The sequence below is a fragment of the Pseudanabaena sp. PCC 6802 genome, from assembly GCF_000332175.1.
GTDB lineage: Bacteria > Cyanobacteriota > Cyanobacteriia > Pseudanabaenales > Pseudanabaenaceae > PCC-6802.
Window position 1 is genome coordinate 4350948 of sequence record NZ_KB235914.1, and the last position, 180590, is coordinate 4531537.

At 48.5% G+C, this 180590-nt stretch carries 155 protein-coding genes and 5 pseudogenes; 82 read left to right on the forward strand and 78 right to left on the reverse strand.

Annotated elements, in window-relative coordinates:
- Positions 1 to 49: 49 nt before the first annotated feature.
- The gene (locus tag PSE6802_RS35090; RefSeq protein ID WP_156815663.1) at positions 50 to 217 is read left to right on the forward strand and encodes a hypothetical protein; all 168 of its coding nucleotides are present in this window, start codon (positions 50 to 52) and stop codon (positions 215 to 217) included.
- 62 nt (positions 218 to 279) lie between these two features.
- Here the strand turns inward: PSE6802_RS35090 and PSE6802_RS33945 are convergent, their stop codons facing one another.
- The 4 genes from PSE6802_RS33945 to PSE6802_RS36050 all read right to left on the reverse strand — a co-directional run bounded on the left by PSE6802_RS33945 (position 280) and on the right by PSE6802_RS36050 (position 2359).
- Positions 280 to 438: a hypothetical protein gene (locus tag PSE6802_RS33945; protein ID WP_019502967.1), complete on the reverse strand. Its 159-nt coding sequence runs from the start codon at positions 436 to 438 to the stop codon at positions 280 to 282.
- Positions 439 to 655: 217 nt separating this feature from the next.
- Complete coding sequence (locus tag PSE6802_RS0126125) at positions 656 to 1651, reverse strand: hypothetical protein (protein WP_019502968.1); 996 nt, start codon at positions 1649 to 1651, stop codon at positions 656 to 658.
- Between the two features lie 53 nt (positions 1652 to 1704).
- Positions 1705 to 2193 carry an RNA-guided endonuclease InsQ/TnpB family protein gene (locus PSE6802_RS35680; RefSeq protein ID WP_318655561.1) on the reverse strand — a complete coding sequence of 163 codons (489 nt, stop codon included), beginning with the start codon at positions 2191 to 2193 and terminating at the stop codon, positions 1705 to 1707.
- The gene (locus tag PSE6802_RS36050) at positions 2177 to 2359 is read right to left on the reverse strand and encodes a helix-turn-helix domain-containing protein (protein ID WP_071592325.1); all 183 of its coding nucleotides are present in this window, start codon (positions 2357 to 2359) and stop codon (positions 2177 to 2179) included. Before PSE6802_RS36050 ends, PSE6802_RS35680 begins: the two co-directional genes overlap by 17 nt.
- Before the next feature lie 255 nt (positions 2360 to 2614).
- On the opposite strand from PSE6802_RS36050, the gene PSE6802_RS0126140 reads away from it, so the two are divergent.
- On the forward strand, positions 2615 to 4327 hold the full coding sequence (locus PSE6802_RS0126140) for a SpoIID/LytB domain-containing protein (RefSeq protein ID WP_019502971.1): 1713 nt from the start codon (positions 2615 to 2617) through the stop codon (positions 4325 to 4327).
- Positions 4328 to 4609: 282 nt separating this feature from the next.
- Here the strand turns inward: PSE6802_RS0126140 and PSE6802_RS33950 are convergent, their stop codons facing one another.
- The 7 genes from PSE6802_RS33950 to PSE6802_RS0126170 form a co-directional block, all read right to left on the reverse strand.
- Complete coding sequence (locus PSE6802_RS33950) at positions 4610 to 4840, reverse strand: hypothetical protein (protein ID WP_071592326.1); 231 nt, start codon at positions 4838 to 4840, stop codon at positions 4610 to 4612.
- Between the two features lie 136 nt (positions 4841 to 4976).
- Positions 4977 to 6155: a beta-ketoacyl synthase N-terminal-like domain-containing protein gene (locus PSE6802_RS0126145; protein WP_019502972.1), complete on the reverse strand. Its 1179-nt coding sequence runs from the start codon at positions 6153 to 6155 to the stop codon at positions 4977 to 4979.
- A 10-nt stretch (positions 6156 to 6165) separates the two neighbouring features.
- Positions 6166 to 6936 carry a peptidylprolyl isomerase gene (locus PSE6802_RS0126150; protein WP_019502973.1) on the reverse strand — a complete coding sequence of 257 codons (771 nt, stop codon included), beginning with the start codon at positions 6934 to 6936 and terminating at the stop codon, positions 6166 to 6168.
- Between the two features lie 175 nt (positions 6937 to 7111).
- A complete protein-coding gene (locus tag PSE6802_RS0126155) occupies positions 7112 to 7672 on the reverse strand; it encodes a photosystem I assembly protein Ycf4 (protein WP_019502974.1) in 561 nt (186 codons plus the stop codon).
- A 179-nt stretch (positions 7673 to 7851) separates the two neighbouring features.
- Positions 7852 to 8109, reverse strand: a complete 258-nt coding sequence (rpmA, locus tag PSE6802_RS0126160; RefSeq protein ID WP_019502975.1) for a 50S ribosomal protein L27 — start codon at positions 8107 to 8109, stop codon at positions 7852 to 7854.
- Between the two features lie 57 nt (positions 8110 to 8166).
- Entirely contained in the window at positions 8167 to 8481 is a 315-nt protein-coding gene (gene rplU / locus PSE6802_RS0126165) for a 50S ribosomal protein L21 (protein WP_019502976.1), read from the reverse strand.
- A 111-nt stretch (positions 8482 to 8592) separates the two neighbouring features.
- On the reverse strand, positions 8593 to 9309 hold the full coding sequence (locus tag PSE6802_RS0126170; RefSeq protein ID WP_019502977.1) for a GUN4 domain-containing protein: 717 nt from the start codon (positions 9307 to 9309) through the stop codon (positions 8593 to 8595).
- Between the two features lie 160 nt (positions 9310 to 9469).
- Here PSE6802_RS0126170 and PSE6802_RS0126175 point away from each other — a divergent pair, with 160 nt between their 5' ends.
- Complete coding sequence (locus PSE6802_RS0126175; RefSeq protein WP_019502978.1) at positions 9470 to 9808, forward strand: YbaB/EbfC family nucleoid-associated protein; 339 nt, start codon at positions 9470 to 9472, stop codon at positions 9806 to 9808.
- Positions 9809 to 10105: 297 nt separating this feature from the next.
- Here PSE6802_RS0126175 and rsgA read toward each other — a convergent pair whose 3' ends face one another.
- On the reverse strand, positions 10106 to 11155 hold the full coding sequence (rsgA, locus tag PSE6802_RS0126180; protein WP_019502979.1) for a small ribosomal subunit biogenesis GTPase RsgA: 1050 nt from the start codon (positions 11153 to 11155) through the stop codon (positions 10106 to 10108).
- Positions 11152 to 11430: a sulfurtransferase TusA family protein gene (locus PSE6802_RS32920; protein WP_225902712.1), complete on the reverse strand. Its 279-nt coding sequence runs from the start codon at positions 11428 to 11430 to the stop codon at positions 11152 to 11154. Before PSE6802_RS32920 ends, rsgA begins: the two co-directional genes overlap by 4 nt.
- 156 nt (positions 11431 to 11586) lie before the next feature.
- Between PSE6802_RS32920 and PSE6802_RS0126190 the strand changes: the two genes are divergently transcribed.
- The gene (locus PSE6802_RS0126190) at positions 11587 to 12138 is read left to right on the forward strand and encodes a protein tyrosine phosphatase family protein (protein WP_019502981.1); all 552 of its coding nucleotides are present in this window, start codon (positions 11587 to 11589) and stop codon (positions 12136 to 12138) included.
- A 189-nt stretch (positions 12139 to 12327) separates the two neighbouring features.
- On the opposite strand, the gene PSE6802_RS0126195 is transcribed toward PSE6802_RS0126190, so the two are convergent.
- Positions 12328 to 12657 carry a helix-turn-helix domain-containing protein gene (locus tag PSE6802_RS0126195; RefSeq protein WP_019502982.1) on the reverse strand — a complete coding sequence of 110 codons (330 nt, stop codon included), beginning with the start codon at positions 12655 to 12657 and terminating at the stop codon, positions 12328 to 12330.
- Positions 12654 to 13004: a type II toxin-antitoxin system RelE/ParE family toxin gene (locus PSE6802_RS0126200; RefSeq protein WP_019502983.1), complete on the reverse strand. Its 351-nt coding sequence runs from the start codon at positions 13002 to 13004 to the stop codon at positions 12654 to 12656. Before PSE6802_RS0126200 ends, PSE6802_RS0126195 begins: the two co-directional genes overlap by 4 nt.
- Before the next feature lie 118 nt (positions 13005 to 13122).
- Between PSE6802_RS0126200 and ahcY the strand changes: the two genes are divergently transcribed.
- The 3 genes from ahcY to PSE6802_RS0126215 all read left to right on the forward strand — a co-directional run bounded on the left by ahcY (position 13123) and on the right by PSE6802_RS0126215 (position 17909).
- Positions 13123 to 14397 (forward strand): adenosylhomocysteinase, encoded by a 1275-nt coding sequence (gene ahcY / locus PSE6802_RS0126205; protein WP_019502984.1) that lies wholly within the window; start codon positions 13123 to 13125, stop codon positions 14395 to 14397.
- A gap of 310 nt (positions 14398 to 14707) precedes the next feature.
- Positions 14708 to 17272 carry a tetratricopeptide repeat-containing sulfotransferase family protein gene (locus PSE6802_RS0126210; RefSeq protein WP_019502985.1) on the forward strand — a complete coding sequence of 855 codons (2565 nt, stop codon included), beginning with the start codon at positions 14708 to 14710 and terminating at the stop codon, positions 17270 to 17272.
- A gap of 4 nt (positions 17273 to 17276) precedes the next feature.
- Positions 17277 to 17909 carry a MotA/TolQ/ExbB proton channel family protein gene (locus PSE6802_RS0126215; protein WP_019502986.1) on the forward strand — a complete coding sequence of 211 codons (633 nt, stop codon included), beginning with the start codon at positions 17277 to 17279 and terminating at the stop codon, positions 17907 to 17909.
- On the opposite strand, the gene PSE6802_RS0126220 is transcribed toward PSE6802_RS0126215, so the two are convergent.
- Positions 17910 to 18536, reverse strand: coding sequence for a hypothetical protein (locus tag PSE6802_RS0126220; RefSeq protein WP_019502987.1), 627 nt, complete (start codon positions 18534 to 18536; stop codon positions 17910 to 17912).
- Positions 18537 to 18544: 8 nt separating this feature from the next.
- Positions 18545 to 20992 (reverse strand): HAD-IC family P-type ATPase, encoded by a 2448-nt coding sequence (locus PSE6802_RS0126225; RefSeq protein WP_019502988.1) that lies wholly within the window; start codon positions 20990 to 20992, stop codon positions 18545 to 18547.
- Between the two features lie 286 nt (positions 20993 to 21278).
- Here PSE6802_RS0126225 and PSE6802_RS0126230 point away from each other — a divergent pair, with 286 nt between their 5' ends.
- On the forward strand, positions 21279 to 21626 hold the full coding sequence (locus tag PSE6802_RS0126230) for a HepT-like ribonuclease domain-containing protein (RefSeq protein WP_019502989.1): 348 nt from the start codon (positions 21279 to 21281) through the stop codon (positions 21624 to 21626).
- 22 nt (positions 21627 to 21648) lie between these two features.
- Here PSE6802_RS0126230 and PSE6802_RS31535 read toward each other — a convergent pair whose 3' ends face one another.
- The gene (locus tag PSE6802_RS31535; RefSeq protein ID WP_019502990.1) at positions 21649 to 22854 is read right to left on the reverse strand and encodes a L,D-transpeptidase family protein; all 1206 of its coding nucleotides are present in this window, start codon (positions 22852 to 22854) and stop codon (positions 21649 to 21651) included.
- 430 nt (positions 22855 to 23284) lie between these two features.
- On the opposite strand from PSE6802_RS31535, the gene PSE6802_RS0126240 reads away from it, so the two are divergent.
- Both PSE6802_RS0126240 and PSE6802_RS0126245 read left to right on the forward strand, forming a co-directional pair.
- Positions 23285 to 24772, forward strand: a complete 1488-nt coding sequence (locus PSE6802_RS0126240) for a BCD family MFS transporter (RefSeq protein ID WP_019502991.1) — start codon at positions 23285 to 23287, stop codon at positions 24770 to 24772.
- A 32-nt stretch (positions 24773 to 24804) separates the two neighbouring features.
- A complete protein-coding gene (locus PSE6802_RS0126245) occupies positions 24805 to 25158 on the forward strand; it encodes a hypothetical protein (protein WP_019502992.1) in 354 nt (117 codons plus the stop codon).
- On the opposite strand, the gene PSE6802_RS0126250 is transcribed toward PSE6802_RS0126245, so the two are convergent.
- Complete coding sequence (locus PSE6802_RS0126250) at positions 25138 to 25371, reverse strand: hypothetical protein (RefSeq protein ID WP_019502993.1); 234 nt, start codon at positions 25369 to 25371, stop codon at positions 25138 to 25140. The genes PSE6802_RS0126245 and PSE6802_RS0126250 overlap by 21 nt on opposite strands.
- The gene (locus PSE6802_RS0126255) at positions 25371 to 25814 is read right to left on the reverse strand and encodes a coiled-coil domain-containing protein (RefSeq protein ID WP_019502994.1); all 444 of its coding nucleotides are present in this window, start codon (positions 25812 to 25814) and stop codon (positions 25371 to 25373) included. The genes PSE6802_RS0126250 and PSE6802_RS0126255 overlap by 1 nt, the downstream gene beginning before the upstream one ends.
- 203 nt (positions 25815 to 26017) lie before the next feature.
- Here PSE6802_RS0126255 and PSE6802_RS0126260 point away from each other — a divergent pair, with 203 nt between their 5' ends.
- The 4 genes from PSE6802_RS0126260 (at position 26018) to PSE6802_RS0126275 (ending at position 31473) form a co-directional block, all read left to right on the forward strand.
- A complete protein-coding gene (locus PSE6802_RS0126260) occupies positions 26018 to 27166 on the forward strand; it encodes an FIST signal transduction protein (RefSeq protein ID WP_019502995.1) in 1149 nt (382 codons plus the stop codon).
- Positions 27167 to 27169: 3 nt separating this feature from the next.
- Positions 27170 to 28156 carry a sensor histidine kinase gene (locus PSE6802_RS0126265; RefSeq protein WP_019502996.1) on the forward strand — a complete coding sequence of 329 codons (987 nt, stop codon included), beginning with the start codon at positions 27170 to 27172 and terminating at the stop codon, positions 28154 to 28156.
- A 37-nt stretch (positions 28157 to 28193) separates the two neighbouring features.
- Positions 28194 to 29441, forward strand: coding sequence for a diguanylate cyclase domain-containing protein (locus PSE6802_RS0126270; protein WP_019502997.1), 1248 nt, complete (start codon positions 28194 to 28196; stop codon positions 29439 to 29441).
- A gap of 64 nt (positions 29442 to 29505) precedes the next feature.
- A complete protein-coding gene (locus PSE6802_RS0126275) occupies positions 29506 to 31473 on the forward strand; it encodes a cation:proton antiporter (RefSeq protein ID WP_019502998.1) in 1968 nt (655 codons plus the stop codon).
- Positions 31474 to 31490: 17 nt separating this feature from the next.
- Here PSE6802_RS0126275 and PSE6802_RS0126280 read toward each other — a convergent pair whose 3' ends face one another.
- Both PSE6802_RS0126280 and PSE6802_RS0126285 read right to left on the reverse strand, forming a co-directional pair.
- Entirely contained in the window at positions 31491 to 32702 is a 1212-nt protein-coding gene (locus PSE6802_RS0126280) for an MFS transporter (protein WP_019502999.1), read from the reverse strand.
- Positions 32703 to 32812: 110 nt separating this feature from the next.
- Entirely contained in the window at positions 32813 to 33460 is a 648-nt protein-coding gene (locus PSE6802_RS0126285; protein WP_019503000.1) for a CHRD domain-containing protein, read from the reverse strand.
- 178 nt (positions 33461 to 33638) lie between these two features.
- Here PSE6802_RS0126285 and PSE6802_RS0126295 point away from each other — a divergent pair, with 178 nt between their 5' ends.
- Positions 33639 to 34163, forward strand: a complete 525-nt coding sequence (locus PSE6802_RS0126295; RefSeq protein WP_019503002.1) for a hypothetical protein — start codon at positions 33639 to 33641, stop codon at positions 34161 to 34163.
- Between the two features lie 138 nt (positions 34164 to 34301).
- Complete coding sequence (locus PSE6802_RS0126305; protein WP_026103586.1) at positions 34302 to 34850, forward strand: hypothetical protein; 549 nt, start codon at positions 34302 to 34304, stop codon at positions 34848 to 34850.
- A gap of 84 nt (positions 34851 to 34934) precedes the next feature.
- Here PSE6802_RS0126305 and ruvC read toward each other — a convergent pair whose 3' ends face one another.
- From ruvC to PSE6802_RS0126325, 4 genes are all read right to left on the reverse strand, one after another.
- Complete coding sequence (gene ruvC / locus PSE6802_RS0126310) at positions 34935 to 35408, reverse strand: crossover junction endodeoxyribonuclease RuvC (RefSeq protein ID WP_019503005.1); 474 nt, start codon at positions 35406 to 35408, stop codon at positions 34935 to 34937.
- On the reverse strand, positions 35405 to 35851 hold the full coding sequence (locus PSE6802_RS0126315; protein WP_019503006.1) for a PPC domain-containing protein: 447 nt from the start codon (positions 35849 to 35851) through the stop codon (positions 35405 to 35407). Before PSE6802_RS0126315 ends, ruvC begins: the two co-directional genes overlap by 4 nt.
- Positions 35852 to 35872: 21 nt before the next feature.
- Complete coding sequence (locus PSE6802_RS0126320) at positions 35873 to 36646, reverse strand: segregation/condensation protein A (RefSeq protein ID WP_019503007.1); 774 nt, start codon at positions 36644 to 36646, stop codon at positions 35873 to 35875.
- A gap of 288 nt (positions 36647 to 36934) precedes the next feature.
- A complete protein-coding gene (locus tag PSE6802_RS0126325) occupies positions 36935 to 37303 on the reverse strand; it encodes a LapA family protein (RefSeq protein ID WP_019503008.1) in 369 nt (122 codons plus the stop codon).
- A gap of 269 nt (positions 37304 to 37572) precedes the next feature.
- Here PSE6802_RS0126325 and ychF point away from each other — a divergent pair, with 269 nt between their 5' ends.
- The 4 genes from ychF to PSE6802_RS0126345 all read left to right on the forward strand — a co-directional run bounded on the left by ychF (position 37573) and on the right by PSE6802_RS0126345 (position 41752).
- On the forward strand, positions 37573 to 38667 hold the full coding sequence (gene ychF, locus PSE6802_RS0126330) for a redox-regulated ATPase YchF (RefSeq protein WP_019503009.1): 1095 nt from the start codon (positions 37573 to 37575) through the stop codon (positions 38665 to 38667).
- Positions 38660 to 39457 (forward strand): biotin--[acetyl-CoA-carboxylase] ligase, encoded by a 798-nt coding sequence (locus tag PSE6802_RS0126335; protein ID WP_026103587.1) that lies wholly within the window; start codon positions 38660 to 38662, stop codon positions 39455 to 39457. The genes ychF and PSE6802_RS0126335 overlap by 8 nt, the downstream gene beginning before the upstream one ends.
- Before the next feature lie 319 nt (positions 39458 to 39776).
- Positions 39777 to 41003 (forward strand): ABC transporter permease, encoded by a 1227-nt coding sequence (locus PSE6802_RS0126340; RefSeq protein WP_019503011.1) that lies wholly within the window; start codon positions 39777 to 39779, stop codon positions 41001 to 41003.
- Complete coding sequence (locus tag PSE6802_RS0126345; RefSeq protein WP_019503012.1) at positions 41000 to 41752, forward strand: ABC transporter ATP-binding protein; 753 nt, start codon at positions 41000 to 41002, stop codon at positions 41750 to 41752. The genes PSE6802_RS0126340 and PSE6802_RS0126345 overlap by 4 nt, the downstream gene beginning before the upstream one ends.
- A gap of 7 nt (positions 41753 to 41759) precedes the next feature.
- Here PSE6802_RS0126345 and PSE6802_RS0126350 read toward each other — a convergent pair whose 3' ends face one another.
- Positions 41760 to 42521: a Uma2 family endonuclease gene (locus PSE6802_RS0126350; RefSeq protein WP_026103588.1), complete on the reverse strand. Its 762-nt coding sequence runs from the start codon at positions 42519 to 42521 to the stop codon at positions 41760 to 41762.
- 47 nt (positions 42522 to 42568) lie between these two features.
- Between PSE6802_RS0126350 and PSE6802_RS36055 the strand changes: the two are divergent.
- Positions 42569 to 42817: pseudogene (locus PSE6802_RS36055) on the forward strand (type II toxin-antitoxin system VapC family toxin); the annotation flags it as partial.
- Positions 42818 to 42971: 154 nt separating this feature from the next.
- On the opposite strand, the gene PSE6802_RS0126355 reads toward PSE6802_RS36055, so the two are convergent.
- From PSE6802_RS0126355 to PSE6802_RS0126380, 7 genes are all read right to left on the reverse strand, one after another.
- Positions 42972 to 43241, reverse strand: a complete 270-nt coding sequence (locus PSE6802_RS0126355) for a type II toxin-antitoxin system RelE family toxin (protein ID WP_019503014.1) — start codon at positions 43239 to 43241, stop codon at positions 42972 to 42974.
- Positions 43238 to 43468, reverse strand: a complete 231-nt coding sequence (locus PSE6802_RS0126360) for a hypothetical protein (protein WP_019503015.1) — start codon at positions 43466 to 43468, stop codon at positions 43238 to 43240. The genes PSE6802_RS0126355 and PSE6802_RS0126360 overlap by 4 nt, the downstream gene beginning before the upstream one ends.
- An 85-nt stretch (positions 43469 to 43553) precedes the next feature.
- Entirely contained in the window at positions 43554 to 44120 is a 567-nt protein-coding gene (locus tag PSE6802_RS32925) for an abortive infection family protein (protein WP_156815664.1), read from the reverse strand.
- Between the two features lie 17 nt (positions 44121 to 44137).
- Positions 44138 to 44320, reverse strand: coding sequence for a hypothetical protein (locus tag PSE6802_RS33955; RefSeq protein WP_156815665.1), 183 nt, complete (start codon positions 44318 to 44320; stop codon positions 44138 to 44140).
- A gap of 213 nt (positions 44321 to 44533) precedes the next feature.
- Positions 44534 to 45511: a zinc-binding alcohol dehydrogenase family protein gene (locus tag PSE6802_RS0126370; RefSeq protein ID WP_019503017.1), complete on the reverse strand. Its 978-nt coding sequence runs from the start codon at positions 45509 to 45511 to the stop codon at positions 44534 to 44536.
- A 94-nt stretch (positions 45512 to 45605) separates the two neighbouring features.
- The gene (locus tag PSE6802_RS0126375) at positions 45606 to 45962 is read right to left on the reverse strand and encodes a SnoaL-like domain-containing protein (protein WP_019503018.1); all 357 of its coding nucleotides are present in this window, start codon (positions 45960 to 45962) and stop codon (positions 45606 to 45608) included.
- A 57-nt stretch (positions 45963 to 46019) separates the two neighbouring features.
- Positions 46020 to 46400 carry a YybH family protein gene (locus PSE6802_RS0126380; protein WP_019503019.1) on the reverse strand — a complete coding sequence of 127 codons (381 nt, stop codon included), beginning with the start codon at positions 46398 to 46400 and terminating at the stop codon, positions 46020 to 46022.
- A 111-nt stretch (positions 46401 to 46511) separates the two neighbouring features.
- Between PSE6802_RS0126380 and PSE6802_RS0126385 the strand changes: the two genes are divergently transcribed.
- From PSE6802_RS0126385 to mutL, 3 genes are all read left to right on the forward strand, one after another.
- Positions 46512 to 47375 (forward strand): LysR family transcriptional regulator, encoded by an 864-nt coding sequence (locus PSE6802_RS0126385; protein WP_019503020.1) that lies wholly within the window; start codon positions 46512 to 46514, stop codon positions 47373 to 47375.
- A 519-nt stretch (positions 47376 to 47894) separates the two neighbouring features.
- The gene (locus tag PSE6802_RS0126390) at positions 47895 to 49901 is read left to right on the forward strand and encodes an NAD(P)/FAD-dependent oxidoreductase (RefSeq protein ID WP_019503021.1); all 2007 of its coding nucleotides are present in this window, start codon (positions 47895 to 47897) and stop codon (positions 49899 to 49901) included.
- Positions 49902 to 49933: 32 nt separating this feature from the next.
- On the forward strand, positions 49934 to 51628 hold the full coding sequence (gene mutL, locus PSE6802_RS0126395; protein ID WP_019503022.1) for a DNA mismatch repair endonuclease MutL: 1695 nt from the start codon (positions 49934 to 49936) through the stop codon (positions 51626 to 51628).
- 18 nt (positions 51629 to 51646) lie between these two features.
- Here the strand turns inward: mutL and PSE6802_RS35595 are convergent, their stop codons facing one another.
- A complete protein-coding gene (locus tag PSE6802_RS35595) occupies positions 51647 to 51772 on the reverse strand; it encodes a hypothetical protein (RefSeq protein WP_019503023.1) in 126 nt (41 codons plus the stop codon).
- 169 nt (positions 51773 to 51941) lie between these two features.
- Between PSE6802_RS35595 and PSE6802_RS34375 the strand changes: the two genes are divergently transcribed.
- From PSE6802_RS34375 to priA, 7 genes are all read left to right on the forward strand, one after another.
- Complete coding sequence (locus PSE6802_RS34375) at positions 51942 to 52103, forward strand: hypothetical protein (protein ID WP_019503024.1); 162 nt, start codon at positions 51942 to 51944, stop codon at positions 52101 to 52103.
- Positions 52096 to 52701, forward strand: a complete 606-nt coding sequence (locus tag PSE6802_RS0126410; protein WP_019503025.1) for a GNAT family protein — start codon at positions 52096 to 52098, stop codon at positions 52699 to 52701. The genes PSE6802_RS34375 and PSE6802_RS0126410 overlap by 8 nt, the downstream gene beginning before the upstream one ends.
- A gap of 522 nt (positions 52702 to 53223) precedes the next feature.
- Positions 53224 to 55023, forward strand: coding sequence for a proline--tRNA ligase (proS, locus tag PSE6802_RS0126415; RefSeq protein ID WP_019503026.1), 1800 nt, complete (start codon positions 53224 to 53226; stop codon positions 55021 to 55023).
- Between the two features lie 168 nt (positions 55024 to 55191).
- Positions 55192 to 55437, forward strand: coding sequence for a UPF0175 family protein (locus PSE6802_RS0126420; RefSeq protein WP_019503027.1), 246 nt, complete (start codon positions 55192 to 55194; stop codon positions 55435 to 55437).
- Positions 55434 to 55928, forward strand: coding sequence for a PIN domain-containing protein (locus PSE6802_RS0126425; RefSeq protein WP_019503028.1), 495 nt, complete (start codon positions 55434 to 55436; stop codon positions 55926 to 55928). Before PSE6802_RS0126420 ends, PSE6802_RS0126425 begins: the two co-directional genes overlap by 4 nt.
- A gap of 37 nt (positions 55929 to 55965) precedes the next feature.
- Complete coding sequence (locus PSE6802_RS0126430) at positions 55966 to 56385, forward strand: MAPEG family protein (RefSeq protein ID WP_019503029.1); 420 nt, start codon at positions 55966 to 55968, stop codon at positions 56383 to 56385.
- Positions 56386 to 56418: 33 nt separating this feature from the next.
- Positions 56419 to 58998 carry a primosomal protein N' gene (gene priA, locus PSE6802_RS0126435; RefSeq protein ID WP_019503030.1) on the forward strand — a complete coding sequence of 860 codons (2580 nt, stop codon included), beginning with the start codon at positions 56419 to 56421 and terminating at the stop codon, positions 58996 to 58998.
- Positions 58999 to 59003: 5 nt separating this feature from the next.
- Here the strand turns inward: priA and PSE6802_RS0126440 are convergent, their stop codons facing one another.
- From PSE6802_RS0126440 to PSE6802_RS0126455, 4 genes are all read right to left on the reverse strand, one after another.
- A complete protein-coding gene (locus PSE6802_RS0126440; RefSeq protein ID WP_019503031.1) occupies positions 59004 to 59522 on the reverse strand; it encodes an N-acetyltransferase in 519 nt (172 codons plus the stop codon).
- Positions 59522 to 59812: a type II toxin-antitoxin system TacA family antitoxin gene (locus tag PSE6802_RS0126445; RefSeq protein ID WP_019503032.1), complete on the reverse strand. Its 291-nt coding sequence runs from the start codon at positions 59810 to 59812 to the stop codon at positions 59522 to 59524. Before PSE6802_RS0126445 ends, PSE6802_RS0126440 begins: the two co-directional genes overlap by 1 nt.
- Before the next feature lie 216 nt (positions 59813 to 60028).
- A complete protein-coding gene (locus tag PSE6802_RS0126450; RefSeq protein ID WP_019503033.1) occupies positions 60029 to 60595 on the reverse strand; it encodes a Uma2 family endonuclease in 567 nt (188 codons plus the stop codon).
- A 116-nt stretch (positions 60596 to 60711) separates the two neighbouring features.
- On the reverse strand, positions 60712 to 64731 hold the full coding sequence (locus tag PSE6802_RS0126455; RefSeq protein ID WP_019503034.1) for a magnesium chelatase subunit H: 4020 nt from the start codon (positions 64729 to 64731) through the stop codon (positions 60712 to 60714).
- 418 nt (positions 64732 to 65149) lie between these two features.
- On the opposite strand from PSE6802_RS0126455, the gene PSE6802_RS31545 reads away from it, so the two are divergent.
- The 5 genes from PSE6802_RS31545 to PSE6802_RS31555 all read left to right on the forward strand — a co-directional run bounded on the left by PSE6802_RS31545 (position 65150) and on the right by PSE6802_RS31555 (position 86863).
- The gene (locus tag PSE6802_RS31545) at positions 65150 to 70087 is read left to right on the forward strand and encodes a tetratricopeptide repeat protein (RefSeq protein ID WP_019503035.1); all 4938 of its coding nucleotides are present in this window, start codon (positions 65150 to 65152) and stop codon (positions 70085 to 70087) included.
- A gap of 2 nt (positions 70088 to 70089) precedes the next feature.
- Entirely contained in the window at positions 70090 to 81258 is an 11169-nt protein-coding gene (locus PSE6802_RS30445; RefSeq protein ID WP_019503036.1) for a tetratricopeptide repeat protein, read from the forward strand.
- A 59-nt stretch (positions 81259 to 81317) separates the two neighbouring features.
- On the forward strand, positions 81318 to 82094 hold the full coding sequence (locus PSE6802_RS0126470) for a class I SAM-dependent methyltransferase (RefSeq protein WP_019503037.1): 777 nt from the start codon (positions 81318 to 81320) through the stop codon (positions 82092 to 82094).
- The gene (locus PSE6802_RS32930) at positions 82094 to 85789 is read left to right on the forward strand and encodes a glycosyltransferase (RefSeq protein ID WP_019503038.1); all 3696 of its coding nucleotides are present in this window, start codon (positions 82094 to 82096) and stop codon (positions 85787 to 85789) included. The genes PSE6802_RS0126470 and PSE6802_RS32930 overlap by 1 nt, the downstream gene beginning before the upstream one ends.
- A gap of 168 nt (positions 85790 to 85957) precedes the next feature.
- Positions 85958 to 86863, forward strand: coding sequence for a calcium-binding protein (locus PSE6802_RS31555; RefSeq protein WP_019503039.1), 906 nt, complete (start codon positions 85958 to 85960; stop codon positions 86861 to 86863).
- Here PSE6802_RS31555 and PSE6802_RS0126490 read toward each other — a convergent pair.
- Together PSE6802_RS0126490 and PSE6802_RS31560 are read right to left on the reverse strand one after the other, a co-directional pair.
- Positions 86853 to 87827 carry a hypothetical protein gene (locus tag PSE6802_RS0126490; RefSeq protein ID WP_019503040.1) on the reverse strand — a complete coding sequence of 325 codons (975 nt, stop codon included), beginning with the start codon at positions 87825 to 87827 and terminating at the stop codon, positions 86853 to 86855. The two genes, PSE6802_RS31555 and PSE6802_RS0126490, sit on opposite strands and share 11 nt — an antisense overlap.
- Positions 87828 to 87842: 15 nt before the next feature.
- Positions 87843 to 88538 carry a class I SAM-dependent methyltransferase gene (locus PSE6802_RS31560; protein ID WP_162139242.1) on the reverse strand — a complete coding sequence of 232 codons (696 nt, stop codon included), beginning with the start codon at positions 88536 to 88538 and terminating at the stop codon, positions 87843 to 87845.
- A gap of 712 nt (positions 88539 to 89250) precedes the next feature.
- On the opposite strand from PSE6802_RS31560, the gene PSE6802_RS0126500 reads away from it, so the two are divergent.
- A complete protein-coding gene (locus PSE6802_RS0126500) occupies positions 89251 to 90798 on the forward strand; it encodes a calcium-binding protein (protein ID WP_019503042.1) in 1548 nt (515 codons plus the stop codon).
- 130 nt (positions 90799 to 90928) lie between these two features.
- The gene (locus PSE6802_RS0126505; RefSeq protein ID WP_019503043.1) at positions 90929 to 91819 is read left to right on the forward strand and encodes an Rpn family recombination-promoting nuclease/putative transposase; all 891 of its coding nucleotides are present in this window, start codon (positions 90929 to 90931) and stop codon (positions 91817 to 91819) included.
- A 63-nt stretch (positions 91820 to 91882) separates the two neighbouring features.
- Here PSE6802_RS0126505 and PSE6802_RS30465 read toward each other — a convergent pair.
- Positions 91883 to 92377 (reverse strand): annotated as a pseudogene (locus PSE6802_RS30465) (IS256 family transposase); the annotation flags it as partial.
- 43 nt (positions 92378 to 92420) lie between these two features.
- A complete protein-coding gene (locus tag PSE6802_RS30470; RefSeq protein ID WP_019503045.1) occupies positions 92421 to 92822 on the reverse strand; it encodes a hypothetical protein in 402 nt (133 codons plus the stop codon).
- A 127-nt stretch (positions 92823 to 92949) separates the two neighbouring features.
- Here PSE6802_RS30470 and PSE6802_RS0126515 point away from each other — a divergent pair, with 127 nt between their 5' ends.
- From PSE6802_RS0126515 to PSE6802_RS0126545, 7 genes are all read left to right on the forward strand, one after another.
- The gene (locus PSE6802_RS0126515) at positions 92950 to 94281 is read left to right on the forward strand and encodes a WecB/TagA/CpsF family glycosyltransferase (RefSeq protein WP_036947191.1); all 1332 of its coding nucleotides are present in this window, start codon (positions 92950 to 92952) and stop codon (positions 94279 to 94281) included.
- A 55-nt stretch (positions 94282 to 94336) separates the two neighbouring features.
- Entirely contained in the window at positions 94337 to 95410 is a 1074-nt protein-coding gene (locus tag PSE6802_RS30475) for a gluconeogenesis factor YvcK family protein (RefSeq protein ID WP_202950731.1), read from the forward strand.
- A 62-nt stretch (positions 95411 to 95472) separates the two neighbouring features.
- Positions 95473 to 96045 carry a DNA-3-methyladenine glycosylase gene (locus PSE6802_RS0126525; RefSeq protein WP_019503048.1) on the forward strand — a complete coding sequence of 191 codons (573 nt, stop codon included), beginning with the start codon at positions 95473 to 95475 and terminating at the stop codon, positions 96043 to 96045.
- Positions 96046 to 96333: 288 nt separating this feature from the next.
- Positions 96334 to 96468: a hypothetical protein gene (locus PSE6802_RS35600; protein WP_019503049.1), complete on the forward strand. Its 135-nt coding sequence runs from the start codon at positions 96334 to 96336 to the stop codon at positions 96466 to 96468.
- 148 nt (positions 96469 to 96616) lie between these two features.
- Positions 96617 to 97105 (forward strand): flavin reductase family protein, encoded by a 489-nt coding sequence (locus PSE6802_RS0126535; protein ID WP_019503050.1) that lies wholly within the window; start codon positions 96617 to 96619, stop codon positions 97103 to 97105.
- A gap of 56 nt (positions 97106 to 97161) precedes the next feature.
- Positions 97162 to 97614, forward strand: coding sequence for a hypothetical protein (locus PSE6802_RS0126540; RefSeq protein WP_019503051.1), 453 nt, complete (start codon positions 97162 to 97164; stop codon positions 97612 to 97614).
- Positions 97614 to 97922 (forward strand): hypothetical protein, encoded by a 309-nt coding sequence (locus tag PSE6802_RS0126545; protein ID WP_019503052.1) that lies wholly within the window; start codon positions 97614 to 97616, stop codon positions 97920 to 97922. The genes PSE6802_RS0126540 and PSE6802_RS0126545 overlap by 1 nt, the downstream gene beginning before the upstream one ends.
- Before the next feature lie 11 nt (positions 97923 to 97933).
- Here PSE6802_RS0126545 and PSE6802_RS0126550 read toward each other — a convergent pair whose 3' ends face one another.
- From PSE6802_RS0126550 to topA, 4 genes are all read right to left on the reverse strand, one after another.
- Positions 97934 to 98137, reverse strand: coding sequence for a DUF6887 family protein (locus PSE6802_RS0126550; RefSeq protein WP_019503053.1), 204 nt, complete (start codon positions 98135 to 98137; stop codon positions 97934 to 97936).
- Complete coding sequence (locus PSE6802_RS36060; protein ID WP_412973439.1) at positions 98134 to 98310, reverse strand: DUF6888 family protein; 177 nt, start codon at positions 98308 to 98310, stop codon at positions 98134 to 98136. The genes PSE6802_RS0126550 and PSE6802_RS36060 overlap by 4 nt, the downstream gene beginning before the upstream one ends.
- A 3-nt stretch (positions 98311 to 98313) precedes the next feature.
- Positions 98314 to 98802, reverse strand: coding sequence for a hypothetical protein (locus PSE6802_RS0126555; RefSeq protein WP_019503054.1), 489 nt, complete (start codon positions 98800 to 98802; stop codon positions 98314 to 98316).
- A 224-nt stretch (positions 98803 to 99026) separates the two neighbouring features.
- A complete protein-coding gene (topA, locus tag PSE6802_RS0126560; RefSeq protein WP_019503055.1) occupies positions 99027 to 101744 on the reverse strand; it encodes a type I DNA topoisomerase in 2718 nt (905 codons plus the stop codon).
- A gap of 629 nt (positions 101745 to 102373) precedes the next feature.
- Here topA and PSE6802_RS0126565 point away from each other — a divergent pair.
- The 6 genes from PSE6802_RS0126565 to PSE6802_RS33960 all read left to right on the forward strand — a co-directional run bounded on the left by PSE6802_RS0126565 (position 102374) and on the right by PSE6802_RS33960 (position 107571).
- On the forward strand, positions 102374 to 102805 hold the full coding sequence (locus PSE6802_RS0126565; protein ID WP_019503057.1) for a DUF29 family protein: 432 nt from the start codon (positions 102374 to 102376) through the stop codon (positions 102803 to 102805).
- Between the two features lie 116 nt (positions 102806 to 102921).
- Positions 102922 to 104265 carry a P-loop NTPase fold protein gene (locus tag PSE6802_RS0126575; protein ID WP_019503059.1) on the forward strand — a complete coding sequence of 448 codons (1344 nt, stop codon included), beginning with the start codon at positions 102922 to 102924 and terminating at the stop codon, positions 104263 to 104265.
- On the forward strand, positions 104228 to 106822 hold the full coding sequence (locus tag PSE6802_RS30480; RefSeq protein WP_019503060.1) for a tetratricopeptide repeat protein: 2595 nt from the start codon (positions 104228 to 104230) through the stop codon (positions 106820 to 106822). The genes PSE6802_RS0126575 and PSE6802_RS30480 overlap by 38 nt, the downstream gene beginning before the upstream one ends.
- Positions 106819 to 107040 (forward strand): hypothetical protein, encoded by a 222-nt coding sequence (locus tag PSE6802_RS0126585; protein ID WP_019503061.1) that lies wholly within the window; start codon positions 106819 to 106821, stop codon positions 107038 to 107040. The genes PSE6802_RS30480 and PSE6802_RS0126585 overlap by 4 nt, the downstream gene beginning before the upstream one ends.
- Positions 107037 to 107441 carry a type II toxin-antitoxin system VapC family toxin gene (locus PSE6802_RS0126590; protein WP_019503062.1) on the forward strand — a complete coding sequence of 135 codons (405 nt, stop codon included), beginning with the start codon at positions 107037 to 107039 and terminating at the stop codon, positions 107439 to 107441. Before PSE6802_RS0126585 ends, PSE6802_RS0126590 begins: the two co-directional genes overlap by 4 nt.
- Entirely contained in the window at positions 107422 to 107571 is a 150-nt protein-coding gene (locus tag PSE6802_RS33960; protein WP_019503063.1) for a hypothetical protein, read from the forward strand. Before PSE6802_RS0126590 ends, PSE6802_RS33960 begins: the two co-directional genes overlap by 20 nt.
- Here the strand turns inward: PSE6802_RS33960 and PSE6802_RS36065 are convergent.
- A pseudogene (locus PSE6802_RS36065) lies at positions 107543 to 107824 on the reverse strand (helix-turn-helix domain-containing transcriptional regulator); the annotation flags it as partial. The gene PSE6802_RS33960 and the pseudogene PSE6802_RS36065 sit on opposite strands and share 29 nt — an antisense overlap.
- Before the next feature lie 55 nt (positions 107825 to 107879).
- On the opposite strand from PSE6802_RS36065, the gene PSE6802_RS0126600 reads away from it, so the two are divergent.
- The gene (locus PSE6802_RS0126600; RefSeq protein ID WP_019498360.1) at positions 107880 to 109133 is read left to right on the forward strand and encodes an IS256 family transposase; all 1254 of its coding nucleotides are present in this window, start codon (positions 107880 to 107882) and stop codon (positions 109131 to 109133) included.
- A 96-nt stretch (positions 109134 to 109229) separates the two neighbouring features.
- Here PSE6802_RS0126600 and PSE6802_RS36070 read toward each other — a convergent pair whose 3' ends face one another.
- Positions 109230 to 109580, reverse strand: coding sequence for a type II toxin-antitoxin system RelE/ParE family toxin (locus PSE6802_RS36070; protein WP_156815745.1), 351 nt, complete (start codon positions 109578 to 109580; stop codon positions 109230 to 109232).
- 99 nt (positions 109581 to 109679) lie between these two features.
- Between PSE6802_RS36070 and PSE6802_RS0126610 the strand changes: the two genes are divergently transcribed.
- On the forward strand, positions 109680 to 110519 hold the full coding sequence (locus tag PSE6802_RS0126610; RefSeq protein WP_019503065.1) for an IS5 family transposase: 840 nt from the start codon (positions 109680 to 109682) through the stop codon (positions 110517 to 110519).
- 171 nt (positions 110520 to 110690) lie between these two features.
- On the opposite strand, the gene rsmA is transcribed toward PSE6802_RS0126610, so the two are convergent.
- The 12 genes from rsmA to PSE6802_RS0126670 all read right to left on the reverse strand — a co-directional run bounded on the left by rsmA (position 110691) and on the right by PSE6802_RS0126670 (position 121425).
- Complete coding sequence (gene rsmA, locus PSE6802_RS0126615) at positions 110691 to 111539, reverse strand: 16S rRNA (adenine(1518)-N(6)/adenine(1519)-N(6))-dimethyltransferase RsmA (RefSeq protein WP_019503066.1); 849 nt, start codon at positions 111537 to 111539, stop codon at positions 110691 to 110693.
- A gap of 114 nt (positions 111540 to 111653) precedes the next feature.
- Complete coding sequence (locus PSE6802_RS0126620) at positions 111654 to 112253, reverse strand: DUF3455 domain-containing protein (RefSeq protein ID WP_019503067.1); 600 nt, start codon at positions 112251 to 112253, stop codon at positions 111654 to 111656.
- A 281-nt stretch (positions 112254 to 112534) separates the two neighbouring features.
- Complete coding sequence (dprA, locus tag PSE6802_RS0126625) at positions 112535 to 113632, reverse strand: DNA-processing protein DprA (RefSeq protein ID WP_019503068.1); 1098 nt, start codon at positions 113630 to 113632, stop codon at positions 112535 to 112537.
- A 99-nt stretch (positions 113633 to 113731) separates the two neighbouring features.
- Positions 113732 to 114979: a SufS family cysteine desulfurase gene (locus PSE6802_RS0126630; RefSeq protein WP_019503069.1), complete on the reverse strand. Its 1248-nt coding sequence runs from the start codon at positions 114977 to 114979 to the stop codon at positions 113732 to 113734.
- 108 nt (positions 114980 to 115087) lie between these two features.
- The gene (locus tag PSE6802_RS0126635; protein ID WP_019503070.1) at positions 115088 to 115486 is read right to left on the reverse strand and encodes a type II toxin-antitoxin system VapC family toxin; all 399 of its coding nucleotides are present in this window, start codon (positions 115484 to 115486) and stop codon (positions 115088 to 115090) included.
- Positions 115480 to 115752, reverse strand: coding sequence for an AbrB/MazE/SpoVT family DNA-binding domain-containing protein (locus PSE6802_RS0126640; RefSeq protein WP_019503071.1), 273 nt, complete (start codon positions 115750 to 115752; stop codon positions 115480 to 115482). The genes PSE6802_RS0126635 and PSE6802_RS0126640 overlap by 7 nt, the downstream gene beginning before the upstream one ends.
- A gap of 84 nt (positions 115753 to 115836) precedes the next feature.
- Positions 115837 to 116436 (reverse strand): imidazoleglycerol-phosphate dehydratase HisB, encoded by a 600-nt coding sequence (gene hisB, locus PSE6802_RS0126645; protein WP_019503072.1) that lies wholly within the window; start codon positions 116434 to 116436, stop codon positions 115837 to 115839.
- Positions 116437 to 116578: 142 nt separating this feature from the next.
- A complete protein-coding gene (locus PSE6802_RS0126650) occupies positions 116579 to 117370 on the reverse strand; it encodes an IS5 family transposase (RefSeq protein ID WP_019498649.1) in 792 nt (263 codons plus the stop codon).
- A gap of 63 nt (positions 117371 to 117433) precedes the next feature.
- Positions 117434 to 118003 carry a Uma2 family endonuclease gene (locus PSE6802_RS0126655; RefSeq protein WP_019503073.1) on the reverse strand — a complete coding sequence of 190 codons (570 nt, stop codon included), beginning with the start codon at positions 118001 to 118003 and terminating at the stop codon, positions 117434 to 117436.
- 210 nt (positions 118004 to 118213) lie between these two features.
- Complete coding sequence (locus tag PSE6802_RS0126660; RefSeq protein WP_019503074.1) at positions 118214 to 118609, reverse strand: DUF309 domain-containing protein; 396 nt, start codon at positions 118607 to 118609, stop codon at positions 118214 to 118216.
- Between the two features lie 239 nt (positions 118610 to 118848).
- Entirely contained in the window at positions 118849 to 119667 is an 819-nt protein-coding gene (locus PSE6802_RS0126665; protein ID WP_019503075.1) for a DUF1838 domain-containing protein, read from the reverse strand.
- A 147-nt stretch (positions 119668 to 119814) separates the two neighbouring features.
- A complete protein-coding gene (locus tag PSE6802_RS0126670) occupies positions 119815 to 121425 on the reverse strand; it encodes a glycoside hydrolase family 57 protein (protein ID WP_019503076.1) in 1611 nt (536 codons plus the stop codon).
- A gap of 502 nt (positions 121426 to 121927) precedes the next feature.
- Between PSE6802_RS0126670 and uvrB the strand changes: the two genes are divergently transcribed.
- Positions 121928 to 123928, forward strand: a complete 2001-nt coding sequence (gene uvrB / locus PSE6802_RS0126675; protein WP_019503077.1) for an excinuclease ABC subunit UvrB — start codon at positions 121928 to 121930, stop codon at positions 123926 to 123928.
- Positions 123929 to 124065: 137 nt separating this feature from the next.
- On the opposite strand, the gene PSE6802_RS0126680 is transcribed toward uvrB, so the two are convergent.
- Positions 124066 to 124980, reverse strand: coding sequence for a DUF6999 family protein (locus PSE6802_RS0126680; protein WP_019503078.1), 915 nt, complete (start codon positions 124978 to 124980; stop codon positions 124066 to 124068).
- On the reverse strand, positions 124981 to 126927 hold the full coding sequence (locus PSE6802_RS0126685) for a beta-ketoacyl-ACP synthase III (RefSeq protein ID WP_019503079.1): 1947 nt from the start codon (positions 126925 to 126927) through the stop codon (positions 124981 to 124983).
- Positions 126928 to 127339: 412 nt separating this feature from the next.
- Here PSE6802_RS0126685 and PSE6802_RS0126695 point away from each other — a divergent pair, with 412 nt between their 5' ends.
- The 4 genes and pseudogenes from PSE6802_RS0126695 to PSE6802_RS0126715 all read left to right on the forward strand — a co-directional run.
- Entirely contained in the window at positions 127340 to 129778 is a 2439-nt protein-coding gene (locus PSE6802_RS0126695; protein WP_019503081.1) for a phosphoketolase family protein, read from the forward strand.
- Between the two features lie 73 nt (positions 129779 to 129851).
- Entirely contained in the window at positions 129852 to 130877 is a 1026-nt protein-coding gene (locus PSE6802_RS0126700; RefSeq protein ID WP_019503082.1) for a 2-hydroxyacid dehydrogenase, read from the forward strand.
- Between the two features lie 184 nt (positions 130878 to 131061).
- Positions 131062 to 132489 (forward strand): pyruvate kinase, encoded by a 1428-nt coding sequence (gene pyk / locus PSE6802_RS0126710; protein WP_019503083.1) that lies wholly within the window; start codon positions 131062 to 131064, stop codon positions 132487 to 132489.
- 38 nt (positions 132490 to 132527) lie between these two features.
- Positions 132528 to 133730: pseudogene (locus PSE6802_RS0126715) on the forward strand (acetate kinase); the annotation flags it as partial.
- Positions 133731 to 133755: 25 nt separating this feature from the next.
- On the opposite strand, the gene PSE6802_RS32365 reads toward PSE6802_RS0126715, so the two are convergent.
- Positions 133756 to 134594 (reverse strand): IS5 family transposase gene (locus PSE6802_RS32365; RefSeq protein ID WP_156815411.1). Its coding sequence is split into 2 segments (ribosomal slippage): positions 133756 to 134246 and positions 134246 to 134594, totalling 840 coding nucleotides; the frame shifts between segments, so codons are not numbered across the junction.
- A gap of 265 nt (positions 134595 to 134859) precedes the next feature.
- Here PSE6802_RS32365 and PSE6802_RS0126725 point away from each other — a divergent pair.
- Together PSE6802_RS0126725 and PSE6802_RS36075 are read left to right on the forward strand one after the other, a co-directional pair.
- Positions 134860 to 135105: a type II toxin-antitoxin system HicB family antitoxin gene (locus tag PSE6802_RS0126725; RefSeq protein ID WP_019503085.1), complete on the forward strand. Its 246-nt coding sequence runs from the start codon at positions 134860 to 134862 to the stop codon at positions 135103 to 135105.
- Complete coding sequence (locus PSE6802_RS36075; protein ID WP_019503086.1) at positions 135102 to 135314, forward strand: type II toxin-antitoxin system HicA family toxin; 213 nt, start codon at positions 135102 to 135104, stop codon at positions 135312 to 135314. Before PSE6802_RS0126725 ends, PSE6802_RS36075 begins: the two co-directional genes overlap by 4 nt.
- An 8-nt stretch (positions 135315 to 135322) precedes the next feature.
- Here the strand turns inward: PSE6802_RS36075 and zds are convergent, their stop codons facing one another.
- Complete coding sequence (gene zds / locus PSE6802_RS0126735; protein ID WP_019503087.1) at positions 135323 to 136783, reverse strand: 9,9'-di-cis-zeta-carotene desaturase; 1461 nt, start codon at positions 136781 to 136783, stop codon at positions 135323 to 135325.
- A 75-nt stretch (positions 136784 to 136858) separates the two neighbouring features.
- On the opposite strand from zds, the gene PSE6802_RS0126740 reads away from it, so the two are divergent.
- From PSE6802_RS0126740 to PSE6802_RS0126770, 7 genes are all read left to right on the forward strand, one after another.
- The gene (locus PSE6802_RS0126740; protein WP_019503088.1) at positions 136859 to 137683 is read left to right on the forward strand and encodes an alpha/beta hydrolase; all 825 of its coding nucleotides are present in this window, start codon (positions 136859 to 136861) and stop codon (positions 137681 to 137683) included.
- Positions 137684 to 137785: 102 nt separating this feature from the next.
- Positions 137786 to 138862, forward strand: a complete 1077-nt coding sequence (locus PSE6802_RS0126745) for a pentapeptide repeat-containing protein (RefSeq protein ID WP_019503089.1) — start codon at positions 137786 to 137788, stop codon at positions 138860 to 138862.
- A gap of 241 nt (positions 138863 to 139103) precedes the next feature.
- Positions 139104 to 140171, forward strand: a complete 1068-nt coding sequence (locus tag PSE6802_RS30490; RefSeq protein WP_019503090.1) for an aromatic ring-hydroxylating dioxygenase subunit alpha — start codon at positions 139104 to 139106, stop codon at positions 140169 to 140171.
- A gap of 16 nt (positions 140172 to 140187) precedes the next feature.
- On the forward strand, positions 140188 to 141963 hold the full coding sequence (locus PSE6802_RS0126755) for a GH3 auxin-responsive promoter family protein (RefSeq protein ID WP_162139243.1): 1776 nt from the start codon (positions 140188 to 140190) through the stop codon (positions 141961 to 141963).
- A gap of 49 nt (positions 141964 to 142012) precedes the next feature.
- Positions 142013 to 142600: a hypothetical protein gene (locus PSE6802_RS0126760; RefSeq protein WP_019503092.1), complete on the forward strand. Its 588-nt coding sequence runs from the start codon at positions 142013 to 142015 to the stop codon at positions 142598 to 142600.
- Positions 142601 to 142781: 181 nt separating this feature from the next.
- Positions 142782 to 143447, forward strand: a complete 666-nt coding sequence (locus tag PSE6802_RS0126765) for a hypothetical protein (RefSeq protein WP_019503093.1) — start codon at positions 142782 to 142784, stop codon at positions 143445 to 143447.
- 297 nt (positions 143448 to 143744) lie between these two features.
- A complete protein-coding gene (locus PSE6802_RS0126770) occupies positions 143745 to 144596 on the forward strand; it encodes a hypothetical protein (protein ID WP_019503094.1) in 852 nt (283 codons plus the stop codon).
- Between the two features lie 18 nt (positions 144597 to 144614).
- Here the strand turns inward: PSE6802_RS0126770 and PSE6802_RS0126775 are convergent, their stop codons facing one another.
- Positions 144615 to 145229 carry a DUF3611 family protein gene (locus PSE6802_RS0126775; RefSeq protein ID WP_026103591.1) on the reverse strand — a complete coding sequence of 205 codons (615 nt, stop codon included), beginning with the start codon at positions 145227 to 145229 and terminating at the stop codon, positions 144615 to 144617.
- Positions 145230 to 145257: 28 nt separating this feature from the next.
- Positions 145258 to 146664 carry a DUF2252 domain-containing protein gene (locus tag PSE6802_RS0126780; protein WP_019503096.1) on the reverse strand — a complete coding sequence of 469 codons (1407 nt, stop codon included), beginning with the start codon at positions 146662 to 146664 and terminating at the stop codon, positions 145258 to 145260.
- 490 nt (positions 146665 to 147154) lie between these two features.
- Here PSE6802_RS0126780 and PSE6802_RS33965 point away from each other — a divergent pair.
- A pseudogene (locus PSE6802_RS33965) lies at positions 147155 to 147307 on the forward strand (carboxylesterase family protein); the annotation flags it as partial.
- A gap of 273 nt (positions 147308 to 147580) precedes the next feature.
- On the forward strand, positions 147581 to 148066 hold the full coding sequence (locus tag PSE6802_RS0126790) for a cupin domain-containing protein (RefSeq protein WP_019503098.1): 486 nt from the start codon (positions 147581 to 147583) through the stop codon (positions 148064 to 148066).
- 7 nt (positions 148067 to 148073) lie between these two features.
- Here PSE6802_RS0126790 and PSE6802_RS0126795 read toward each other — a convergent pair whose 3' ends face one another.
- Positions 148074 to 148523, reverse strand: a complete 450-nt coding sequence (locus tag PSE6802_RS0126795) for a hypothetical protein (protein ID WP_225902713.1) — start codon at positions 148521 to 148523, stop codon at positions 148074 to 148076.
- Positions 148524 to 148735: 212 nt separating this feature from the next.
- Between PSE6802_RS0126795 and PSE6802_RS0126800 the strand changes: the two genes are divergently transcribed.
- Entirely contained in the window at positions 148736 to 150052 is a 1317-nt protein-coding gene (locus PSE6802_RS0126800; protein WP_019503100.1) for a D-alanyl-D-alanine carboxypeptidase, read from the forward strand.
- Positions 150053 to 150080: 28 nt separating this feature from the next.
- Here the strand turns inward: PSE6802_RS0126800 and PSE6802_RS0126805 are convergent, their stop codons facing one another.
- Together PSE6802_RS0126805 and PSE6802_RS0126810 are read right to left on the reverse strand one after the other, a co-directional pair.
- On the reverse strand, positions 150081 to 151013 hold the full coding sequence (locus tag PSE6802_RS0126805; protein ID WP_019503101.1) for a histone deacetylase family protein: 933 nt from the start codon (positions 151011 to 151013) through the stop codon (positions 150081 to 150083).
- 39 nt (positions 151014 to 151052) lie between these two features.
- Positions 151053 to 152795, reverse strand: a complete 1743-nt coding sequence (locus PSE6802_RS0126810) for a succinate dehydrogenase/fumarate reductase flavoprotein subunit (protein WP_019503102.1) — start codon at positions 152793 to 152795, stop codon at positions 151053 to 151055.
- Positions 152796 to 152963: 168 nt separating this feature from the next.
- Between PSE6802_RS0126810 and PSE6802_RS0126815 the strand changes: the two genes are divergently transcribed.
- From PSE6802_RS0126815 to PSE6802_RS0126840, 6 genes are all read left to right on the forward strand, one after another.
- Positions 152964 to 153665: an aldehyde oxygenase (deformylating) gene (locus tag PSE6802_RS0126815; RefSeq protein ID WP_019503103.1), complete on the forward strand. Its 702-nt coding sequence runs from the start codon at positions 152964 to 152966 to the stop codon at positions 153663 to 153665.
- 65 nt (positions 153666 to 153730) lie between these two features.
- Positions 153731 to 154750: a long-chain acyl-[acyl-carrier-protein] reductase gene (locus tag PSE6802_RS0126820; protein ID WP_019503104.1), complete on the forward strand. Its 1020-nt coding sequence runs from the start codon at positions 153731 to 153733 to the stop codon at positions 154748 to 154750.
- Between the two features lie 152 nt (positions 154751 to 154902).
- The gene (locus tag PSE6802_RS31565; RefSeq protein WP_019503105.1) at positions 154903 to 156402 is read left to right on the forward strand and encodes a low-complexity tail membrane protein; all 1500 of its coding nucleotides are present in this window, start codon (positions 154903 to 154905) and stop codon (positions 156400 to 156402) included.
- Between the two features lie 36 nt (positions 156403 to 156438).
- Complete coding sequence (locus tag PSE6802_RS0126830; RefSeq protein ID WP_019503106.1) at positions 156439 to 157272, forward strand: carbon-nitrogen hydrolase family protein; 834 nt, start codon at positions 156439 to 156441, stop codon at positions 157270 to 157272.
- Between the two features lie 52 nt (positions 157273 to 157324).
- Complete coding sequence (locus PSE6802_RS0126835) at positions 157325 to 157615, forward strand: hypothetical protein (protein WP_019503107.1); 291 nt, start codon at positions 157325 to 157327, stop codon at positions 157613 to 157615.
- A gap of 135 nt (positions 157616 to 157750) precedes the next feature.
- Positions 157751 to 158560 (forward strand): prohibitin family protein, encoded by an 810-nt coding sequence (locus tag PSE6802_RS0126840; RefSeq protein ID WP_019503108.1) that lies wholly within the window; start codon positions 157751 to 157753, stop codon positions 158558 to 158560.
- A 14-nt stretch (positions 158561 to 158574) separates the two neighbouring features.
- Here the strand turns inward: PSE6802_RS0126840 and pip are convergent, their stop codons facing one another.
- Positions 158575 to 159522 (reverse strand): prolyl aminopeptidase, encoded by a 948-nt coding sequence (gene pip, locus PSE6802_RS0126845; RefSeq protein ID WP_019503109.1) that lies wholly within the window; start codon positions 159520 to 159522, stop codon positions 158575 to 158577.
- A gap of 188 nt (positions 159523 to 159710) precedes the next feature.
- Positions 159711 to 161234, reverse strand: coding sequence for an NB-ARC domain-containing protein (locus PSE6802_RS30500; protein ID WP_019503110.1), 1524 nt, complete (start codon positions 161232 to 161234; stop codon positions 159711 to 159713).
- A 355-nt stretch (positions 161235 to 161589) separates the two neighbouring features.
- Here PSE6802_RS30500 and PSE6802_RS0126860 point away from each other — a divergent pair, with 355 nt between their 5' ends.
- The 3 genes from PSE6802_RS0126860 (at position 161590) to PSE6802_RS31570 (ending at position 165106) form a co-directional block, all read left to right on the forward strand.
- The gene (locus tag PSE6802_RS0126860; RefSeq protein WP_019503111.1) at positions 161590 to 162486 is read left to right on the forward strand and encodes a hypothetical protein; all 897 of its coding nucleotides are present in this window, start codon (positions 161590 to 161592) and stop codon (positions 162484 to 162486) included.
- Between the two features lie 322 nt (positions 162487 to 162808).
- Positions 162809 to 163138: a hypothetical protein gene (locus PSE6802_RS0126865; protein ID WP_019503112.1), complete on the forward strand. Its 330-nt coding sequence runs from the start codon at positions 162809 to 162811 to the stop codon at positions 163136 to 163138.
- Between the two features lie 369 nt (positions 163139 to 163507).
- Positions 163508 to 165106 carry an alkaline phosphatase family protein gene (locus PSE6802_RS31570; protein ID WP_019503113.1) on the forward strand — a complete coding sequence of 533 codons (1599 nt, stop codon included), beginning with the start codon at positions 163508 to 163510 and terminating at the stop codon, positions 165104 to 165106.
- A 94-nt stretch (positions 165107 to 165200) separates the two neighbouring features.
- On the opposite strand, the gene PSE6802_RS0126875 is transcribed toward PSE6802_RS31570, so the two are convergent.
- Together PSE6802_RS0126875 and PSE6802_RS0126880 are read right to left on the reverse strand one after the other, a co-directional pair.
- Entirely contained in the window at positions 165201 to 165854 is a 654-nt protein-coding gene (locus tag PSE6802_RS0126875; RefSeq protein ID WP_019503114.1) for a Maf family protein, read from the reverse strand.
- A 20-nt stretch (positions 165855 to 165874) separates the two neighbouring features.
- Entirely contained in the window at positions 165875 to 166915 is a 1041-nt protein-coding gene (locus PSE6802_RS0126880) for an META domain-containing protein (RefSeq protein WP_202950732.1), read from the reverse strand.
- A gap of 338 nt (positions 166916 to 167253) precedes the next feature.
- Between PSE6802_RS0126880 and PSE6802_RS0126885 the strand changes: the two genes are divergently transcribed.
- The gene (locus PSE6802_RS0126885) at positions 167254 to 168012 is read left to right on the forward strand and encodes an ABC transporter ATP-binding protein (RefSeq protein ID WP_019503116.1); all 759 of its coding nucleotides are present in this window, start codon (positions 167254 to 167256) and stop codon (positions 168010 to 168012) included.
- Positions 168013 to 168488: 476 nt separating this feature from the next.
- On the forward strand, positions 168489 to 170123 hold the full coding sequence (locus PSE6802_RS0126890; RefSeq protein ID WP_019503117.1) for an NAD(P)H-quinone oxidoreductase subunit 4: 1635 nt from the start codon (positions 168489 to 168491) through the stop codon (positions 170121 to 170123).
- On the opposite strand, the gene PSE6802_RS0126895 is transcribed toward PSE6802_RS0126890, so the two are convergent.
- Both PSE6802_RS0126895 and PSE6802_RS34380 read right to left on the reverse strand, forming a co-directional pair.
- Complete coding sequence (locus PSE6802_RS0126895) at positions 170106 to 171083, reverse strand: carbohydrate kinase family protein (RefSeq protein ID WP_019503118.1); 978 nt, start codon at positions 171081 to 171083, stop codon at positions 170106 to 170108. The two genes, PSE6802_RS0126890 and PSE6802_RS0126895, sit on opposite strands and share 18 nt — an antisense overlap.
- Positions 171084 to 171106: 23 nt before the next feature.
- Positions 171107 to 174163, reverse strand: coding sequence for a hypothetical protein (locus tag PSE6802_RS34380; RefSeq protein ID WP_019503119.1), 3057 nt, complete (start codon positions 174161 to 174163; stop codon positions 171107 to 171109).
- A 122-nt stretch (positions 174164 to 174285) separates the two neighbouring features.
- On the opposite strand from PSE6802_RS34380, the gene PSE6802_RS0126905 reads away from it, so the two are divergent.
- Positions 174286 to 175047, forward strand: a complete 762-nt coding sequence (locus PSE6802_RS0126905) for a DUF561 domain-containing protein (protein ID WP_156815668.1) — start codon at positions 174286 to 174288, stop codon at positions 175045 to 175047.
- A gap of 75 nt (positions 175048 to 175122) precedes the next feature.
- Here PSE6802_RS0126905 and PSE6802_RS0126910 read toward each other — a convergent pair whose 3' ends face one another.
- On the reverse strand, positions 175123 to 176586 hold the full coding sequence (locus PSE6802_RS0126910; protein WP_019503121.1) for a DEAD/DEAH box helicase: 1464 nt from the start codon (positions 176584 to 176586) through the stop codon (positions 175123 to 175125).
- Between the two features lie 355 nt (positions 176587 to 176941).
- Positions 176942 to 180590 (reverse strand): beta strand repeat-containing protein (locus tag PSE6802_RS34175; RefSeq protein WP_019503122.1); only part of this gene is annotated, 3649 nt, incomplete at its 5' end.

The window sequence follows — 180590 nt, forward strand, 5'->3', positions numbered from 1 at the left end:
GCTGCGCCCCCACGCAGGGGTGGAACCCCTGCACCCCGTCCTAAGCCTATTGGCTATAGCTATAGTAGTATGTCATGCCTATTGCCCCATCCCATCAACCAAGCGATCGCATTTTATTTTTCTGTCAACTGAGATCGCCCTATCTCATCCACAAAGCGATCGCACTTTGCTTTTTTGCCAACTGAGATCGCCCCATCCCAAAAGCGATCGCGCCTAACAATCCAGGATTGGTGCCTAGCGATCGGCAAATACAAGGAGAGCCATGCGATCGCTCTATAACTACTTTGTCTTGACAGATCTCATAGCTTCATACCAAGATTGACACTTTTCAGACATTCCAGTTGCAATTTCACTTGCTTCTTTCATCTTTTGTTCAGCAACCTTCGCAAGCTCTAAAATCTCTAAAATTTCATTTTCATCAAGGGCTTTCTGATTCATAGCTAATTCCCTAAACGCTCCCTAATTCTGGTTACTCCTACCTTTGCTTCTAATACTCGACCAAGTTGTTCGGAAAGATCTTCTGCAATCTCACGAATTTGCTCTTTTGTAACCACCCCTGTTGCCAGAATAGCACTACTATAACTGATACGCCTTCTTACAATCTCTGCAAAAAGTAAAATATTGTTTAGGTATGCAAAAAAATGACTACTGGTTACTAACCTAGCCAACCGAATGTGGCTCTAGAAGGTTCTTGACTTCGCAGGAATTGCTCGCAATCGCGGATGGGATAAATCATCTTATCCCATCGGGAATCAGGTAAAGAGAGAGGACGGCGTTCGGTGAGAATCCAACGACTAATTTCATCCACCTGCGCTCGTGCTTTGAGTGGTGCTTCCACTCTTACTAGCCCAAAATATGCATCTTCATTCCTATTATCTCTAAGGCGGAGATACCAACTACAGACAGGATGGCGGCCTGGTGGTGTAAAGGTCGAACTGCGATCGCCTGGTTTCAGATTCAAGATTACTTCCTGCTCGGGGAAGCGAAAATATTGGGTATTGTGGCTCTTAATCAAACCAATGATGCGGTTGTGTTCTGCGGCGGCTTTGGAAATTGTAATCGAGCCATCCATCACCAGCCACCCTGGTTGCTCTTGCTTTATCCATAGTTCGGCTAGATCGGACTCTAGCTTTTCACGGCGATCGGAAATCGCGTTCCTAGCCGCTTCCCGTAATAATTGCGGCTGCTTGTCGTCGAGATCGTCTTCTGCCAGTTCGTCCATGCTTCTGGGCGCAGTATCGACTACTGTGAAGTTGGCTGCAAGGTTTGCTAGTTCGGTTGGGTCAAAATATCGGTAAGGTAGGTAAATCGCTTCCTGCACCCGATACTGCCAGGTTGACATCAAAACTTTCGGTCTTTGCCTGACCGCCGCAGCGACATAGCCGTAGTATACGGGCGCGTAGTCCTGGTAATACAGCAACCAACTGCGTTGAATGCCATCAATGAAATAGCGGAATTGGTTTTCCGATACATCGCATTCCCCCACTGCGATCGCGCGCATGGGGGACTCTAGCAAAGTGGCCGAGGACAGACGGGCTATAGACTCACCAAAACCAGTTTGCTCGTCGTACTGGGGCGATCGCACCAATTGCCTTTGCCCAGGGTTATTGCGGAGGTGCTTTTGTAAATTAGGTAATAGGGAAGAAGCCATATTGCCACGAGTAAAAGCCACTATTTTTGCGTGACATCCTCCCGACGCTGACCCTACGGGTACAGCGCGGGCTTCCCAACCTCGCGATTAGACATTCCTGCCCCACGCCACTTATCTAGGTCATAGACCCCCGACAGACCGACTTGGCAGGCTGTTTCCGTTCCCCAGAGTCCCTGGGCTACTACATGCTCTAGTCCACGATGCAAAACCATTTCTGCTGCGGCATGGTCACGATGAGTCCGATACCCACACTCAGGGCAATGATGCTCTCTGCTCTCCAGACCTTTACTCACAGTTGCAAAGCAATTGGGACAGGTTTGGCTGGTGCCGCTGGGATTGACCTTGGCAAAGTACACCCCTCGTTTCCAGCAGACCCATTCCGTCAGAGACAAAAATTGGCCAAAGGCGGCATCTACACAATCTTTTCGCAGCATCCCTCGCGTCAATCCTTTGACGTTGAGGTCTTCGGCAAAGATGGTTTGTGCTTGGTCGCAAAGTTTGTGAGCCGCTTTCAGATGAAAATCTTTACGACGGTTTGCAATCCGATAGAGAACATCTGTCTACCAGGCACTTACGCGAAGCAATCCAATCTTTGAGTTCGCGCAAAGCGTAGTTATACACGCCTCTGCAAGTCTCAAGCCACTCCAGCAGTTCAGGTTGCTGTGTGGCACCTGGATAGATTCGGTAGGTGTAGTTCATGGTCAGCATAGCTATAGCTTACCACGAGCTATAGCCACTGGTAAATGCTTGTCTCATCCCCATCGAGGGGAATCGACAAGCGCAGGGAGTCCATGTATGCCGACACTGACATTTCAGGTACAGCGCGGGACTTATAGCCTAGCCCCCGCCCCCCCATTAGTTAATTCTAGACCGATAGCTTGTAATCTGCTATCTTGGCAGGATTAATTTAAAAATGGTGATTAAACCTAAGCTGAAATTGGATATCTACCTCGAAAAGCAGCTATGAAAAGTTACTTTAATCTAGCCATCCACGCCGCGATCGGTATTATCTGCATAATTGGATTTGCAGGTAAGAGCACTGCCAACGAGAGTAACCCGATCCTGCACATCGGTATCGTGCAAAGATTTGGCTCTAATTCCAAAGATCGCCTTAAGCTCAAGGTGCCCAACGGTGACAAGCTAACGCTAACCTTTCCATCAGAAGATGGTAAAATGAGGCAAACGCTAACTACAGATAATGTTGTCATCGAGATCTCGCAGCAACCTCTGACTCAGCCGATATTGGATGAAAAAATTATACTGAGCCACCATCGCAGTTTCGAGAATGCTGCGGCGAGCGCCTACCGATTTAACCAGGAGGGCGTTGAAACTGAAATAGCACAACCCAGACGCTGGCAAGTATGGGCCAAACGCAGCACCTACACTACTCCGCTATTACGACGAATGTTACTCTACAGCTTGAAGCTGCACGGTTATAACATCGTGCAACTAGACTCTCAAGTCGTGAAGCAACAACCCAAGGTTGCCTGGTTGTTAGGTAGTACTCGGTATGAGAAAGATTTAGTCGATATCACCAGCGATCGCGGCATTGTAGAGGTAAACGATCGCCCGTATGCGGGCACGTTTCGCCTGCAACCCAACGCACATCGCAGCTTTACGCTGGTTAACTACGTGCCGCTTGAAACCTATCTGCGCGGTGTCGTGCCGCACGAGATCGGCTACAATGCTCCCTATGCAGCAGTACAGGCGCAGGCAGTTCTGGCTCGTACCTATGCCCTTGCCAGCCGTCATCGTTTCCTCACGGATAACTACGAGCTTTGTGCTACGACGCAATGTCAGGTGTATCGTGGATTGGAAAACACAACTACAACTGCTGATAATGCGATCGCCGATACCAGTGGCAAAGTCCTTACCTACAACAATAAAGTGGTGGATGCCCTTTATTCCTCTACGACAGGGGGAGTTACCGCCAACTACAACGATATCTGGGATGGGCAAGAACGCCCCTATCTAAGGTCTGTTGTCGATTCTGTCACGACTGCGATCGATCTAAAGCGCTCCGATCTCGCCGATGAGAATAGATTCCGTGCTTTCATCGAACGGCGCGACGGATTTAATGAAGTCGGCTGGAATAATTTTCGTTGGAAATCCGACAGTACCCTCGATGAAATTAAGAAGACACTCCAGGAGTTTCTGAAGCTCTCTGGCGATACAGATACTAAGTTCCAACAGATTAAACAGGTTAGCATTACCAAAAGAGCCCCTTCTGGCCGCGTGCTGGCGATGGAGGTGGTTACGGATACCAAAACCATTACTTTAGAGAAAGACGAGATTGTTGATGCTTTTGAGGCACCAAATAGTACTTTATTCTACATGCAACCCATTTTTGCGGAAGAGAGCAAGCCCGCAGAAAAGCAGAACGCTACTGACAAACAAAATTCGCAAAGTACTCAAAATAAACAAAATGATTCGACTAAAATCTTACAAGGATATTCGTTTGTTGGCGGTGGTTTAGGGCATGGTGTAGGCATGAGTCAAACAGGCTCTTACAATCTAGCCAGATTGGGCTGGTCCTACGATCGCATTCTCGACTTTTACTTTGCAGGTACCAAGCTGCAGACCCTCAGATCGGAATTTCTCCCAGATACATCGCAGACCTTGCCACAAAAGCCAGAGACATTCAGCCGCGATCGCACTGCTACACCACGCCAATAGAGCGATCGATTCCCATACTATAGCGGTTTTCAGATCGGAAAGAGTAGGGGGTTTGGGGGCGTTGCCCCCAAGAAGGGGAGGCAGGGCGGTCTTGGGGGTTCCCCGCTAGAGCCACTGCCGTGTTCCACCCCTTCACCCCAAAAATAAAACCCGTTCTCAAGTGAAAACTGCTATAAGCAGGATTTGGGATCGGTAGCTTACACAAAATATTAGCCGTAGAGCGATCGCTCTACGGCAAGAAAAACTCAATCTCAAAATCTATAAGTAGTCGCAATAATAGGGCTATTGTGCCGTTCCTGCCATGCTATATTCAGCCGTGACGGGACTATTCGTGTCTAACAAACCCTTCGGATCGAACATAATGCTGTAGTTTACTGTCGTGCTAGAGCGCGTCAACAACTTGAGGTGAGAATCGGCATCGCTACGATGACGAAAGCGAGCGGTGACTATCCCTTCCGTATTGGATTGACTACGAACGATGCACCAAGGTTGAAGTTGATTCCTGTAACTCATTTATTTTGCCTGCAATTTAGAGAAATTAGAGGTTGCCAGATAGATTCTGGGGATAATTCGATTGAGATGCATGTCATATCTAGAAGTCACTCAAATACAATATGCAGCAACAAAAAATCGACCAAAGAATATTTTGTCATGTAATTGGTACTTTAGATCGACCAAATGCAACTACAGCATTTTGTCCGCCAAAACCGAAACTGACGTTTAAGGCAATCCTATGCTCGACTTCACAAGCATTGTGGGTGAAGTTGAGATCGAACTCGGGCGATCGCATTCCCGTACAGGGAGGCAATACTTGTTCTCGTAATGCCATTAAACAGAAAGCTGCCTCCATCATGCCAGTCGCACCTAATACATGTCCCGTAGCTCCTTTAGTGGCACTGACATGGGGAGCATGGGGGAAAATTCGTGCCGCTAACTTTGCTTCTGAAGCATCATTAAGCTGCGTTCCAGTGCCATGCAGGTTGATATGGCCGACATCTTCGGCATTAATGCCAGCGCGATCCAGGCAAGTATGAATCGCTCTTTCTGCTTGAGTATGTTCTGGATCGGGACTGGTGGGATGCCAAGCATCATTTGTCAGACCAAACCCTAAAATCTCGCCGTAACATCTACTTACGCATCCGCGCGATCTCAACGCGCTCTCTGACTCCATTACTATTGCTGCCGCACCTTCACCCAACACCAATCCCTCGCGCTCGCGACTGAATGGATATAGCCCCGTGCGTGCCATTGCCCCTAATTTTTGGAACCCCGCGATGCTGAGCGGTACGATCGGTGCGTCAACCGCCGCCGCGATCGCCATCGTGCATTTGCCCATCTGAATCGCCTCGTAGGCTTGCGCGATCGCCCAGTTACCCGTAGCACAGGCTGCCATGGGCGATAGTACTATGGACTGAGTTTTGGTCTGAGTCGCAACTAGTCTGGCAATATTGCCTGGTAATAAATTTAGCCAATCCGATCGCGGTAATCTGGATTGCGAGTCATGTCTCATAAGCAATTCCCATTCCCGCTGATAGGAGCGACTGGAACCCACAACAATACCGCAATCGATGGGTGGCAACACTAACCCTGCATCAGCGATCGCCTCGTTAACGGCTGGTAAGATCAAGCGCTCTACCCTCGGCATGTCAGCCTGCAGGAGATCGACTCGTGCGAGCGGGATAACCGCATCTCCTAAACGAGGCGCATATACTGGTTCTATCCCTGTCTTTCCTGCCAGCAGATTCGTCCAGGTAGTTTTGCGATCCTGTCCGATCGCGGTAACAAGACCAATGCCAGTAACTACGACTCGATCGCGTTCGAATGACACAGATGATTAATTACTTTGAGATTGGCTCGTTTGATTGCTTGAGGTTATCTTTGCCCTCCAGAATTTTAATTGACTCAATGCGATCGCCCACTTGAATCCGATCTACCGCATCCATACCACTGGTGACATAGCCAAATACAGCATAGGAGCCATCCAGGAATTTGGTATCGGTTAGTGTAATGTAAAACTGTGAAGAAGCAGAGTTAGGTAACTGCGATCGCGCCATGGCTACCGCTCCTTTAGTATGTTTGAGTTGGGGCTTTACTCCCGTCGCCAGCACCCGCCCATAGGTTGGTGTTTTTTCACCTTCCGCCAGGATCTCTAGAGGAATATTACGCGGCTGCGAAGTAGCGGGGTCAGTAAAGCCGCCCGTGCCATTACCTTCGGGATCGCCGCCCTGCACGACAAATGGGGGATCTTTTTCCACTCGATGGAAAGTGAGATTGTTGTAAAAGCCGCGATTTACCAGATCGATGAAATTACCAGCCGTAATCGGAGCGCGCTCTCCATCGACTGCGATCGTAACTGCACCACCATTTTTGAGCTTCATTTCGACGGTAGCCGCACCAGTTAGGCGAGGCACCTTAACCGCAGATACTGTGGTGGCAGGCGGAGATTTTTTTGGGATATCTTCGATCGTAGATTTGTCAATGGAGCTAGGCGTAGCAGATGTATCAGTGGGACTGCTAGCAGGATTATTAGAGAGGGCACCCAAGCCACAGCTCGCTAATAATCCTGCGCTTACAATCATTACTAAAAAATTCACGATCCAACGTCGCATAATTAACCCAATATTTCTAAATATTTCAAAATTGCTGATTTATAGTTCTCATGACTTAAGCAAATACAGATCGCCCAACCCCCTTGTTAAGGGGGCTTTTGGATTTCCCCCTTAACAAGGGGGCTAGGGGGATCTTGAATTTCAGCATTCAATGCATAAGGTCTAGTTCTGTAATTTAAAGACCCTCTAGCGGTATGCCCAGGAATTTGGCAAGTTCTGCTGCCCTATCCTCAAGCTTTGACAAAGCCATTGGTTGTCCTACTTCTGTCAGTGGTATATTACCTTTCCCTTTCACTCGCAGATATAACGCTCGCTTAGGATTAAGTCCGTTTTTAATTTCAACCTTCACTGCTAATACATCTGCGATTGGATATTCAAAATCAAGGTGACGATTTTTACCGGGATAGCCCCAGCGAAAAATTTTGACCTTACCTGAGTTGAGGTTAAATTCATTAAAACCGCCCCCTAAGTCCAGCGTAATAATTACCCAAAGGTAAATGTCTAGCAAAGTACCAGCTATACCATAGAAAGTTAGTGCCAAGCCCTGGGGTAAAAATTCTAACTGTAAAGGCTCGGAAAAGGGTAGCAGGTTGATGTGGAAATAGCTGGACAGACCAGCCAATAGAAACCCGATCGCACCGATAGCAACTACAACGGCAAAGCAGTAATTGCTGAAGCGCCTGGCACCCCTAATCGGATAGTTGAGGACATTATTAACAGAAGATGCTGTTGCCATGACGCATTGAGGTTGCAGATACTACAGTAATTAACTTAACTAAGTATAGCGACTTACAGACAGCCACGTCACAGAAAATGTCGAACTGGCGTTTAATTAAGCATATTTTTGTTACCCCTAAAAAAATAGCGATCACCTAAATAGGCGATCGCTACATAATCCAGATATTTTTAAGATGGCTAGGAAGCGGCGTAAACGCTGACTTTTTTGCGAGTTTTGCCCAGCCTTTCAAATGCAACTACACCGTCGATAACTGCAAATAGGGTGTCATCGTTGCCGCGACCGACGTTATTGCCAGGATGGAACTTGGTGCCGCGCTGACGTACCAGAATGCTGCCAGCGGTGACGACTTGGCCGCCATAACGCTTTACACCCAGACGCTTAGCATTAGAATCGCGCCCGTTACGAGTACTACCTGACCCTTTCTTATGTGCCATGGGGAATAACCTCCGAAATAATGTGATATCTCTGAATTTAATTTGGGCTGGACTAGCTTATACCTTGATGGCATCTACCATGATGCGAGTCAGTGGCTGACGGTGACCGTTTTTCTTGCGGGTCTTTTTCTTGGGCTTCATCTTGTAGACAATTACTTTCTTTGCCTTGAGATGCCGCATGACGGTTGCCTCTACCTGCGCGCCTTCCACGCGGGGTTGCCCGATCGTGATGCTGCCGTCCATGTTGACTAACAGGACATCATTAATTTCGACTTTATCGTCAGGTGCAACGTCTAATAGCTCGACATCATAAAATCTGCCGACTTCGACGCGATATTGCTTACCGCCAGTTTGAATAATTGCGTAACTCATGTTTTTTAATTATGCGATCGCCGTACGGGTATCGGTTATCCGAGTTTAGTGCACTACCCGATCCGAGCAAGAATAATTGCACAGTTTCTCATAGTATCATTAGTTGGACGGTTACCACAAAGGGTGAGCAAAGATTGCTGCGATCGTTTTATTACCGCGAATCTGGTTGGATAAGGGTAAATGACCTTTAGGCGCATCCATACTCCAAATAAAGCCGCCTGGATATCGCGTAAACTTACCATCTTTTTTCCAGCCAATCTGGAGCCACAGCTTTTCCCAATTTTTGCCCAGACCCAGCCACATTTTCCTTTGCACGGAAAACCCAAATTTACCCTCCGAGTAAACTAACCACAGTAGATTAATCGTGTTGAGGTCGGCGTTATTAATTTGTGCCACTTCCGTAAAATATAACCAACCTCGCGCTACCGCTGCACTACCTGCCGCCTCGCACATTTTTTGCGATGTCAAACGATCCGCTGCCTCAAAGTCTTGCTGAATCAGCATTTGCTGCAAGGGTTCGTAATCAATGCCCGATGCACTATTTAGAGAAACAACACCCTTACTGAAATGAGTTTGCAGTGCTTCTCTGACTTTAGCTGAATCTAGCTGGCGCAAAGTTTGGTAGGCTTTGCCATCTAAGCAGGTTACTTCGCGATCGGTCGCTTGGCGCTCTAGCAGGAATTCCAAAAGCACCTCAGCACCGCGATCGCTCACCTGACCCAACTCTGCGATCGCCTTGAGTTGAGCGGCCTCGTTACCCGATTCCAGCTTTGCCTTCAGGTCAGAAATTATTTCAGTATCGATACCGGGCGATCGCATGTCGTTCATGGGTAAAAGCGCGAGGGTCAGGATTCACCATTATACGTTTTAAGGTTACCCTTATACGATGCTAAGCTGCTTTAGGCCGGGCGAACGCAAAACAGATGCGTGGCAATTTCAGTTTAGGGGCATAATAAGTAGGTCATGTTAGAAAAATTAAATTAGCGCTATGCCACAAGGACAAGGATTTGGCTTTGGACTAGGCAAAATGAAAGAAGCCTTCCAAAAAGCTCAGCAGATTCAAGAAGGAGCAAAAGTGCTCCAGGCTGAACTTGATGAAATGCGACTAACTGGTCAAGCTGGTGGTGGCTTAGTCAAAGTGACGCTGAGCGGCAACCAGGAACCCCACGGAGTCGAGATCTCCCCAGAAGCCCTTAATGAGGGAGCTGAGGTTTTATCAGATTTAGTTCTGGCAGCCTTAAAAGATGCCTACAACATTTCCACCACCACCATGCGCGAAAGAATGGAAGAGCTGACAGGTGGACTGGGGCTTCCTGGCAATTTTTAAGGGATCTGCGGAAATAATACCAATTTAAATTGTTGTGGTTACGGATGGGGGGTGGGGGCAACACCCCCACGAAGGGGAGGCAGGGCGGTCTTGGGGGTTCCCCGCTAGAGCCACTGCCGTGTGGAACCCCTTCACCCCGTTCTATCTGTCGTGTTTACTGTTCAAATTGGTATAACGTTCCAATCGTAGGTCGATTCACGAGAAAATATACCGATAGTCGTAGGGGCAATCCCCTTGTGGTTGCCCAGATTGCCCTAGGGCAGAAGGCACTGCCCCTACAGGTATTTTATGTTGTCTTTACAAATCCTCGTTGCTATAGAGATCTAGATCTTGATGTTGGGAGCGACGGGATTGGCGGCGGTGTCTTTTTTTCAGTAGCTTAGGTTCCTGTCGTACCTTGCCACCGCCGATCGCTTTTGACTTCAAGCTTGGATCTGGAGTACTACTAGCTGCGGTTTTGGCATCGTATGCCTCCACTTCGTCTAGGAAGACAAGGTAGTGGCCGTAACGTTCCCAGTCGCCGCGAATCGCGCAACCTGGTTCATCGCGATGCCAACAATTGTGGAACTGGCAGGAATTATGTGCCAATAACCGCTGAGCTTCTGGAAAACAGTAGGCTAAGTCGATAGGGGCACAGGTCAGAGCGGGTTGGGTAAAGCCAGGGCTATCTGCTAAAAAGCCGCGATCGCTCAGTTGAAATAATTCCACATGGCGTGTTGTATGCCTGCCATGCCCGAGTCGCTGCGATACCCTACCAACGCGCAACTCGGAGCCAGGAATCAGTAAATTAATTAAACTAGACTTACCCACCCCCGACGGGCCAGAAATAATTGTCACGCCTTTTGCAATTTGCGCTTTGAGCAGATCTATACCCGCACCCGTATAGGTGCTAATTGCAATGGCATCATAGCCCCAGGTTTGCAGGCGATCGCACCAGGACGTAACTTGCGCGTCTGCCACCAGATCGCGTTTATTGAGGCAAACAATGGCTGGCAAATCGCTAGAGGCAACTTTGACCAGAAATCGACTGATCTGCCACGGATCGGGTTCGGGATCGGCAAGGGCAAATACAACCAGGACGCGATCTATATTGGCGATCGTGGGGCGCTCTAGCAAACTGCGGCGCGGTTCTACCTGTGAGATCGCCCCCCTGCCCCCTTGCCAGTCTGGCTCATCAACGGTAATGCGATCGCCGACATAGACCTGCTGGCCGATTTTTTTGAGCCTGGCACGTCGCACGCACAGCAACTCAGAATGCCCGCATTCATCGGCTAGCTCGGAATCTAGACGCACTCGATAAAAGTTCGCTTCCACCGCCACCACTGTTCCGGTGAGGTTGGTAATCACGCTTCTGGTTGGGCTTTTGGTTGAGCCTTCTGGACTATGAGGGCAAAATAGCCGTCTCTTGGTTCTACACTGCGGACGATATGCCCATCTACGACTAAGCTGTTGGGCACCTGTTCGATTGGTTCACCTCCATCTAGCCATATTTCTAGCTGTTCGCCAGCAGCAATTTTTTCGATCTGCAATTTGGCACGCACAAAACTGAGCGGGCAAGGAACGCCTCGCAAGTCTACTGGTTTAGGATTAGTCGCGATCGCGGGATCGAAATCGGTCGTCACAATTTGCGCCTCGAAAAATAGAGTATATGGAGATTTAAATATTCCATAGGGACAATCCCCGCGATTGCCCCGATTGGTGGAGGGCAGACACGAGGGCGTTGCCCCTACAATAACTAACATTCTACGCGAAAAGCATAAAAACCTGACGATTGTCCCATGCCTACGCATCCCATTACTGCTATTTTCAATTTACTGAAGCTCTTTGTCAGCAGATTCCTCAGAGTCAATCTTATGGGCGATAAGTTAGACAATATCTATCACTATCTAAAACTCTCAGAAGCAATTGCTACATCTGGGCAACCGACAGAAGAGCAATTTCCTGCAATTAAAGAAGCTGGATACCAGGTTGTAGTCAATTTAGCTTTGCCCACATCTGCCAATGCGATACCTCAAGAAGGTGAGATTGTAGAGAATTTAGGAATGCAATATATCCACATTCCTGTGGTTTGGGAGAATCCCACGCTTGAGAATTTTCAAGATTTTACCAATGCGATGGAAGCCAATGTCGATCGTCGTGTATTCGTTCATTGTGCGGCAAACATGAGAGTTTCAGCTTTTATGTATCTCTACAATCGAATTTTTAAACATTTAAGCGAGGAGCAAGCGAAGAAAAGTTTACATCAAATTTGGACTCCCAATCCGACCTGGCAGGAATTTATCGAGAATATAATTAGGCATTACAAGCATTTAAGCCAGTACACTAGTTAGTTGATTTGTTGCAGAAAGAGGGTGAGATTCTAGTTCTGTCCTGATTCATCTTTAACTACTGTGAGAATCGACTTGATTTTGTGGAATTGGTGGAACGTCGATCGTGTTTATGTATAGCGTTGTTCAATTGAGAACAGGTTTTATTTTTGGGGTGAAGGGGTGGAACCCCTTCTTAGGGGCAACGCCCCCCTACTCTGTGCGATCTGCAAACCGCTTAACCTCAGATCCCTGAACATCTACTAACTCTATTCGCACCCGTTTGCCAATAACTGTAGCGGCACGATCGATCGTTTTAAGGGTAACTGAAACGTTGCTAGGATCGAGAAGCCTGTCAAGAGAAGAACGACTCGTACCCATTGCTGTTGCCATTTGAGACTTACTCCACCGTCTTTTTACCATTTCTTGACGAATCTGCCATGCAAGAACCCGCTTGAGAGCTAAAGCATTAACTTCGGTTAGTATTTCGTCTTCTTCTAGTAGATCGTCAAGAGTAGAACCAACATAGGGATTATCAGTCATGTTTTTGCCTCAAGTGTTCTTTTTCGTTTCAGTGCTAGGTCTAGATCTTGTTTAGGGGTTTTCTGAGTTTTCTTGATGAATCCATGCAATAGAACCATTTCTTCTTCATAAATGCAAAAGAGAACTCGTGCGATATTGCCATTAGGAAAAGTCGAACGAACCTCATATAGACCTTTGCCCATAGCCCGACATGTAGGCATCCCAACAGGCCATCCATATTCAACCGTTTTAATATCGGTACCTACTATCTTTCTTTCTAACAATTCAAGTTGCTTAAGCCACTCTCTAACTGGTTCGTTGCCAGTCTCGTTTTGATAGAATCTAGCCGATACTCGTTTTTCGCTCATTTATTGTACATTGTACCTTTTTTGGTGCAACATGTAACATGATTAACAACCCTAAGATCCAAAGTTTTGTAGTCCTGCATATACTAGAAAGGATATCTAGAAAACTAGTCCCACATTCATGACAACAACTACGGCTATCAAACACGAAGTAAAAGACCTCAGCCTTGCCCCAATGGGTAAGCAACGCATTGAGTGGGCGGGGCGTGAAATGCCCGTACTGCGTCAAATTCGCGATCGCTTTGCCGCCGAAAAACCCCTAGATGGCATCAAAATTTCTGCCTGCTGTCACGTCACCACGGAAACTGCCAATCTGGCGATCGCTCTCAAAGCTGCAGGTGCTGATGCTCTACTAATTGCCAGCAACCCCTTGTCCACCCAGGATGACGTTGCTGCTTGCTTGGTGGCGGACTACGGCATTCCCGTATTTGCGATTAAGGGCGAAGATAACGCTACCTATCATCGCCACGTCGAAATTGCCCTGGATCACCATCCCAATATCATTATCGATGACGGTAGCGATGTCACCACTACGCTCGTCCAACACCGCGCCCATCAAATTGCCGAAATTATCGGTACGACGGAAGAAACTACAACAGGATTGGTACGCCTGAATGCCATGCATAAAGACGGCAAGCTCACCTTCCCCGCGATCGCCGTGAACGATGCCGAAACCAAGCATTTCTTCGACAATCGCTACGGTACGGGGCAGTCCACCCTTGATGGCATTATCCGCGCCACGAATATTCTGCTGGCTGGTAAGGTTTTGGTTGTAGCTGGATATGGCTGGTGCGGCAAGGGCGTAGCTCTGCGGGCGCGCGGCATGGGTGCCAATGTCGTGGTGACGGAAATTAACCCCGTAAAAGCGATCGAGGCTGTCATGGATGGCTTCCGCGTCATGCCTATGAACGAAGCGGCGGCGATCGGCGATATCTTTATCACTGTCACAGGTAACAAGCACGTAATTCGCAGCGAGCATTTTGCAGCCATGAAAGATGGCGCAATTATCTGCAATTCCGGTCACTTCGACTTGGAAATCGATCTCGTGGCGCTAAGCGAGCAAAGCGCCTCCAATAGCTTCGTGCGCAACTTCACGCAGGAATATAAACTCAAATCAGGGAAGTCAATTATCGTTTTAGGTGAGGGCCGCCTGGTGAACCTGGCAGCCGCCGAAGGCCACCCCGCCAGCGTGATGGATATGAGCTTTGCCAACCAGGCTTTAGCTTGTGAATTTCTGGTTAAAAATAAAGGCAAACTTGCTGCTGGTGTAGTTGTCATTCCAGTCGATATCGACCAGGAAATTGCTCGCTTGAAACTACAGGCGATGGGCATTGCGATCGACACGCTCACCGCCGATCAGATCGAATATATGAATTCTTGGACAGTTGGAACATAGTTTTATGGTTCCTGTAGGGGCGATCCCTCTGCGCTCGCCCCCAATATTTAGGATTGCAGGAAGAATCTCCTCACGGCGGTACGCATCCCGCAGGGAATCGCTCCAATTAGTTGAAGTCATACCAAATCCTGGTTTGCTAACCCCTTTTTACTTGAAGTCCGCCTGCGCGGACTTCGTTTGTGTAGCCGCGACTTCCAGTCGTCAGGCAATATAGCGTTTTCCAATTGAGAACAGGTTTTATTGACGGGGTGAAGGGATTCCGCCCCTTGTGTATACTAAGTGAAATTTGCAGCGATCGGTAGCAAGAGACATGAATAGTATTCCAGAAGTTTACGGACGGGCTGTCAGCCTGCATCAAGCAGGCAATCTTGTGGAAGCGGAAAAGCTCTACAGGCAAATTTTGGAGCAAGAACCCCAAAACAGCGATGCTCTGAACATGCTCGGTGTCGTTTGCCACCAGATGAACAAGTACAACGAAGCTATTAGCTCGATCAATCGTGCTATAAGCATCAATAATCAAAAACCGGCATACTATTTCAATTTGGGCAAAGTTCAGAGTGCCGTAGCCCTTTCTGAAGATGCGATCCGGAGTTTTAAACTGGCGATCGCCATAAATCCGAACTATTTTGATGCTTACGTATGTTTGGGCAATACCTATCGATCCATCAACGATCTAGAACAAGCCGAAGCTAACTATAAGCAAGCATTAGCAGCAAAACCAGACGGTTGGGAAGCCCTTGGCGAGCTAGCTAGAGTTTACTTAACCCAGAAAAAATGGCAAGAGCTAGAAGCTTGCTGCAAAGAAGCGCTAAAACTTAACCCAAATCACGCTGAATCGTACAGAACTTTGGGGAATGCTCTTATTGCCCGAGGTAAGACCTCTGAGGCTGTAAATGCCTATCAACAAGCATTGAGAATCAATCCCAAATTTGCGGAAGCCTATTGGGATATGTCCTTAGCAATGAATATGCTCGTGATGGAATATCAGCATATAGCCCTGGAGCTTAAACCACAGATGACGGATATTGGTTCGCAGATGAATTTAAGTAATGCCTTTTTAGCGAAAGGTAAGCTTGATGAGGCAATTGCGGGCTTCAGGAGAGTTAATCGACTTGCACCAAATTATGTCGATGCCTATTGCGATCTGGGTATGGCACTCAGCGGTCGTGGAGAGTTTGATGCCGCCCGAGAAGCACTTCAACAGGCGATCGCCCTCAGTCCCGATTATCCCAAAGCGCATTTTTGTTGGGGGAGCGTCCTGGAAAAACAAGAGAAGATCGACGAAGCGAGCGCAGCATTTCGGCAAGTGCTGGCGATCGATCCAAATCATGCCGAAGCCAATTGTGCTATGGGCAAGCTGGCAATTCAACAGGGTAAACTTGACGAGGCTCTTGCATTCCTAAAACGGGCGCTACAAGTCAGTCCTAATTTAGCAGTAGTCTACTATCACCTTGCCCATGCCTATCTGGCCAAATTAGAGCCGGAACTGGCTCTTGAATACGTCCAAAAAGCGATCGCTCTAGCGCCTCAATCTCCTGAAGTTATTAACATGTACGGTAACGTATTCCTCACAACTGGTAGATTCAGCGAAGCGATCGAGGCTTTCAAGACCAGCTTAAAAATTGACCCCAATTTAGCCTGGACTAATTATTATTTAGGCCGAGCCTATCAACAAGACGGAGATTTTGTCTCAGCCAGTCGATACTTCGAGCAAGCCTTAGCCATTAAGCCCAACTTTGTCGATGCCATTATCGGTAAGGCTTCCCTCTTGGAAAAAAGTCGCGAGTTTCAGCCAGCCTACGATCTGTTGCATCCGGTTGTAGACTCGCCCGCAGTCAACGAACAAGCACTCACGATATTTGCTGCAATTAGCCGCCGTTTGAAAAAACAACAAGAAGCGATCGATTTGCTGGAAAAACGCCTCAGTGAAGGTAACTTGCGCGTGGATAAACATAAGATGATGCTATTTCACCTGGGACTTATTTATGACGACTTGAACGAATACGATCGCGCCTTTAAATATATCGACCTCGGCAACTCACTTGCACCCAAAAAGTTTGATACTGAGGCTACGCAGCAGCAATTTAGCGATTTAATTTCGGTATTTAGTGATAACTTGTCCAGGTTTCCTCGCGCAGCTAACCGCTCGGAATTACCCGTCTTTATCGTTGGAATGCCGCGTTCTGGAACGACACTGGTGGAACAGATATTAGATAGTCTTCCTCAGGTATTTGGTGCAGGCGAACTGCCAGATATCCATAAAATTGTGAATAGCTTGTCATTCAGGTTATGCATAGATACGCTGTATCCGCAATGCGTGGAGGCGCTGACACCGGATCTAGTCAGTACCTTAGCCGAGGAACACCTCTATCGATTGCGCCAGTTTTCCGAGACCGCCACCAGAGTGGTCGATAAATTGCCCCATAATTTCTTGCACTTGGGATTGATTTCTCTCTTGTTCCCTAAAGCACGTATTATTCACTGCAAGCGCCATCCCCTCGATACTTGTTTATCATGTTACTTCCAGGATTTCATGGGAACTCACCCATATAAGTACAATTTGGAAAATCTGGGATTTTATTACAAGCAGTACGAGCAATTGATGGCACATTGGCATAAGGTATTGGATATCCCAATTTTAGATGTCCAATACGAAGACATGGTTGCCAATCAGGAAGCCATGAGTCGCAAGATTGTTGAGTTTTTAGGATTGGAGTGGAATGATGCCTGCCTGAGTTTTTATCAGTCCGATCGCTTCGCCAAAACTGCCAGTTACGACCAGGTTAGAAAACCGATCTATACCAAATCCGTCGCTCGCTACAAAAACTACGAAAAACATCTGGCACCATTAAAAGCAGCACTTGGAATAGATTAGTTACATGGAAGAACTATTTAGAGCTGGTGGCCCTGTGATGTGGCCTTTGCTGGGGTTATCGATATTGTCTGTTGCGGCGATCGCGGAGAGATGTTTTTTCTGGGTCGGCTTTTTGCTGCGCGAAAGCGAAGATGTGAATAAGATCGTCGGTACGGCACGTCAGAACTTGCAAGCCGCCGCTCAAATTGCCCAGGGAGCGATCGACACGCCCATAGGACGCTTCCTCTACGCACCCCTAGCCCTAGAGCAGCCCGATCCAGAGCTATTCAAACTGGCGCTAGAAAGTGCGGCGGATGAGGAATTAGCTAATATGCTGCGCGGTGAGAAGATCTTGGAAAGCGTGGTTGCGCTGGCACCGTTGCTGGGCCTACTGGGTACCATTACGGGTTTGATCGTTTCGTTCGGCTCGCTGCGGATTGGTGATGTTTCTAGTAACCTGCGCTCGGGTAATCTGACCAAGGGGATTGCCGAAGCATTAATCACGACGGCATCTGGCTTGATCGTGGCGATCGCCACGCTGGCATTCCATCGGTTATTCATCGCGCTCCATCACAAACAAGTCAATATTTTTCGCAAAGCAGGCAACGATCTAGAACTAATCTATCGTCAATATTGGCAAGCGGGTAGGAAGGAATAATTACTGACACTTGAGCGAATCAAAAATTGTAGCGGCATTTTGTTTTGCCCTCTCGCCGCTGGTAGTTAGCTGCACGATGCGATCGCTTCGTTTAAACGAAGCAGTAGCAATGTAACGAATCGCAGGCAATGTCGATGCCTTTGCTTGCCATGTCAGTTCGCCCTCCTGCACCGTTACAGGTACGGTTATGCCGCAAAGAGTTTTATTCTCTATCCGAGTAGCGATCGCCTTGAAATGTTCGTCACCCTTATCTGGCATCGTATCGCCAAGATCTTGAGGTAACTGCTCGCGATCGATTTCTTCTTCTGCGTTAATCTGTGCCACAAATAATTCCACGTCGGGAGTCGAGGTATCGCTAACAATCAAAGCCGCTTTAATACCGACAACTTGAGAATTAAATACCCCCTTAGAACCGCCAGGAATTTGAAACTCGAAAATACTTCTAGCCACTGCCTCCGACCGTCGCGGATCGGTGGCGTTATGTAAGGCTTTCATTCCTAACCCAACTACACCTGCACCAACCAATAGAACGGCTCCGATGGATATCCCCAGAAACTCCCACCAACTAACAGAATACTTAGTTATAGTATTAGTTTTAGTTTCGATTAGATCGTCACGATTCCACATAAGATTTCCTAACCAAGATCGACACCGAGGAAGCGATCGAAAAAGCGAGTTCTCCACACAAAACGTAAGATGAGACACCACTCTAGAGCAATCAAACCAATATATAAGCAATCATACAAAGTTAATGGTGCCAGTTCAAAGAAATTGCGTAAAGGTGGAACAGCAAGCACGACAAAATAGACAACTGCCAAAATCAGAGCCGTAAATGTATATCGCCAATCGCCGCTAAGCGGTTCGCCCCCTACCCAAGCCGTTGTAGGTGGCTTCAGAAATACCACCAGCATTAACTCGCACAATACTAGAATCGTGACGAGAGCAGTGCGCGGGATAGAGCGATCGATTTCCGTTAATTCGGCACCTGGCGGCAAATCGTAGGCAACGCTAACTAGATAAAATAGATAGACACCTAGCGATACCAACGTGAGGGTAATTGTAGCTGGAATTGTAAAGTGGAGCATAGAGCGTACTAATCCCCGTTGCGGCAAAGCGCCTGGCTCTGCCCAAATTGGGATGCAAATTGTAGGCAAGCCCACGCCAATTAACGACACGATCGCGCTGTGTTTGTTCACCAAAGGAAAGACATCCGTCACGATTGCAGTGGAGAAAATTAAGAGCGTAACGCAAAAAACTCTCACCATAAATAGCTTGAGCAGATCCTGAATGCCATTGCGAATGCGTTGACCCTCCAGGAAAGTATGAGGAAGGGCACCAAATGAATCCTTGAGTAGAACGATATCCGCTACACCGCGAGTGGCTTTACTACCACTTTCCATCGCAATCCCCAGGTTGGCTTGCTTTAGCGATAACACGTCATTAACCCCATCCCCAATCATGGCAACATAGTCGCCGGAATGGCGGAGCGTGCGCACGAGTTTAGCCTTTTGCTCGGGGGCGATGCGCCCAAAAATCGTATTGATTTGTGCAGCTTGAGCGAACTCCGTGTCGTCCATCTGTGCTAACTCTGCCCCCGAAACCACGCCAATTTCTGTCCCTAACCCCGCTTGTTTCGCCAATGCCAAAACCGTTTGGGGATTATCCCCAGAGATGATTTTAACCTCAATCCCTGCTTTGGTAAATCCATCTAGCGTGGTTTTCGCCTCTGGGCGCAGTTCGTCACTAAGCACTACAATCCCAAGCGGAATCAAGTTAGAAGGGAGTTTAGCAGTGTCTGCATTCTTGTCCCAAGTAGTTATCTCTGGCGTATAGGCAAACAGAATGACACGTAACCCCTGGTTGGTACTTGCGGCAATTCGCTCTATATCCTCTGGGCTGAGCAATACCGCTGCTTCTAAAATCTCTGGTGCGCCCAGTACGTACATGCCAGGTTGGATGCCCTCTTCGTCAAAGATAATCGCGCTCCATTTGCGTGCTGATGAAAAGGGAATTTCGGCAACGGGCGATCGCACCTTACCAGGACAAGCAAGAGCAAGTGCGTCGCTGGTCTTATTGCCAGCAGAGGTATTAGCAGCAAAATCTCCCAGAAGCGATCGCAACTCAGTTTCACTTACTCCAATGGGATAAACTTCATGAAAATTGATTCGATTGCTAGTTAAAGTACCCGTCTTATCCAGGCAAAGCACGTTCACGTTGCTAAGGGACTCCACCGCATTTGCCTGCTGAATTAAGACATCCTGCCCCACCATCTTGACCGAGCCGAGACCGTAGGCAAGCGTGATTGCCAGATATAAACCCGCAGGCACCAGACCCGCTATCACGGCTGCTCGCTGTACCACTTCATTCAACGAAAACGAACGACTGAGGAAACTAATGCCCAGCAAGATCCACAAAAAACAGGCAGTTAGCATAAATACGCGAATCACCAGGTTGATTTCGCTCTGCAAAGGCGTGTAGACCTGACGAAAGGCTCTAGCTCCCGTTACCAATCGATAGGCTAGGGTCTCAGAGCCAACCTTCTGAGCCTCATAGCAGGCATTACCGCTAACACAAAAGCTGCCAGAGTAAATGGGCTGACCTTCAAATTTGGGGATCATGTCCGACTCGCCCGTTAATAGCGATTCGTCTACCTCTAATCGCCCTTCACCCACCACCTGTCCGTCAACCACAATTTGATCGCCAGGACGTGCCACTAAAATGTCTCCCAACACGATCTGATTGGGATCGATTTGCTGTTCTACGCCCTCACGGATAACGGTTGCTCTAGGACGGTGCAGCAGCGCAATTTCATCTAGTTTTTGCTTAGCCCAAATTTCTTGACAGATATTGATAATTACGCCACCAAAGATCACGACTACTACAATGATGCTGTCGCTATAGCGCTGGAGCAAAATCATGAATATGCTAATTGCCAGAAAAACCCCATTAATAAAAGTAAAGAGGTTTTCATTCAAAATTTGGGTGTAGGAGCGGCTGGTGGGGAGTTTGGCATCATTCCCCTGTCCTGCTGCCCTGCGGGCAATTACTTCACTCTGAGTTAACCCCTGCAGCAGGTCAGACATGGGGCTAGCTATTTCTTTATGCATCGATACATTAGATACTATGTCAAGACTCAGCAAGATGATTGCACATAAACATAAATTCTGCTAGGCAAGCACTCTGGTAAAATCCTAAAGGATCGTAAAGCCTATTTACGATTGTACGTACTGTAGCTAGAACTAACAGACTTAGAACGGGGTGCAGGGGTGGAATCCCTGTGTGGTGGCTATGCCCCCACATTCCCTGTCCTAACAGATGCATAGGGCTATAAGTAGAATGCTAGGAGAGCAAACTAAGGACTAATCGTTGATGAATATTCCCAATGAAAGACTAGAGAGCCACATTCAAGATATTTTAGAAGCGATCGACGCGACCGAGTCGTTTATCAAGGGCATGAGCTTTAACGACTTTAGCCAGGATCAAAAAACAATTTTTGCTGTAGAAAGATCTGTAGGTATAGTTGGCATGACTGCCAAAAGGCTGCCCACAGACTTTATCGATCGCTATCCCGAAATCAACTGGCGCAACATCACGGGACTGGGCGATAAGCTGACATTTGGTGTGTTTGAGGTCGATTTAGGGGTGTTATGGGCTGCCACGCAGCAGGATCTTCCAAAACTCAAACAATTTATGACATCCCTGCTTTCTCAAGAGTAGAGATCGCAGCTAACTGCACAACTTAACGAACTACTCGTACGATTGTGCCGGGTGACACCTTGCTAAATAGTTCTTTAATATCTTCGTTATACATGCGAATACAGCCATGCGATACCGCCTGTCCCACCGACTGGCGGTTGGGCGTGCCGTGGAAGCCAGACCAATCTTTGCCGTTTGTCCAAAAGCCAATCCAGTAAAGACCGAGGGGGTTATCGGGCGCACCACCTTTAATCACGTCCCCTGTAAAGGGATTTTTCCAATTGGGGCGTTCTGCCATTTGCTTGACCCTATGGGTTCCCGTGGGAGTCTCCCAGCCAGCACGACCGACCGCAACGGGGTAGGTTTTCAGCTTTTTATCACCTTGAAAAGCAGTTACTTTGCGCTGGGTCAGATTAATTTCTAGCAGAGTCACCTGGCTGACACCAAGATTGCTGACATCTTGAGAAGCAGCAGGGGTAGCTGCATAGTTAAAGGCAATTTTAGGCAATTGTCCTTGGTAAGCCAGGGCTTGATAAATCAATGCTGCTAGCTCAGCGCGACTGATTGAGCGATTGGGGTTGAGCGTAGCGGGATCGGGATAGTTGACTATGATGCGACGATCGCTCAGTGCCGCCACCTGATCCACGGCATATTTGGGTACTTCTGCGCCATCTGTATAGATAGAGGCGAGGAGTTGGCCGCGATCGCGTTTGGGATTTATGGTCAGATCCAGACCGTTGGCGATCGCCACAAACGCCTGCGTCCTTGTCACGTATTCATTCGGCAAAAAAAGCTGCCCTTGTCCTGAGAGGAAACCACCCTCATAGGCTTTAGCGATCGCGGCTGCCGCCCAGTGGTTAGGAGGAACATCGGCAAACTGGACGGCATGGCGATATTTGTTTTGGTAGGGAAAGGTTTGTTGCAGAATTACGGCAAACTGGGCGCGGGTGATGGGCTGATTGGGGCGAAATTCACTACCAGCGGCGGCAGTAATTAATCGGTGTACTGCCAAACCATCGATGAATGGCCTAGCCCAATGGTTTTGCGTATCGGAAAAATTAGGGTTTCGCGCTATTAACCGTTGATGGGGGGCTACTTGACTGGCAGGATTTGGCTCGTAGTTTGCCGCTGCTAAGCCTGCCGATGCCAAAGTACTCAGCACTAACGCACCCAGCGTAAATGGGATTGAGAAGCGCGATTTCGTTCCGAATGCCTTCGGCCACCAGGAATATTCCACCACGTTTGCCATTTGAAATCTTGCAATTAAATTCTAAGCAGTATGTATACCATATTAGTTATTCGATAATTAGCTATTCGATAAATACCAATTGGGGTAATCCCCAGCGGCGGTACGCATCCCGAAGGGAATCGCCCCAATTGGCGTAGAACCAGAAGCATCCTGAGTGTTAGCGCAGAGGGGCTAAAAATGGTCGCCAATTTAGAACCGCAATATTTAACTCCTGAAGCATATTTGGTGTGGGAAGAACTTCAACCCGCACAAGCACGAGAATAGGCACATGCACGCGCACCTAGCACAAGTACGAACCAAACGCAGCGATCGCACGATCGCACGATCGTATAGACCTGGTGAAACCTATAGAAATGCCCTGGAGCGTTAAAATAATTAAGCTCCAAACTTGTCGAGCGTTCCTGCATTTCCCACAGCGAAACTTTGAGTCATGACTACAAATAAGCCTGCAAACTTCGAGCCTGACTGGCAGCGATCGCCCTACGACGATCGCCCGCCCAAACTCAACTTACTCACGATGTTTCGGTTGGGTCTATTTCAACTGGGTTTGGGGATCATGTCGCTACTGACACTGGGATTGCTCAATCGCATCATGATCAACGAGTTAACCATACCCAGTACTGTAGCAGCAGTCATGGTAGCGGTACCGTTATTTGTTTCACCAGTACGGATTTGGTTTGGGCAAATGTCTGATGCCAAACCCATTCTGGGCTACCATCGCACTGGCTATGTCTGGCTGGGAGCAGTCCTATTTTCTATCTCACTCTTCATAGCCGTACAGGTGATGTGGCAGTTTGGACTGAGTTTGCATAACAGCGCGTGGTCTTTTTCTACCTATGCCTGGGCTGGTTTACTAGGGCTGGTTTTCGCTATTTACGGCATTGCCATCAGTGCTAGCTCCACGCCTTTCGCCGCACTCTTGGTAGATATTACCGATGAAGAGGAAAGATCCAAGTTAATTGGGATTGTGTGGTCGATGTTGATGGTGGGGATCGTGATTGGGGCAATTACCATGTCCAGGTTGCTGCCCTGCAGTACCGAAGAGCCAGCCGTAAAAACCATATCCCTATACGCTCGTCCTGAAAAGCTAGCATCTATACAGTCATCGGTTAATTTTGTTTGCGCTCTATTTCCGGCGATCGTCATGGGGCTGTCAGTAATTGCAACGGCTGGGATAGAGAAAAAATTTTCGCGCTTAAGTCAGCGTCTTCATGAGGCACGTCAAGTAGAGCGGGAGGATCGAATCTCGCTAGGACGAGCTATACGCGTTCTCACAGCTAATCGCCAAACCGGAATTTTCTTCACCTTTCTCCTGATCATGACAATTAGCTTGTTTATGCAGGATGCGATCTTAGAACCATATGGGAAAGATGGGTTTGGCATGGGTATCTGCGCCACCACGCAGCTTAATGCGTTTTTTGGCATTGGCACGTTGCTGGGAATTAGTGGTAGTGGTTTTTTACTAGTACCGCGCATTGGCAAGCAAAATACGGCTAAATACGGCTGTCTTGCCTGTGCCGGCACCTTTATCCTGTTAATTTTCGCTGGTACTACTAGCAATCCCAATATTTTGAAGTCAGCCTTGCTAATATTTGGTCTGGCTTCAGGTGTGACAACAACTGGAGCGATTAGTCTAATGCTAGATCTAACCGCTGTCGCTACGGCAGGTACATTTATTGGGGCATGGGGGCTGGCGCAGGCACTGGCGAGGGGTCTGGCAACTGTCGCTGGCGGCGCAGTTTTGGATATCGGAAGATCGCTATTTACCACTCCCGTTTTGTCCTATGGCCTGGTGTTTTTGACACAGGCGATTGGGATGTTACTAGCAGTGTTTCTGTTAAAGAATGTGGACGTGGCAGAGTTTCAGAGCAGTGCCAAGACTGCCATTTCCCAGATAATTGCTAACGAGTTAGACTAGTCAGTAGCAAGAGGTACAGGAGGTCATAGATCGTGCTACCAACTCTACGCTTAGTTCGCCCCTTAAAAACACTGCGTACTCTCCAAACAGTTAAACGATTTCCCCACGATTTGGGTGCGTACTTGCGATCGACGGGCAGTTACCAACATTTTATCAACCCCGCTCGCGTGAGTGCAATGCGATCGATTGGTTGGGCAAGCGGCACAATGCTGCTCCTTGATGCTTACCTGCCCGATGGTCGTAGAACTAAGGCGCGCCTGTATTGCAAAAACTTTGATATATTGCATAAAACTCGCCTCATTTTGGAAAACGGCGAACTATTACCAGTGCAGTTGGGGTTTCAGATCGCGCGATCGCAGTGGAGTCTAATTCCCTCGATCCTGTAGTGGGGAATTCCCGTCTTTGACCGACTCGTGTAGTCCTAATGCCTGCCTAAGTACTGATTCGACAAAATAAGATTCGCTCCAATCTGCTTCCTTAGCCCTCAGCCGAAGCTGTTCGATTACTTCGGGCGAAAGCGTAAACCCCTTAACTCTTTTCTTTGACTCAGGGGCAAGGGGGAGCCGCCCCGCCCCCTGACGACTACCACCTCTAGGCATTATTTACCCCCTGGGAAGAATGCTAGTACACCAACACACAAGTTTTGGAGGGGGTGGAGGGAGTGAAACCCCCTTCTGGGGGCTTTGCCCCCATTCCCCCATGTTGCAAAATTTATGATTTGCAACACTAGCTTGGCAATAACCCCTATCGCTGCAACAAATAACCACCCAAAAAAAGTCCAGAAACGGTTATCTTGCGATCGCATTTGCAGCTTGATATCGGCAATCTGGGAATCAGTACTTTTCTTAAATTCGGCAATCTGATTTTCTAAAGAGTTAAACCTTTGGTCGATGGTATTGAACCGCTCGTCTGTCTTAGCGATATGGATTTCAAGTTTTTTATCCACAGCTTCTATTTTCTTGTCTAAAGCCTCTATCTTGCTGTTCAATCCCAAAAGCAAGTCGCGGATTTCCCTAATATCGGTATCAGTTGCTTGTGCCACGATTTTGTCTACATTGCTACCTTTGCTATTTTAGCTCTTTAGAAAAAAATATCATATTTTTCAAAGATTTGGGGGATCGATTGCCTGTTTTGCGTCGCGCGATCGCCTTGGCGTATCGCAATCATGATAAAAATTAGAGATTCTGGGTAACATAAGTAATCAAGTTAACAAAACTAACCCAAACTAACTTACATATTTAGCTAATGTTAAAGATAGCCGTCGGTCACAGCAACGATCCCGATTCGCTGGAAGCTGTAAATGAGGTACTCGAACAGTGCCAAAACTCTCTATCTGGCGAGATACCCCAAGCAGGTATTTTATTTGCTGCCTTTGACTTCGACCACGAGTTAATTTTACATCGCATTAATGAGGTATTCCCAAATATCGAGCTGATTGGCGGTACGACCGACGGCGAACTATCCTCAGTATTAGAATTCCAACTAGATTCCATCACCCTGATGCTATTTTGTGCTGATGATATTGAGATTCGTGCTGCCGTGGGTCGAGATGTTTCTAAAGACCCGTTCGCGATCGCTCAGCAAACAATTGAAACGGCAAAACAGGCGATCTCAGCACCGCTTAAATTTTGCATTGCCACTCCCGAAAGCATCACGACAAATTCATCCGCGATTTTAAATGGATTAAAGTCGGGCTTGGGTTCCATTCCAGTTTTTGGTGGAGCGACCGCAGCGCAAAGGAACGGAACGAGCGACTACCAATTTTTCAAGACTGAGGTTCTGAGCGACTCCGTACCAATTTTACTATTTGCTGGTAACGTCCTCTTCTCTCACGGGATCGCAGGTGGGTGGCATCCCATTGGCAAACGCGGTGTCGTCACTAAAGTTGAAGGCAACACCGTCTACGAGATTGACTCTAGACCCGCGTTAGAGTTCTATCAATATTATTTTGATACTTTTGCCACTGACGCTGCGTATCCCCTAGCTGTATTTCCACCAGGTGAAGATAAGTTTTTCCTCCGAGGCTCGCCCACCTACGATCCAGAACTGGGAAGTCTGAGAACTTCAGGTGAAATACCTCTGAATTCAGTCGTTCAAATTGCTGAAGCAGAGCAGGCGGACATTCTAGCTGCCTCCAGGACTGCCTTCGATCGCGCTTGGGAAACCTACCCCGGTCAGGAGCCTGCTGCTGCTTTAATTTTCTCGTGTTGTTGGCGGCGCTGGATATTGGGTTCGCGCATCAGTCAAGAGTACGAGGATATCGCCAGGAGCCTGCATCAAAAACTGGAAATCTGCGGCTTTTACACCTATGGTGAAATTGCTCCCATGCAAGAAAACGGTCAATCTTTCTTTCACAACATCACCTTTGTCACTTTACTACTTGGCAATCGATAGGGTATGACATCTCAAGATAGCGAAGTTACACTTAAGCAACTCCAAAAAGAACTCCGAATTCTCAAAAAGAAGCTGGAGCGTACCGAGTTGGATAGAGATAGGTTGGAGGAAACCAACCAGAAAAAAGAAAGCTTGCTGAGAAGAGCGATCTGCGATCTGCAAGACAATCAGAGCATTCTCGAAAACAGAAATGCCGATTTAGAAAGCGCCTTTAACGAACTCCAGAGAACCCAGGATGAGTTAGTGGAAGCTAGAAAGATGGCATCGCTGGGCGGTCTTGTGGCGGGAGTGGCGCACGAAATCAACACGCCAGTTGGCACCAGTATTACGCTGGCTTCAATCCTCATAGACGAAACCAGGTTGCTGCAAGCCGCAATTGCCGCCAAACAACTCAAGCAATCAACCCTCAATAATTACCTGGAAATTGCTCAGGAAAGCGCGAGTTTAATTTTGAGTAATTTAAACCGCGCCGCAGAGCTAGTACAAAGCTTTAAACAGGTGGCAGTGGATCAGGCCATCCAGGAACATCGCACGTTCAGACTCAAACAGTATCTAGAGGAAGTGGTCGTTAGTCTTTCACCGCGATTTAAGCATACGGCGCATACCGTCAGAATCAAAGGCGATGAATCCATCTCGATCCACAGCTATCCGGGCGCGATCGCTCAAGTAGTGACAAACCTGATCGCAAACTCACTAGTTCATGCCTACCCCAATAACCAGAGCGGGCAACTGTGCCTTGAGGTAACGCAGCAGGGAGATCGAGTAATTATTCAGTATGATGACGATGGCTGTGGTATTTCAGCAGAGATTTTGGGTAAGATATACGAGCCGTTCTTTAGCACTGCTCGCGATAAGGGGGGCACAGGGTTGGGGTTGAATATTGTCTATAACCTGGTCACGCAAAAATTGCAAGGAAAAATTGAGGTGCGCAGTCAAATAAATAAAGGCACGCAATTCGAGATCGCGCTCCCTTTAGCGATAAACGATTAAACTGTATCAGATTGTACCTGTTGAGTCATGTTTTAGGATGAGCTTGTCCACTCCCCAATCACAACTAGATGAAGATCGAGATCGCATCGTTGACTCAAACGATGATGAGGTTCTTTTTTGTGATGAAGATGAGGAGACCGCACCCCAAACGACTGATATATTACAAACAGAAACAGCAGGGGCAACAGAGACAGAGGTCTGGAAAGTAATTATTGTAGATGACGAGCCGTCCGTCCACCGCGCTACCCAACTGGCGCTTAAAAATTTTAGATTCGAGGATAAACCCCTGTCTTTTTACTCTGCCTATTCCGCAGAGGAGGCTAAGCAACTGATCTCGATCGACCATCCAGATACTACTTTTATTTTGCTGGATGTGGTGATGGAAACCAACGACGCTGGATTGAGGGTAGTCCGCTACATTCGCGAAGAACTGAAAAATCAACATGTCCGCATAATTTTACGCACGGGGCACCCAGGTGAAGCGCCAGAGGAGTCGGTAATTGTTAACTACGATATTAACGACTACAAGCTCAAAGTAGAACTGACGCGCCAAAGGATGGTTACTACGGCGATCGCGGCACTACGTTCCTATCGCGATATCATCACGATCGAGAAACAAAAGCAGGAATTGACCCAAGCCCTGGAACATTTACAACAAACCCAGAACCAGCTTGAAGAATATGCTTACATGCTGGAAATGAAAGTAGCCGAGCGTACGGTAGCGCTAGAAAAAGCCAATCAGGAACTTTACCTGCTGGCAAACCTGGATGGTTTGACTGGGGTTGCCAATCGCCGTTGCTTTGACGAATACTGGCAAAAACAATGGCAACTGCTGGCAGAGCAGCAACAACCTCTTTCCTTAATTTTGATCGACATCGATTACTTTAAAAACTACAACGATCGCTACGGACACCAGGCTGGCGATGAATGCCTGCAAATAGTAGCAAGAACGATCTCTAACGTACTCAAACGCCCCACCGATCTAGTAGCTCGCTATGGCGGAGAAGAGTTTGCGATCGCTCTACCCAACACCCCATTAGCTGGCGCGCAACAGATCGTGCAAGCGATCGCATCTGAGATTGGCAAGTTAAACCTCGAACACACACATTCACCAATTAGCAACCACATCACCCTTAGTTTAGGCATCTCCTGCACGATCCCCAACCCCAATACTTCATGGAAATCCGCGATCGCGATCGCGGATAAAGCTCTTTACCAAGCTAAAGAAGACGGTCGCAATCGCTACTGCGTTTTTGGAGAGCCAAGCATGCCATTAGTTCCTTAAGCATGGTAAGTCGCCACAAGTTCGGTAAGATCGACATGCGCTGTTATTACTGTCGCAGAATTTGATGGAAGGGTCTTTTGCGCTCACAGTTTTAATGATTACTGCCATTGTGGCCGGGGTAACGGCTCAAGTGGCAGCTAACTATCTCAAAGTCCCGAGCATTGTCTTTCTGCTAATCTTTGGCGTAGCGCTCGGCGGTAACGGCTTGGCAGTTCTGCAACCCCGCGATTTGGGAATGGGATTGGAGGTGATCGTGTCGCTGTCGGTGGCGCTGATCCTGTTCGAGGGCGGTCTCAATCTCCAACTGAGCGAGCTAGGTAAGGTTTCAGCGAGTTTGCGCAATCTGGTCACGACTGGTGCGCTAATTACGTTAATTGGCGGGGCGATCGCCGCCCATTGGCTGGCAGAGTTTCCTTGGCAAATCGCTTTTCTATATGCCTCGCTAGTAGTAGTAACGGGGCCAACCGTAATTAACCCGCTACTTAAGGAAGTCGGAGTCGAACGTCGGGTGGCTACCATCCTCGAAGGAGAAGGGGTATTAATTGATGCCATAGGTGCGATTCTGGCAGTAGTGGTGCTGGATGTAGTGCTTAAAGGCGATGCCAGCACCGCTGAAATCGTATTAGATCTGCTAGTCAGATTGAGTATCGGTGGCAGTATCGGAGCTTTAGGTGGATGGTTGCTGAGTAGATTTCTGAAGCGATCGCAATTTCTCGCCGACGATCTCAAAAGTTCTGTGGTTGTAGCGGCAGTGCTGGGTCTGTTTGGTCTCGCCCAGTCGATTCAAAGCGAGTCAGGGTTGATGACCGCCGTATTGGCGGGGATCGTGGTGAGAGCCGCCGCTGTACCAGATCAACGCCTTCTGATTAAATTTAAAGGTCAGTTGACCGTATTAACTGTATCCGTGCTGTTTGTCTTACTGGCAGCCAATCTCTCTATTCCCAGTATTTTTGTCTTGGGGTGGGGTGGGGTGCAAACGGTTCTGGTTCTGATGGCGATCGTGCGCCCCTTGAATATCCTGGTCTGTACCTGGGGCAGCAGTTTGAACTGGCGGCAAAAGGCATTTATTGCCTGGTGCGGCCCACGCGGGATCGTAGCGGCATCGGTAGCTTCTCTATTTGCCATTGTTCTGACCGAGCGCGGTGTCAATGGGGGCGACTCGATTAAAGCACTGGTGTTTTTAACTATTGCCATGACCGTATTTTTGCAGGGTCTCACCGCCAAATGGGTAGCCAAATTACTAGGCTTGGGCATATCAGAAGCCTCTGGTGTAGCGATCGTCGGTGGTAGTCCGCTGGGCTTACTAGTGGCACGTTTATTCCAGCGCCACGGACAGAAAGTAACGCTGGTTGATACGAGCGCTGAAGTTTACAAACAAGCGATCGCCCTGGATATTCCTGCATTCGTTAGTAATGGATTGGATATGAAAGCCCTGGCAGAGGCAGGACTGGATTCTGTAGGCACTTTTATTGCCTTAACAATCAATACTGATGTGAATTTAGTATTAGCGCAAAGAGTCATGGAGGAATTTCGTCCGCCTAAAGTTTTTGCCGTCTATACTAGAGAAGATAACGGCAAAGAAGATAATAATTACCAGGATATTCAACAGGCATTTGGGAATAGAGTTGCCATCAAAGCGTGGAATCAGCATATCAGTTTGCAGGAAATCCGCTTAGGAGAGGTAACTCTCATCGAAACCGACGATCTCCAACTATCGCAATTCAATGCTCTGTACAACTCTGGCAACCTATTACCCATCGTGTTCGAGCGCAAAGAACGCTTGCAAATTGTTCCGGCTGATATTACTTGGGAGAGCGGCGATCGCATTATCTATTTACTCTACACCCCCAAACTGCTGAATGCTGCTTCCAGTCTGTCATTAGAACCAGGATCTACGACGATTGATGTCACGCCCGAAGATATCCCACTAGTTGTCAATCCCAACCAGAAACAGAGCGATTCTAATGGCGCTCAAGATTATCTCAAGATGGCAAGAGAGATTCTCAAAAAATCGGGTAAAAATCTATCGTAGGGTAGACAAGGCTCGCCCTAATTATTAGATCGATCTGCGATCGCATATTGACGGCGCGTGAAGATTGCTAATAGCAATACCAGGAAGGTCAATCCACCAGCAAGATAGAGAGAATAGCTATAGGTGATGGGGCGATTTTTATCGATGAGGGCACCAGCAATTACAGGCCCGATCGCATTGGATATACTGAGATATGATGAATTCAGTCCTAACGCTATGCCTTGCTCCTCTGGTTTAGCATTGAGCGAAATCAAGGCGTTGACTGCGGGTTGCACTAGAGAATTGAATAGAGAGAATACAATACTAACTGCCACAAAGTAGACGATATTCTGCCACACTGGCATCAAAACGAACGTGGTACTGCGGATCAAAAGACCCATAAACAGGATTTGCGTCACATTGAGCCTTCGATTTAATGCTGGGATCCCCGCTGTTTGCATAATTACACCCAGCACCCCAAATATAAAAAACATCATGGTTAAAGCTTCATTATTCTGTCCCAACACGTTGAGGAAGTAAGGCTGAAACGCAAACGTAAAGATCGTAAAGGTGGTGCCGATTAGAAAATTGACGATCAAGAGAATTCCAATTTTAGGAATAGCTAAACCTTTAATTAAACTGTCCAAACCCAAATCGAAGATATCGATCGCTTTCGCTCCTCTAAAAGATAATTGCTCGGGCTTTTGCTCTAACGTCTCAGGCAAATAAAAGATGGTCAGGAGGAGCGCGATCGCTGCAACCATGCCAGACACGACAAAAGATGCCCCTAACGAAATCTTCTGAGCCAGCAAACTCACGGCTGGCCCCAACACAAAGCCCAAACCAAAAGCTGCACCGTTAATACCAAAAGCCCTGGTTCGATTTGCAGGTGTAGTTACGTCTGACATGACAGCCTGCGCTACTGAGTTATTGCCACCCGTGATGCCATCCAGAAATCGCGCCATGAATAGAATTGCCGCATTTGGAGCAAATCCCGCGATCGCGTTCGCCACGACCGTACCAAAGAGGCTGACGATCAAGAGCGGCTTTCTGCCAAAGCGATCGCTCAGCTTACCAATTACCGGAGTTGCAAAGAACTGGGCGATCGAGTAGGTAGCAAACAACAAGCTCGTATCGAAATCGCTAAGTTGATATTGCTTGCCATATAGATAAATAACCGGGATGAGAATCGTAAGGCTAAGTGAATTAATAAAAGAAATGAGTGCAATAATCCAAAAAGTCCGATTCATTTACTGGCAAGCTCAAAAGATCGCACCCCATCATAAAACAAAACGCACGACAACGCTCAAATACAAGTACGAGCAGTGCCGTGCATTGGATCGATTGAGATCGAGGCAGATTAAGCCGCCTTGAGAATCCCGCGCAGTTCTCCACCCCGATTCCCCTTGGTATGCAAATCTACATACAACATACCATTGTCGAGAGCCTGGAGCTGCTCGGGCGTGAGAGTGTACTCGCCACTAATCTTGCCGCTAAGATTATCCGCATCAAGAGTTACGGTTAAAGCATATTGAAATGGCCCATTCTGATTTGCCATGCCCTTATGGATATGAATGGCGGTGGTGACATTTGGGTTGGGCGGCGTGGCTGGATCGGTAGCGTAGTCGCGCAGAGGACTACTTAAGTTACTGAATTGCCCCCTCACAATCAGGCGATTATCTGATGATAAGACTGCGCCAACCGATCCCCATGCTGAAGTCTCTGCTGGCGACGGAACTACCTTTTTCCCGGTCATGACAGCGGTAAACTGGCGAAATGTCATGCCGGGGTTCTGCGCTAGTAAAACTCGCGCCGCTTCCTGTTGAGAATTGAGCGCATCGAGCATGGGAAATCTTGGCTCTAAGCTTGTCGGTTGACCAGTACCTAAATCGATCGCTAAATTCCTGGCTGGCAAGTTCGTACTCAACGATGGCATCGGTACGCTGGCTAAACCAATGCAAGCAATAAGACCAAGTAAGAAATTGAGCGCTAATTTTTTAATATTCATGGGAGCTTTACCTCAAGATGATATAGCTGGGATTCTATATGTGCTATACGCCAATCCCGCGCCACTGGATCTTTATTGGTGAGCAAGATCCTACTTGGCCTGCGATCGCGATCGCAAACAGCCCGAAAGATCGCCCACATAATTAAGGAGTGTTGATTCTATACCAAAAGGATTTGTTATGAACAAGCTCGTACAAAAGGTTGCTGCTGTTGGCCTAGTTTCTGGTTCCTGCCTGCTAGCTATAAATGCCCGCCCCGCTTCAGCTAATCCTGCTGAGCGCCCAGTTTACGAAAGAACCGAAACTCCATATGTCAGAACTCGAGTTTATGAAACTCCTGTGAGAGTTTATGAAACTCCTGTGAGAACGCATGTTTATGAAGCTCGCCCTGTAAGTTACCTACCTAGCTATATCCGCACCTCAGAATATTGCGAAACCAATCAAACCAGGTTCTCAGGCGTTTGGACTCGTCGCGGTGTCAGCCCTACCTATGATGTTGTCTGGACTGACTATAATGGCGAAAGAATTTACGGCACTGCCGAAGTAGTTGAGAACAATAATGGTTATCTCACGCTTAACTATCGAGCCGGACACAACAGCGGTTACTATCAAGTGCGCTATGACACTAGAGATTCTATTAGTGGCACCTGGAGAGATGTTAGCGGTCGTCTTTGGGGCAGCGTCACTGCTTACGTACAACTTTAAATTACCTATAGATGTGGGAAAGCGTCAAACTCTCCCACATCTCGACGATCGCTAAATATCCAATACTGCAAGGAAACTGCTATGCAATGGGAGGCGACCTAACAGGCAAATGGTTGGGCAACGATCGGCAAAAGATCTGTGAAAAAGATCCTGCTTGACCTGCGATCGCGATCGCACGCAACTCAAAAAATTACCTACATAATTAACATAGTGTTGATTTATACCAAAGGATTTGTTATGAACAAGCTGCTGCAAAAAATTGTCCTTACTACTCTGGCTTCCAGTGCCTGTTTGCTCCCCTTGGCGACCAGTCCCGTGCTGGCAAACCCAGCCGAGAATACCTACCCTCACCCAACGGTCGATCGCTATTCTGAGGACCATCTGCCCACTTACATTCGCACCTCAGAATACTGTGAAACTAACCGCACCAGATTTTCAGGTGTCTGGACTCGTCGCGGACACACTCCAGTGTACGATGCGGTATGGACTGACTATAACGGAGATAAGTATTACGGCACCGTCCAGGTGGTTGAGAACCACGATGGTTTACTAACCCTTACCTATCGTGCTGGACACAATACCGGTTACTATCGAGTGCGCTACGATACTAGAGACTCAATTAGCGGTACGTGGAGAGCCGATAACGGCAGTCTGTGGGGGAGCCTCACCGCCGCTGTAGATCTGTAGCCTCCACTTCAGAAAATATTAAGAATTTTCGCTCCGTAAACGCGACTCCTAATCGTAAACGCGATTCCTAATTGGGAGTCGCGTTTACATTGGGTTGAACATCCAACAGGTGAGGGCGATCGCCAGAGCATCGCTAGCATCATCGGGCTTAATGGGAGCCGACAAATTCAACTCGCGCATCACTGCCCCATGAACGTCAGACTTATCCGCATTCCCATAGCCCGTCAGCGCTTGCTTAATCTGAGGTGGCGAAAATTCCTCCGGGGCAATGCCGTGCTGAGATAGAGTCAGTAAAATCACGCCGCGCGCCTGCGCCACGCTAATCAGATTGCCCATGCGATAAAAAAAGAGCTTTTCCATCCCCACCAACTGAGGCTGCCATTGTGTCAATACCACATGCATATCCTCGTAGATAATCTTGAGGCGATCGCCCATTGGAGTTTTTTTCGGTGTTTGGATTACCCCCACATCCAACAACTCGGGCAAATTTCCCTGGTTGACATCAATTACACCAAATCCTAAAGTGGCGATACCGGGATCTAATCCTAAGATTCTCATTCCACGGGTTTGAGCTTAGTCACAGTAAGCGTAAACTTGCCGCCACTGCTGCCGCCAAAAGACTGGACGCGAATCGTGTAGGTACCTGCCTTCTTGATGCGATAGAACAGGAGAGAATTGGTACCTTCACCCTCACCATCATCGTTCTCAGCAACAATATCACCATCTTTACCCAACAGGCTAACAATCGTATCGAATGACTCTGAGGTAGCAGAAATTTCTATGCGATCGCCCGCTTGCGCTTCAATAGAATAATCTTTGGCAAAGCCCTTTTGTCCGGTAGGGATATCGCGATCTGAGAGCGTATCCGTAACCGACCCCTTGGGCATGGGAATAGCAGCATAAAAACCCGGTTTGGGCTGTGCCATTACCGAAGCACTTAGCCCCACATGCAAACCTATACCAAGTGCCAGAACCGGTATAGCGAAGATTAGATTTTTCATAGTTTATACTTGCATCAAACCTCAGGATGCCTCTTGAATTGGTGCGTCAATTGTGTCTCTACTAAAGTGAGGTTGTCGATCTTGTTGCAAAGGCGTTACCTGGATCTTGCCATAAAATTCTGTCTGCGACAGTTCCACTTTAGATTGCGATGATAGGAATAGTAAACCCCAAAATACACCGATCTTATCGTTGAAAATCTCGGCTAAATCGGAAATCTCAATATCTATATCGGGATTTTCGGCAAAATACCGATCGAGATCCATAATAATTTCCGAAAGGTTCTCTTTATGTGCCAGTTTCGCGATCGCTCTGATGGCAGCTTGACGGTTTACCTTGGGCTGGCGCGCCTTTAACTTGCGATCTGATTTTTGGTCTACTAAAACGGCGATCGCTTCTAGCTGTGCGATTAATTCCTGTAGGGTTATTCGCCGCTGTTGCGGTGGTAAGGCAACCGGACGACGTTGCAGGCGTTGCTCGAAGTTATACGGCAGTTCTAATTGCATTCCCTCTTGCAAAAATTCCGGATCTTCTCCTTCGAATGCTTCTCCCTCTTCTAATGCCATCTGAGCTTGCGATAGGCTATTAGCTTTCAGCAAAATTAGCATTGAGGCATACAACAACGCATGACCTGACTCGTAGAGATCGCGGCGATCGTCATTGAACAACCTTGCCAGGAAGCGATCTACCACATCGATGACCTGTACGTCCCAGGGATCGATCTCACCCCGTTCCGCCAGGTCGATCAACATAGCAATTGCTTCTTTTGTAACCGACTCTGCGATCGAAACCGTCATTTGTGTTTACCCAGAGCTTGTAGGCAAAATGTAATTTGGTTGGGTTAGCTACACATTAGTCGAACAAGACATTAGTCGGACAAGACATTGCCAGGATTTACCCAAGGGCAAATCGAATCGCTAATCCCAGATAACATATACCACAGACAGCTTTTTCTGCCCATAGTCCATCACAAAAGATCGCACTTTATCGATCCCCCCGGCCCCCTGCAAAAATGAGAACTCGACAAAGCCCTCTTATTCAGGGGGGTGGGGGATCTCCTTCTTTGTAAATATCAGTGAATAGACCTAGCTAGGAGACTTAGAGCCTTCGATTACCTTAGTTTTTTCCTCTACCTCAACGTCAATGGCAGATGCAGACATCAGGCGCTTGCGTTCGTCAATTTCTACAGTCAGTTCAGAGACCTGCTCCTGCAAATTCTGGATTTGCGCGTTCTTCTTATGAAATTCCATCATATTTTGCATACTGGCCCAGGCACTAAATAGCCATGCCAAGACTGCACCAATCCCCATAGCGATAATTAGCTCGACTGCGATCGGTACCTCGACTTTTGTACCTTTAAACAGGTTAATTGTAGCCGGGGTTGTATTTTCTAGAGTAAACAATGCCAGCGCGAGAATGAGTACAAAGATTACGAAAAAGTTAACTTGTTTCACACACAAACCTCCTTAATAGTTTGAAGCTTTGACAGCCAGTTTAGCGAACTACTCACAACCACTTACAAACTATAAATTAAAACCTTTGGAACAACGATTAACAAAACTCTTAAAATCTTGAAGCTGGTATGATGCGTTATGCTGACGCTAAAGGCATCTAACAAGTGGTGGGCATTTGCACACAAGTCTCCATGCTAACGGCTGAACGCCGATCGCTAATATGCCAAAATTAAAGCGGATGTATAGAAAGTTTTTAGGATCGAATCGCAATGCTCAAAGCTGGGATTGTAGGGCTACCAAATGTGGGTAAGTCTACTTTATTTAATGCCCTCGTTGCCAATGCTAAGGCTGAGGCTGCCAACTTTCCCTTCTGTACGATCGAGCCTAATGTAGGTACGGTGACGGTTCCCGACGAACGCCTGGACACATTGGCTCGCATTGGCAGTTCGGCGCAGATCGTACCCACTCGGGTCGAGTTTGTCGATATTGCCGGTCTGGTAAAAGGAGCCAGTAAGGGTGAAGGCTTGGGCAATCAGTTTTTAGCAAATATTCGTACCTGCGATGCGATCGTTCAGGTAGTGCGTTGCTTCGACGATCCCGATATTCATCATGTCGAGGCGACTGTCGATCCGTTGCGGGACATTGAAATTATTAATCTGGAGCTAGCGCTCTCGGATCTGGCACAGGTAGATCGCCGCCTGGAACGCAGCCGCAAAGGAGCGCGTAGTGGCGACCCCGATGCTAAGCTGGAACTTGCTACCCTAGAAAAGGTGCGCGAAATCCTCGATCTGGGCAAACCTGCTCGTCTAGCGGCGCTGAGCGCAGAGGAAAAGGGCGCGATCGCCTTCCTCCAGCTACTCACGCTCAAACCAACCATCTATGCCGCCAACGTATCCGAAGACGACTTGGCAACGGGTAACGAGTGGGTGGCGCAGGTAAGGCAACTAGCGGCGGCGGAAAATGCCGAGGTTGTAGTTGTCTCAGCCCAGGTAGAGTCCGAGCTAGTCGATTTACCAGACAGCGATCGCCAGGATTTTCTCAACTCCCTGGGAGTAAATGAAGGTGGCTTAAAAACCTTAATTCGCGCTACCTATCACCTCCTGGGGTTGCGCACGTATTTCACGGTGGGGCCGAAAGAGGCACGCGCCTGGACTATTACCGCTGGCATGAGCGCCCCTCAAGCTGCCGGGGTCATCCACTCAGATTTTGAACGCGCCTTCATCCGTGCCAAAACAATCGCTTTTGACGATTTAGTTGCCGCAGGCTCCATGCATACGGCACGGGAAAAAGGTCTGCTCCGCAGCGAGGGAAAGGAATATATCGTCCAGGAGGGCGATGTGATGGAATTTCTCACCAGTGCTTAGGAAAAATCCTACGGACTGGCCTGCAAACCTACCACTGTGGCTGCATTGGCTGGAAACCTGCCCGAGTACAAATACTTGGGCAACATCTCACATGAAAACACTCAGGCATGGTGATGTTGTCTTTACCCGCCAACAAACGGCTGGACGCGGGCAGCACGGTCGTACTTGGCACGCTCCACCCGGAGTACTAACCGCTAGTTTCGTCATGGATGGCATACCAGGCTCGCAACTATCTGGACTGAGTTTAGCAGCGGGTCTGGCAGTAATTTACGCCGTCGAGGACTTACTTCCCAACCTGAAAGATATCTTGCGTTTGAAATGGCCAAATGATGTGTGGCTTAAGGAGCGCAAGTTGGCGGGCATACTCTGCGAAGCCGCGACCGATGGCAAAGGTAGCAGCCGCGCGATCGTGGGAATTGGCTTAAATCACCGCGCTGATTTTACCCAATCTGAATTCGATCCCAAGGCGATCGCTAATGCCATCAGCCTGCATCAAGTCTCTCCCCATATCCCAGACGAACTCTCACTATTGGCGCAACTACGACATTATCTCCTCCAGGCCAGTGCAATGCTTTCCCGGAGCGATCGCCCCTCAGAATCCACTGGTTTGTCAGCTTTACTGCCAGAGCTTCGTTGTCGGGATGCTCTATGCGATCGCTTCATTACTCTAGAGTTACCAAAAGGAAAGATTTCAGGACAAGCAGCAGGAATTAATGCCTCTGGGCATTTACTATTGCGATTGCCCACAGGACAGATACAGGCTTTTGCTTCAGGGAGGATATCGTGTTGACTTGTGCAGTGGGTTTAGAGGGTTGGGGCGATCGTTGGCTCTCCAAAGGCTTTCTTCCCTGACCCTTGTGCATGAACTATGATGGGGTTGTCCGTGTTTTTGTCCTTATACCAATTTAAATTGTTGTGGTTACAGATGGGGGATGGGGGCGTTGCCTCCCCTTCATGGAGGCAGGGCGGTCTTGGGGGTTCCCCGCTAGAGCCACTGCCGCGTTCCACCCCTTCACCCCGAAAATAAAACCCGTTCTCAAGTGAAACCCGCTATATCCCAAAATAATCCCTCAAAAGCTGACTGCTGAACGCTAATAACTAACCGCTCTATGGATATTTTTGAAAGTTTTAATATGGCGATGCGGACGATCGCGGCGAATCGGATGCGCAGTACCCTAACTATGCTTGGCATTATTATTGGCAATGCCTCGGTAATTGCCATGATTGGGATCGGTCAAGGGGCGCAAAAATATGCCTCATCTCAGTTTCAATCTCTGGGCACGGATGTTTTATTTGTAATCCCTGGCTCCGATAATACTCGCCGCAATACGATCGCGCCGCCGAATCGCCTCGTACTTGCCGATGCTGACGCGATCGCCACCCAAGTGCCGACCGTTAAGCAGGTCGCACCGCAGGTCAACGGTTCGGAGCTAGCCACATATCGCAACCAGACCAAGCGCAGTACTTTAATCGGTACCACACCGTCCTATAGCACCGTGCGTAATGCTGGCGTGAGCAGCGGTCGGTTCCTCAGCGAAGACGATCTCAAACGCAATGCCAGAGTGGTTACGCTCGGTTCGGCGATCGCCAGGGATTTATTCGGACAAAGCAACCCCATCGGGCAGCAAGTCAGAATCAAAGGCATGAGCTTTGAGGTGATTGGGGTAATGGATGAAAAGGGGGCTTTCCTTGGTACAAACCAGGACGACACGATTTTCATGCCCTTCACCACTATGTCCAGCCGCCTGATCGGGCGCACTTCTCCTTATGGTATTGCGGTGCAGGCTATTACGGTTTCCGCCAGGGATACCAACAGTATTGATGCTGCCAAGTTTCAAATTGAGAACCTGCTAAGACTGCGCCACCAAAGTAAAGATGCCCAAGCCGATGAAACTTTTACCATCCGCACTCAAAAAGATGCGCTCGAAATTGTCAATAACATCACTGGCGCGCTCACGCTGATGCTGGCTGCGATCGCCGGGATTTCTCTGCTGGTTGGCGGCATCGGCATTATGAATATCATGCTCGTGTCCGTGACCGAACGCACCCAGGAAATTGGTCTGCGCAAAGCTCTGGGTGCGACCCAGGCGGATATTCTCACCCAGTTTACGATCGAAGCTGTGATTCTGTCGGTGGCAGGTGGCTTAGTCGGAACCTGTTTGGGTGTAGGCGGAGTCTTACTAGTTGCAACCTACACGCCACTCCAGGCCGGAGTTTCTGGTGGCGCGATCGCAGTTGCTGTTGGTGTCTCCGGCGCGATCGGTCTATTTTTTGGGATCTTCCCCGCTAGACAAGCCGCCAAACTCGATCCAATTGTTGCTCTGAGAACCGTATGATTACAACCCAATCCCAAGCAGACAAATCCCTCCTGGGTAGTTCCAAACCTGTAATCGCGTTGGAGCAAATTAGTAAAATTTACGGGATGGGCAATACCGAAGTTGTAGCCCTCTCAAATGTCGATCTCATCATCGAACCAGGTGAATACACGGCGATTATGGGGCCGTCTGGCTCCGGTAAATCGACGGCGATGAATATTATTGGCTGTTTAGACCGCCCCACATCCGGCAATTACTATCTCGACGGTCAGAATGTGGCGGAACTGTCAGACTCTCAGCTTGCCCACGTCCGCAATCGCAAGATTGGTTTTGTGTTTCAGCAGTACCATTTATTACCCCAACTGAACGCCTTAGAAAATGTGATGTTACCGATGGCATATGCCAACGTGCCGCATCGCGATCGCAAAGACAGGGCGATCGCGGCTCTAGAGCGCGTAGCGATGGGAAATCGCCTGAATAATAAACCGAACGAACTTTCTGGTGGTCAGCAGCAGCGGGTGGCAATTGCCAGGGCGATCGTCAATCAACCTGTGCTGCTCCTAGCGGATGAACCAACGGGTGCGCTTGATAGTCGTACAACCCAGGAAGTGATCGATCTATTCGGCGAACTCAATGCCAGCGGTATTACGGTTGTGGTCGTCACCCACGAGTCGGAAGTAGCCAAGTTCACCAAACGTATTGTCTGGTTCCGCGATGGACAAGTGGTACACTCACACCTTGCACCAGATCGGCTTAAGGATGTTACTTAAATAGTTACTAAGCTTCAATCCCTAGTTCGCGTAAACGTTGTGCCAGATATTCCGCACGTTGTTCAGCACGTTCGGCATCAGTAGGTATCCAATTACCTTCCGCATCGTACCAACGCAACCACGAGCGACTAATGCTTTTATACTCTCCTTCCCATATCCCTAAACCCAACTCAATTTCTGCCATCCACACTTTCGGTTCGTACAAATTCAATTCCACATAATGACCTGCCTGCAAGGTAAATACTTGCATTTGGTTTGTGTAACGGCTAAAAACTACATAATAGGGGATGCGGAGAATTTGTTCGTACACTTTCCACTTGGTTGGTGGTTTTTCGACTCGATCTTCCTCGCCATTCTGCTCCTCTGGTTCTAGCTGCCCTAAGTCCTCTTTCTCTGTACCTGGAGATAGTAATTCCACAACTACAACTGGACTCACTCCCTCTTGCCAAATTACATAGCTCAAACGCAGGTCGTGGTCGTCGTAAAGCCTGGGCACTCCGACAACCCCAAACCAGTCCGGGCGCTTGTACCAATTTTGATGATGAACGTCATAATAGAGATTAAGATCGCTAGCACTAAACACTCGATCTTGAGGATAGTTGGGAGGACAAAAAGTCAACCACAAAAGCTCAGGTTGAAAGTCATGAAATCGATCGGGCAAACCAGGCTCCTCAGGATTTTCACTAGGCAGATCGTACATTGTTGGCAGTGTTTCCCTAGGAGAAAGGGGTGGATCGCTTTGTTGAGATGGGTACTTCAGCCGAAACATAATTCGTTGCCAATTTATCGATCGTCATTAGTTAAGATTATAGCTTTTCAATCGGCAAGCTTCCGCTTCCAGAACAAATCGATGATTATATCTCTACACGGATGGCTCAATTAGGAGCGCGATCGCTAGAGATTTCGGCCTCTCATGCTCTACGGTCAGCAGCACTACCTTTAGTGAATCGCGATCCTTTCGATCGAATGTCGATCGCTCAATCTCAGATAGAGGCTATGACGCTTGTAAGTGCAGATTCAATATTCAACCGATATGATGTTTCAGTAATCTGGGCAGCCAGTTCGCGAAAACATAGATCGCCAAGTCAGACAAATTCTTTTTTAATGTATCGATGTGTCTGTCTAACGGCTAAGGTGAGCCGCGGCAGATAACTTGAACGAATTTGATACCGTCCGCTCCACTGCGTTGTTATGCTGCATCTCCACCGATCGCCCCAAACTACATCCACTTCAGCAACTCATCATACTCATCATGTGTGCCAATCCAGTACCAATAAATATGCTCAGACTCCAGCAAACCCAAAACCCGATAGTTAAGGCTGACACGAGCGGAGTAGATCGGTTGCTTTTGACTGACTTGTTTAAACTGAAGGCTGGGGTGATAAGGATCTTCTTGCCAGAGAGCAAAAGCTTTTGCGGCTTGTTCTTGAACTGATGCAGGAAGATCATTAAGCCGTTTACGAAACGTTTTGGTCACACTTGATTTCATTTTTGTGTCGGAAATACTTCACTGAGTGGAGTGGTTTCACTCATTGCTATTTCCTGACGCACCATCGCAGCCATCCGATCCCATTGATCATCTGTCGTGGCAGCAAAACGAGTTTCCCATTGTTGCTCGTCTTGCAACTCATCCAAAAAACGCGATGCGATCGCATCTTGCTGTTCAGGCGGAAGTTGTTGGATTTTGGCGATTGCCTGTTGAAGCAGCTTAGTCATAGGTTCATCGCAGTAAATACTGCAATTACATACAGTTTCTCAATTTTAACCGATGTTCAGAAAAATTTTTCGTCAGACTCAGGAACTAGGTAGGCTCCACTACGAACTTCGCATCGAGATAATGCAGTAGTGAACGTACTATATTTATTACAAACATTGCCTCCACCTTGTTTAGTAAATCTTCATTTGGGTGTGCCACGCTTGCATTATTCCTTATTGGATTCAGTGCATCCATAATGGTGGCAGATGCCTGAAGAATCCGCTCAATATCTTGAGAACGTGGACCCAGATCTTGGAGTGCAGGATGATGTTGACGGAGTAATCTGAATAACCTGGTCATACTATCGTCATTACCGTAACCAATACTTTCAATATCACATGCAGCACGTAGATAACCATGTAAAGTAGTATGGATTCGATCAACTCCGCTAACTGCATCACTGGCTTGGATTAGAGCTTCTACATCTCCAATTGCACGTTCTACAATTGCGCTATTAATCTTGAGATCAGGACTCACAATCGGTGATGCACCTTCCAATCTCTTAGCTATTTCTAATAACTCTGCAAAAAGTTCTTGTGTTCTAGTTTCTGGGCAAGGTGGTGCGCTTATTGGGAACCTTTCTAAAACTCCACGCACTATCTTGGCTTGCACCTGTGGGGATGCTCCACTTAGGATGGCAATAAATTTTCGCAGGTAGTTCCTTGAAGCTGAGAGGGATCTATATCAAGCTCACAATACTCAGGATAAAACTCAGCATGAGATCGATAACTGAAATCACCCAGATAACCATCAGATACACCAATATATCGGTTAACAACTTTCATTATTTCTGGACTTGTTAAACCTGCCATAATTTAGTTTTAAGATTGACGCAATGCAAATACAAGCATCTGTAGTATCAATTATTCCTCGTAAATCAATTTTCTACCCAACCTTTTTGAGTTACTGGCAACACCTATGCATGAAGCGGCATAACGATTGAGCTAACCGGACGCAGATAACCCTAGATACTCAACCGACCAGACTACAGCATTCCGGTTCAGCGATTTGTTAGAGTGCTTACACTATGGCGCATTGACCGCAACTACTAATTTCCCCGTTGCTTGATTAGACTCCATGTAATGATGGGCTGCCACAATCTCGTCTAAGCGAAAAACTCTGTCTATATTGACTCGACTTTGACCAGCTTCTACCCCAGCGATAAATCTTTGCAAATGCTCAACGGCTAAATCTTCAGTGCCTCCAGTATAAACGGTCAGTTTTACCGTATGGGGAATCTGAGCCATCGGTGAAAAATCTGGTAGCGACCAAGCGTTACCTAATATGCCGGTCATACAGACAATGCCACCCGGAGTAGCACATTGCAGTGAATCTATCAGTGTGGTAGTTCCGACCAATTCTAAAACACGATCGACCCCATTAGGGACACTCTGACGGATAGTCGTTGCGATCGCACCATCGTCAATCACCACCCGATCGACCCCATTAGCTTTCAACGCGTTTACCTTTGCAGGATTACGCGTAGTCGCCATAACGGTCAATCCCAGATCTTTGGCAAGATGAGCTGCCGCCATGCCAACGGATGAGGTGCCACCTCGAATTAACAGCGTCTGCCCGGCTTGCACCGCTAAACCAGATATCAGAGAACCATAGGCCGTCTGGAACATTTCTGGAATGGCTCCTAGCACTGACCAGTCAAGCGTGCTCTGAATCGGAAATACGCAGGCTTGCGGAACGCAGGTGTATTCGGCATAGCTACCATCAAAAGCCCGTCCCATGCCGCCCATAATAGCGGCGACCGTCTGACCAGGCTGAAATGGCGTGTCAGGGGCAACTTCGACAATGCCCACGCACTCAATGCCCAAAATTCGGGGAAGCTGAACATTGGGAGAATATCCCTGCCGGGTAAACATCTCAGAACGATTGAGACCAAATGCTTTGACCTGGATCAATACCCATCCCGAGCGAGGATAGGGTTTGGCAATCTCTCGGAGTTGTAGGGCGCTTGGGTCGCCAGGGGATTCTAAAACAATTGCTTTCATTGTATTAACCTTCAACTAAGGAGCGCTCAGAATCGGTGCCTGTATCTCACCGATTCTGCAACTATTAGGCATTCCATCTACCAATTTCCCCATCTCAAGAGGCATAATAATAGCGTTCGTGGACTACTTTACCGTCTTTCCACTTCTGCACAGAAACTTGATCATGGGTGACTTTGCCCCAATTAGCATGGGTATAGTCCACAAACCATTCTGAGATAATCACATCGTCCCCATAAGCGACGTTTTTCACCTCTATGCCTCGGAACTCAACCACTTTTGAGAAGAAATCCAGTTCTCTCTGACGGTTTGCTGCTTTCCCAATTGTGGGAGCAGTTTCATTCTCTTGCATTACCACGTCATCCCCGTAGTACTTTTCAAAGGCTTCCATGGCTTTTCCTTGTAAAACCAGGAATTTGATGTCTTCAAAGGCAGCTTGCAAGTTTGTACTCATGATTCATTTCTCCAAAATTACAGAAGTTGTTACAAGGTTGGGTGCTGATTTCAGGGATTAATTGGGTGCCTGAGAGGAGGCAAATAAATATCGATGGATTTTCCAGTTGCCGTTCTCGTGCTTAAAGATAAACAGCTCGTTATTTCCTTCAGTCTTAGTTTGCTGGTTGGCTAATACTGTTACTGTGCCTGAGGATGAAGTGCGCACATAGGCGAGTTCTCCCATTTGCTCTACCTCGTAGGTCGTAAACTTGACCTGAAGTTGGATTGTTTGAAAAATCTGCTCATAGGTATCACGGACGGCATCGCGTCCGACTTGAGCTGGTGCGAACTGGGGCATAAAGACTGGATCACTACTGTAAAGGTCTAGCACCGCCTTGGCATCTGACGCATTCAAAGCCTGCTCATATTGTTGAAGTATCTGTTGAATTGGTTCCATGGATATGCTCCTGAATTCGGGCTCTCAATCTATTAAGCAGTATAAATTTTTTCAGATTTAATGAGTAGTGGGTAAAATTGAGAAGCATCTTCTCAAATATGGAAAGCTTGAATGGACTTAAACTCCGCTGCCTTGTTTGTCAAAGTTGTTCAGTATGGCAGCTTTTCAGAAACTGCTCGACAGACTAATACGCCAGTAGCGACCATCAGTCGGCGAATTGCTGACTTGGAGAAAGAACTTGGTGTTCGGCTATTGGAGCGATCAACGCGCCATCTGCGAATGACTCAAGCAGGTGCAGCTTTTTATGAAGATGCCGCACGCGGGCTTGAGGCATTTGAAATGGGCTTATCGACTCTGGAAAATCAGCAGCAGGAGTTGACAGGAACCCTACGACTCTCTTTACCCCCGGCGTTTCTTCCCTGGCAGCAATTACTCCAAGACTTTCAAGTCCGCTATCACCAAGTCAAATTCGACATTTTCATCACTGAACGTAGGGTTAACTTGATTGAGGATGGGATTGATGTGGCTTTAAGAATTGGCGATCGCAAAGATAATCAGGCAATTGTCAAGAAGTTGGGTGAATACCGTCATCAGCTCGTTGCGAGTCCAGATTTTCTAGAACAATATGGTACACCGTCTCAGCGAGAGCAACTTCTCACAATGCCCTGTGCGAGTTGGCACGCCCAAACAACATGGTTATTAGGAAATGAGTCAATCCAGATTAGTCCGATTTTTCAAGTCAATGACTATCTTCATCTTTTGAAATTAGCTCTAGCAGGTAGTTGCGTGACTGAACTCCCGCCGTTTCTGATCCAAGAGCATCTAATGAACGGACGGCTGAAGACATTATTGAAAGATTATCCGCTACCCGCTCAACAACTCAATCTGCTGTATCCATCCCGTAAGCAACTATCGCGTTTAGTAAGGACTTATATTGACTTTTGCGCTGAGTGGGTTGATGGCTTATTTCAGTAAGAACAATCTTTAATATTATTAGGACTTACTATCGCTTACTCCACCACCAACATCCGATCTAAATCGCAAGTATTTGCACTCTAACTATATATTACTATGCAAAATGTTGAGTATATCCCTATACAAGGTAATTATCGTGCAACTTGTAGTATAAATCAACCGTAGGCGTAATATTCGAGTTTTTGTTGGGTAGTATACCTATATAGCGTTTTATCCAGCAAAATGCAAAATAACTATATATTCAACTGCTAAGCACAATTATAGTACGCTGAATTGAGGCATATTACCGCATATAGCTGTCCAGTACTTCTGAAGAGCAGCTTTTAGCGCATGTTGCGGTCTAATACCTGTATGACGAGCCTTTAACTGCACTTTGCGGCATAACACGTCGGAATTTGAGAATAGTACACCTTCAGAGTGGTTTAGTACCGCTAGAAAAGCTAACTGCTGATGGCAATAGCACCTCCACCGCCCTAGTTTTCGGGGTAGCATTAGACAAGAATATTCCTCAACTCTTTCATGCAGCAGTTACTTTACCTAGAGATCCCCACACCCGATACTGATTCCGTGCGCTCCTGGCTGCGCGATCGCTTTACCACACCATTTGGTAACAAGCAGCTTACCCCCGATGGCTTTACGATTAGCGATCGCCAGGACTCCGCTTCAGCCAACCATCCACAGTTATGTGTATTTGTCTGGTCATTGCAGCGTACGACTTACTTAAAAGCCTTTCGCTGGTCAGAACGTGCGATCGAAGGTGAGTCGCAAATCTTGCAGTCACTAACGCAACAAATTCGTGAGGCTTTTCCCTATACATATCCCCAGCCACCTGCGATCGCGCCTGGCACTTCCATATTCGAGGCACTAGCACCGCAATATCCACTCACAGTTAAATATTTCCAGCAGTTTCCCCAGGGTGAATACGATCTCAATCGCGTCTACTGGTGGGAGCAACGCTGGCGGGAAAGTGTCAAAAATCCGCAACAGCCCAAACAGGTTGTCTTCCGAGATCCCACTACTGACTCCCAACCGCCTACCTATGACCTGATTTATTTAGGTGGCGCGTTGGGTGCAATCCATGCTGCTATGATGGCAAAATTGGGATATCGCGTTTGCTTAATCGAGCGATTGCCATTTGCGCGCATGAATCGCGAATGGAATATCTCTAGAGCCGAGTTTGAAGGCTTAGTAGAGTTCGGTCTATTTACGCAAGCGGAATTTGAGAGTATTGTCCTGCGCGAGTACGTGGATGGATTTAATAAATTCTTTGATGGCAATAATCCACAGCATCTCAAGGCGGCGGTGTTGCATACGCCCAAGGTCTTAAATGTGGCGATCGACCACAACAAACTGCTCCATATCTGCGGCGCTAAGATGCGTCAATATGGCGGTGAGATTATCGATCGCACAGAATTCGATCGCGTTACAGTACATAGCGATCGCGTCACAGTTGAAGCCCGTAGTCTCGTCGATGGCAGCCAAATACAGATTACGGGTAGAGCGATCGTCGATGCGATGGGGTCGGCCTCCGCGATCGCACAGCAAATCAACTACGGTCGAGCCTTTGACAGCGTCTGCCCTACGGTTGGCGCTGTCTTAGAGGGCATAGAACCGGAGGTTTGGGATACCGCCTACGGCGATGTTTTATTCAGTCATGGCGATATCTCAAGGGGCAGGCAGTTAATTTGGGAGCTATTCCCTGTTAGTGGTAAAGAAATGGCAGTGTATCTCTTCCATTACCATCAAGTCCATCCCGAAAATCCTGGCTCCATGTTGGATTTGTACGAGGACTTTTTTACGATCCTGCCTGAATATCGTCGCTGCGACATGGATAAATTAATCTGGAAGAAGGCGACTTTTGGTTATATTCCCGGACATTTCAGCATTAATGGAAATTCGCGGCGCGTTGCCTTCGATCGCCTCTTAGCGATTGGCGATGCCGCATCCCTCCAATCACCCTTGGTATTCACTGGCTTTGGTTCCCTCGTCCGCAATCTCCCCCGCCTGACCACTCTGTTAGATATTGCCCTCAAGCACGATCTCCTCTCAGCCGAGGATTTAAACCAGATTAACGCCTATCAAAGCAATATCGCCGTGACGTGGCTCTTTTCTAAGGGCATGATGGTACCGACAGGGATGCATTTACCGCCAGAACGGATTAACTCCATGCTCAATACCTTCTTTGGCGTGTTGGCGGCACAACCGGAAGCCGTGAGCGATCGCTTCATCAAAGATCGCCTCGGCTGGCCGATGTTCAATCGTTTAGCGGTAATCGCCGCGATGCAAAACCCTGCTCTCATTGCCTGGATTTGGGAGATGGCTGGCGCTGGCGATATGGCAAAATGGCTGGGCAGCTATGTCGCTTTTACTGGCAGCGCGATCGCTAACGCTCTCTTCGGTGGTTGGCTCCCCCAATTTTTATGTAAATTCCAGCCCGCGATCGAATCGAAATCTCCTAAACTCTGGCTGCGTTTGCTAGCCTGGAGTTACGCACTCAACTATTCACTAGGAAAAACCAAACTATAGCCGCAGACAGATCTGTTAACATTAACGGCATTATGCCCCTAATTCAAACTCTTTCTACTGAAGTCGTACATCTAATCGCAGCAGGTGAAACGATCGATTCGTTGGCATCAGTAGTACGCGAATTAGCTGAAAATGCGATCGATGCCCAAGCTACGCGAATTAATATCGCGATCGCTACCGATCCCTTCACAATTCAGGTTAGCGATAACGGTACGGGCATGAGTTTGGAGGATATGGCACGCGCAGCTACGCCCCACACGACCAGCAAAATTGAGAGCGCAGCCGACCTTCGACAGATTAATAGTCTGGGATTTCGAGGAGAAGCCCTGTATAGTTTGGCACAGCTATCCAATCTGCAAATTTGCAGCCGCAGTTCAGCCGATATATCGGGTTGGCAAGCGAACTACGACCACGCCGGCAATCTATTAGAAGTTCCCAAGCCCGTCGCGATCGCCCCCGGTACGATCGTCACTGCGAGTAATATTTTTTCTACTCGCCCATCGCGCTTGGAGATTTTGCCAGCACTCTCACAACAGTTGCGGAAGGTTCAGCTTATTATCCATCACATGGCGATCGCAAATCCTCAGATTACATGGCAGGTAACGCAGAACGATCGCCCCTGGTTGAATATATGGGCAAGTTCGGACGTAAGAGATATTCTGACGCAGATAGTGAGTTCGCTACAACCGACGGATCTAATTAGCGGTACGATCGATAGCGAGAGCGATCGAAACAGTTATGATAAGACTGATGGCGAAATCGCAAGTGAAATCGCAAGTGAAATCGCAAGTGCAGCCGCAGGAGAATCTGTAAAAGCACAAATCCGGATTGCAATGGGATTGCCAGATCGCTGCCACCGTCGCCGTTTGGATTGGGTGAAAGTAATCGTCAATAAGCGCTTAGTACAGTTGCCGGAAATCGAGCAAGCGATTCTATCGAGTTTTGCGCGAACTCTACCACGCCAGCGCTTTCCTGTATGCGTCGTGCATTTATCGCTGCCTCCTTCTCTGGTTGACTGGAATCGCAGACCTGACAAATCCGAAGTGTACTTGCTCGATCTCAATCGCTGGCAAAATCTGGTCGGCGATCTGATTAGCAAGCTACTGCAATCCCCACCACAACAATCGCCATTAGCAACGGCGAGCCTGCTGCGCGCTGCGGAAGCTAGCGGGCAATACTCCGTGCCGTCTACATCTAATTCATCTTTAAAGGCACTGGCCCAGGTTCACAATACTTATATTCTGGCAGAACATCCCACGGGATTGTGGTTAGTCGAGCAACATGTCGCTCACGAGCGAGTTCTGTTCGAGCGACTAGAAGATCGGTGGCAGGTCGTTACTCTGGAACAGCCCGTTATTCTTAACGATCTCGTGCCCAAGCAGGTGGAGAGATTAGAGGCGTTAGGCATTGATATCGCGCCCTTTGGTGAAGGCGTATGGGCAGTGCGATCGCTACCCGCCATATTAGTTGCGTGTCCTGAATACCAGGATGCACTCTTAGAAATTAGCTGCCAGGAAGATCTGCAATTAGCCAGAGCCACAGTAGCCTGCCGCAGCGCTATGCGTAACGGTACTCCCTTAGATCTGACCGCCATGCAAAATCTATTAAACCAATGGCAACAAACCCGCAATTCCCACACATGTCCCCACGGTCGCCCTATTTGCCTAGCGCTAGACTCAGATCGCCTCGCCCGTTTCTTCCGCCGCAACTGGATTATTGGTAGGTGAACGGAAACCGCCGCTCGATTACAGAAAAAGTCGATCTGGAATTACCTGAAAGCCTTCAAAGAGGGGATCGACGATCGCCAATGATTTTGTATAGGTGCGTGGAGGACTATCTGGATAAAAAACAGTAATGCTCAGCAACCCCATTACAGCAAAGAAGAATTTGCTCGACGTGGCGATGAGATTTATGAGTCTCAGGTGCGTTACATTTCATTAACGCACCTTATCTTTTTCCTAATAAAATCATTTAATTCTGCACAGTTTCATCTAGTCTTTTTAGTTGCTATGATGAATGCGTAGAGATTAACACTTTGGCATGAAATATCCCCTACATACCCAATCTAAACCCGTCTCAGGTCTTGCTGCCAAGAAATTGCTAGAAGCGATTGACGCTGGTGGAGCAGTTGTCAACGATCGAATGATTGCCCTTGCCAAACGTATTGCCGCTCGTCGTCGAAAAGCACAGAAACATGGCTAGTTCTGGTAAGTTTGATGGCGTTGACTTCTCTCAAATCAATATTGAATTGCTAACCCCTGAACTCCGACAACTTGGTCAGGGGTTTCGCTGTGCTAGGGGAGAGTTTGTCACCTATTGGAAACAGGGAAGAATTCAACGGGAAGCTGAGGCACATCTTTGTCAATGCTGGATTGCTAAAGTTGAGGATGCTCTAGCTGGTTACATTACACTTCTAGCAGACAAGTTAGAAGTTGAAAATATTCTATTGATTCAAGAAGGCGTGAAATATCGTACTTTCCCAGCCGTTAAGATCGGGCTGCTTGCTGTCGATCGTCGTACAAGAGGTCTTGGGTTAAGGTTTATGGAATGGGCGATCGATTACGTGATTGCCGAAGTAGTCCCTGTAATCGGGGTAAGATTTATCACTGTAGATGCACTTTACGATTTTGATGTCGAGCCAGCTTATGATGCATCTGGCTTCTATGAAAAATTGGGGTTTGAGTTCGCCGATCCTACCGAGTGTCTACCGCCCGTCAATCCATATCGCACAATGTATCTCGATCTGAAGCCGCTGATGGAAGCACTTGCTACAGAAGAATTGAATGAAGATCGGCTATAGTCTCTGCAAAGAGCCGTCTAACTTCACCGTTAACCTGCATTATACATAATGATTTGCTAAAATCCTCACTGAAAAACTAATCTGGTGATTTGCCTCAAAAACAGGCTGTTTTTGAGAGTACAGATGCGATCGCGGTTTCAAAAGTTGGTGAACAATCCAGATTAGAGCCAAAGTATAGCGGTTTTCAGATGAAAACGAGAAGGGGGTTTGGGGGCGTTGCCCCCAAGAAGGGGAGGCAGGGCGGTCTTGGGGGTTACCCGCTAGAGCCACTGCCGTGTGGAACCCCTGCACCCCGTCAATAAAACCTGTTCTCAATTGAAAAACGCTATAACGTGCAGAAATTTCCAGCTATACCCAAGTTAAGACGGGGTTAAAATTTAAGTCAGGGTTAAAATTTAAAAACAGTACGATCCAACGTATGTTTCAAGAGGGTATGATGCGCCAATCAGATTTACAAACTTGGTTAGGGCGACATGTATAATTCCGCCTTAGATGAATAAAAAAGGGTCAAATTAAGAATAAATGCGTCTATCTCAAATGCTATGGGTAACTCTGCGCGAAGATCCGGCAGAGGCGGAAATTAAAAGCCATAAACTGCTGCTGCGAGCAGGCTATATTCGTCGCATTACCAGCGGGGTCTATGCCTACTTGCCCTTAATGTGGCGAGTCCTCCAAAAAATTTCAAGCATTGTCAGAGAGGAGATGAACGCCACTGGAGCGCAGGAATGCTTGCTGCCGCAACTGCAACCCTCGGAACTCTGGCAAGAGTCGGGGCGGTGGGATACCTACACTCAAGCTGAGGGGATTATGTTTGCGCTGAACGATCGCCTCGATCGCGAGTTAGGCTTAGGCCCCACCCATGAAGAAGTGATTACCGCGATCGCCCGCGATACGATCCGCTCTTATCGGCAGTTACCATTGCACCTGTATCAGATGCAAACCAAGTTCAGAGACGAAATTAGGCCGCGATTTGGCTTGATGCGAGGGCGCGAGTTCATCATGAAGGATGGCTACTCGTTTCATGCGAATACGGATAGCCTGAAGCAGACCTACAACGACATGCACCATGCGTATAGCAATATATTTAAGCGTTGTGGCGTAGAGTTTCGGGCGGTAGATGCTGACTCCGGCGCGATCGGCGGTTCCGGCTCCCAGGAATTTATGGTGCTGGCGGATGCCGGGGAAGATGAGGTGCTTTATACCGAGGATGGCAAATATGCCGCTAATGTCGAGAAAGCAGAGTCTCTGCCCCCCGACGCGGTGCCGTCCCCCTTTAAAACCTACGAAAAACGCCATACGCCCAACACGGAGACGATTGAGAAACTGTGTCAGGTATTGAAATGTCAAGCAACCCAGGCATTGAAGCAGGTTTTGTATCAAGCAACCTACGACAACGGCATAATTGTGTTGGTACTGGTTAGCATTCGTGCCGATCGGGAAGTCAATGAAGTCAAACTGCAAAACGAACTGGTCAAACTAGCAGCGGACTACAAAGCGAAGACGGTGTTGGCTTTGCAAGTCCCAGATTCAGAGCAGCAACGGCAATGGGCAGCCAAGCCACTGCCTGTGGGGTACATCGCGCCCGATCTCTCTGATGACTACATCGCTAAGTCCAAGCAAATCGCGCCTAAATTCCTGCGCTTAGTCGATCGCACTGCTGTCGATCTCAAGAATTTCGCTACGGGTGCGAACGAAACCGACTATCACGTCGTCGGTGCCAACTGGGGCAAGCAGTTCCCTCTGCCCGACAAAGTAGTTGATATTAGAAAAGCTCGCCCTGGCGATCGCGCCGTACATGACCCCAACCAACTCCTGCAAACCGCACGGGGAATTGAAGTGGGGCATATTTTCCAACTGGGCACCAAATATTCGGCTGTTATGGGTGCCACCTATACCAACGAGCAGGGTGAAGATATCCCGTTAGTGATGGGTTGCTATGGTTTGGGCGTATCGCGCCTTGCTCAAGCGGCGATCGAACAGTCCCACGATGCCGATGGGATGATTTGGCCGATCGCGATCGCGCCGTATCACGCCATTATTACCGTCCCCAACGTGAAAGACGAGGCGCAGATGGCAGTGGCAGAGCAGCTTTATCGTACGCTCAACCTGGCAGGTATTGAAACCTTGCTCGACGATCGCGACGAAAGGGCAGGCGTTAAATTCAAAGATGCCGATCTGGTTGGGATTCCCTTCCGCATTGTCACGGGACGCAGTATTGCCGAGGGCAAAGTGGAGTTGGTCAAGCGGGCAACTAAGGAAACCTCTAACCTCGCTGTGGATGATGTAGTGGATTACCTGCGCAATGCGATCGCGAAAAATTGACGATGGAAAAAATTGGTAAGCGCCCGCCCGCTTTAAAAATCTCTATTTTCTTGTACCTGCTCAGAGAATTCCCTAAACTTAAGCAAAAGAACAACTCAGGCTAACGCGATGGGTAGCACATATGCTGGTACAAAGGCTTAGAATAGGTGTAGAAAAGAAATTTTCGCTATGAGCATTGTTGTCCCTGACGAAATTTTAACCACAGCCCGCATGACAGAGGCAGAAATGCGTCAGGAAATCGCTGTCATGCTCTTTCAGAAAGAGAAGCTTACCCTTGCCCAAGCCAGTCGATTTGCCGGAATGCACCGCGTTGCCTTTCAACATTTGCTTGCCAGCCGTCAAATTCCAGTACATTACGATGTGGAAGATTTCGAGCAGGACCTTCAAAATCTACGGGAGATGGGTAGATTGTGATTGCTGTCAGCGATACATCACCCATCAACAATCTTGCTGCAATTAATCAGCTTCACCTCTTACATCAAATTTATGGAACAATTATCATTCCTGAAGCAGTTTATCGAGAACTAACCGACCCTAATTTTCCCGTTGCAGGCGCAACAGAAGTACAAACTCTTGACTGGATTCAAACATCTGTTGTTCGCAATCGCATTGTCGTCGCAACACTGGTCAACGAACTCGATATTGGCGAAGCTGAGGCGATCGCTTTAGCACTTGAGGTTCACGCCGATTGGGTCTTGATTGATGAGCGGCGCGGTCGGCTATTAGCAGCTAGTCTCAAGCTTCGTTATACAGGTATCTTGGGGATTTTAGTCGAAGCAAAAAGCCAAGGTTTGATTGCTAAAGTCAAGCCTTTATTAGATGCTTTGAGCAACGAGGCTGGATTTTGGGTTGCAGAACCTTTGTACAAGCATATTTTACAACTTGTTAATGAAGATAACTCCTAGGAAATAAAGTAAACTTTTTCTTATTCAAGATAACAAAATGGATATCAATTTACTAGCTTTACCCGGTCTTGTCACAATTCTGGCTTTGCTGCTCTACTACGGCCTCACGATCGGGGTTGGCATCGCTCGCTACAAATATAAAATCCCCGCGCCTGCCATTACTGGAGATGAAAATTTCGAGCGCATTTTCCGCGCCCACCAAAATACATTGGAGCAATTAGCTCTATTTCTGCCCAGCCTGTGGTTGTTTAGCATTTTTAACAATCCGGTCTGGGGTGCAGCCATTGGTGGGGTGTGGGTGTTAGGCCGCATTGCTTATGCTTGGGGCTATTACGTTGCTGCCGAAAAACGCGCGCTTGGCAACGGTGTGGCGACCCTGTCGATGCTGACCTTGTTAATTGGTAGCGCGATCGCGATCGCGGGCAAAATTCTAGTACTGATTAATTTGAAGGCGTAGTAGAATCTTGGGACTCCCATAGCGATCGATCCGATGGTAAATGCAGCGATCAGCGTATCCGTAGCTCAGACGAATTACCAAGCGAGTGCTGCCACCAGGACGCAGGCTCTGGTGCAGGTCTTAGTCGATTGCCAGGGTATTGAAGGTTTGTTAACCTACTCTATTCCTGCCGACATGAAGATTGCCGTGGGGGATATTCTGACCGTGCCCCTGGGAGCGCGCTACGTGGGCGCGATCGCTCTGCATCTAGTCAATGCATCGGAACAACCGGAATTTGATGGAGAGATCAAACCCGTTAGCTCTCTGGTCAGCACGGGGATTTTTCCGCCTTACTACTGGCAATTACTCGCTCGCACTGCCGAATATTACCGCACTCCCCTAATTCAAACCGTCAAAGCTGCTTTACCACCCAAGTTAATGGATCGCGGCAGCTATCGCATCCGCATTAACGCACAGATTGAAGCAATCGATGAAGCGAATCTCTCTCCAGCGGCGAGGGCGGTATGGCAGTTTCTAAGCGATCGCGCGAGTCAATCTCATCATAAATCCGATCGCAAAGGTGTAACGCAGAAATATCTATATCAACATCTGTCTCATTATACCCATCCTGGATTGAAGGAACTACATCAACTAGGCTATATCTCTACATATCTGGAGCCGCCGCAGCGCCCGCAGCCTAAGTACGAAGATTGCGTGATTCTCTTGCGATCGCCGGATGAATATCTCACTACACGGCAAAAGGAAGTTATTACTGTCCTGCAAAGGCTGGGGGGCGACGTGCTGCGATCGCAACTGATCGAACAAGCAAAAACCACCTATGCCTCTCTACAAAATCTAGCAAAGAAAGGTTATATCGCGATTGAAGCACGGGAGTGTTTGCGTCTGGGGGATAAAACCCATGTTGTCGCTAAAGATCGCCCCAAGCAACTCACGCCAGCTCAAGCAGAAGCCTTAGCTCGGATTCAAGCTCTCACATCGACCAGTACGCTTCTCCTGCATGGCGTTACGGGTTCGGGCAAAACGGAAGTTTATCTACAGGCGATCGCGCCAGTTTTGCAACAAGGAAAATCCGCTTTAGTCCTGGTACCGGAAATTGGCTTGACTCCGCAGTTGATGGATCGATTTCGGGCGCGCTTTGGCGATCGCTATGTAAATGCTTACCACAGCCAGCTTTCTGATGGCGAGCGGTTTGACACCTGGCGGCAGATGCTATCCGGCGAGCCGCAGATTGCGATCGGTACGCGATCGGCAGTATTTGCACCATTACACAATCTGGGTTTAATCGTCCTCGATGAGGAACACGATTCCAGCTTCAAGCAGGATCGCCCTCAGCCCTGCTACCACGCTCGTACGGTGGCACAATGGCGCTCTGAATTAGAAGATTGTCCCTTGATTCTTGGCTCGGCCACGCCTTCGACTGAGATGCTGTATTTGGTGAAGGCACAAGGCAGTCAAACTTCTATTGGCGATCTGGATTCGCAAAATCCCCAAGATTTACCCGAGATATCCGAGCGACAATCGATCCAATATCTCACTCTACCCGATCGCATCGGTAATAAGCCCATGCCACCGATCGCGGTAGTGGATATGCGCGAAGAGTTGAAATCCGGCAACTGGTCGATGTTCAGTCGGCAATTGCAAGCAGCGATCGCCAGAATGCAGGCACAGGGCAAGCAGGGCATTCTGTTTATCCATCGACGGGGGCACAGTACATTTGTTTCCTGCCGCAGTTGCGGGCACGTCATGATGTGTCCCCACTGCGATGTCTCGCTCTCCTATCACGTCTCGCCAACTAGAAAAGATGGCGATTTGCGCTGCCACTATTGCAACTACGTCCAAACCAAGCCGCGCAGTTGTCCTGCCTGCGGTTCGCCCTATTTCAAGCACTTTGGTAGCGGTACCCAAAAAGTAGAGCAGGAGCTGACCCAGCTTTTCCCCAGCCTGCGTTTAATTCGCTTTGATAGCGATACCACTCGAAATAAGGATGGACATCGATCGCTATTGTCACAGTTCCAAGCAGGCGAAGCAGATCTGCTGATCGGCACCCAAATGATTGCGAAAGGAATCGATATCCCTCAAGTAACTTTGGTGGGTGTAATCTCTGCCGATGGTTTGCTGAATTTCTCTGACTACCGTGCTGGCGAACGGGCATTCCAAACTCTGACTCAGGTAGCAGGTAGAGCGGGGCGCGGTGACGATCCTGGTGAGGTAATAATCCAGACGTACACGCCCGAGCATCCTGTAATTCAAGCCGTACAAACCTACGACTTTAATAATTTTATGCAGAGCGAGCTAGGACATCGAGCGGCGCTTAGCTATCCCCCCATCGGGCAAATGGCGTTGATTCATCTCAGCAGTGCCGACGCGATCGCAGTGGAAACGGCAAGCGATCGTCTGGCAGAATATCTGCAAGCCCAAAGCAATGATTGGGAAGTACTGGGGCCGGCTCCAGCGGCGGTGACCAGGGTAAAAAATCGCTATCGCTGGCAGATTCTGCTTAAATTCAATTCTTCGGCTTTACCGCACCTACCAAATCTAGAAACCCTACGTTCCGCTCTTGGCTCCAGATCGGTACGACTCGCAATTGACATCGATCCTCTAACTATTCTTTAGTGGAATTAGGGATTGAGAGTTTGAAAAAGCTCTGCGATAGATTTCATGGGGAGATAAAGTTTCATGGGATTTTGTTGAAATTGCTGGAAGCCATACTTGATGTAAAAACTTACTGCATCCTCGTCGATTGCTTCGGCGATCGCTGCTAGAGATGCCACCTGAGTCGATGCATGTAATGCTTTTCTTAGTGCATCCACTAACATCAATTCGCCAAATCTCTTGCCTTTTTGCTTGCGATCTACGGCAAGACGACCTAGCAATGTTGCTGGCAATTGAGGATAACGAGGTAAGTGCTTGGCAAAAGCTTCATCTAAGACTGTAATGTTAATCGTATAGGCAGAAAGCGTGTAGTATGCCAAAACATCAGGATCGGGATCGTCAATCAAGACAAATACTGTCGCCGAACGTCTTTTGAGATCCTGAGACGCTTGTTTGCGGATGTAATTGTCTAGACTACCCTTGCCGCAGGAAAAGTCGGAACGGTTATGCCTGCGACTATCGAGTGGTTCAATCTTGAGAACCATTATTCCGCGTTCATTACTTGCTTGTGCCGTAAGGCTGCTGCTTTCAGCGCATCATTAGGCTCAGGAGGGTTAAGGAGAGCATCAACAAAAATTGCGCTATCCTCAATACTAAGTTTTAGCGATTGGTGCTGCTGAATAACTCGGATTGCTTCTGTTTGTACGCTTGCAACCACAAAATCTGTGAGCGTACGTCCTTCTAAATCAGCTGCTTGCTGCCAAAGCGCCTTAATCTCAGGGCTAATCCGAGCTTCTAGTCTCGCCATCGATTGGGAATTAGTTGCAGTTGCCATATCGATAAAAGCAAAATTGCATTATTAGCTATATTATACGGCTATTTGCCGCATGTCAATATTTCCAATTACCCACCTTTTATAGCGATCGTAAATGATTTATAGCTATAGCCAATAGGCTTAGGACGGGGTGCAGGAGTGGAACCCCTGCGTGGAGGCGTGGGGGCTGCGCCCCCTGTCCTAACAGATCTGTCTACGGCTATACGATCGCTATAGTTATTTTTGTGGCAAATTTACTCCACGATACAATTCTTCGATCGCTACCTCAATCTCCATACTCTTCAAAACAACTCGATCGCCAGCATGATAAATCTCTATTTCCCATTGCTCTCCATCGCCCACGCGACGGCGGCATTCTATTTTCATCTCATCCTGCGAGATTAGAACGTACTCTTCTAAAGATTCGATCTGTTGATAATCGTTAAACTTATCACCGCGATCGAAATTTTCCGTTGATGGTGAAAGTACTTCAGCGATTAACTTGGGGTAGCGTTTGATGTAGCGATCGTCGCGATCGCGACGATCGCAGGTGACAAAGGCATCGGGGTAGTAGAACAATGCATCTTTGTAATTGACTTTGACATTTCCAGATCGCACTGCGCAATCTTGCGATCGCGCTTTCTGACGCAGAAGTTCGATTAGATTTAGGCACAGTTCATCATGGTCGTCACTTCCCCCTGCCATAGCATAGACTAAACCATAGCGATATTCGTGTCGAAACATGCTGTCGCGTTCGATCGCAAGGTATTCTTGGGGACTAAATCCAGATGGAATGGCGATCATATTAGCTTACTGTCTCTCGTAAAGATTGACTCGTAATAGTCAGAGAGGTTAGGGCAGGCACGGGGCACTGCTCCTACGTCTCTATAATTATCGGTGTTTCTTTGTGGGAATCGTTTTTAATCTACTCCTTCGATGCGGTCTTCTAGTTCCTGGTAGAGATCGCGCAGCATTTGCAGGTTCTGGTCGCTGGTTTCCCAGTACCCCCTGCCATTTACCTCCAGTAACGTGCCGACGATCTTGCGGAAAGAGTGAGGGTTGAGATTCTTGAGGCGATCGCGCATCTCTGCATCCTGGACGTAGACATCATTGACATCCTCATAGACCCAATTGTCCACCGCGCCAGCGGTTGCCGACCATCCCATCGTATTCACCAGGCGCTTGGAGATCTCGCGCACGCCTTCATAGCCGTGGTTGAGCATGCCTTCGTACCATTTGGGATTCAACAATTTGGTGCGAGAGTCGAGGCGCACGGTTTCGCTGAGGGTGCGTACCTGGGCGTTAGCTGTAGTGGTATCGGCCATGTAGGCACTGGGCTGCTTGCCGTCGCTTCTAAGACTCGCTACCACTTTAGTCGGGTCGGAGTCGAAGTAGTGACTGACATCGGTGAGGCTGATTTCCGAGGAATCGAGGTTTTGGAACGTGACATCGACGGATTTGAGCGATGATTCGTACAACTGGCGTTGCTGCACGTTATTCACCTCAGAGCCAAACGCAAAGGATTTGCGCGACAAATACATCTGTTGCAGATCCGACTCGCTTTCCCAGGTGCTATTCTCCACCGCCAGGTTAACATTAGAGGAATAGGAACCAGCCGCGTTACTAAACACCCGCGTCGCTGCTTGGCGAAGCGTGACACCAAATTCCTCTGCCTGAGCGATCGCGTGCTTGCGCACGAAGTTCATCTCTAGCGGCTCGTCGGCCTCGGCAGCCATGCGAATGGCGCGATCTAGCAAATCCATTTGATTTACAAATAGATCCCGGAACACACCGGAACAGTTCACCACGACATCAATGCGAGGGCGACCTAACTCTTCTAATGGGATTAACTCCAGGCGGTTCACTCTACCCAAAGCATCAGGTAACGGTTTAACTCCCACCATGCAAAGCACCTGTGCTAGCGATTCGCCGTAGGTTTTGATGTTATCCGTACCCCAGAGCACGCAAGCTATGGTTTCGGGGTAATTGCCGTTATTTTCAGATTTCTGGCGATCTAGCAACCGTTCCACTACGACCTGGGCTGCCTGTACGGCGGCGCTGGTGGGAATCGACTGCGGATCGAGGGCGTGCATGTTTTTGCCCGTGGGCAATACGCCCGGATTGCGGATGGGGTCGCCACCAGGGCTAGGGGTAATGTATTCCCCTTCCAAAGCTCGAATGAGACCGCCTAGCTCGTTATCCGCCACAATTTGTTTGAGACAGAATTCCAAAAATTCAAATAGGGGATCGATCGCTTCCGAATCGATCGCCTTATAGCCTGATTCGTGCAGAGAGGTAATCCAGGGTTCGGTTTTACCCATGCTGAGGAAGTTGAGCACGGATAGTTTGGAAATTCGCCCATCGGCATCGGCTTTGGCTTTGACCAACGCCCCTACAGCTTTATTAGTCGTAGCGCGAATCTGTGCCAGTAACTCAACATCCTCTAAGATGCCCTTATCGCTAGATTTAAATAGCTGTTCGATATCCCTCCCAATGCTTTCACAGATAATTCTCGGTAAAGATTTGATATTGTCTTCAGGGCGATCGAAGCTGGCGATGCTGGCTAAGACATCAGTGACATCTTCGATTTTGGGTGCTTCGCCGACTACGTGAAGACCGCAGGGCAGAACGCGAGACTCAATTTCCATGAGCTTGTTGTACACTTTCCCAACAATATTGTCGCGTTCTTCCAAACTCATGTCCTTAGCGTCGCGATCGCCGAGATCGACATCTTTATCCAGATTAACCAACCGGACCTTATCCATAATCGTGTTGGTAATCGAGACACCGCGATTGCCCAGGCGCAGTTCTTTATAAGAACCGATCAGTTCGTTAAGTTCGTTTAAGCCACGGTTAAGTCCGGCAGTTTCGGGGGCGGGGGTGATGTAGCTAATCGTGGTGGCATAGCCGCGTCGCTTGGCGATCGTGCATTCCGAAGGGTTATTGACGGCGTAGTAGTAGATATTTGGCAAAGCGCCGATCAAGTTATCGGGATAGCATTCGCCCGACAGACCGATCTGCTTGCCTGGCATGAACTCCAGGGAGCCGTGGGTGCCGAAGTGCAGTACGGCATCGGCTTGCCAGATTTTGTTGAGGTAAGTGTAGTAGGCGGCAAACCCGTGGTGGGGCGAGGCGGACTTGCTGAATAGCAGGCGCATGGGGTCGCCTTCGTAGCCAAACGTTGGTTGTACGCCCACAAACACGTTGCCGTAGTGCTTGCCGTAGACCAGCAAGTTCTGTCCGTCGGAGTTGAGATGTCCGGGTGCGGGACCCCATTGCGCGGCGATGCTTTCGTAGTAAGGTGTACTGGCCTCGTACTCCGGCACGGAGAGCCTGGCGGCGATGTTTAGCTCCGGACTACCGGCAATCGCGTTAGGATTGTGCAAAATTTCCTGCATCAGGGCTTCGCCGTTGGCGGGCAGGTCGTGCACGTCATAGCCATTATTTGCTAGCGACTGCACCACCTTATGCACGGAGGCAAATACATCCAGATACGCCGCCGTACCGATATTGCCCTTATCCGGCGGGAAGCTAAAGATGGTAATCGCAATTTTCTTTTGGCAGCGGGGCTTGCGGCGCAGGTTTGCCCACTTCATGGCACGACTGGCAATCATCTCAACGCGATCGCTGAGCGTGATCGCCCGCCCTGTCAACTCATCGCGCCCGGACATCACGATCGGATCGACGGCACCATCCAGTTCGGGCAAAGCTACCTGTAAAGCCACCTGCACGGGATGCAGTCCCAGATCGCTATTCTGCCACTCCTCTGTGGTCTGGAACACGAGGGGCAACACCACCATGTAGGGGCAGTTGAGTTTTTCCAGTGCCGCTACGGCTTTGGGGTGATCTTGACGAGCGGGGCCGCCAACCAGGGCAAATCCGGTGAGGGATACTACTGTATCTACTAAGACTGTTTCTCTAGCTTTATCTTTGCTGAACGACCAATTGCCTCTAGGCGCGGAACTGTAAAAATATTCCTCGACTGGCTTGGAGAAATCTAAGCCACCTGCGAATACTGGCATCACCCTTGCACCTTGCGATTCCATTTCTTGCACGACAGCAACATAATGGGCATCATCCCCGGTTACTAAGTGCGTGCGTGCCAGTACTAAACCAATACAGGGTGCCAATGGGTCTTTAAGATCGTCGGAAATGTCGGTGCGGGAATTGTACCAGGCAAAATATTCCTGTACGTCCTCAAACATTTTGGGGGCGATCGGATGCCAAATACCCATGTCTGGATAGGAGATCGGCTCGCGAAACGCGATCGCATTCTTGCGATCCTTCACCTGCGGCATGTAGTTTTGCGCGATCATCAACAGGAAGTTCTCCAGGTTTTCCTGGGAACCGCCCAGCCAGTATTGGAAGCTGAGCATGAAATTACGTGCATCCTGTGCCTTATCGAGGGGCATGTATTTGAGGATTTTGGGCAGGGTTTGCACGACCTTGAGCATGCTGTCTTGAAAAGAACTACCCGCCTTTTCCTTGCGTTTTTTCATGAACTGAGCGATCGCGCTCTTGGACTGACCGAGATTTTCCATGCTAAAACTGCCCATTTTATTCAGGCGCATGACTTGAGGCATGGAAGGAAAGACCACACAAGCATCAAGGCGATCGCGATGTGGCTGCACGGCATCGACAATTTTATTGGCCAGATCTTCAATGAAGATTAGTGAAGCCAGAAATACGTTGGCATCGGCAACATCCCGTTGAAATGACTCATAATTTGCTGGATCGCGCAATTCCTCGATTAAGTAACCGCTCACCTCTACGGCTAAATTGGGGTTACGGCTATTAATGGCGGCGATCGCCGCTGATAAAGCACTCTGATACTGTGGTTCTAAGACGACGTAAACCACTTTCATCAACACACGACCGTTAATATTTTCCGGGGCAATATGTCTAATTGTTGTGCTGGTCGGTTTAACGGTTGCGAACATGCGGTCTCCTTAAGTTTTCGGATCTCTATAAGTAGCTTGTATATCAACGACAATGAGGGACTTCGAGGAATTGCTTATCCTCAAGCACTATTTAGCCAGGACTAGTTACGAACTAATTAGCTATCAACTTTAGTTTTAGCAAAGAATCCTTACAATAGTTCACCTACAGACCGATCTGCAACATTTTGCAATCAAATTATTTAAATTTCGTAACAAAACCTTAGTGCATTCAATCAAAAAATGTTTACATTAATTAACATGATTCGAGCGGTCTTAAATCTTAGATCCTTTAGTCCTTCACGGAGGATAATGAATGCCAGCAGCAGATATAATTAGATAAAATTTAAGGATATTTGACAATAACCCCCTGTTGTTAATCCTTATTAATGGTTAATGGTATTCAGGCGGCTTTAAACTTATGATCCCTGAGATTGAATTTAGGTCTGAAGAAGATCTGGGTATTATTGACAGCTTGCAAAACAAGTTAGAAGAAGCAATATTTCATCAGCACGAAGGTTTTTTTAGACAGGCGAAGCGTCTTTACAAGGAGGTTCTAGCCCAAGATCCCAAACATGCTGAGGCTTTACACAGGTTAGGTTCGATAGAATGCGAATTGGGTAGATTCGAGGTAGGCGTTAATCTCATTAACTCTGCTTTAGAGTTAAACCCAAACATAGTTGAAGCTCATATTTCTAAGGGGAAATGTTTGTCTCGGCAAGGACGCTTAAGCGAAGCGATCGCTGCTTTTGAAAGGGCAATAGAAATCGATCCCAATCTGGCAGATGCATATCAGCATCTATCAATTGCGCTCAAAGATAGCGGGAATCTGGAAGCTGCAAATTTCTACAAACTCAAAGCTCTAACTTTAGCTCCTAGTTTACCCAATCCACCTTCCAATTTAAGCTCGAATCTAAGTTTCGGTTTAGATGAATCGTTTAAATCTCTGCCAGAGGAGATTGAGTTAATTCAACAGAAATTAGAGGAAGCCCATGCCCATCATTCCGAAGGCTTTACCAATCAGGCAAAAAACTTATATGAAGAAGTCCTGACCCTACAAGCAGATAACTTCGATGCCTTATACATGTTGGGTACGCTTGCCTACGAATCGGGCAAAATTGCCGATGGGTTGGACTTACTGAAAAAAGCCATGCTGGCGCAGCCAGAAAATGCTGAAGTTTGCTGCCAGATTGGGAACGGTTTTTACAAATTGGGAAATCTAGATGACGCGATCGCGCGTTATCGACAGGCTGTAAACCTGAACTCAAATTACACTAGGGCGTACTACAATCTGGGGATTGCCCTGCACAAAACTGGCGACTTGGAAGGTGCAGTTGATAGTTTGGAAAAAGCGATCGCCTTGCGGGGAGACGATCCCAAGCTGCTCTATCACCTGGGGGCTGTTTTGCAGCAACAGGGGAAATTTCAAGCAGCACTAGGGCGCTATCAGAAAGCTTTAGAACTAAAGCCCAATTTTGTTAGAGCTAGCCGCGCTTTAGTTAACCTGGTTGCCTCCATACAAGAATTTGCTAACGTGCCATCCCCTCAAACTCCGTCTGATTCTGGTCGGCTAGATCGAGAAGATAGGGAGCCGACAAAACCAGAGCGATCGGATGCCGACCAAAAGCCAGAAAACATAGAAGCAATAGATCGAGATCGGAAACTAGAACAATTAAAACAATTACTGCGAGCGGAACCTAAATCTGCCGAGTTATACGGTCAAATAGGAGACATTCAGCATCAGTTAGGGAATTTTGAGGCGGCGATCGCTGCCTATCAAAAAGCAACCGAAATCGATCCCAAGTCAGTCGAAGCTCATTTTGAGCTAGCTTCTATTTTCCTAAAACTAAACCAACCACAAGCTGTAATTCACTATTGCCAGCAAATAATTGCCATCGATCCGCTTCATGCTGAGGCGCATTGGATGTACGGCGTTGCTTTGACGCAGGTTAACTCGCTAGATGCAGCCATCAGTCACCTGCACCAGGCGATTGCCTTTAAGCCCGACTATGCCGACGCCTTTAGCAGTCTCGGGGCAATTTACGTGCTGCAAGGTAAATTGGATGAGGCGATCGCCTATCTGCAAAGAGGTAGGGTATTTGCTCCCAACGCTGTGGACTTACTCTACAACCTGGCGGGAGCGCTAAAGCAAAAAGAGAAATGGTACGAGGCGCTTGAATATTACCAACAAATTATCAAGATTCAGCCGAACTATGCCCTGGCATATCAAAAATGCGGCGAGATTTTAGTAGAGGATAATCAGATAGAGGAAGCGATCGCTTATTTTCAGAAATTACTGAGCTATCAAGACGACAATCCTATTGCCAACCGACTGAGCAGGTTGGCTTTACCCGTTCTGTACGACAACGAAGAGGAAATCGGCTACTGGCGCTATCGTTATGAGGAGGGCCTGCAAAAATATATCGATGCTTGCGATCTCTCAACAGAGAAGTCACAGAAACTAGCTTTAGCAGGAATTAGCTACTGTACCAACTTCTATCTTACCTATCAAGCCAAAAACGATCTCGAGCTGCAACGCCAATATGCCGAATTCGTGCAGCGAGTTATGGCTGCCAACTACCCGCAATGGACGCAGAAAATTGAGATGCCACCCCTGGGCAAAGATGAGAAAATTCGCATTGGCTATATTTCTCCCAATCTCAAGGGTCATGCGGGTGTAGCCTGGAGCTTGGGATGGCTGCGTCAACGCGATCGCAGCAAATTTGAAGTCTACAGCTACTTCACTGGTAGATTTCCCGATGAGACAACCGCGCTATTTCAAGCAGAAAGCGATCGCTTCAGGCATATTCCCGATAGTTTCGAGGCGATTTGCGAGCAGGTACGGCAGGACAACCTGCATATCCTGGTATTTCCAGATATCGGCATGGATGCCCAATCGCTCAAGCTGGCGGTCTTGCGTCTAGCACCGATTCAATGTGCTTGTTGGGGGCATCCCATTACCTCTGGCTCGCCCAATATCGAGTATTTCCTTTCCGGCGACTTGATGGAACCGGAGAACGCGCAATCTCACTATAGCGAAATCCTGGTACGGCTACCCAAATTGGGATTCTGCTATCCCAAACCGCAACTGCCCAGAGACAGGAAAACCAGAAAGGATTTTAACATCCCAGAAGATGCCATAGTTTATCTCGCTTGTCAGTCACTCTACAAATATCTCCCACAACACGATCGCATTTTTGTCGAGATTGCGCAGCGGGTACCTAATGCCAAGTTTGTGTTTCTGTGCCGAACGACAGCGCACGTTCACGACCAGTTTTATCGGCGCTTGCAGAAAGCATTTGCGGCGGCAGAACTGGATGTCGCTCGATTCTGTATCATGCTGCCAAAGCAAACAGGCGATGACTATCTGAGCGTGCATTTAGCATCTGATATCTTTCTCGATAGTATCGGTTGGTCTGGTGGCAACACCAGTTTAGAAGCGATCGCCTGTGGATTGCCGATTGTGACTCTACCTGGCGAGTTCATGCGAGGTCGTCATACCTATGCCATGCTCAAAATTTTGGCGATGGAAGATACAATCGCCCAGAACGAATCTGAATACATTAGCATTGCGGTACGCCTGGCGCAAGATCCCGATTGGCGCAGAGATGTGGTTGAGAGAATGCGATCGCGGCATGGGGATCTCTATGAGGATACTACTTGCGTAAGAGCCTTAGAGGATTTCTACATGGCGATAACCAGTTCTCAGAAATCCGAGGAAATTCTTTCAGAGGGCATCTCGCACCAGCAAGCTGGCAGGTTGGAAGAAGCAAGGCAACTGTATCGCAAGATCTTATGGCAACAACCTCACGATTTCAACGCTCTCTACCTGTCGGGTACCATTGCCTATCGTTTGGGTAACAACAGGGATGCGATTCGCTACTTGCGACAAACGATCTTCCTGCGCGGCGATCATGCCGAAGCGCATAAGAAATTGGGAGATATTTTTCTAGAGCAAGGTGAACCCGAAGAAGCGATCGCCGCCTATCAAAACGCCGTCACCTATAAGCCAGAATATTTTGACGCTCACTTCAATTTGGCAAACCTCCTTTGGCAAACTGGTGATGGCGATCGGGCTGTCTTTCACTACCAACAGGTAATCGAGCGCAATCCTAACTTTGTCCTCGCCTATAGCAATTTAGGTGCCATCCTTTACGATCGGGGCAAAGTCGAGGAAGCAACTGACTGCCTGCGCCGCGCCTTAGAAATCGATCCCGATCTGGCAGAGGCTAATTACAACTTGGGGACGATGCTGTTTAAGCAAGGTAAATCCGATGCAGCATTACCCTACCTGGAAAAAGCGATCGCGCAGAATCCCCAATCTGCCGAGGCGCATAACGTGCTGGGCAATAGCTTGAGAGAACAGGGAAAACTGCACGATGCCATCGATCGCTATAGAGAGGCGATCGCGCTCAGTCCAGATTATGCTGAAGCGCATCGCAACCTCGGTACCGCCTTACTGACCCAGGGCAATTTCGAGCAGGGGCTAGCTGAGTATGAATGGCGCTGGCAAATGCCAATTTTTCAGCAAGATCCAGTATCATCTCTCATACAGCCGTTGTGGGATGGTTCCGATCTCGCTGGCAAGAGCATTCTCATCCACTCCGAGCAGGGCTATGGCGATACGATTCAATTTATCCGCTATCTATCATTGCTCAGAGAGCGTAATGCCCGCTTGGTTGTAGCTTGCCCAACGCCGCTGATCCGACTTTTAAGTCATATGGAGGGGATTGCCGCGATTGGCGATCGCTACGAGCAATTGCCTGCAACTGACTGGCGCATTCCCTTAATGAGTTTGCCGCGCCTATTTGGTACTACTTTAGAATCCATTCCCAAGCGCGTTCCATATATTTCTGCTCCAAATGCACCCGATCTGGAATTCAGAGCGCCGCATCATAATATCCACGTTGGCTTGGTTTGGGCTTCTAAACCAGGGCATTTGACTGCGAATAAACGCTCCTGTCCGTTTAGTCTATTATCGTTAGTTCTCAGCATTCCTGGCATCTATTTCTACAGTTTGCAAAAAGACGTTCCCAGTTCCGAACGGCACCTGTTAGACGCGCACCACGATCGGATTACCGATCTCGGCCATCAGATCGGCGACTTTGCCGACACCGCCAGTCTCATTAGCAAAATGGATTTAATTATAACTGTCGATACGGCAGTAGCGCACCTGGCGGGAGCCATGGGCAAGCCCGTATGGGTATTGCTGCCGTATGCATCCGACTGGCGCTGGTTATTGGATAGAGATGATAGTCCCTGGTATCCCACTATGCGACTGTTCCGCCAAAAGCAAATTGGCAATTGGGAAGGGGTAATTACTAGAGTTGCGATGGATCTGAGAAAATGGATTAATTGATTATGACAGTACGTGACGGTGAACTCGATCTATTAGATGTCGGAGTTCAGCACGTAGATGTGCTGTTGGGAAGGGCGATCGCCTCTCAAAAATCCGGTCAGATCGGTGCAGCAGAATGCCTATACCTACAAATCCTTAAACAACAACCAGACCAAATTGATGCATTGCAAAATTTAGGCACGATCGCCTGCCAGCAACAGCAATTCGAGCGCGGCATTAATTTACTGAGCCAGGCTATAGCGATCGCGCCCGATCGCGTTGGTATCCACACCAATCTCGCTCTGGCATACATTGCTATGGGGGATCTGGATGCGGCGATTCCTCATTATCAAAAAGTTATAGACTTGCAGCCAGATTGCACCCCAGCCTATCTCAGGCTATCACAGGCACTGATCGAGCGATCGCGGTTGGCAGAAGCGCAGGACTATTTAGAGAGATTGCTAGCACGCCAACCCGATTGCGCTGATGCCTATTGGGATCTCTGTGCGATTTTGCGCCAAACCGATCGCTACGCCCTATGGCGGCAGACTGCCGAACAATACATGCGGTTCTGTCAAGATTCCGATGCGATTGGTGCGGCGATCGCCACCATCCAGGCCTACTATAAAACTGGAATGCACGCTGAAGCTCTCCAGAAATTAGAAGAACTGGAAGCGCAGATCTATCGAGATGCAGGCGAACTATCAGATACAAATATCGGGCGCATCTATTTTCTGATTCTCTTCGCTATCTTTCGCCTGAGAGACGATTTAGAAGCAAATAGCAAGTTAGCAAAGTTAATTGGGCAACTCTACGCCAAAAGCGCTCGCAAAACCATCGATGCCATCCCTCGCAAATCGTTAGAACCCGACAGAGATCGCGACAACTTAGCGAATTCCCATTCTCAGCAAGATCGCTTGCGCATTGGCTTTATGTCCGTAAATTTTAGACGACATCCCGTTGGTTGGTGTATCGCGGACGCGCTTCAGTCGCTATCGCGGCTCGCTCCCCATATCTACCTCTATGCCACCAGCGAATTTAAAAGGGATGACCGCACAGAAGTATTTGAGAACATAGCAAGTAAATGCAACTGGAAGGGAAACCGCTGGCAGCAACAGACACAATCTGAAACTTTCAAGAACCTCAACGATCTAATCGCCGAAATCGAGGAAGATAATTTGGACGTGCTGATCGACCTAGATTCTTTAACTGCAAGCAGACATCCAGAAATCCTGGTCAGAAAACCAGCACGACTGTGCTTGTCGTGGCTGGGCTTTGATGCGCCGTTTCTCTCGACCGATAACTATAACCTGGGCGATCGCCATACGCATCCAGCAGGAATCGAACCATATTATCTCGAAACCATAATTCGATTACCAGATTCGCATATGGCTGTGGCTGGTTTTGCGAGCGTTCCTGTAGACCGCCAAGCCCAGCGTAAAGCGATCGGAATTAAAGCGCAAGAAATAGCCTATCTCTGCGTTACTCCCAGCATCAAGCTCAATTATCCAACGGTAGAAGCACATGCGCGCATCCTAAAATCCATTCCAGATAGCAGATTGCTTTACAAAGGCAGAGGAGATCTAGAGGTTGTGAAATCGCTCTATCACCAGATCTGCATCAACTATAATCTCGATCGCGATCGCATCAAGTTTCTACCACTGACAGCAACCGAAGAAGAACACAGAGGCTCATACGCGATCGCTGATGTCCTCCTCGACTCTTATCCCTATAACGGTGGCAGTCACACTTTAGAGGCGCTCTGGTTTAATTTACCCATAGTGACGCGCATGGGCGAGCAAAGTTTTTCCAGGATGGGCTACTCGTTTCTGACCACCCTAGGAATTACAGACGGCATTGCGCGTAACTGGGATGAATATGTGGAATGGGGCATTCGCCTCGGCCAAGATCGCGCTTTAAGGGATGCGATCGAAAAGCAACTGCTCGCATCAAAGCAGCCCGATCGCCTCTCGCCACTATGGAACCCCGATAAGCTTGCCAGAGATATGTACGGCATGTTTGAGTCGGTATTAGCAGGACAAAGAGACAGCGACGCGGCAATTTACTTTGAACTTGGTAATAACTTGTGGCATCGAGGCAACGTGGCCGAATCTGCCATGCGCTACCGTCAGGCGATCGCGCTGCAACCAGATCGTGCTGAAGCATGGGGTAACTTAGGGACGGTTCTGCATAGCGAGAACAAACTAGAGGAGGCGATCGCCCATTATCAGAAATCTCTACGACTCAACTCACATAACTTGACAATCCAATCGAATCTGGGTAAAGCATTCAAGGCACTAGGTCAAGACGATCTGGCGATCGCCTGTTACGAACGCGCGCTCGAGATCGATCCCCAAAACCTGCATCCATATAATCGATTGGGAGAGATATTTTTTGCTCGTCGCGACTGGCAAAAAGCAAGGGACTGCTTTCAGCAGGCGATCGAGATCGACCCTAACTATGCATTTTCGCTTAACCGACTCGGAGCTATTCACCTGGAATGGCAACGGGTAGATGAGGCCATTATCTATTTCGAGCGAGCGATAGGCTGCGATCCGGAATTCGTTAACGCCCACGTAAACTACAGTTTAGCCCTACTACTCAAAGGGGAATATCGGGCTGGCTTCGTCGAATACGAATGGCGCTGGCAAGAGCAAGAATTCCTGGCGCAAAATCCTACTTTCTCTACACCCGTATGGGATGGTTCCGATCTCCAGGATAGAACTCTTCTAATTTATGCCGAACAAGGCTTAGGCGATTTTATCCAGTTTATCCGCTACCTGCCTTTAGTAAAAGCTAAATGCAGCGATCGCGGTAAGATTCTGGTTACCTGTCCGGCATCGATAATTCCCTTACTCAGCGATAGCAACGATCTGATTAAAGATGTCGATTTGATTGCAGTAAATTCTCCCCTCCCCCCATTCGATCTTTGCGCTCCCCTATTGAGCTTGCCTCGTATTTTGGGAACTGCTGTTTCTAACATCCCATCTGTCGTTCCTTACCTATTTGCCAAGCCCGATCGCATGACGATCCCGGAGCGATCGCAGCAGGATCGATTGCGGATTGGCGTGGTCTGGGCAACGTGCAGTGCTAGCTCGGAGACTGGTAAGCGCTCCTGCCCCCTCGAATTGTTTCAGCGGCTAATCGATTCTAACCTGGGAACGTTTTACAGCTTGCAAATGGAAATTCCTCCTGCGGACGAGGATTTATTTGAACGCCTGGGCGATCGCATTGTGGATTTGCGCGATTGCATCCAGAATTTTGCCGATACAGCGGCGATCGTCGAACAGATGGATTTAATTATTTCGATCGATACTGCTGTGGCGCACCTGGCGGGCGCAATGGGTAAGCCAGTCTGGTTGCTACTGCCTTTTGCCGCTGACTGGCGCTGGATGCTAGAAAGAGAGGACAGCCCCTGGTATCCTACCATGCGATTGTTTCGCCAAGCACGGAGCGACGATTGGGCAGGAGTTATGGGTAGACTAGTTGTAGCCTTAAGAGATTTCATGCGAGGGGAGGTTATAGTGCGATCGGAGTCGGAGCCGTTAAATCTGGATATTTTAAATCTCGATATCTTGCTGCAAACAGCGATCGCCCACCATCAAGCTGGTAGGAGATCGGATGCCGTTGAGGTATGTAAAATCATCCTGGATCGCCAACCTGATAACTTTAACGCTCTGTATCTTATGGGTTTGCTTACCTATGCTGAGGGGCGCTGGCTAGACGCACAGAACTATATCGAGCGAACCATTGCTCTCAAGAGCGATCATGCTGAAGCATATAAGAAATTAGGTGATATTTTCAAGGAAAAAGGTGAAAGACAAGCGGCGATCGCCGCCTATAAACGCGCCATAACCCTAAAGCCCAAGTATGTTAACGCATACTATGCCCTGGGCTGTATTTTAGGCGAGCAAGAAGATTACCCCGAACTTGTCGAAACTGCCATTGTCAATTTTCAACAGGCTCTGACTCTGAAGCCAGACTATGCGATCGCGCACTATGGTTTGGGTCTTTGTTATAAATCCTTAAATCAGTTGGATCGAGCGATCGCGGCGTTTCAGCAATCTGTATTTTGCGATCCCAAATATACTGACGCGCACGTCGCTCTAGGTTTGACATTGTTGCTCGCGGGAAATTTTGCGCCGGGATGGCAAGAGTATGAGTGGCGCTGGGATGCGATCGATATTGCCAAGGAATCGCCGCATCTTTTCCCCGAACCTGTTTGGGATGGATCGGATTTTCGCGATCGAACGCTACTAATATATGCCGAGCAGGGACACGGCGATCTCATCCAATTTATTCGCTATGTTCCCCTAGTCAGGGATAAGGGCGGTAGAGTCCTGCTAGCTTGTCCTCAGGAACTAATTTCTCTATGTGCTTGCTTAGAGGAGATACAGCTTATCTTGTGGGATAGAGAGAAAGCACTAGAGCGCGATAAACTCGCATTTGATATTCGCGTTCCTTTACTCAGCCTGCCTCGCATCTTGGGAACTACTATAGATACTATCCCCAACCGCATACCTTATCTATCTGTTCCTCTCCCCATAAAACCGCACCTTCAGATCGCCTCCCAAGAACGCTTAAAAGTTGGCCTGGTTTGGGCAACCCATAGCGCCAGTCAAACAGCTAAACGACGCTCGTGTCCGCTACCGTTACTGGAACGAATATGGGAGATTGAAGGAATAGCATTTTACAGCCTCCAAACAGAAATATCATCGCTAGAGAGAGAAAGATTAGCAGGTAAAGTACAGGATCTAAGCCCGTATATTAACGACTTTGCCGATACCGCCATCCTGATCGAACAGATGGATCTGGTTATTTCTGTGGATACGGCAGTAGCCCATTTGGCAGGGGCATTAGGCAAACCTGTATGGGTTTTATTGAAGTTCCATCCCGATTGGCGCTGGCTGCTGGAACGCGAAGATAGTCCCTGGTATCCCACCATGCGCTTGTTTCGCCAATTACGCAGCAATGATTGGGAAGGGGTAATAGCAAGAGTAGTTGCTGCTCTGCAAGAATTTCGCAGTGGAGATGAGATGTCAATACCAAACTCACAACTACCTACCAGCACGCAAAGCTTGGATATAGATTCTCATGCTAAGCTGCAAACTGCGATCGCCCACCAGCAAGCAGGCAGGTTGGATGAGGCAGCCCAAATCTATCAACAAATTCTGCAACAGCACCCCGATGACTTTAACGCTCTCTATTTAGCAGGGGTAGTGGCCTTGCGCCAGAACCACCTCACTGAAGCAGTTAGCTATTTGCAACGCACGATCGCGCTCAAGAGCGATCACGCCGAAGCACACAGGAAACTGGGAGATATTTTTAAGCAACAGCGCCAGCCAGAGGAGGCGATTGCTGCCTACCGACAGGCGATTGCCTGCAAGCCTGACTATTGCGAAGCACATTATTTTATAGGCATCGTATTTTGGAATCAGGATAATTTCGAGCAAGCTGCTTTTCATTACCGACGGGCAACAGAAATCAAACCAGACTATGCAGCAGCGCATGGCAATTTAGGAGCGGCTCTGTTCAAGCTAGGGAAAACCGATGAAGCGATTGCATGCTATCATCGAGCCTTGCAACTCGATCCCCACGATCTCCTCGCACTTTGCAATTTAGCCACAGCGCTAGCCGATCTAGGTAAGCTGGATGAGGCGATCGAGCATTGTCAAACGGCAATTCAAATCCAGCCTGATAGCCAGAACGCGCACTGCAATCTTGCCTATGTCTACCAGTGTCAGGGAAACACAGAAAAAGCAATCGCGGCATATCAAAAAGTCATCGACCTCAATCCCAACCATATTGACGCTCATATTGGCTTGGGCAATATGTACTCCAACCTCCAGCAGTACGAAAGAGCTATTGATGAATTCAACCGTGCGATCGCCATCGACTCCAGTAATGCCAATGCCTATAACTGGTTGGGGTTTGTTTGCCTTGAGTTAAACCAGGTCGATGCTGCGATCGAGGCTTTCCGACATGCAATTAACTATAATCCCGACTATCCTGAAGCTCATCTAAATCTCAGTTTAGCTTTATTGCTCCAGGGCAACTATGCCGAGGGACTAGCCGAGTATGAATGGCGTTCCCAACGTAGCGGTTTGGACAAGGATTCCCCGCACTTCTTTCCACATCCCGTGTGGGATGGCCAAGATCTACAAGGTCGAACGCTCTTAATCTATTCCGAGCAAGGGTTTGGCGATTTAATTCAGTTTATTCGCTATATCCCCATAGCAAAAGCAAGATGTGGGTCGAATGGCAAAATCATTTTTGACTGCCAGGAGCCTGTTAGAAGGCTGTTCGAGCCATTTATTGACAAGACGGGTATTGAGATCCGTCCTAGGAATTTGCCTTTGCCACACTTCGATATTCGAGCATCGCTACTGAGCCTACCTCATATTCTGGGGACGACGCTAGATACTATCCCTGCGCCAGAGCAATACTTATCAATTGGGAAGGATATCAATCCAGAAGCTATCCGCAAGATTGGAGAGCGTCGATCGCTGCTCAAAGTAGGTTTAGTCTGGGCTAGCAAGCAAACTCATTCAACGGCTCCTAAGCGCTCCTGTCATTTATCATCTCTTCTCCCACTCTTCGATCTAGTCAAAGATCTGGCAAACGGTCAAACTAATATCCATTTCTATGTTTTACAGAAAGAAATAAGCGATGCAGATCGACCTCTGATGGAACAATATCAAGCAGAGCTAACCGACTTGAGCAATTATCTGGGTGACTTTGCCGATACTGCTGCCATTATCGATCGCCTCGATCTGGTAATTACGGTCGATACTTCCGTCGCGCACCTGGCAGGTGCAATGGGCAAGCCCGTATGGGTAATGCTTCCCCTCGCCCCCGACTGGCGCTGGCTGTTAGAGCGCGAAGATAGCCCCTGGTATCCTACCATGCGCTTATTCCGTCAAGACAAAACAGGAGATTGGCAAGGAGCTATAGAAAGAATAGCTATCGCCGTGCGCGAGCTTTTAAGTATCGATCTTACAAATTCTCATATGAAGTCTGCAAAATCGTCGAAATCATCAAAACCCACGAAGCCTTCAAAATCATCAAAAAAATCGAATAAGCGGAATAAAAGTCCTTATCCAGTAGAGTCTCCATTGCCAAATCTCGATATTCTAATTCAGGAGGCGATCGCCCATCACAAAGCTGGTAAGTTAGCTGAGGCAGAGGTTATCTATCAGCAGATTTTGCAATTGCAACCGCAACACTTCACCTCCTTACATATGCTAGGAGTATTGGCTTTACAAGCCGGGCAGCTTGAGACAGGTATTAGTTGGATTAAAAAAGCCGTAGCAGTCGATCCAACTAACGCTGAAGCTCATTCCAATCTAGGTAATGCTTTATCGGAATTGGAAAGACATGATGAGGCAATTTCCCATTACGAACGAGCGATCGCGCTAAATCCTGACTTCGCAGATGCATATTACAACCTCGGCCTCGCGAATGCTGCGCGAGGTGATATAGACAAAGCGATCGCTTGCTACCAACAAACAATTGCCATTAGCCCTACCTATGCTCAAGCCCATAATAATCTGGGCACTTTGCTGCAAAAGCAAGGTCAGTTCGAGCAGGCGAAAGATTGCTATCAGCAGGCGATTGCGATTAATCCCAATCATGCCGAAGCAAAATATAATTTCAGCATGCTTTTACTGCTGCTGGGGGATTTGAGGCAAGGGTTCTTGGAATACGAATGGCGTTGGCGCAGTCCGACTTTTCTTAGCGATAATCCAGCACCTTCATGCTCGCAACCACTGTGGGACGGAACCGATCTCGATCGTCGCACGCTTCTCATCTCCTGCGAACAAGGTTTTGGCGATGCCATCCAATTTAGTCGCTACTTCTCCTTAATCAAAAGGAAAGCAGAGAAGGTTATGTTTGTCTGCCCTCCACCTCTAGAGAAGCTATTCAGACAATTTGACGGAGTGAAACTCGTCCCACCTCACGCTCCCTTACCAGATTTCGATACTCACATATCCCTACTAAGCCTGCCCCGCATATGCGATACAGCCCTGGCAACTATTCCCGCAAGGATTCCCTACTTATCAGCACCGTCACCCGAAGAGATTGCAAGTCTTCTCAAGATCGACGATCGCACTAACACCTTTCGAGTTGGAATCGTGTGGGCGAGCAAAGCATCCCATCCTACGGCGGGCGATCGCACTTGTCCGCTGAACATCCTGAAATCGCTTTTAGATATTTCTAACGTTAATTTCTACTGCTTGCAAAAGGAGATCGACAATAGCGATCGACACTTACTCGGACAATATCAAGGGAAATTAACTATTCTCAGCGATCGCCTGCAAGACTTTGCCGATACTGCTGCCATAATTGCGCAACTCGACTTAGTAATTTCTGTTGATACCGCTGTCGCGCATCTAGCGGGAGCAATGGGTAAGCCTACGTGGGTTCTACTGCCTTTCTCCCCGGACTGGCGCTGGATGTTAGAACGCGAAGATAGTCCCTGGTATCCAACTATGCGCTTGTTCCGCCAGGAGCGAATTGGCGATTGGACAGATGCGATCGAAAGGGTTGGCAACGCCTTGCGCGACTTGACTAACTCAGGTAGCCGAACGCTTGATGCGATCTCCAGCGTATCGATCGCTATGTCAATAGAGGAGAAATCAGAATTTCTCTCAGTGGATGACTTGAATCTAGATGACTTAATTAAAGAAGCGATCGCGCATCACAAAGCGGGCAAGTTGACTGATGCCGAAAGACTTTATCGCCGAATTCTCCAACACCATCCGCAGCACTTCAATGCTTTACACATGCTGGGAACGCTAGCCTCGCAACTTGGTCAACTTGAAACTGGCATCACTTATATCCAACAAGCCCTGACCCTAAATCCGCAGAGTGCTGAAGCTCATTCTAATCTCGGTTCTGCCTACAGCCAGCAAGGGAATTTAGAAAAAGCAATCCTCCATTATCGATCGGCTATTAGTCTGAAGCCAGACTACGCCGATGCCCATAAAAACCTGGGACTGGCTTTACTCGCTGCTGGCAATCTGCAAGAAGGGTTTCGCGAGTATGAATGGCGTTGGCAAAGCGATAGCTTCAAACAGGGGAATCCCTTACCCAACTTCGTGCAGCCGTTGTGGGATGGCACGGATGCGAAGGAGCGCACGCTGTTGATTTACTGCGAACAAGGACTAGGAGATATCATCCAGTTCAGTCGTTATATTCCTTTAATAGCATCTAAAGTGGGCAAGGTTATCCTGGATTGTCGCGAGCCATTAAATCGCCTGCTCGGTCATACCTTCAGGACGCTCGAAAACCTTCAGATCGCTCAACGTAATGTTCCTTTGCCTCAGTTCGACCTGCGCATTCCATTGGTGAGTCTAGCCCGTATTTTAGGAACTACTCTAGAGACAATTCCCGCTCAAATTCCCTATCTGTCAGCACCTCAAGACACGAGCGGGATTGCAGCAGAGATTTCTCAGCACAAAGCACGGTTAAAAGTCGGACTTGTCTGGGCCAGCCAACCAGGTCACTCAACTACAGCTACGCGCTCTTGTCCGCTCGAACTTTTTCTGAAGTTATTAGACATTCCTGACATCAAATTCTACAGTTTGCAAAAAGAAGTTAGCGATCGCGATGTGGAAATACTCGAACAAAATCGAGGAAAACTTCAGGACTTGCGGCATTATCTGGGAGACTTTGCCGATACCGCTGCGATCGTCCAATCCCTAGATTTAGTTATTTCCATCGATACATCTGTCGCTCACCTGGCTGGAGCTTTAGGCAAGCCCGTATGGGTACTGTTACCACACGTTGCCGATTGGCGCTGGTTGCAGGGGCGCGAGGATAGCCCCTGGTATTCCACCATGCGGCTGTTCCGCCAACCACAGCCAGAGCGATGGGATGCAGTTATTACACGAGTAGTCGAGGAGTTAAATACGTCGATCGCCCAATACCAAAATCGTTCTTACAATCTCAAGTTAGACATCTCATCAACAGTAATGACTAAACAAAATATTGGTCTTAACATGACTATTGGTTCCCCTACTGGTTGGGGTGTAGTTAGCACAAACCTGCTATTGCAAATACTTAAAAGCGATCGTTTCAGTCCATATCTCATAGCTGCTCCCGACTTCAATACGGGATTTGTCAATCCGTTATATCGACATGCGATCGCACCGTTGATTAGCGAGCAAAGACGATTGCAGCAGATTGTCTCAAGTAATGCAAATAAGCTAATTTACGTTGACTTTCCAATAATTCACGTCCTGGATAATTCCAAACCCAAATACGAACTACGGATACGAGGAAAGCAGAATTATGGATATGCTGTTTTTGAGTCGTCTCATTTGAGTCCCGAAAAGATCGATTCTTTTAATAATTTCGACCTGATTCTAGTGGCATCAACCTGGAATGCTAACATTTTGCACAACTATGGCCTCACAAATGTTCGACTAGCTATCCAGGGTATCGATCCGGCGATTTTCCACCCTGCCCCCCGCTCCGATCTATTCAGAGATCGCTTTGTTATATTCTCTGGTGGCAAACTGGAGTTTCGCAAAGGTCAAGATATCGTTGTGGCAGCTTTTAAGATTTTCCAATCTCGCCATCCCGATGCATTGCTAATAACTGCCTGGCATAATTTCTGGCCTATCTTTATGGCTGGGATTGAAAAAACTGGTAATGTGGTTGGGCTGCCAGCATCAGATAGCAACCAAAATTTAAAGATTGCGGAATGGCTTGCTAATAATGGCCTACCGCCCAATTCATATATCGATTTGGGGTTAGTTCCCAATCACATTACTCCCCAGATCGTGCGCGAGGCGGATGTTGCTTTATTCCCCAATCGTTGCGAGGGTGGCACTAACTTAGTTGCCATGGAGTGCCTCGCCTGTGGTGTCCCAACAGTTTTATCAGCAAACACAGGACACCTGGATTTAATTGGCGATTTGAAGGACATTGAAGGTGGAACGATTCGCCACTGCTATCCTCTTCGCCATCAAAAGCCCGTTATGCGACATCCTCATTTCAGTGGGGTTGAAGGTTGGGGAGAATCTGATGTTGAAGAGGTTGTAGAGGTGCTGGAACAAATTTATAACGACCGGACAGAGGCGAAACTTAGAGGTGCAAAGGGTACGTTATTTATGCAAGGGATGACATGGGAAAAACAAGTAGAGAAAATTCTGGATGCGATCGCCACCAAAATCTCAACTTAATTCCACTTAGCTTTTTTGATTTATACTTTAATTATGATTAATATGAGGATATAGTCGCTGTGATTCAACAAACTTTACTTCCCCAAAGAGATTATGTATCTCCTGGGCTGCAAATTGTCCAACCCGATCTATATTTCCCTAATATGGTTGCTGGAGATCCTAACCTTTGTCCCTGGAAATATTTGCGAAGAGAGATTCCCCACAACTGGTATGTAGATCGGCGACATCCTATCTGTGGGTTCCTGAGTCGAGATGAAGCTCATATCCTGTATAACACTGCTTTGAGGTTTAAGGGTAAACGAGCCTTAGAGGTTGGTTGCTGGATGGGTTGGTCTGCCTGTCATTTAGCGCTAGCTGGCGTAAATTTAGATGTAATCGATCCCCTACTATCTCAATCTCCCAATCGCGAAAGTGTAATCTATTCTCTAGAATCAGTTGCCAAAGCTTTCGGCACTTTCGGCGAGGTAGTCCTAATTTCGGGTTTCAGTCCCCAAAAAGTTGAGGAACTAGCCATGCAGACCCAGCGAAAATGGTCGCTCATTTTTATTGATGGCAACCATGATGCTCCCTATCCTATAAATGACACGATCGCCTGCGAGAAGTACGCAGAAGACGATGCCATGATTATGTTTCACGATCTTACCTCCCCTGATGTAATGCAAGGTTTAGACTACCTCAGAGATAGAGGTTGGAAAACCAGAATCTACCAAACCATGCAAATTATGGGTGTAGCTTGGCGCGGGAATGTAGAACCAGTAGAACATATCCCAGACCCAAGGATCGATTGGGAACTGCCAGTACATTTACAAAATTATGTAGTTAGTGGTATGCCTTGATGACTGACTCTTTTTCAATTATTGTGCCAGCTTTTAATTGCGAGAGGGTAGTAAGCAAAACCCTGACAAGCATTGCTGAGAGTATTAATTTCTTTAAGCAACATTATGCGCGATCGCAGGAAGTAAGCGCTGAAATAGTAATTGTTAATGATGCCTCAACCGATAATACATTGTCTTTACTAAAGGAGTTTGCCGACCGATACGTCTTTGTCAAAATTGTCAGTTCTAACCGTAATAGAGGAGCATCTGTTTCGAGAAATATAGGCGTAAGATACGCCCAAGGCGAGATTTTGTTTTTCTGCGATGCCGATGACCTTTTCTTACCCGAACACATCTATGTCTGCTTTATGTTGTTACAAGGTAGATCTGAAGGGATATCATCATTTCCACTGATTAGCGAGAATTACAATCTAATCGTCAGCTTGCCAGAAGATCGTATTAACGCACTCAGAACAGGTGTGAGGATTAAAGACAAAATTCACCCCCAATGGACTAAAGCCATTAGGAATAGTATCCCTCTTAATTTATGCGTTAGAAGGGAATGTCATGAGTTTATCGAAGGATTTCCCGAAGATGAGATTTACACAAAAGTGGGGACGGAAGATCTAACTTATCAAGTAGCATTATCTACATTTTATAAAATTGACAAGATCGATATAGATACAGTTGAATATGTTAGATATCCTGGCAATAATTTAGACAAGCAACTAGCAAAGTTTAAACTCCCCCCAGGCGAATATCAAGGATCGCTCCACATCGATCCCGGTTTACTGAGAGAAGTGGAAGATGCAAGGCAGCAAAGAATATTGTATTTGCGCCAAAAACATTATGAGCGATCGCATCAATCCGAGCCTTCCCAGTTTAGAGATCGTTCTTTTAGCAGGGATGTAATTATTATTACTGGAGCGGATACGAAGTTTTTCGAGTTAGCTCAAGGAACTATTCGGTCAATCCGAGATAAGCCTCAAGGTAAAGATGTGGCTATAGGATTCCTCGATCTAGGTTGCACTGCTGAAGAAATTAGGTGGTTGCAAGATCGCGTCGATATCATCAAACAGCCAGTTTGGGATTTTGATTTTCCCAATCGAGAGCGATCGCCCGAATATTTAAAAGGGCTGCTAGCACGACCATTTTTACGACAGTATTTCCCAAATTTTGACATTTACCTCTGGATCGATGCCGATGCCTGGGTGCAAGACTGGTATGCAATTGAATTATTTATCCAGGGAGCTAACCGCAAGGGGCTGGCGATCGTGCCCGAACTAGACCGATGTAGCAATAAGGAGTATGGCGGGCAAGTTGATTTTCAGCGTTATAAATCTAATCATTATAAGAGCTTTTTCGGCAATAGCGTAGCTGAGAAATTATGCACGTATCCCATGTTGAACGCTGGAGTTTTTGCGCTCCGTTGCGATGCGCCGCATTGGCAAATCTGGGAAAGCTTACTGCGTCAGGGATTGCAGAATTGTGCCAATTTCTTAACCGATCAGTTTGCGCTGAACTTTGCAATTTACGAGCATGGGTTGCTTGCTCAAACAGAGTTTCTGCCGGGCTGGTGCAATTGGTTACTACTGCACGGACTTCCCATGCTGGATAGTACTACATACAATCTGGTCGAGACCTATTTGCCGCACGTTCCTATAGGGATATTGCATCTTGCCGGAGGTTACAAGCAATTTAAACAGCTAAAACTATCAGCGATCGCAGGTGGGATAGTTGCCGTGAATATTCGCTATCCTGAATTCAAACAACAACGAGAGAGAGTATCTGCACTTCAAGATCGAGTCAAAAGCGATTCTCTACCTTCAGGAGACTATATCTCTCAGGGTTTTGTCTCAATTTATCCAGATCTTTGTTTACCCAATATTGCGGTTAGCAACTCCAATGCGAGCGATCGCTCATACCAACACAACCGCTATTTCGATCGCCGCCATCCCGGCTTGCCATTACTCAGCCGCGATGAAGCACTTATTCTCTATAATATTGCGCTCCAATATAAAGGCAGAAGGGGACTGGCGATCGGCGCTCAGATGGGATGGACGTTGTGTCATATGGCGATCGTGGGTCTAGAACTAGATGTTCTGGATTCGATGCTAGGAGATAAAGAAGTGCTCCAAAGCATTAAGTCATCCATTGACTCTGCTAAAGAGATATTTGGTACGATCTCTCAAGTTACTTTAGTTCCTGGCGATAGTTCCCAGGTTGTTGAAGAATTAGGCAACCAGTTGCAACGCCGTTGGTCTACGATCTTCATTGACAGTAGCTTTGATCGCTCGTCTGTTCGCCATCTGGCGATCGTCTGCGAACGATATGCCGAACCTGATGCCACCATCTTGTTTGCCAATGCCTCAGTGCCCGAGGTCGTCGCTAGCTTAAACGATCTCAAAAATAGGGGATGGCAGACAACGATCTATCAAACCCTGCAAGGCATGGCCGTTGCCTGGAGAGGCAACATCCAGCCTATCAAGCATTACAGCGATCCCAAGCTAGGACAATCTGTCCGACTTCCCACGGCACCAGTCAAACATATTTTGCTGTGTACTGGCGATCGCGGTGTGGGCGGCGTGGCGAAATACAATCACTCCCTGCTCTGTGCCCTAGCCGAACGGGGCTACAAAGTCACCTGCGTCCAACCCCACGCCGTAGATACCGATGCTGTAAATATCCGCCAACAACTAGGCGTTCGGCATCTATGGCTCGACGATCGCCAAACTCAAGCAGAACTCAATCGCATCTTTAATACGAGTTCAGAACGCCCTCATCTCATTATTAGTAGCAATACCAGCCCCTTCTCTAATCTCGACATTCAATCAACCGCAATTGAATTTGACATTCCTTACATCATTGTTGAGGGACTCGTCATGCCCGAATATATCCAAAGAGAAACTCCCGAGAGGATTAAACAACTAGCTCGTCACTACTCCCAAGCCAAACAAACGATCGCTGTCTCTACTGAGAACCTTAATCTCCTGCACCAACAGTTTGGCTTGCCGCGCGATCGCGGTCGAGTAATTTACTATGGCAGGCCGCCGCAATACTTTACACCGCGCGATCTTGCCAATAGCAATAGCCTGCGCCAAAGCTTGCAAATTCCCCACAATGCGATCGTCTGCTTCACATCAGCCCGCATAGAAGTACGCAAAGGCTACCACTATCAACTAGAAGCCATCCAGGCATTAATCGCAACGCCCGTCTGGGAACGCCTATATTTTGTCTGGGCTGGCGGCGGCATTTTTAGACCGCAACTCGAAGCACAGCTTAAAGAGGCTTTAGAGCAATTAGGAATTTCAAACAGAGTTAAGTTTCTCGGGCAGGTACAAGACGTAGCAGAATGGATAGATTTAGCCGATATTTTTATCTTGCCATCCCAAAATGAAGGTATGCCCCTGTCGGTAATTGAAGCAATGGCTAAGGGCATTGCCATAATCGCCACCGCCGTGGGTGGGATCCCCGAAGCTCTAGGTAATACAGGTCGCTTAATTTCCGATCCTAAAACTGACCCGCAACGTACCGTGACAGAATTAGTCCTTGCCATTCAAGAATTAGCCGCGCAACTAGAACTGCGCGATCGCCTGGGTCGAGATGCCAAACAAAGAGCAGAGCAATTATTTAGCGAAGAGCGCATGTTAGAAGAGACGATCGCCGAGATTCAAACCGCTATTGCGGAAACCGTCGGCACCAGTTCTGGTAGGTAAAATTGCGGGAAACTGCAAATATACCTAGATGTCTTCGTGCTATTTTTATTGCTATACGCGGTTCTCAGAAATGTCTCAGATTCGTATTCGTAAGTTCCAACCGCATAGACATGACAGATTAGGGATGGCGCAAGTTTTTAGGAAGAAACTTGAGGAGTAACATGCAAAATGGCAATCTTTACCGGCACTGCTGCCGATGACTTTTATATAGCTACGCCAGAGGGCGATCGCGCCTCCGGTCTTGATGGTAACGATACTTTAACTGGTAGTGTTGGCAAGGATGCACTGGACGGTGGCAATAACAACGATGTATTGATATCCGATCTCCCAGTCGGTTTTAGTACGCCCACAATAGATATAGCTTTGGGTGGCGATCTAGAGGGAAATGACACTCTCTCAGGTAATGCGGGCAACGATACGCTGATTGGCGCTCGGACTGGGTTTAGTAACGATGTATTGCTTGGCAGTGGTGATAGCGATCTCCTGATTGCTTCTAACTTCGGCGGCAATATCCTCTTCGGCGGACAAGGGGATGACATTATCTATGGCGGTTTCCTGAATGGCAATTTTATGAATGGCAACGCGGGAGACGACCTTCTGGTAGCTGGTTTAGGCAATGACACCATGCAAGGTGGTAGTGGCAACGATACTCTGGTTGCAGGCGTGAGTAGCAACGAATTGTTTGGCGGTAGAGGTGCCGACGAATTTCAATTTCTCAGCAAGCAGGAGAATACTTTGTCAGTATTAATAGGGACAGAGCAAATCCTGAGAAGTGATGGTGGGTTTGGTGGTAGCGATACTATCCACGACTTTGGAGTGGAGGATAGAATTACGATTAGCGAACTAGATCGCAACACCCTTATTACTGTATTTAATAACTCCGCTGGTGCAGCCGTAATTACAATTAATGGAACGGCTGGCAACGGGCAGCCTGCGAATCAAACCATCTCGGTTTTAGGTATGACCAGAGAACAGTTATTGTCACCAGAATCGCGGTTCCTTTCTATTAATGGCAACTTTTTTACTATCGACGATGCAACTAACTCAGATGGCTTATCCAGTTTCACAGTTTGAGCAATAAGTTGGAAAAGGCTTGAGTAAGACGCGATCGCATTGGCAGCAGATAATCGAACGAATCGCCTGCTGCCGGAAATGGCAGAGCGTTCATGCAAGCATTTGCCTCAAACAGGAGTAAATCTCCATTTGGCAGCGGACTGGCATCTACCCCTAAATAATGCAGCCCGAGTTTATCGATCAGGGCGCGCAGTGCCTTGAGTCGCCGATCGCCTAAAATTACCTGGTAGTTTTCCAGAAATTCTCTTTCCTCGTCAAGCAAAGATGGTTGGCCGATCATCACGTCCGATCGCGTGCGGCTGTGAATGTTCCAGTCGCGACCGATAATCAAGTGGCGAGGCACGACTTCCCCTGTGGCAAAAACAAAGAATCGACATTTACGATACAATCCATCGTGACTGCGAAAATCGTGAAACTCTGTGAGATACACCTGTCGAGACGATAACGCAGAAATTGCGCCGATCGCAGCAGCATCTGCTATTTTTACTAATGCCGTACCGCCGTGGGCACCCGCTGGTCTGGCTAGTAAAGGATAGCGCAGCCCCGCCACCGCTACCGACTTCTTTGCCAGTGCCGGTTTATTGGCAACCCGAATCGTACCAGGCGTTACCAACCCTGTAATGCCAGCGGCTACTTTTGCTACCTCCTCCCGATGGGTTTGCAGCACGTGTTTGGGGTGATTCACAATGGTTCTATTTTTTTGTTGGCGCAGTACAGTTCTCAGGTTGGATAAAGTATGGGGGTTAATATCGGGGTCGGAGATCGTATTGAGGAGAATGCCTTCTCGCGGCACGATCGCCATTTCAATTTCTGCTAATTTGGCATGGGCAAATACCAGGCGTTGTAGCTCAAACCGGGTATCGTCAAGCAGTTCCCACAGATCGCAGTTGCCGCTTATCTGGCGGGCTGATTCGATCTTTAAGCGATCGTCAGCTCCGCGCAATACAATAACGGGAATTACCATAGCTAGGACTCACTGTTAATCTTCATTCGTTGCCAACAAGAGATGCAGAGACCAGGGTAACCCGATACCTCGCTCGTCAAACTCCAGAGACCCCAAGTACTCCTTCACGCCGTGTAATATTTCTAGATCGGCGATCTGCTCCAGCCCAAACATCAGGCGGATAAAGCGACTCAAATCTTCAGTTGTCGCAAACCGCCATTGGTAACGAGCGGCGCGATCTTGCTTTAAAGTTAACCCCGCCTCAGATATTGCCGCACGGAAGCTGTCATCTATATATTTACCAACATGACCGTCCGGGTTGTGGGCATCCACAAATTCATCCAGGAAGCGAGCAACCGGGCTGTTGCGGGCAACCTCAGCGATCGCCAGGCGACCGCCTTTACGCAACACCCGCTTTACTTCGCGAAAGATGGATACATGGTCAGATTCATGATGTAGCCCGGCCAAACTAACTACCACGTCAACTTCACCCGACTTTAATGGTATATCTGCAAGCGGGCAACAGTGGGTTTCAGCGATCGAGTCTTGGCAGCACCTGAAAAAAATCGGCGAAGGGTCAACCGCAATTAACCTCACACCTTTTAATTCTTTGTAGTTCAATAAATAACCGCCACCAGAGGGCATATCCACCAATGTTTCACCGATTTGCGGATTAGCCAAAGAGAGCGCCGCTTCGAACTCAGCATCTCTAGCGTTTGGGCAGTTCAGCATAGCGGCATGATACGCATCCCCCCTACGACTGAAAATCTCGGTGTAACTCTTAAACATTATTGTTACATGTTGCTAAAAACTTCTGGCGTTCTGAATTTTGAGAATATACTACGGATCGAGCACAACAAATAGGATCTCGCACAGCAACCTTTTATATAGTCCGCTCCAGCCGACTTTAGCTTTGAGCCAAGAAATTGATTTCTTGGCCTTCTGCGATCGAGATGCGTAACAACATGGGCTTTCCCAACAAATTACATCAAGCCAAGCAGAGCTGCGCGTAAGTCATTAGGAATCTGGTCGACTGACAAATTTGTTACCCCTCATCCCCCAGCCCCTTCGCCCACAAGGGGCGAAGGGGGGCTAGAGTCCACAGGAGTTAAAAACCCTTCTCCCGCTCTGGGAGAGGGGTTTGGGGTGAGGGCGGATAACTTTTGTCAGTCAGACAGCATCAGGAATAGTGTGGGGGCGGAAGCAAATTTCACCTAGCTCGGCGCAGAATATTGCCGAAAACTGCACAATTACCTAGTACATGTTGTGATATGTTTAGTTATGTAAGGTGGCAAGTTTCTAAAAACATGCGAAGTGCACAAGCGTCCAGTTTATTACCTACTGGCGGCAGAGGCACCGCAGGGTTACCGTCATAGTAGGTAACGCATGGCACATTAGAAGGCTAGAACTTGTAAACTAAAAAACTCGAGGAGTAAATAATTAAATGGCAGTTTTTACAGGAACCAACGCAAACGACAGTTATTTAGCAACTACTGCAGGCGATGACGCTAGAGGCCTCAGAGGCGACGACACTCTAACTGGTAACGTCGGCAAAGATACACTCAATGGTAATGCTGACAACGACCTTTTGTTTGCTGATAGCTTAACCCAAACCGCAGGCGGTAACGACAGTTTATTTGGCGGTCAAGGTTCTGATACCCTGGTTGGTGCTCGCTTTGGCTTTAGCGCTGACAGCTTGGGTGGTAACAGAGGCGAAGACGTATTGATCGCTTCCACCAACGGTGGTAACACGCTCTTTGGCGGTCAAGGCAATGACACGATCTACGGTAGCGTTGCCAACTCCAACACCATGAACGGCGACATCGGCGACGACGTAGTGGTTGCTGGCAGAGGTAACGATCGCATGTTGGGTGCCGATGGTAACGACACCCTTATCGGTGGCAGCGGCAACAACGACATGTTCGGCGAATCTGGCAACGACCAGTTCCAGTTCTTCACCGCCGTACCTCAAGACCTGGTTCTGTTCACGGGGGCAGAGCAAGTAGTCAGAAGCAGAGGCGGCTTCGGTGGTTCGGACACCATCTTTGACTTCTCTACTGGCGACACGATTTCAATTTCACAACTAGACCGCAACGCCACAGTTAGCGTCACCACCAACTCTGCTGGTGCAGCAGTAGTCACGATTGCAGGCACGGCAAGCGATGGCACCCCTGCTAACCAAACCATTACGGTTGTGGGCGTGACCAAGGATCAACTGCTCGCTCCTGGCGCACAGTTGTTTGCGGTCAACGGCAGCTTCATCACCACTAACGACACCGTCAATACCGGTGATGGCGCGACATCCACCTTCACAGTTGGTGGAGCTGGTGCCGTCATCAAGGGCAGCAACCTCATCGGTAGTCCTACTGCTGATACCTTCACCGACGATCCAACTGCTGCAACCACGGCTAATGGCATCCAGTTGCTGACCACAGTCAACGACGATACCGTCACTGGTAACGCTGGCGATGACTACGCCTTCGGTAGCGCTGGTAACGATATCCTCAATGGCAATGCTAGTGCCACTGCGACTGGCGCTCCCAGTGCTAACACTGCTCCTGGCTTGGGCGACACGCTCATCGGCGGTCAAGGCTTTGATACGTTGACTGGTGGTTCTGGTACTGACAACTTCGTACTTGATGTCTTCCAGCCTGGTGTCATCGATACCATTGCTGACTTCAAGCCCGTAACAGAATTCGATCGCATCCTGATCAGCGCGGCTGGTTTTGGTGGTTCGCTCATTGCCGGTCAAAAAGCCTCTGCTGCTGCTCCAGCCAGCTTCTTCTTTACGCTCGGTGCAGGTGGCGTAGAAGGTCAGAATGCTCCTGCCGCTAACATCGGTACTTCTACCTTCTTCTACGACACAGTCGGTGGCGGCCTCTACTTCGACAGAGATGGTGGTGGTACTGGTACCACATTTACTCAAGTCGCTCAGGTTACACCACAATTCGGTAACGCAGCGGCTATCACTCAACTGGTAATTATTGCCTAGTTCTAGGTAATCTAAAAATCCAGTACATCTAGTATTGGATATCTAAAAAAGAGGCGGTTAATAACCGCCTCTTTTTTGTCTGCAGATCTAGTAGTAAGCTAATCGCGCCTCCAGTGCTACTCTAGTTCTCATGAGAACAGATACCCTTTTCTATCAATTGTTTCGAGCATTTAAACCTCTGCTGTTCGAGCTAATCGAGCAACCGATATCTAATGCAGAAGGATACGAGTTTGTTTCTGTTGAGGTGAAAGAAAAAGCCTTCCGCATTGATGGTGTTTTCCTGCCCAAAGACGAGGACAAGTTAATTATCTTCACAGAGGTTCAATTCCAGCCTAAATCTGACTTCTATGAAGACTTCATGACAGAGAACTTTATGTATCTCAGGCAGTACAAGCCCAAACAAGACTGGCAAGCAGTAGCAATTTTTGCGAAACGCAGCTACGATCCTGGTGAGGTTCACTATTATCGAGAGCTATACGCTAGCGGTCGTATCCTACGAGTTTACCTAGAGGATTGGCAAGATCGAGATACTGATTCTTGGGCAATCAAGATCGTGCAGTTAGTCCTGGCATCGACAGCTAAAGCAAAAAAATTAGCAGAACAGTTAGCTGTGCTGGTGGAGCAAGAAACCTTAACTGACCTAAGAGAGAAAGTTGTAGAATTAGTTGAGACGGTGTTAGTGTACAAATTTCCGCAGTTAAGTCGCGAGGAAATCCAGGCCATGTTTACACTTGACGATCTAAGGCAAACTCGTGTTTATCAGGATGCTAAACAAGAAGGCATGCAGCAAGGTATGCAGCAAGGTATGCAGCAAGGTATGCAGCAAGGTATGCAGCAGGGGCAGACTGCTTTGGTCTTGCGGTTACTAACTCGAAAATTTGGATCTTTGCGTAAAGGGTTGCGATCGCAAGTCGAGCAATTATCCACCCACCAACTGGAAAGCCTAGCAGAAGCAATTTTAGATTGCGATCGCCTCGAAGATCTAGAGATATGGTTTGCCAGACTGGATAAGGCCACTTGACGGCGTGAGAGTGCCCTGATTGAGACGAGAGTGCTCAGATTTTTGTGTAAGCGAGAAATAAGGTCAGTAATTTAAACGTCCTGGGAATAGGATAGCAAAATATGACAACGCTGCCTTCCAATCTTTAAGGGGGCGAGTCCAACGCTTGGCAATGTTATGCATGGCCAAGAACATGAGCTTGAAGACAGATTCCTCATCGGGGAAGACAGCCTTGGTTTTAATCACCTTGCGCAGGGAGCGATTGAGGGATTCAATGGCATTGGTAGTGTAGATGACTTTGCGGATGTCCATGGGATAGTCAAAGATGGGGATAATGTTCTGCCAATGGCGCAGCCAGATTTGGCTAATCGCGGGGTATAGGCGATCCCACTTGGCGGCAAAAGCCTCAAGCGCAGCTTCGGCTTCTGCCAAAGTGGCAGCATGATAAATGGGCTTGAGGTCAGCCACAACAGCTTTAGCGTCTTTCCAGGGCACATGACGCAAACAGTTGCGGATCAGATGCACAATACATAGTTGCACCTGGGTTTGCGGGAAAACAGCCTCAATCGCCTGGGGGAATGAGAGTGCTCAGATTTTTGTGTAAGCGAGAATTCGTCTAAGATTATTGCTCTAAGAGTCGATCTACTTTGTTCTCAATCACATTTAGTTTCCTGAGGATGGTGGGTCTATCTTCATCCAGATTGGACAGTAACCTTGCGATACCCTCTTGAGTGCCAGCTAGACGAATCATGGCATGATTCAACTCTGTTGACGATTGCTGCTGAGTAGAAATCAGTTGCGCTAAATCTCTACCGATCGCCTGGGTTACCGCCGTCAGTTCTTCTTGTCCAGCCTGTTGAATGGCAATCAGTTGTGCTAAGTCTCTACCAATTGTCTGAGTTACCGCCGTCAGTTCTTCCATCCGATCGTCTAAGCGACTCATTCGCTCATTTCCAGCCGCGATTGCCGTGGCTACCGTTGCCGCAAACCTGTCTAATGTCTCTTCCGTCCAACGCTCGGTCATGGTTAATGTAAATTACGATCCAAGATGTATACAGTATTGTAGCAATCTGGCGATCGCGACAAAAGCTTCCCTAGTTTTTCACGATCTCGATCTAACATGCTCGCATAAGAAAACGAAGATACGAGCCATGTCTAGCAAAACATTAATCCCAACCAAGCACGTTGTTAATTCCCCGGTTACCGCTCTGCGCTTTGACGAGCAGATGTTTTTAATTTTGAAATGGGCAAGGGCGCATCAAAGCAAAATGGTATGCCTGGCAAACGTGCATATGTTGATGGAAGCCTATTGGCATGAAGAATTTGCCACGGTGCTAAAGTCAGCCGACATGGTCTCAACCGATGGTATGCCCCTCGTATGGATGTTGAGACAGCTAGGGGTGCGCGGTCAAGACCGGGTTGCAGGGATGGACGTTTATCTGCGGCTGTGTCAGTTGTGCTCTATGACAGGTGTAAGTGTCTACTTTGTCGGCTCTCAGGCAGAAATTCTAAATCAAATGCAGGCAAAGTTAATGCAAGAGTTCCCATCTCTGCAAATTGCTGGCATGGAACCACTCCCATTCCGCCCATTGACTCCAGATGAGGATGAAGCGCTCGTTCAAAGAATAAATGATAGTGGTGCTGGTATTGTCATGGTTTGCTTAGGCTGCCCCAAACAAGAATACTGGATGGCGCAACACCTTCATAAGATTAATGCCGTGATGATTGGTGTGGGTGCCGTATTCTCCGTCTATGCTGGGTTGCAAAAGCGAGCACCTCAGTTTGTAAGGAGTTCGGGTTTGGAGTGGTTCTATCGCCTGATCCAGGAACCCAAGAGGCTGTGGCATCGCTACCGCGACACTATTCCACCATTTCTTATGTTAGTCTCCAAACAATTGGTAGATAAAGTATCTCAAAAGAAATCTAATCCTTTTGCTTTGGTCAAGGACGATCGCTCTGCCACTAAATTGGATTTAGACACTATTGAAGCCGAGCTAGAGGCGATCGCACCGGAGCTAGATGTTTTTGCATCGAATTTAGAGTTAATTGCTTCCGATCCTGAACCTGCCAAGATTGGGGAGATCTTGGTGAGGCAAAATCTGGTTTCTGAGGAAGCTTTATCAATGGCTTTAGAAGAGCAAAGTGAAACCCAAAAGAAAGTTGGCGAGATTTTGACGGAGCAGGGGCATATTTCCCAAGCGGAACTCAACTACTACATTAAAAATCAAAGTATTAGATTGGGAGATCTGCTGGTTGAGAATGCAATTATTTCCAAAGCCCGCTTAAAGAAGCTGATCGATCGCCATAGGCAAGCTAAAAAGAAACTGGGGGAAGTACTGGTGGAGGAAAAGGTTCTTTCTGCTACAGAACTGCACCAGCTTTTGATCGAGCAATACTGGCGCCGCCATGGTATTTGGTTGGCTGCCGAAAGCGTGGGTGAGAGTTCTTCCCGTCGAGTTAAAAACCTTGCACTGACCAGTTGAGATGTCATTTAAAAGACTACGCGATCGCTGGGAATAGCTATATCGATCGATTTGAATGAGGGTTACTACTCAGATGATTCCTTACAGAAAACCTAAAATAGTTGTAATTGGTGGTGGCTCCGGAGTGAGCACTGTTCTCAGCGAGTTAAAACACGTAGCTGATGTCACTGCTGTTGTCTCGATGATGGATAGTGGCGGGAGTAGCGGTCGCCTGCGCGATCGACATGGCGTTCTTCCTCCTGGTGATATTCTCAAATGTATTTCCGAGTTATTGCCAGATGACTGCTCCAGTCAAAAATGGCGAGATTTACTCAATTACCGCTTTCATAAGGGGGACGATCTCAAAGGACACAGTTTAGGCAACCTCTTGCTCGCGGCTGCCTATGACTGGGAAGGGGGCACTTCTTTTGGAATTGAATCGATCTCCAATTTGCTAAATATTCAAGGGCACGTCTTGCCAGTTACGCTGAACGACGTAGATCTAATTGCTAAGTTGAATGATGGCACCGATCTGTATGGCGAAACTTTCATAGATCTGCGCACTAACTTCGAGCAAAAGATCGAATATATTTATCTTTCACGCCGCGCCCAAGTGTATAAGCCGGTTGTACGAGCGATTTTGGAAGCCGATCTTATCGTTATCGGTCCTGGCAGTTTATTTACGAGCATCCTACCCAACTTTTTGGTGGAAGGACTGGCTGAAGCTTTAATCCAAACTACTGCCCCAAAAACCTATGTTGTTAATCTCGTCACCGACCCATCTGAAACGTATGGCTATAAAGCCTCAGATTTTATCCGAACCATTGAGGAATACTTAGGCAACGGAACTCTAATTGATTACGCTGTAGTAAATACGGAGCCAATTGACGAGAGACTATGTCGCCTTTACGCGACCGAACACAAATTCCCAGTCGAGCCAGATCTCCAAGCCTGTCAGAAACTAGTCTCAAAAAAAGTTATTAGTGGTAACTTTGTACGAGGAAAAACAATTCTGCGCCACAATAGCGCCTATCTAGCTGAGGTTCTGCTAAATGAATGCGAACAAAGAGCATCTAAAAATTCCTATACCTCCAATCCGAACTTGACTCAAGAACTTGTCGCGTCTAGTCTTCTGGAAGCCGCAGCGTAAAGTAAATTCGATCTGCAAAATGATAGGATTGTTAGACTGCGCTCTTGTTTTGAATTTCTTAAATGGATTTAACATCCCTCAGTCGTCCAGCTCAAGAAGTTGCACCTCAACTATTGGGCTGTACTTTGGTGCGGCAAATCGATGGAGTTGAGTACAGAGGTCTCATTGTAGAGACGGAGGCCTATGGGCCTGGCGATCCGGCCTGTCACGGTTATGCTCGCAAAACCGATCGCAATGCTGCCATTTTTGGCAAACCTGGTTCGGTTTACGTTTATCTCATCTACGGCATGTACCATTGCCTGAATATCGTGACCGATCGCGAAGGTGTATCTAGTGCCGTCTTGCTGAGAGCTTTAGCTTTAGATCGAGTTCCTCCTTGGGTAGATGCTAAGGAAAAAGTCGTGCGCGTTGCTGCTGGGCCGGGGAAGTTGTGTCGAGCGCTCAAAATTGACCGCAGGTTGAACGGCATTTGCTTGCAGCCGCGATCGCAACTATGGCTAGAACCCAGATCGGATAATCTGGTAATAAAGCCATCTGACATCGTGCAAACCACGCGAGTTGGCCTGACAAAAGGAGCGGATACTCTCTGGCGATGGTACATCAAGGAGCATCCCTCAGTTTCTAAACGAGGATAGATTAATTCTTTCGGTATTTTTTACGCCGGAGCTAACTGTTTTTGGTGCATTGTTACTGGATTGGAACGCAAGTTTGGTAATTATTACGATGGGCTTTAAGTTTAGCAATCCGCTCTAGTTATACGTTTGGGGGTTTGTAATTCTGGCCATCGCCTTCAATCGCTCCTCTGGCGGTGCTCCGAATTTTCATTTTGGCGGTCACCAAACCACAACAATAGCGAGGACGCATTTACTCCGAGAAAGGGTAGGATATATGCGTAACTTATGACTTAGATAAGGTTTACATTTATGTCAGACTTTAATCGCGGCATCATGAAGTTCGATGGGGCAGACAGTCCCGCGATCGTTCTGCTTTCTGCATCAGCGATCTTAGCTGCGATCGCTTTCTTGATCTGGTGGGGAATCGGCACCGCCTACCTTTAAAGCTAGAGTCAGGATACCTATGCAGAAGCTTAGCTAAATTGCTTGTAACATTGTGGGCTAGCGCTCGCATTACCTTAGGGGGATACACCTAGTATGGTTGTATCCCCCTATGTTCTATGCTAAGGAAAGTACAAAAAATTTAGATAGTATGGCCGAATTAAATACTCAAAATGAAGCTCTAGGATCGGCGATTGGCTGCATTCCCAGCGGTCTTTATATTGTTACGACTACGCAAGACGGCAAGACTGCTACCATGTTGGGTTCGTGGGTGCAGCAAGCCGCGTTCGATCCGCCTGCCGTCACGATCGCCGTTGCTAAGGGGCGCTACATCGAATCGTTCCTCACCCCTGGCAGCCCTTTAGTCATAAACATTCTGGAGAAAGGGCAGGGGCAGATTATGGGACATTTCTCCAAAAGCTTTGAGCCAGGTACGGATCCGCTAGCAGAACTGCCTACTGGCAATGCCCCCAGCGGTCAGCGCTATTTACAAGAGGCGATCGCCTATCTTGATGCTGAAGTTGTTTCTAGTCTTGACGCGGGCGACCATTCCATTATTTTGGCAAAGCTGGGCGCAGGCGAAAAACTACGAGATGGTGAGGTAGCCGTCCACATTCGTAAGAATGGGTTTAAGTATTAATAATCGCCCTAGCGCTCTAAGTCCCAACTGAGATATAGTTCCCGTACTTGCCTACCATGAGAAAATTCTTAATCCTGGTATCTCTAACCCTATCTCCAACTCTGCTGGGAGCCGCTGCCAAAAGGGTGCAGTGGACCCCTAATCAGCTAGCAGCAACTCAAAAAGTTTGCGTACTCTCTGCCCTGGAAGCTAATCCTAAAGCCACGAACGAACAAGCTACTTATTTCTGTAAGTGCGCTTTAGACGAAGCCTCAACTAAATGGACATATACGGACTTTGTTAAGAATGAAGAAAAGTACGCACAACAGCTAGGCAATGAGGGGGTAATTGGCAGATGCGCGAGGGCAACTTTTCAGATCGTTCCTGAGTCTAAGCCAAAGGTCGATTCTGGCATCGCTCAGTTGAATAAGTCGAATAACTTAAATAACTTAAATAACTTAATGGAGTCACTGGGCAAAACCTGGGTAAATCGACCAAGTGAAATCACCAATCTAGGTAGGAGAAATTAATGCAATTTTCTGGATCTGGCATATTTTCCGTACTGTTGGCGTGCACCAGCGCGATCGCCCTAGGATTACCCACGCGAGTACTGGCTGCCGAAGCAGCTAAAAATGTCTATCCGGCTGAAGTCACAAAAAACTTCATGAAAGGATGTCAATACAGGTCAAAGAAAGAGTACTGTTCCTGCGTGATGAATTCGCTTCAGGCAAAGTACACCTTTGCTGAATTTAAGAAAGTTGACGAAGAAGTCAGAACGACTCGTAAAGTTCCCGATGCCGTGCAGTCGATCTTTGACTCCTGCAAACAGAAAAAATAACTTTTGCGTAGTCAAGCATTAGAGTTTTTGTGTTGCATGTACTCTGCGATCGCTTCAGATACGTCATCTTCGGGCTGATAGACGCGCGATCGCGGACTCTCGGAATGTAACTTGTCGAGGTAGGCATGTAGTGCTTCCTCATCATTGCGATGACCTAAAACATATGCTCGAAGCTCGATCGTGCTCATAGTCGCAAAATCTGGTTTAGCACTCATACAAATCTCCATTCGCCACTGGCTTCAATTTCAATGTTAATTGCCTTTCCAGCCAATATAACTACGTTCCCTGTCCGACCATCGACGGTGACTAAGTCAACAGAGCAATATTTGCTGGTCAGATTGCAGCAAAGCTGAAAGCATTTTATAGCTTGAGCTGTTGTGTGTATCAAAGCCTAGTAGCGATAGTAATAGCGGTTGCGAGCTTCGTTGCTGTTAGCAATGTCATTACGAATTTGACCTAGGGACCAGCCACGGTAATACTGATCTGTATAATGCCTTATACCTTCCCAGTCAGCGTTGCGCCCTAGCTCACGGCGGTAGATGTCGTTGATGGCACGGCGCAAGTCCCCATTGTTAGCATAGGAGCGGTTGCTGTAGTAGTCATTATTGCGCCACTGGTCGCGCCGCCAGTCTTCGTAGTAGCCCTGGTCGTTGTGATAGGAGCGATCTTGCCGCCGCCATTCCTCGTAGTAGCCACCATCGTTGTAGTAGCGGTTATTGCGACCCCGATCGTAGTAATAATCATTATTGATGCGAGTGTCTTGACATTGCATTTGCCGTCCTACCCATCGGCATCGGGTTTGGGCTTGGGCAGGCTGTGAAGTTCCCAAAGCAAGAGCCGCAGCAACAGCGGCAAATCCTGTAGCTAAAACTCTTTTCATCATTTTGTCCTCAGCGATGAATCCCTTGTTTTTCTAGAATAACAAATGTGAAAGTTTGCCCACTTCACCTATTTGAACTAGAACTGAGGGCATATAGCGTTTTTCAATTGAGAACAGGTTTTATTGATGGGGTGAAGGGGTGGAATCCCTTCTTGGGGGCAACGCCCCCAAACCCCCTTCTGGTTTTCAGATGAAAACCGCTATAGTATGGCAATCAGAATTATCTAGCCTTTGACTGTAGCTTTGCGAGTGCGGGTGGTCTTGGTAGTAGTGGTTTTACTAGTCTTGGTGGAGGACTTGGTCGAGCTTTTAGTCGATGTCTTAGCCTTGGTGCTGGTTCCTGTTTTGGCGGTTGTTTTAGCCTTGCTGGTTGTAGTTTTACTGGCAGTAGCTTTGCTGGATTTGGCTGGTGCCTTGGTGGCTAGTAAAGCGATCGCCTGTTCCAAAGTCAGATCGTCTGGCGAGCTATCTTTAGGTAGCGACACGTTAACCTTGCCATGTTTGACATAGGGGCCATATTTACCCATGTAGATTTCTACAGGCTGCTCGTCGGCGGGATGCGTGCCCACAGAGCGCAATACCTGCGCCGAGCCTCTCGTTACCTTGGGTTGTGCCAGGAGTTCCAACGCTCGCTCTAAGGTGATCGTGTAGGGATCGTCGTCGCCTTTGAGCGATCGGTAATCTTTCCCATCTTTGCCGCGATCGTGGACGACATAGGGGCCAAACCGCCCTAAATTAGCCTGCACTTTCTTGCCAGTGTCGGGATGTACCCCCAACGTGCGCGGCATTTTCAGTAAATCCACCGCGATCTCCAGGGTGAGTTGCTCCAGTTGCATTCCCTTCGGCAGCGATGCCCGCTTGAGTTTAGCCTTATCATCCTTAGAGCTTCCTAGTTGCACGTAAGGTCCATATGGCCCCACATGCAAAAAGATCGGCTCGTTGGTTTCAGGATGAATCCCAATTTGATCTGGCCCTTCTATTTTCTGCTTGAGAATCGTCTCAATCTTTTCAGGCACTAAATCGGAAGGCGTGAAATTGGTGGGAATTGATGCATTGATCGTATTATCGCCTTCACCAACCTGGATATAGGCACCATACTGCCCTAGCTTAATTTTGACATTCTCCAATCCCTCTAAATGGACTGTGCGAGCGGCATCGGACGCAATTTCCTTTTCACCATTTTTTACCAGAATTTGCAAGCCTTCCTTGCCGTGATAAAACTCCCGTAGATATGGCAACCAGTTCGCGCTACCTGTGGAAATATCATCCAAGGTTTGTTCCATTTTGGACGTAAAACCCGTATCTACTAAATTGGGAAAATGCTCTTCTAGTAAAGCAGTAACCGCAAAAGCAGTAAATGTGGGAACCAGAGCATTCTGGATTTGCTGCACGTAGCCGCGATCGCAGATCGTTCCGATAATGCTGGCATAGGTGCTGGGACGACCGATCCCCTCGCTTTCTAAGGTTTTTACCAATGAGGCTTCGGTATAGCGTGCGGGTGGCTGGGTATCGTGGCCGCTCGGTACGATCTGCCGACATTCGGGATGGTCTCCGACAGCCATAGCGGGCAAAATCACCTCCTGCCCTTCGATCGCCGCGTCAGGATCGTCCGAACCCTCAACATAGGCGCGGAAGAAGCCAGGGAAATCAATCCGCTTGCCGGAAGCGCGGAAGACGGCATCCTCTACCTGCAATTGCACGGCGATCGTGGTTTGGCGAGCATCTGCCATCTGCGATGCCACCGTGCGCTTCCAGATCAGATCGTACAATTGCAACTCGCGACCCGATAAGCCAGTTTGCTGGGGCGTGCGAAAAGTTTCGCCAGCGGGACGAATCGCTTCGTGGGCTTCCTGTGCCCCCTTCGATTTGGTGGCATACTGGCGCGGCTGAGGACTGAGGTAGTTAGCGCCGTACATTTGCTCGACGCAGGTACGGGCAGCGGTAATTGCCTGCTGCGACAAATGCACCGAGTCAGTACGCATGTAGGTGATATACCCCTGTTCGTACAGCGCCTGTGCCGTCCGCATCGTATCTCGGGCAGACAGGCGCAGCTTGCGGTTAGCTTCCTGTTGCAGCGTAGAGGTGGTAAATGGTGGCGATGGCTTGCGGTTGTTGGGGCGCTCTTCGATATTGCCGACCGTCCAGGTTTTGCCTGTAATGCGATTTTGCAGGGCGATCGCGCCAGCCTCATCTAATAACTCAACATTGCGATTGGCAGCAATTCTGCCCGTTGACTCGTCAAAATCCTTACCCGTGGCAATATTTTTGCCCCTCACGGAGACGAGTTGCGCTGGGAACTCCTGCTTGGGGGCAAATAACGTTGCTTTGAGATCCCAATAGCTGCCCGACTTGAACGCTCGCCGATCGCGTTCGCGATTGACGATCAGGCGCACGGCGACGGACTGCACTCTGCCGGCGGACAGTCCCCAGGAAATCTTTTTCCACAGTAGTGGCGACACGGTATAGCCGACAAGTCGATCTAAAATGCGTCTGGTTTCCTGGGCTTGGACGAGTTGCTCGTTGATATTGCGGCAATTTTGCAAAGCATTACCAATCGCTTCGGAGGTAATTTCATGAAATACCATGCGTTTGGTCGGCACCTTGGGCTGCAATAATTGCAACAGATGCCAGGAAATGCTTTCCCCTTCTCGGTCTTCGTCAGTGGCCAGGATGAGTTCGGAGGCATTTTTTAAGGCAGCCTTCAGCTCCCTAACTACTTTCTTTTTGTCTTCGGGCACGATGTAGAGCGGCTCAAAGTCTGCATCCACATTTACGCCTAACTTCGCCCACTCCTCAGACTTAACTGTTGCGGGAATATCAGTAGCAGATTGCGGGAGATCTCGCACGTGCCCCATTGAAGCTTCGACCCGATATCCAGGTGGCAGGAAATTTTTAATTGTGCGGGCTTTGGTCGGAGACTCAACAATGACAAGTGTGGACATAGTTAGCGGTGCAGTTATGAGGGCAATTGGTAGTGCATAAATGGCTCGGAAACAGCTCGGAAACAGTTTGTAAAAGCTATTAGTTAAGGGTAGCAACCAGTATTAGATTAAACCCTTCTTAACCTTATATAATGCTTAACCTTTTATATACAACCTTTACTAAAAAATAAATTAAAAATTAGCTTTTAGCAGTCAGCTATCAGCGGTCAGCTTTTTTAACAAGCACTCAGCAGTTAGCCGTTAGCTTTTTGAGGGCGTATGATGAGGGATGTCGATCGCTAGTTAACTTTATATAACGGGTGTCGATCGCATCGAGCAATGTGCGGATAACCGTAAGCGATCGCACCTTAACTGCAAGATCTCAGTTATAGGCTGGAAATATGTAGGATCGAGATGGTGGCAATGTCGATTGTCATGAAATTTTCACAGACTTAGCCCTGCTCCCTTAACTACTACCCTCTGCAACGTGAGGAAACAGTTGGCGGATCCAGTGGCAAATTTACCGTAGGTAGAATGACTGTAAGTGCGATAAGTGCGATCGCTCAAGGTGATATAGGACAAACAATGCTAAAAAATGTAAAAGTGACAGGTGATATCGATTTGGGCGACTGACTCAGGAGGCATGGGCAATGGAAGAGTTGCTAGAACTTAAGGAATTGCTTGTTGGTGGCAACATCCATGAGGCATTGCTATTGGTAGAGGAGATGACCGAAATGAGCAGGGACGATAAGCTAAACAGAGTTTTTAGCTTTGGGATTATCCTGCTGCTCCACTTGATTAAGCAATCTGCCGAGAAGCGCTCGACCAGATCTTGGGAGATATCTATTTTTAACGCGGTGAAGCAAATCCAACGCTCGAACAAACGCCGCAAAGCAGGAGGCACTTACCTCTCTCAAGCTGAATTACAGGAGACGCTAGAAGATGCCTACGAGTCTGCTTTAAAACAGGCGGCATTGGAAGCATTTGAGGGTAGGTACGAAGCGGCTGAGATTGCCGCTATGGTCGATCGCACCGCGATTATCGACCAGGCGATCGCCTTAATTTTGGGAGATGCCGTATGAGCGAACAACCTAAGACACAGCTAGAATTGTGCAAAGACCTAAAGATAAGTCGCGCCATTTATTTTACAATTGCTAAGTTAGAGCAGCCTTACTATTTGGACTAGGGACTAGAGTTTATGTCATCTCAGCGGGCAGTTAACCTGCGTGAAGCCTATCGTGTATCTGATGTCAAACCTTTGGAAGGGGACGATCTCGATCGCTATTACACAGAGCTAGGTGAATCGCGCAAAAGTGAAGCTGTCACGAATATGCGTGTTGCCCTCGATTTACAAGAATCTGGAGAATTTAGCACGATTTTGTTTACAGGGCATCGCGGCTGCGGCAAAAGTACCGAACTACACTCATTAGAAAGAAATTTGCGGAAACAGTATCACGTCATTTACCTCAGAACGGATGAGATTACGGATATCAATGATGTGGAATATACCGATCTGTATTTGCTGGTCGCACAGTATGTAGAATACGAACTACGCAAAACTAAAATTAAAATCGATGCGAGCATAATTAGAGATTTCGAGAGTTGGTTTGCTGAAGTCACCCATGAAAACGAACAAACAGTAGAAAGTTCTATTTCAGTGGAGGGGGAAATAACTTTAGGGGGCGAGACTCCCTTTCCTATACCTTTTCTGGCAAAGCTATTGGCAAAGATTATGTCTCAGATCAAGGGCGGCTCGAAAGATAAACAAACTATTCGACAAACTCTAGAGAGAGACTTCTCTCGTTTAAAAACTACACTTAACTTATTGCTGGATGATGGGAATGAGAAGCTCCGCAAGAGATATCCGGACAAAAAAGGTATTCTGTTGATTTTTGACAATCTCGATCGCTGCCCACCTCATGTAGCCGAGCGCTTGTTTTTTAACTACGGTTCGCAACTGCAAGAGCTGCGCTGCACGATAATTTATACTCTGCCAATTTCCGCCCTATACTCGCCTCGCGGGATTGCCAATACATTTGCAGAGCCAAAAATCATTCCGATGGTCAATATCTATGAATTTGATGCCAAACGCAATCCCCTGAAGCATAACCCAGATGGTATCCAGGCTCTTGTCAATTTATTAGAGCGCCGCATGGATACGCAACAGATATTTGCAACCGATCGGGAACGGGACGATCTGATTCGTGCGAGTGGCGGGCATATTCGCCACTTGATGCAAATGGTACGCGAGGCTTGCCTCACTGCAATCGGGCGCGGACACAGTAAAATTGAAGCAGACGATGTAGTTTATGCAATTAATCAACGCCAGTTTAGCTTTGAGCGCGAGATCCCCGACACGCACTATGGCGCGATCGCTAATACATACCGTACTAAACGAGCAAATAACGATGAAATCGGGCAGTTAACGCTGGTTAATACCTCTGTGTTGGAGTACAACGGTAAACGTCGCTGGAACTATCCCCATCCTACGGTCTTGAACATCGATGCTTTTCAACGCGCCCTTAACGACTCAGTTCAATAGTTCCGATCTTGATTTTCTAGCTCGCAATGCTGAGGCTATCCGTAAGATAGGGCTTTTTGCCGATCTGTCTGAGGGTCTGACAATCGGCTTTGTCGAGATTAATCTGGAGCGCGATCGCGATGCCACAGTCCAGTTTTTGCTCGATCGCAGTCAACCAGATTACGTGCAGTGGATTCCTTTAATGTTAGATCGCCCCGATCTGCGCTATCTAATCGCGGCAATTGAGGAAGACCTGAGATCGGTAACTCTAATTCCAGGGAAAAAGCCCGTTCTGCTATTGTGCGGTTTAGAACATGCGATCGGTGGATATGGCGACTATCCCGATATCCTCAGCAATATCAACATTGCCCGTGACAACTATCCACAGAGGCTACCATATCCATTACTTTTCCTGCTACCTGGCTATACTATTACTCGTTTTGCCAGGTTTGCTCCCGACTTTTGGGATTGGAAATCGATGGAAGTTCGTCTGAAAAGTGATATTCCTGCAATTGAGTCAGTCGATCTAGAACAAATCAGAAGACCAACGCACCAACTAACTATCCCTGTCTCCCAAGAACGCTTTGATTTTCTCTACCACGTTCTAGAGCGATATCCCCAACCTAGTCTCGCTCGTGCCGACATCCTCGATCTCTTGGGCGATGCCTATAGATCTCATCTCAACTATCCTGAAGCTGAAAGAGCATATCTAGAAGCACTCAATCTCTACGAAACTCATGATAAGCCGCTTGGTATTGCACATGTGCTCAATAACTTGGCAGGACTAAACTACGAGCAAGGGAAGTACGGCGAAGCAGAACCTCTATACCTCAGATCGCTGGAAATTTGGGAACGACAACTGGGAGCACGCCATCCCAATGTCGCCAGCGGCCTCAATAATCTCGCATTGCTATACACATCGCAAGGGAAGTATGCGGAGGCAGAACCTCTATATCTTAGATCGCTGGAAATCAGGGAACGACAACTGGGAGTAGACCATCCCGATGTCGCCAACAGCCTCAATAATCTCGCAGGGTTATACGAATCGCAAGGGAAGTATGTGGAGGCGGAACCTCTATATCTTAGATCGCTGGAAATCATGGAACGACAACTGGGAGCAGACCATCCCGATGTTGCACAAAGTCTCAATAATCTCGCATTGCTATACAAATCGCAAGGGAAGTATGCAGAGGCTGAATCTCTATACCTTAGATCGCTGGAAATCAGGGAACGACAACTAGGAACAGACCATCCCGATGTCGCCAACAGTCTCAATAATCTCGCATTGCTATACAAATCGCAAGGGAAGTATGCAGAGGCTGAATCTCTATACCTTAGATCGCTGGAAATCAGGGAACGACAACTAGGAACAGACCATCCCGATGTCGCCAACAGCCTCAATAATCTCGCATCGCTACACTTCGCACAAGGAAAGTACGTGGCAGCAGAACCACCGTTGCGACGCGCGCTGGAAATCAGGGAACGACTACTGGGAGCAGACCATCCCGATGTCGCCAACAGCCTCAATAATCTCGCAGAGCTATACAGAGTAAAGGGGAGATATGTTGAAGCAGAACCTCTATACCTTAGATCGCTGGAAATCAGGGAACGACTACTGGGAGCAGACCATCCCGATGTTGCACAATGCCTCAATAATCTCGCAGGGCTATACGGAGTAAAGGGGAGATATGTTGAAGCAGAACCTCTATACCTTAGATCGCTGGAAATCAGGGAACGACTACTGGGAGCAGACCATCCCGATGTCGCACAAAGCCTCAATAATCTCGCAGAGCTATACGGAGCAAAGGGGAGATATGTTGAAGCAGAACCTCTATACCTTAGATCGCTGGAAATTAGGGAACGACTACTGGGAGCAGACCATCCCGATGTCGCCAACAGCCTCAATAGTCTCGCAAGGCTATACCATGCGCAAGGGAAGTATGTTGAAGCAGAACCTCTATACCTTAGATCGCTGGAAATCAGGGAACGACTACTGGGAGCAGACCATCCCGATGTCGCACAAAGCCTCAATAGTCTCGCATTGCTATACGGAACAAAGGGGAGATATGTTGAAGCAGAACCTCTATACCTTAGATCGCTGGAAATCAATGAACGACTACTGGGAGCAGACCATCCCGATGTCGCACAAAGCCTTAATAATCTCGCATTGCTATACAAATCGCAAGGGAAGTATGCGGAGGCAGAGCCTCTATATAAGAGATCGCTGGAAATCAGTGAACGACTACTGGGAGCAGACCATCCCGATGTCGCCATCAGCCTCAATAATCTCGCATTGCTACACTACGCACAGGGAAAGTACGCGGCAGTGGAACCACCGTTGCGACGCGCGCTGGAAATCAACGAGCGACAACTAGGAGCAGACCATCCCGATGTCGCCAACAGCCTCAATAATCTTGCAGGGCTATACTATATGCAAGGGAAGTATGCGGAGGCGGAACTGTTGTATTGTCGGGCTATAGCGATCGCTGAAAAAGCACTTGGTGCGGAACATCCAGATACCACAACATATCGTAAAAATTACGAGCTATGCTTAAAGCAAAAGGAGGATAGACAATGACTATCAAAGAACAACTCTTTCAAGAACTTGAAAATGCTCCTATGCCTGTATTGGCAGAAGTTCTCGATTTTTTGAGATTCCTCCAATCTAAGCAGCCAAAAGTAGATTTTATGGAATTTGCAGGTATGGCATCCGATCTAGGGGACATCATGGATGAAATTGTTGCAGAAGCCGAAGCCAATCGCCAACTGGATCTCGGCAGAGAAGATCGCGCATGAAAAAGGCTTTAATTGACACTAATATTCTCTCCTATTTTTTAAAAGGCAACTCAACGATTATTGAAAGATTTCGCATCTATCAACAGCACTATTCCTACTTTTCATTTTCGATCTTTACCTACTACGAAATCAAAAGTGGCTTACTCTATAAAGATGCTCAAAGGCAAATGCAGCAGTTCGATCGACTTGCCCAAGTTAGTGAAGTGATACTCTACGATCGAGCGATCGCTGATATAGCCAGCCAAATCTACGTCGATCTTAGAACTAGAGGTATTACGATCGCACCTATTGACTTGTTTATTGCGGCAACTGCGCTATATTGTGATTGTCTACTTGTCACAGCCAATGTGAAGCACTTTCAAAACATTCCAAATCTCAACTATGAAGACTGGACAAAATAAAAGTCGCGATCCTCAAGATAGAAGTATTGCCGATCGCTGGAGGCAATGGTTTGAGGAAGTCGATCGCTTGGGAATTCCCAATGGTAAATCTAAAGACGGGTTTAGGTGCATGGAATCGTCTGAACTTTGATGTTTACATGCAGTGTTTTACAAAGGACATTGAGAATCGCAGTCAGGTTATCCATCGTAGGATTCCCTTTTGCAGATAACATCCGGTGCAGGCTTTTGCTTGGTTTGGATGTTGCGATCGCCAGTTGTTCAAAACCGACAGTTGCATTTACAAGATCTCTCAGTATAAGTCTTGCGGTTTCTGGTTCGCCATTGAGGAACAGAGAAATAGCTTCGTCAAGAAGAGCTTCCGCAAATGCAGGATCTCGCGAGACTGATCAGAATTTTGTGTAAGCGGTCTAGAATCACAAAAACCAAGGAGACCGCAACATGTTAAGAGGCAAACAAGCAACTAATCGTACAGATGAACTACTAGACGAGTTGGTGTCAGAGTGCCATAGCCCCGAGGACATTCTAGGAGAATCGGGCTTACTGAAGCAACTGAGTCAACGACTAATCGAGCGAGCGCTCACGGGAGAGCTGAGCCATCACCTCAAATCAAGCACGCCTAAGGGAGAGGAAGCGGTAGAAGACGAAGTTGTGCGACGCAACAGCCGCAATGGCTACTCGCAGAAGACGGTGCAGTCGCAACAGGGCGAAATGGAGTTGTCGATACCGCGAGACCGTAACGGCGAGTTTGACCCCGTGCTGGTACCGAAACACCAAAGGCGAATAGCAGGACTCGATGAGAAAATCCTGGCTATGTATGCACGGGGATTAAGCACCCGAGACATTAGTGCTCAACTCGAAGAACTCTATGGTGCCAAGATCTCCGCCGCACTCATCAGTGAGGTCACTGATGCAGTTAGCGACGAGGTCAAGGCTTGGCAGTGCCGTCCCCTGGAACCTGTATATCCCATCATTTACCTCGATGCCCTCTACGTGAATATCAAGGTGTCGGGTCGGGTGAGCAAGCGAGCGGTCTATGTCGTCTTGGGTATTACGGTTGAGGGCAACAAAGAATTGCTTGGGCTGTGGATTGGGGAGGTGGAATCCGAAGGCGCTAAGTTCTGGCTCAAGGTGCTGACTGACCTCAAAAACCGTGGGGTCAAGGACATTCTGATTGCCTGTTGCGATGGCTTAGTGGGATTCCCCCAGGCGATTGAGGCTGTTTTCCCGCAAACCCAGGTGCAACTATGTATTGTGCATCTGATCCGCAACTGTTTGCGTCATGTGCCCTGGAAAGACGCTAAAGCTGTTGTGGCTGACCTCAAGCCCATTTATCATGCTGCCACTTTGGCAGAAGCCGAAGCTGCGCTTGAGGCTTTTGCCGCCAAGTGGGATCGCCTATACCCCGCGATTAGCCAAATCTGGCTGCGCCATTGGCAGAACATTATCCCCATCTTTGACTATCCCATGGACATCCGCAAAGTCATCTACACTACCAATGCCATTGAATCCCTCAATCGCTCCCTGCGCAAGGTGATTAAAACCAAGGCTGTCTTCCCCGATGAGGAATCTGTCTTCAAGCTCATGTTCTTGGCCATGCATAACATTGCCAAGCGTTGGACTCGCCCCCTTAAAGATTGGAAGGCAGCGTTGTCATATTTTGCTATCCTATTCCCAGGACGTTTAAATTACTGACCTTATTTCTCGCTTACACAAAAATCTGAGCACTCTCATCTCGCTGAACTCTTTCACAAACCGTTTCTTTAAAGTCTCTTGTTAATGTCATAATCTTTACTTCTTTCCTTTCTTTTTTTCAGTTTTTTCTTTTACTTCTGCTTCACTAGCCCCCCTCTTTCTTCTCTTATACTCTTGGTAAAGTTCTCTAGCTCGGTCAATATCTGACTGCTGACTTTTTTTAGTTCCACCCCCAAACAAGACAATTAGTTGCTTACCATCCTGAGCTAGGTAAATGCGATAACCTGGTCCCCAATCAATCCTGTATTCGCCAATTCCATCAAACCATTTGATGCTTGATGTGTTTCCTAGCTCTAGACGAGACTTCGCAACTGTAACCTTTGCCGCAGCTATGGCATCCAGGTTGTCGAACCATTTCTGATAGGGATTTGAGCCATCCTCTCTAATATATTAGACCTCTTGCAGATTAGGTTGAGGTTGAGTTGCCAAAGAACCCCAAGATAGGAAAATATCAGGACATAGCAATAACGAAAAAGCGTCCTGATGATGAACTATATAATAGCGCAAACCCTACCTGCTGCACACTTTAAGCGTCGATTTGGTATCGAGACTAATACGTTCAAAGCAATTGTGAAAGTGCTTAAACCAGAGTGGCGAGCAACGCCAACACCTGGAGCCAAGCCTAAACTCGGACTAGAAGACCGCATATTGGTTACCTTCGAGTATTGGCGGGAATATCGCACCTACTTTCACATCGCCACTAGTTGGGGCATCAGCGAGTCTACAGTTTGTCGAATAGTGCATTGGGTAGAGGAGACTTTAATCCGCTCACGTCGCTTTCGACTACCTGGGAAGCGCCAGTTGGTGCGGGGCTTTGGGATACCTACAGTCGCGATCGTTGATGTGACTGAAACTCGCATTGAGCGTCCTAAGCGGCACCAACGTGCCTTTTATAGCGGCAAACAGAAAGGGCACACGCTCAAATGTCAACTCATAATTGACGCTCTTACTGGGCAGATTATCTGTACGTTTTTCGGCAAGGGGCGACGGCATGATTTCAAGCTGTTCAAAGCTTCTGGCATCCATTTCCATCCTCAAACCGAGAGTTTGCAGGACAAGGGTTATCAAGGCATCCAGAAACTGCATCTCTACTGCCGCTTACCCCACAAGAAACCGAAAGGTGGTCAGCTTACGCCCGAGCAGAAAGCGTTCAACCGCCAACTTGCGCGCCAACGGGTTGGCATTGAGCATGTTAATCGCCGCTTGAAGATCTTCCGCATCTTATCTGGACGCTATCGCAATCGTCGTCACCGCTTTGGTTTGCGTTGCAATCTAATTGCTGGTCTCTACAATTTTGAACGCTCTCAAGGCTCCTCAGTTGGCTAATTTGCAAGAGGTCTATTCTTGAACTTTCATATTAGATATGATAGTAACTTATATGTTACTTATTGTCAAAACTATAGCTTTAGACAGATCGGCTAGTTCAGTGGGTGGGTGGAACTGCTCACTATGCAGGGGTTTTACCTCTGCACCCCGTCCTAAACCTGTTGGCTATGGCTATATCTTTCTACAATGTAGATCGTCATGAAATCCGCGCAGAGATATAGCATCGCTAAGCGCTACCCATTCCTCAACGCTCAAATCCTCCGCCCTTACCTGAGGATTAATGCCCATCTCCTCCAGCAAACTAACCAGGCGATCGCGATCGATTATACTTCCCAAATTATTCCGCAGCATCTTCCGCCGCGTCGCAAACCCCATCTCGATTAACTTCCCCAAAAACTCAGGATCGCTAGCTGGTTTAACGGGCGATCGCGGTAACAAACACACCACCGCCGAGTTTACCTTGGGCGGCGGATAAAATGCCTGGGCGGGTACGTCGCAAATAAACTGACACTCGGCTAAATACTGCACCCGCACGCTCAGAGCACCATACGCCTTATGTCCCGCCTTTGCCACCAGGCGATCGGCGATTTCCTTTTGCACGAGCAACACGATGCGATCGAACTGATTGACCGGAGCCGCGATCGTCCCCAACAACTTCGTCAAAATCGGCCCCGTAATGTTGTAAGGGATATTGGCTACGACCTTGCGAACCCCTTCCGGCAAGGGCACATCGAGAATGCTGCCTTCGATCAGTTCAAAATTCTCCTGCGTAAACTTACGCCTTAATTGCTCGCACAAATCGCGATCGATTTCTACAGCAGTCAGCGATCGCACGAACGGCAACAGCATTTTCGTGAGATTCCCCGTTCCCGGCCCAATTTCCAGGACGCGATCGTCGGGGCTTAGCTGCGCCGCTTTCAGGATTTTTGCCAGCGCCTTTTCGCTGCGCAGCCAGTGCTGTCCGAATTGTTTGCGCGGCAGACCCATCGCATTGTCCTTAAAGAATTTGCGCTTTGTCATTGTATAGTGTTAGCGGTCAGCTTTTTTAAAGCGATACTGAAAATCCTCTTCAAGTCCGCACAGGCGGACTTTGTTTGTGTAGCCGCGATTTCAATCGCCAGGCTTTAATCTCAACTACTTTTTAGAAGTTGGCGCGATACCGTAAAAGTAATAATCAGCCGTATAATCCACTTTCACTTCCGCATCCTTCTTGGTCGCGGCATCGCAACCTTTAGCAGGAGCTTGTCCGCCTACCGTGGCGAGACGCTGAACGTGTTTGACATTACTCATCGCACCTTTGCCAGAGTGAGAGGTCACCTCCAATAAAAGCAGAGGAATAGAATTCTTGGTAGAAGAATCTGCTTTCGCCTGGATTTTACCCTGAATCTTACTGCCATCCTTGAGTTCCCAAGTCGGCCCCCCATAGTGTTTGCCCACCTCCACGCCCTTCTCATCGAGCAACACTGCCTCCGGTGCTTTTAGCTTCCATCCATACTTTTGAGGGTTATCCTCTTTCGGTTGACAGGTATAAATCTGTACGCCCTTTGCCGCCGTTTTAAACAATAGCTTCTCGTCTTTGGGCACCTGTAATTGACTGGGGACTTGAGATGCTGCGGTTTTCGCTAATAGCTGGCGCTGGCTGGGGAGTTCGTTCGCAGAAACGCTGTAAGCATTCAGACCAGAGAGAGAGACAAGTGCCAAGCTTGCAAAGATTACTTTCAGATTAGATTGCATTTGATTGCTCCTGTAAAAACAAAGTCTTAAGAGAATTGGAGATTTTTATTAAGTAGTAATACCAATTCCCTAAAGTAAAATTACAGATTGCTGGAGGGGCGAACGGCCGTTCGCCCGTACATAGATCGATCTGTAGTTCAATTTTGAAGAATTGGTATAAGGTGGGCAGTGCCCACCCTACCTATGGTGTTTTTGCGTTAGTCCTAACCAGGGTTAGGCCGCTGGTTTATTTGTGTTAACTCTTTAACTAGTACGCGCTACCTCCAATCCCGGATCGAAATTTATATAAGGCGTTGATAGCGCATACCGGGCGATGGTGCGATCGCCCCGATCAACTCCAGTTGCAATAAGGCTCCCGACACTTCTCCAGCGGGCAAGCCCACGGTTTCAACGATGCGATCGAAGCCGATCGGTTCGCCAAAGGCGATCGCGGCGAGGATGCGCTGTTGGGTTGGCTCCAGTAAAGGTAACTGCACTGGTTCTGTCTGAGGATCGGGATCTAGACCGGGCATGGCACCTAGCGCCGCTATGAGTTCGTCAACGCCCAAAATTACCTGCGCGCCGTTACCGATTAATTTCAAGCAACCAAGCGAGTGGTGCGTATCTAAAGAGCCGGGCAGAGCGAAGACATCGCGACCGTATTCGTTGGCCTGGTGGGCGGTGATCAGAGCGCCCGATTTCTCCGGTGCTTCGATCACGATCGTGGCGCGGCACAGTCCGGCGATGATGCGATTGCGAGCGGGGAAATGGACGCGATCTGGTTGAGTGTTGTGAGGATATTCGCTGACAACCAGACCGGATTTGATAATTTCTTGATAAAGCGATTGATTTTTGGGCGGGTAGACGATATTAACGCCCGTACCGACTACGGCGATCGCGTTACCCTCGCCGCTCAAGCAACCCCGATGCGCTTCGGCATCCACGCCATCCGCCAAACCCGACACCACGGTAAAACCATGCTCTGCTAGAGCTTTGCCAATTTTCTGCGCCCAGCGCCGCCCGTAACCGCTGGGACTGCGCGTTCCCACCATGCCCACGGTCGATCGCTCCGCCCATTTTGTCAGGCTGCCCGCATAATGCAGGATGGGCGGCGGATCGGGAATTTCCCATAGTAGTTTGGGATATTCGTCATCGGATGGAGTCCAGAAGCGAGGATTTTGACGTTGATATTCCTCCAGAAGCGCGGGCGGATCGATCTCTCGCCGCGTTGCAGTTATAACCGAGGCAATCTGTTTGCCTATGCCCTCAACTTCAAGTAATTCCGAACTGGAAGCCGACCAGGCATCTTTGAGATTCCCAAAGTGTTGATAGATGCGCTTGAGAGATACGGGGCCGATCTGTGGAACTTTCGACCACGCCAGCCAATATGCTTTTTCCATCTAGATTGAGAATTGAATTATTGGGAGCCTTGAACCCGCGCAGGCGGGTTTTGTTTGTATAGCCGCGATTGCAATCGCCAGGTTGTACGTTCGCAATCCCTACAGAATGCTATTGAAAAAGGCGATCGCATCCTTCAGGGCTACGATAAAGGCATCAATCTCATCACGAGTATTGTAGAAGTACAAACTGGCTCTGGCGGTACCGCTCGCGCCCAGGTGATGATGTAGAGGCTGCGTGCAATGATGCCCCGAACGAATTGCTACGCCCGCTTGATCGAGCATGGCGGCCAGATCGTTGGCATGGATGCGATCGCCCACATTGAACGCTACCAGTCCGGCGCGATGGTGCAATGGCCCGTAGATTTTGAGGTCTGGAATGGGCTTGAGTTGCTCTAATAAGTAGGTGACCAGCTCCTGCTCGTAGGCGTGGATGTTCTCCATGCCAATTTCGCTGAGATAGTCCACTGCCGCACCAAGGGCGATCGCTTCGCCAATCGCGGGCGTGCCTGCCTCAAATTTATGGGGCGGCTCGGCATAGGTGGAATAGTCGAGATATACATCGGCAATCATTTCGCCACCACCCATAAACGGGGGCATAGAGCGCAGCAGATCCAGCTTGCCGTAGAGGAAGCCAATCCCAGTAGGAGCGCACATCTTATGTCCCGATGCCACGAGCCAATCGCAATCCATTGCCTGCACGTCCACTGACATGTGCGGCACGCTCTGGCAGGCATCGATCAGGACTTTGCTGCCGCGATCGTGGGCAAGGCGAACGATCTCCGCCACGGGGCTGACGCAACCCAAGGTATTGGAAACGTGGAATGTGGTAACCAGTCTGGTGCGATCGCCGAGCAGCGCTTGATATTGCTCGAAATCGAATTCACCGCTAGCGGTGGGCTGCACGAACTTCAGGACGGCTCCAGTTTTCTGTGCTACGAATTGCCAGGGGACGATATTGCTGTGGTGCTCGATGACGCTGAGGATAATTTCGTCCCCCGCCACCAGGTTATTCATGCCCCAGGCATAGGCGACTAGATTAATGGCTTCGCTGGCATTGCGCGTATAGACAATTTCCTGGGGCGATCGCGCGTTGACAAACCGGGCAACTTTTTCCCGCGCCCCCTCGTAGGCATCGGTAGCGCGAGTGCTGAGGGTATGAGCGCCGCGATGCACGTTGGCGTTGTCGTGTTCGTAGTAATAGCGCCAGGCTTCCAGCACGGCCAGGGGTTTTTGCGAGCTAGCCGCATTATCAAAATAAATCAGCGGCTGACCGTGGATCTCCTGATGCAGGAGCGGAAAATCTGCTCTTACCTTTTCTGCCAGAGTTTTTTCGCGAACTAGGGTCATGGCTTTGAACTGTACTTTGCAAAATGTGCGCCTAAATGCATCTTAACTCGGATTATTCGGGAATAGCATTAGCCAAGAAATTAAGTTCTTGGCTGTGGATCGTATCAATCAGGGAGAGACGACAGGAATTACATTATTAAGGCGACGCGCTCTTTTTTGCAAAGCTAAATCGAACGTCGCAAAGCGATCGGCAATACCGCTGGATGCTAGGTGCAAAGCATCGGCAAAGTCCAGCCCTTCGCCATACCAAAACATCGCTTGCTTGACTGAGGCATCGTCTTCCACCAAAAGATTTGGCAATCCCAACAAATGGCGAAATGCTTTATCGATAACAATGCGATCGAGTTTGTAAGTGTAGCGCAAAACCCATTCAACCTCTAAAAGCACGGTCTTTGGGATAAATACGCGATCGCTTTGTATGAGGTTGGCAGCAATTTTTGCTTGTTCGGGATCGTCATTAGTTAAAATCCTCACAATGAGATTCGTATCTAGAGCGATAGTTAGCACTGCTGCACTCCTTTAGAAAATTGCTCGGCAACGCCAATGGCGATCGCTGCTTCCATATCTTCCAAAGTATGCTTTGGTCCCTGATAGTCCGTACAACCAATCAGATCTTCAACGCGCGATCGCGGAAACGCATTTACAGGTCGCAAAACAATAGAACTACCGAGATCGTCGATTTCAAATTCTTGCCCCGCTTTCCATCCATGTGCTTCGCGCACGGACTTCGGAACGATGACCTGTCCTTTACTAGACAAACGTGTAGTTTCCATAATCCAAGATGTAAGACGGCGGTAAGATTATTATAGCCAAGATGCCCTGTAACCGTCAAAACCTTTCTTATTAAAGTATTCGCGTTAAAGCACGCCTTTAGAACTGGGAATGACGCTGCCGCGTCGCGGGTCGATTTCGATCGCCATCCTCAATGCCCTGGCAAATGCCTTGAAAGTAGCTTCGATGATGTGGTGGGAATTAATGCCGTCAAGCTGGCGAATGTGCAATGTCATTTGGGCGTGGTTGACAACTGCCTGAAAAAATTCGCGCACCAGTTGCGTATCGTAGGTACCCACCCGTTGCGTGGGAATCTCCAGACCGTAAACCAGGTAGGGACGACCGGAAAAATCCAGAACGACCTGCACCAGAGCTTCATCCAGGGGCGCGATAAAATGTCCGAACCTGACGATGCCCTTGCGATCGCCCAGTGCTTGCCCTAACGCCTGCCCCAGCGTAATACCAACATCCTCATTGGTATGGTGATCGTCGATGTGCAGGTCGCCAGTTGCCTGAATATCCATGTCGATGAGGCCGTGCGAACAAATCTGTTGCAGCATGTGATCCAGGAAGGGAATGCCCGTACTTACCTGTCCCTTGCCCTGTCCGTCGAGATCTAATCCGACTCGAACGTCGGTTTCTCCAGTTTGGCGGTGGACGCTAGCAGTACGATTTATGGATGACATGGCCTGGTTACTTTGCTTGAATATTAAAATCTGGTATGGATCTCCAGTATAGGTAAATTCTGCGATCGACAGCGAACCAGATCTTGCTATGACTCCTGCCGTATCGCATCTCTAAAGATTTTCATTGCTTCTAAGAACCCATTTAGGAAGTCGCAGTTGCCAGATTTCTTAGCATTTTGCGGATTAAAGCCAAGTAAATAAACGATTCAGACATTTGCTCATAAAATTCATAATCCTTGCTTAGTCTACGACAATTACCTAACCAAGCAAAGGTTCGCTCTACCACCCAACGCTTTGACTCCACTACAAAACCTTTCTGATTGTCTGCCCGTTTGCTAACTTCCCAAAGCCATCCGAAGTTGTCGTTGACCCATTGTGTGATTTCATCACCAGAGAATCCAGCATCAACCAGAATTTTCTCTAATCGTGGTAATGGAGATGTGAGATTCTGTAACAACTGCTTAGCTCCTGCTCTTTCACCGATGTTAGCTGCACACACCAACACCTTTACAACTAAGCCCAAGGTGTCAACCATAGCGAAGCGTTTTCTGCCCTTGATTTGCTTACCGCCATCAAAACCTCGACTGCCCGCACTTTCTGTTGTCTTCACACTCTGGCTATCGATACTCACCAAGCTTGGGGTCGCCTCTTTACTAACCTTTTCCCTAAATTGTTGGCTCAATTTGCGATTAATCTCCTCCAGTAGCCCAGTTCTTTCCCACCTTTGCCAGTAGAAATAGACCGTTGAGTAAGGCGGAAAGTCATGGGGTAGATTCTGCCATGTACAACCATTTTTGAGTATATAGAAAATGGCATTCAGTAACTCTCGCATATTTGTTTTGGGTGGCCTACCCCATTTTGATGGTTTGGGTAGCATGGGTGCGATAATTTCCCATTCTTGGTTGGATAAATCGGTATTATAGGATCGGCGCATCTCTTCAGGTTTATACTAGACTTCATCAGTATTTATACCTGCTTTTGGTGCGCCTTTTACTTCCTAAATGGCTTCTAAGCGCGATTGCATTTGCACGCAGCGTACTAACAGATCGATGTCTAATTCTGGTAAAAGTTCACTGCGCATTATTTCTACGTACTGGCCATCTTGCAGGTGGTACAGCTTTAACTGGTTACCCTCCCAGAACCACACCTCCTGGATCTCAAAGCGGCGATATTTCTCCAGTTTCTGCAAACTCCCACTGGTCAGCACCACCTCGATCGCTAGATCTGGATTGGCTTTCTTTTCTCGCAAGTAATAGGACTCATCCGGCTCAAAGGAAGTACCCTTATCTTCCTCTCGTCGCGTAGCGCTGCCCACAGGAATATACTCAATTTCCATGAGTGTAAAGTAAGCTTCCAGCAAGATAGCCAAAGATTTTTTAATTAATTCGTGTGGCTCTCCCAATGTCATGAGTTCGATCCATCCATCCAAATAAGTTATCCGCAAACCAGGAGAATCAGCCAGGAGTTGCTCTAAAGCCTCAAACTCCTGCCAACTGTAGTTCCCTGGCAGCAAGAAACGCTGCTCCTGCTCTGTGCTAGGCAAGTTATTAAGTAATGTTGCAGTCACGACTCTAACCTCCTGAAGTAGAGATTTTCATGGCTTCCTGGGCTATAGCACTTTTCAATTGAGAACGGGTTTTATTGATGGGGTGAAGGGGTTCCACCCCTTCTTGGGGGCAACGCCCCCAACCCCCCTTCTCGTTTTCATCTGAAAACCGCTATAATTCTACCAAACTACATTCGCGTGAATTTTCCCTTTGTTTTTCCGTTTGGGATCTCATGCGGCGATTAAATGAATTTTAGGAATGTTTAACTCAGGCGATCGCTCTCGCATTTGTTGGGCGATCGCATCAACTCCCTCCGCTCCAGAAGTTTGCAATGTTTTCAATAATGTGGCGCTATCAAGCACTAATCGCTCGACATCAACATCTGCATAGTCTGGTTGGAAATCGCGCAGCCGACCGATCCCTTCACCCAGAAGAATTACCGCGCCGCGCCAGTTGCTATTACTGAGATGATACAATCCGACGGCTATTTGTAAAATTCCCTGATAGAAAGTCTTGTCTGGATACTCGGCATCCATCCAAATGGCTTCCAGGGTATCGTGGCAAGCATAAAATTCCGATCGATTAAATTGCGCGATCGCTTCACCAAATTCAACTTCTACATTCACCTGCAAATTCCCATATATAGCTGTAGACAGATCTGTTAGGACAAGGGGTGTGGGGGCTGCGCCCCCACGCAGGGGAGGCAGGGCGGTCTTGGGGGTTCCCCGCTAGAGCCACTGCCGTGTGGAACCCCTGCACCCCGTCCTAAGCCTATTGGCTATAGCTATACATGCTTTCCTCGCATTCCCAGCCCGTCTCAGGCTGTATTATAGCGTTTTTCAATACTGCATGTCAGGAGTATCGATTAAATCTCCTCTGACTGTGGTAAGGGAAAAGTTTTGCCAGCTAGGTAAGCATCAAAGTGCTTTTGAAAATACAACCACGAGGTCATATCTTCTACATCATCTGAATAAGACAGCGGTGCATTTTTATATAGAGGCATGCGAGTATTAATCTCATCCCTTAGCAGTTGCGGCAATTCATCCACTCCATTTACTTTGCTGCCACAGGCGCTGTAGATGAGTTGACCGGGGCGATCGCCCATTTTCATCCAGGGCACCCAAGGCCCGACCCGATCCCAGTAAAGCTGGAGTTTGGAAACAGAGAGAATTTCAGGATTCAATAGTTCTTCAGTGGGAACTGAAATCTTGAATAACTCGGCTGCCTGATAAGTTGGATTCGGGCTATGCTCGGCAAATTTCCGATCTGTGGCGAGAGGATTGGGATAAGTAGAAAATAGGTCAAATACGAAAGTGGTATTGCTGCCATCTACTTGTGCGGGAAACTTGCCTTTGAAATGCCCCTGTACGGGATCGTTGGCAACGTGCATTACCGTTAGTAATTCGCCTGTCCAAGGATTTTCCCACTGCTGCAAAATTTCACCTGTCTCTGGATGAAGGTAGTAAGTCAACTCTCTGGATGTGAAATCCCAGATCCCCTCTGCGGAGGGAATGCACCTGCTGACGCTCATGCCCACCATTTTAAAGAGGCGATTTCTCTTTTCACCGGGAATGAAAGCATATATTGACCCCGCCCAGATCAGGAAACTCGATTCGTTTGAGTCGAGCGACGATCGCGTCTTCACCCACTGTTGGGCATCAAAGTCTCTGGTTTCAGCAGCCATCTACGGGTTCCTCGGTATTTAAAAGCTTATAGCGTTTTTCAATAATTTTCTGGGTAATATGCCTCTATGAGGTAGTTATACGGAAATATGCAAGGTAACGAAGTCTCAATTACGACTTCCTCGGGAGGTGCTCAAAGGGAACATAGTCTATGCCTGCAAAACCGGAGTAGATAAGGGACGATAGACCCTGTAATCGATTTGTGGAAAGATATTGTCCATATATTCTACTTTTTCCAGCCAGCCAGAGTCGATCGCACCTTTACTAATATCCTCAAATAATTTGTTGAACCGCAACAGGTGAGATTTGGTGCGTCGCACGGCATAGGGCACCATGGTGCCCGTACTCATAATGAACGTCCAATCTGAAGATTGGGCTAACAGTACTTCCCGTGCCGCCTGATTCAAGGCTTTACGTTCTAATTCGTCAACTGCCTCGCGCTGTGCCAGAGCAATCATGCGCTCGGTGGCTTTGTGTAAATGCGGATATACCCAAGCATTCGTCTCGTTCAGCCAGAACTCGTGGAAACCCTTGTAGCCCCAGCTTGACTGTGCCGGACGTGCCACCTGCTGACTGGGATTTTCTTTCAAGTAGTCGGCAAGGTGCGTAAGGCGAAATACCTTCTGGTCGAAGTAGGCTTTGCGAAGCGTATAGTCAATAAACCAGGGGCCTTCGTACCACCAATGCCCAAATAACTCGGCATCGTAGGGCGACATGACAATTGGCGGTCGCCCCATACTGTGATACAGATGCTCGATTTGTTTCTCGCGGTTAAAGCAGAAATTGCCCGCATGTTCGGCGGCTTTTTCCCTTGCCCAGTAAGGATCGTATAGCTGCTTGGCACCCAGATCTAAATTCTGACCTGTAATTTTGTGGTACTTAACCCCCGTATTTTTGCGCTGCCCATTTGGCATGATAAAGGGTTTAATGTACTCGTAGTCGGCTTCCCAACCCAAATCTTTGTAAAATTCGCGGTAGACTGGGTCGCTGGGATAACCGATCCTTGCCGACCATACTTGCTGCGAAGATTCCTGATCTCTGGCAAATACGGCTACGCCCGTTTCGGTAAAAATGGGAGCATAGGTGCTAAAGCGCGGACGAGGCTTGGCGTACATGATGCCATGACCGTCGGAGATGAAGTAGCGCAAACCAGCATCGGCGATCGCGCGTTCTAACCCGTTGAAGTAGGCGCATTCAGGCAGCCAGATGCCATTGGGTGGCTTGCCAAATTCCTGGGTGTGGGACTCTACCGCCACTTGGAGTTGCGCCCGTATCGCTTCGGGGTACATTTTTAGCAAGGGCAGATAGCCGTGCGTTGCGCCGCAGGTAATAATTTCCAGATTATTGCTATCCAGGAATTGCTTGAACGCACCCACGATATCGCCATCATATTTTTGCCATAGCGATCGCACCTCTGCCAATTCTTTTTCGTAGAACTCAGCCAAATACTTGAGGTGGCTGTTGAACTTGTTGCGCTCCACTTCACAAGCTACCAGCTTTTGTAGTTGGGTTAAGTGGGCTTCATAACGTTCCTGAAGCAAAGGATCGCGCAGCATTGCCACCAAGGGTGGGGTCAGAGTCATGGTGAGCTTGAAGTCAACGCCATCTGTCCTCAGTCCCTCAAATACCTTGAGTAGGGGAATGTAAGTTTCGGTAATTGCCTCATACAGCCATTCTTCCTCTAGAACATAATCGCTCTCAGGGTGGCGGACAAAGGGCAAGTGAGCGTGTAGAACTAGTGCAAGATATCCAATGGTCATATACTAGGGTTCCTTGTTGGCAATGGGTAGACGAAATGCCAAATGCCTGTATCTAAGCCATTTTAGGCTATTCAGGTAGCAGTTAATTTTTTTTGTTAATGCCATTTTTAGCGTTTTTGTGTAAGTTCGGCAATCGGGTTGCGATCGCTGTCGCAACCCACCCTTACATAAATTGTTCAGTTAGTCAGGCGATCGCTTACTTATACCAAACCCTGGTTTTTACCCCCCTTTTTGCGGAGTCTGTACAGGCAGGCTTTGTTTTTTGTAGCCGCGACTTCTAGTTGCCAGGCAATATAGCGGTTTGCAGATCGGAAAGAGTAGGGGGTTTGGGGGCGTTGCCCCCAGGTCGGGGTTCTACCCCTTCAGCCCGTCAATAAAACCTGTTCTCAATTGAAAAACGCTATATTAGGGACAATTAACGCGGATTTGGTATTACACGTATATTTTTGACCTGGCTAAAATAGGACAGTGCGTTCGTTAATTTACGAAAATTCTTAAACCTATGGCAGAGTTTCAAATTCAGACACCCTGGCCGCCCACCGCCGATCAGCCCAAAGCGATCGCCCAGCTACTCCAGGGGCTAAAAGACGGTAAGCGCTATCAAACTCTGCTAGGTGCGACGGGTACGGGTAAAACCATGACGATCGCGAATGCAATTGCGCAATATCAGAAGCCAACGCTGGTGTTAGCCCATAACAAAACTCTGGCAGCGCAGTTGTGTAACGAGTTGAGGGAATTTTTTCCCAATAATGCCGTCGAGTATTTCATTAGTTATTACGACTATTACCAACCAGAAGCCTATATCCCCGTTACCGACACCTACATCGAAAAAACCGCCTCGATTAACAACGAAATCGATATGCTGCGTCACTCCGCCACGCGATCGCTATTCGAGCGCAAGGACGTAATTGTGGTCGCCTCGATTAGCTGCATTTACGGTCTGGGCATTCCCGCAGAATATCTCAAGGCATCAATTCCATTGCGCGTGGGAGATACTGTCGATCAGCGGCAAGTGTTGCGAGATCTCGCAACAATCCAGTACGAACGCAACGATATTGAGATGTCGCGGGGTCGATTTCGCGTGAAGGGCGATATCCTGGAAATTGTCCCTGCCTATGAGGATAGGATTATTCGCGTTGAGTTTTTTGGCGATGAAATTGATGCGATTCGCTTTGTCGATCCGGTGACGGGAGAAATCCTGCAAAGCGTGGAAGGGCTGAATATCTATCCCGCTCGCCACTTCGTTACACCACAGGAGCGCTTGCAAATTGCCTGCCAGCAAATCAAACAGGAGTTAGACGAACGCCTTGAGGAACTGATTAAGGATAATAAACTCCTGGAAGCGCAGCGTCTGGAGCAGCGCACTCGCTACGACCTGGAACTGTTGCAGGAAGTGGGCTTTTGCAATGGCGTGGAAAACTATTCGCGACATCTCTCCGGTCGCAATGCCGGCGAATCACCCGACTGTTTGGTGGACTATTTCCCCGCCAATGACTGGCTGTTGGTCGTGGATGAATCGCACGTTTCCGTGCCGCAGATGCGCGGCATGTATAACGGCGATCGCGCCCGCAAGTCTGTATTGATCGAACATGGTTTCCGGTTACCCAGTGCGGCAGACAATCGCCCGCTCAAATCGGAAGAATTTTGGGATAAGGTGAAGCAGTGTATATTCGTCTCAGCCACACCGGGCGATTGGGAGTTAGAGATTTCCGAGCAAATTGTGGAGCAGATCATCCGTCCCACCGGGGTTCTCGATCCGGAGATATTCGTGCGCCCGACGGAAGGGCAAGTCGATGACCTGCTGGGTGAAATCAAATTGCGCGTAGCCCGCCACGAGAGAGTATTAATTACCACCCTCACCAAGCGCATGGCGGAGGATTTGACTGCTTACTTTGAGGATAGACACATCAACGTGCGCTACCTCCATTCCGATATCAAATCGATCGATCGCATCGAAATTCTGCAAGCACTCCGCAATGCCGAATTTGATGTCTTGATCGGCGTAAATCTATTACGCGAAGGTTTGGATTTACCAGAAGTATCGTTGGTGGCAATTCTCGACGCGGATAAAGAAGGTTTCTTAAGGGCAGAGCGATCGCTAATTCAAACTATCGGTCGCGCTGCCCGCAATGTCAACGGACAGGTAATTATGTATGCAGATCGGCTCACTGACAGCATGGACAAAGCGATTAGCGAAACAGCACGCCGCCGCCAGATCCAGATCGCTTACAACGAAGAACACGGCATCGAGCCAAGATCGATTACCAAGAAATCCAGCAATGCGATTCTCGATTTTCTATCGATCTCCCGTCGTCTCAACGAACAACAGTTAGATTACGTCGTCAACCAACCCCTCGATATTTCCCTGGATGAATTGCCAGAACTAATCGAGCAACTAGAAGCACAGATGCGCGAAGCCGCCAAGAAACAAGAGTTCGAGCAAGCCGCTCAGTACCGCGATCGCATTAAAAAATTGCGTCATAAACTACTGGGCAACCCATAATGATGGCTAATCTTTATGAGCCATCTGGTTATAGCGGTTTTCATCTGAAAACCGCTATAGAGAACAAGCTAAAGCGATCGCCGCTCAAGAACGACGGAAAAACGAGCAACTAGAGGCTTACCTCAGATCGCTTGGCATCAACTCTGATGAAATTTAATCGAGTTAGCTTGTGTAGCGGAGCCAATCGCTTGCATCTTTGCCTGCTGTTGACACAACTCCAAGTAGCGATGTAGATACTCCGCGATGATGCCGTGTAGGATCAAAGCCCGTCCTGCCACAAACGGGCTGTTGGGGCTAAGGGGATGGCGATTGTGAATGACGTGATTCCAGCGATAGTCACCCGTAATCTCGCTGACGTAGCAGCCGAAATTCTCATCAAACTGTAAGGATAAGACAGCGCGAGCAAACTCATCGCTCGTGAGGCAAATCGAATAGAATACTTTGAATAGCTCGATCGCAGATTCCAGGTCGAGAATTTGCAGCCAACCTCGTTGAGAGCAGTCTATATTGATTTCCACTGGACGGATGCTATTGTAGTTAATGCCTTGCGATCGCCTTGCCTCCAACCAGTTGGGATTAGCCTGTACTGCCATATTGTAGTCGTAGACAAAATTATAGAGAATCAAGTCATGTTCTAAGAAAGCATTTTGCGACAGATCGTCCACTGTGCTCGGGTAGAGATTGGACTTTGCAATTTCAGGATCGGGACCGTTATCGATCAGAAAATTGACAATATTGGAACCGATACAGAGGTGTCGCACGATCAGATAGCAGGCTTCAGGCGTGACGCAGTGTTTGAGGAAGAAAGCAGCAGAGCGATGCATCAAGACATAAGCGCGAAACTGAAATGGCAGCAGTCGCTTACCGATCGTAATTATTGCCAGCAGGAGATTGGCAACGATTTTAATTGGAATCAGCAGATAGTTACGCGTCCAGTTTTGCAGATCGCGCACCATATATACTTTGGCCGTAACATCAACTGGAATTGCGCGATCGAGTTGCAGGATATCCCAGGCATTGGGATCTCGGCGATTATTATGGATATCAGTCATTTAGCCGATCTCCTCTAATTGCAATAGATAGAGTCTGGCTGTAACTTTGGCAGTTTTGACGATGCGCTTTGCGATCGCAGCGGTCATCCATTCTGCTCGTACAAGTGCGTTCAGCTTATCGACGTGCGATGCGTCGTTTTTGCCGTGATATGCTAAAAACGATACTTGTGACTCATTGAGAGCGAGGCTCTGCTGAATCCGATCTGCCCACTGGCCAGCTAGCTTATTACCCAATCCCTCGATAACAAACATGCTACCAATTAAGTCGATTGGATCGCTTTGGGAAGCTTGGTTAAAGATAAAAGCTGACAAAGCCTCGCTTCCAATATTCTTTTCCGCTTGGAGAATATTGGATAAATCGCCACCCACTGACTGATAATTTTGTTCTAGCATTAGGAAGTCGCGATGCTCTACTTGGGCGTGACCGATAAAAGTCGATCGCATCTGAAAATCGGTCATATTGGAGGCAGCCCGTGCCATCCAGCGGGCACCTTCTACTACTTGGGGGCGCAAATTAATTAACAGGGCTTTGTAGTCTGGCAGAGTGAATTCACCGCGCTCGAGCCGACGTACTATAGGCACGGAATGGATGCGACGCTCAAATTCCAACCAAACTTGTGCCAATTGTCTGATTAGATACGTCGATACGGTTTCTCGCTCTAAAATACTATTGGAGATATAGTAGCGATCGGCGTAGGGATCTTGAGATATGGCTTTATCCTGGCTGTTACTCTGGGAGAGTTCATTTTGCGCGATCGCTTGACTATTTACCTCCATAGATGAATTAGATGAATTCGGCGAATTGACTAAAGGAGTGCAGGATTCCACGACGCTCAAGAGCATGTAGGCAGTGGTAAAGCGACCGCTTTCGGGAATAAAACAGAAAATTTTTTGTCCAACCTGCAATTTGCCAGAATTAAATAGTTCCTCCAGCATCAAATAGATAGCGGCGCAACCCGTATTCCCCCTCGTGTAGAGATTAGTGAACCACTTATGCTCGGGGATCGTACAGTCTGCCATTTCCAGGAGTTCCACAATCTGACTGCGGAAGAAATGCGAAGAGTAGTGACACAGCAACCAATCGATTGTGCTTGGATCGACTCGCCCCTGGTCGATTAAGCGCAGCCAACCTTCCACGCCTAACTTAAGCACATCGTCAAGCAGTCGAATATTTTGACGCAGGTCGAGCGCTCCCGACTTAGCTGCTTCCACATAATCGGAATATTCCATCCAGCTACGTTTTGCGCTCTCATCATCAAATCCAGCATACATGCACACAGGATAAGCATTTGCATGGGAAATTAGTTCGATCCATTCCACCTTGAGACTAATGCCATTGGGATTGGGGCGATCCTGAATTAACATCGCTCCAGCTCCATCTGACAGCATCCAGCGCAAAAACTCAGTGTCAAATGGTAGTGACTTCCCTGCCCGTACATTTTCCGCAGCTTCAAAGCGGCTGTGCTTAAATAGACGCGATGGCATTTCCGCTGCTACAGCGATCGCATTGCGTTTCTGTCCTAATGCCACCTGATTTGTCGCATACTTCAGCGCGGATATTCCCGCGCAGCACACGCCATGCGTAGAGGCAGTTTCTAAAGGCAAGCATTCTGATAGCTCCCCATGTACCATACTGGCAAAACTGGGAACTAACTGGTCTGCCCAGGTGGTGGCAGCGGCAAGTAAATCGATTTCCTTTGCATCGCGATCGGCCAGCGCGAGAGCATCGCGTACTGCTAGTGCTGCCATTTCACTGGTGCGATGCGTGGTATTTTGCTGGCGATCTAGGGCATAGTAGCGCTGTTGGATGCCATTGCTTTTGAGAATGCGAGAACGTACTTTGGAAGGGCGATCGCCAATTTTCCCGAGAAAGTCTTCCATCTCATCGTTGGCTATAGGGTCGTTGGGCAGAAATTTCCCAATGCTGTTAATGTAGGCGGTATGCATATAAAGATCGTAGTATTTCAGGGGATGGCGGGCTCAGGTAGCGCTACTGCAAGCTCGTTACTTCTGACTCTATGAGTTTTATAGCTAGATCGGTATGTGGAGTGTGCCAGTTTCAGGAATGTCATAATATAGCGGTTTTCACTTGAGAACGGGTTTTATTTTTGGGGTGAAGGGGTTCCACCCCTTCTTGGGGGCAACGCCCCCAAACCCCCTACTCTTTCTGATCTGAAAACCGCTATAGTGCGTCAAGAAGCTAGAGAGATGCACAAGAGACAAATAATCGCCTTGACGTTTCGCCATCAATTCTTAAAAAATTAATAAGAATATTGCTATGTAGTCTAGAAAACAAGATAGGGCAAAAATTAGCACCCTATAATAGACGCAAAGTATTTTTGGAGGATTAATCGCAATTATGGTAGCAACTCCTCAAAAGCCCAATATTGACATGTCATCGATTAGCGCGTTTGGAATGGCGCGATCGACAGTTGAGGGAACTCCTCTTAGCTCCGAAGAATTGCGCAAGATCCATGCATTCTGGCGTGCAGCTAACTATCTAGCCGTTGGCATGATTTACCTGCGCGATAATCCTTTATTGAAAGAATCTCTGAAATCAAACCACGTTAAACTCCGTTTGTTGGGTCACTGGGGTTCTAGCCCTGGCATCAGTTTTCTCTACACTCACCTGAACCGAGTCATCAAAAAATTCGACCAGGACATGCTATTTATGGTAGGCGCAGGACACGGTGCGCCAGGATTTCTCGGCCCCTGCTATTTAGAGGGCAGTTATTCCCACTACTTCCCAGAGTGCAGTGAAGACGAAGTGGGAATGCAGCGTTTTTTTAAGCAATTCTCTTTCCCAGGTGGGGTTGGCAGTCACTGTACGCCCGAAACCCCTGGTTCGATCCATGAGGGCGGCGAACTGGGCTACAGCCTTTCCCACGCCTACGGTGCCGCCTTTGACAATCCCAACTTAATCGTCGTTGCTATGCCCGGTGATGGAGAGGCTGAGACGGCGGCTTTAGCAACCTCCTGGCACTCCAATAAATTTATCAATCCCATTCGAGATGGCGCGGTATTGCCCGTGCTGCACCTGAACGGCTACAAAATCAACAACCCCACAATTCTCTCTCGCATCAGCCACCGAGAACTAAAAGCGCTGTTTGAAGGCTACGGGTACGAACCCTACTTTGTTGAAGGTTCCGATCCTGAATCGATGCACCAGGCAATGGCGGCAACCCTGGATCGCTGCACTACCGAGATCCGCAACATCCAGCAGGAAGCGCGTTCTAGCGGGGTGGCAACTCGTCCCATCTGGCCGATGATTGTGATGCGGACTCCCAAAGGATGGACGGGACCCGCCGAAGTGGATGGGCACAAAGTAGAAGGCTTCTGGCGAGCGCATCAGGTGCCAATGGGAGGGATGCACGACAATCCAGAGCACTTGCGTCAATTAGAAGAGTGGATGCGCAGTTACAAACCGGAAGAACTATTTGATGCCAACGGTGTGCTGCGATCGGAAATTAAGGATATGGCACCTACTGACAATAAGCGACTCGGCTCTACTCCCTATGCCAATGGTGGGTTGCTGCGGCGCGATCTGAAGATGCCTGATTTCCGCCAGTATGGAGTGCGAGTGGAAAAGCCAGGTACCGTTGAAGTCGAGAATACGAAGCCTCTGGGTGCGTTCCTGCGAGATGTCATGAAGTCTAACATGACTAACTTCCGAGTCTTTGGTCCCGATGAAAATACGTCGAATAAACTCGGTGCGGTTTATGAAGTCAGCAAGAAGTTCTGGATTGCTGAGTATTTACCAGAAGATGCAGATGGGGGCGAACTGTCGCCCGACGGTCGCGTCATGGAAATGCTGAGCGAACACACGTTAGAAGGCTGGCTGGAAGGCTATTTGCTCACTGGACGGCATGGGTTCTTCTCGACCTACGAGTCGTTTGCTCATGTGATTGATTCCATGTTTAACCAACACGCTAAGTGGTTGGAGATCTGCAATCGCATTCATTGGCGCGAAGAGATTTCGTCGCTGAACTTGTTGATTACTTCTACCGTGTGGCGGCAAGATCACAACGGCTTTACCCATCAAGATCCGGGTTTCCTGGATGTGGTGCTGAACAAAAGCCCGGAAGTGGTGCGGATTTACCTGCCGCCAGATGTGAATACGTTGCTGTCAGTTGCGGATCATTGTTTGCGCAGCAAGGATTACATCAACGTAATCGTGTCGGATAAGCAAATGCATTTGCAATTTCACGACATGGACGCAGCGATTAAAAACTGCACGAAAGGTATTGATATTTGGGAGTGGGCTTGTACGGACGAGGGGCACGAGCCGGATGTGGTACTGGCTACAGCAGGTGATATTCCAACCCAGGAATCGCTGGCGGCATCCTGCATCTTGCGGCAGCACTTCCCGGATCTGAAGATACGGTTTATCAATGTAATCGACCTGTTTAAGCTGCAACCGGATACGGAGCACCCCCACGGATTGAGCGATCGCGACTTTGACAGTCTTTTTACGCTGGATAAGCCCATTATCTTTAACTTCCACGGCTATCCCTGGTTAATTCACCGCCTTACCTACCGCCGCACCAATCATAAAAACCTGCACGTGCGGGGCTATAAGGAAAAAGGCAACATCAACACGCCGTTAGACTTGGCAATCTGCAACCAGATCGATCGCTTTAGCATTGCGATCGACGCGATCGACCGGCTGCCCCAACTGAAAGTAGCAGGTGCCCATGTGAAAGAGATGCTCAAGGACGAACAGATCTCCTGCCGCAACTATGCCTACGAACACGGTATCGATCGCCCCGATGTGGTGAACTGGAAGTGGCCTTACTAAACCACAGATAGGTCAGGAGGAATAAAATTAGCGCAAGACTTCGTATCGCGAACTGACTTTCTGGAGGTATGTTTTGAAGATCGCATTTTTCAGTACCAAATCCTACGATCGCCAGTCTTTTGAGGCGGTAAATGCCAGCTATCAGCACGAATTGACGTTTTTCGACGTTCAACTCAACGAAAAAACTGCCGTATTAGCGGCGGGGTTCCCCGCAGTTTGTTTATTTGTCAATGATACGGCAGATGCAGCAGTGCTGGACGTTCTTGCTTCTTGTGGGACTCGCTTGCTGGCACTGCGATCTGCGGGGTTTAACAACGTCGATTTGCAACGGGCAGCAGCGTTAGGCATAAAGGTAGTGCGCGTGCCTGCCTATTCTCCCTACGCCGTTGCCGAGCATGCCGTTGCCCTGGTACTGACGTTAAATCGCAAGCTCTACAAAGCCTACAATCGCGTTCGGGATGACAACTTCTCCCTGGAGGGGTTGTTGGGATTTGACCTGTATGGCTGCACAGTTGGGGTCGTCGGTACGGGAAAGATCGGCATGGTGTTTGCCCGGATTATGCACGGATTCGGTTGTTCGCTGTTGGGTTACGACGCTTATCCCAATACGCAGTTTGAAGCGATCGGCAGCGCTCGTTACGCATCCCTAACGGAGCTTCTATCTAATTCCGATATTATCTCCCTCCATTGTCCCCTGTTACCCGAAACCCGCCATTTAATCAATACCAGCACGATCGCGCAAATGAAGTCGGGTGTCATGCTCATCAATACTAGCCGCGGTGCTCTGATTGACACGACTGCCGCGATCGCGGGCATCAAGTCGGGCAAAATCGGCTATCTGGGAATCGACGTGTACGAACAGGAAGACGAATTGTTTTTCCAAGACCTGTCAGACACTATTATTCAGGACGACACCTTTCAACTATTGCAATCCTTTCCCAACGTGGTCATCACTGCCCATCAGGGATTCTTCACCCGCAATGCGTTGGAAAACATCGCCACCACCACCCTGTCCAATATTACCGATTTTGAGCGAGGTCAGTCGTTGCAGAATGAAGTTTTCGAGCGGCCACCTGCACCGCTAAAAGCAGTTGTTTAAAGAGACTGGGCTATCTCATCGGTCACAATCCACAGATCGATCTATGTTCTATTCCCCGTTCATAGCCAACAGGAGAAAGCCCCAGTATGTCCAGCACCGTTGCTAATAAGATTCAAATTGAAGACGATCGCACCGGAATTAATGTCGAAACCCTGATTCCATTTTAATTAAATTTAAGGATCCCATGAAACCATTGATCCACCGCACAAAGATTGTGGCGACGATCGGTCCGGCAAGCGATACCCCCGACACGATTCGGAAGATGATGCTGGCAGGAATGAACGTGGCACGGCTCAATTTCTCCCACGGTAAATATGAAGATCACGCCAAGCGGATCGAGCGGTTGCGCTCTATTTCGCAAGACCTGGACTTGCCACTGCTGCTGCTGCAAGACCTGCAAGGCCCCAAGATCCGAGTGGGCGATCTGCCTGCTGAGGGTATGATGTTGCACGAAGGAGGCTCGCTCACCCTGGTACCGATCGCCGAATACGCGGGACAACCCAACACGGTTGGCATCGACTATCCCTACCTGGCAGAAGAAGCCGAGTCGGGAACTCAGGTATTGCTGGACGACGGTTTGTTAGAGCTGTGCGTTGAGGGGGGCGATGGTAGTGCCGTTCGGTGCCGGGTAGTAGAAGGCGGTTTACTTAAGAGTCGCAAAGGGGTGAACTTGCCAACGCTGAACCTGCGCTTGCCTTCAATGACCGATAAGGACAAGCGCGATCTCGATTTTGGCATTGCGCAAGGTGTAGACCTCATCTCCCTCAGTTTTGTGCGCAAACCGGAAGACATCCAAACTCTGAAAGCATTGCTCGAGGAGAAAGGAGTCAATATTCCCGTACTGGCAAAACTGGAGAAACCCCAGGCGATCTCCAACCTGGACGCAATTGTGCATGAGTGCGACGCGATTATGGTGGCGCGGGGTGACCTGGGTGTGGAAATGAGTCCGGAAAAAGTGCCCTCGATCCAGAAGCGAATTATCAAACTGTGCAACCAGAAAGGAATTCCGGTAATCACCGCCACCCAGATGTTAGACAGCATGATTCACAACCCCCGTCCCACCCGCGCAGAAGCTAGCGACGTAGCCAACGCGATCGCGGACGGCACAGATGCCGTGATGCTCTCTGGCGAATCTGCGATTGGCAGTTACCCGGTGGAAGCGGTCAAAATGCTGGCACGCATTGCTGCTGAAGTGGAACCATCCATTCAGTTTATTAACTATCCACCCAACTGTAATGGCGATGCAGATGCCATCAGCGAAGCTTTACACGCGATTGACGACGCGCTGGATCTGCAGTGCATTGTCGCTTTTACCGAAACAGGTTATACCGCTAAGCTGGCTTCGGCAGAACGTCCAAAGGCTCCGATTGTAGCCTACACTCCCGACCTGAAAATCTATCGCCAACTCAGCCTGAACTGGGGAGTTAGACCCGTTCTCCTGGAACAGGTTCAGTATAGTTTGTCCGATGTACTGAACTACCTGGAAACCGATTTAATTCGGCGGCAGTTTGCAGCTTTCGGTGATAAGGTACTGATTATGGGAGGACTTCCTTTTGGGAAAGCAGGCGGCACGAACTTCCTCAAAATTCACACGATCGCGCGTAAGGAGTAACCAACAATGGCAATGCTGATTTTAATCCGGCACGGACTATGAAAATACTGGTACTCAACGCAGGTTCGAGCACTCAAAAGAGTTCTCTCTATGAGATAGCAGGCGATCGGCTGCCGGATATCCCTCCAAAACCCCTCTGGCAAGCCGTTGTCGATTGGACGCACCATCAGGACTGCGCCGAGATTGAAGTCAAAACAGTCGCGGGAGAGGTTCGGCAGGAGAAAATCCCAACTCAATCACACCTAGAAGCGATCGCCCATCTGTTGGCAACGCTCTGGCAAGGTAAAACCGCCGTCATCGCGCATCCATCGGAAATTAACGCAGTGGGGCATCGGGTGGTGCATGGAGGACAGGAGTATTGCGAGACGGTCAGAGTGACTGATGCGGTGAAGGCGGCGATCGCTCGGCTCTCTACTCTAGCACCAGCGCACAATCCTGCGAATCTAGATGGGATAGAGGCAGTGGAGAGCATCTTAGGCAACAAAATACCGCAATTCGCTGTCTTCGACACTGCCTTTCACAGCAATCTCCCTGCCGCCGCTGCCATCTATCCTGGCCCCTATGCTTGGGTAGAACGGGGAATTCGTCGCTATGGGTTTCATGGCATTAGCCACCAGTACTGCGCTCGCCGAGCCGCTCAACTATTGCAGCGAGATTGGCAAAACCTGAGGTTAATCATCTGCCATCTTGGTAATGGCTGTTCTCTTTCCGCTGTTCGGAACGATCGCTGTGTAGATACGACGATGGGATTTACCCCCTTAGATGGATTGATGATGGGAACGCGCTCTGGTGCAGTCGATCCGGGCATCCCGATCCACCTGATGCGTCAGGAGGGGTATACTATCGATCGCCTCGATCGAGAACTCAACAAAGAATCTGGATTGCTTGGTATTTCAGGTGTCTCGTCAGATATGCGTCAGATTGTGGCAGCGATCGCCGCAGGCAACGAACGAGCGCAGCTAGCTCTAGATATCTATATTCATCGGCTATGCTCTGGTATTGGTTCTATGCTGGGGAGTTTAGGCGGTCTGGACGCGCTAGTATTTACGGCTGGTGTAGGCGAAAACTCGGCACTCGTACGTTCCCGCACCTGTGAGGCATTCGAGTTTCTGGGACTAGCTCTCGATTCACAACTAAATGAGAATCATCCAGTCGATCTAGATATTGCCACTCCAGATTCCAAAGTAAGAGTTCTGGTAATCCATACTCAAGAAGATTGGGCGATCGCTAGAGTCTGCTTTTCAGAATTATTAGACCTCTTGCAAATTAGCCAACTGAGGAGCCTTGAGAGCGTTCAAAATTGTAGAGACCAGCAATTAGATTGCAACGCAAACCAAAGCGGTGACGACGATTGCGATAGCGTCCAGATAAGATGCGGAAGATCTTCAAGCGGCGATTAACATGCTCAATGCCAACCCGTTGGCGCGCAAGTTGGCGGTTGAACGCTTTCTGCTCAGGCGTAAGCTGACCACCTTTCGGTTTCTTGTGGGGTAAGCGGCAGTAGAGATGCAGTTTCTGGATGCCTTGATAACCCTTGTCCTGCAAACTCTCGGTTTGAGGATGGAAATGGATGCCAGAAGCTTTGAACAGCTTGAAATCATGCCGTCGCCCCTTGCCGAAAAACGTACAGATAATCTGCCCAGTAAGAGCGTCAATTATGAGTTGACATTTGAGCGTGTGCCCTTTCTGTTTGCCGCTATAAAAGGCACGTTGGTGCCGCTTAGGACGCTCAATGCGAGTTTCAGTCACATCAACGTCGCGACTGTAGGTATCCCAAAGCCCCGCACCAACTGGCGCTTCCCAGGTAGTCGAAAGCGACGTGAGCGGATTAAAGTCTCCTCTACCCAATGCACTATTCGACAAACTGTAGACTCGCTGATGCCCCAACTAGTGGCGATGTGAAAGTAGGTGCGATATTCCCGCCAATACTCGAAGGCAACCAATATGCGGTCTTCTAGTCCGAGTTTAGGCTTGGCTCCAGGTGTTGGCGTTGCTCGCCACTCTGGTTTAAGCACTTTCACAATTGCTTTGAACGTATTAGTCTCGATACCAAATCGACGCTTAAAGTGTGCAGCAGGTAGGGTTTGCGCTATTATATAGTTCATCATCAGGACGCTTTTTCGTTATTGCTATGTCCTGATATTTTCCTATCTTGGGGTTCTTTGGCAACTCAACCTCAACCTAATCTGCAAGAGGTCTATTATCGAGTGAATAAATAATTTATGGTTGTCCGGTAATGGCGATCGCTATGCTAATAGTAGTAGAGCGCAACTGAGAGCAGACTGTATTTTTACCGTTCTGGATAGGCGATCGAGGATAGGTGTTAAGCTGTACCTACCATGCAAATTTTAATTGCTGCAATCCCAGCTTATGCATTACAAAATTCCCTTGCTACTGACTCCTCAACCAGAAGGTGGTTTTACAGTAACCTCCCCATTATTACCAGAACTAGTAACTGAAGGGGATTCCATTGATGAAGCTGTAAGCAATGCTAGAGATGCATTTGAAGCAATCCTCGAAGCTTATGAAGACCTAGGTAAAAAGCCTCCTCTCAACTTGCAATCTATAGATGAACATTCTCCTGCTTTGATAGAAACTGTTGTCTTTGCAAAATGAAATGCCGGGAAGTTGCTCAGACGTGGGTAAAGTTAGTTTGTACTGAACTCCCAAGGCGTGGTGGGGGATCTCACAGAAAATGGTTTAATCCAATTACCCAAAAGTTAACGGTAATACCTGATTGGGCTAGCTGCGATTTAAAGTTGGGAACTTTGAGGGCAGCAATAAAACAACTAGGAATAGATTGGGCTGATTTTGAAAATGCGTAGTCCCTTATTTATTCTCCCATATTCTCCTTAAGCGATGCTTCTTGAGCTAAGATCGCAGCAGCGCAGAGTTGGCCGGAGAGCGTCGCTCCTTCCATGCTGTCGATGTAGTCTTGCATGGTATAGCTGCCAGATAAGAAGAAGTTAGAGATGGGAGTTTTTTGGGGTGGGCGATAGGGATCCATGCCAGGTGCCTCGCGATAGAGCGATTGGGCGAGTTTTACTACGCCATACCAGGTCATATTCAACTCGCGGGCTGATGGGAACAAAGCCTGGACTTGCTTGAGAACGTGTTGAGCGATCGCTTCGTTGCTTTCCTTGATGAATGGATCGCCGGGAGTGAGTACGAGTTGCAGCAAAGAACCCTGTCCTTTGCGGTAGTAGTTTGAGGGGCTGGTGAGAGCTAGATCTGCGAAGCAGGAAAAGTCAGCATCAGATGTATAGAGTAGATTATCCATGCCAGTGGCGCGAGCTAGCTGATGCCTTTGCGCGGGATCGTTGAGTTCGGTCACCCAACCGTCAAACCGCAATTGCACTGTGGCAACTGGCACCGTTTCGAGCTTATAGATATTGTCGAATTCCTTCCATTTGCGCCACGCTGCTGGTAAAAGGCGCTGTACGCCCGGAACATCGCAAGCACAAACATAGGCATCAGCGATAATTTGCTCCTCTTCCTCTCCATTTGCCACCACCAAACCAGTTACTTGGGTGGCAGCGCCATCCTGGGTAAACTGAATTTCGCGAACGCGGCGACGGGTGTAAATCCTGGCACCTCTGGCTTCGAGGTAGTTGATAATCGGCTTATGCAGGTATTCGTGAGGAGAGCCTTCCAACATTCGCAATACCGATGCCTCGGTGCGAGCGGCAAACATTTGGAAGATGGTCAACATGCAACGGGCGGAAATATTCTCGCAATCGATAAATCCCAAGGCGTAGGCAATGGGATTCCACATGCGTTTGATACTGCCATTACTGCCGCCGTGACTGCGAAACCAATCGGCAAAGCTGATGCGATCTAGACTGCGGATAGTTTTCATCGCGCCTTCAAAATCGATCAAACCGCGCACGATGGGGCTGGTGCCGAGCGCGATCGCATTCTGAATCTTATCTTGCAGCGACAGTTGGGATGTGGTGAAGAAGGCTTTGAGACCGTTAAACGGCGCACCTGTAAAGAAGCGAAAATCCAGGGCACCGATGCGCCCACCTTCATTGACAAAGGTGTGAACGTGTTCCTTGCGCAGCAGACTTTTGAATGCGCCCACTTTCTGCATGAGGGCAAAGAGCTGGTAGTAGTTGCCAAAAAATACGTGCAGCCCCATTTCTACGTGGTTGCCATCGGGATCGACCCAGCTACCGACTTTGCCACCCACAAACGGACGGGACTCAAAGATTTCTACCTGATAGCCGCGATCGCACAGTTCGACTGCTGTGGACATACCTGCTAACCCTGCACCAACGATCGCTACTCGCATCTTTTACTACTGTTTCAATATCTTCACCATTGTATTGCTTAGTATACGATCGAGGAGTATTTGTGTTGAAGATTCATGCCGCAACTCCCACTGCGAAAACTGCTCATTGGCGAATTTAGCTGGAAACGGCTAGCGCTCTCATTCCTGTTTATTTACGCTAGTTTTGCGATTTATATTTTTTTCAAGGCAGACTCGATGATTTTTTTGCCGCAACCGTCTAGCTATCAAGATACCAAAGACATCCTGAAACTAGCGGTCAACGATCGCGAGCGCATTTCCGCTATACATTTACCCAACCCTCAGGCGAAATATACCGTACTCTTTATTCATGGCAACGCCGAAGACCTCGGCGATCTTCGTTCCGAGCTCGAACTCTTGCATAGCTGGGGATTTAGCGTTTTTGCCTATGACTATCGCGGCTATGGCACCAGTGATGGTACGCCAAGCGAGCAAAATGCCTACCAGGATGCCGATACAGCTTACAAGTACCTCACCCAAAATCTGGGAGTACCCGCGCAGCAGGTGTTGATTTACGGGCGCTCTGTAGGTAGCGGCTCGGCTATCGAACTAGCCACTCGCTATCCTGTGGCAGGTTTAATTTTAGAAGGCGCGTTTACCTCTGCTTTTCGAGTAGTAGTGCCCTTTCCGCTGCTGCCCTTTGATAAATTCACCAATCTTGACAAAATATCCAGGGTGCAAAGCCCCGTGCTGGTGATGCACGGTCAAATTGACGAAGTTATCCCCATCCACCACGGGCAAAAATTATACGCAGCGGCACCGGAGCCAAAACTTGCACTTTGGGTAGAAGGCGCAGGACACAACGATTTTACCTGGGTGGCAGGCGATCGCCGCCGCACGGCCTTAGCTGAGTTCCTGAAAATCATCGAGAAAAAACAATAGTCGCAAGGTAGACAATGCCCACCCTCCGATGTTTCTGCTGAAAATGTTAATTTCCTATATAGGCAATGCAAAGGCGTTTAATAGTAATGTTATCTTGTGGAAATGCACGATCTAGAGCAATGCTATCGAATACTGGGGCTTGAGTCTGGTGCTTCGCTGGAAGAGGTGAACCAGGCATATAAGGATCTGGCGTTTATTTGGCACCCAGATCGCATTCCTAACGATAATCCCCGCTTGCAGGAAAAGGCGCAGGCAAAGCTCAAAGAAATTAATCAGGCACGGGATCGGTTGCGATCGCACCAGTCGCACCAGTCGCACCAGTCGCACCAATCGCACCAATCTAACGGTCACGCCCAGCAACCGCACGATCGATCGCACGCCCAGTCAAACACCCAGTCAAACGCCCAATCAAACGCCCAATCCGCCAGATCGCACGCCCAATCGCAGCATTATTATTCGCAGCCGCGCCAAAGTTACCAAACTTACCAACAGCATTATTGGCAGCGCGATCGCCAAGATCGCCAGCATCACGATCGCCAAGATCGCCAGCATCACGATCGCCAGCATCACGATCGGTCTCAGGAGCGATCGCAGTCCAAGACAACTTCGGCCTACCAGCAGAGCTATCAGCAAGCTAAAGCTGCCTACCAAAAAGCTCAGGAAGCACGGCAGCAGCAGGCACGACAAACCTATGAAGCGGAACAGGCAGAGCGCAAAGCTAGGCAGCAGGCTCAGCAAGAAACTCAGCGGCAAGCTCAGCCACAACAGCCAAAGCACGATCGCGATCGCGAAAACAATTACAATCAACGTCCCGATCTCAGTGGTGCTAACTTTAGCGGTGCTAACCTGAGCGAACGGGATTTATCAGGGCGTAACCTTAGCCATGCCAACCTCAGTCATGCCGATCTCAAAGATGCCTTTTTGCATCGGATTAATTTAAATAGCGCTAATTTGCATAAGGCTAATCTTTTCAGGGCAAACCTCCTGCAAGCCGATCTGCGCAATGCTAACCTGCGCGAAGCTAACTTAATTGGAGCCGATCTCAGCGGTGCCGACCTGAGCGGTGCCGATCTAACTGGTGCCCAGATTAAGGTTGCGGATCGGCTCATGGTTAAGCTGACGGGTGCTAATCTCACCGACACGATCATGCCCGACGGCAGAATTCACGATCGCGGCTAATTTGTAATTGTTTTGGAACTTCGATCCATCCATTCTGCGATCGCGTACTAATTGCAACACAAATTGCAATATGGAATCGTGACAAATGTAATGGTTAGACAATGACACTTAGTAGATGCGAGCGATCTCCTGGTTTTGATAACTTAAATCCATTCAAGCGCTGTTTACCTTTACGGCAATCTGCTAATTGACTCTAGGAAATTGAGAGTAGGACTGCCAAATTAACAAAGAGAAGAAAATCATGTTGAAAAACTTTTGGTATGCTTGCGAATTTAGTTCGGCTATTACGAGCAAACCCAAACAAATTAAGCTATTGAACCAGGAGTTCGTTCTCTATCGCAATTCCCAAGGACAGATTATCGCTTTCAAAGATCGGTGCCCTCATCGAGGCGCAGCTCTTTCACAAGGATGGAGCGATCGCGACTGTATCAGATGCCCCTATCACGGTTGGAAATTTCAGGCGGATGGGGCTTGCATTGAGATTCCTTCAAACGAGGACGGAGAACTGATTCCTCACAAAGCTCGCCTGGATGCCTATCCGGCGCAAGAGAAATATGGTTTTGTCTGGCTGTTCTGGGGAGATTTACCTGAATCGGAATGCCGTCCTCTCCCATCATTTCCAGAAATCAACAAATCGACATATCGACTCGTTCAAACTGAATTGACATCAACTGCTCACTACACGCGCCTATTAGAAAACCATATCGATGCGATCCACCCTGCTTTTGTCCACCCTACCGCCTTTGGTAGCGGACTAGCAGACAATCCCAGATTTTCCAAGTTTGACCTGCAAATGCAAGATTGGGGAGCGACTGCCTCTTTTTATAATAAGAAATATCTACCCAAAGGCTTTTTGTGGACTTATATTTCCAAACTAATCCCATCGGAGATTAAGATAACCATCGCCTTTCACCTTCCCAACATCGTATGCGTTGATATTGATGAGGGAAAGTTGGTTGTATATCTTATCCCCGTTCCCCATGACGACAATACAGCCACAACCAAATCAATTCTATGTCGGCAGTTTTTAACCTCTGCTTGGGCAGACGGCATTTTCCGGAAGCTGGTTTTAAAAGCCCACCAGGAAGACGGTCAGATCGTAGAATCCCAACATCCCAAGGTAATGCCCCATGATCTAGAGGAAGAAGTTCATGTTTCCTCCGATGCGCTGTCGATCGCCTATCGCGAGCTTCTCAAAAAAGCCATCGATATGGGTTGGGGAATTGAACGCAAGTCTCGCGATGCGTTTAATTTTGCAGTGCGAAGTCCAAACTGGGAAAAGTCCAAACTGTCCGAAGTTCAAAAATAGTATGAGAATTGTCCTCATGTTAAGATTTTTTAAGGATAGATCGGAGCAATCTTTCTTTTCTCCATTATTTCGTCAAGTCGCAATCTTCATTGGCCGCATTCTTTTGCATTTATTGCGGCTACAGATGCTGCGGGCAACCCAGGCTAACTCGATCGCATTAAGACGGATAATCGCCAGAAATCAACACTCTGAGTTTGGTCAACAGCACCGATTTAGTTCTCTACTGAAAGATTCTCAAATCGCTAACAAGTATAAATCGCTAGTCCCGCTAAGTTCCTATCAGGATTACGAAGCAGCGATCGCTCGCATGAAACAGGGCGAACCAAACATCCTGGTCTCAGAGCCTCTTGTCAGTTTTGCCGCTACGGCTGGTACGATGGGTTTGGCGAAGATCGTACCCAGAACCCGTTCCCATCTGAGAGTGCCGATGAAGATATCAGGACTATTGAACCCTGCCATAGGCACCAATTACTTTCTCAAAGGCAAGCCGCGAGGCAAAGGGATATGCTTGCTGACTGGTGCGGGAGCGATCGAAACGACTCAATCAGGAGCAACAGTTGAAGAGCACTCATCGATGGGCATGCGTCGTGTTGCAAAGATGATTCCGCATCTGTGGTGTTCGCCTGCTGAGGTCTTTGCCATTGATGATGACCGCACTGCCAGGTATTTGCACGCCTTGTATGGCCTGCGAGACGATCGGGTTCAGTATATCGCTGCTACATACGCTCCATACGTGTTGCAGTGGCTGATTGACATGGAGAGTCGCTGGTCGGAACTGGTTGACGACATCGAAAGCGGAACGCTCAGCGAGAATTTGACATTACCGCCAGCCGCGAGACAGTCGCTCGCAGCTAATTTGACTCCCGACCCCGCACGCGCTGCCGTACTGCGTGCAGCAACAGCAAGTGGTTTCAGAGGTATCGCGCCGCGCATTTGGCCTCAGATGGCTTATGTTGAAACAGTGACTACAGGGAGTTTTAGTATCTACGTCCCCGCCTTGCAGTTCTACCTTGGCAATATCCCTCTTTTCAGTAGTTTCTATGGTTCCTCCGAGGCGGCTATAGGCATAGGGCTATGGCCAGATCGCCCTGGAGACTACGCTCTGCCATTAGGTAGCGCCTATTACGAGTTCATTCCACTATCAGATGTGGATAAGGAGCACCCCAGGACAGTAGATCTCGATTCCCTGAAAATTGGCGAGTCATACGAAGTTGTCGTGACAAACTTGTCTGGATTCTATCGCTATCGCATAGGTGACATTGTCAAGATCGCGGGGCGCTATTTTGAAGCTCCCATACTGAATTTCAGCCATCGACGCGGAACGACACTGGATCTGGCTGGCGAGAAAACCAACGAAGCCCATGTCAAGACAACTATCGATCGCCTAACAGATGAGTGGATGCAGGAAATGGATAGTTGCTGGCGCGACTACACGGCAGCCATCGATTCTACTACTACTACGCCATCTCGCTATGTCTTTTATATCGAGCTTTTGGGCGATATCGTACCATCTGTAGCGATCGCCACCATCGATCGAGGAGCGCAGTTGCTCGATAAAGCTCTTGGGGATGTCAATCGCGCCTATCGACTGCAACGCCGCCAGGGGTCGATCGGGATGCCGCAGGTCAAGCTGTTAGCAAGCGGCAGCTTTAGCCTGCTGAGCGAAAAGAGAAATCTCAATCAGCTCAAGATCCCGAGATATTTAACCAATAAGCAGCAAATAGACCTGCTAGAGTCGCGGGTTATTGCGGCATCAGATCGGGAAGAAAGTCATAATTTAGCACTTGCTTAAACTTTAGAAACACTTGTTGGGAACACTTAGTTTTAAGGATATCTTTCTCATGGAATTAGAACAATTATCTACTCTGGAAAATCCATATCGCGATCGCGATATAGTATCTGCTGTAGAGCTTGCGATCGCCCTGAACGCTACTGACTCGGTTGAATGGCTTCATGTCGGTCAAACCATGACTCCTGCTCCTAACCCATTCTCAATAACTTCATCAGGAGGAATTGGCGCTACCGTTCGCATTCCCTCTGGAACTTTTTTGAGAATCGATCAAACTCCTTCTTTCCCAGGAGCTTTTGATGTGGGTGATGCTCTACTTTTTACTGGTCTTGCTAATCCAGGCCCCCTGACCATTACGTTTGATGTGCCAGTATTTGGTGCGGGCACGCACATCCAATCAGATCCCGCGAATACTCCCAACTATATTGTCACTGTTGAAGCTTTCGATCGCGGCGATCGCAGCTTGGGTAAATTTGAATTTTCAGGTGTTAGCTCCAAGGTTGCTGGTAGTGGCGTACTTTTCGTTGGTCTGCTCGATCGCAGCGGTAGTATCAAAAAACTGGTGCTTAACGCACTAGAACAGGGAGCTAGCGTTCCTTTTGCCATAAATGCAATCGCGCTCAGAACTAGCATTACATAATCTCACAGACGAGCGCGAACCCAAACTGTATAACATTTTTCAATTGAGAACAGGTTTTATTGACGGGGTGAAGGAGTAGAACCCCTTCTTGGGGGCGTTGCCCCCAACCCCCCTTCTCGTTTTCATCTGAAAACCGCTATAACATCTTCATGAATTTCCTAACCAAGCGAAACAGTTCCCTATGTCACTGCAATCGTTGCCCCCTCTCTTGGAATTTGCTGCAAAACCTTCCTTGAAACTGGTTGCGGAGTCTGCTTCGATTAAATTCGATACCTTTGATGTCAATCCGTATGAATATTTGAGCAGGCAACAGCTCGATTCTCTAGCTTCAAGCGATCGCGTAGAGTACTGCTCGCTGCTAATTCCGGGAGCAAATGGGCTGGGGAACTTATTTGAGAATATTTGCGATCGCGCTAGTAGGGCGCACCAAATTCTCTCACTGTCAGGGAACCCATTTACAGCGCTGAGCATGGCTAAGTCAGTCGTGCGGAGGCTATCGCCCCAAAAAGCCATTCATATCATCGCTCACTCTAATGGCAATCTCAACGTCGTTCCTTTTTTGGTAACCTCTCTACAGACTTTAGTTAGGAGGATGGCCTGGGATCTCGTCCCAATTAAAGTATGCAGGTTAGATCCAATTGGAATTCCCAAATCTACAGTTGTCGGTGCCGCGCAAGTAATTGATATTGGAAGTAATAAACCGGATTCAAACGATCTGCGCGATCGAGCTGCTTTGAGCTTTCTGCGCCCCGATTTTCGAGTGCGACAGGGGATCGGGCACTACGATCTACTCAACGATACCGAAATTCTCGACCGCCTGATAGAAACGCCATACAATTTCTTCTGATACCAATTTAAATTGTTGTGGTTACAGATGGGGGGTGGGGGCGTTGCCCCCACGAAGGGGTTCCACCCCTTCACCCCGCTCGATCTGTCGTGTTTACTGTTCAAATTGGTATGACATTGCCTTTGTTGGCGATTGCTCTCAAACTATAGCGGTTTTCAGATGAAAACGAGAAGGGGGTTTGGGGGCAACGCCCCCAAGAAGGGGTGGAACCCCTTCACCCCATAAACTAACGCCTTTCTCAATTGCAAAACGCTATATAGCTATATAATCTGTCTGAAGTTTCCCCCCTTTGCTGGCATGACCCCATTCAAACAAGAAGAACTATCCAATTGCACCTCTCAAGATTGGGAAGGTGAAACTTTCTATCCCAAACCTGGCTGGGTGTGGCAATATCCAAAGCCAAAGCTGCAAACTAGCTACGCCAACCCTTTGATGCTGTCAGCGATCGAATTCTTCCACTATCTGACATTTGCAACCCAAATTGGGCTTGCCTATACTTTCTTCTCTTTCTCTGACTTCTACGCACCGCGTTGCGAATCGTTTTTTCTAGTGGCGATCGCTCCCGTATTTCAGCAGGCGGCTAGCGTAGTTCCGATCGTATTGCACGAATACGAAGGATGGCAAATCGCTCCTTTTAAAGATAGCACTGGCGATCGCGATAAGTTTAATAATGACGGCCTCCGCCGAGTTGCCTACAAATTGCTATTTGTCTTACAGGCGGTTGCTTCAGGCATGTTTTGCATCGGCGTGTTTGGCACGAACAGGTGGTCTGTTGGTTCTCTAACTGTTGAGATGCCTTGGACTATTTTGTTTGTAGCAGCCGTTCTCTTATGGCTGTACGTTGCTTCGAGAGCCGCTAAAACTTTCTCATTAACGATCGACAACAAATTGTTACTACCAGTTCCCCTCTCGATCGCGATCGTCTATATCCCTATCCAATTTGCCTATATCATTGCGCTAGCCGATTTATTGGGTTGGGTACCTGCACTGCTCGGCGTTGCGCTGCCATTATTGGGTGGCGTAATGGAAGGACTAGGTGCAGAAAGCACTTTCAATCAATGGTGGCATCTATTCGCCGTCATACTATTGAATTCGGCTGGTGTAGTTTTGAGCTTCTGCGTTGCCCGACATGCAATGGGATTGCTGTAAGCTGTAGATGAGTTTCTGCTACGATCTCTCCTGAGGGTTTTGATTCTGTCTGACGAGATAAAGCAACAGCAATGCCACCACTAAGCCAACCAATCCTGACGCGATCGTGTTCACCATAGCTTGAATGGCAATCATATCTGACGGTGTAATCAACGCTCCTTGAGTTACGAGAGTCCTAGCTCGATCGGGTGTAGGGACAACTACTGCCGAGCCTTGAGGTACAGTAAGCATTTTAAAGGTCAATTCACCAACTCGTGCTAAGGCAATCAGTACGGCGATCGCCATACTGCCGACATTAGCGCTTAATCCCAATTGAAGATCGCGGATTACCTGAGATTTCGCCGGACGCAGATCTCTTATCTCAAGTTTGCGAGCTAGTTGAGTATAGCGAAAACACCAGTAGATACTGAAGATCATTAGCAGCAAACAGGCGATCGCTGAAAATAAACCAAACGAGAGTCCTCCACTCTGCTGCCTATTAGGGTTAAACAGAACAGTTCCTACCACGACTAGAATCGGCATAAAACCGAGTAGCGATTGCAGCCAGAATCCAATCCAGCCCAACAGCCTGAAAAAACGCGCAATCTGTTGGGGAGTAGGGTTAGTGGCTTCAGGATTCAAAAAATTAAACATGGCTACTTGTTTTGAGATAAATCCATCGTTAAAACTCACTGGCAACCTGAATGCGTCCCTGACGGGCTGCCGCTGCTAGTAGATCGTAATCTCGCTCTGTGCGATCGGCATAGGCATAGGCAAACTTTGCCAGTGCGGCATCCAAATCTTCGCTCTTGCCAACGTAGCCAGCTAGCATGGCGGCATCGCCGGATTTAGCATGAGCTAGTGCCAATGCCCAGCCGCACAGGCCGCAGTAGTCAGGCAGACTGGCAATCCGGAACTTAGTCGGATCGAATTCTACTCCGCCCTTCATATCCCGTAACTGGCGCACGTAGTATTGAATGCCATCCTGTTCGCCCCAACCCAGAAAAATATCCGGTGCTCCTTGAATCAGACGCTGCCCAGATACAACCCGATGACCTTGATTTTCAATCGCTGGGTTGTCCGTCGTTAAATTGCCAGCGTAGGGAGCCAGTACGGATGGTTGGGCTTCCTTGACCTGGAGGAATAGAGGATCTCCAGCATCCTTGCCTTGCAGGTAGATTACCCAGCAACGGGTACCCACACTACCCACACCGACAACCTTACGGGCGACATCAACAATGCGATAGCGCGATAGCAAAAAGCGGCGATCTGCTCCTACAGAGGCCAGGTAATCCCGCAAAAATAGTTCGAGTGCTTCGGCAATAGGCCTGCCCGTGCCGGTTGTCTCTGTCCGCACGATCAGAGGATGAACTTCGACGATGCGCTGTTGATCGTCAACCAGATCCGTCATCTTTTCAAGTACCTGAAGATGGGTGCGCTGTCGTGCCTTATCAATGTGTTGAGCTGCTCTTTTGCGCGATTCAGGGGGGAGTACATTGAGTAATGCGGTCTCAGTGATATTGGCGTACCAAAGTTCCAAATAACCCATGTGGGCGTATTGGCGCATGCGATCGCGGTAAGAGCGCACAACCGCCCGTGCCGCTTCCTCGCACAGAACGCGATCTGCACCGAGAAATCGCCCTGCCACCACAGCACTGGCCGTGAGGCGTTTGAGATCCCACTCCCACCCCCCAATATGGGTTTCATCGAAATCATTGATGCCAAATACCAGATTGCGTTCGGCAGAGGCAAACACGCCAAAGTTGGAGACATGCATATCGCCGCACGCCTGCACGGTTATCCCTGTCGTCACCGCTGGCGCGATATCACCGATCATCACCGCCGCCGATCCGCGCAGAAAGGCAAACGGAGAAGCCAACATGCGGGCATAGCGCACGGGCACTAGCTCCGGTAATCGCGTTTGAGCCTGAGCTTCGAGAATAGCGATCGGATCCTCGCGATTGTCTGGAATATTAAATTCAGCATGGGCGCGGCGAGATACTAGTCGGCGGAGGGCTTTACCTGCTGCCAGCCGTTCTGCCACCGAAGGGCGGACAGCCGTAAAACAATCGAGGTAGTTATCTGTCAACTTGTTTTTTCTGTAGATATCTACTGGAGTTTAGCCTAAAAACAAAAGATTGAGTAGTCATGACTATAAAGTATATAGGGGCGCGCGATGTGCAACTAACGTACTCCCTCATCCCCCACCCCCTTCTCTCAAGGCAGGAGAAGGGGAGCTAGAATCGGCCTAAATCCCTCTCCTGCTCTGGGAAAGGGATTCAGGGTTCGTGCAGTCTGCTCTCACAGCCGTACAAACCGACATCTATCCCACAATTTATTAGCACTAGAAGTACGCTCCAGTATGGACACCCTATAGACACTCTTTGGAGACCCTATGTTTAAACCATCCATCTTTGCAATTTCAGGCTCCGCTGCGATCGCCCCGATTGGTTGAGGGCAGGCACGGGGATGCTGCACCGACGGGTATTTTCTTTGCCAGAAATCTTCTAAACAGGATTTGGTATTAGGGTAGGTGCAGAAGAGATGGAAATAGTACGCGAACTGAAGGAGAAATGGATGATGTCTGGCGACCCGCCCAGATTAAGCCTGGGGAGAAACTGCCCGTTGCCGTCTGGATTTATGGCGGAGCCTACGTCAACGGCGGATCGTCGACTCCGATTTATGATGGCAGTGCCTTTGCCCGCCAGGGGATCGTGTTCGTCAGCTTCAATTGAGAACGGGTTTTATTGACGGGGTGAAGGGGTGGAACACGGCAGTGGCTCTAACGGGGAACCCCCAAGACCGACCTGCCTCACCTTCTTGGGGGCAACACCACCAAACCCCCTAGTCACCTCCGATCTGAAAACCGCTATATGCCAAAATTCATGGCTGAATACTAAATAATTAATTGAGAATTCTGGCGCGATCGCATTGAGGCTCCACAATAAAAGTGAGGTTTGAATAAGTTATTGGTTCGAGTACCCAAATATAATTAATTTCACCATATGTCTCTCGTCTCCCCCGTAGTTGCACCAGTTGAATCTCAGCGTTGCGTTATTCCCGTTGTGAAGTCACCCAGCGACTATCAAGCCTTTCGCATCAGTCCACATGATACAAATCGGCTAGCGATCGTTTTCGAGCCCAGTAATAGTGATGTTTCTCTCACATTTTGCGTAGAAATCTTTGATGTAGGCGGTAAAACTCCCCCAAATCGTCACAATATGGCAGTTGAGATGTTTTTTATCCTCAAAGGTGAAGGTGTAGCATTCTGCGACGGCAAAACCATGAGAATTCGAGCTGGGGATAGTTTGCTCGTTCCACCTACGGGCACGCATTCGATCCAAAATACGGGTAATTCTCGTCTTTATGCTCTTTGCTTTATGGTGCCCAATGAAGATTTTGCCGAACTAATTCACAGCGGTACTCCAGTGGCAATGGATGAGGAGGACTTAGCCGTACTGCGTCGCAGTCCATTAACGGCGATGCGGTAATTCATGGCTAACTAAACTGCGAAGCGCTCTTTGGCAAAGAAGGATTAACGCCGCGACCGAATACTGGGGTTGGATCTAAACCTGTAATTTGTTGAAATTGAGCAGGACTGATAGTTGGAGATGAGTTTGGATCGATTTCCCAATCCTTCAACCGTTCGTGGACGGCATTGATGAATGGCATGCCTTTCTCAAAAGGGAGTTGGAACCAGCTACTAACCAAGGTTTCGACGATCGCCAGTTCAATTTGCGGTGGTTGATATGCTACGAGTAACTCTTCCAGATAATCTTCAAAATTATCCATGTCATCCCCGTAGAGTTGATAGCTATCAACAATATATTGCACGCGCTGGCGACTGATTTGTTCCCAAAGTTCCATAATTCCACCAGGTATATATACAGTATTTAATGCTCGATCGCGACCCCTTGCCGACTGCCACTCTATTGTTGTAAATCCCAAATATACCTTAAGTTATTATTAATTTTAGAAGGTGCGTGTAAATATTAGAAGCTGTTTGTAAATTAAAGTTTAAGTTATAGCGTTTTTCAATTGAGAACAGGTTTTATCGACGGGGTGAAGGGGTGGAACCCCTTCTTGGGGGCAACGCCCCCAAACCCCCTTCTCGTTTTCATCTGAAAACCGCTATAGCTAGTTGAGCGTATCTTGAACTTATGCTGAGTTTATTTGGATCTATCCTCTTGACTGCTTCAGTACAGTATTTTAACGATACACCCAGAGCAAATTTACCTGTATCGCTATTTGCTGCTATATCTACACCTACATTGGCACTAGAGCCTGTAGGATCGGACTTCGCACTCGATCCAACTGCCGCAGAAGTAGTAAAAACTCTCTTGCTCGACCTCAAGGCATCTGGCTATTCAGAGTTAGACCAGGGAGTTTGGATCCAGACTAATAGCGGGGCATTACTGGCAACCCATCAAGGTACTCGACCGTTGCCTGCCGCTTCACTCACAAAGCTTGCTACTACCTTAGCCGCACTTTCCACTTGGGAGCCTGACTTTCAGGTGGTGACGATCGCCTCGACACGTGGGGAAATAGTTGGCAATACTCTCCAGGGAGATTTGATCGTGCAAGGAAGCGGCGATCCGGTATTTGTCTGGGAAGAGGCGATCGCAATGGCAAACGCCCTCAATCGACTTGGCATTCAGCGAGTACAGGGCAATTTAATCGTAACTGGCTTTTTTGCCATGAACTTCGAGACCGATCCGCAAAAGTCAGCCAACTTATTGCAGCGTGCTTTTGACTCCGCCAACTGGGATGACGAGATCTTGAAACAATATGCAAAGCTACCCCAAGGTACGCCCAAACCCCGGATCGCGATCGCAGGGGCAACTCGATATGAATTATCCATACCCAGTACCAGCGCAACTAAAGAACTGGTTCGCCATTCTTCTGTGCCACTGCGGCGAATGCTCCAACTCATGAATATCTACAGCAACAATACGATCGCCGAGATGCTTGCCACCTCTATGGGAGGACGCGAAGTAGTCATCCAAAAAGCCTCTAGCGCCGCAGGCATATCTCCCGAACAAATTCGTTTAATTAACGGTTCCGGTCTGGGTCAGCAAAATCAAATCTCGCCACAGGCGGCGGTGGCCATCTTAATTGCCCTGCAAAATCGCGCTAGATCTCTCAACTTAACTCTTGCCGATTTGCTGCCTGTCAGCGATTGTAAATGCGGCACGATTGATATCAGACACCTGCCACCAGGGGCTTTGGTCAAGACTGGAACGCTCTCTGATGTGAGCGCCCTGGCTGGAATGTTACCCACTCGCGATCGCGGGCCGATCTGGTTCGCAATTATCAATCGCGGGGAGGGCGATATCGAAACTTTTCATAACGCTCAGGATCGATTACTGCGATCGCTCAATCAAAAATGGGGCGGCCCCAATGCTCTCCTGACTAATAGCTTTACCAGTAGACCTTGGCAAGATACGAATCGCGATCGCTTAATGCTAGAACGTTAGTTGGTATCTGTTAGCTATTAGCTATTAGTTAAGCTACTAAGCACTGTTCGACTACTGCCAGTACAGAGGCAGACAGGCTCTCAAAGTCGTAACCGCCCTCTAAGCCAAATAGGATTTTGCGGGTATGTTGCAGGCAAAGTTTGGTTAAAGTGCCGTAATCCTGGGGTAGCAAGCATATATTTGCAAGTGGATCGTCGCGATTGGCATCAAAACCAGCGCTCACAATTAACAGATCGGGTTTGAATTTCACTAAAAACGGCAGAACTTGCTGCTCGAAGGTGGGAAGGTACTCCTCCATGCTGGTATTGGCCGCGATCGGCAGGTTCAGAATATTGCCATGCGCGCCTGTTTCCTGCGGCCAGCCAGTGCCGGGGTAAAAAGGAGCTTGGTGCGTTGAGATATAGGCAATTTGAGGATGTTCCCACACAGCCTCCTGCGTACCGTTGCCGTGATGTACGTCCCAGTCCAAAATAGCTACACGTTCTATATTGGGGCGATCGAGTGCGTAGAATGCGGCGATCGCGGCATTGGCAAAAATGCAAAACCCCATACCTGTACGAGCGCGGGCGTGGTGGCCTGGCGGTCTGGCAATTACCCAGGCGGGCTGCCCCGATGCCTCCACTAAATCTATGCCATCAAGCCACGCGCTAACTGCTAGTAACGCTACATCATAGGTTTGAGACGAAACAACCGTATCCCCATCCAGGTACCCGCCACCCGATTCGCATATTTGTTTTACCTGCGCGACGTACTCAGGTGTATGAAAACGCTGCACTTCCTTGAGAATCGGACGTTGCGAGATCGGGGTTGGTTGTCGCCACTCCAGTTGCTCTTGCCAAGGAGATTGTTGTAGGGCTGACACGATCGCAGTCAACCTACCTGGCGTTTCTGGATGAAAGCTCCCGGTTTGGTGCTCTAAAAAGGTATCAGAATAGATTATTGGCAACTTGGCAGGCGACATGGTTTTACGTTTAGGGAATTAGACAGAGGTGAGAGAGGGTCAGTATTTGCGTTCCTGGGGCGTAAAGCGATCGCGATCGATCGCCTGTAGGCTTAAATCGACAGAACGAGTACTGGTTTGCACGGTACCCTGCTCTAGATAGCCGAGCGAGTGGCAGAGCCATGCTTCGTCGTGGCGCTGGGGATAGTCGCTGCGGGAGTGGGCACCTCGACTTTCGCACCTTTGGAGGGCGCTTTTCATAATAATTTCGCCCACGGTAATCAAGCTGCGCAATTCTAGCGTGGCAATTAGATCCATGTTGAACGTGCTGCTGCGATCGTCTACGTGCAGGTCATGCTCGTAGCACTCCGCAATTCGCCTAATTTCCGCCAAACCTTGAGTCAGGCTCTCGCGATCGCGGAAAATACCGCAATGCTCGGTCATGACATCTTGTAGATCGGCGCGCAGGTCGTAGAGGCGGTAAGCCCCCTGCCGATCCAGTAAACCCTTGACTTTTGCTACCGCCGCCGCTCGATAGCTGGACTCGTCCAGTTTTGGCATGGGGCGATCGCTGACATAGGCGGCAATTTTTTCGCCCGCCCGTTTGCCAAATACGACGCATTCCAGCAGGGAATTTGCCCCCAGGCGATTGGCACCGTGGACAGATACGCAGGCACATTCGCCAGCGGCAAAAAAACCCGGTACCGGCTGGCTATCTACATCGATAACTTGGCAATCAATGTTGGTGGGAATGCCGCCCATAGAATAATGCACGGTCGGCCTTACGGGGAGTGGAAGATCGATACAATCAATACCTAACAAGCGCATACCCTCTTCGCGGGCAAACGGAATGCGGCTGATAATCTTCTCTCGCCCCAGATGGCGCACGTCTAAGTACACGTAGGCACCGCCATTAATGCCCCGCCCCGCTCGAATTTCTTGGGCAATATTGCGGGAAGTAATATCGCGCGGCGATAGTTCCATTTTATTGGCGCTAATCGGGTAATTTGCCATGAAGCGATCGCCAAGATCGTTAATCAAATATGCCCCTTCCCCGCGCACCGCTTCCGAAATCAAAACGCCAACGGGATATAAGCCGGTGGGGTGGAATTGCACAAATTCCATGTCTTGCAGCGGCAATCCAGCGATCGCCGTCAAGCACAAACCATCGCCCGTAGACGAGAAATCGTTGGAAGTTGTATTGAAGACGCGACCATAACCGCCCGTGGCAAACATAACCGCCCTGGCGCGAATTATCTCAATGGCTCCAGTCTCGATGCAGTAGGCAACTACCCCCTTAACCTCACCATCTTCATAGATGAGTTGCATCACGTACCATTCCTGATACACCCTGGTACCGTAGCGCATCATACCGCTCACCAGCTCGTGTAGAATGGCGTGCCCCGTTTTATCGGCAGCATAGCAGGCACGACGGTTGGTATGCCCGCCGAAGGCACGTTGGGCGATGCGACCGTCTTCAGCACGGGAGAACAATACACCTAAATGTTCCAGGTCGATAATTACCTCGGCAGCGGATTTGGTCAGAATTTCCACCGCATTTTGATCGGCCAGATAATCCGAACCTTTGACCGTATCAAAGGCATGGGTCAGCCAATCATCATGGGCATCGACATTTTTTAAGGCAGCAGCGATACCGCCCTGTGCGGCAACTGAGTGCGATCTGATCGGATGTACCTTCGAGATCAGAGCCAAATTTAAGTTCGGGTAGTTTTGCGCGATCGCAACGGCGGCGCGAGAGCCAGCTAACCCACCACCGACAATGATGACATCGTGTTCCAGCATGGCTGCGATTATAATTCGAGACAATCGCACGGCTGCTCAACCTACTAAAAATTTTCAGGATTGACCGCCACCCAGAAAATACTATGCCTAGCGATCTATGCCTAGCGATCGGGGATGAACTAGAATAACAAATGTGAAATAATGATAAAGATTCTTTAAGAGGCAAGCATGGTGGGTCAGGAACTTGAATTGGCTTCAGATCTAGATTTTCAGTCTGAAACCTATCGTGATGCCTACAGTCGGATCAACGCGATCGTGATCGAGGGAGAGCAGGAAGCCCACGATAACTACATACAAATTGGGGAATTGCTGCCAGAACTTAAGGACGATCTTGCTAAGCTGGCAAAAATGGAACTGCGCCACATGAAGGGGTTTACCGCCTGCGGTCGCAACTTAAACGTAACACCCGATATGGCATTTGCCAAGGAATTTTTTACCGGATTGCATGGCAATTTTCAGAAGGCTTTTGCCGAAGGTGATGTCGTTACCTGCTTGTTGATTCAGGCATTGATTATTGAATGCTTTGCGATCGCGGCATATAACATCTACATTCCTGTCGCCGACGATTTTGCCCGCAAAATCACTGAAGGTGTGGTCAAAGACGAGTATTTGCACCTTAACTTTGGCGAAGAGTGGCTCCAGCAAAACTTTGATGAATCCAAAGCTGGCTTAGAAAAAGCCAACAGACAAAACCTACCAATTGTCTGGAAAATGCTTAACCAGGTGGAGAAAGATGCCAAAACTCTCGGAATGGAAAAGGAAGCCCTCGTCGAGGACTTTATGATTCAGTATGGCGAAAGTTTGGGCAAAATTGGCTTTAATACCCGCGACATTATGAAAATGTCTGCTATGGGGTTACTACCCGCTTAGATTGGTTCATCCGAGCTAATACTTATTGTTAATGCTAGGAAATACTAGGAGACCCAAAATAATTAATGTTTGGTTTGATAGGACATTTGACAAGCCTGGATCACGCCCAGTTGGTTGCAAGAGATTTAGGCTACGAAGAATATGCAGACCAGGGCTTGGAATTCTGGTGCATGGCTCCACCGCAGATTGTCGATGACATTACCGTTACGAGTGCGACGGGTCAGAAAATCCAGGGCAAATATGTAGAGTCTTGTTTTTTGCCAGAGATGCTAGCAACTAAGCGGTTTAAGGCAGCAACCCGCAAGATTATTAATGCGATGGTACACGCCCAGAAGCATGGCATTGATATCACTGCCTTGGGCGGATTTTCATCAATCATTTTTGAGAATTTCAACCTCAGCGAGATCCGGCAGATCCGCAATATCCAGTTAGAAGTCGAGCGCTTTACCACTGGCAATACCCACACAGCTTATATTATTTGTCGTCAGGTAGAGGAAGCCAGCCACAAATTTGGCATAGATCTCTCACAAGCTACTGTGGCAATTTGTGGGGCTACGGGCGACATAGGTAGCGCAGTTTGTAGATGGTTAGACGCGCGCACCGACGTTAAAGATTTAATCCTGGTGGCAAGAAACCAGGAACGCCTTCGAGATCTGCAAGCCCAACTCGGACGCGGCAAGATCGCCAGCATCGAAGCAGCCTTACCAGAAGCTGATATCGTCATTTGGGTTGCTAGTATGGCAAAGGGTATGGAAATTGACCCCAACTCCCTCAAGCGCCCGTGCATTCTGATTGACGGTGGCTACCCCAAAAATATGTCCACCACAATTCAGTTGCCCGACATACATATAATTAACGGTGGCATAGTCGAGCATTGCCTGGATATCGACTGGAAGATCATGAAAATTGTCAACATGAGTACCCCAGCCAGACAGCTATTTGCCTGCTTTGCCGAGTCCATGCTCTTAGAGTTTGAAGGTTGGCATACCAACTTTTCATGGGGACGCAATCAAATTTCGATCGCGAAAATGGAGCAGATCGGACAGGCATCCGTCAAACACGGCTTCAAACCATTGATTGCCTAGTCTAAAATTACCCAGGCTTACCTGGCTTAGCAGTCGCAAAGATTTGTTAAATATAGGCAACAGCCTGTATAAAATACAGATGTTACGAGAGCTATAAACATATACCTCTCTTATTTCTCTGTGTTCGTGTACGCGATCGCGCATTTAATGCTATGTCCCAACAAAACCTTGGCAATCCCTTACTAAGCTCTACATATCAAAAAATGGAACCATTTCTCTGGATTCATCTAGCCCTACTTGCCGCAGTACCGCTCGCGCTCGTACTGTGCATGATGGGTTTAGCGGTTGGCGATCCGATATTTCCTGGTTGGTTGGAGATGCTAGTCCTGGGTATTCCACCTATAGCATTAACCGTATGGTTGCAATGGCAAAATCCACTTTATCCTTTTAGTCTCTGGGTATTGGCAAAGCCAGCCACCGAACTCAGTGACGATCGGCGGCGGGTGCTCTCGGTCTTGCGCCGACGCATCAACGGTTGGTATATAGGAGCTTGGATTGCAGTGGTCGCGGGCTTGTTTATGTACGTAGTGTTTCGGCAAATCTACATCGCTGCTCCTCTTGCCGCAGATATGGCTCCTTTTCCACCCGCGTTGCGCCTGCTTGGCATCCTTTGGGCGGAGGTATTCCTCCTGGTTGCTAATTTGCTATGGCAAATGGGAGTCGCGGCTGCCAGGGTTATGCTCGTGCCATCGTCTGAATTTAATGGCCTTGCTCCCTATGAAGTCGATCGCATCAGTAAAGAATTCACGATTTTGGGCAAGCGATCGCCAGGTTTGCTCTCCCTAGAACCATTGGCACCAATTCAACAAACTGCGGAACTAATTACAGAGCCAAATGCATCGGAGCCTGCCTCAACCAATCCATTATTGGCTCAGTTATCCGGCCTAATCGATAAAGTGATAGCTTTCCTACCAGGTGGAAAATCTGCAACAGTCGAACGGCCAGTTCCGGTTAGATCGCCAGAAAGCCAGGCAACAGAGGAAAAAGGCGAGGCTGAAGAAATCGATCGCTCTCTTCTAAGCGATCGAGCAGACGAAGGTACTCAGGTAGAAGAAATTGAAAAACCTGAAGAGGTAGAAGGGATGGCTCGGACTGGCGCACCTGAAGAAACAGAAGAAACTGAGGATGCCGCTCGAACAGAACAGACAGAAGCAGCAGAGGAGATAAAAGCACCTGAAGAAACAGAAGAAACTGAGGATACTGCTCGAACAGAACAGACGGAAGCAGCAGAGGAGATAAAAGTACCTGAGGAAACAGAAGAAACTGAGGATACTACTCGAACAGAACAGACAGAGGCAGCAGAGGAGATAAAAGTACCTGAAGAAACAGAAGAAACTGAAGATGCCGCTCGAACAGAACAGACAGAAGCAGCAGAGGAGATAAAAGCACCTGAAGAAACAGAAGAAATAGAAAAAGCAAAACAAATAGTCACAGTGGATACGCTTACCGCCGATTTGTCAGATGCATTGACTCAGTCAGGATCGGAAACAAATGCACAAACAGAACCTACACCCGAGAATAGTGAGAATATAGATTCTGGAGAAACGACAATAGAGGTTGCTAGTGATGCTGCTACAGCGGAGGCAACTAATCAAGGCGATCGCTCTGACAGTACCCCCAATCCCAACAGTGATGATGAAGAGTGGGTTTAACCAGCCTGAAATTACACATATATTACGAACATCAAGATGAAGCCATACCTAGCTGCTGCCTTACAAATGACGAGTCTGCCAGACTTGAAGAAGAATCTTGCCCAGGCAGAGGACTTAATTCAGCTTGCCGTCAATCGCGGTGCGGAGTTAATTTGTTTGCCTGAAAATTTTGCTTTTTTGGGCGACGAAGAAGAAAAAGCGCGGATGGCAAAAGAGATTGCCCAAGCCAGCCAGAAATTTTTGGTGACTATGGCACAACGCTACCAGGTGACTATCCTGGGGGGAGGATTTCCTGTTCCCGTTGATGGAACGGATCTGGAAAATAATGGCAAAATGTTCAATACTGCCCTACTAGTGGGAGCCGATGGGACAGAGTTATCCAGGTATCACAAAATGCACCTGTTTGATGTCAACTTACCTGATGGCAATACCTATCGAGAATCGGAAACAATTGTGGCAGGCTCAGAACCACCGCAGGTGTATAGATCGGATAAGCTAGGGAACCTGGGGCTATCGGTTTGCTACGATGTACGATTCCCCGAGTTATATCGCTATTTGGCAAAGCAGGGCGCTAATGTCTTATTCGTGCCAGCCGCATTTACCGCCTATACAGGTAAGGATCACTGGCAGATTCTTTTGCAGGCGAGGGCAATTGAAAACACTTGCTACGTAATTGCAGCCGCCCAGGTGGGCATGCACAATCCCCGACGGCAATCCCACGGTCACGCTATGATTGTCGATCCCTGGGGTGTAGTGTTGGCAGATGCGGGCGATCGCATTGGTGCAGCGATCGCGGAAATCAACCCCTCTCGCTTGGAGCAAGTAAGAACGCAAATGCCGTCGTTAAAACATCGGACGTTCGATCTCTAAAATTCAAGCAATTAAAGAATAGACAAGAAAGCGAATTTAGGGGTAGAGCATTATGACAGTAGAGAGATGGACAGATGAAATGTTAGATCGCTTAGCTACAACCGTCGCCCAAAACAGCGAACAGATTAGGGAATTGCGGGAACTGTTTTCAGATATGAGAGCGAATCAAGCCATGCTACAGCAGGAGCAATCTGAGATGAGTCGGCAATTCATGCATACGATTGGCATAATTGCCCAACAGCAAAGCGAGATCGCCGGGTTGCGCACTGAGACAAATCGCATGTTAGACATCTTGATTAACCAGCGTCAGGGAGAAGATGATGGCGGTCAGCAGTCAGCCTAAAATTCAAACCGGACTCCATGCGGGCAATGCAAAAAACTTGTCACGCGGCAGTATAGACAGTGCGAGTGCGCAACTTGAATTAGATGGCTATGTATATTGGTAATGGATTTGTCAACCTAAAGATTTAGAGCAAATATGGGATCGCTAATCAAATCCACAGTAATTCCGATCGCTGCTATAGTCTTGATTTTACTTTTTCCTCCCATCGCGATTGTTGGCGCGGGAGAGCGCGGTGTCGTCACCCATTTTGGGGCAGTTGACCCCAGCCCCTTGTCAGAGGGCATACACTGGATCGTGCCGATCGAGGATCGAGTTATCCGCATTGACGTAAAAGTTCAGAAACACGAAGTGCCCGCTAAAGGTTCGACTAAGGATTTGCAAGATCTGAAGGCTACATTTGCAGTTAACTTTGCTCTGGAGAGCGATCGCGTTGCCCAAACCTATCAACAGCAAGGAAATCTGGATCAAATTGTCGAACGCATCATCGCCCCTCAAACGCAGGAGTCTTTTAAGACAGCAGTAGCCCAGTTCACGGCTGAAGATTCTATTGTGCGACGACCGGAATTGAAGCAGCAGTTTGATGAGATATTAAGCGAGCGGTTGGCCAAGTATGGCATTGAAATTTACGACACTAGCGTTGTGGATATCGAGTTCTCGCCAGAGTTTGCCCAAGCCGTTGAAGCTAAGCAAGTTGCCGAACAGGATTCGCAAAGAGCCGTCTATATTGCCAAGAAAGCAGAACAAGAAGCCCTAGCGCGGGTCAATCAGGCAAAGGGAGAAGCCGAAGCGCAGAAATTATTGCAAGTCTCTTTGGATGACAAGGTATTGCGAAAGCAGGAATTGGATAACCAGCGAGAGGCGATCGCCAAATGGGACGGTAAGTTACCCAATGTTAATTCCGGCGCTATCCCATTTTTGAATTTAGAACCAGTAGGAGGCAAGTAATGCAGGCTCAGCTCTTAAAGTTCTGCAAAGCGATCCGTAGCTTCCAGTAAAGCTTGTGTAATGCCTGGTTCGGTCATGGAGTGTCCGGCATCGGGGACGACGATAAAGTTGGCTTCTGGCCAAGCCTGGTGCAATTCCCACGCCGACACCATAGGACAAACGATATCGTAGCGTCCCTGTACGATCGCGCCAGGAATGTGGCGAATGCGACCGACGTTCTCGATCAAGTAACTCTCTGGTTCGAGGAAACCTTTGTTGATAAAGTAGTGGCACTCAATGCGGGCAAATGCCGTGGCAAAATTGTCCTCCCCAAACTCCTCAATTAAGTTGGTATCAATTAACAACTTACTCGTACTAGCCTCCCAAATCGACCAGGCGCGAGCAGCTTCCAATTGGATTTGCAAATCTTCACTGGTGAGACGATGGTAATAGGCAGCGATGAGATCGTGGCGATCGCTTTGAGGAATAGGTTTCAAATATTCTTGCCACGCCTCTGGAAAAATATAGCTAGTTCCTTCTTGATAGAACCATTGCAATTCCTTTTGGCGGAGGAGGAAGATACCGCGCAGGATTAAGCCCTTAACGCGATCGCTATGGGTTTCTGCATAGGCAAGGGAAAGAGTACTACCCCAACTACCACCAAACACGACCCATTTCTCTATTCCGAGATGCACCCTTAACTTCTCAATATCGGCCACTAAATCCCAAGTAGTATTTTCGCGAAGCTCTGCGTGGGGCGTACTCTTCCCACAACCTCGCTGGTCGAACAGGACGACGCGCCACCGCAATGGATCGAAATATTGGCGATAAGTCGGAATAATACCACCACCAGGGCCACCGTGCAGGAACACTACGGGCTTGCCGTCAGGGTTACCACATTCTTCAAAATAGATACTGTGGAGTTCGGAAACCTGAAGCATAGCCTGGTTGTAGGGTTCGATATGAGGGTAGAGCGATCGCATAGCCAAAATTAATAACCACTCTCTCCAGCATATCCGGTTGTTCCCAAAAAACACACTACTAACTTTGCCAAGGGAAAGCCACAGCCCACTTTTTGATTGCTGTGCTGCGGATAGACCGCCTGGTTGGCAGGCGTATCACTCATTAGCACCGTTGTGCCATCGTAGGCTATTGCCCAGATCCATCGGCTTCAACCGCCTGGGGTACCATAATCGAGATAGGATAGGGGTCGGTCTGTATTGCTGCGATTGTCCGTTGGCAATTCGAGATAATGCGATCGCAACACCTGAGATTTACCGACTTCCACTTTCATGGCTGCATAGCTTTGCAAGGTGCGGAACAAAGCACAGGAGAGCGAGTTTTTTCCACTTTCACAACCCGGATGACAATCTTCCGAATCTCCTCCTTCCTGGCAGAATTGCGCGATGAGTTTTTCCGTCATGTATTCCATCACGACGAGTTGCTGGTGGAAGTCCGCACCGTGTTTGTCAATCAGCGATCGCTGCCGCAAAGAAGATAGAGCTTCTAATAATTCGTGTTTGGGGATGGTTACTGACAGGTCGTTCCAAAGATCTGTATAGGAACCCGAGCCTTGATGCGTTGCCAGCCAGTACATGATTTGGATTTCCAAATCCGTCAGGCGATCGATCTGGCCCTCTAATAGACGATAAATCCCTTGGAAAACCGCCGTACCTTGCTTGAGAAATTCGGCAATGCGACCTTCAAATAGATCTTGAATTATGGTGGCTACCATCTTCAGTTCTAAAGGGTTGCCCATGTACCATTTGACTAACCGATCGGTCGCCCTGGTAGAGCCGGTCAAGCCTTTGGCATGCAGGATTTGTACGGCATCGTCATGGCTTAGTCCCGCAAGCCTGAAGGCACGGACTGGCAATGTCTCTCCAGCGAGATTGGCAACCTCCCCTGGTTCCTCGCGACTGGTAAGGACGATGCAACTCTGGTGCGAAACCTCACCTAACTGCCGGAGCAACTCCCCATATCCCTGGTAGCCCTCGCGATAGGCTCCCACGAGTTGACCGCTTTGCAAAATTGCCTCAAAGCTGTCGAGCACGACCAGGCAGCGATGTTTTTGCAGATATCGCAAGAGGCATGCAACCAATTGTCGATCGCTATCCGGCAAATCGATATCCTGAAGATCGGCGATCGCGATCCCCTCTATTAACTCGCGCAGGGATGGGGCATGATGCAGACTGCGCCAGATCGTATACTCGAACTCTCTCTGGACTTGGCGGGCGAGTTTGACGGATAACCCCGTTTTGCCAATGCCACCCATACCGAGGATGGCCACCAAACAGCAGCGATCGCGAACGATCCACTTTTCTAGGGTAGCCAGCTCGTCGGTGCGCCCGAAGAACACCGAGATGTTGGCAGCCTCGCCCCAATCCTGGTTGGACTTTTGCAAGGCATTCCTGTTAATCCGAACGATTGTTTCTGGATCTCCCTGCCAATCGTAGCGACTCAAAACCAACTGGACATTCTTTTTAGTAACTTTCTCACCAAAAGCTTCTGAAAGTAATCGCCACAACTGAGATCCAACTTGTTTGATGTAATCGCAATCGTAGCCGCTTTCAGATGCGATTTCCTCATAGGTAATCCCTTCCCACGACTTGCAGAATACCGATTCCTGAATTGGAGTAAGGTGTTGACTGCACAGGATTGTATCCAGTAATGTCAGTGCCTCATCGACAGTCATAGAACAGTAATTGTCTCCTCGGATTGGCCTATAGTTTAGCTTACCTCAGAATTACAGCCTATTTGAGCAAAACTTTTGAGCAAAACTAACGATCGTTGAGCTTACTTTTCTAACCTTTGCAGCCTAAAAACAATTACCTTACTATCTTCACTTTCATACCCAATTTGGACAAAATTTCTCAACTTATTTCTTCCAATTCTTACTGACAGGTTTGAGTGATTTTTCTAGACTAAAGATATCCGTCTAGGAGAAATAGAAATGAAGTGATGGTGTATTCAAATCCTTGCCTTAAATAGGCACGAACCATCGCTTGATTAATGCAAGTAACGTACTTTCTAGTGGGAGGTAAGCACAAATGTCGATTACTAACTTTATGGGTAAGCTGGATCAAAGCGATGTTGATTTTCCTGCTCCAGGGGGAGGAGGCATAACTCATCGTGAAGATGTTCGTCTTTCAGGGTTCCTAGTCGGTCAAACAATTACTCTTGACCTAATTAAAACCTCAGGAGACATCTACGATCCTTATCTTCAGCTTCTCGACGACAATGGAAATATCCTTGACTTTAGCGATGACGGTGGAGGGGCTCCTAACGCTCAGATTACTTTTGTAGTGCAGCCTGGTATAAACTACACAGCACGTGTTACGAGCTTTGGAATTGCTCCGATTACCTCCGAGTTCCGCTTGCAAGTTACTGCTCCAGGAGACACAGGGGTGACTTTCAATGCAGGTGCAGGCGGTGGAGGTGGGGATGTGCAGCCACCAATTATTCCAATCGATGGAACACCAGGTAATGATGTACTCATCAATCACGTGCCAGTTGGTATGAATATAAATAGCTTCATGACACCTGCAGCTATCAACGGCTATGCTGGCAGTGACTTTTTGGCTGGTGCAGGAGGCAACGATCGCTTAGACGCTAATAATGGCATAACCAGCAATAGTTTCGATCAGATGGTTGGTTTTGGCGGGCAGGATACGTTTATCCTCAGCAGCTATTACGGACAACAGTTTGGTGAAGGCTTCGCTGTTATTTGGGACTTTACACCAGGAGTAGACACAATTCAAGTCTCGTCTGGCAACTACTACTTCAACTACGGTAAACAGTCCTGGACGAATCCAGATCCTGGTTGGGGGTTGACTCCAGAACCGACAGACACGATTCTTTCGAGGGGACTTCCAGGTGGAGGAGCTGAGATGGTTGCAGTTATTGCTGGCCGACACATCGATGCGTCTAACCTTACCTTTGTATAACTGCGATCTGCGATGCCAAATATTGAACGTGTGTGGTAGATAGAGGAGGCATTGGTAGTCTATATCATCGAGGCTAAAAATAGCGGAAGAGGAAGTATGTGGCAATGATTTGTAAATGATATAGCGGTTTTCAGATGAAAACGAGAAGGGGTTTGGGGGCGTTGCCCCCAAGAAGGGGTTCTACCCCTTCACCCCGTCAATAAAACCTGTTCTCAATTGAAAAACGCTATAGCTAATGATAAGGGCAGTATAGCTGGCAGCTAAATAGTCACGTAAACTCTTTTCACTAGCTTGTAGAGATGTATGAAAACAGGAGGAAATTATGGGGAGAGTTCTTGCTATAGCGGTTGCTACTGTTGCAGCAGTTCTAGTTTTAGGAACTGCAAAACCAGTGGAAGCACAGTGGCAATATAGGGATAGATATGGAGATCGAGTCTGCAGCAACTATCATGAAATTAGACGCGGTGGAGGAAGCCGTCACGAAATAATTCACTGCATTCGAGAAATCTACTGGGATCATTTGGGGCGTTATCCAGACGAGGAAGGCGTACGACATTATATGAGAAAATATTACCGTGAAGGATGGTCGATGCGGCAAATCCACAATGATATTGCATTCAGTTGGGAAGCTAGGAATCGGTGGAGGAACTAGCAAGCATTCTGAGGAACAAATCTCCTTGATGGAAGGCAAATCACGCTCATTCTCCCGCTTTTCTTACTTTTATTACTGAAGAATGACTTCTTATCTTACTTTTTTACCGTTTGTCTTAATACAATTAGGATCGTGACAAAAATAACTTAAACAATTTCTGAAACACGCTGTCTGCCTACAAGTCTTACAAGGTTTTGGCAGTGAAGTTTGAATCTGTAACGATCCTTAGTTGCCTTTCCCAGTCTTTTCTTACTGCTAATTCTCAGTTGTGGATCTATACAACAGATCGTCGGAGTGGGGGATGGCATGTCTCAAATTTATGCTTTAGCTCACTTTTTGCGCTGATTCCCTCACTTCAGGAGGTGAAATATGAGCAGCACTAATACCATTACCGCTCCTAAGCAAAAGTGCGATCGCATCATTCTAATCGGCTGGGATGGAGCGCAACGCGGACACGTGCAGGAAGCTTTAGCGCGGGGCGATCTGCCAAACCTCAGTCAGTTAATCTCAGAAGGGACTCTGGTCGCGATCGATATCAATGGCAAGACAGATACCAATGCTGGATGGTCCCAAATCCTGACTGGCTACTCACCGGAGATAACTGGGGAGTATAGCAACATTCGCTATCAAGCAATTCCAAAGGGATACACGATCTTCGAGCGGCTAGAGGAATTCTTTGGATTCGATAACATTGCGACAGTTGCGGCGATCGGAGGAGGTTCCCTTGTGGGTGCCGATCCGCCTACAAAAGTTCCCTTCCAAGGAACCGAGAAGCAGAAAGAGGAACTCATTCAAAGAGGCGTGCAAATTATAGTTGAGAATGGTATTGAGTATCGCCTTTTGCCAGCTAGGGCTTTCTATCATGCCAAAGATATTATGGATTTATTCGTCAACGGTCTAACGATAAATAGCCAGGTCGGCACACAGGCATTGGAGGCAATTGACAAATACAAGAACGAGCCGTTCTTTTTCTTCTTTCATTTCTACGAGAGCGATCTTCAAGGGCACACCTTTGGCGAAAACTCTCATGAGTACAACGATGCTCTCATCTCTGCCGATTCCTGGCTCGGCAAGATCGTAACCAGACTACGAGAGCTGAATCTATACGACAACACGCTGATTTACGTAACCGCCGATCACGGCTTTGACGAAGGGAATAGAAGCCACATCGATGCACCTTACGTTTTTCTTGCAACAAATGACAAGGGAGTAATTCGGAACGGCGAACGCGCAGATATTGCGCCTACCATCCTCGATCGCTTTGGTGTCGATCTCTGCAACCTCGATCCACCACTCAGCGGATATTCGTTACTTACAGAAACTTCAATCCCTGTTAATCTTTTCAATTTGACAAGCGATTCCGATCGCTACACGTTCTATCCAGGGCAATTTACGGGCGATTTGGTCTGCGGTTTAGCTGGTAACGATACGATCTACGGCTCAATGGATGCGGAAAATATTAATGGGAATCAGGGGAATGACTTAATTAGCGGTAACGGCGGCAACGATACGCTCTGGGGCGGACAGGGGAACGATACGATTTATGGCAACGACGGTTCCGATAAAATCAATGGGGACAAAGGTGGCGATCTCTTATTGGGCGGTAGAGGCGAAGAAGATACCCTCTGGGGCGGACAGGGAAACGATACGTTAGTGGGTGACTTTAGTCGCGATTACCTCATAGGGGGAGGCGGGAACGATCTTTTTATTCTCAGAACTGACATGGCAGTGGCTAACGCCGATCTGTGTAATGTCATCGCCGATTTTGGTAGTGGTATGGATACAATCGGTCTTACCGGAGGCATCACCGCAGCCGATATTTCCCTAATTACTGCGGGTGGCAGTTTACCCTTTGAGAATGCTGATACCCTAATCAGATTGGTGCCAGAAGGTGATTTCTTGGGTTTAGTTAGAAGTACAACCCCGGCAGAACTCGTCGGTCACTTCACCACCTTGCAGGGTTATTAACAGATGGCTAACAATTCTCGATCCGGCAAAACAAATGCGACTGCGAGTATTTCCATATCAGCGACAAATTCACTACGTTGACATATCGTAGGTGTCACTGGTTCGAGTCCAGTTGTGTCCGTTCAAGAATTGCTTTGCGTCCCGGACTAAAGGAGATCGCATAACCCATCTCGTCGAGCATGTGCCGTAGTACAGGCAGGCTTAGCCCCAATACATTTGTGTGACAGCCCTCTATTTTTTCGATGAGCAATCCGCCTAAGCCTTCCAAGGTAAAACACCCAGCACAATGCAATGGTTCGCCACTGTTAACGTAGCTCGCAATTTCAGCATCTGTGGCATTGGCAAAGTGTACGGTCGTGGCGGCAACTCGGACGATCGATCGCCATGTTTGCATTTCAATCAGGCAATGTCCGGTAAATAACGTGCCGTAGTAGCCGCGCATCTTTTGCCACATCGCGATCGCTGGTTCGGGATAGATTGGTTTGCCGTAGATTTCGCCATCTACGCACATGACGGAGTCGCATCCCACAATCAGTGCGTTTTGCCCCAAGAACTGCTGGGCAACAACCTCAGCCTTACCCTTTGCCAAGGCTTGTACTAGAGCAGATGGCTCTTCGACCTGAATTTGTGCCTCGTCAAAATCACTGACCCTTACAATTGGTTCAAAACCAGCGTTTTGAAGGAGCGATCGCCGTGCTGGCGAAGCGGAAGCTAGCACGAACAGAGGGGAAGAGGTAGAGTTTGGCATGGTCAGTTTTCAGGAGAAATCTATTTGCTCTTAAAATTGCTCTTAAAAACTAAAGCTAACCGATCGCTCGCGTACAATCGCAGAGTATCTGCTTGAGTTTCAAATCGGGTTATCGATTCGAGCGATCGCAAAAATTCAGTTTCATCTTGCTGAGCTTCTCTACCAACACAGGCTCGTCGCGTGCTGATGACTTGGGAAAGCTTTAATGTCTCGCCCGAACTTGTAAAGCGCCCGGCAAAGCGGTTGCAGCCACTGTCACCTGCAAAGCGCTGTTCCTTCGCATTGAATTCAATATAGAGATAGTTCTTGACTTGCCGTTCGCCTATGGTGGTAAGTACCCAACGCTTATTAAACAGAGTCGTTACATCGTTAGAAGTTACGGGTTTTTGCTCGCTAGTTTGAGCGTTATCTCGACAGTTGAGGCTAGTTGCCACTTCTGTCATTGTAAGGTCGGGAACTTCGTCATTGCGGATGGTATAACTAGCAGAGCTAGTCTTTGAGGGACAGCAGAGGGCATCGGTAGCGCTGTATCGCACAAATTCCGCACTAATTCTTTTGGCATCGAGCAGTCGGGCTTCGATCAACGCGCCGTCCGTACGCGAATCCATCAGCACAGGTGAGAGCGTCCCAGCATATCTGCCTTCTACATAAATAAAAGCCTGATAGCCCACTGGCCTGCACATGCCATCAAAACCAGATGCTGCCATTACGAGTTGGGTAATACCGTAGTGCTGTGATGCCCCGAATAATTTCCAACCGCGTCTGGCTAGAGCTTTTTCTGCTGGGCTGTCTGGCTCGCGTACCGATTCGCGACACCGCTCCAGATTGGTGGCAGGTGCGGGATCGGGTAGGCGAGGAAATCCTGATGGTTGTTTGTTCCAGTTAGTAGGGGGGCGATCCAACCAGGAACCACCTGGGTTAGTTGGCTGGGCGATCGCCGATGCATTAGGTAGCGCTGTTATCAATCCCAAAACTAGCGCCAGAAACAGATTGCTTTTCTTTTCTACCGCAGTTATCCCAGTCCTGGCAAAAAATTCCCCCATTCTTAAAATTGCATTCATTAGATTGAATTTGTTCGACAAAGTTTAAGCTATCATGTTTGATGAGTTTAAGTAAAGCATTGTTCCCGTTAGGAAGTATTTTTAGGCTTTTATTTATGTTATATCCGATCCTTATTGAGACATCTCTTCAAATTGGATATTAATAAATAATCCATTCTTAATTCTCAAAAAATGGGATGCTTTTAGCGGTGTTGGCTGCAGTCGGCTACTATTTTTGATGGGGGGCTATTCCCAAAAGTTCCATCCATAATTAACTAAGGATGCGTTACAGCACAGATCTGCTTGTATACCTTATACTTTTTATGTTGTCACATCCTTATTAAAACTGACAGAAAACTATGACGGACGCTCTGGAAGTTAAATCGATCGCGCGCCGCTTTGGTGGATTGGTAGCTGTCAATGATGTTTCCTTTAGCGTCCAAACTGGTGAGATATTCGGTCTAATTGGCCCCAATGGTGCGGGTAAAACTACTCTGTTTAACTTGATTACGGGGTTGATTTTGCCGAGTAGTGGCAAGTTAATTTTCAATCGACGCGACATTACAAACCTCCGCCCCCACGGGATTGCGGCTCTGGGGATCGCCCGCACTTTTCAGAATATTCGCCTGTTCGGCGATCTTACATTACAGGAGAATGTCGCGATCGCTCACCACATTCAAACCAGATCTGGCGTATTTAGCGGCGTATTTGGCATTCATCCATCTCGTTCTGAAGAAAAAATGATTCGGACTAGATCCCTAGAACTGCTGGATTTAGTTGGTTTGGCACAAAAAAAGGAGCAGAAGGCACGCAATCTCTCCTATGGCGACCAGCGTCGCCTGGAGATTGCGCGGGCTTTGGCACTAAATCCTAAGATTTTACTGCTAGACGAACCCGCTGCTGGCATGAACCCTAATGAAAAAGCGCAACTCAGTCAATTTATTCGTCAAGTACACGAACAGTTTCAGTTAACTATTCTGCTGATCGAACATAACGTACCTCTGGTGATGGGACTGTGCGATCGCATTGCCGTTCTCCACTTTGGTCAACTCCTCGCTCTAGGCCAACCCGAAACCGTCAAAAACGATCCCGCCGTCATCGAAGCCTACCTCGGTTAACAAAATCCCCCTCTTAACCCGCCCGAGCTGGTTTCGTTTGTGTAGCCGCGATTTCAATCGCCGATCTATAGCCGTATGCAGATCTGTTAGGACAGGGGTGTGGGGGCTGCGCCCCCACGCAGGGGTTCTACCCCTGCACCCCGTCCTAAGCCTGTTGGCTATAGCTATATCTTTATTAAGCTTTGTAAAGTTAAATATCAGCCAAATGAGCGATCGCTTATCGGATAAACATGGGCAATATTACCTAGACGAAGCTAAATTAACCGCCGACATTATCAGGAATGATTGGTAAATCGCTGTTTCCTAATCGCAATGCGATCGCTCGCCGAGCGTATTAGAAAATACATCGATCTATCTCTATGAATATTTGTTAACAGGTATTCATATCTTCATGAATTTATGTGTCGAAATGTAGAGTTAATTTCACAAAAACTTCGTAGAATAGGAATTAGAGCAAATAAGTATTTATCCTCACCATGATTACTGCCGAATTTCCTTGGTTGACGGCGATCGCGCTGATACCACTCCTGGCCGCTCTGGCTATACCTGTAATCCCCGATAAAGATGGTAAAAACGTTCGGTGGTATGCATTGGGCGTTGGTTTCGCAGATTTAGTTTTAACGATCTATACCTTCTGGCAGCACTACGATTTACAGACCTCTTCCTTTCAGCTAGTCGAGAAATATGATTGGGTACCGCAAATTGGCCTGAGTTGGTCTCTGGCAGTTGATGGCTTATCCATGCCCTTAGTTATCCTGACTGGTTTAATCACTACACTTTCGATTTTTGCAGCCTGGGATGTCAAACAAAAGCCCAGGTTGTTTTATAGTCTCATGCTGGTGATGTACAGCGCTCAAATTGGTGTTTTTGCCGCGCAGGATATGCTGCTGTTCTTCCTGATGTGGGAGTTGGAGCTAGTCCCCGTTTACTTGCTGATTTCAATTTGGGGCGGGCCGAAAAGACAATATGCAGCGACAAAATTCATTCTCTACACCGCGATCGGTTCCATATTTATCTTGCTTGCTTCTCTAGCGATGGCATTCTATGGCGACAACGTCACGTTCGACATGACAGCGCTGGGAGCAAAGCACTATCCACTTCTTTTAGAATTATTTGCCTACGCTGGATTCCTGATCTCATTTGGCGTAAAGCTGCCGATCTTCCCCCTACATACCTGGTTGCCCGATGCCCACGGTGAAGCTTCAGCCCCTGTTTCAATGATTCTGGCTGGCGTGCTGCTGAAGATGGGTGGGTATGCTCTCATTCGCATGAACATTGAGATGTTACCCCACGCGCACATCTATTTCGCTCCGGTTTTAGCAATGTTGGGAGTAGTCAATATTGTCTACGGTGCCTTCACCGCTTTTGGGCAAACCAATATGAAGCGAAGATTGGCATACTCTTCAATTTCACACATGGGTTTTGTCCTGGTAGGTCTCGCAGCATTTACCGATCTGGGCATTAGCGGTGCTGTATTGCAAATGCTATCCCACGGTTTGATCGCAGCCAGTCTCTTTTTCCTCACTGGTATTACTTACGATCGCACCCATACTCTCATGATGGACGAGTTAGGTGGCTTAGCAAAGGTAATGCCTAAAACATTTGCCCTATTCACGGCGGGCGCGTTTGCCTCTCTGGCTTTACCTGGGATGAGCGGTTTCGTCGGAGAACTGAGTGTATTCCTGGGAATTGCAACCAGCGATATCTACAGTTCTAGCTTTAAAGTAGTGGTAATTGCGCTCTCGGCTGTTGGTCTGATTATTACGCCCATCTACTTGTTATCGATGCTGCGCCGAGTCTTCTACGGTGCGAGCGATGGATCGCAGTCAAACCTGCAAATCGAACCTAAGTTTTGGATCGATGCGAAGCCGCGTGAGGTCTTTATTGCTGCTTGCTTGATCGTACCGATTGTGGGTATCGGTCTATATCCTAAGTTGGCGACGCAAACCTACGATGCTACGACCGTAGCCGTGACATCAGAAGTTCGCAGCGCCTTTTCGATTGTGGCTCAAGAGAACCCACACCTCTACTCCCGTGGTTTCCATGCCCCCCAGTTCGCATCTCAATTTTCTGGGACTAAGCCCCAGCCCCTGTTAGGAACGCTGAAGTAGAAAGTCTCTCACCTCGGCATCAGTGGGTTGGGGGGCGATCGCGCCCAGTCCTGTAGTTGTAATCGCACCCACAGCCGAAGCATAGGTGATTATTTCTCTAACGAGAGCGGGATCGTCGAGATGAGAGAGGGGGTGATGGCAAAGCTGATGGACAAAGCCCGCTAAAAAGCTATCCCCTGCCCCGGTGGTATCTTGGGTAGCGACTGGGAAGGCAGGATGGCTGCCTTCGCGCTCTCCCAGGTAGAATTGGCAGCCCATCTCGCCATTGGTGACAATCACTCCTTCCAGATGATCGTGCAGGGCGGAGATGGCGACGGGGTTAGAGGTCTGGAATAACCACTCAGCTTCTTCGACTGATACCTTGAGATAGTCGACATGTGCCAATAAACTGAGAATCTGGCTGAGAGCCTGACTGGGATCGGGCCAAAACATTGGTCGCCAGTTGATATCTACCACAACACCCAGGTAATATTTCTCGGCTAACTGCAAGGCTCTTTCTACTGCTTTGGCCGCGATCGGACTAGCCAGGCAGAGCGTTCCAAGCACCAGAAAATCCGCTTCGATAAACAGATCTTCTGGCAGTCGATCTGCGTCCAGGAACATATCAGCAAAAGCTGTTTCAGCGCGATCGCTTTCATTGCTAGAGAACTTTGCAAACGTACGCTCGCCACTGTCCGATCTAGTCACGTAAACCTGGCGCGTGGGAGCCGTGGCATGAACCTGTACGCCAGAAGTATCGACACCCGTGCTTTGCAGTAATTGCACGAGGTGGTTTCCCACCGCATCCTGCCCAACACAACCAATAAAACCCGAACTGGTACCAAGTTTAGTCAAACCACAGGCAACATTGGCAGGTGCGCCGCCTGGGTAGGCATTCCAGGATTTTACTTGTTCAAAACTGCCAGTTTCAGTGGCAATTTGGTCTATGAGGATTTCCCCCAGACACAGTACATGTGGCATATCTATCTTCTATTTCAGGTTGTTCACAGAGAGTCAGGCACTGGGATCGCCCGTTCTGGGCTTGTTCCACTACTTTTTACATCGCTATCCGATCCGCTTTCGCGCAACTGATGTAGTCGCTCTTGCCAGGGTGTTAGTTTTTTCGGTGGGAGTTGTCTTGTGTTTTGGGGAGGCTGGGTGATGGAGGTTGGGGGTTGGGTGATGGGGGCAACTGGCTGTTTGGTTTCTGAAGTGGGCGGGATCGCTTTTGGAGCCTCCTTCTTCACTTCTACCTTTAGTCCCGCTTTGGGTGGAGTAGATGGTTCTACTGGTTGGAGAGTTGGTTTAGCAATGGGTGCAACTGGTACAGCCTTTGGCGATTCTACTTTTGGCGTTACTTTTTCTTTGACGCGATCGAACATACGCTGCCATGCGGGAGGTTCGGATTTCTCCTCAACTTTAGCTTTGGTCTGAGGGAGAGGGATCGTCGGTTGCAAAGCCGGACTGGGGGCTGGGCTAAAGGCTTTTGTCGGCTCTTGCTTTGATGGCTCCTTCTTCGCTTCTACCTTTAGTCCCGCTTTGGGTGGAGTAGATGGTTCTACTGGTTGGAGAGTTGGTTTAGCGATGGGTGCAACTGGTACAGCCTTTGGCGATTCTACTTTTGGCGTTACTTTTTCTTTGACGCGATCGAACATACGCTGCCATGCGGGTGGTTCGGATTTCTCCTCAACCCTGGCTTTTGGTTGAACGGGAGCAGATGGTTGCTCGATCTCGGGAATGGGGGCGATCGCCTTAGGAGCCTTAGTAGGAGCAGGAATTGGAGCTTTCAGAGACTCTGGCTTTGGAGCTTCCTTCTTGCTTTCTATCTTTGGCTCAACTCTCTTCACTTCCACCTTTGGCTCGATTTTGGGTAAAGCGGATGGTTTTACTGGTTCGAGCGTTGGTTTAGCGATAGGTGCAACTGGTGCGACCTTGGGCGATTCTGTTTTCGGCGTTACCTTTTCTTTAAAGCGATCGAACATCTTTTGCCATCCCGGTTGCTCTTTGCTGGAGGTTTGGGGTACGGGTACGGGTTGTTCGATCGCGGGCGCGATCGCCTTGGGCGCTTCAGCAGGTGAGGGACTGGGAGCTTTGGGAGGCTCTGGTTTTCGTGTCTCTTTTCGCACTTCCACCTTGGGTGCTGTTTTGGGTTGCGGTGCTAGCTTAGGCGCGGCGGGTGTAGCTGCTGGCTGTGGCGGCGCAGGCGGTTCTAACCTGGTTGCGGGAGTTGTTGGTGCAACTATGGGCGCTGTTTTCTCTATCTTCTCTACCTTTGGCGCTACAGCCTTTGGAGATTCCTGTTTGGGCGTTACTTTTTCTTTGAAGCGATCGAACATGCGCTGCCATGCGGGTGGTTCGGATTTCTCCTCAACCTTGGCTTTGGGTTGAGTGGGAGGAAGCATCGGTTTTGGAGGTAGATTCAGTACTGGACTAGAAGCTTTATCCAACTCTTGTATTGGGGCTTCCTTTTTCGCTTCTACCTTTGGTTCTGCTTTTGGTTTCGGAGCTTCTTGCTTTACTTCTACCTTTGGCTCGACTTTTGTTGGCAAAGTCTGCGGTGGAGTTTTGGGTAAAGTTGTCTGTGGAGATTCGACGATCGGCGCTGGTTTTGGTGGAGCAGATGGCTCTACCTGTTTAGTTGTGGGTGCGATTTTAGGGGCAACAATAGGCGCAGTTTTGGTAACTGGCTGGGGCGCGATTTTCTCTACTTTCTCCGCTTGTGGCGTTGCAGTTTTGGGAGGCTCCTGTTTGGGAGTTACTTTTTCCTTGAACTTGTTAAATATTCCCTGCCATCCCGACTGTTCGGATTTTTCACCTGCTTTTTGGGGGCTGGGTAGTTGGGGTTGGGCATTAGGGACTAGGGGTTGGGGTGCTACCTTTGGTGCTTCTGGTTTTGCGATCGGGACTGGGATGGGGACTATTGGCGGTTGGGTGACAGGGACTGGAGGTTGTGGTGCAACTTTGGGTTGTTCTTGCTTTGAGATCGGTGCTGGGGATGGGGTTGCTTCAGTGGGTTGGGCAGTGGGAGATGGTGATGGTGTGGGTTGAGCTGTTATTGGTGTAGCTTCTTGGGCGGGCGACTCCGCAGGCGATGGAGTGGGTGCTGGAGTGGGTGCAGCTACGTAATTTGGATCGACGATTTTGTCGATCGCGTCAATTTCTTCGCCGCGCATCAGGCGTGAAAGCGTATCTTGTCCGCCTGGTTGGTAGTCGATCAGGTGAACGGTGCTGTTGAATTGGTTGGCAATTAGATTGCCGTTGCGATCGAGGAATTCCAGCTTGACCCAGTTCTTACCCGGTTTGAAGCCCTTGAGATAGAGGGGTTGCCAGTTTTCCATCTCAAAGCTTTGTCCGTTAATCGTGGCGCGAATCTGCCAGTCGCTAATATCGCTATCTTCGAGGGCAGCGATGTGGAGCGGGGCATTTCTGAGATAAAAGTCCAGCAAAATCGGTTCTGCACCATAGGAGCCGACCGGACGGCTGTAGGTTAGCAGGGGTTGTTGGGGATTGGGCGTGTTTTCACCAGTTTTGGCATATACGTGAAATGTTGTTTGGGCATAGGCTCCTTCATTTTTGAAGCTTTCGTGCCAGGGGCGAGACACAAAGGCACGAATGGTATGGGTTCCAGGTGCGAGGCTGTCAAATGTTAGAGTTTGGGTTAGATCGTAGAGGGGCTGGTATTCTTGCCCATCGAGCGTAACATGGACGTGCGGCCCTAAGCCAAAGGTGCTGTTCTTGAATATGGGCAAGTCGGTAACGCTTAACTGTACCGTCACCTTTTTGTCCTGAATGATGGTATCGGGCTTAGGGCTAACGATGGTTAGCTGGGGTTCGTATTTGTCAAAGGCATTATTAAGCCGCTGGATTTCTAGGGGCGGAGAAACTTCGACGATGCTACCGGACTCAACCTTTTTGGCTTTGCTGACCGCAGCAGGACGATCGCCACCACAGGCGCTGAGACCGAACATCAGTACGATTGCCATTATCAGCGCGATCGGTCTTTGCCATCTGCTGGGAAATTTCCGATCCTGATTTGTTTTTTGTTTCGCGATCGCCCACATAGTAGTTTCTAAAATTTAGTTCAAAATTTTGCAATCTTACATACCGCAATATAGCGAAAAAAGGTTTCATGACCTATTAAAATATCGGGAATATTGCAAAAGCAGTCGCGCGAGAAAAGATTATGACCATAATGAATCGCTTGTCCAGTCAATTACAGAGTGCTTTCGACCGTCGTCAAGCTCTCAAAATTATTAGTGGTTTGCAAAACTTTAACTTTGAGTCGGTGGCAATGGTAGTACGCGCCGCCGAGTTAGGTGGGGCTACGTTTGTTGATATTGCGGCTGATGCGGGGCTAATTAACCTGGCGAAAACGATTACCAGCCTGCCTGTGTGCGTGTCGGCAGTGGAGCCAGCTAAACTGGCTGAAGCTGTAGCTAATGGCGCGGATCTGGTGGAAATTGGCAACTACGATAAGTTCTACGCGCAAGGTCGCGTTTTTACAGCCGATGAAGTACTCGAACTAACCCGAGCAACCAGAGCCTTGCTGCCCCATACTGCCCTATCTGTAACCGTACCCCATACGTTACCTTTAGATCGGCAGGTGATTTTAGCGGAGCAATTGGTAGCAGTGGGCGCTGACATCATCCAAACCGAAGGTGGCACTAGCAGCGCGCCTGCACATGCTGGCGTATTGGGCTTAATCGAGAAGGCTGCGCCTACGCTGGCGGCTGCCCATGCCATTAGCCGTGCTGTCTCAGTCCCCGTTCTATGCGCCTCTGGTTTATCCAGCGTTACCGCACCGATGGCGATCGCTGCCGGAGCGTCTGGCATTGGTGTTGGCACGGCTGTAAACCAACTCAATGACGAAATTGCCGCGATCGCGGTAGTTCGCAGCCTCCGAGAAGCTTTAACCAGCCAGGTGGCAGTTAGCAACTCCAAATAATTCACTAGGGCGCATTCTTCACACTGAAGAATACGCCCTAATTCTCGTCCCAGTTCTATATACCCTTAAGCTGGCTTATTTTTTCGGGCTGGACGATCCCGCCATTCTGCTACCCGTACGGGCAGGGCGATTGTCAAAGTTAGGACGGCGATCGCCGCTCTGACCGCGCTTGATCGGCTTGGGTACGTGACTGTGCGAGCGATCGGCTTGCTTAGATAAAACGTGCATCACGGCTTGCTCGGCTTTGTCAGATTGCACCTGGCTATAGGCTAGTTGCAGTGCTGCCGCCGCGATCGCCTGGGGATCGTAGTCCTCAGATAGTTGAGATACTAGAGGCAAGAATGATGCTAGACGCTCGCCGCTCAGTGCCTGGTGGATCTGCTCGGTAAATCGCGCGATCCGATTAGCTTGGATTTGACTAATTGAAGGTAACTGGACTGCTTCTAAGGATTGACCGATTTGTCTTTCCAAGTTGCGCAATTTGTAGCGTTCCCTGTAGTTAATCAGGGTAATGGCTCGACCATCGCGTCCGGCTCTACCCGTGCGACCGATACGATGCACGTAGCGCTCTAAGTCGTCTGGTAGCTCCAGGTTAATCACATGGCTGAGACCGTCAATATCTAAACCTCTAGCAGCAATATCTGTTGCTACTACCAGTTTTACTTGCTGATTGCGGAACCGACGCAAGAGAGATTCGCGTTGGATCTGCGATAAATTGCCGTGATATTCATCCACGCTATGACCGGCGCTTTGCAGCAATTCCGACAAACGGCTGGCCGAATCTTTAGTCCGGACAAAAATGATCGCAGAACTCGGTGCTTCTAGTTCCAAGATGGGCAACAAAGATTCCTCTTTAGTGAGGTGAGATGGGATCAAGTAAACCTGTTGCTCGATCTTATTTGGTGCGGTTACCTCTGGCTCGACCTTGATTGTAATTGGCGATCGCAGGTAGTTCTTGACCAGGCGCTTGATCTGGGGAGGCATGGTAGCTGAGAAAAATGCTGACTGGCGATCGGATGGCGTGGCGGCTAAAATCTTTTCCACATCTTGAATGAAGCCCATATTTAACATTTCGTCGGCTTCATCCAGGACAAACCACGATAAATTGTTGAGCTTGAGCTTGCCGCGCTCCATCAAATCGATAACGCGCCCTGGCGTACCGACTACCAAGTGAACGCCGCGCTCTAGCTGTGATATCTGGCGATCGATGGACTGCCCCCCATAAACCGTAAGTACTCTAGCTCCTGGTCTGAGGTTAAAAGTGCGGATAGCCTGGTTGACCTGAATTGCTAGTTCTCGCGTAGGGGTTAATATCAAAGCTTGCAGCGAATTTTTAGAAATATCCAGCTTTTCTAGAATGGGTAACGAAAATGCTGCGGTTTTACCCGTACCAGTTTGAGCTTGCCCCAATATGTCCTTACCTTCTAGAAAGTGAGGAATAGATTGGGACTGTATTTCTGTCGGCTGGGTAAACCCTAAGGACTCCAACACCTGAACTCGTGCTTCAGAAATACCAAGAGATGAAAAGGAAGAGGGCATGAACGCTCCTAACAAATTAGTGTACAAACAAGGATCTGCTGACTTCTGACTGTATACCTGGTGCTTAACACCTCAGGTTGAGCAGAGATTGCAGACACTGCTTTGCTTCCCAAGTCTCGCCTCAAGGCATTTTGAGTACGCAGCTTTAAACTTGTCCCGATAAGCAAAAGCAGATATTTACATAGTATAAACGAATGTTAACGAATGTAAACAAAATCTTGCAAATTATGTCTTAAGCATGATTTGCAACTCACTCGTTCAACGGAGTCGGCCAACAGATAGCGGCTGCGATCGAGCTTAACTCAACTACAGCCGCCAATCTAATCACCTCTAATTGTTAATTGTTCGAGCCGATTCAGACCGCAAATCTTCCGGGATCTATGTTTAGATCGTCTTTTGTACTAGAAAGAGCATCATCAACAAAGGTAGAAGAGAAGAGTCCTTGAGAGATAATACGCTCGGGCGATAGGTGTGACCGTCCCTCAGCCCGACCGATCCGGCGGTAGTGATCCCAGGCACTGCGCACTTGACCGTTTGCTACCGCGATCGCTACATCAGGATAGGTAGCTATATAGTATTCCGTATCAAATAGCGGACCTGGGTCGCGGTTTTGGTATTGACCTTCTTTAACAAAGTGCTCCAGTCCATCCTTGTAGGTACCAGCCTCCACTGCTGCCCTCACATCCGGGTTGTTTTGCAGGTAGAAGCCCTCGTCAAATACCTGCAAGCGAGGCTGACGGTTTTCGTACTGTCCGCGTCGCAGATAATGCTCCATCCCGCTTCTAAAGCGGCCATTCTCAATTTGTGCTGCTACATCAGGATTCAGTGTCAGGTAGTCTTTATCGTTGAAGACTAAACTACCAGTCAGACCCTGAGGTAGTCCTACTGCAAGGTAGTGCTGCCATAGGCTGCCAAATTGACCCGATCTGACTGCCTCTACAGCACTGGGATTGAAGCGTGCGTAGACATTCGGATCGAACAGAATACTCGCAGCTCTACTCTCAAACTGCCCGACTTCTAGGAAGTGCTCGAACGCATTCTTAAACGTGCCATTGGCAATCAGTGCTTTCACATCCGGGTTCTTGAATAGATACCACTGCGAATCAAACAGCGACAATCTGGGATCGCGATGCTCAAACTGTCCGTGTCTGATGAAGTGGTCGAAATAGCTGCTAAACTCTCCACGCGCGATCGCTGCCCCCACACCTGGATTGTAGTCGCGATAGACTTGTTCGTCGTAGAAGATGCTGGGATTGCGTCCTTCAAACTGCCCGACCCGCTCGAATTGATCGAGGGCGTTGGTAAATTCGCCACGGGCGATCGCTGCTGCTACATCAGGATTATTGGCTAGATAGTAGTTAGCATCAAAGTAATCTTCTAAACTATTGCGTCCAGTATTGGGGCGATTTTGCAGGATCTGATCCGCATTCAGGAAATCGAGGGTATCTAAACCTACAAAATTCTGTTCTTGTTGTGGCTGATTGTCATCAGTGCCACTACTGCTACCACCACTGCTACGCGGAGGGGTGCTAGGAGGATTAGGGTTAGTCCTAGGAGGCGGAACGACGGGGTCTCCACCTCCACCTCCGCCTCCAGAAGTAGATCCTACTGTTACGGTCACGGTAGCTGTATCAGATCCACCCCTACCATCGGAAATGACATAGGTGAATGAGTCCGTACCCGCGAACATGCTATCTGGTGTGTAGACAATGACATCATCAGTCGGAGAAGGCGTACCCATTGTATCGATGCTTGCCATTCCACTATTTGGTGAGCCTACTCCTACGATCGTGATGGTATCGCTATTGGGATCCATGTCATTGGAGAGCACCATAATGCTCACAGGAGTATCCATGCCAGTAGCTGCCATATCATTTACGGCATCGGGTGGCTGATTGACTGCGCTGCCCACTGTGACAGTTACTGTAGCGGTATCAAAACCGCCCATGCCATCGCTGATGACATAGGTAAACGAGTCGGTGCCGTTGAAGCTAGAGGTAGGTGTATATACCACTAAATCATCAGTAGGCGATGTTGTGCCCATCGTGTCGATAGAAGTGGTACCGTTCATACCAGGGTTGGTGGTCGTAATCGTCAGGGTATCGCCGTTGGGGTCGGTGTCATTACCAAGAACATTGATGCTGGCTGCCATGCCACTAGGAGTCGTAGCAGTGTCATTAATCGCATCCGGTGGGGCGTTACCCACAACGACAGTCACAGTAGCGGTATCTGAGCCACCCATCCCATCAGAAATGACATAGGTAAACGAGTCGGTGCCAGAAAAGCCGGTATTAGGAGTGTAGACGACCACATCATCGGTGGGCGATGCACTTCCCATCGTGTCGATGCTCGTCATCCCGTTCATACCATCGGTAGCATCAGCAATCGTCAGCGTGTCGCTATTGGGATCGGTGTCGTTACTTAGAACGTCGATACTAGTTGCCATACCACTAGCTGTGCTAGCAGTGTCACTAATCGCATCCGGTGGGGCATTACCCACAACGACAGTCACAGTAGCGGTATCTAAGCCACCCATACCATCAGAGATGACATAGGTAAACGAGTCGGTACCAGCAAAGCCGGTATTAGGAGTGTAGACGACTACATCATCAGTGGGAGAGAGACTACCCATCGTGTCGATGCTCGTCATCCCGTTCATACCATCGGTAGCATCAGCGATCGTCAGCGTGTCGCTATTGGGATCGGTGTCGTTACTCAGAACGTCGATACTAGTTGCCATACCACTAGCTGTGCTAGCAGTGTCATTAATCGCGTCCGGTGGGGCGTTACCCACAACGACAGTCACAGTGGCGGTATCTGAGCCACCCATCCCATCAGAGATCACATAGGTGAACGAGTCGGTACCGGCAAACCCGCTATTCGGTGTGTAGACCACCACGTCATCCGTGGGCGATGTGGTGCCGTTCGTGCTGATGCTCGTACTGCCGTTCGTGCCGGGTGTGGCCGTCGTCACGGTTAGCGGATCGCCGTTCGGGTCGCTGTCGTTGCCCAGTACCCCAATCGAGACCGGCGTGCCAGATGGGGTGGAGGTCGCGTCATTTACCGCATCGGGGATGCCGTTATTCACCACTACCGTTACCGTCGCCGTATCCAATCCGCCCATGCCATCGCTGATCGTGTACGTGAACGAGTCGGTACCGGCAAACCCGCTATTCGGTGTGTAGACCACCACGTCATCCGTGGGCGATGTGGTGCCGTTCGTGCTGATGCTCGTGCTGCCGTTCCCGCCTGCCGTTGCTGCCGTCACTGTCAGCGGATCGCCGTTGGGGTCGCTATCGTTACCCAGTACTCCTATCGAGACCGGCGTGCCAGATGGGGTGGAGGTCGCGTCATTTACCGCATCGGGGATGCCGTTATTCACCACTACCGTTACCGTCGCCGTATCCAATCCGCCCATGCCATCGGAGATCGTGTACGTGAACGAGTCGGTACCGGCAAACCCGCTATTCGGTGTGTAGACCACCACGTCATCCGTGGGCGATGTGGTGCCGTTCGTGCTGATGCTCGTGCTGCCGTTCGTGCCGGGGGTGGCCGTCGTCACGGTTAATGGATCGCCATTCGGGTCGCTATCGTTACCCAGTACTCCTATCGAGACGGGCGTACCAGATGGGGTGGAGGTCGTGTCATTTACCGCATCGGGGATGCCGTTATTCACCACTACCGTTACCGTTGCCGTATCCAATCCACCCATGCCATCACTGATCGTGTACGCGAACGAGTCGGTACCGGCAAACCCGCTATTCGGCGTGTAGACCACTACATCATCGGTTGGCGATGTGGTGCCGTTGGTGCTGATGCTGGTGCTGCCGTTCGTGCCGGGTGTGGCCGCCGTCACGGTTAACGGATCGCCGTTGGGGTCGCTATCGTTACCCAGTACTCCTATCGAGACGGGCGTACCAGATGGGGTGGAGGTCGTGTCATTTACTGCATCGGGGATGCCGTTATTCACCACTACCGTTACCGTCGCCGTATCCAATCCACCC

What these genes read in the sequence shown, in the direction of transcription:
- PSE6802_RS33945 (WP_019502967.1), bottom strand. Translation starts at nt 438, where the DNA reads ATGAATCAGAAAGCCCTTGATGAAAATGAAATTTTAGAGATTTTAGAG.
- PSE6802_RS0126125 (WP_019502968.1), bottom strand. Translation starts at nt 1,651, where the DNA reads ATGGCTTCTTCCCTATTACCTAATTTACAAAAGCACCTCCGCAATAAC.
- PSE6802_RS36050 (WP_071592325.1), bottom strand. Translation starts at nt 2,359, where the DNA reads ATGCTGACCATGAACTACACCTACCGAATCTATCCAGGTGCCACACAG.
- PSE6802_RS0126140 (WP_019502971.1), top strand. Translation starts at nt 2,615, where the DNA reads ATGAAAAGTTACTTTAATCTAGCCATCCACGCCGCGATCGGTATTATC.
- PSE6802_RS33950 (WP_071592326.1), bottom strand. Translation starts at nt 4,840, where the DNA reads ATGAGTTACAGGAATCAACTTCAACCTTGGTGCATCGTTCGTAGTCAA.
- PSE6802_RS0126150 (WP_019502973.1), bottom strand. Translation starts at nt 6,936, where the DNA reads ATGCGACGTTGGATCGTGAATTTTTTAGTAATGATTGTAAGCGCAGGA.
- PSE6802_RS0126155 (WP_019502974.1), bottom strand. Translation starts at nt 7,672, where the DNA reads ATGGCAACAGCATCTTCTGTTAATAATGTCCTCAACTATCCGATTAGG.
- rpmA (WP_019502975.1), bottom strand. Translation starts at nt 8,109, where the DNA reads ATGGCACATAAGAAAGGGTCAGGTAGTACTCGTAACGGGCGCGATTCT.
- rplU (WP_019502976.1), bottom strand. Translation starts at nt 8,481, where the DNA reads ATGAGTTACGCAATTATTCAAACTGGCGGTAAGCAATATCGCGTCGAA.
- PSE6802_RS0126170 (WP_019502977.1), bottom strand. Translation starts at nt 9,309, where the DNA reads ATGAACGACATGCGATCGCCCGGTATCGATACTGAAATAATTTCTGAC.
- PSE6802_RS0126175 (WP_019502978.1), top strand. Translation starts at nt 9,470, where the DNA reads ATGCCACAAGGACAAGGATTTGGCTTTGGACTAGGCAAAATGAAAGAA.
- PSE6802_RS0126190 (WP_019502981.1), top strand. Translation starts at nt 11,587, where the DNA reads ATGCCTACGCATCCCATTACTGCTATTTTCAATTTACTGAAGCTCTTT.
- PSE6802_RS0126195 (WP_019502982.1), bottom strand. Translation starts at nt 12,657, where the DNA reads ATGACTGATAATCCCTATGTTGGTTCTACTCTTGACGATCTACTAGAA.
- PSE6802_RS0126200 (WP_019502983.1), bottom strand. Translation starts at nt 13,004, where the DNA reads ATGAGCGAAAAACGAGTATCGGCTAGATTCTATCAAAACGAGACTGGC.
- ahcY (WP_019502984.1), top strand. Translation starts at nt 13,123, where the DNA reads ATGACAACAACTACGGCTATCAAACACGAAGTAAAAGACCTCAGCCTT.
- PSE6802_RS0126210 (WP_019502985.1), top strand. Translation starts at nt 14,708, where the DNA reads ATGAATAGTATTCCAGAAGTTTACGGACGGGCTGTCAGCCTGCATCAA.
- PSE6802_RS0126215 (WP_019502986.1), top strand. Translation starts at nt 17,277, where the DNA reads ATGGAAGAACTATTTAGAGCTGGTGGCCCTGTGATGTGGCCTTTGCTG.
- PSE6802_RS0126220 (WP_019502987.1), bottom strand. Translation starts at nt 18,536, where the DNA reads ATGTGGAATCGTGACGATCTAATCGAAACTAAAACTAATACTATAACT.
- PSE6802_RS0126225 (WP_019502988.1), bottom strand. Translation starts at nt 20,992, where the DNA reads ATGTCTGACCTGCTGCAGGGGTTAACTCAGAGTGAAGTAATTGCCCGC.
- PSE6802_RS0126230 (WP_019502989.1), top strand. Translation starts at nt 21,279, where the DNA reads ATGAATATTCCCAATGAAAGACTAGAGAGCCACATTCAAGATATTTTA.
- PSE6802_RS31535 (WP_019502990.1), bottom strand. Translation starts at nt 22,854, where the DNA reads ATGGCAAACGTGGTGGAATATTCCTGGTGGCCGAAGGCATTCGGAACG.
- PSE6802_RS0126240 (WP_019502991.1), top strand. Translation starts at nt 23,285, where the DNA reads ATGACTACAAATAAGCCTGCAAACTTCGAGCCTGACTGGCAGCGATCG.
- PSE6802_RS0126250 (WP_019502993.1), bottom strand. Translation starts at nt 25,371, where the DNA reads ATGCCTAGAGGTGGTAGTCGTCAGGGGGCGGGGCGGCTCCCCCTTGCC.
- PSE6802_RS0126260 (WP_019502995.1), top strand. Translation starts at nt 26,018, where the DNA reads ATGTTAAAGATAGCCGTCGGTCACAGCAACGATCCCGATTCGCTGGAA.
- PSE6802_RS0126265 (WP_019502996.1), top strand. Translation starts at nt 27,170, where the DNA reads ATGACATCTCAAGATAGCGAAGTTACACTTAAGCAACTCCAAAAAGAA.
- PSE6802_RS0126270 (WP_019502997.1), top strand. Translation starts at nt 28,194, where the DNA reads ATGAGCTTGTCCACTCCCCAATCACAACTAGATGAAGATCGAGATCGC.
- PSE6802_RS0126275 (WP_019502998.1), top strand. Translation starts at nt 29,506, where the DNA reads ATGGAAGGGTCTTTTGCGCTCACAGTTTTAATGATTACTGCCATTGTG.
- PSE6802_RS0126280 (WP_019502999.1), bottom strand. Translation starts at nt 32,702, where the DNA reads ATGAATCGGACTTTTTGGATTATTGCACTCATTTCTTTTATTAATTCA.
- PSE6802_RS0126285 (WP_019503000.1), bottom strand. Translation starts at nt 33,460, where the DNA reads ATGAATATTAAAAAATTAGCGCTCAATTTCTTACTTGGTCTTATTGCT.
- PSE6802_RS0126295 (WP_019503002.1), top strand. Translation starts at nt 33,639, where the DNA reads ATGAACAAGCTCGTACAAAAGGTTGCTGCTGTTGGCCTAGTTTCTGGT.
- ruvC (WP_019503005.1), bottom strand. Translation starts at nt 35,408, where the DNA reads ATGAGAATCTTAGGATTAGATCCCGGTATCGCCACTTTAGGATTTGGT.
- PSE6802_RS0126315 (WP_019503006.1), bottom strand. Translation starts at nt 35,851, where the DNA reads ATGAAAAATCTAATCTTCGCTATACCGGTTCTGGCACTTGGTATAGGT.
- PSE6802_RS0126320 (WP_019503007.1), bottom strand. Translation starts at nt 36,646, where the DNA reads ATGACGGTTTCGATCGCAGAGTCGGTTACAAAAGAAGCAATTGCTATG.
- ychF (WP_019503009.1), top strand. Translation starts at nt 37,573, where the DNA reads ATGCTCAAAGCTGGGATTGTAGGGCTACCAAATGTGGGTAAGTCTACT.
- PSE6802_RS0126340 (WP_019503011.1), top strand. Translation starts at nt 39,777, where the DNA reads ATGGATATTTTTGAAAGTTTTAATATGGCGATGCGGACGATCGCGGCG.
- PSE6802_RS0126345 (WP_019503012.1), top strand. Translation starts at nt 41,000, where the DNA reads ATGATTACAACCCAATCCCAAGCAGACAAATCCCTCCTGGGTAGTTCC.
- PSE6802_RS0126350 (WP_026103588.1), bottom strand. Translation starts at nt 42,521, where the DNA reads ATGTTTCGGCTGAAGTACCCATCTCAACAAAGCGATCCACCCCTTTCT.
- PSE6802_RS0126355 (WP_019503014.1), bottom strand. Translation starts at nt 43,241, where the DNA reads ATGAAATCAAGTGTGACCAAAACGTTTCGTAAACGGCTTAATGATCTT.
- PSE6802_RS0126360 (WP_019503015.1), bottom strand. Translation starts at nt 43,468, where the DNA reads ATGACTAAGCTGCTTCAACAGGCAATCGCCAAAATCCAACAACTTCCG.
- PSE6802_RS33955 (WP_156815665.1), bottom strand. Translation starts at nt 44,320, where the DNA reads ATGGCAGGTTTAACAAGTCCAGAAATAATGAAAGTTGTTAACCGATAT.
- PSE6802_RS0126370 (WP_019503017.1), bottom strand. Translation starts at nt 45,511, where the DNA reads ATGAAAGCAATTGTTTTAGAATCCCCTGGCGACCCAAGCGCCCTACAA.
- PSE6802_RS0126375 (WP_019503018.1), bottom strand. Translation starts at nt 45,962, where the DNA reads ATGAGTACAAACTTGCAAGCTGCCTTTGAAGACATCAAATTCCTGGTT.
- PSE6802_RS0126380 (WP_019503019.1), bottom strand. Translation starts at nt 46,400, where the DNA reads ATGGAACCAATTCAACAGATACTTCAACAATATGAGCAGGCTTTGAAT.
- PSE6802_RS0126385 (WP_019503020.1), top strand. Translation starts at nt 46,512, where the DNA reads ATGGACTTAAACTCCGCTGCCTTGTTTGTCAAAGTTGTTCAGTATGGC.
- PSE6802_RS0126390 (WP_019503021.1), top strand. Translation starts at nt 47,895, where the DNA reads ATGCAGCAGTTACTTTACCTAGAGATCCCCACACCCGATACTGATTCC.
- mutL (WP_019503022.1), top strand. Translation starts at nt 49,934, where the DNA reads ATGCCCCTAATTCAAACTCTTTCTACTGAAGTCGTACATCTAATCGCA.
- PSE6802_RS35595 (WP_019503023.1), bottom strand. Translation starts at nt 51,772, where the DNA reads ATGGGGTTGCTGAGCATTACTGTTTTTTATCCAGATAGTCCTCCACGC.
- PSE6802_RS34375 (WP_019503024.1), top strand. Translation starts at nt 51,942, where the DNA reads ATGAAATATCCCCTACATACCCAATCTAAACCCGTCTCAGGTCTTGCT.
- PSE6802_RS0126410 (WP_019503025.1), top strand. Translation starts at nt 52,096, where the DNA reads ATGGCTAGTTCTGGTAAGTTTGATGGCGTTGACTTCTCTCAAATCAAT.
- proS (WP_019503026.1), top strand. Translation starts at nt 53,224, where the DNA reads ATGCGTCTATCTCAAATGCTATGGGTAACTCTGCGCGAAGATCCGGCA.
- PSE6802_RS0126420 (WP_019503027.1), top strand. Translation starts at nt 55,192, where the DNA reads ATGAGCATTGTTGTCCCTGACGAAATTTTAACCACAGCCCGCATGACA.
- PSE6802_RS0126430 (WP_019503029.1), top strand. Translation starts at nt 55,966, where the DNA reads ATGGATATCAATTTACTAGCTTTACCCGGTCTTGTCACAATTCTGGCT.
- priA (WP_019503030.1), top strand. Translation starts at nt 56,419, where the DNA reads ATGGTAAATGCAGCGATCAGCGTATCCGTAGCTCAGACGAATTACCAA.
- PSE6802_RS0126440 (WP_019503031.1), bottom strand. Translation starts at nt 59,522, where the DNA reads ATGGTTCTCAAGATTGAACCACTCGATAGTCGCAGGCATAACCGTTCC.
- PSE6802_RS0126445 (WP_019503032.1), bottom strand. Translation starts at nt 59,812, where the DNA reads ATGGCAACTGCAACTAATTCCCAATCGATGGCGAGACTAGAAGCTCGG.
- PSE6802_RS0126450 (WP_019503033.1), bottom strand. Translation starts at nt 60,595, where the DNA reads ATGATCGCCATTCCATCTGGATTTAGTCCCCAAGAATACCTTGCGATC.
- PSE6802_RS0126455 (WP_019503034.1), bottom strand. Translation starts at nt 64,731, where the DNA reads ATGTTCGCAACCGTTAAACCGACCAGCACAACAATTAGACATATTGCC.
- PSE6802_RS31545 (WP_019503035.1), top strand. Translation starts at nt 65,150, where the DNA reads ATGATCCCTGAGATTGAATTTAGGTCTGAAGAAGATCTGGGTATTATT.
- PSE6802_RS30445 (WP_019503036.1), top strand. Translation starts at nt 70,090, where the DNA reads ATGACAGTACGTGACGGTGAACTCGATCTATTAGATGTCGGAGTTCAG.
- PSE6802_RS32930 (WP_019503038.1), top strand. Translation starts at nt 82,094, where the DNA reads ATGACTGACTCTTTTTCAATTATTGTGCCAGCTTTTAATTGCGAGAGG.
- PSE6802_RS31555 (WP_019503039.1), top strand. Translation starts at nt 85,958, where the DNA reads ATGGCAATCTTTACCGGCACTGCTGCCGATGACTTTTATATAGCTACG.
- PSE6802_RS0126490 (WP_019503040.1), bottom strand. Translation starts at nt 87,827, where the DNA reads ATGGTAATTCCCGTTATTGTATTGCGCGGAGCTGACGATCGCTTAAAG.
- PSE6802_RS31560 (WP_162139242.1), bottom strand. Translation starts at nt 88,538, where the DNA reads ATGCTGAACTGCCCAAACGCTAGAGATGCTGAGTTCGAAGCGGCGCTC.
- PSE6802_RS0126500 (WP_019503042.1), top strand. Translation starts at nt 89,251, where the DNA reads ATGGCAGTTTTTACAGGAACCAACGCAAACGACAGTTATTTAGCAACT.
- PSE6802_RS0126505 (WP_019503043.1), top strand. Translation starts at nt 90,929, where the DNA reads ATGAGAACAGATACCCTTTTCTATCAATTGTTTCGAGCATTTAAACCT.
- PSE6802_RS30470 (WP_019503045.1), bottom strand. Translation starts at nt 92,822, where the DNA reads ATGACCGAGCGTTGGACGGAAGAGACATTAGACAGGTTTGCGGCAACG.
- PSE6802_RS0126515 (WP_036947191.1), top strand. Translation starts at nt 92,950, where the DNA reads ATGTCTAGCAAAACATTAATCCCAACCAAGCACGTTGTTAATTCCCCG.
- PSE6802_RS30475 (WP_202950731.1), top strand. Translation starts at nt 94,337, where the DNA reads ATGAGGGTTACTACTCAGATGATTCCTTACAGAAAACCTAAAATAGTT.
- PSE6802_RS0126525 (WP_019503048.1), top strand. Translation starts at nt 95,473, where the DNA reads ATGGATTTAACATCCCTCAGTCGTCCAGCTCAAGAAGTTGCACCTCAA.
- PSE6802_RS35600 (WP_019503049.1), top strand. Translation starts at nt 96,334, where the DNA reads ATGTCAGACTTTAATCGCGGCATCATGAAGTTCGATGGGGCAGACAGT.
- PSE6802_RS0126535 (WP_019503050.1), top strand. Translation starts at nt 96,617, where the DNA reads ATGGCCGAATTAAATACTCAAAATGAAGCTCTAGGATCGGCGATTGGC.
- PSE6802_RS0126540 (WP_019503051.1), top strand. Translation starts at nt 97,162, where the DNA reads ATGAGAAAATTCTTAATCCTGGTATCTCTAACCCTATCTCCAACTCTG.
- PSE6802_RS0126545 (WP_019503052.1), top strand. Translation starts at nt 97,614, where the DNA reads ATGCAATTTTCTGGATCTGGCATATTTTCCGTACTGTTGGCGTGCACC.
- PSE6802_RS0126550 (WP_019503053.1), bottom strand. Translation starts at nt 98,137, where the DNA reads ATGAGTGCTAAACCAGATTTTGCGACTATGAGCACGATCGAGCTTCGA.
- PSE6802_RS0126555 (WP_019503054.1), bottom strand. Translation starts at nt 98,802, where the DNA reads ATGAAAAGAGTTTTAGCTACAGGATTTGCCGCTGTTGCTGCGGCTCTT.
- topA (WP_019503055.1), bottom strand. Translation starts at nt 101,744, where the DNA reads ATGTCCACACTTGTCATTGTTGAGTCTCCGACCAAAGCCCGCACAATT.
- PSE6802_RS0126565 (WP_019503057.1), top strand. Translation starts at nt 102,374, where the DNA reads ATGGAAGAGTTGCTAGAACTTAAGGAATTGCTTGTTGGTGGCAACATC.
- PSE6802_RS0126575 (WP_019503059.1), top strand. Translation starts at nt 102,922, where the DNA reads ATGTCATCTCAGCGGGCAGTTAACCTGCGTGAAGCCTATCGTGTATCT.
- PSE6802_RS30480 (WP_019503060.1), top strand. Translation starts at nt 104,228, where the DNA reads ATGCTTTTCAACGCGCCCTTAACGACTCAGTTCAATAGTTCCGATCTT.
- PSE6802_RS0126585 (WP_019503061.1), top strand. Translation starts at nt 106,819, where the DNA reads ATGACTATCAAAGAACAACTCTTTCAAGAACTTGAAAATGCTCCTATG.
- PSE6802_RS0126590 (WP_019503062.1), top strand. Translation starts at nt 107,037, where the DNA reads ATGAAAAAGGCTTTAATTGACACTAATATTCTCTCCTATTTTTTAAAA.
- PSE6802_RS33960 (WP_019503063.1), top strand. Translation starts at nt 107,422, where the DNA reads ATGAAGACTGGACAAAATAAAAGTCGCGATCCTCAAGATAGAAGTATT.
- PSE6802_RS0126600 (WP_019498360.1), top strand. Translation starts at nt 107,880, where the DNA reads ATGTTAAGAGGCAAACAAGCAACTAATCGTACAGATGAACTACTAGAC.
- PSE6802_RS0126610 (WP_019503065.1), top strand. Translation starts at nt 109,680, where the DNA reads ATGAACTATATAATAGCGCAAACCCTACCTGCTGCACACTTTAAGCGT.
- rsmA (WP_019503066.1), bottom strand. Translation starts at nt 111,539, where the DNA reads ATGACAAAGCGCAAATTCTTTAAGGACAATGCGATGGGTCTGCCGCGC.
- PSE6802_RS0126620 (WP_019503067.1), bottom strand. Translation starts at nt 112,253, where the DNA reads ATGCAATCTAATCTGAAAGTAATCTTTGCAAGCTTGGCACTTGTCTCT.
- dprA (WP_019503068.1), bottom strand. Translation starts at nt 113,632, where the DNA reads ATGGAAAAAGCATATTGGCTGGCGTGGTCGAAAGTTCCACAGATCGGC.
- PSE6802_RS0126630 (WP_019503069.1), bottom strand. Translation starts at nt 114,979, where the DNA reads ATGACCCTAGTTCGCGAAAAAACTCTGGCAGAAAAGGTAAGAGCAGAT.
- PSE6802_RS0126640 (WP_019503071.1), bottom strand. Translation starts at nt 115,752, where the DNA reads ATGGAAACTACACGTTTGTCTAGTAAAGGACAGGTCATCGTTCCGAAG.
- hisB (WP_019503072.1), bottom strand. Translation starts at nt 116,436, where the DNA reads ATGTCATCCATAAATCGTACTGCTAGCGTCCACCGCCAAACTGGAGAA.
- PSE6802_RS0126650 (WP_019498649.1), bottom strand. Translation starts at nt 117,370, where the DNA reads ATGCGCCGATCCTATAATACCGATTTATCCAACCAAGAATGGGAAATT.
- PSE6802_RS0126665 (WP_019503075.1), bottom strand. Translation starts at nt 119,667, where the DNA reads ATGGCTGCTGAAACCAGAGACTTTGATGCCCAACAGTGGGTGAAGACG.
- PSE6802_RS0126670 (WP_019503076.1), bottom strand. Translation starts at nt 121,425, where the DNA reads ATGACCATTGGATATCTTGCACTAGTTCTACACGCTCACTTGCCCTTT.
- uvrB (WP_019503077.1), top strand. Translation starts at nt 121,928, where the DNA reads ATGGCAGAGTTTCAAATTCAGACACCCTGGCCGCCCACCGCCGATCAG.
- PSE6802_RS0126680 (WP_019503078.1), bottom strand. Translation starts at nt 124,980, where the DNA reads ATGACTGATATCCATAATAATCGCCGAGATCCCAATGCCTGGGATATC.
- PSE6802_RS0126685 (WP_019503079.1), bottom strand. Translation starts at nt 126,927, where the DNA reads ATGCATACCGCCTACATTAACAGCATTGGGAAATTTCTGCCCAACGAC.
- PSE6802_RS0126695 (WP_019503081.1), top strand. Translation starts at nt 127,340, where the DNA reads ATGGTAGCAACTCCTCAAAAGCCCAATATTGACATGTCATCGATTAGC.
- pyk (WP_019503083.1), top strand. Translation starts at nt 131,062, where the DNA reads ATGAAACCATTGATCCACCGCACAAAGATTGTGGCGACGATCGGTCCG.
- PSE6802_RS0126725 (WP_019503085.1), top strand. Translation starts at nt 134,860, where the DNA reads ATGCATTACAAAATTCCCTTGCTACTGACTCCTCAACCAGAAGGTGGT.
- PSE6802_RS36075 (WP_019503086.1), top strand. Translation starts at nt 135,102, where the DNA reads ATGAAATGCCGGGAAGTTGCTCAGACGTGGGTAAAGTTAGTTTGTACT.
- zds (WP_019503087.1), bottom strand. Translation starts at nt 136,783, where the DNA reads ATGCGAGTAGCGATCGTTGGTGCAGGGTTAGCAGGTATGTCCACAGCA.
- PSE6802_RS0126740 (WP_019503088.1), top strand. Translation starts at nt 136,859, where the DNA reads ATGCCGCAACTCCCACTGCGAAAACTGCTCATTGGCGAATTTAGCTGG.
- PSE6802_RS0126745 (WP_019503089.1), top strand. Translation starts at nt 137,786, where the DNA reads ATGCACGATCTAGAGCAATGCTATCGAATACTGGGGCTTGAGTCTGGT.
- PSE6802_RS30490 (WP_019503090.1), top strand. Translation starts at nt 139,104, where the DNA reads ATGTTGAAAAACTTTTGGTATGCTTGCGAATTTAGTTCGGCTATTACG.
- PSE6802_RS0126755 (WP_162139243.1), top strand. Translation starts at nt 140,188, where the DNA reads ATGTTAAGATTTTTTAAGGATAGATCGGAGCAATCTTTCTTTTCTCCA.
- PSE6802_RS0126760 (WP_019503092.1), top strand. Translation starts at nt 142,013, where the DNA reads ATGGAATTAGAACAATTATCTACTCTGGAAAATCCATATCGCGATCGC.
- PSE6802_RS0126765 (WP_019503093.1), top strand. Translation starts at nt 142,782, where the DNA reads ATGTCACTGCAATCGTTGCCCCCTCTCTTGGAATTTGCTGCAAAACCT.
- PSE6802_RS0126770 (WP_019503094.1), top strand. Translation starts at nt 143,745, where the DNA reads ATGACCCCATTCAAACAAGAAGAACTATCCAATTGCACCTCTCAAGAT.
- PSE6802_RS0126775 (WP_026103591.1), bottom strand. Translation starts at nt 145,229, where the DNA reads ATGTTTAATTTTTTGAATCCTGAAGCCACTAACCCTACTCCCCAACAG.
- PSE6802_RS0126790 (WP_019503098.1), top strand. Translation starts at nt 147,581, where the DNA reads ATGTCTCTCGTCTCCCCCGTAGTTGCACCAGTTGAATCTCAGCGTTGC.
- PSE6802_RS0126800 (WP_019503100.1), top strand. Translation starts at nt 148,736, where the DNA reads ATGCTGAGTTTATTTGGATCTATCCTCTTGACTGCTTCAGTACAGTAT.
- PSE6802_RS0126805 (WP_019503101.1), bottom strand. Translation starts at nt 151,013, where the DNA reads ATGTCGCCTGCCAAGTTGCCAATAATCTATTCTGATACCTTTTTAGAG.
- PSE6802_RS0126810 (WP_019503102.1), bottom strand. Translation starts at nt 152,795, where the DNA reads ATGCTGGAACACGATGTCATCATTGTCGGTGGTGGGTTAGCTGGCTCT.
- PSE6802_RS0126815 (WP_019503103.1), top strand. Translation starts at nt 152,964, where the DNA reads ATGGTGGGTCAGGAACTTGAATTGGCTTCAGATCTAGATTTTCAGTCT.
- PSE6802_RS0126820 (WP_019503104.1), top strand. Translation starts at nt 153,731, where the DNA reads ATGTTTGGTTTGATAGGACATTTGACAAGCCTGGATCACGCCCAGTTG.
- PSE6802_RS31565 (WP_019503105.1), top strand. Translation starts at nt 154,903, where the DNA reads ATGTCCCAACAAAACCTTGGCAATCCCTTACTAAGCTCTACATATCAA.
- PSE6802_RS0126830 (WP_019503106.1), top strand. Translation starts at nt 156,439, where the DNA reads ATGAAGCCATACCTAGCTGCTGCCTTACAAATGACGAGTCTGCCAGAC.
- PSE6802_RS0126835 (WP_019503107.1), top strand. Translation starts at nt 157,325, where the DNA reads ATGACAGTAGAGAGATGGACAGATGAAATGTTAGATCGCTTAGCTACA.
- PSE6802_RS0126840 (WP_019503108.1), top strand. Translation starts at nt 157,751, where the DNA reads ATGGGATCGCTAATCAAATCCACAGTAATTCCGATCGCTGCTATAGTC.
- pip (WP_019503109.1), bottom strand. Translation starts at nt 159,522, where the DNA reads ATGCGATCGCTCTACCCTCATATCGAACCCTACAACCAGGCTATGCTT.
- PSE6802_RS30500 (WP_019503110.1), bottom strand. Translation starts at nt 161,234, where the DNA reads ATGACTGTCGATGAGGCACTGACATTACTGGATACAATCCTGTGCAGT.
- PSE6802_RS0126860 (WP_019503111.1), top strand. Translation starts at nt 161,590, where the DNA reads ATGTCGATTACTAACTTTATGGGTAAGCTGGATCAAAGCGATGTTGAT.
- PSE6802_RS0126865 (WP_019503112.1), top strand. Translation starts at nt 162,809, where the DNA reads ATGGGGAGAGTTCTTGCTATAGCGGTTGCTACTGTTGCAGCAGTTCTA.
- PSE6802_RS31570 (WP_019503113.1), top strand. Translation starts at nt 163,508, where the DNA reads ATGAGCAGCACTAATACCATTACCGCTCCTAAGCAAAAGTGCGATCGC.
- PSE6802_RS0126875 (WP_019503114.1), bottom strand. Translation starts at nt 165,854, where the DNA reads ATGCCAAACTCTACCTCTTCCCCTCTGTTCGTGCTAGCTTCCGCTTCG.
- PSE6802_RS0126880 (WP_202950732.1), bottom strand. Translation starts at nt 166,915, where the DNA reads ATGAATGCAATTTTAAGAATGGGGGAATTTTTTGCCAGGACTGGGATA.
- PSE6802_RS0126885 (WP_019503116.1), top strand. Translation starts at nt 167,254, where the DNA reads ATGACGGACGCTCTGGAAGTTAAATCGATCGCGCGCCGCTTTGGTGGA.
- PSE6802_RS0126890 (WP_019503117.1), top strand. Translation starts at nt 168,489, where the DNA reads ATGATTACTGCCGAATTTCCTTGGTTGACGGCGATCGCGCTGATACCA.
- PSE6802_RS0126895 (WP_019503118.1), bottom strand. Translation starts at nt 171,083, where the DNA reads ATGCCACATGTACTGTGTCTGGGGGAAATCCTCATAGACCAAATTGCC.
- PSE6802_RS34380 (WP_019503119.1), bottom strand. Translation starts at nt 174,163, where the DNA reads ATGTGGGCGATCGCGAAACAAAAAACAAATCAGGATCGGAAATTTCCC.
- PSE6802_RS0126905 (WP_156815668.1), top strand. Translation starts at nt 174,286, where the DNA reads ATGACCATAATGAATCGCTTGTCCAGTCAATTACAGAGTGCTTTCGAC.
- PSE6802_RS0126910 (WP_019503121.1), bottom strand. Translation starts at nt 176,586, where the DNA reads ATGCCCTCTTCCTTTTCATCTCTTGGTATTTCTGAAGCACGAGTTCAG.